The sequence below is a fragment of the Pseudomonas sp. 910_21 genome (genome assembly GCF_052850735.1).
The window spans coordinates 55,581-286,266 of the sequence record NZ_VXCY01000001.1 but is presented as its reverse complement, the minus strand read 5'-3'; the positions used below and the strand labels follow the sequence as shown (position 1 = coordinate 286,266).

Annotated in this window: 199 protein-coding genes (2 of these 199 only partly in view); 129 read left to right on the top strand and 70 right to left on the bottom strand. The window is 62.2% G+C overall.

Features of this window, described 5'->3' with window-relative positions:
- The 5 genes from FW796_RS01275 to FW796_RS01255 all read right to left on the bottom strand — a co-directional run.
- A protein-coding gene (locus FW796_RS01275; RefSeq protein WP_346634888.1) for an OprD family porin crosses the window boundary here: on the bottom strand, positions 1-375 show its beginning. Its footprint begins 879 nt before the window's first position; 375 of the gene's 1,254 nt are visible here — the first part of the coding sequence; it begins with the start codon at positions 373-375; its stop codon lies beyond the left edge, outside the window.
- 261 nt (positions 376-636) lie between these two features.
- Positions 637-1,779 carry an acyl-CoA dehydrogenase family protein gene (locus tag FW796_RS01270; RefSeq protein WP_404938597.1) on the bottom strand — a complete coding sequence of 381 codons (1,143 nt, stop codon included), beginning with the start codon at positions 1,777-1,779 and terminating at the stop codon, positions 637-639.
- Between the two features lie 10 nt (positions 1,780-1,789).
- Positions 1,790-2,977, bottom strand: a complete 1,188-nt coding sequence (locus tag FW796_RS01265; protein WP_446438924.1) for an acyl-CoA dehydrogenase family protein — start codon at positions 2,975-2,977, stop codon at positions 1,790-1,792.
- Between the two features lie 10 nt (positions 2,978-2,987).
- Positions 2,988-4,172: an acetyl-CoA C-acyltransferase gene (locus FW796_RS01260; protein WP_446438923.1), complete on the bottom strand. Its 1,185-nt coding sequence runs from the start codon at positions 4,170-4,172 to the stop codon at positions 2,988-2,990.
- 16 nt (positions 4,173-4,188) lie between these two features.
- Positions 4,189-6,309, bottom strand: coding sequence for a 3-hydroxyacyl-CoA dehydrogenase NAD-binding domain-containing protein (locus tag FW796_RS01255; protein ID WP_446438922.1), 2,121 nt, complete (start codon positions 6,307-6,309; stop codon positions 4,189-4,191).
- A gap of 312 nt (positions 6,310-6,621) precedes the next feature.
- Here FW796_RS01255 and FW796_RS01250 point away from each other — a divergent pair, with 312 nt between their 5' ends.
- From FW796_RS01250 to FW796_RS01185, 14 genes are all read left to right on the top strand, one after another.
- A complete protein-coding gene (locus FW796_RS01250; RefSeq protein WP_404938605.1) occupies positions 6,622-7,350 on the top strand; it encodes a GntR family transcriptional regulator in 729 nt (242 codons plus the stop codon).
- Positions 7,347-8,135 carry an SDR family oxidoreductase gene (locus tag FW796_RS01245; protein WP_346634883.1) on the top strand — a complete coding sequence of 263 codons (789 nt, stop codon included), beginning with the start codon at positions 7,347-7,349 and terminating at the stop codon, positions 8,133-8,135. Before FW796_RS01250 ends, FW796_RS01245 begins: the two co-directional genes overlap by 4 nt.
- A gap of 99 nt (positions 8,136-8,234) precedes the next feature.
- Entirely contained in the window at positions 8,235-9,167 is a 933-nt protein-coding gene (locus FW796_RS01240) for a 3-keto-5-aminohexanoate cleavage protein (RefSeq protein ID WP_346634882.1), read from the top strand.
- 79 nt (positions 9,168-9,246) lie between these two features.
- Positions 9,247-10,584 (top strand): MFS transporter, encoded by a 1,338-nt coding sequence (locus FW796_RS01235; protein WP_446438921.1) that lies wholly within the window; start codon positions 9,247-9,249, stop codon positions 10,582-10,584.
- Positions 10,585-11,191: 607 nt separating this feature from the next.
- Positions 11,192-11,740 (top strand): fimbrial protein, encoded by a 549-nt coding sequence (locus FW796_RS01230; protein WP_346634880.1) that lies wholly within the window; start codon positions 11,192-11,194, stop codon positions 11,738-11,740.
- 28 nt (positions 11,741-11,768) lie between these two features.
- On the top strand, positions 11,769-12,497 hold the full coding sequence (locus tag FW796_RS01225) for a fimbrial biogenesis chaperone (RefSeq protein WP_346634879.1): 729 nt from the start codon (positions 11,769-11,771) through the stop codon (positions 12,495-12,497).
- Positions 12,498-12,777: 280 nt separating this feature from the next.
- Positions 12,778-15,270, top strand: a complete 2,493-nt coding sequence (locus FW796_RS01220) for a fimbria/pilus outer membrane usher protein (protein ID WP_446439095.1) — start codon at positions 12,778-12,780, stop codon at positions 15,268-15,270.
- A gap of 11 nt (positions 15,271-15,281) precedes the next feature.
- Positions 15,282-16,034: a fimbrial biogenesis chaperone gene (locus FW796_RS01215; RefSeq protein ID WP_430962738.1), complete on the top strand. Its 753-nt coding sequence runs from the start codon at positions 15,282-15,284 to the stop codon at positions 16,032-16,034.
- Between the two features lie 19 nt (positions 16,035-16,053).
- Positions 16,054-17,772 carry a ShlB/FhaC/HecB family hemolysin secretion/activation protein gene (locus FW796_RS01210; protein WP_446439094.1) on the top strand — a complete coding sequence of 573 codons (1,719 nt, stop codon included), beginning with the start codon at positions 16,054-16,056 and terminating at the stop codon, positions 17,770-17,772.
- A gap of 75 nt (positions 17,773-17,847) precedes the next feature.
- A complete protein-coding gene (locus tag FW796_RS01205) occupies positions 17,848-20,853 on the top strand; it encodes a two-partner secretion domain-containing protein (protein ID WP_446438920.1) in 3,006 nt (1,001 codons plus the stop codon).
- 160 nt (positions 20,854-21,013) lie between these two features.
- Positions 21,014-22,213: a fimbrial protein gene (locus tag FW796_RS01200; RefSeq protein ID WP_346634874.1), complete on the top strand. Its 1,200-nt coding sequence runs from the start codon at positions 21,014-21,016 to the stop codon at positions 22,211-22,213.
- A 91-nt stretch (positions 22,214-22,304) separates the two neighbouring features.
- Positions 22,305-23,231 (top strand): LysR substrate-binding domain-containing protein, encoded by a 927-nt coding sequence (locus tag FW796_RS01195; RefSeq protein ID WP_404938623.1) that lies wholly within the window; start codon positions 22,305-22,307, stop codon positions 23,229-23,231.
- Between the two features lie 78 nt (positions 23,232-23,309).
- Positions 23,310-24,500, top strand: coding sequence for a low temperature requirement protein A (locus FW796_RS01190; protein WP_446438919.1), 1,191 nt, complete (start codon positions 23,310-23,312; stop codon positions 24,498-24,500).
- Between the two features lie 82 nt (positions 24,501-24,582).
- On the top strand, positions 24,583-24,948 hold the full coding sequence (locus FW796_RS01185) for a 5-carboxymethyl-2-hydroxymuconate Delta-isomerase (protein ID WP_346634871.1): 366 nt from the start codon (positions 24,583-24,585) through the stop codon (positions 24,946-24,948).
- A gap of 12 nt (positions 24,949-24,960) precedes the next feature.
- Here the strand turns inward: FW796_RS01185 and FW796_RS01180 are convergent, their stop codons facing one another.
- From FW796_RS01180 to FW796_RS01160, 5 genes are all read right to left on the bottom strand, one after another.
- The gene (locus FW796_RS01180; RefSeq protein WP_346634870.1) at positions 24,961-25,899 is read right to left on the bottom strand and encodes a LysR family transcriptional regulator; all 939 of its coding nucleotides are present in this window, start codon (positions 25,897-25,899) and stop codon (positions 24,961-24,963) included.
- Between the two features lie 180 nt (positions 25,900-26,079).
- Positions 26,080-26,988, bottom strand: a complete 909-nt coding sequence (locus FW796_RS01175; RefSeq protein WP_446438918.1) for a DMT family transporter — start codon at positions 26,986-26,988, stop codon at positions 26,080-26,082.
- A 21-nt stretch (positions 26,989-27,009) separates the two neighbouring features.
- Positions 27,010-28,194, bottom strand: coding sequence for a cyanate transporter (locus FW796_RS01170; protein ID WP_446438917.1), 1,185 nt, complete (start codon positions 28,192-28,194; stop codon positions 27,010-27,012).
- 158 nt (positions 28,195-28,352) lie between these two features.
- Positions 28,353-28,823 carry a cyanase gene (cynS, locus tag FW796_RS01165; RefSeq protein ID WP_123726455.1) on the bottom strand — a complete coding sequence of 157 codons (471 nt, stop codon included), beginning with the start codon at positions 28,821-28,823 and terminating at the stop codon, positions 28,353-28,355.
- A gap of 34 nt (positions 28,824-28,857) precedes the next feature.
- Entirely contained in the window at positions 28,858-29,517 is a 660-nt protein-coding gene (locus FW796_RS01160) for a carbonic anhydrase (RefSeq protein ID WP_346634867.1), read from the bottom strand.
- Between the two features lie 108 nt (positions 29,518-29,625).
- Here FW796_RS01160 and cynR point away from each other — a divergent pair, with 108 nt between their 5' ends.
- Positions 29,626-30,516, top strand: a complete 891-nt coding sequence (gene cynR / locus FW796_RS01155) for a transcriptional regulator CynR (RefSeq protein WP_404938625.1) — start codon at positions 29,626-29,628, stop codon at positions 30,514-30,516.
- Here cynR and FW796_RS01150 read toward each other — a convergent pair.
- Positions 30,495-31,277: a transporter substrate-binding domain-containing protein gene (locus FW796_RS01150; RefSeq protein WP_446438916.1), complete on the bottom strand. Its 783-nt coding sequence runs from the start codon at positions 31,275-31,277 to the stop codon at positions 30,495-30,497. The genes cynR and FW796_RS01150 overlap by 22 nt on opposite strands.
- A 183-nt stretch (positions 31,278-31,460) precedes the next feature.
- On the opposite strand from FW796_RS01150, the gene FW796_RS01145 reads away from it, so the two are divergent.
- The 4 genes from FW796_RS01145 to FW796_RS01130 all read left to right on the top strand — a co-directional run bounded on the left by FW796_RS01145 (position 31,461) and on the right by FW796_RS01130 (position 34,864).
- Positions 31,461-32,123, top strand: coding sequence for a class I SAM-dependent methyltransferase (locus FW796_RS01145; protein ID WP_346634864.1), 663 nt, complete (start codon positions 31,461-31,463; stop codon positions 32,121-32,123).
- 265 nt (positions 32,124-32,388) lie between these two features.
- Positions 32,389-33,522 carry a ribonuclease D gene (gene rnd, locus FW796_RS01140; RefSeq protein WP_346634863.1) on the top strand — a complete coding sequence of 378 codons (1,134 nt, stop codon included), beginning with the start codon at positions 32,389-32,391 and terminating at the stop codon, positions 33,520-33,522.
- Complete coding sequence (locus FW796_RS01135) at positions 33,519-33,812, top strand: YcgL domain-containing protein (protein WP_072451013.1); 294 nt, start codon at positions 33,519-33,521, stop codon at positions 33,810-33,812. Before rnd ends, FW796_RS01135 begins: the two co-directional genes overlap by 4 nt.
- Positions 33,813-33,931: 119 nt before the next feature.
- Positions 33,932-34,864 (top strand): D-2-hydroxyacid dehydrogenase, encoded by a 933-nt coding sequence (locus FW796_RS01130; protein WP_346634862.1) that lies wholly within the window; start codon positions 33,932-33,934, stop codon positions 34,862-34,864.
- Positions 34,865-34,976: 112 nt separating this feature from the next.
- Here the strand turns inward: FW796_RS01130 and FW796_RS01125 are convergent, their stop codons facing one another.
- Positions 34,977-35,570, bottom strand: a complete 594-nt coding sequence (locus tag FW796_RS01125) for a nitroreductase family protein (protein ID WP_123726448.1) — start codon at positions 35,568-35,570, stop codon at positions 34,977-34,979.
- A 274-nt stretch (positions 35,571-35,844) separates the two neighbouring features.
- Here FW796_RS01125 and FW796_RS01120 point away from each other — a divergent pair, with 274 nt between their 5' ends.
- The gene (locus FW796_RS01120; RefSeq protein WP_446438915.1) at positions 35,845-36,294 is read left to right on the top strand and encodes a YcgN family cysteine cluster protein; all 450 of its coding nucleotides are present in this window, start codon (positions 35,845-35,847) and stop codon (positions 36,292-36,294) included.
- Positions 36,295-36,344: 50 nt separating this feature from the next.
- Positions 36,345-37,580: a hypothetical protein gene (locus FW796_RS01115; RefSeq protein ID WP_346634861.1), complete on the top strand. Its 1,236-nt coding sequence runs from the start codon at positions 36,345-36,347 to the stop codon at positions 37,578-37,580.
- A 12-nt stretch (positions 37,581-37,592) separates the two neighbouring features.
- On the opposite strand, the gene FW796_RS01110 is transcribed toward FW796_RS01115, so the two are convergent.
- The 4 genes from FW796_RS01110 to FW796_RS01095 all read right to left on the bottom strand — a co-directional run bounded on the left by FW796_RS01110 (position 37,593) and on the right by FW796_RS01095 (position 39,745).
- Entirely contained in the window at positions 37,593-37,964 is a 372-nt protein-coding gene (locus FW796_RS01110) for a YgaP family membrane protein (protein WP_346634860.1), read from the bottom strand.
- Between the two features lie 82 nt (positions 37,965-38,046).
- Positions 38,047-38,514 carry an RNA methyltransferase gene (locus FW796_RS01105; RefSeq protein ID WP_102861638.1) on the bottom strand — a complete coding sequence of 156 codons (468 nt, stop codon included), beginning with the start codon at positions 38,512-38,514 and terminating at the stop codon, positions 38,047-38,049.
- 117 nt (positions 38,515-38,631) lie between these two features.
- Complete coding sequence (locus tag FW796_RS01100) at positions 38,632-39,009, bottom strand: YajD family HNH nuclease (protein ID WP_346634859.1); 378 nt, start codon at positions 39,007-39,009, stop codon at positions 38,632-38,634.
- A gap of 49 nt (positions 39,010-39,058) precedes the next feature.
- Positions 39,059-39,745 (bottom strand): spermidine synthase, encoded by a 687-nt coding sequence (locus tag FW796_RS01095; protein ID WP_446438914.1) that lies wholly within the window; start codon positions 39,743-39,745, stop codon positions 39,059-39,061.
- Positions 39,746-39,820: 75 nt separating this feature from the next.
- Between FW796_RS01095 and FW796_RS01090 the strand changes: the two genes are divergently transcribed.
- A complete protein-coding gene (locus FW796_RS01090) occupies positions 39,821-40,135 on the top strand; it encodes a hypothetical protein (RefSeq protein WP_123726443.1) in 315 nt (104 codons plus the stop codon).
- Here FW796_RS01090 and FW796_RS01085 read toward each other — a convergent pair.
- Both FW796_RS01085 and FW796_RS01080 read right to left on the bottom strand, forming a co-directional pair.
- The gene (locus tag FW796_RS01085) at positions 40,132-40,605 is read right to left on the bottom strand and encodes a cyclic nucleotide-binding domain-containing protein (RefSeq protein ID WP_446438913.1); all 474 of its coding nucleotides are present in this window, start codon (positions 40,603-40,605) and stop codon (positions 40,132-40,134) included. The two genes, FW796_RS01090 and FW796_RS01085, sit on opposite strands and share 4 nt — an antisense overlap.
- Positions 40,606-40,708: 103 nt before the next feature.
- Positions 40,709-42,763, bottom strand: coding sequence for a S9 family peptidase (locus FW796_RS01080; RefSeq protein ID WP_446438912.1), 2,055 nt, complete (start codon positions 42,761-42,763; stop codon positions 40,709-40,711).
- Between the two features lie 100 nt (positions 42,764-42,863).
- Here FW796_RS01080 and FW796_RS01075 point away from each other — a divergent pair, with 100 nt between their 5' ends.
- From FW796_RS01075 to FW796_RS01065, 3 genes are read left to right on the top strand one after another with little or no spacing between them, the layout of a single operon-like run.
- On the top strand, positions 42,864-43,361 hold the full coding sequence (locus FW796_RS01075; protein ID WP_346634855.1) for an MFS transporter: 498 nt from the start codon (positions 42,864-42,866) through the stop codon (positions 43,359-43,361).
- 32 nt (positions 43,362-43,393) lie between these two features.
- On the top strand, positions 43,394-44,170 hold the full coding sequence (locus tag FW796_RS01070; protein ID WP_446438911.1) for a class II glutamine amidotransferase: 777 nt from the start codon (positions 43,394-43,396) through the stop codon (positions 44,168-44,170).
- Positions 44,171-44,180: 10 nt separating this feature from the next.
- The gene (locus tag FW796_RS01065) at positions 44,181-44,723 is read left to right on the top strand and encodes a DUF2937 family protein (RefSeq protein WP_346634854.1); all 543 of its coding nucleotides are present in this window, start codon (positions 44,181-44,183) and stop codon (positions 44,721-44,723) included.
- A 284-nt stretch (positions 44,724-45,007) separates the two neighbouring features.
- On the opposite strand, the gene FW796_RS01060 is transcribed toward FW796_RS01065, so the two are convergent.
- Positions 45,008-45,928 (bottom strand): LysR family transcriptional regulator, encoded by a 921-nt coding sequence (locus tag FW796_RS01060; protein ID WP_346634853.1) that lies wholly within the window; start codon positions 45,926-45,928, stop codon positions 45,008-45,010.
- A gap of 138 nt (positions 45,929-46,066) precedes the next feature.
- On the opposite strand from FW796_RS01060, the gene FW796_RS01055 reads away from it, so the two are divergent.
- From FW796_RS01055 to FW796_RS01040, 4 genes are all read left to right on the top strand, one after another.
- Positions 46,067-47,350, top strand: coding sequence for an MFS transporter (locus FW796_RS01055; protein ID WP_446438910.1), 1,284 nt, complete (start codon positions 46,067-46,069; stop codon positions 47,348-47,350).
- Between the two features lie 71 nt (positions 47,351-47,421).
- Positions 47,422-48,174 carry a 5-oxoprolinase subunit PxpA gene (locus FW796_RS01050; protein WP_346634851.1) on the top strand — a complete coding sequence of 251 codons (753 nt, stop codon included), beginning with the start codon at positions 47,422-47,424 and terminating at the stop codon, positions 48,172-48,174.
- Complete coding sequence (gene pxpB / locus FW796_RS01045) at positions 48,171-48,875, top strand: 5-oxoprolinase subunit PxpB (protein ID WP_446438909.1); 705 nt, start codon at positions 48,171-48,173, stop codon at positions 48,873-48,875. Before FW796_RS01050 ends, pxpB begins: the two co-directional genes overlap by 4 nt.
- Positions 48,872-49,789, top strand: coding sequence for a 5-oxoprolinase subunit C family protein (locus FW796_RS01040; RefSeq protein ID WP_346634849.1), 918 nt, complete (start codon positions 48,872-48,874; stop codon positions 49,787-49,789). The genes pxpB and FW796_RS01040 overlap by 4 nt, the downstream gene beginning before the upstream one ends.
- A 72-nt stretch (positions 49,790-49,861) precedes the next feature.
- On the opposite strand, the gene FW796_RS01035 is transcribed toward FW796_RS01040, so the two are convergent.
- The 3 genes from FW796_RS01035 to FW796_RS01025 form a co-directional block, all read right to left on the bottom strand.
- On the bottom strand, positions 49,862-51,040 hold the full coding sequence (locus FW796_RS01035) for a vWA domain-containing protein (RefSeq protein ID WP_123726433.1): 1,179 nt from the start codon (positions 51,038-51,040) through the stop codon (positions 49,862-49,864).
- A gap of 164 nt (positions 51,041-51,204) precedes the next feature.
- Positions 51,205-52,050 carry an AAA family ATPase gene (locus tag FW796_RS01030; protein ID WP_346634848.1) on the bottom strand — a complete coding sequence of 282 codons (846 nt, stop codon included), beginning with the start codon at positions 52,048-52,050 and terminating at the stop codon, positions 51,205-51,207.
- Positions 52,051-52,193: 143 nt separating this feature from the next.
- Positions 52,194-53,270, bottom strand: coding sequence for a DUF748 domain-containing protein (locus FW796_RS01025; protein ID WP_346634847.1), 1,077 nt, complete (start codon positions 53,268-53,270; stop codon positions 52,194-52,196).
- Positions 53,271-53,397: 127 nt separating this feature from the next.
- Between FW796_RS01025 and cysK the strand changes: the two genes are divergently transcribed.
- The 4 genes from cysK to FW796_RS01005 all read left to right on the top strand — a co-directional run bounded on the left by cysK (position 53,398) and on the right by FW796_RS01005 (position 57,470).
- On the top strand, positions 53,398-54,372 hold the full coding sequence (cysK, locus tag FW796_RS01020) for a cysteine synthase A (RefSeq protein WP_221809074.1): 975 nt from the start codon (positions 53,398-53,400) through the stop codon (positions 54,370-54,372).
- Positions 54,373-54,597: 225 nt separating this feature from the next.
- On the top strand, positions 54,598-55,536 hold the full coding sequence (locus FW796_RS01015; protein ID WP_346634846.1) for an aspartyl/asparaginyl beta-hydroxylase domain-containing protein: 939 nt from the start codon (positions 54,598-54,600) through the stop codon (positions 55,534-55,536).
- Positions 55,537-55,887: 351 nt separating this feature from the next.
- Positions 55,888-56,751 carry a DMT family transporter gene (locus FW796_RS01010; RefSeq protein WP_346634845.1) on the top strand — a complete coding sequence of 288 codons (864 nt, stop codon included), beginning with the start codon at positions 55,888-55,890 and terminating at the stop codon, positions 56,749-56,751.
- Positions 56,752-57,092: 341 nt separating this feature from the next.
- On the top strand, positions 57,093-57,470 hold the full coding sequence (locus FW796_RS01005) for a type 1 fimbrial protein (protein ID WP_346634844.1): 378 nt from the start codon (positions 57,093-57,095) through the stop codon (positions 57,468-57,470).
- A gap of 49 nt (positions 57,471-57,519) precedes the next feature.
- Here the strand turns inward: FW796_RS01005 and FW796_RS01000 are convergent, their stop codons facing one another.
- On the bottom strand, positions 57,520-58,413 hold the full coding sequence (locus FW796_RS01000; RefSeq protein ID WP_346634843.1) for a DMT family transporter: 894 nt from the start codon (positions 58,411-58,413) through the stop codon (positions 57,520-57,522).
- 249 nt (positions 58,414-58,662) lie between these two features.
- On the opposite strand from FW796_RS01000, the gene aceK reads away from it, so the two are divergent.
- The 17 genes from aceK (at position 58,663) to argS (ending at position 81,975) form a co-directional block, all read left to right on the top strand.
- Positions 58,663-60,384 (top strand): bifunctional isocitrate dehydrogenase kinase/phosphatase, encoded by a 1,722-nt coding sequence (gene aceK / locus FW796_RS00995; protein ID WP_346634842.1) that lies wholly within the window; start codon positions 58,663-58,665, stop codon positions 60,382-60,384.
- Positions 60,385-60,516: 132 nt separating this feature from the next.
- On the top strand, positions 60,517-64,428 hold the full coding sequence (gene hrpA / locus FW796_RS00990; RefSeq protein WP_446438908.1) for an ATP-dependent RNA helicase HrpA: 3,912 nt from the start codon (positions 60,517-60,519) through the stop codon (positions 64,426-64,428).
- A 261-nt stretch (positions 64,429-64,689) separates the two neighbouring features.
- The gene (locus FW796_RS00985) at positions 64,690-65,811 is read left to right on the top strand and encodes a beta-ketoacyl-ACP synthase III (protein WP_346634840.1); all 1,122 of its coding nucleotides are present in this window, start codon (positions 64,690-64,692) and stop codon (positions 65,809-65,811) included.
- A gap of 81 nt (positions 65,812-65,892) precedes the next feature.
- Positions 65,893-66,507, top strand: coding sequence for an RNA polymerase sigma factor (locus FW796_RS00980; RefSeq protein WP_346634839.1), 615 nt, complete (start codon positions 65,893-65,895; stop codon positions 66,505-66,507).
- Positions 66,501-66,734, top strand: coding sequence for an anti-sigma factor family protein (locus tag FW796_RS00975; protein WP_123726423.1), 234 nt, complete (start codon positions 66,501-66,503; stop codon positions 66,732-66,734). The genes FW796_RS00980 and FW796_RS00975 overlap by 7 nt, the downstream gene beginning before the upstream one ends.
- Before the next feature lie 294 nt (positions 66,735-67,028).
- Complete coding sequence (locus FW796_RS00970) at positions 67,029-68,363, top strand: OprO/OprP family phosphate-selective porin (protein WP_346634838.1); 1,335 nt, start codon at positions 67,029-67,031, stop codon at positions 68,361-68,363.
- A gap of 662 nt (positions 68,364-69,025) precedes the next feature.
- On the top strand, positions 69,026-70,027 hold the full coding sequence (dmpG, locus tag FW796_RS00965; protein WP_346634837.1) for a 4-hydroxy-2-oxovalerate aldolase: 1,002 nt from the start codon (positions 69,026-69,028) through the stop codon (positions 70,025-70,027).
- Between the two features lie 36 nt (positions 70,028-70,063).
- Entirely contained in the window at positions 70,064-70,921 is an 858-nt protein-coding gene (locus tag FW796_RS00960) for an acetaldehyde dehydrogenase (acetylating) (protein WP_446438907.1), read from the top strand.
- A gap of 41 nt (positions 70,922-70,962) precedes the next feature.
- Positions 70,963-73,119 (top strand): carbamoyltransferase C-terminal domain-containing protein, encoded by a 2,157-nt coding sequence (locus FW796_RS00955; RefSeq protein ID WP_346634835.1) that lies wholly within the window; start codon positions 70,963-70,965, stop codon positions 73,117-73,119.
- A 34-nt stretch (positions 73,120-73,153) separates the two neighbouring features.
- The gene (locus tag FW796_RS00950; protein WP_346634834.1) at positions 73,154-74,377 is read left to right on the top strand and encodes an 8-amino-7-oxononanoate synthase family protein; all 1,224 of its coding nucleotides are present in this window, start codon (positions 73,154-73,156) and stop codon (positions 74,375-74,377) included.
- Positions 74,378-74,407: 30 nt separating this feature from the next.
- On the top strand, positions 74,408-75,271 hold the full coding sequence (locus FW796_RS00945) for an HpcH/HpaI aldolase/citrate lyase family protein (protein ID WP_446438906.1): 864 nt from the start codon (positions 74,408-74,410) through the stop codon (positions 75,269-75,271).
- Positions 75,268-75,795: a MaoC family dehydratase gene (locus tag FW796_RS00940; RefSeq protein WP_123726416.1), complete on the top strand. Its 528-nt coding sequence runs from the start codon at positions 75,268-75,270 to the stop codon at positions 75,793-75,795. The genes FW796_RS00945 and FW796_RS00940 overlap by 4 nt, the downstream gene beginning before the upstream one ends.
- Positions 75,792-76,781 (top strand): ornithine cyclodeaminase family protein, encoded by a 990-nt coding sequence (locus FW796_RS00935; RefSeq protein WP_346634831.1) that lies wholly within the window; start codon positions 75,792-75,794, stop codon positions 76,779-76,781. The genes FW796_RS00940 and FW796_RS00935 overlap by 4 nt, the downstream gene beginning before the upstream one ends.
- Before the next feature lie 41 nt (positions 76,782-76,822).
- Positions 76,823-77,590: an SDR family NAD(P)-dependent oxidoreductase gene (locus FW796_RS00930; RefSeq protein WP_346634830.1), complete on the top strand. Its 768-nt coding sequence runs from the start codon at positions 76,823-76,825 to the stop codon at positions 77,588-77,590.
- A gap of 50 nt (positions 77,591-77,640) precedes the next feature.
- Positions 77,641-78,954 (top strand): hypothetical protein, encoded by a 1,314-nt coding sequence (locus FW796_RS00925; protein ID WP_404938649.1) that lies wholly within the window; start codon positions 77,641-77,643, stop codon positions 78,952-78,954.
- A 51-nt stretch (positions 78,955-79,005) separates the two neighbouring features.
- Entirely contained in the window at positions 79,006-80,208 is a 1,203-nt protein-coding gene (locus FW796_RS00920; RefSeq protein ID WP_404938651.1) for an MDR family MFS transporter, read from the top strand.
- Positions 80,209-80,262: 54 nt separating this feature from the next.
- A complete protein-coding gene (gene argS, locus FW796_RS00915; RefSeq protein ID WP_346634827.1) occupies positions 80,263-81,975 on the top strand; it encodes an arginine--tRNA ligase in 1,713 nt (570 codons plus the stop codon).
- Between the two features lie 51 nt (positions 81,976-82,026).
- On the opposite strand, the gene FW796_RS00910 is transcribed toward argS, so the two are convergent.
- Both FW796_RS00910 and FW796_RS00905 read right to left on the bottom strand, forming a co-directional pair.
- Positions 82,027-82,428 (bottom strand): DUF4440 domain-containing protein, encoded by a 402-nt coding sequence (locus FW796_RS00910; protein ID WP_404938655.1) that lies wholly within the window; start codon positions 82,426-82,428, stop codon positions 82,027-82,029.
- The gene (locus tag FW796_RS00905) at positions 82,409-83,776 is read right to left on the bottom strand and encodes an MFS transporter (protein ID WP_446438905.1); all 1,368 of its coding nucleotides are present in this window, start codon (positions 83,774-83,776) and stop codon (positions 82,409-82,411) included. Before FW796_RS00905 ends, FW796_RS00910 begins: the two co-directional genes overlap by 20 nt.
- Positions 83,777-83,859: 83 nt before the next feature.
- Here FW796_RS00905 and FW796_RS00900 point away from each other — a divergent pair, with 83 nt between their 5' ends.
- Both FW796_RS00900 and FW796_RS00895 read left to right on the top strand, forming a co-directional pair.
- Positions 83,860-84,765: a LysR substrate-binding domain-containing protein gene (locus FW796_RS00900; protein WP_446438904.1), complete on the top strand. Its 906-nt coding sequence runs from the start codon at positions 83,860-83,862 to the stop codon at positions 84,763-84,765.
- An 86-nt stretch (positions 84,766-84,851) separates the two neighbouring features.
- The gene (locus tag FW796_RS00895; protein WP_346634823.1) at positions 84,852-85,976 is read left to right on the top strand and encodes a GNAT family N-acetyltransferase; all 1,125 of its coding nucleotides are present in this window, start codon (positions 84,852-84,854) and stop codon (positions 85,974-85,976) included.
- Positions 85,977-85,992: 16 nt separating this feature from the next.
- Here the strand turns inward: FW796_RS00895 and aqpZ are convergent, their stop codons facing one another.
- The 5 genes from aqpZ to FW796_RS00870 all read right to left on the bottom strand — a co-directional run bounded on the left by aqpZ (position 85,993) and on the right by FW796_RS00870 (position 91,140).
- Positions 85,993-86,691, bottom strand: coding sequence for an aquaporin Z (gene aqpZ / locus FW796_RS00890; protein WP_346634822.1), 699 nt, complete (start codon positions 86,689-86,691; stop codon positions 85,993-85,995).
- Between the two features lie 202 nt (positions 86,692-86,893).
- On the bottom strand, positions 86,894-88,726 hold the full coding sequence (locus FW796_RS00885) for an ABC transporter ATP-binding protein (RefSeq protein ID WP_123726408.1): 1,833 nt from the start codon (positions 88,724-88,726) through the stop codon (positions 86,894-86,896).
- 89 nt (positions 88,727-88,815) lie between these two features.
- Positions 88,816-89,379 carry a peptidylprolyl isomerase gene (locus FW796_RS00880; RefSeq protein ID WP_446438903.1) on the bottom strand — a complete coding sequence of 188 codons (564 nt, stop codon included), beginning with the start codon at positions 89,377-89,379 and terminating at the stop codon, positions 88,816-88,818.
- 3 nt (positions 89,380-89,382) lie between these two features.
- Positions 89,383-90,186, bottom strand: coding sequence for an alpha/beta fold hydrolase (locus tag FW796_RS00875; protein WP_346634821.1), 804 nt, complete (start codon positions 90,184-90,186; stop codon positions 89,383-89,385).
- Between the two features lie 30 nt (positions 90,187-90,216).
- Complete coding sequence (locus FW796_RS00870) at positions 90,217-91,140, bottom strand: LysR family transcriptional regulator (RefSeq protein ID WP_123726405.1); 924 nt, start codon at positions 91,138-91,140, stop codon at positions 90,217-90,219.
- Positions 91,141-91,189: 49 nt separating this feature from the next.
- On the opposite strand from FW796_RS00870, the gene FW796_RS00865 reads away from it, so the two are divergent.
- The 3 genes from FW796_RS00865 (at position 91,190) to FW796_RS00855 (ending at position 93,396) form a co-directional block, all read left to right on the top strand.
- Positions 91,190-91,504, top strand: a complete 315-nt coding sequence (locus FW796_RS00865) for a 3-phosphoglycerate kinase (protein ID WP_346634820.1) — start codon at positions 91,190-91,192, stop codon at positions 91,502-91,504.
- Positions 91,505-91,662: 158 nt separating this feature from the next.
- Positions 91,663-92,262 carry an FMN-dependent NADH-azoreductase gene (locus tag FW796_RS00860; RefSeq protein WP_446438902.1) on the top strand — a complete coding sequence of 200 codons (600 nt, stop codon included), beginning with the start codon at positions 91,663-91,665 and terminating at the stop codon, positions 92,260-92,262.
- A gap of 270 nt (positions 92,263-92,532) precedes the next feature.
- Complete coding sequence (locus tag FW796_RS00855) at positions 92,533-93,396, top strand: carboxylate/amino acid/amine transporter (protein WP_446438901.1); 864 nt, start codon at positions 92,533-92,535, stop codon at positions 93,394-93,396.
- A gap of 231 nt (positions 93,397-93,627) precedes the next feature.
- Here the strand turns inward: FW796_RS00855 and FW796_RS00850 are convergent, their stop codons facing one another.
- Positions 93,628-94,926 carry a mechanosensitive ion channel family protein gene (locus FW796_RS00850; protein ID WP_446438900.1) on the bottom strand — a complete coding sequence of 433 codons (1,299 nt, stop codon included), beginning with the start codon at positions 94,924-94,926 and terminating at the stop codon, positions 93,628-93,630.
- A 192-nt stretch (positions 94,927-95,118) separates the two neighbouring features.
- Here FW796_RS00850 and FW796_RS00845 point away from each other — a divergent pair, with 192 nt between their 5' ends.
- The 5 genes from FW796_RS00845 to FW796_RS00825 all read left to right on the top strand — a co-directional run bounded on the left by FW796_RS00845 (position 95,119) and on the right by FW796_RS00825 (position 109,861).
- The gene (locus FW796_RS00845) at positions 95,119-96,459 is read left to right on the top strand and encodes a DEAD/DEAH box helicase (RefSeq protein ID WP_346634816.1); all 1,341 of its coding nucleotides are present in this window, start codon (positions 95,119-95,121) and stop codon (positions 96,457-96,459) included.
- 410 nt (positions 96,460-96,869) lie between these two features.
- On the top strand, positions 96,870-98,612 hold the full coding sequence (locus tag FW796_RS00840) for a ShlB/FhaC/HecB family hemolysin secretion/activation protein (protein ID WP_446438899.1): 1,743 nt from the start codon (positions 96,870-96,872) through the stop codon (positions 98,610-98,612).
- 27 nt (positions 98,613-98,639) lie between these two features.
- Complete coding sequence (locus FW796_RS00835) at positions 98,640-108,476, top strand: two-partner secretion domain-containing protein (RefSeq protein ID WP_446438898.1); 9,837 nt, start codon at positions 98,640-98,642, stop codon at positions 108,474-108,476.
- Positions 108,477-108,484: 8 nt separating this feature from the next.
- The gene (locus FW796_RS00830; protein ID WP_161777312.1) at positions 108,485-108,760 is read left to right on the top strand and encodes a hypothetical protein; all 276 of its coding nucleotides are present in this window, start codon (positions 108,485-108,487) and stop codon (positions 108,758-108,760) included.
- Between the two features lie 546 nt (positions 108,761-109,306).
- Entirely contained in the window at positions 109,307-109,861 is a 555-nt protein-coding gene (locus FW796_RS00825; RefSeq protein ID WP_446438897.1) for a hypothetical protein, read from the top strand.
- A gap of 69 nt (positions 109,862-109,930) precedes the next feature.
- On the opposite strand, the gene FW796_RS00820 is transcribed toward FW796_RS00825, so the two are convergent.
- Positions 109,931-110,191: a hypothetical protein gene (locus FW796_RS00820; protein ID WP_346632058.1), complete on the bottom strand. Its 261-nt coding sequence runs from the start codon at positions 110,189-110,191 to the stop codon at positions 109,931-109,933.
- A 449-nt stretch (positions 110,192-110,640) separates the two neighbouring features.
- Here FW796_RS00820 and FW796_RS00815 point away from each other — a divergent pair, with 449 nt between their 5' ends.
- The 4 genes from FW796_RS00815 to FW796_RS00800 all read left to right on the top strand — a co-directional run bounded on the left by FW796_RS00815 (position 110,641) and on the right by FW796_RS00800 (position 115,356).
- Positions 110,641-111,222 carry a hypothetical protein gene (locus FW796_RS00815; RefSeq protein ID WP_446438896.1) on the top strand — a complete coding sequence of 194 codons (582 nt, stop codon included), beginning with the start codon at positions 110,641-110,643 and terminating at the stop codon, positions 111,220-111,222.
- Positions 111,223-111,483: 261 nt separating this feature from the next.
- Positions 111,484-112,611: a merozoite surface protein 3b gene (locus tag FW796_RS00810; protein ID WP_446439093.1), complete on the top strand. Its 1,128-nt coding sequence runs from the start codon at positions 111,484-111,486 to the stop codon at positions 112,609-112,611.
- A 1-nt stretch (position 112,612) separates the two neighbouring features.
- The gene (locus FW796_RS00805) at positions 112,613-114,040 is read left to right on the top strand and encodes a DUF6384 family protein (RefSeq protein WP_446438895.1); all 1,428 of its coding nucleotides are present in this window, start codon (positions 112,613-112,615) and stop codon (positions 114,038-114,040) included.
- The gene (locus FW796_RS00800; RefSeq protein WP_446438894.1) at positions 114,040-115,356 is read left to right on the top strand and encodes a hypothetical protein; all 1,317 of its coding nucleotides are present in this window, start codon (positions 114,040-114,042) and stop codon (positions 115,354-115,356) included. The genes FW796_RS00805 and FW796_RS00800 overlap by 1 nt, the downstream gene beginning before the upstream one ends.
- Positions 115,357-115,435: 79 nt before the next feature.
- Here FW796_RS00800 and FW796_RS00795 read toward each other — a convergent pair whose 3' ends face one another.
- Together FW796_RS00795 and FW796_RS00790 are read right to left on the bottom strand one after the other, a co-directional pair.
- Positions 115,436-116,383 (bottom strand): AraC family transcriptional regulator, encoded by a 948-nt coding sequence (locus tag FW796_RS00795; RefSeq protein WP_446438893.1) that lies wholly within the window; start codon positions 116,381-116,383, stop codon positions 115,436-115,438.
- Positions 116,384-116,516: 133 nt separating this feature from the next.
- On the bottom strand, positions 116,517-117,263 hold the full coding sequence (locus tag FW796_RS00790; RefSeq protein WP_346632053.1) for a DUF899 domain-containing protein: 747 nt from the start codon (positions 117,261-117,263) through the stop codon (positions 116,517-116,519).
- A 195-nt stretch (positions 117,264-117,458) separates the two neighbouring features.
- Here FW796_RS00790 and FW796_RS00785 point away from each other — a divergent pair, with 195 nt between their 5' ends.
- Entirely contained in the window at positions 117,459-117,851 is a 393-nt protein-coding gene (locus tag FW796_RS00785; RefSeq protein ID WP_346632052.1) for a transcriptional regulator, read from the top strand.
- A 10-nt stretch (positions 117,852-117,861) separates the two neighbouring features.
- Here the strand turns inward: FW796_RS00785 and FW796_RS00780 are convergent, their stop codons facing one another.
- Both FW796_RS00780 and FW796_RS00775 read right to left on the bottom strand, forming a co-directional pair.
- The gene (locus FW796_RS00780; RefSeq protein ID WP_404938681.1) at positions 117,862-118,731 is read right to left on the bottom strand and encodes a DUF6279 family lipoprotein; all 870 of its coding nucleotides are present in this window, start codon (positions 118,729-118,731) and stop codon (positions 117,862-117,864) included.
- A gap of 255 nt (positions 118,732-118,986) precedes the next feature.
- A complete protein-coding gene (locus tag FW796_RS00775) occupies positions 118,987-119,175 on the bottom strand; it encodes a hypothetical protein (RefSeq protein ID WP_016962619.1) in 189 nt (62 codons plus the stop codon).
- A 353-nt stretch (positions 119,176-119,528) separates the two neighbouring features.
- On the opposite strand from FW796_RS00775, the gene FW796_RS00770 reads away from it, so the two are divergent.
- Both FW796_RS00770 and FW796_RS00765 read left to right on the top strand, forming a co-directional pair.
- Positions 119,529-120,365, top strand: a complete 837-nt coding sequence (locus FW796_RS00770; RefSeq protein WP_060838083.1) for a CvfB family protein — start codon at positions 119,529-119,531, stop codon at positions 120,363-120,365.
- Positions 120,366-120,541: 176 nt separating this feature from the next.
- A complete protein-coding gene (locus FW796_RS00765) occupies positions 120,542-121,465 on the top strand; it encodes a DMT family transporter (protein ID WP_102878814.1) in 924 nt (307 codons plus the stop codon).
- Positions 121,466-121,474: 9 nt separating this feature from the next.
- On the opposite strand, the gene FW796_RS00760 is transcribed toward FW796_RS00765, so the two are convergent.
- Positions 121,475-122,635 (bottom strand): MFS transporter, encoded by a 1,161-nt coding sequence (locus FW796_RS00760; protein ID WP_446438892.1) that lies wholly within the window; start codon positions 122,633-122,635, stop codon positions 121,475-121,477.
- Between the two features lie 104 nt (positions 122,636-122,739).
- Here FW796_RS00760 and ptrR point away from each other — a divergent pair, with 104 nt between their 5' ends.
- Together ptrR and FW796_RS00750 are read left to right on the top strand one after the other, a co-directional pair.
- Positions 122,740-123,633 (top strand): putrescine utilization regulator PtrR, encoded by an 894-nt coding sequence (gene ptrR, locus FW796_RS00755; RefSeq protein ID WP_346632049.1) that lies wholly within the window; start codon positions 122,740-122,742, stop codon positions 123,631-123,633.
- Positions 123,634-123,766: 133 nt separating this feature from the next.
- Positions 123,767-123,895, top strand: a complete 129-nt coding sequence (locus FW796_RS00750; protein ID WP_011059908.1) for a PA1414 family protein — start codon at positions 123,767-123,769, stop codon at positions 123,893-123,895.
- An 88-nt stretch (positions 123,896-123,983) separates the two neighbouring features.
- On the opposite strand, the gene FW796_RS00745 is transcribed toward FW796_RS00750, so the two are convergent.
- From FW796_RS00745 to speB, 6 genes are all read right to left on the bottom strand, one after another.
- Entirely contained in the window at positions 123,984-124,244 is a 261-nt protein-coding gene (locus FW796_RS00745; RefSeq protein WP_346632048.1) for an acyl carrier protein, read from the bottom strand.
- 26 nt (positions 124,245-124,270) lie between these two features.
- Complete coding sequence (locus FW796_RS00740; RefSeq protein ID WP_346632047.1) at positions 124,271-124,528, bottom strand: acyl carrier protein; 258 nt, start codon at positions 124,526-124,528, stop codon at positions 124,271-124,273.
- 300 nt (positions 124,529-124,828) lie between these two features.
- The gene (locus tag FW796_RS00735) at positions 124,829-126,208 is read right to left on the bottom strand and encodes a sodium:solute symporter (protein ID WP_446438891.1); all 1,380 of its coding nucleotides are present in this window, start codon (positions 126,206-126,208) and stop codon (positions 124,829-124,831) included.
- A gap of 143 nt (positions 126,209-126,351) precedes the next feature.
- Complete coding sequence (locus tag FW796_RS00730) at positions 126,352-127,863, bottom strand: purine-cytosine permease family protein (protein WP_346632045.1); 1,512 nt, start codon at positions 127,861-127,863, stop codon at positions 126,352-126,354.
- A gap of 21 nt (positions 127,864-127,884) precedes the next feature.
- Positions 127,885-128,292, bottom strand: coding sequence for a YybH family protein (locus FW796_RS00725; RefSeq protein ID WP_404938685.1), 408 nt, complete (start codon positions 128,290-128,292; stop codon positions 127,885-127,887).
- Positions 128,293-128,301: 9 nt separating this feature from the next.
- The gene (gene speB / locus FW796_RS00720; protein ID WP_011059912.1) at positions 128,302-129,252 is read right to left on the bottom strand and encodes an agmatinase; all 951 of its coding nucleotides are present in this window, start codon (positions 129,250-129,252) and stop codon (positions 128,302-128,304) included.
- Between the two features lie 359 nt (positions 129,253-129,611).
- Here speB and FW796_RS00715 point away from each other — a divergent pair, with 359 nt between their 5' ends.
- Both FW796_RS00715 and FW796_RS00710 read left to right on the top strand, forming a co-directional pair.
- Positions 129,612-130,505, top strand: a complete 894-nt coding sequence (locus FW796_RS00715) for a LysR family transcriptional regulator (protein ID WP_102878817.1) — start codon at positions 129,612-129,614, stop codon at positions 130,503-130,505.
- Between the two features lie 9 nt (positions 130,506-130,514).
- Positions 130,515-131,114, top strand: a complete 600-nt coding sequence (locus FW796_RS00710) for a tRNA-uridine aminocarboxypropyltransferase (RefSeq protein WP_346632043.1) — start codon at positions 130,515-130,517, stop codon at positions 131,112-131,114.
- 102 nt (positions 131,115-131,216) lie between these two features.
- Here FW796_RS00710 and FW796_RS00705 read toward each other — a convergent pair whose 3' ends face one another.
- The 3 genes from FW796_RS00705 to FW796_RS00695 are packed head-to-tail and all read right to left on the bottom strand — an operon-like array spanning position 131,217 to position 136,138.
- Positions 131,217-132,572: an HlyD family type I secretion periplasmic adaptor subunit gene (locus tag FW796_RS00705; protein WP_346632042.1), complete on the bottom strand. Its 1,356-nt coding sequence runs from the start codon at positions 132,570-132,572 to the stop codon at positions 131,217-131,219.
- Between the two features lie 11 nt (positions 132,573-132,583).
- Complete coding sequence (locus FW796_RS00700) at positions 132,584-134,743, bottom strand: type I secretion system permease/ATPase (RefSeq protein WP_404938687.1); 2,160 nt, start codon at positions 134,741-134,743, stop codon at positions 132,584-132,586.
- 18 nt (positions 134,744-134,761) lie between these two features.
- Complete coding sequence (locus tag FW796_RS00695; RefSeq protein WP_346632040.1) at positions 134,762-136,138, bottom strand: TolC family outer membrane protein; 1,377 nt, start codon at positions 136,136-136,138, stop codon at positions 134,762-134,764.
- Between the two features lie 577 nt (positions 136,139-136,715).
- On the opposite strand from FW796_RS00695, the gene FW796_RS00690 reads away from it, so the two are divergent.
- Complete coding sequence (locus FW796_RS00690) at positions 136,716-146,783, top strand: retention module-containing protein (RefSeq protein WP_446438890.1); 10,068 nt, start codon at positions 136,716-136,718, stop codon at positions 146,781-146,783.
- A 52-nt stretch (positions 146,784-146,835) separates the two neighbouring features.
- Here the strand turns inward: FW796_RS00690 and FW796_RS00685 are convergent, their stop codons facing one another.
- Both FW796_RS00685 and FW796_RS00680 read right to left on the bottom strand, forming a co-directional pair.
- Positions 146,836-147,231, bottom strand: coding sequence for a YbaN family protein (locus FW796_RS00685; protein ID WP_123723905.1), 396 nt, complete (start codon positions 147,229-147,231; stop codon positions 146,836-146,838).
- Between the two features lie 10 nt (positions 147,232-147,241).
- The gene (locus FW796_RS00680; protein WP_041116614.1) at positions 147,242-147,829 is read right to left on the bottom strand and encodes a UPF0149 family protein; all 588 of its coding nucleotides are present in this window, start codon (positions 147,827-147,829) and stop codon (positions 147,242-147,244) included.
- A gap of 275 nt (positions 147,830-148,104) precedes the next feature.
- On the opposite strand from FW796_RS00680, the gene recQ reads away from it, so the two are divergent.
- Both recQ and FW796_RS00670 read left to right on the top strand, forming a co-directional pair.
- On the top strand, positions 148,105-150,231 hold the full coding sequence (recQ, locus tag FW796_RS00675; protein WP_346632038.1) for a DNA helicase RecQ: 2,127 nt from the start codon (positions 148,105-148,107) through the stop codon (positions 150,229-150,231).
- A gap of 119 nt (positions 150,232-150,350) precedes the next feature.
- A complete protein-coding gene (locus FW796_RS00670; RefSeq protein WP_102864082.1) occupies positions 150,351-150,785 on the top strand; it encodes a MarR family transcriptional regulator in 435 nt (144 codons plus the stop codon).
- 97 nt (positions 150,786-150,882) lie between these two features.
- Here FW796_RS00670 and FW796_RS00665 read toward each other — a convergent pair whose 3' ends face one another.
- Positions 150,883-153,072 (bottom strand): patatin-like phospholipase family protein, encoded by a 2,190-nt coding sequence (locus FW796_RS00665; RefSeq protein ID WP_346632037.1) that lies wholly within the window; start codon positions 153,070-153,072, stop codon positions 150,883-150,885.
- Positions 153,073-153,144: 72 nt separating this feature from the next.
- On the opposite strand from FW796_RS00665, the gene FW796_RS00660 reads away from it, so the two are divergent.
- Positions 153,145-153,432 carry a SelT/SelW/SelH family protein gene (locus FW796_RS00660; RefSeq protein ID WP_346632036.1) on the top strand — a complete coding sequence of 96 codons (288 nt, stop codon included), beginning with the start codon at positions 153,145-153,147 and terminating at the stop codon, positions 153,430-153,432.
- Here FW796_RS00660 and FW796_RS00655 read toward each other — a convergent pair.
- Together FW796_RS00655 and FW796_RS00650 are read right to left on the bottom strand one after the other, a co-directional pair.
- Complete coding sequence (locus FW796_RS00655; RefSeq protein ID WP_346632035.1) at positions 153,426-154,319, bottom strand: DMT family transporter; 894 nt, start codon at positions 154,317-154,319, stop codon at positions 153,426-153,428. The genes FW796_RS00660 and FW796_RS00655 overlap by 7 nt on opposite strands.
- A 230-nt stretch (positions 154,320-154,549) precedes the next feature.
- Positions 154,550-155,359 carry an AraC family transcriptional regulator gene (locus FW796_RS00650; protein ID WP_346632034.1) on the bottom strand — a complete coding sequence of 270 codons (810 nt, stop codon included), beginning with the start codon at positions 155,357-155,359 and terminating at the stop codon, positions 154,550-154,552.
- A 132-nt stretch (positions 155,360-155,491) separates the two neighbouring features.
- Between FW796_RS00650 and FW796_RS00645 the strand changes: the two genes are divergently transcribed.
- Positions 155,492-156,313 (top strand): UDP-2,3-diacylglucosamine diphosphatase, encoded by an 822-nt coding sequence (locus tag FW796_RS00645; RefSeq protein ID WP_346632033.1) that lies wholly within the window; start codon positions 155,492-155,494, stop codon positions 156,311-156,313.
- Between the two features lie 22 nt (positions 156,314-156,335).
- Here the strand turns inward: FW796_RS00645 and FW796_RS00640 are convergent, their stop codons facing one another.
- Both FW796_RS00640 and FW796_RS00635 read right to left on the bottom strand, forming a co-directional pair.
- Positions 156,336-156,926 carry an HD domain-containing protein gene (locus tag FW796_RS00640; protein ID WP_446438889.1) on the bottom strand — a complete coding sequence of 197 codons (591 nt, stop codon included), beginning with the start codon at positions 156,924-156,926 and terminating at the stop codon, positions 156,336-156,338.
- Positions 156,927-157,021: 95 nt separating this feature from the next.
- A complete protein-coding gene (locus FW796_RS00635) occupies positions 157,022-157,333 on the bottom strand; it encodes a DUF962 domain-containing protein (RefSeq protein ID WP_346632031.1) in 312 nt (103 codons plus the stop codon).
- A 159-nt stretch (positions 157,334-157,492) separates the two neighbouring features.
- On the opposite strand from FW796_RS00635, the gene FW796_RS00630 reads away from it, so the two are divergent.
- The gene (locus tag FW796_RS00630; protein WP_404938693.1) at positions 157,493-158,554 is read left to right on the top strand and encodes an AraC family transcriptional regulator; all 1,062 of its coding nucleotides are present in this window, start codon (positions 157,493-157,495) and stop codon (positions 158,552-158,554) included.
- Here the strand turns inward: FW796_RS00630 and FW796_RS00625 are convergent.
- Positions 158,511-159,965, bottom strand: coding sequence for a TrkH family potassium uptake protein (locus FW796_RS00625; protein ID WP_346632029.1), 1,455 nt, complete (start codon positions 159,963-159,965; stop codon positions 158,511-158,513). The two genes, FW796_RS00630 and FW796_RS00625, sit on opposite strands and share 44 nt — an antisense overlap.
- 122 nt (positions 159,966-160,087) lie before the next feature.
- Here FW796_RS00625 and FW796_RS00620 point away from each other — a divergent pair, with 122 nt between their 5' ends.
- On the top strand, positions 160,088-160,654 hold the full coding sequence (locus FW796_RS00620) for a nitroreductase family protein (RefSeq protein ID WP_346632028.1): 567 nt from the start codon (positions 160,088-160,090) through the stop codon (positions 160,652-160,654).
- Between the two features lie 81 nt (positions 160,655-160,735).
- Here FW796_RS00620 and FW796_RS00615 read toward each other — a convergent pair whose 3' ends face one another.
- The 6 genes from FW796_RS00615 to FW796_RS00590 form a co-directional block, all read right to left on the bottom strand.
- A complete protein-coding gene (locus FW796_RS00615) occupies positions 160,736-162,076 on the bottom strand; it encodes a sensor histidine kinase (RefSeq protein ID WP_404938695.1) in 1,341 nt (446 codons plus the stop codon).
- 67 nt (positions 162,077-162,143) lie between these two features.
- Positions 162,144-162,581: an LTXXQ domain protein gene (locus FW796_RS00610; RefSeq protein WP_346632026.1), complete on the bottom strand. Its 438-nt coding sequence runs from the start codon at positions 162,579-162,581 to the stop codon at positions 162,144-162,146.
- A 143-nt stretch (positions 162,582-162,724) separates the two neighbouring features.
- Positions 162,725-163,402, bottom strand: a complete 678-nt coding sequence (locus tag FW796_RS00605) for a response regulator transcription factor (protein ID WP_346632025.1) — start codon at positions 163,400-163,402, stop codon at positions 162,725-162,727.
- A gap of 7 nt (positions 163,403-163,409) precedes the next feature.
- Complete coding sequence (locus FW796_RS00600; protein WP_346632024.1) at positions 163,410-163,820, bottom strand: translation initiation factor 2; 411 nt, start codon at positions 163,818-163,820, stop codon at positions 163,410-163,412.
- 110 nt (positions 163,821-163,930) lie between these two features.
- Positions 163,931-164,230, bottom strand: a complete 300-nt coding sequence (locus FW796_RS00595; protein ID WP_446438888.1) for a YciI family protein — start codon at positions 164,228-164,230, stop codon at positions 163,931-163,933.
- A 1-nt stretch (position 164,231) separates the two neighbouring features.
- On the bottom strand, positions 164,232-164,828 hold the full coding sequence (locus FW796_RS00590) for a septation protein A (RefSeq protein WP_346632022.1): 597 nt from the start codon (positions 164,826-164,828) through the stop codon (positions 164,232-164,234).
- Between the two features lie 87 nt (positions 164,829-164,915).
- Between FW796_RS00590 and FW796_RS00585 the strand changes: the two genes are divergently transcribed.
- The 5 genes from FW796_RS00585 (at position 164,916) to rluB (ending at position 169,718) form a co-directional block, all read left to right on the top strand.
- Positions 164,916-165,776 carry a PHP domain-containing protein gene (locus tag FW796_RS00585; protein ID WP_123723920.1) on the top strand — a complete coding sequence of 287 codons (861 nt, stop codon included), beginning with the start codon at positions 164,916-164,918 and terminating at the stop codon, positions 165,774-165,776.
- Positions 165,777-165,789: 13 nt separating this feature from the next.
- Positions 165,790-166,419, top strand: coding sequence for an L-threonylcarbamoyladenylate synthase (locus FW796_RS00580; RefSeq protein ID WP_102864113.1), 630 nt, complete (start codon positions 165,790-165,792; stop codon positions 166,417-166,419).
- A 120-nt stretch (positions 166,420-166,539) separates the two neighbouring features.
- Positions 166,540-167,238 carry a segregation and condensation protein A gene (locus FW796_RS00575; protein ID WP_185073381.1) on the top strand — a complete coding sequence of 233 codons (699 nt, stop codon included), beginning with the start codon at positions 166,540-166,542 and terminating at the stop codon, positions 167,236-167,238.
- Between the two features lie 12 nt (positions 167,239-167,250).
- Positions 167,251-168,261: an SMC-Scp complex subunit ScpB gene (scpB, locus tag FW796_RS00570; RefSeq protein WP_446438887.1), complete on the top strand. Its 1,011-nt coding sequence runs from the start codon at positions 167,251-167,253 to the stop codon at positions 168,259-168,261.
- Positions 168,262-168,527: 266 nt separating this feature from the next.
- Positions 168,528-169,718 (top strand): 23S rRNA pseudouridine(2605) synthase RluB, encoded by a 1,191-nt coding sequence (gene rluB, locus FW796_RS00565; RefSeq protein WP_346632020.1) that lies wholly within the window; start codon positions 168,528-168,530, stop codon positions 169,716-169,718.
- A 172-nt stretch (positions 169,719-169,890) separates the two neighbouring features.
- On the opposite strand, the gene FW796_RS00560 is transcribed toward rluB, so the two are convergent.
- Positions 169,891-170,856 carry a leucyl aminopeptidase gene (locus tag FW796_RS00560; protein WP_446438886.1) on the bottom strand — a complete coding sequence of 322 codons (966 nt, stop codon included), beginning with the start codon at positions 170,854-170,856 and terminating at the stop codon, positions 169,891-169,893.
- A 63-nt stretch (positions 170,857-170,919) separates the two neighbouring features.
- Positions 170,920-171,057 (bottom strand): hypothetical protein, encoded by a 138-nt coding sequence (locus FW796_RS00555; RefSeq protein WP_178116200.1) that lies wholly within the window; start codon positions 171,055-171,057, stop codon positions 170,920-170,922.
- Between the two features lie 1,027 nt (positions 171,058-172,084).
- On the opposite strand from FW796_RS00555, the gene FW796_RS00550 reads away from it, so the two are divergent.
- Positions 172,085-173,506, top strand: coding sequence for an amino acid permease (locus tag FW796_RS00550; RefSeq protein ID WP_404938699.1), 1,422 nt, complete (start codon positions 172,085-172,087; stop codon positions 173,504-173,506).
- Between the two features lie 201 nt (positions 173,507-173,707).
- A complete protein-coding gene (gene arfB / locus FW796_RS00545) occupies positions 173,708-174,121 on the top strand; it encodes an alternative ribosome rescue aminoacyl-tRNA hydrolase ArfB (protein WP_011059943.1) in 414 nt (137 codons plus the stop codon).
- Here the strand turns inward: arfB and FW796_RS00540 are convergent.
- The 6 genes from FW796_RS00540 to phhA all read right to left on the bottom strand — a co-directional run bounded on the left by FW796_RS00540 (position 174,118) and on the right by phhA (position 178,448).
- On the bottom strand, positions 174,118-175,317 hold the full coding sequence (locus FW796_RS00540) for an MFS transporter (protein ID WP_446438885.1): 1,200 nt from the start codon (positions 175,315-175,317) through the stop codon (positions 174,118-174,120). The genes arfB and FW796_RS00540 overlap by 4 nt on opposite strands.
- A gap of 117 nt (positions 175,318-175,434) precedes the next feature.
- The gene (locus FW796_RS00535) at positions 175,435-175,617 is read right to left on the bottom strand and encodes a hypothetical protein (protein ID WP_346632015.1); all 183 of its coding nucleotides are present in this window, start codon (positions 175,615-175,617) and stop codon (positions 175,435-175,437) included.
- An 89-nt stretch (positions 175,618-175,706) separates the two neighbouring features.
- Positions 175,707-175,838 carry a hypothetical protein gene (locus FW796_RS00530; RefSeq protein ID WP_258009278.1) on the bottom strand — a complete coding sequence of 44 codons (132 nt, stop codon included), beginning with the start codon at positions 175,836-175,838 and terminating at the stop codon, positions 175,707-175,709.
- A 202-nt stretch (positions 175,839-176,040) separates the two neighbouring features.
- A complete protein-coding gene (locus tag FW796_RS00525; protein WP_404938701.1) occupies positions 176,041-177,231 on the bottom strand; it encodes an amino acid aminotransferase in 1,191 nt (396 codons plus the stop codon).
- The gene (locus FW796_RS00520; RefSeq protein WP_007930096.1) at positions 177,231-177,587 is read right to left on the bottom strand and encodes a 4a-hydroxytetrahydrobiopterin dehydratase; all 357 of its coding nucleotides are present in this window, start codon (positions 177,585-177,587) and stop codon (positions 177,231-177,233) included. Before FW796_RS00520 ends, FW796_RS00525 begins: the two co-directional genes overlap by 1 nt.
- A 69-nt stretch (positions 177,588-177,656) precedes the next feature.
- The gene (phhA, locus tag FW796_RS00515) at positions 177,657-178,448 is read right to left on the bottom strand and encodes a phenylalanine 4-monooxygenase (protein ID WP_123723930.1); all 792 of its coding nucleotides are present in this window, start codon (positions 178,446-178,448) and stop codon (positions 177,657-177,659) included.
- Positions 178,449-178,753: 305 nt separating this feature from the next.
- Between phhA and FW796_RS00510 the strand changes: the two genes are divergently transcribed.
- Positions 178,754-180,316: a sigma-54-dependent transcriptional regulator gene (locus tag FW796_RS00510; RefSeq protein ID WP_123392028.1), complete on the top strand. Its 1,563-nt coding sequence runs from the start codon at positions 178,754-178,756 to the stop codon at positions 180,314-180,316.
- 54 nt (positions 180,317-180,370) lie between these two features.
- Here the strand turns inward: FW796_RS00510 and FW796_RS00505 are convergent, their stop codons facing one another.
- Both FW796_RS00505 and FW796_RS00500 read right to left on the bottom strand, forming a co-directional pair.
- Complete coding sequence (locus FW796_RS00505) at positions 180,371-181,093, bottom strand: TylF/MycF/NovP-related O-methyltransferase (protein ID WP_060838116.1); 723 nt, start codon at positions 181,091-181,093, stop codon at positions 180,371-180,373.
- Positions 181,090-181,956, bottom strand: a complete 867-nt coding sequence (locus tag FW796_RS00500; RefSeq protein WP_346632012.1) for a hypothetical protein — start codon at positions 181,954-181,956, stop codon at positions 181,090-181,092. Before FW796_RS00500 ends, FW796_RS00505 begins: the two co-directional genes overlap by 4 nt.
- Before the next feature lie 333 nt (positions 181,957-182,289).
- Between FW796_RS00500 and FW796_RS00495 the strand changes: the two genes are divergently transcribed.
- The 43 genes from FW796_RS00495 to fliM form a co-directional block, all read left to right on the top strand.
- The gene (locus tag FW796_RS00495; protein ID WP_102864054.1) at positions 182,290-183,030 is read left to right on the top strand and encodes a flagellar basal body rod protein FlgF; all 741 of its coding nucleotides are present in this window, start codon (positions 182,290-182,292) and stop codon (positions 183,028-183,030) included.
- 45 nt (positions 183,031-183,075) lie between these two features.
- Positions 183,076-183,861 carry a flagellar basal-body rod protein FlgG gene (flgG, locus tag FW796_RS00490; RefSeq protein ID WP_102864053.1) on the top strand — a complete coding sequence of 262 codons (786 nt, stop codon included), beginning with the start codon at positions 183,076-183,078 and terminating at the stop codon, positions 183,859-183,861.
- Positions 183,862-183,922: 61 nt separating this feature from the next.
- Positions 183,923-184,618 (top strand): flagellar basal body L-ring protein FlgH, encoded by a 696-nt coding sequence (gene flgH / locus FW796_RS00485; RefSeq protein WP_011059951.1) that lies wholly within the window; start codon positions 183,923-183,925, stop codon positions 184,616-184,618.
- Between the two features lie 15 nt (positions 184,619-184,633).
- Positions 184,634-185,743: a flagellar basal body P-ring protein FlgI gene (locus tag FW796_RS00480; protein WP_123723934.1), complete on the top strand. Its 1,110-nt coding sequence runs from the start codon at positions 184,634-184,636 to the stop codon at positions 185,741-185,743.
- Between the two features lie 10 nt (positions 185,744-185,753).
- On the top strand, positions 185,754-187,019 hold the full coding sequence (flgJ, locus tag FW796_RS00475) for a flagellar assembly peptidoglycan hydrolase FlgJ (RefSeq protein ID WP_346632011.1): 1,266 nt from the start codon (positions 185,754-185,756) through the stop codon (positions 187,017-187,019).
- A gap of 10 nt (positions 187,020-187,029) precedes the next feature.
- Entirely contained in the window at positions 187,030-189,081 is a 2,052-nt protein-coding gene (gene flgK / locus FW796_RS00470) for a flagellar hook-associated protein FlgK (protein WP_346632010.1), read from the top strand.
- Between the two features lie 13 nt (positions 189,082-189,094).
- Positions 189,095-190,663, top strand: a complete 1,569-nt coding sequence (locus FW796_RS00465; protein ID WP_346632009.1) for a flagellar hook-associated protein 3 — start codon at positions 189,095-189,097, stop codon at positions 190,661-190,663.
- Positions 190,664-190,783: 120 nt separating this feature from the next.
- Complete coding sequence (locus tag FW796_RS00460) at positions 190,784-194,356, top strand: glycosyltransferase (RefSeq protein ID WP_446438884.1); 3,573 nt, start codon at positions 190,784-190,786, stop codon at positions 194,354-194,356.
- Between the two features lie 267 nt (positions 194,357-194,623).
- Positions 194,624-195,397 carry a glucose-1-phosphate cytidylyltransferase gene (rfbF, locus tag FW796_RS00455; RefSeq protein ID WP_346632007.1) on the top strand — a complete coding sequence of 258 codons (774 nt, stop codon included), beginning with the start codon at positions 194,624-194,626 and terminating at the stop codon, positions 195,395-195,397.
- Positions 195,379-196,461, top strand: coding sequence for a CDP-glucose 4,6-dehydratase (gene rfbG / locus FW796_RS00450; protein ID WP_346632006.1), 1,083 nt, complete (start codon positions 195,379-195,381; stop codon positions 196,459-196,461). The genes rfbF and rfbG overlap by 19 nt, the downstream gene beginning before the upstream one ends.
- The gene (locus FW796_RS00445; RefSeq protein ID WP_346632005.1) at positions 196,458-197,018 is read left to right on the top strand and encodes a dTDP-4-dehydrorhamnose 3,5-epimerase family protein; all 561 of its coding nucleotides are present in this window, start codon (positions 196,458-196,460) and stop codon (positions 197,016-197,018) included. Before rfbG ends, FW796_RS00445 begins: the two co-directional genes overlap by 4 nt.
- The gene (locus FW796_RS00440; RefSeq protein WP_404938706.1) at positions 197,015-198,241 is read left to right on the top strand and encodes a methyltransferase domain-containing protein; all 1,227 of its coding nucleotides are present in this window, start codon (positions 197,015-197,017) and stop codon (positions 198,239-198,241) included. Before FW796_RS00445 ends, FW796_RS00440 begins: the two co-directional genes overlap by 4 nt.
- Positions 198,242-198,246: 5 nt before the next feature.
- Positions 198,247-199,104: an NAD-dependent epimerase/dehydratase family protein gene (locus FW796_RS00435; protein ID WP_446439092.1), complete on the top strand. Its 858-nt coding sequence runs from the start codon at positions 198,247-198,249 to the stop codon at positions 199,102-199,104.
- Positions 199,094-200,164: a class I SAM-dependent methyltransferase gene (locus FW796_RS00430; RefSeq protein ID WP_404938708.1), complete on the top strand. Its 1,071-nt coding sequence runs from the start codon at positions 199,094-199,096 to the stop codon at positions 200,162-200,164. The genes FW796_RS00435 and FW796_RS00430 overlap by 11 nt, the downstream gene beginning before the upstream one ends.
- Before the next feature lie 20 nt (positions 200,165-200,184).
- Entirely contained in the window at positions 200,185-200,922 is a 738-nt protein-coding gene (locus FW796_RS00425; RefSeq protein WP_102878847.1) for a cephalosporin hydroxylase family protein, read from the top strand.
- A gap of 51 nt (positions 200,923-200,973) precedes the next feature.
- On the top strand, positions 200,974-203,910 hold the full coding sequence (locus tag FW796_RS00420) for a TIGR00180 family glycosyltransferase (RefSeq protein ID WP_446438883.1): 2,937 nt from the start codon (positions 200,974-200,976) through the stop codon (positions 203,908-203,910).
- A gap of 94 nt (positions 203,911-204,004) precedes the next feature.
- Positions 204,005-205,174, top strand: coding sequence for a UDP-4-amino-4,6-dideoxy-N-acetyl-beta-L-altrosamine transaminase (gene pseC, locus FW796_RS00415; protein WP_346632001.1), 1,170 nt, complete (start codon positions 204,005-204,007; stop codon positions 205,172-205,174).
- 110 nt (positions 205,175-205,284) lie between these two features.
- A complete protein-coding gene (pseF, locus tag FW796_RS00410) occupies positions 205,285-205,992 on the top strand; it encodes a pseudaminic acid cytidylyltransferase (protein WP_446438882.1) in 708 nt (235 codons plus the stop codon).
- Positions 205,989-207,494: a UDP-2,4-diacetamido-2,4,6-trideoxy-beta-L-altropyranose hydrolase gene (gene pseG, locus FW796_RS00405; RefSeq protein ID WP_446438881.1), complete on the top strand. Its 1,506-nt coding sequence runs from the start codon at positions 205,989-205,991 to the stop codon at positions 207,492-207,494. Before pseF ends, pseG begins: the two co-directional genes overlap by 4 nt.
- A complete protein-coding gene (gene pseI / locus FW796_RS00400; protein ID WP_404938712.1) occupies positions 207,487-208,539 on the top strand; it encodes a pseudaminic acid synthase in 1,053 nt (350 codons plus the stop codon). Before pseG ends, pseI begins: the two co-directional genes overlap by 8 nt.
- A 231-nt stretch (positions 208,540-208,770) precedes the next feature.
- Positions 208,771-209,697 (top strand): ketoacyl-ACP synthase III, encoded by a 927-nt coding sequence (locus tag FW796_RS00395; protein ID WP_346631997.1) that lies wholly within the window; start codon positions 208,771-208,773, stop codon positions 209,695-209,697.
- Positions 209,698-209,779: 82 nt separating this feature from the next.
- On the top strand, positions 209,780-211,069 hold the full coding sequence (locus FW796_RS00390; RefSeq protein ID WP_346631996.1) for a motility associated factor glycosyltransferase family protein: 1,290 nt from the start codon (positions 209,780-209,782) through the stop codon (positions 211,067-211,069).
- Positions 211,066-211,335: a hypothetical protein gene (locus FW796_RS00385; RefSeq protein WP_346631995.1), complete on the top strand. Its 270-nt coding sequence runs from the start codon at positions 211,066-211,068 to the stop codon at positions 211,333-211,335. Before FW796_RS00390 ends, FW796_RS00385 begins: the two co-directional genes overlap by 4 nt.
- A 243-nt stretch (positions 211,336-211,578) precedes the next feature.
- Positions 211,579-212,430, top strand: coding sequence for a flagellin domain-containing protein (locus tag FW796_RS00380; RefSeq protein WP_346631994.1), 852 nt, complete (start codon positions 211,579-211,581; stop codon positions 212,428-212,430).
- Between the two features lie 73 nt (positions 212,431-212,503).
- Positions 212,504-212,875: a flagellar protein FlaG gene (locus FW796_RS00375; RefSeq protein ID WP_346631993.1), complete on the top strand. Its 372-nt coding sequence runs from the start codon at positions 212,504-212,506 to the stop codon at positions 212,873-212,875.
- A gap of 82 nt (positions 212,876-212,957) precedes the next feature.
- On the top strand, positions 212,958-214,397 hold the full coding sequence (fliD, locus tag FW796_RS00370; RefSeq protein WP_404938714.1) for a flagellar filament capping protein FliD: 1,440 nt from the start codon (positions 212,958-212,960) through the stop codon (positions 214,395-214,397).
- Between the two features lie 129 nt (positions 214,398-214,526).
- Positions 214,527-214,922 carry a flagellar export chaperone FliS gene (gene fliS, locus FW796_RS00365; protein ID WP_346631991.1) on the top strand — a complete coding sequence of 132 codons (396 nt, stop codon included), beginning with the start codon at positions 214,527-214,529 and terminating at the stop codon, positions 214,920-214,922.
- Between the two features lie 11 nt (positions 214,923-214,933).
- Positions 214,934-215,230, top strand: coding sequence for a flagellar protein FliT (locus tag FW796_RS00360; RefSeq protein WP_102864028.1), 297 nt, complete (start codon positions 214,934-214,936; stop codon positions 215,228-215,230).
- A gap of 170 nt (positions 215,231-215,400) precedes the next feature.
- Complete coding sequence (locus tag FW796_RS00355) at positions 215,401-216,876, top strand: sigma-54 dependent transcriptional regulator (RefSeq protein ID WP_011059970.1); 1,476 nt, start codon at positions 215,401-215,403, stop codon at positions 216,874-216,876.
- A gap of 129 nt (positions 216,877-217,005) precedes the next feature.
- On the top strand, positions 217,006-218,199 hold the full coding sequence (locus FW796_RS00350) for a sensor histidine kinase (RefSeq protein ID WP_346632079.1): 1,194 nt from the start codon (positions 217,006-217,008) through the stop codon (positions 218,197-218,199).
- A gap of 5 nt (positions 218,200-218,204) precedes the next feature.
- The gene (locus tag FW796_RS00345; protein WP_346631990.1) at positions 218,205-219,611 is read left to right on the top strand and encodes a sigma-54-dependent transcriptional regulator; all 1,407 of its coding nucleotides are present in this window, start codon (positions 218,205-218,207) and stop codon (positions 219,609-219,611) included.
- Positions 219,612-219,740: 129 nt separating this feature from the next.
- Positions 219,741-220,067, top strand: a complete 327-nt coding sequence (fliE, locus tag FW796_RS00340; protein ID WP_123723956.1) for a flagellar hook-basal body complex protein FliE — start codon at positions 219,741-219,743, stop codon at positions 220,065-220,067.
- A gap of 15 nt (positions 220,068-220,082) precedes the next feature.
- Positions 220,083-221,870, top strand: a complete 1,788-nt coding sequence (gene fliF, locus FW796_RS00335) for a flagellar basal-body MS-ring/collar protein FliF (RefSeq protein ID WP_346631989.1) — start codon at positions 220,083-220,085, stop codon at positions 221,868-221,870.
- On the top strand, positions 221,863-222,882 hold the full coding sequence (gene fliG, locus FW796_RS00330) for a flagellar motor switch protein FliG (RefSeq protein ID WP_011059975.1): 1,020 nt from the start codon (positions 221,863-221,865) through the stop codon (positions 222,880-222,882). Before fliF ends, fliG begins: the two co-directional genes overlap by 8 nt.
- 9 nt (positions 222,883-222,891) lie before the next feature.
- Positions 222,892-223,728, top strand: coding sequence for a flagellar assembly protein FliH (fliH, locus tag FW796_RS00325; protein WP_346631988.1), 837 nt, complete (start codon positions 222,892-222,894; stop codon positions 223,726-223,728).
- On the top strand, positions 223,718-225,076 hold the full coding sequence (gene fliI / locus FW796_RS00320; RefSeq protein WP_346631987.1) for a flagellar protein export ATPase FliI: 1,359 nt from the start codon (positions 223,718-223,720) through the stop codon (positions 225,074-225,076). Before fliH ends, fliI begins: the two co-directional genes overlap by 11 nt.
- 6 nt (positions 225,077-225,082) lie before the next feature.
- Entirely contained in the window at positions 225,083-225,532 is a 450-nt protein-coding gene (fliJ, locus tag FW796_RS00315; RefSeq protein WP_446438880.1) for a flagellar export protein FliJ, read from the top strand.
- 87 nt (positions 225,533-225,619) lie between these two features.
- Positions 225,620-225,925, top strand: coding sequence for an STAS domain-containing protein (locus FW796_RS00310; protein WP_011059979.1), 306 nt, complete (start codon positions 225,620-225,622; stop codon positions 225,923-225,925).
- Positions 225,926-225,930: 5 nt separating this feature from the next.
- Positions 225,931-227,637: an ATP-binding SpoIIE family protein phosphatase gene (locus FW796_RS00305; RefSeq protein ID WP_446439091.1), complete on the top strand. Its 1,707-nt coding sequence runs from the start codon at positions 225,931-225,933 to the stop codon at positions 227,635-227,637.
- Between the two features lie 30 nt (positions 227,638-227,667).
- Positions 227,668-228,012, top strand: coding sequence for an Hpt domain-containing protein (locus tag FW796_RS00300; protein ID WP_346631986.1), 345 nt, complete (start codon positions 227,668-227,670; stop codon positions 228,010-228,012).
- A 98-nt stretch (positions 228,013-228,110) separates the two neighbouring features.
- On the top strand, positions 228,111-229,514 hold the full coding sequence (locus tag FW796_RS00295) for a flagellar hook-length control protein FliK (protein ID WP_346631985.1): 1,404 nt from the start codon (positions 228,111-228,113) through the stop codon (positions 229,512-229,514).
- 154 nt (positions 229,515-229,668) lie between these two features.
- Positions 229,669-230,169, top strand: a complete 501-nt coding sequence (gene fliL, locus FW796_RS00290; RefSeq protein WP_346631984.1) for a flagellar basal body-associated protein FliL — start codon at positions 229,669-229,671, stop codon at positions 230,167-230,169.
- Between the two features lie 9 nt (positions 230,170-230,178).
- Positions 230,179-230,686: the 5' portion of a flagellar motor switch protein FliM gene (fliM, locus tag FW796_RS00285; RefSeq protein ID WP_011059984.1), read on the top strand. It continues 461 nt past the right edge of the window; 508 of the gene's 969 nt are visible here — the first part of the coding sequence; its start codon is at positions 230,179-230,181; its stop codon lies off the right edge, out of view.

Genomic DNA, 230,686 nt, shown 5'->3' with positions numbered 1-230,686 from the left:
CCTGGCCTTGGCGGTCAGGCCGAAGGAGCCGTACTGGTCGGCCACATCGCCATTGCGGTCCGCCAGCAGTGCCCCGGTATGGGCGGTGCCGCCGCCGGAGTCCAGCTTGATGCCCAGCAGGCCTAGCCCATCCACCCCCAGGCCGACGCTGCCTTGGGTAAAGCCGGACTGGTAGCGCAGGACAAATCCCTGGGCCCATTCTTGCGCCTTGTTCTGGGGCGGACGGTCGCCATGGAAATCGCGATTCATGTAGAAGTTGCGAGCCCCCAGGGTCAACTGGCTGTCGTCGATGAATTGCGCCTGGCACATCAGCGGCAGCACACAGCCGCCCACCAGGGTGGACAAGGGCAAGCAGGGATTGGAAGTGGAGTGCATGGTGTTCACCGGTCTTGTTGTTTTTATAGTGAGAAATGCGGCGCTGGGTCGCTGCCGGAGCGGCCGTGGAAAAGCCCCGGACGCGACCGCTCCTGACCCTGCCGTGAGGCGGGGCCATTGAGGAGGCAAGTAGCGGGAGCAGGGACTCAGTGCAGCAGGGCCATCAGCGCAGCGTGATGGGGCACGCTGCGCTCCGGGCAAGGAAGGCGGCGACACCTGCCGCCCTTTTGGCCAGGGCCTGTGGTTGCCTGCCCGAGAGACTCATGGGGTCGGTGCTTGACCGAGGGCGATGTAGCGTTGCAGGTGATGATCCTCGTCCCCCAACTGGTGGTCGATCATCACCAGCCGCTTGGCGTAATGGGCCAGTGGCAGCTCCCAGGTCATGCCGATACCGCCATGCAGCTGGATGCATTCCTCGGCCACCAGGGCGCCGATGCGACCGATGCTGACCTTGGCCGCCGACAGGCTGCGTTCGCGGGTCAGGCGGTCGGCGTCCAGGGCGGCAGCGGCGTTGATCACCGCCGAACGAGCCTGCTCGATCTCCAGCAACAACACCGCCATGCGATGCTGCAGCGCCTGGAAACTACCGATAGGACGGCCAAATTGTTGCCGGGTGCGCAGGTAGTCCAGGGTCGCCAGCTTGGCCACTTCCATGGCGCCAAGGGCTTCCGCGCAGAGCGCCAACAGGCCCCGGCCGATGGCCCGCTCGAGGATCGCGTGGCCCTGATGCAAGGGCCCCAGCAAGGCCTGTGCCGGCACTTTTGCATGGTGCAGGCGCACTTGCGCGACGGGGCCGCTGTCGAGGGTCGGGCAGGCCTGGATTTCCAGGCCCGGGGTGTCCGCCGGCACCAGGAACAGCGAGATGCCCTGGCTATCGTCCAGGGCTCCGGCCGTGCGTGCCGCGACCACCAGCAACCCGGCCTGGCGGCCGTTGAGAACCATGCTCTTGATACCGTCCAGACACCAGCCGGCAGAGTCCGCCTCGGCGCGGCAGGCGACCCGGTTGGTTGCATAGTGGTTGCCGGGCTCTTCATGGGCCAGGGCGGCGATCAGGCTGCCGTCGATGATTGGCCCCAGGTGTATTTTCTGCGCCTCGGTGCCGGCGCTGGCGATGGCCTCGCCGGCCAGCACCGCACTGCCCAGCAGAGGCTCCACCAGCAGTCCGCGGCCTATTGCCTCGAAGACCAGGGCCAGGTCGAAGCCGCCGCCACCGAAGCCGCCGTCGGCTTCACTGAATAGGGCGCCGATGACTCCCAGGTCCGCCAGTTGGCGCCAGATATCGGGGTTGAAACCCAGGTCGGACTGCAGGCTCTGCTGACGTTTTTCCAGGTTGTATTGCTGGGTGATGAAGCGGTTCAAACTGTCGGCGAGCATGCGCCGTTCTGCGCTGTGTTCGAAGTTCATGTGCGCGCCCTCAGAGCCCGAGAATCATTTTCGAGATGATGTTTTTCTGGATTTCATTGGAGCCGCCGAAGATCGACAGCTTGCGATTGTTGAAGTACTGCGCCGCGGCGCTGGCCGCGAACCCGGGGCCGGTGTCCAGCGCTTGGGCGTTGGCGTCATCCGGCATGAGCCGGGCTTCGGGGCCCATGGCCCGACGCAGCAGCGCGCTCAGTTCCTGGCGGATCTCCGTGCCGCAGATTTTCAGCATCGAACTTTCCGCACCGGGAGCACCGCCGCCGGCCACGGCGGCGATCACCCGCAGGTTGGTGGTCTGCATATTGGCCAGGTCGATCTCGACCCGCGCCAGGCGGGCGGCGAACTGCGGGTCCTGCAGCAGCGGCTGGCCATTGCGGGTGCGTTGCGCGGACAACTGCTTGACCCGTTGCAGCGCCGCCATGGACAAGCCGACCCCGGCGATATTGGTCCGTTCGTAGGTCAAGAGGTACTTGGCGCAGGTCCAGCCCTTGTGTTCTTCGCCCACCCGATTGGCCACCGGTACTCGCACGTCGGTGAAGAAGACTTCGTTGATTTCGTGATCGCCCTCCAGGGTGATGATCGGCCGTACCTCGACCCCGGGGCTGGCCATGTCGATCAGCAGGAAGCTGATGCCTTCCTGGGGCTTGGCTTCACGGTCGGTGCGTACCAGGCAGAAAATCATGTTGGCGTGCTGGCCGAGGGTGGTCCAGGTCTTCTGGCCGTTGACCACATACTGATCGCCGTCGCGCACGGCGGTGGTTTTCACTGCGGCCAGGTCCGAGCCGGCACCGGGTTCCGAATAGCCCTGGCACCACCAGTGGCGGCCGTCGAGAATCCGTGGCAGCCAATAGTCCTGCTGCTGTGGGGTGCCGTACTTGATCAGCACCGGCCCCAGCATATTGACGCCGAAGGGCACGATGCGCGGCGCATTGGCCAGCCCGCACTCGAGCTCGAAGATAAACTTTTCCACGGGGCTCCAGCCCGGTCCGCCAAAGGCTTCGGGCCAGTGGTTGGCCAGCCAGCCCCGGGCATTGAGCAGCGCGTGCCATTGCTCCATGTCGGCCTTGGACAGACGCTCGCCTGCGGCCACCTTGTCACTCAGGTCGGTGGGCAGGCGTTCGGCGAGAAAGCTTCGCACCTGGTCGCGGAAGGCTTCTTCTTGTGGGGTGAAACTCAGGTCCATAGCGACGTCCTCAATAGATTTCGAACAGCGCAGCGGCGCCCATGCCGCCGGCGATGCACATGCTGACCACGGCGTACTTCACGCCCCGGCGGCGTCCCTCGAGCAGCACATGCCCGGCCAGGCGCGCGCCGGTCATGCCGAACGGGTGACCCAGGGCGATGGCACCGCCGTTGACGTTCAGGCATTCGTCGGCGATGCCCAGCCGCTGCTGGCAGTAGATCGCCTGGGAGGCGAAGGCTTCGTTGAGTTCCCAGAGGCCAATGTCCTCGACCTTGAGGCCGTGCCGGGCCAATAGCCTGGGCACCGCGAACACCGGGCCGATGCCCATCTCGTCGGGCTCGCAGCCGGCCACCGCCATGCCGCGGAACACCCCCAACGGGGTCAGGTTGGCGCGGGACGCTTCCCGGGCCTCCATCAATACGCAGGCCGAGGCGCCGTCGGACAGTTGCGAGGCGTTGCCGGCACTGATGAAACGCTCCGGGCCCTGCACCGGCTCCAGCTTGGCCAGGGCCTCGTAGGTGGTGCCGCGACGGTTGCAGGTGTCGGCCTCCACCGTGACCTGAAGCTGGCTGACCACGCCGCTCTGTTTGTCGGTCAGCGCCATGGTGGTGCTGCAGGGGGTGATTTCCTCGCGATAGCGGCCGGCCAGTTGTGCGGCTTCGGTCTTGCGCTGGCTCTCTACCGAAAAACGGTCCTGGGCCTCGCGACTGATGCCATAGCGCGCGGCGACGATGTCGGCGGTTTCGATCATCGGCAGGAACAGTTCCGGCTTGTGCTGCAGGAGCCAGGGGTCGAGGTCCGGGTCGTCGCTGGCACCGCGGCCACGGATCTGGGAAATGCTTTCCACGCCGCCGGCGATGATCGCCGGGACACCGTCCACCACGATGCGTCCCGCCGCCATGGCAATGGCCTGCAGCCCGGAGGCGCAGAAGCGGTTGACCGTGGTGCCGGCGATGCTGATGGGCAAGCCGGCACGGACTACCGCCAGGCGCGCGACGTTGCGCCCGGTGGTGCCTTCGCCGTAGCCGCAACCGAGGATGGCATCTTCGATCAACCCTGGATCGATGGCGGCCCGCTCGACCGCGGCGCGCACCGCGAAGGCGGCGAGTGTGGGGCCGGGAGTGATGTTGAATTCGCCGCGATGGGCCTTGGTCAGGGGCGTGCGTGCAGTGGAGACAATAACGGCTTCGCGCATGGGACGTGCTCCTTGGTCAGTGGCTGTGGTTGAGGCTGTCGAAGTTCTCGCCGCGCTCTACCAGCTGCACCAGCAAGGGCGAGGCTTTCCAGAACAGCGGATCTTCTTCGGCGAATTCGCGGATATCCGCCAGGACCTGAGGCAGGCCGTACTGGTCGGCATACTTGAGCGGGCCGCCGCGATGCCGGGGGAAGCCGTAGCCATGGATAAAGGTGATGTCCACGTCCAGAGGGCGCAGGGCGATGCCTTCATGCACCACGTTGGCGCCTTCGTTGATCATCGCCGCCATGTAGCGCCGCAGGATCTCCGGGTTGCTGAAGGTGCGGGGCGTGATGCCGGCCCGGGTGCGCTCGGTATCGATGATCGCCAGCACGTCCGGGTCCTGGCTGGCGCTGCGCGGGCCCTGGGCATAGAGGTAGTAGCCGCGACCGGTTTTCTGCCCGAACCAGCCGCGCTCGCACAGGCGGTCGGCAATCTGTACATAGCGGGCCCGGGGATCGCGGGTGGCGGCCTTGCGCTGGCGGGTCGCCCAGCCGATGTCGCCACCGGCCAGGTCAGCCACCTGGAAGGGCCCCATGGGGAAGCCGAAATCACGCAGGGCCTGGTCGATCTGATAGGGCGAGGCGCCGTCTTCCATCATGTAGTCAGCGGCCTGGCGATAGACCGCGAGGATCCGATTGCCGATAAAGCCATCGCAGACCCCGGCACGCACCGGCACCTTGCGCAGTTTCTTCGCCAGTTCGAAGGCGGTGGCGACGACATCCGCGGCGACCTTGGCCGGGACCACGATCTCCAGCAACTTCATGATGTTGGCCGGGGAGAAGAAGTGCAGGCCGATCACGTCCGCCGGTCGCGAGATGCTCTGGGCAATCGCGTTGATGTCCAGGTAGGAGGTGTTGCTGGCGAGCACGGCGCCGGCCTTGCACACACGATCCAGTTCGGCGAATACCGCAAGCTTGGCCGCCATGTCCTCGAACACTGCCTCGATCACCAGATCGGCCTGGGCCAGGTCCTGGTAGTCGGTGCTGGCGCTGAAGCGGGCCAGGGTCGCGGCTTTGTCGGCCTGGGTCAGGCGGCCTTTGTCGATCAGGGTGTCGTAGACCTTCTCGACATTGCCGCGTCCGCGATTCAGGGCGTCCTGGTCGCGTTCGATCATGGTCACTTCCAGGCCCGCGTCGAGGGCCGTCACGGCGATGCCGGCGCCCATGGTGCCACCGCCCACCACGCCCACCCGGGCAATGGCACGAGGCACTGCCGCGCGGGTCTCGGGGGCCTTGAGCACTTCCCGTTCAGCGAAAAAGGCATGCACCAGCCCGGCACGCTGCGGGCTGTCGAGGCACTCCAGAAACAGTCGGCGTTCTTCCCGCAGGCCGTCTTCGAACGATTGATCGAGGGCCGCTTCCACGGCCTGGATGATGTGCAACGGCGACAGCAGGCCCCGGGATTTCTGCGTGGCCTGCTGGCGGGCGGCATCTATCGCTTCGCGCTGGGCGGCGGGCTCGCTCAGGGCCTGGGCATCCCGGGTGCGTCGAACAGTGGCGCCCTGTGCCAGCAACTGACGCAGATAGGCCAGGCCTTCGGCCAGGGCGTCATCGCTGTCCCCCAGACGGTCCACCAAACCCAGGTCCAGGGCCTCCTTGGCGCTCAGATGGCGCCCGCTGAGCATCAGTTCCAGAGCCGCTTTGGCACCGATCAGGCGTGGCAGCCGCTGGGTGCCGCCGGCCCCGGGGAGCAAGCCCAGCAACACCTCTGGCAGGCCGAGTCGGGCGCTGCCGGTGGCCAGGCGGTAATGGGCGGCGAGGGCAACTTCCAGGCCTCCTCCCAGGGCCACTCCCTGGATTGCCGCCAGCACCGGTTTGCTGCTGTCCTCGATCCGCTTGACCACCTCCGGCAGCGCCGGCGCCTGGGGCGTCTTGCCGAATTCGCGAATGTCGGCGCCGCCACAGAAGTGCCGTCCTGCGCCGACCAGCAAGAGGGCGTCGACCGCCGGGTTCTCGCTGGCGCTGTCGATGGCCGCCAGCAGTCCGCGGCGGATCTCCACCCCCAGGGCGTTGACCGGCGGGTTGTTGAGGGTCAGTACCAGGATGTTTCCGTGTAATGCGGTTTCGACGATGGGCAGGGCTGTTTCGCAACTCATTGCAGCAGTCTCCGGGGTGAAGGGCAGCGAGAGGTCGATGGGCGCGGCATGGCGTTGAGGGTGACCAGCAGAACAACACCCACAGTCACCGGCAGCTCGATTCCGCTATTTGAATCACTTGGCGAAAATAATCCTGGCATCAATGAATAATTGGGTCAATACGGAATAGTGTTTCGCAGTGCGGAATTAATAAATTGTTTTAGCTGTAAATCGACCCTCCATGACAGGTTTTGCATCGAAGTTTGGTGTTTGACATATTTGATTTGTGATCACATATTGTCGGACACAAGAACCACAACACAGGTAGATTCCATGTCTGAAGCTCCTATATCTCAAGGTCCAATCCCTCTTCCCACGTTGCGTCAGGTTTCTCGCGATACCTTGCAGGAGCAGGTGTACCGGCAGATTCGCGAAGCCTTGATGAGTGGGCGTTTTCAGCCCGGTCAGAAGTTGACCATTCGTGGCCTGGCCGAAGCCCTGGGTTCCAGCCCCATGCCGGTACGCGAGGCCCTGCAGCGCCTGAGTGCGGAAAATGCCTTTGAGGTCACGGAAACTTCCCGCCTGCGGGTGCGGATGATGACGCTGGAGCGTCTGCGGGAGATCCGTGATGCGCGGGTGGCCCTGGAAGGGCTGCTGGCGGAAAAGGCCCTGCAACATCTGCAAAAGACCGATCTGCAGGAGATCACCGATCTTTGCCGGCAGATGCAAAAGGCTGCCGATGAGGTGGATGTGTCCCGTTACCTGTGGACCAACTTTGCCTTTCACCGGCGTATCTATGCCGTGGCCCGAGCCGAGCTGACCATGGCCGCGGTGGAGAATTTCTGGCTGCACATGGGGCCCTGTTTCGCCCTGGTGGCGCCGGACCAGGCCCACTTGCAACGTTCCATGGAGGCCCACAATCGCATCGTCGAAGCCCTGGCCGCCGGCGATGGTCCGGGAGTGCGAGCGGCTGTCACCGACGACATCATGCAAGCGGCGGATTCCCTGGGCCGGCTGTTGGCCAAGAAGCCTGGGGCGGCGGTCAAAGGAGGTCGGGCATGAGCATCTTGCAGCGGTTGCAGCCTTATCCGGGCTTGCGGGTGATGATTTCCGGCGGCGCAGCGGGCATCGGTGAAGTGCTGGCCAGGGCCTATCTCGAAGCCGGGGCCCAGGTGCACGTCTGCGATGTCAGTGAGGCGGCCCTGGCGGCGTTCCGCGATCGCTACCCCCAGGCGCTGGCGACTCGCACCGATGTCGGTGATCCGGCACAGATCCAAGCGCTGTTCCAGCTTCAGGTGGAGCATTTCGGCGGTCTTGATGTACTGGTCAATAACGCCGGCATCGCCGGGCCGACGGCAGGCATCGATGCGGTCAGCGACGCCGACTGGCAGCGCACCATCGATATCAACCTGACCGCGCAGTACCGTTTTGCCCACCACGCAGTGCCCTTGCTCAAGGCTTCGGACAACGGCCATCTGCTGCACATCGCCTCGGTGGCCGGGCGCCTGGGATATGCCTGGCGTACGCCTTATGCGGCCACCAAGTGGGCCATCGTCGGGCTGATGAAGTCCCTGGCTGCCGAGCTTGGGGCCAGCGATATCCGGGTCAATGCGCTGTTGCCGGGGATCGTCGAGGGGCCGCGCATGGACGCGGTGATTCAGGCCCGGGCCGAACAGACCGGGGTACCGGTGGCCGAAATGCGCCAGGAGTACCTGAACAAGATCTCCCTCAAGCGCATGGTCAGTGCCGAGGACGTGGCCGCCATGGCGCTGTTTCTCTGCTCGCCGGCGGCTCGCAACATCACCGGTCAGGCGATCAGCGTCGACGGCAACGTCGAGTACCTCTAGCCGCGCCGGCTGGCCGCGCTGGCGAGGACCGCCGGCGCTGAAATCTGCACGCGACACCCTGGGATTTTTTTCATCAAGAATAAAAGTCGGAGTACCGTCATGCCTGGAAAAACACCCGTCATCATCACCTGCGCCGTTACTGGTGCCATTCATACCCCGTCCATGTCGCCCCACCTGCCGATCACGGCCGGGGAGATTGCCGCCGAGGCCATCGCCGCCGCCGAGGCCGGGGCGGCCATCGTCCACCTGCATGCCCGGGACCCGGAGGACGGGCGGCCGAGCCAGGACCCCGAGCTGTTCCGGCGTTTTCTGCCGCAGATCAAGGGCGCCTGCGACGTGGTCATCAACCTCACCACCGGTGGCGCCCCCACCATGGGCGTCGAGGAGCGCCTGCAGCCGGTGCTGGAATTCAAGCCGGAGCTGGCCTCGCTGAACATGGGCTCGATGAACTTCGGCCTGTACGAAATGCTCAACCGCTTTACCGAGTTCAAGCACGACTGGGAGCGGCCGTACCTGGAAGAGAGCGACGACCGGATCTTCCGCAACACCTTCCGCGACATCGCTCATATCCTCAGCGCCTGTGCCGAGAATCGCACCCGCTTCGAGATCGAGTGCTACGACATCGGTCACCTGTATACCGCGGCGCATTTCCTCGAGCGCGGCCTGCTCAAGGCGCCGCTGTTCATCCAGTCGGTGTTCGGCCTGCGGGGCGGCATCGGTGGCCATCCCGAGGACCTGGCGCACATGCGCCGCACCGCCGATCGCCTGTTTGGCGATGCCTATCACTGGTCGATCCTCGGCGCCGGACGCAATCAGATTCCCCTGGCCACCATGGGCCTGGCCATGGGCAGCCATGCCCGGGTCGGCCTGGAGGACTCGCTGTGGGATGGGCCCGGCAAACTGGCGGCCAGCAACGCTGATCAGGTGCGGCGCATTCGCACGGTCATCGAAGCCCTGGGCGGCCGTGTGGCGACCCCGGACGAAGCCCGGGCCCTGCTCGGGCTCAAGGGGCGTGACCACGTCGCGTTCTGACCCTTGAAGGCCCGTGTCAGCGGCCCTGGCTCCAGGCCCGCTGACGATCCCGCATAACAACTACAAAGGGATATGCCCCATGAACACTGCAACCACTGCAGCGCCCCGGGACCCGCAACAGCTGACCCGTCTGATGTTTCTCAAGCTCATGCCACTGTTGATCGCGGCCTATGTCCTGAGCTTTCTCGACCGCACCAACATCGCCCTGGCCAAGCACCAACTGGATGTGGACCTGGGTATTTCCGCCGCTGCCTATGGCCTGGGTGCCGGGTTGTTCTTCCTCACCTATGCGCTATCCGAAGTGCCGAGCAACCTGATCATGCACAAGGTCGGGGCGCGCTTCTGGATTGCCCGAATCATGGTCACGTGGGGGTTGATCTCCGCCGCCATGGCCTTCGTCCAGGGCGAGACCTCTTTCTATGTGCTGCGCCTGCTGCTGGGGATCGCCGAAGCCGGCCTGTTTCCCGGGGTCATGCTGTACCTGACCTACTGGTTCGACCGCCGGCAGCGGGCCCGGGCCACCGGCTACTTTCTGCTGGGGGTGTGCCTGGCCAATATCATCGGCGGTCCGCTGGGCGCCGCGCTGATGAAGATGGACGGCCTGTTGGGCTGGCATGGCTGGCAGTGGATGTTCCTGATCGAAGGGCTGCCGGCGGTCTTGTTCGCCTGGGTGGTCTGGCGGCGCCTGCCGGACCGTCCGAGCCGCGCGCCCTGGTTGAGCGCCGAGGAGGCCCGGGGCATCGAGCAGCGTCTGGCTGACGAAGCCGATGAGGGCGCGGGGCAGGGCGGGCATTCGTTCCGGCAGTGCTTTACGCCGCAGATCCTGTTGGCGATCTTTGTTTACTTCTGTCACCAGATCACCATTTACACCGTGATCTTTTTCCTCCCCAGCATCATTGGCAAGTACGCCAGCCTGAGCCTGATGAGCGTCGGCCTGCTGACCTCCTTGCCGTGGATCGTCGCGGCAGTGGGGGCGATCAGCCTGCCGCGGCTGGCCACCAGCGCGCAGCGGGCACGGCGCTTGCTGGTCTGCGGCTTGCTGACGATGGCGGCAGGGCTGCTGATCGCGGCCTTTTCCGGGCCGGTGTTGAGCTTGCTGGGATTCTGCGTGGCAGCGCTGATGTTCTTTGTGGTGCAGTCGATCATCTTCCTCTACCCGGCGTCACGGCTTAAAGGCGCGGCCCTGGCGGGAGGCCTGGGCTTTGTGAACTCCTGCGGACTGCTGGGCGGTTTTGTTGGCCCCTCGGTCATGGGGGCGATCGAGATGAGCACCGGCGATGCCATGAACGGCCTCAAGGTGATCGCCCTGGTGCTGGTAATGGCTGCCCTGGCTGCATTGCGTTTGCGTCAGGGGCAGGAGGATGAACACCGGGTAAGCGCAGGGGCCACGGGGAAGCCGCTGCGACACTCTGTTTAGCGCAGCGCCGTTCAGCGAATGAGCAGGCGGTGAGCGATCTCTCATCGATGTAGCCAACGCCCGATGCAGTGCATCGGGCGTTTTGCGTTCAGGCAACTGTCGTCAGCAGAGCGCTTATATAGGGACGCTGTAAGCAAGTGGTCAGCGGCATTGATGTCGAGTGCTTACATAAGTATGCCAATACCTTTGTGTGAGGTTTCGATAGTTGTAAGTGTTGTGGGGCTTCTTTCTGGATATATCAGGAATGTCTGATTTATTTGGTGCTTGAGTGTGTTGTTAGGGATTTATATCGGGCTGTGCGGGCTGTTTCCCTGTCATTAAGCACCAAGAAAGATCTTGTTTGTTTGAAGAGTGCTCTTCATGAGAAGAAGAGTAGTCGTCATTCAAAAAACACCAGCCTCTCGGTATGGTAGGCGCTCTCTATGCGGGGGCGGAACATTTGAAAATGAGATGTTTCCCGTTGCGAGTGAAGAGTGCTGTAAGAATTTTCGTGTGGGTATCCCGCTCATGTCCTGTTTGCGCGATGTTGGCGTCTTGCCTGAACTCGTAAATAGGGTGAACGTTTTGATTGCTCACTTATTGATGGATGTTGAATAAAGGGAATCAGATGAAACTTAAATCTCTCACATCGCTGGCTGCTTCTGGCGTTATGCTTGCCGCATTGACTCCTGCACTGTCTCAAGCCAACTCCGGTAATGTGGAATTTACAGGCAATATCACCAGCGTGAGTTGCCATGTAACAGTCGACGCCAATGGTTTGGATCAGCCGGTACGCCTTGGCGATATCTCGCCGGCAGATCTGGCTGACATTGGCGCTACCTCTCCGGCCAAGGGGTTTGAGATCTACTTGAGCGGTACGGGTTGTGCGGACGGCTCCAAGGCTGTCGTCACGTTCAACAAGACAGGCCATATCGATCCAGGTACCGGCAACCTGCGGCTGATTGGTGAGGGCAGTGCCACAGGTGTTCAGATCCAGATCTCGAACAACGTAGAAGGCAATACTGCAAAAATCGACCTGTCAAAAAATGACAATCAGCAGGTTGCCGAAGTCAAAGGGAACAAGGCCGTTCTCAAGTTCAATGCCTCTTACGTAGCAACTGATAATGTCACGGAAGGTTTTGGTAACTCCAATATCGACTTCCTGGTCAGCTACTGATTATTGTTCGTTAAGTAAGGGTTGACCCATGGCGCCGACAGCGCGGTTTGTTCAATTTCTCGTTATCGGCGCCTTTTTTCTGGGTGGGTCATTCTCGACAGTCAATGCAGAGATCCTCATTCACGGTACGCGTCTGATCTATCAGGCCGACTCCCGTGACGCGACATTGAAAGTCACTAATACCGGTGCAGCTCCGGTACTGATACAGAGCTGGATTGATGATGGCGATATCAATAAGAGGCCGGAAGAAATCAGGGTGCCTTTTCAGTTGACTCCCACACTCAGTCGTTTGGACCCGGGCAATGCTGCAGTTCTGCGAGTTGTTTATTCAAAAGAGCCACTGCCCGATGATCGCGAGACAGTGTTTTGGCTCAATATGCTGGAAGTTCCCGCGCAGCGGGAAGGTGATAACAATCGATTGGCATTTACCTTTCGACATCGGCTCAAGATGTTCTTTCGTCCGCCTGGGCTGAAGGTCGAAGTGCACTCGGCGGCTGAGCGGCTGAGTTGGAAGTTTGAACCGCCCGGGCGCCTGCAAGTGTCCAATCCCACTCCTTATTATTTGTCGTTCAGTAAAGTTGAAGTGCATGGAAGTGGCCGTACGGTCGCATTGGGTGCCGGTATGGTGGCGCCCTTTTCCCAGGAGTCCTTTGCCTGGCCAGGCAGTGCTGGGAATACACCGCAAAACGCATCGGTTCGGTTTGAAGTAGTTAACGATTTCGGTGGGCGTACAGCACTGGAGAAAGTGCTGCGTTAATTGAACTCATCAACTCCGTCTTTTTATTTTCAGCGTTGTTCTGAGTGTGTCGGTACTGATTATGTTGAGCATTCAGCCCCATTGGCTGGGATTTCCTGCGCGCGCGAAAATGGGTTGTTTCGACAGTTCTGCGTCGCTCTTCAGAGCTCTGTCTTTTGGGGCTGGGGTATTGGGGTGGGCAGTGCCTGTCGTTGCACAGCCGGTTGTCGATAGGGAAGCCGCGGTCGCTGAAAAAGTCAGCGACAGCGCGCCGAGTCATCCAGTGTTTTTCGATACGCAGATGCTGTTCAAGGGTGAAAACACCGCCATTGATACTCAACGCTTCGAGCGACCGGGGTATGTAGCCCCGGGCAATTACTTGCTGGATGTACGGGTCAGCCAACAGTGGCGTGGCCTGCTTGAGATCGAGTTGCGTGAAAGCGACGATCCCCAGGGTAGCCAGCCCTGTTATGACCGGGGCTTGTTGCAGCAGTTGGGCATTGATCTGCAAAAAACCGACGCAGCGGTACCCGGCACATTGCACCCGTTACGTGGCGAGGGCGTTTTCTGTGGCGATCTGGCGACCTACATTCCCGGCGTCACCAGCAAAGTCGATATTGCGCAGCAACGGCTCGAACTGGCTGTGCCGCAATACTTTCTGTTGCCCGATGCTTCGACCAGCTATGTCGATCCGGCCAGTTGGGACCCCGGTGTCACCGCTGCACGGCTCAACTACAGCACCAACCTGTTCAGTTCGCAGAGTCATGGGCAACGCCAGACCAACGGTTACGCGGGGCTCAACATGGGCCTTAACCTCGGAGCCCTGCGCCTGCGTCACTCGGGCACCCTGACGTGGTCGCCCGACACCGGCAGCGATTATCAGCGCGGCTACATCTATGGCCAGACTGACCTGACCGCATGGCGTTCGCAGTTGCTGGTGGGGGAGAGTGTGACCGACTCTGACCTGTTCGACTCGGTGTCCTTTCGTGGGCTCAAACTGTTCAGTGACGAGCGGATGCTGCCCATATCCCAGCGTAATTTCACGCCGTTGGTGCGAGGCACGGCCAAGACCAATGCCAAGGTTTCGGTATACCAGCGCGACTATCTGGTTTACGAAACCACGGTTGCTCCCGGCCCGTTCGAAATTGCCGATCTGCAGGCCGCCAGCTTTGGCGGTGACCTGCAAGTGACGGTCACCGAAGCGGATGGCCAGAGCACAAGCTTCACCGTTCCTTACGCCACTATGGTTCGCCAACTGCGCCCGGGTTCTTCCCGCTACAGCTTGACTGCCGGGCAGGTGACCCGAGCCGGTGGCCGCGGGCTTCACCAATATGTGGCCCAGGGCACGCTGCAACACGGGCTGGATAACCGCTTCACCGGTTACGTCGGTACGGCATTCACCGGCAGCTACATGTCCGGGTTGATCGGGGCTGCACTCAATACCGCAATAGGCGGGTTCGGACTCGACCTGACCCAGGCCAGGACCAACGTCCCGGCCAATGGCAGTTTGCACGGGTCGAGCCTGCGCCTGACCTACAGCAAAAACCTGCATGACAGCGGCACTCAGTTCTCGTTGCTGGCGTATCGATACTCCACCAGTGGTTACCTGGGCTTGAGTGACGCCATCGCCTTGGAGGACTTCGTCAACCGTGGTCAGCGATTCGAGTCATTCGCTCGGGTCCGCAACCGGCTGGATGCCAACATCAACCAGCAACTGGGTGCGGGGGCCGGCAGTTTTTACCTCAGCGGCTCCTCGCTCAACTATTGGAACCGGAGCGGACGGGCCCAGAGCTACTCCCTGGGGTACAGCAACCAGTGGCGAGGGAGCAGCTATTCCCTCAGCGTCCAGCGGTTACGCGGGTCAAGCGGGTTCTCGGGGATAGGCAGCAACAGCGAGAACACGCTGTTCAGCTTCAGTCTGTCGGTGCCCTTGAGCGAGGGGCGACGACGCTCGTCACAGCTCAACAGCTATATCACCCATGACCAGAACTCCGGCGCGCACTATTCCAGTGGCGTTTCCGGTTCCCTGGGCGAGCGTGACGATGCGTCCTATGGCCTTTCGGTCGCCCATGACGCGCAAGAGCGCAATACCTCGGGCAACGCCAACCTGAGTTATTACCTGCCCCAGGTTTCCCTGAGTTCGAGTTTTTCCCAGGGCCGCGACTACCGCGCACAATCCTTGGGGGCTTCGGGAGGCATGATCCTGCATTCGGGCGGCCTGACATTTTCCCAGACCCTGAGTGAAACTGCGGCCCTGGTCCACGCCCCCCATGCCCAGGGCGCCAGCGTCGGCTACTCAGGCGGCCAGGTGGACGGGCAGGGTTATGCGGTGCTGCCAAGCCTGACGCCCTATCAGCTCAATACCGTCGATCTGGACCCCAGCGGCATTGCCGACGACGTAGAGCTGCAGGTCAGTTCGCGCAGTGTCGCGCCCAAGGCCGGCGCGGTGGTCAGGCTGGCGTACCTGACCCGCAAGGCCCGAGCTTTTCTCATCGACAGCCGCCAGGACGATGGCAAGCCGCTGCCCTTTGCCGCCATTGCTGTCGACGCTGAAAGCGCAGAGGAGTTGGGGGCGGTCGGCCAGGGCAGTCGCCTGGTGCTGCGCAGCGAGAAAGATCAAGGCCGTATCCGTATCCAGTGGGGCGCCCAGCCGAGTGAGCAGTGCCTGATCGACTATGAGCTGCCAGAGCGCGACGCGCAGGCCGCTCATGCCTATGTCCTGCTGGATCTGCCTTGCCGCGGTTTGCCTGCGCCCGGCGACGACGCCGGCAGCCATCAGGAGACCCCCCTTTGAACGGCGTTTGCCTGGTCGCGCCAGGTCGTGGCCTGTTCGGCCTGCGCCTGTCGTGCGCAGTGCTGTTGGCTTGCATCAGCCTGGCCGTCCAAGCCGACCTTTCGATCATTGGCACGCGCTTTATCTATCCCGCGGGACTTTCAGACTTGACGATCCGGGTCGGCAACGTCGGACAGTCGCCTCTGCTGCTGCAAACCTGGCTGGACAAGGGGGATGCCGCTGCTGATCCGAGCCGGCTGGCGGTGCCGTTCGTGCTTTCGCCGCCGCTTGCGCGGCTCGATCCGCAACAGCGATCCACGTTGTCGGTGCGCTACACCGGCGAGCCGTTGCCCACTGATCGCGAGTCGGTGTTCTGGCTCAACTTTCTCGAAGTGCCGTCCCTGCTGCCAATGAGCAGCAACCAGTTGCGCATGAGCTATCGCCTGCGGATGAAGCTGCTGTATCGCCCCAAGGGGTTGCCCGGCATTGCCGATGAAGCGGTGCAGCAGATGAGCTGGACTCTGGAACCGGGGCCACAGGCGATAGGGGGGCTAAGGCTCAAGGCGAGCAACCCCACGCCGTTCTACGTATCCCTGGTCCAGGTGGATGTTGGCGGTGGCGGTCAAGGGGCCTCCTGGCAGGGAGTCACCGTCGAGCCTTACGGCTCGACGCACCTGGCCCTGCCCGCCGTTCAGGCAATCGCCGCCGACGCGGCGCAGGTTCGATATCACGTGGTTTTGGACAGCGGGGAGACGCTGAGTGCAGATGCGCGAGTACAGCAGTAGTGATGCAGCGGCCGGGCTCATGGCCTTTGAACGCAAGGGGCGGTGCCTGATGCGAGTGTCTTCGGGCATGAGGCTGGGGGTGCTGCTGGCGTTGCTCTGGCCAGTGGCGACACAGGCTCAGGCGCGGGGCGTGGTGCCCAATGCCGGGCAGGCGATACGGGACATTGAAGCCACCCAACCGGCTTTGCCAGCGCCCACCGATGAGGTGGAGCTGGAGCTGCCCAAGGCCGATCGGCCGAGTGCGGCCGCGACCCCGGACACCTTGGACCTGCGCTTGCTGGTCAAGGCATTCGTCATCGAGGGCAATCAGGTTTTCAGCGCTCAAGCGTTGCTGCAATTACTGGAGGATCTGCCTGGACGTGAACTCGACCTGTCAGGCTTGCGTGGTGCAACAGAGCGCATTACCGCCCATTACCAGAAGCACGGCTACCTCCTGGCCCGAGCCTTTTTGCCGGCTCAGGAGATCGATGCTGGGGTGGTACGCATCGAGGTCATCGAAGGTCGTTACGGACGCATTGAGGTGCACAACCAGTCGCGCACCCTTGACTCGGTGATCCGTGCGCCGCTGTCCTCCCTGGACCGCGGCACAGCGGTGCAGAGCGGTGATCTTGAGCGCAGTCTGTTGCTGCTCAATGACCTGCCCGGGGTCAAGGTCAAGGGCACCTTGCGCGCCGGCCGGGAGCCCGGCACCACCGATCTGCTGGTGGATGCACAACCCGGCCCCTGGGCCAGCGGCAGCCTGGAGGCCGACAACTTCGGTGGTTACCACACCGGCGAGTTTCGCCTGGGGGGCAGTTTCAACCTCAACAACCCGTTGCGCCTGGGGGACCAGCTCAACCTGCGCGTACTGGGCACTGACCGGGACCAGCGTTACTACCGTACGGCTTATCAACTGCCTCTGGGCCCCTGGTCGACGCGGCTCGGCGCGGCCTATTCCCACATGAGCTACGCGTTGAACCGAAAGCGCCTGAAGAAGTTGGAGATGAATGGCCAGGCCAGTGTCCAGAGTGTCTTCGTCGTCCAGCCGATTCTGCGCGGCCGGACCTTCGATCTGAGTGCGCAATTGCAATATGAGAACAAGCAGCTGCGCGACGACATCGACCTGATTGAACTGAGCAGGCGCAAGCACATCGAGTTGTGGACCCTGAGCCTGGGAGGCAATCGCCAGGATCGATTCCTGGGAGGCGGCTACAACCAGTTCAACCTTTCCTATGGCAGTGGGCAGCTGACGTTCGACGATGCCTTCGAGCAGCGTTCAGATCGTGACACCGCCGCAACCGGCGGCGGCTTCGCCAAGACCAACCTGCAGCTCGCGCGCCTGCAGCGCTTGGGCAATCGCTTTCAGCTCTACGCCCAATTGAACGCCCAGTGGGCCTCTTCCAACCTCGACAGTTCGGAAAAAATGGGGCTCGGCGGTCCCTATGGCGTGCGCGCCTATCCCCAGAGTGCCGGCATCGGCGACCAGGGCTGGCAGGCCGGTCTTGAGCTGAGCTACGCCCTGGCTCCCCGCTGGCAACTCAGCCTGTTTTCCGACAAGGGTTATGTACAGGTCAACCGCCTGCCCTGGACGAAAGAGATCAACACCCAGCGCCTGCAATCGGCGGGGCTGGGAGCGCGTTGGAGCGGCGCTCAGCGGCAACTCAACCTCAGCAGCGCCTGGCCTCTGGATAACCGCAAGGCCGGGGACGGTCCTGAGCACACCCCAAGGATATGGGTGAGCGCGACACAGTTTTTCTGAAGGCTTGCGTGTGCTTTGCAAGGGTGCGGTTCGGCAATGCACTGCCGAATCATGGAATGTAAATAAGGAGTCACTGTGAACAGGATTTATGCATTGGTATGGAACCAGGCCCAAGGCTGCTGGAAAGTCACTCAGGAAGGTGCACGGCGCCGGCGTCGTGCCGGCTCACGCCAGGGACTGGTGATGGCCGCCGGGCTTCTGGCCTTGGGCGGTCTGACGCCGGCGATGGCGTTGCCCGAGGGCGGCACGCTGATCTCCGGCAGCGCCGGTTACGAAGCCTCCGGTAATAACCTGGTGATCAACCAGCACAGTGAGAAGCTGGTTACCCACTGGACCGAGTTCAGCATCGGCGCCGATCAGTCGGTGACCTTCAACCAGCCGGGGCGTGATGCCATTGCCTTGAACCGGGTGACCGGTTTCAAGAGCAGCGATATCCAGGGCGCGCTCAATGCCAATGGCCAGGTGTTTCTGATCAACCCCAATGGGGTGCTGATTGGCAAGGGCGCACAGGTCAACGTGGGTGGCCTGGTGGCATCGACCCGGGACCTCAGCGATAACGACTTCAATGACGGTCGCTACCGGTTCTCCGGCAACTCGTCCATGGACGTCATCAACGACGGCAAAATCACCACGGCTGAAGGCGGCTATGTGGCGTTGCTGGGGGCCAGGGTTCGCAACGCTGGGGAGATTGTTGCCGAACAGGGAGCGATTGCCCTGGGTGCCGGCAATGACTTCACCCTGAGTCTGGGCGATGACAACCTGATCAACCTGCAAGTGGAGGCGGCAGCCGTCGACGCTCTGGTGCAGAACACCGCATTGCTCAAGGCTGACGGCGGTCAGGTATTGATGATGGCCAAGAGTGCCAATGCGATCACTCAAGCGGTGGTCAACAACCAGGGCGTGGTCGAAGCCAATACCCTGTCCAGCAAGGGGGGGCGCATAGTCCTTGAGGGTGGCGACCGCGGCGCGGTCAACGTAGGCGGTCAATTGTCGGCCAAGGCGCTGGGTGTTGAGGGGGATGGCGGAACCGTCGAAACCCTTGGCGCGACCACCAGGGTCGAACTCAATGCTCAGGTCGATACGCATTCCAGGAACGGCAAGACGGGTACCTGGGTCATCGAATCCAATGATGTCAAGGTCGCCTCAACGGGCGTGGCCGGCAGTAGCACCCTTATCGACAGCACCCTTGTACAGAGCCTGAACCGCACCAGCGTCCACCTGCGCAGTCGCACCGGTGATGTTGCCGTGGACGCGCCAATCACCTGGAACAATGGCAATCAACTGGCCCTGTCCGCCGCCAGGGATCTCAAACTCAACCAGCGAATCAATGCCACGGCGGCCAACGCGCGCCTGGAGTTGAAGGCCGGGAATTCGATCCGGCTCGATAGTCAGGTGACCCTCAGTGGCGCCAACAGCAGTCTGGGAGTGAATTACGGCAATCAGTTTGCTCTGGGGAATAAAGGCCTGGTGACCTTGTCTGGACGTGAGGCCGGGTTTGATGCCAACGGCACGCAGCACAAAGTGATCCAGAACAGCCAGCAGTTGCAGGCCATCGGCAACAAGCTCGATGGCGACTATGTCCTGGGCAATCAGATCAAGGGCTCGTGGGGCGTCAAGCCCATTGGCGGTGACCAGATGTTCACCGGCTCATTGAATGGCCTGGGCAATACCCTCAGCGGTTTCACGGTGAACGGTTCAGGCCGATACACCGGGCTGTTCGGCCAGTCCTCCGGCAGCATCAGCAACCTGAAGCTGGCCAATGTGACCGTCAACGGAGTCAGCACCAAGAGCGGTTTCAGTGAAATAGGTGGCCTGGTGGGACGCAACAGCGGCAGCATTTCCAATGTCAGTGCCACAGCCATGCGGGTCAATGCCAAGAGCGATCAGCGCAACAAGGTGGGTGGTCTGGTGGGCGTCAACATGGGCGGATCGATCAGCGACTCGTCGGTATCGGGCGCGCTGCAGGGTGGTCTGTTGACCTCGGCCATTGGCGGACTTGTGGGGGAGAACAGTTTTGGCGGTAAGTCCGGTGCCGTGATCCGCAGCTCGAGCGATGTCGATGTCACCACCCATATGCACAAACAGATCATGGGGGGCGCCGGGGGGCTGGTGGGTGTCAACCATGGCGGGGTGATCTCCAACTCTTCGAGTAAGGGCTCTATCGGGACTTACAACCCGATCTACAAGGACCTGAACCTGGGGGGACTGGTGGGTAACAACCAGAGTGGCACCATCACCGGCTCCAGTTCTTCGGTCGCCGTGCATGGCTCCCTTGGCAGCCATATTGGCGGTCTGGTCGGCCTCAATCAGGCAGGTCTGATCAGTGCTTCTAGCGCCAGCGGTAATGTCTACGGCGTTACGACGAGTTCGGCAGGTGGCCTGATCGGTTTGAATCAGAACCAGAGCTCCCTGAGCAACGTCAAGGCCACGGGTAAGGTCATCGACAGGCTTGGCAGTCACCTGGGCGGTCTGGTGGGGAAAAACGACGACAGTACGATCAGCGGTTTTGTCGAGGCCAGGGGGGCTGTCAAAGGCGGCATTGGCAGTAACGTCGGCGGCTTGGTCGGCACCAACGTCGGTGGCTTTATCTTCGATGCCAAGGCTTATGGTGCCGTTGAGGGTTACGCCAACAGTCGCATCGGCGGGTTGATCGGCTACAACGACGGCAATCTGCTGTCGGTCGAGGCCCATGGCAAGGTGTTTGGTGATACCTACAGTGCCGTGGGTGGACTGGTGGGCTTCAACGCCGGCTATGTGAAACATGTCATCGAACGAGCCCTGGCCACCGGCAATGTCCATGGAACCTGGCATAGCAAGGTGGGTGGGCTGGTCGGCGAGAACCAGTCGCTGATCATCAACTCCGCCTCCCGCGGCCGCGTCAGTGGTGGCTGGCGTGCAACCCTGGGTGGCTTGGTGGGTGTGAACGAAGGGGACATCCGTGGCTCCAGTGCCACTGGCAAGGTCGATACCACTTGGGGCTACTTCCAGACTTACGGTAATCAGGTGGGGGTCAACTACGGCACCTATTCCTCGGTCCGTGCACCCAGCAGCTTGAATTCGCTGATCAGTCTGACGGAGTAATGACTGCTCGCTAAGTCGCAACTCGGTACGCCAGGATCAGCCCTTGGCGTATCGACTGATCCAAACCGAGCGATGTCTGCATGCCTCGCAGTGGCCCTGAACCGGCGACACCGAGGCTGCGCATTCAATGTCAATTGGCCGGCTTCAGGAGCATTGAACAATGCGCCGTCGTGCCAGTGCACAAAGAAGGAAATCACCGATGAATTGCCAGTGGCTCAGCCCCCTCGCCAATGGGCGAAAGCGTCGCACCTTAGTCCAGATGGCAATCCTCATGCTGTGGTGGTTGCAGCCAGGCGCATCCGCCCATGCTGCCATCGAGGGCATAGCCAAGGGCTGCCTATTCAGTAACGTTGGAAGCAACGGCAAACCGTGGAAGGAGGTTACGCCATTGAACAGCAGCGCCCGGGTAGGCGACGTGTTGAAAGAGCGCAACGTGAACCCGATCATCGAGTACACCACCCGCCAATCCAATACGCTGGAACGCCATGAATTTGTGTCTGCCGCACATTTGATCGGGTACTTCGCGGACGGCATTGTGGCCACCAATATCAAAGGCATCGGCTTCAAAGTCACGGCCCATCCCTCCAGTGGGAATGCCAGTGGAGTGGTGAGTAACACTACGTTCCCCTCTGTGCTGGAAAAGTTCGATGTGGAGTACGAGGCAAACATCTACAAAAAAATCCCCACGGCCTACGTCTACTCACTCATCCTGACACTGCCCCCCAATGAGTTGCCCAAGGGGCCGCTGGTGATCAGAAGTCTCAATGGCGTACAAATGAAGCTGTACGCGCTGGATCTGAAAAAGGGCGCGGCAACGGTTGGGCAACCTTTGCTGGAGCTCCCGTCACAGAACAACAAAGATCGTTGTAACGTTTGGCAGTCGTACACCGAGAGCGACTTGCTCGGCGCCGACGAGGTCAAGTTTTCTGCCAAATGCCAGGTGATCACCCGCAAGGTCGAGCTGCCATTGGGCAGCCCCTCGGCCCATGATTTCCCCACACTGGGTTCCACTTCGTCGCCTTCGACAGTCGCCAGGCTCGAAGTCAGTGACTGCACGGCCAATACCCTGCCGCGGGTCTCTTTCACGACCGAGCCACCCTCGCGCTGCGATTCAACAGGGATACTGGGGCTTACCCAGACGGCTCAGAACAGAAATAGCCCTGTCGCCCAGGGCGTGGGCATCGTCATGTTCAATGAGCAGATTCCGCGCATTCACTGCAACGGCACGCAATATGCCATGGAGCGCCTGTTGGGCAGCGATAGCGCCAGCTTCAGCTTTCGCGCCCAGTACATTCGCACCGGTCCGATCACCGAGGGATCGGCCAACAGCAACGCCCAGTTCAACTTCACCTTCGACTGAAGCCCCGGCGGCTGGCTTCGGGTGTTTACCTGGACGCCAGGCCCCAGGCCTTTCTACACTGACCTCCGTCTGGGGACCGGGGGCAACACCGATGAATCGCAATGAACTGCGCAAGGCCGACATCAACCTGATGGTGGTGTTCGAGGCGTTGATGCTGGAACGCAATGTCACCCGGGTGGCGGAGAAACTGTTTCTCGGTCAGCCCACCATCAGTTCCGCACTCAACCGTTTGCGGGCGATGTTCAACGATCCGCTGTTCATCCGCGTCGGCCATCGCATGGAGCCCACGGCGCGTGCCGAGCAGCTTATCCAGCACTTGTCGCCGGCCCTGGATGCGCTGTCCTCGGCCCTGAGCCTGACCCACGATTTCGATCCCGCCAGCAGCACCATGACTTTCCGTATCGGCCTGTCCGATGACGTCGAGTTCGGCCTGCTGCCGCCCTTGCTGCGAGCCCTGCGCCAGGAAGCACCACAGGTAGTGGTCGTGGTGCAGCACGTGGACTACTGGCGGATTCCCGACCTGCTGGCCTCCGGCGACATCACCGTCGGCATCAGCCAGACCCGGGGCCTGCCGGCCAATGCCAAGCGCAAGTTGCTGCGGCATATCCAGCCCAGCGTGCTGCGGGCCGATGCCAGCGATACGCCGCTGAGCCTCGACGAATACTGCGCGCGGCCCCATGTGCTGGTGTCCCACACCGCCAATGTCGCCGGCTTCGCCGATGAGTGGCTGGCGGAAATCGGCCGCACTCGCCAGGTGGTGCTGTCGGTGCCGCAGTACAGCTCATTGCCGGCCCTGCTGGCCGGAACCACGCTGATCGCCAGCCTGCCCGACTACGCGGCTGCGGCCATGGCGGCCTCGGGGCAGTTGTACGCCGAGCCGTTTCCGTTCAAGACGCCGACCCTGGACCTGTCCATGGTCTGGCTCAGCCATGTCGACACCGATCCCGCCGAGCGCTGGCTGCGCTCGCGCCTGGAAGCCTTCATGAGCGAGCGGGCTCCCCTGGCGGCGCCCTTGTAGCCGTCGCTTGGCAAGCGTCCCGACGCCTGCTTTGCTCTGTAAGTCCCTGTTCAAACGTCAAACCAGCGGAGTGTGCCCATGAGTCGTTCCCGTTCCCTGTTGCGTGGGCGAGGCAGCCACGACAGCGGCAAGGTTGGCATGGTCGAGCTGTTCTTCGACCTGGTGTTCGTGTTTGCCGTGACCCAGTTGTCCCATTCCCTGCTGGCCCATCTGTCCCTGGGCGGGGCGCTGCAGGTGGCGTTGCTGATGGTGGCGGTGTGGTGGGTGTGGATCTTCACGTCGTGGATCACCAACTGGCTGGACCCGGAAACCCTGCCGATCCGCCTCGGGTTGTTCGTGCTGATGGTGGCGGGGTTGCTGCTGTCGTCGTCGATTCCCCAGGCCTTTGGTGAGCGCGGCCTGCTGTTTGCCGGTGCCTATGTATTCATGCAGGTGGGGCGCACCGCCTATTCCCTGTGGGCGGTGCGCGGCGAGCCGTTGAACATGACCCGCAACTTCCAGCGAATCCTGTTGTGGCTGATGTTCTCGGGGCTTTTCTGGATCGCCGGCGGCCTGCTGGAGGGCCCGCAGCGGCTGGCCTTGTGGGGGCTGGCCCTGGCCATCGAAGTGCTGTCGCCATCGTTGTATTTCTGGGTGCCGGGGCTGGGGCGTTCGACCCTGGCCGACTGGAATGTGGAAGGCAATCACATGGCTGAGCGCTGTGGCCTGTTCGTGATCATTGCCCTGGGGGAATCGCTGCTGGTGACCGGCGCCACCTTCGCCGAGTTGACCACCAGCGCCCAGGGCCTGCTGGGGTTCGTGGTGGCGGTGCTGGGCAGTATCGCCATGTGGTGGGTGTACTTCGACAGTGGCGCCGAGCGGGCCCACCACCGTATCGCCCATTCCGACGACCCGGGACGTCAGGCGCGCATTGCCTACACCTATCTGCACCTGCTGATCGTGGCCGGGATCATTGTCAGTGCCGTGGCCGATGAGCTGGTGCTGATGCATCCGGAGCACGCCAGCTCGGCCGGGGTGCTGGTGATAGTCGGCGGTCCCTGGCTGTTTCTCTTGGGCTGCGCTCTGTTCAAGTGGGTGATGAACGACCGGCCGTTACCGCCGCTGTCGCACCTGGCCGGGCTCGCGGTGCTGTTGCTGTTGTTGCCGGCTGCCTGGAATCAGCTGTTTTCCGCCCTGGCCCTGGGCAGCCTGACCACCCTGGTGATGGTGCTCGTGGCCGTCTGGGAAACCCTGGCCCTGCGCGAGCGGGCAGCGACAGCGGGGCAATAAGGCCTGGGGATAATGCAAGCGCGAGCTCGGGCCTTGTGTAGTATGGAGCGCCTTTTCCCCCTGACAGACCAGGAGTTCTGCCATGCCGCACCTGCATATGGAATACACCGCCAACCTGCCCCAGCTGGACGTCGATAAGGCGCTGCTGCGGCTCAATCACGGGCTGGTGGCCTCCGGGCAGTTTGCCGATGAGTTCGATATCAAGAGCCGGGCAGTGAAGGTCGAGTCGTTCCGGGTCGGCACTGGCCTGGGTGAGCGAGCCTTTGTCCACGTCAAGCTGGCCCTGCTCAGCGGCCGCTCGCCGCAGATCAAGAAGCAATTGTCCGAGAGTCTGCTGGCTTTGCTGCAGGACCTGGCGCCTTGGCCGGCTGAGCTGGCGGTGCAGTTGTGCGTGGAGATTATCGACATCGACCGCGCCTCCTACAGCAAGGCCGCCGTCGGTCTCTGATGGGGGCCGGGCCTAAAGCAGGCCCTGTTCGGCGCAGGCCTTGACCACCTGTTCACGGAACCAGGTCTGCGCGCTGTCCTGATCGGTGTTCTGGTTCCATTGCATGTCCAGGGTGAACCCCGGCAGGCCGCTGGGGGCCTCGCAATGGTTGAACACCGCTTCGTTGGCCAGCAAGGCCTGGATGCGTCGGGGCAGGGTCAGGATAAAGTCGGTGCCAGTGATCATTTTCAGCGCCGCGCTGTAGCTGTTGGAGCGGGCGACGATCTGCCGCTTGTGCGCCTGGCGGGCCAGCCAGCCATCCACCATGTTGCTGTCCGACGTCCAGGGCGTAGGAAAAACGTGGCGCCGTTCGATGAACGATTGCAGGCTGAAACGCGGCTCCTTGGGCGGCGTGGCGCGCTTGTCGAAGACGCACACCAGATCGTCCTCCAGCAGCATCTGCGACTTGAAGTCGGCATGGCTGCGATGGAAGTTCGGACCAAAGCAGATCACCAGATCAACACTGCCGTCACGCAGTTCCTCGGCAGGAATATCGCTCTCAAGCTTCTGCACATTGACCGTCACCGGCAGGTCGGCGTAGTCGAACCCCTTGAGCAGGCGCGGCAGGATCAGCAGCTCGAAGTATTCCGGGGCGCAGAGGTTGAAGGTTACGGCCTGGCGGGTCGGATCGAAGGCCTGCACGCCGCTGTGGCACAGGTTGATGCTCTCCAGGATCTTCAGCACGTGGCTGTACATGCTGGTGGCCTTGTAGGTCGGGCGCATGCCGGTGCGGGTGTTGATGAACAGCTCGTCTTCAAAGCCGTTGCGCAGTTTCTTCAGGCAGTAGCTGACGGTCGACTGACTGACGCACAGGGTTTCCGAGACCCCGGTGACACTGCTTTGCTCGTACACCGCGATAAAGACCATCAGGTCCTGCATGTCGAGTTTTCTGAGCACGTTGCTGATGAGCATCTGTTCCATCCCGCTGGGCACCTGGCGCCGGTGGCGCACAAACCGGGTCGATGCTAGCGGAACGATCGTCCTAATCAAATGCCCGGGGTGGGAATTGGCGGACAGCATCCGGACATTAAATTCCGATAACACGACCTGTGCAGTTTCTCGCAGAATAATGTCCCCTGTCTCAGGGCCATTTCAGGTCATGGCAGATGCGGGACGGCTGCCGCGCACCAGGCCGAACATGCCCAGGGCCACCAGCAGAGCACCGAGCCCTTCTCCCGGGTGCGGACGCTGGCCCAGCCACAGCCAGTGGAACAGGGTGAGAAACAGGGGGCTCAGATAGATGTAGGAAATCACCGTGGACGGGGCGATGACGCCAATGGCCCGGTGCAACAGCCAGAAGGTCGCCAGGGTCGCGAACAGGGCCAGGTACAGCAGCCACAGCAGGTCGTTGCCGCCGAGCAGGGCGGCGCTGCGCCAGCCGCCGCTGACCAGGCTGGCGGCAAACAGGAACAGCGCACCGAAGAGCATGTTCCAGAACGTCATGGCGGCCGGGCTGCGACCTTGCAGGCTGCCGGCCTTGAAGCGCTGGCTGAGGGGCGAATAGGCCGCCATGGCCAGGCAGCCCAGGGCATAGACAGCCATGGCATACAGGGAGGGCAACTGCCCCGGCGCGCCCCCCTTGAGCACCAGCAGTAATGCCCCGGCTCCGGCCACCAGCATCGGCAGCAGGCGGCGTTGCTGGCTGCCGCTGGGCAACAGCCAGCCTTCGAACGCCAGGGTCAGCAGCGGCACCAGGGTGAACAGGGTCCCGGTGTTGACCGCCGAGGTGTAGCGCAGGGCTTCGAACAGCGAACCGAAGTACAGCGCCAGCAGCAGCCCCAGTACCGCGTGGGCGCCCAATCCGGCCCGGGTCGGCGCCGAAGCGCCGTTGAACCACAGCAGGGGCATGAACATCAGTGCCGAGAACAACAGGCGCAGGGCGGTCAGCAGTACCGGGTCGATGGCCTGGCTGACCTGGGCGGCCGCGAAGAACGAGGCAGCGATCAGCGCCGCCCAGAGCAGCATGCCGAGGTTGGCTTGGGTAAAACTCACAGGACTCATGCAGGCCTCCCGGGCCGAGGCTCAGCGGATGTGCCGGGCGTAATGCCGAGGGTCGAAGCGCAGCACCATGAGGATCATCACCGCCATCACTGCTGTCAGTGACCACCAGGCCCATTCGAAGCTGCCCAACTGGTCGCGGATCATCCCTGCCAGCAGCGGCGACAGCCCGGCGATCAGGTAGCCGATGCCCTGCACGAAGGCGGTCAGGCCGCCGGCCCGGCGCGGGTCGGGCAAGTGGTCCAGGGACACGATCAGGCTCATGGGAAACAGTCCGCCAATGCCCAGGCCCAGCAGGCACGGCCACAGCAGGCTCAGGTGTTGCGGGCTGAGGATCAGGCCGCAGAAGCCGGCGATGATCAGTACCAGCAGGGTCACCAGCACCAGGCGACGATCCTGGCTGCGGTTGGCGATGGCGGGGGTGACCAGTCCGGAAATCACTTCCATGGCGGTGAGAAAGCCCAGCAGCAGGCCGGCATTCTGCTCGCTCCAGCCGTTCTCCACGTAGTAGGGCGCCAGCCACGCCAGCACGCAGGTGTAGGACGCGGTGCCAAGACCGAAGAACACCGCCAGCAGCCAGGCCCGACGATTGCCGCTAAAGGATTCACGTCCGCCGCCGGAGGCCGGCAGGCTGGGCAGCGAGCCGCGCTGGGCGTACCAGAACACCAGGGCCAGCAGGGCCAGGGCGGCCCAGATCGCCAGGGCCAGGCGCCAGCTGCCGCTGTGGTTCATCACCAGTGGGGCGAAGGACGCCGCGATGGCCGCGCCGCCCATGATCGAGGTGACATACAGGCCCATGAACAGCGAGACGTTATCGGCAAAGCGCGACTTGATCAGGGCCGGCATCAGCGCCTGGATCAGGGCAATGCCGACACCGGCCAGCACGGCGCTGAGAATCAACTCCGCCGCCGAGTCCATGAACAACCGCGAGACCGTGGCCAGCCCGATGATCAGCAAGGACAGGACCACAGTGCGGTGTTCGCCCAGGCGCTGACTGATGGCCATGCCGAAGAACATCGCCAGGCCCATGGCCATGACCGGCAACATGGTCAACAGGGACGCCAGGCTGAAACTCAGGGGGATATCGCCACGGATGCCCGACAGCAGAGGGCCGACGGCGGCCATCGACGGCCGCAGATTGAGGGCCACCAGGACCACACTGACCATCAGCCAGAGTGCGGGGCGGGTGCTTGCACGAACGTTTTCCATAACCAGACCTTCAAGGAACAGGGGGCTGATTAGGCGGCGTGGCTCAGGGAAGGGGCAAATCAGAAAGTCTGCGGTGTTATTTAAAAATTAAATAAGCTGCAAGCTGCAAGCGTGAAGGCCTGAACTTGCAGCTTGGCGCTTGAAGCTTGCCGCTGCCTTTAGAAGGGCTTGGTTGGCAGGTACTTGCCGTCCAGGGTGATGACCGCGCGGGAGCCGCCTTCCGGGTCCTCGACCTTCTTGATGTCCAGCTTGAAGTTGATGGCGCTGATGATGCCGTCGCCGAACTGCTCATGCACCAGGGCCTTGAGGGTCGAGCCGTAGACCTGGAGCATTTCATAGAAGCGGTAGACGGTCGGGTCGGTGGGGATGCCACCGGCGATGCTGCCCCGCAGGGGAATGCTCTGCAGCAGGCGGCTGGCGTCCTGGTCCAGGCCGAGCTTGTCGCATACCCGATCGGCGGCAGCGGCGGGCAGGGCATGCTGGCCCAGCAGGGCGGCGGTGACGAAGGCCAGGCTCAGCCCGGTACCGTCGGCAAGGTCCTGCCACGACAGGTTCTTACGGGCCTTGGCGTCGATGATGGTGTCGGCCAGGGCCAGGCGTGGAGCTTGGGCAAATTGGGATTGCAGCATGGGAATGTTCCTCTTGGATGATGAAGGGGGCTGCTCAGGCAGCGGTTGTAGCGTGGCTGGCCAGGGCGCAGGTCTGCGGGTGCTCGGCCAGGGAGACAAAGCGCTGGCTGCTGCCGTCGAGGGCGGCGATGGCGCCGCTTTCGATGTCATACACCCAGCCATGCAGGTTCAGCCGGCCCTGTTCCAGGGCCAGGGCCACCGAGGGATGAGTCTTCAGGTTAGCCAACTGGGCGATGACGTTGTCCCGCACCAGGGCGTCCAGGTGGTCGGCGGGCGAGGCATGCTGGCGGGCGGCGTTGATCACCTTGGCCGACTCGGCGTGGCGCAGCCAGTTGGCCACGGCGGGCAGGTGGTCGAGGCATTTGCAGGTGGAGATGGCGGTCATTGCGCCGCAGTCGGAATGGCCGCAGATGACGATGTCGCTCACCCCCAGCACCGCTACTGCGTATTCCACGGTGGCCGACACGCCACCGGGTTCCGGGCCGTAGCTGGGGACGATGTTGCCGGCATTGCGAATCACGAACAGGTCGCCGGGTTCCTGCTGGGTCAGTAACTCGGGAACGACCCGACTGTCGGAGCAGGTGACGAACAGAGTGCCGGGGCTTTGGGTGCTGGCCAGTTGCTTGAACAGCTCGCTGCGTTGTGGAAAGGCTTCGCGCTGGAACTTGAGGAAGCCGTCAATGATGTTCTGCATGGGATGGTCCTTGCGTCGCTGATGGGGCAAGGATGGAAGTTTTCAGCTATAGCGTCCAAGACCGGCTTATTATGCTTTCCATAAGTCCTGCCTATAGTTGGAGCCTTCATGCTCTTGCGTCATATCCGTTACCTGCTGGCCGTGGCCGAGCACTGCAATTTCACCCGTGCCGCCGAGGCGCTGCATGTCTCCCAGCCGACCTTGTCGCAACAGATCAAACAGTTGGAGGAGTCCCTGGGCACGCCGCTGTTCGACCGCTCCGGGCGCAGCGTGCGACTGACCGATGCCGGCCAGGCCTATGTCGTCTATGCGCGCCGCGCCCTGCAGGACCTGCAGGCAGCCAAGCGGGCGATCCATGATGTGCAGGACCTGAGCCGCGGCTCATTGCGGTTGGCGCTGACCCCGACTTTCACTGCCTACCTCACCGGCCCCTTGCTCAGCCGCTTCAACCAGCAGTACCCGGGGATCGACCTGAGCCTTGAGGAAATGACCCAGGATCGCCTGGAAGCGGCCTTGGCCGAGGACCGCCTGGACCTGGGGATCGCCTTTGCCGGCGAGCACCTGGGGGAAATCCAGAGCCAGCCGCTGTTCACCGAAACCCTGAGCCTGATGGTCGGCCTGCACTCTGCGCAGCAGGACTGCCAACCCCTGAGTGCAGCGGCCCTGGGCCAACAGTCCCTAGTGCTGCTCAGCACGGACTTCGCCACCCGCCGGCATATCGACCTGTATTGCCGGCAACAGGGCATTGCGCCGCGTATCGCCATCGAGGCCAATTCGGTGAGTGGGATTGTCGAGATCGTGCGCCGCGGGCAGTTGGCGACCCTGCTCCCGAGTGCTATCGCCCGCGAGCAGCCGGGTTTACGGGCATTGGCCCTGCAATCACCCCCGGCGCCCCGCAGCGTGGTGCTGCTGGAGCGCCGGGGCGCCTATCGCAGCGCCGCCTGCCAGGCCTTTGGGCAGATGCTGCTGGACCAAGACTACGGCGCCGCCAGCCACTGATTCACCACCTGCTCATAGGCGCCGGTGGCCTTGCTCAGGTGCAGCCACTGGTCGACGTAGTTTTTCCAGGCCATGTCGTCCCGGGGCAGGAGAAAGGCCTTCTCGCTGTATTGCAGGTAGCGCTCGGGGTTGACCGCGCACAGCCCCGGCTTGTGCTTCTGCTGGAAGCGCGCTTCCGAAGCGTCGGTGATCATCACGTCGGCCTGCCTGGCGAGCAATTGATCGAAGATTTTCACGTTGTCGGCGAACAGGATCAGCTCGGCCTTGGGTACATGGGCCCGGGCAAAGACTTCGTTGGTGCCGCCCGGCGGTTCGATCAGGCGCACCGAGGGCTGGTTGATCTGCTCCAGGGTTTCATAGCGCTTGAGGTCCTGGCAGCGCACCAGGGGAATCTTGCCGTCGATCCCCAGGGGCTGGCTGAAGAAGGCTTTTTTCTGCCGTTCCAGAGAGACGGAAATTCCCCCCACGGCGATATCGCATTGCTGGCTCTGGAAGTCCGCCATCAGGGTCTTCCAGGTGGTATTGATCCACTTCACCCGGACCCCGAGGCTTTGCGCCAGGGATTCGGCCATGGCGATGTCGATGCCCTCGTAGTGGCCGTCGTCGCGCAGGTAGCTGTAGGGCTTGTAGTCGCCGGTGGTGCAGACCGTGAGGTGGCCACGTTCGAGCACCTGGTCCAGATGGGAGGTCGGCTCCTGGGCGAAACTGATGGCGGGGGCACTGAGGCCGAGCAGAGTGCAAAGCAAGAGGCGGGGCAGCATGGGGTCGTTCCTTGAAGTGACGGGCGGGACGCGGTGCCGAAGCATTATTGGCATCGGCCCCTGCTCGGGCAAGGGTGGTCTGGCACCCTGCCCGGATAAAACCGCCCGAGGGGCTTTCGACCTTTTTTTCACGAACGACTGGTTAACCTGTGGCTTCTGGATACCTACAAGAGTTCGCCAGTCATGTCGTCTCACCCCCCACCGTCCATCGAGCTGGAGTTCGCTCGACGCTATGACCAGGAGCACGCCCGTGTCTGCGGTGAGCCCCGGCCTGCCGGGCTCGCCGCACGTCTGGCGCTCTGGCGCACGGCGCGCCTGGTACGTCATGCCCTGAAAGTGGCCGGGGAGCCGGGACTGATCCTGGATGTGGCCTGTGGTGCCGGGCGCTACTGGCCGGTGCTGGCCGAGCATGGCAACCGGGTGATCCTGGCGGCGGACCCTTCCCAGGACATGCTCAATCATGCCCAGACCCATCACCCGGCCAGCCTGCTGCAACGGGTCAAGACCTTTCACAGCTCGGCTTTCGACATCGGTCTGTCGGCCAATGCGGTGGACAGCATCATCTGCATGCAACTGTTTGCCCATGTGACCCGCAGCGAGGATCGCCTGGCGCTGCTGCGGGAGTTTCATCGGGTCAGCCGTGATTCGGTGATCGTCGCGGCCCGGGTCGAGCCGTTGTTCAATATCCTTGCGGCCACGCCGGGTGAGTCCGCGGCGTCACTGGCGATCGGCAGGGTGCAGTTGGAAGGCGAGTTCAAGCAGGCCGGTTTCGAGGTCGTGAGCCAGCAGGATTTCCTGCCCGGTTGTGCGGCGGCGCGGGTCTATGTCCTTAGAAAACCCAGCTAGGTTCTGCACGAAAACTGCCTGCGTTTCGACCATGCCGCGTTAAAAACAGGCTCGCAATGCTCATGTAGGCCCCTACACTCCGCTTGCTCGCCTATTTTTGCCTTGCCTGATCTTCACTCGGCGAGCTTTCGTACAGAACCCGATTCCGACTCTCGGACTATTCTTGCCGTCCGGCAGAAGGTTTCGCACCTGCTCTTGTCGGGTGAATGCTCAGAAATCGCCGGAGGCGATATATACTGCGCGCCATTCTTCAAGGGAGAGCCGTGTGGCCATCGATATACATTGGATTCGCGACAACGATAGCCTCGGTCAGCTTTGCGCCGAGTGGCAGCAGCTGCCATTCGTCGCCCTCGACACCGAATTCATGCGGGTCGACACTTTCTATCCCATCGCCGCCCTGTTGCAGATCGGCGATGGGCAGCGCGCTTACCTGATTGATCCTTTGACCATCGACAACTGGAAGCCCCTGGCGGCCCTGCTGGAGAACCCGGCGGTGGTCAAGGTGGTGCATGCCTGCAGCGAGGACCTCGAAGTCCTGCTGCGCCTGACCGGCAGCCTGCCGGCGCCGCTGTTCGACACGCAACTGGCGGCCGCCTACCTGAACCTGGGTTTTTCCATGGGCTATTCGCGCCTGGTGCAGGAAGTCCTGGGCATCGAACTGCCCAAGGGCGAGACCCGCTCCGACTGGCTGCAGCGCCCGCTCTCGGAAACCCAGGTCAGCTACGCCGCCGAAGACGCCGTACACCTGGCCCAGGTCTTTACCGAACTGCAGCCCAAACTGTCCGAGGACAAATACCGCTGGGTGCTGGAAGACGGTGCCGAGCTGGTGGCCAACCTGCGCCGCGAAGTGGACCCCAACGAGGTCTACCGTGAGGCCAAGCTGGCCTGGAAACTCTCCCGTGCGCAGCTGGCCGTGCTGCGTGAGCTCTGTGCCTGGCGTGAGCGTGAAGCCCGTGCCCGCGACTTGCCGCGCAACCGCATCGTGCGTGAACACGCCCTCTGGCCCCTGGCCAAGACCCAGCCCGATACGCTGGCGGCGCTGGCCAAGATCGAAGACATGCACCCGCGCACCGTGCGTCAGGACGGCGAATTTCTCCTCGACCTGATCAAGCGCACCGCAGCCCTTGGCCCGGACCAATGGCCGCCGGCCGTACCCGAGCCGTTGCCGATCGAAGCCGCGGCCCTGCTCAAGCGCCTCAAGGCCGTGGGGCAGGCCGAGGCCGAGCGTCTGGGCATCGCGCCGGAAGTCATGCTGCGCAAGAAAACCCTGGAAAGCCTGCTCAAGAGCGGCTACCCCAAAGGGCCTTACCAATTGCCTGATTCGCTGCGTGGCTGGCGCCGCGAATTGATGGGCCAGGCGCTGCTGGACAGCCTGGCCACCGCCGGAGAACAGCCTTGAAACGTATCTGCTCCATCTATAAAAGCCCGCGCAAGAACGAGATGTACCTCTACGTACTGAAAAGCGAGGCCCTGGAACGCGTGCCGGAAAACCTGCTGCTGGCTTTCGGCAAGCCGCAACATGCCTTCGACCTGGTGCTGAGCCCGGAGCGCAAGCTGTCCCGGGAGGACATCCACCAGGTGCTGGAAAACCTCGAGAAGCAGGGCTATCACTTGCAGATGCCGCCGGCAGAAGACGAGTACATCGAGCACCTGCCCGAAGAGTTGCTGCGCCGCAATGATCCGGTCTGACCTGTAGGGGCTCGGTCCCGAGCCTCTGTTAAATGCAACTGACTGACCTGGCCACCGCCTTGATCGATGGAGCAATACTCCGTCGGCGGCGGCCTGCACCGTTTTTTAAGGTTTGAACCATGCGCGTTCTGATTGCCGAACACGATCACGCTGTTTATGCCCGCCTGTTGCGTCAGGTGGCACCGGAGCTGGACGTACTGACCAGTGGCGACTCTGCCGAGCTGTCGCGCCTGGCGGCGGATTGCCCGGTTTGGCTGGGCCAGCCGGACCTGCTGGCGACCCTGTTGCGTCAGGGACATCAGCCCCAGTGGCTGCAATCCACCTGGGCCGGCATCACCCCGTTGCTGGCCGACGGCCTGCCCCGGCATTACCGCCTGACCCGGGCGGTAGGCATCTTTGGCCAGGTGATGGCCGAGTACGTGCTTACCTACATCCTTGGCCATGAGCGCGAAGTGCTGGCGCGGCTGGTCAGTCAGGTGGAGCGCAAGTGGGACAACCGCCTGGGCCAGAGCCTGGTGGGGCGCAAGGTGCTGATCGTCGGCACCGGCGACATCGGCCAGAGCGTGGCGCAATTTCTGCTGCCCTTTGGCGTGAAGCTGTACGGCATCGCCAGCCAGGCGCGGGAGCAGGCCCCCTTTGTCGAAGTGGCGGGCCTGGAAGACCTGGGACGCTTGGTGGGGGAGGTGGATTATGTGGTCAATCTGCTGCCCAACACCCCGAGCACCCATGACCTGTACGACGCGGCGCTGTTCAAGCAATTCAAGTCCACGGGGCTGTTCATCAACGTGGGCCGGGGTGTTTCCGTGGTCGATGGGGACTTGGTGCAGGCCCTCAAGGATGGGCATCTGGCGGGGGCGGTGATCGATGTCTGCCGCCAGGAACCCTTGCCGCAACGACACCCGTTCTGGACGGCCTGGGGCTTGCTGCTGACGGGGCACAGCTCGGCGCCGACCTCGCCGGAACTGATGGTGCAGTTGTTCGTCGACAACCTGCGGGCCTATGAGGCCAAGCAGGCCTTGCGCGGCGAAGTGGATTTCGCCCGCGGCTATTGAAACGGACCTGATCGTAGGAGCGAGCTTGCTCGCGAAAGCCGCGCTTGCCAGGCCAGCGCGGCGCCCTTTAGGGCTTCGCGAGCAAGCTCTCTCCTACAGGGCCGATTCTTTGTTACAGGCTGAAATCGCCTTCGGCCACCGTCTCGCTCAGTGGACGACGCGGGCTCGGCTCTTCCCGGGCCTGCAGGTAGTCGGCCAGGCTCGACTTGTCTCCCAGCTTGCCCACCGCTACCGCAGCGTGCAGCGCATAGCCTTCGGGAATCTTCAGCTCCTTGCGGGTCAGCTCCTGATCGAAGCCGGCCATGCCGTGGGTGTGCCAGCCGCTGAGGCTGGCCTGCAGTGCCAGGTGGCCCCAGGCCGAGCCGGTGTCGAAGGTGTGCCACAAGGCCGGAGTCTCTTCCGTGGCGCCAGGGGCGGTGAAGGTGGTCTTGGAAATCACGATCACCAGGGCCGAGGCATGTTGCGCCCAGCCACGGTTGAACTCGTTGAGCAGGCCGAGGAAGCGCTCCCAGTTCGGCGTATCGCGCCGGGCATAGAGAAAGCGCCAGGGTTGCGAGTTGTAGGCCGAAGGGGCCCAGCGTGCTGCTTCGAAGAAGCTCAGCAGGGTTTCTTCAGGGATGTTTTCGCCGGTGAAGGCCCGTGGCGACCAGCGTTGGGTGAACTGCGGGTGGATGGCGTAATCGGCAACGCGAGGATTGGCGCTCATGCAAAGACTCCAGGCAACGTTTGAGAATGATGGGGTAAACCGGCAGGCGCAGTTGAGCTGGGCGAAGGGGTTTTCCTGACCTTGTGGGGTTCGTCGGGTGCGACGCGGTCGAGCGTTAATGGCACACGGACGCGGGGTGGTCCGAGGGGCAAAGCTACTGTGCGGGCTTGCCGCTGACAAGCCCCGGCCTACCGACAGTCGTAAGCGCTTGGCCCGCCGGGCCTTCGGCACTAGACTGGCGGCCTTTTCACCCTCGGATACTGATGCTTGAGCCATGGCCGCCAAAGTCGAACCTTTCTGGATACGCAAAACCCTCGAACAGCTCGACCAGGACGAATGGGAGTCGCTGTGCGATGGCTGCGGTCTGTGCTGCCTGCAAAAGCTTGAGGACGAGGACGACAACAGCGTCTATTACACGCGCATCGCCTGCAAACTGCTGGACCTGAAAACTTGCCAGTGCAGCGACTACCCCAACCGTCGGGCGTCGGTGCCCGACTGCATCCAGCTGACCCCGGGCAAGGCCGACGAATTCAAGTGGCTGCCATCCACCTGCGGCTACCGCCTGGTGAGCGAAGGCAAGGACCTGCCGCTCTGGCACCATCTGGTGTGTGGCGATCGCGATGCGGTGCACCACGAACGTATTTCCCAGTCCGGGCGCATGCTGGCCGAAGGCAGCGTGGCGGAAGAGGACTGGGAGGATCATCTGATTTTCCGCGCCGGCTGAGGATTCGCCGCGTTGGCTGCAGAACCAGGTTACCCAGGAAAGGAGTGTGTATGAGGGTGGGGGCGAAACTGGCGCTGGCCGCTGCGATGCTGGCATTGAGCGCATCGGCCTTTGCGGCGAAGAAAGTCGATCTGGATTATCACGTGCGTTTCCTGCCCCAGAGCGATCAGGCCGAGGTGCGCCTGACCCTGGCCGATGGTTCGGCCTTGCGCAGCCTGGACTTCGACCTGGGCCGGGACGGCGACTACAGTGACTTCAAAGCCGACGGCCAATGGCAGGCTGGGGCGGCGGATGCTGCCGGCCAGCGTGGTGTCTGGCGTCCGGCCAGCGGCAAGGCCAGCCTCAGCTACAGGGTGCGCCTGAGTCACAGCATCAAGAAGGGCAGCTACGACAGCCGCAGCACCGCCAACTGGGCCTTGCTGCGGGGCGAGACGCTGGTGCCGCCGGCCAGGCTCGACCAACAGGACGGCATCGAACTGGTGGCGCGTCTGGATTTCGACTTGCCGGCCGGTTGGAAAAGCATCGAGACCGCCTGGCCACGTATCGGCAAGAATCGCTTCCGCATCGACAATCCTTCGCGGCTGTTCGACCGTCCCGCCGGCTGGATGCTGGCCGGCAACCTGGGCAGTCGCCGCACGCGTCTGGGAGCAACCGAAGTCAGCGTGGTGTCGCCCCTGGGCCAGGGCATGCGCCGTATGGACGTGCTGACCCTGCTGACCTTTGTCTGGCCGCAAGTACAGGCGGTGTTCCCGCGTCAGCCCGGCAAGCTGTTGATCGTTGGTGCGGCCGATCCGATGTGGCGCGGCAGTCTGGCGGGGCGTGACTCGCTGTTTCTCCATAGCCGTCTGCCCCTGGTCAGCGAGAGCGGCAGCAGCCCGCTGTTGCGGGAGCTGGTGCAGTCATTGTCGCGAATCAACGACAGCCAGGGCAGCGATTGGATCAGCGAAGGGCTGGCGGAGTACTACGGCATCGAACTGTTGCGCCGGGCCGGAGGCATCAGTGACGAGCGCTATCAGGTGCTGCACAAGCGTCTGGTCCGGGACAGTCACAAGGTCGACAGTCTGCGGGGCGAGCAGGTGGACAGCGCCACCGTGGCCAAGGCCGTGCTGCTGTTGCAGGAGCTGGATCGGGAAATCCGCCTCAAGACCCGCAACAAGCGCTCACTCGACGATGTGCTGCAAGGGGCGATGCGCCTGGAAAGCGTCAGCACCGCCGAGTTCATCCAGCTCAGTGAAAACGTGCTGGGCGAATCGTCCAAGGTCCTCGACACCCCCTTGCTGCACTGATTCGCCCCGGTATCAGGCCTTGGGCACTTTCACTTCATCATTGCTGGCCGTCTTGGCATGGCGCCCGGCGGCTTCGGCATTGGCCTTCAGATTGCGCAGCTCTTCCCCGGCGCGTTCGATCTTCGTGCGCACGTTGTGCATGTCCTGGCGGCTCTTCTCCAGCAGGCTTTTCGCCGAGCTGTGTCCGGTAATCCCCCGGGCCAGGGCGACGCCACCGATGGCGACTTGAATCAGGCCGAACACGCCGCCGCGGCGCAGGCCCTTGCCCATCATCACCACGCCACCGGCCAGGGAGCCGATGCGCTCCCAGCCCTGGACGTTCTGGGTCGGTTGGCTCGGCAAGGGTGTGGCTTCGATCGTTTGCAGCTGTTTGCGCTCGCTCATGCTCTGTCTCCAAGGGCGGTGTGGGATACAAAGCTGACTGCACCAGGGCGTCGCTGGTTCCCGGGGATTGATCGGCGGGTTTTCAGTACTTCGGACCGGAGCGGGTGTTGTTGCCCTTGGCCAGGCGATCGTAGAGCACCACGTTGACCGTGGCCGCCAGGTTCATGCAGCCGGTGGTGGGGATGTAGACCACGTCTTCGCACCAGTCGCGGATCTCCTTGTCGAGGGAGCCGTCTTCCGGACCGAAGATGTACAGCGCGCGATCCGGGTGGGTGTATTCCGGCAGCGCACGGGCGCCTTCCACCAGTTCCACGGCCACCGGGATGCAGCCCAGGGGGAGGATTTTCTTCAGGTCGTCGATGCCGATCAGGGGAATGTCCTGGTGGACTTTCTTGGTGTCGGTGACGAAGTCGCGGGCACGTTCATAGCGCTTGCCGGTGTAGAACACCGAGGCGACGCCATAGCAGCCGGCGGCGCGCATCACCGAACCGACGTTCTCCGGCGACTTGGGGTTATACAAACCGATGCAGCTGTACCTTTTGTTTGCCACGAGCGAGGAGCCTTGGGGAAAAGAGCGCGATTATACGGGGATTGGGCGGGGTGTGGCGGGGTGTTCGGCGGTTCACGGGCAATCCGCTCCTGCAGGAGCGGATTGCCCGTGAAGCCGTTATTCGCCGTCTTTCTTCATCAACCCGGCCAGGGCGGCGAACGGGTTGTGGGTTGCCTTGGCGACTTTCGGGGTGCTCAGGGAGCCTTCACCGAAGTACTGCTGGTCGGTGTAGCGCGAGTGCTCGTTGTCGTGGCAGTACAGGCACAGCAGTTCCCAGTTGGAACCGTCCTGGGGGTTGTTGTCGTGGTTGTGATCGCGGTGGTGTACGGTCAGCTCGCTCAGGCGCTTGCCGGAGAATTCCCGGGCGCAGCGGCCGCAGACATGGGGGTACATCTTCAGCGCCTTGTCGCGGTAGCCCATTTCCCGGTCGCGCTGGGCGTCGGCAAGGATACGGTCCAGCTTGGCGGTGTTGGACGGAGGAGTGGACGAACTCATGGGTTCACCTTTGTAGAAGGACTAATGACGGTAATGGACAAAGTTTAGCTCAGGCCTTGAGCTTCTCGGCAATCCAGATGGTGTGCCGGGTGCCGCGATTGCCGTGGGCGTACACCTGCACTTCCTCGGCCTTGAAGCCGGCCTTGCGCAGGCGCTCGGAGAATTTCTGGTCGGCGCTGGCGGACCACACCGCGAGGATGCCCTTGGGCCGCAGGGCCCGGGCACAGGCACCCAGGCCGGCGCTGGAGTAGAGCCAGCTGTTGGCTTTCTGGGTCAGGCCTTCAGGGCCGTTGTCGACGTCGAGCATGATCGCGTCGAAGCCCTGGGGTTCGGCCTGCAGGACCTTGGCCACGTCTTCCAGGCGGATCACCGTGCGCGGGTCCAGCAGCGGCCGGCCGGACTTTTCCCCGAGCGGGCCACGGTTCCATTCCACCACCCCGGGCACCAGTTCGGCCACCACCACCTCGGCGCTCTGGCCCAGGTGCTTGAGGGCCGCGGCCAGGGTGAAGCCCATGCCCAGGCCGCCGATCAGCACCCGCGAGTTCGGGCGCCCGGCGACCTTGCTGCAGGGAATCTGCGCCAGGGCGTCCTCGGAGCCGTGCATACGGGTGTTCATCAATTGGCCGCCGTCGCCGCCCTGGATCTTGATGACGAAATCCTCACCGTATTCGAACAGGCACAAGGCACCGCCGTTTTCAGGAATCGGAGTAGTGTCCAGCAGTACGAAACGTTTCATGGAGATCTCATTGAGGAAGGCAAAAGCTCCCGGTTGGGAGTAGCCTGACGCCAGACAATAGCAATGGAGCCATTGATGAAGCGCACTATTCTAACGGTGATTGCCCAAGCGGCGCTCGCCCTGACCGCCGCCCTGGCGCTGAGTGCTGGCCCGGCCCTGGCCGACGAGCCGCAAAGCGCCCCGGTGGTGACCCCGACGCCGACCCTCGGCACCCCGGGCACGGCCACCCCCACGCCTTATCCGCAAGTGACCCCGCCCAGTACGCCGAAAGCCGGGAGCAGTGGCAGCGCGCCCTTGCTGCCGCCCATCGACATGCCCAAGCCGCCCAAGGACCAGACCCTGCCGGGGCTGGAGCAGAATGACAACAAGGCCAAGGTGCAAGGGGCCTAGATCTGCTGTGCGAGCAACTGGCCGTCGGCCATGCGCAGGCGCTTGGACAGGGAAATAGCCAGGGCGCGGATGATCTTGGCGGCGATCTTCGGCGCATCGTTGAGCATCTTTTCCAGGGAGTCCTTGCCCAGGTTGAGCAACTGGCAATCACTGGCCGCCACGCAGGTGGCCGAGCGTCGCTCGCCATCGAGCACTGCCATTTCGCCAAAGGCCCGGCCGCTGCGCAGGGTGGCGATGGTCAGCGGCTGGCCGTCCAGGGTGCTCTTTTGCACGGCCACCTGGCCGCTGTGGATGATGCACATGAAACTGCCGGCATCGCCCTCATGAAAGATCGCTTCGCCCTTGGCGATACTGCTGATGCTGAAATAGCCGGCTGCTGCGTTGAAGTCGGCGGGCAGCAGTTGATCGAACAGGCCGCAGTCCATCAGCCAGTCGCGGATCTCGTTGTTCAGTAAGGTGGGTTCGGACATGGGATCAGGGTCTTTTTCTTGTGTCTGTTGCACGGGCGCAGGCCCGGTCCGGCGGTTGCCGGCGGCGGTCCAGTGTTAAGACAGGAGCGCCGCGGGTAGTTCCTCAGTCCAGGCCCAGAATGTTCAGGATAAAGGCATATTCGAGGGCTACGTCACGTAATCCCTGGTAACGGCCGCTCATGCCGCCATGGCCGGCACCCAGTTCGGTCTTGAGCAGCAGCGGGTTGTCGTCGGTCTTGGTGGCGCGCAGTTTGGCCACCCATTTGGCGGCTTCCCAGTACTGCACGCGACTGTCGTTGTAACCGGCGATCACCAGGGTCGCCGGGTAGGCCTGGGCCCGGACGTTCTCATAGGGGGCGTAAGCCTTGATCCGCTCATAGACCTCAGGCTCCTCGGGATTGCCCCATTCGTCGTACTCGGTGACGGTCAGTGGCAGGTCCGGGTCGAGCATGGTGTTGAGCACGTCGACGAAAGGCACTTCGGCGATGGCCGCCCGGAACAGCTCGGGATGCTGGTTGAGCACGGCGCCGATCAACAGGCCGCCGGCACTGCCGCCGCTGATGGCCAGTTGTTGGGCGCTGGTCAGGCCCTGGGCAATCAGGTGTTCGGCGCAGGCGATGAAGTCGCTGAAGGTGTTCTGTTTGTGCTCCTGCTTGCCGGCGCGATACCAGGCTTCCCCCAGCTCGCCACCGCCACGCACATGGGCGATGGCAAAGGCCACGCCGCGATCCAGCAGGCTCAGGCGGGCATGGGAGAACCAGGGATCGAGGCTCTCGCCATAGGCGCCGTAGCCATACAGGTACAGCGGTGTCGGTTGGCCCAGGCACTCGCGCTTGACCACCAGGCTGATGGGCACCTGGGTGCCGTCGGCAGCGGTGGCCCAGAGACGCTGGCTGACATAGGCGTCGGCATCGAAGGGGCCCAGCACCGGGGTTTCCTTGAGCACCTGCTGTTGACCGTCGGCCAGTTGCAGCTGGCGCACCTGGGCCGGGCGATTCAGCGCCTCGTAGCGCAGACGGATGCGATCGCTGGAAAACTCCAGGCTGTTCTGCACGTGCAGGCTGTAGGCCGCGTCCGGCAGTTGCACGCGATACACGGGCAGGTCCTGGGGATGCACTTCGATGATCGGCAGGCCGCCTTCGCGCAGGCTCAGGGTCATGGCGCCGGCGTTGAGGGTCACGCCGTCGAGCATCACCTCGGGATTGTGCGGGACCAGCAGCTGCCAGTCGCTTTCCTCGGGGATGGCATTCTGGTCGGCTGCCTGATACAGGGCGAAGTTGATGCCCTCGCGGTTACTGCGGATGAACCAGGTCCACTGGCCGTCGAGTTGACCGTGATCGACATCGTATTCGTGGCCCTCGACCCGTGGCGCCAGGCAGGTGAACGGCAGCTGCGGCTGCGCGGCGTCCAGGGCCCAGGTTTCGCCGGTGGTCTTGCTGCCCAGGGACAGCAGCAATTGGCGCTCGGAGCTTGAGCGGTAGCAGTGCAGGAAGAAGCGTCCGTCCGGCTCGTGGAACACTTCCTCGGCGGCAGTGCCGTCCAGACGGTAGCGGAACAGTTTGTGCGGGCGATGGGTGTCGTCCAGCTCGCCGAAGAACAGGGTCAGGCTGTCGTTGGCCCAGGTCATGCTGCCGTCGCAGTTGTCGAAGGACAGCTCGCTGACCTTGCCGTTGGACAGCTCCTTGATGAACAGGGTGTAGATTTCCTCGCCGGTGGTGTCGAGGCTGTAGGCCAGGCGCTGGTGGTCGGGGCTGATGCTGAAGGCACCGAGGGAGAAGAAACCGCCGTTGGCCAGGGCGTTGGGGTCCAGCAGCAGCTGTTCGCGGCTTTCGTCCACCGTCAGGCTGTCGTCTGCCGGGCGCGGGCAGCGATAGTGCCGGGCGTATTCGTCACCGGCGGTGGTGCGGGTGTAATACAGGTACGGGCCCCAGGGGGAGGGCAGGGACAGGTCGGTCTCGAGGATCCGTCCCTTGATCTCCTGGAACAGTGTCTCGCGCAGGGGCGCCTGGTGGGCCAGCCGGGCTTCCTGGTAGCTGTTTTCAGCGTTCAGGTAGTCGAGCACCGCGTCGGTGTCGCGTTCCTGCAGCCAGGCATACGGGTCAGCGCCTTCGGCCTTGTGGGCAATCGGGGCGCTGCTGTCGTTGGCGGGTAGGGGCATGGGTGGCTCTCGAACGAAGACAAATGAGGGCTTGGCAGACGGCGGTGCAGCCTGACACGGGAAAAGTCGTTATCATAAGCGCCTCTTTGCCTGCCTTGCCATGGACACCATGACCGAGAACGACTATCTGATCGCCTGGGGCCTTTACGCCTTTGCCGCTTTGGGCTGCCTGCTGGTGTGGATGCGCCTGACCCGCTGGATGTGGCGCTGGCTGCGCGAGCCGCTGCGTGTACTGATGGCAGTGCTGCTGTTGAGCCCCACCATCATCGACCCTGTCAAAGAAAAATATGCCCCGGCCGTGGCCATCACTGCCCTGGATATGGCCTTCAAGGTCGGCAACAACGCCTGGCGCGCAGTGTCCGATCTGTTCATGTACGGCATGATCGCCTTTGGCGTCTACCTGCTGTTCGTGCTGATCCGCTGGCCCATCGAGCGTGCTGCCGAGGAGCGCCGCCAGCGCAACGAAGCGGCGCAAGCCGCGGCCAAGGCTGCCGAAGTGGAGGATGACCAGCCCTTTGGCGGCGCCGGCAATGACCGTTATGGTCGTCCGCCTGCTGCGGGCACCCCCCTGAACACGCGGGTCGAGCCGCGTCTGTAACCTGGCCCCGGCATTGCAGCGAGAGTCCGAGCATGTGTGAGTTATTGGGCATGAGCGCCAATGTACCGACCGATATCGTCTTCAGCTTTACCGGGCTGATGCAGCGCGGCGGCCGTACCGGCCCCCATCGCGACGGTTGGGGTATCGCTTTCTATGAAGGCCGTGGTCTGCGCCTGTTCCAGGACCCGGCGGCCAGCAGCGAGTCGGAAGTGGCCAACCTGGTGCAGCGCTACCCGATCAAGAGCGAAGTGGTGATCGGCCACATCCGCCAGGCCAACGTCGGCAAGGTCTGCCTGGCCAACACCCATCCCTTTGTCCGTGAACTCTGGGGCCGTAACTGGTGCTTCGCCCATAACGGCCAGTTGGCGGGCTTCCAGCCCCAGGCCAGTTTCTATCGCCCGGTGGGGGATACCGACAGCGAGGCGGCGTTCTGTGACCTGCTCAACCGGGTGCGCGAAGCCTTTCCCGAGCCGGTGGAGGTCGAGCAGTTGCTGCCGACCCTGATCCAGGCCTGCAGCGAATACCGCAGCAAAGGCGTGTTCAATGGCTTGCTCAGTGACGGTGACTGGCTGTTCTGCTTCTGCTCCACCAAGCTGGCGCAGATCACCCGACGTGCCCCATTCGGTCCGGCCCGGCTCAAGGACGTCGATGTGATTGTCGATTTCCAGGCGGAAACCACCCCCAACGACGTGGTCACGGTGATCGCCACCGAACCCTTGACTGAAAACGAAACCTGGACCCGCTACCAGCCGGGCCAATGGAGCCTGTGGCGACGCGGTGAATGCGTCAGCCACGGCCAGACCGAATAAGGACATCCCTATGTTGCTCAGTTATCTGCGGCTGGTGTTGTTCGCCGCCGGCCTGTTGATCGGTGTGCAAGTGCCGGGTTTCATCAGCGATTACGCCAAGCGCGTGGAAGCCCACCTGATTGAATCGCAGAACAGCCTGCGGGGCTTCCAGGGCACCGCCGCGCAGTTTTTCAAGGGCGACCTGAACGCCCTGGTGGCCCATTACCGGGCCAGCGAGGACCCGGTGTTTCGCAGCGATGCCGAGAGCCTGAGCGGCTTGCTTCATCGTCAGTTGGCCCTGGACAAGCAATACCAGGCGATGCAGGGCCCCTGGTACATCCGCCTGCTGCAAGTGGCCCTGGCAGCCGACCCGGATATCCGCAAGGAAACCTGGGATGGCTACAGCTACCAGATCCTGCTGACCCCGGAAGCGATGATCTGGGGCATGAGCGGCGCCTTGCTGCTGTCCTTCGGACTTGAGTGCCTGTACCGCCTGATCGATTGGGTGGTGCTGGGAGGCCGGCGTTTGCGCCAGAGCCGTCCGATCGAAGAGCGCGACCTCAAGGGCCTCTGAGCGCCCCGCACTGCAGGTGCCGGCAACACCTGCACAAGGCTGGCGCATTCGCTGGCAAGCCAGCTCCTACGGATGTCGACTCGCCAGCGGGGTTTGTGTAGGAGCCGGCTTGCCGGCGAAGAGGCCTGCAAGACCTGCACAAGGCTGAAGAGTGCATTCGCTGGCAAGCCAGCTCCTACGGATGTCGACTCGCCAGCGGGGCCTGTGTAGGAGCCGGCTTGCCGGCGAAGAGGCCCGCAAGACAGGCACAAGGCTGAAGAGTGCATTCGCTGGCAAGCCGACGCCTATGCGGGCTCAATCAGGATGATGTGCTCCTGGCCCACTTTCTGCCCATAGCGCTGCACCACGCGCTGGCACAGCTCCACGATATCCTCCACCAGCTCCACGCCTACGCGCCACGACACCACCACCTGCAGGTTGGGCGGGCGCTGGTCGATGGCCAGCAAGGTCAGTTCGCCACGGGCCAGTTCCTCGCGCACCAGCACCGGCGGCAGGGCGCCAATCCCGAAGCCGTCCCTGAGCAGGCGGGTGATGGCCGACACCGAGTTGACGCAATTGAGCCGTGGCGCCAGCACCCCGTTGGCCTGCATCAGGCTCAGCACCTGCTGGTGGGGCAGGGAGTTCTTCGAATAGGTGATGATTCGCTCTCGGGCCAGCTCGGCGAGATTGGCGTAGTCGCGGTTGTAGATCGAATTGCTGGCGGCAATCCAGCCCACCGGGTGGCTGGCCAGCTCCAGGCTGCGGATGCTTTCCTGGCGCAGCAGGTCGGTCTGCAGCACCAGGTCGAGAAAGCCTTTTTGCAGCTGGTCGCACAGGTTCAGCGAGGTGTCGGCCACCAGTTCGATGTCCACTTGCGGGTAGTGGTCCATCATTTCCGCCACCAGGGGGCTGAGCCAGGTGTGGATCACCGTGTCCATGACCCCGATGCGAATCCGTCCGACCTTGCTCGACGGCGCCTCGATGGACTGTTTCAGCACGTGCAGGGTGTCGAGCATCTGCTCGGCGTGCTCCAGCACCTTGAGGCCTTCCGGGGTCAGGCTGACGCCCCGCGAGTCGCGCAGGAACAGCTTCACCCCCAGTTCGCCTTCCAGCACCGCAATACGGCTGGAGATCGCCGCCTGGGTGGTGAAGAGTTTTTCCGCGGTGAGGCTGAAGCTCTTGAGCCGCGCCACCCAGACGAAGGTTTCGAGAAACTTGAGATTCATGGGATCAACTTTTCTTATGCCTTGGGGCGGTTTTTATTAGTTGGACGCCGGTTGTGCCTGAACCGAAGAATGGCCCAACCCACGATATGCGTCGTCGGGGCCCAGAACAATACCAACAACACTACCCTGGAGATCGCCATGAGTGCGCCCGAAACACTGGCCGCCAAGGCTTCGCGCCGCGCCGGCCCGTTTGACTGGTACCGGGACATCAACCAGCAGGAACGCCGGACATTCTGGAGTTGCAAGATAGGTTATGGCCTGGATGGCATGGACACCCAGATGCTCAGCTTCGTGATCCCGACCCTGATCGCGCTGTGGGGCATCACTTCCGCCGAAGCCGGCCTGATCCATACCAGCACCTTGCTGGCCTCCGCCCTGGGCGGCTGGATCGCCGGAATTCTTTCCGACCGCATCGGCCGGGTACGCACCCTGCAACTCACAGTGCTGTGGTTCGCCGTCTTCACCTTTCTTTGCGGTCTTGCGCAGAACTACGAACAGTTGCTGATCGCCCGCACCTTGATGGGGTTCGGCTTCGGCGGCGAGTGGACTGCCGGAGCGGTGCTGATCGGCGAAGTGATCCGCGCCAAGAACTGTGGCAAGGCGGTGGGCATGGTGCAATCCGGCTGGGCCCTGGGCTGGGGGCTGACGGCGCTGCTGTATGCGCTGCTGTTCTCCCTCTTGCCGCCGGAAGATGCCTGGCGCGGGCTGTTTCTGCTGGGCATCCTGCCGGCGATTTTCGTGATCTTTGTCCGTCGCCTGGTCAAGGACCCCGAGGTCTACCGGGAAACCAAGGCGCGTGAAGTGCCAAGCAACCCGGCGCGGTTCTACGAGATCTTCGCCCCGGGGATTCTCAGCACCACCTTGCGCGCCTCCTTGCTGGCGGCAGGGGCCCAGGGCGGCTACTACGCCATCACATTCTGGCTGCCGACCTTCCTCAAGACCGAGCGCGGCTTGAGCGTGCTCAGTACCGGCGGCTACCTGGCCATGGTGATCGCCGGCTCCTACGTGGGGTATGTGATCAGCGCCTACCTGACGGATATTCTCGGCCGCAAGAAGAACTTCGTGCTGTTCGCCGCCGGTTCTTTCACCATTGTCCTGCTCTACACCCAGTTGCCGGTGAGCAACGCAGTGATGCTCTGGCTGGGCTTTCCCCTGGGCTTTTTCGCTTCGGGCATTTTCAGCGGCATGGGGGCGTTCCTGACGGAACTGTTCCCCACGCGCATCCGCGGTTCCGGCCAGGGTTTCTGCTACAACAGCGGCCGGGCGCTGGCGGCGCTGTTCCCACTGCTGATCGGCCTGTTGAGCCAGCATGTGCCGCTGAGCGTAGCCATTGGCACCTTTGCCGCGGTGTCCTACGGCGTAGTGGTGCTGGCGGCCCTGAGCCTGCCGGAAACTCGTGGCAAGGAACTCGAGGCCCGCTAACTGATAATCTGCGGGAGCATTGCGCGACCGCCCCGCAACCGAACCTTATAAGAACCACAGGAGCACTGACCGTGAGCCGCTTGTTATTGAATTGCGACATCGGCGAAAGCTTTGGCAACTGGACCCTGGGGCTGGATGCCGAGGTGATGCCTTTTATCGACTGCGCCAACATTGCCTGCGGCTTCCATGCCGGCGACCCGGGCATCATGCGCAAGACCGTGGCCCTGGCCCTGGCCAACGGCGTGCGCATTGGCGCCCACCCGGCGTATCAGGACCTGGCAGGCTTTGGCCGCCGCTCCATGAGCTACTCGCCCCAGGAAATCCAGGACCTGCTGCACTATCAGATCGGTGCGCTGGACGGCATCTGCCGGGCCCAGGGCGGCCGGGTCGAGTACGTCAAACCCCACGGCGCGATGTACAACGACATGATGGCCAAGCCCGCCCAGTTGCGGGCGGTGATCCAGGCGGTGGCGGCCTACGACCCGCAGCTGCCATTGATGCTCATGGCCACTCGCGACAACAGCGCGGCCCAGGCCTTGGGCGATGAATACGGTGTGACCCTGTGGTTCGAGGCCTTTGCCGACCGTGCCTACGACAACGCCGGGCATCTGCTGTCGCGGCAGTTGCCGGGGGCGGTGCACCATGACGCGCAAACGATTCTCCAGCAGGCCCTGACCATTGCCCGGGGCGAAACCTTGACCGCCAGTGACGGCAGCGCCTTGCTGCTGCACGCCAACACCCTGTGCGTGCATGGCGACAACGCCAGTTCGGTGGCGGCGGTGCAGCGCATTCGCGAAGCCCTGAACCAGCAGTCCGGCCTATGAAGCCACAGGTTGAAGTAGTCGCCATCGACTGCCTGATGGTGCGGCTGTTCGAGGTGATCGCCGAGGACAACATGCCCTGGATGCTGGCCGCCGCCGAGGGCCTGCGCCAGGCTTTCGGTGAACAACTGATCGATCTGGTGCCGTCCTACACCACGCTGATGGTGCATTACGACCTACAGGCCTTGAGCCCGTCCGAGGCCCGCGCGTGGATCGAGCTGGCCTTGACCGATCTGGCGCCCGGTAGCGCTCAGGCTGGGCGCGAGCATGTATTGCCGGTGTGGTACGACCCCAGTGTAGGGCCTGAACTGGCGCTGCTGTCCCGGCGCAGCGGGCTGTCGGTGGCCGAAGTGATCCAGCGTCACAGCCAGCGTGAGTACCAGGTGTTTGCCCTGGGCTTCGCTCCCGGGTTCGCTTTTATGGGGCTGGTGGAGGAGCGGTTGGCGGCGCCCAGGCTGAACACCCCGCGCAAGCGTGTGGCAGCGGGTAGCGTCGGCATTGCCGAGCGCCAGACGGCGGCTTATCCGGTGGTGTCGCCGGGGGGCTGGAACCTGATTGGTCGCACCCCGAGTCGACTGTTCGATCGCGAGCGCGAGGGCTACAGCCTGATGCAACCTGGGGATCGGGTGCGTTTTACCCCGGTGGAGCATGCCGAGTTCATCCGCCTGGGGGGCGATGACACGCCGCTGGAGGTGCCGGCATGAGCCGCCTGTCGATCGAGGCCAGCACGCCTTTGTGCCTGCTGCAGGATGGCGGACGCTTTGGCGTGCGCCACCTGGGGGTGACCCAGGGCGGGGCGTTGGACTGGGTGTCCATGTCCTGGGCCAACTGGCTGCTGGGCAACGCCCTGGATGCACCCGTGGTGGAAATCACCCTGGGCGGTTTCACCCTGCTGGCCGAGGACTATTGCCTGCTGGCCCTGGCCGGGGCCGATCTTGGGGCCTATGTCGATGAGCGGCCTTTGACCCCGGGGCGCAGTTTCATCCTGCAAAAAGGCCAGCGCCTGCGATTCACCCAGCCGTTCTTTGGGGCTCGGGCCTATCTGGCGGCCCCTGGCGGTTTCGATGCGCCCAAGGTGTTGGGCAGTTGCGCCAGTGTGCTGCGCGAGGCTCTCGGTGGGCTTGATGGTTACGGTCGGGCGCTGAGTGAGGGGGGAGTGCTGAGCTATTCGGGAACCGGTGGTGCGCTCAGGAGTCTGTCGGCTGCGCAGTTGCCGGATTGGCAATCCGCTGCACCGCTGGAGGTGATCCTGGGTGCGCAGATCGGCCAGTTCAGCGGGTTGAGCCTGTTCGACGCCTTCAACAGCACCTGGACCCTGGACAGCCGGGCGGATCGCATGGGAGCTCGCTTGCTGGGGCCGACCTTGCAGTATCAGGGCCGGCCAATGATTTCCGAGGGCATTCCCCTGGGGGCGATCCAGGTGCCGCCGGACGGCCAGCCAATCGTCCTGCTCAATGATCGGCAGACCATTGGCGGCTATCCGCGATTAGGGGCGTTGACGCCGCTGTCACTGGCGCGCCTGGCGCAGTGTTTGCCGGGCAGTGAGCTGCGTTTGACGCCGGTGGTGCAAGAGACGGCGCATCGGCAGCAGGTGGCGTTCCTGCGCCGGTTCGGGTGAGGGGCTGAAGAGCTTCGCCGGCAAGCCGGCTCCTACAGGGTTGTGTAGGAGCCAGCTGGCTGGCGAACGGGTTTATTTGGACAGGAAGCGCATGCCTTCTTCCAGGCCGCGCAAGGTTAGCGGGTACATCTGGTCCTCGATCAGATCGCGGACGATGTTGGTCGAAGCGGTGTAGCCCCAGGTGTCTTTCGGGTAGGGATTGATCCAGATGAGCTTCTTGTACTTTTCCATGAAGCGCTGCATCCACACGTAGCCGGCTTCTTCGTTCCAGTGCTCGACGCTGCCGCCGGCCTGGGTGATTTCGTAGGGCGCCATGGCGGCGTCACCGACGAAGATCACTTTGTAGTCGGCGCCGTACTTGTGCAGCAGGTCCTGGGTCGAGGTGCGCTCGGAGCCGCGGCGCATGTTGTTCTTCCACACCGATTCATAGATGAAGTTGTGGAAGTAGTAGTACTCCAGGTGCTTGAACTCGGTCTTGCAGGCCGAGAACAATTCCTCGCAGATCTTCACGTGGGCATCCATGGAACCGCCGATGTCGAACAGCAACAGCAGCTTGATGCTATTGCGTCGCTCCGGGCGCATCTGGATGTTCAGCAGCCCGGCATCGCGGGCGGTGTGGTCGATGGTGCCGTCGATGTCCAGCTCCTCCGCCGCCCCCTGGCGCGCGAACTTGCGCAGCCGGCGCAGGGCCACCTTGATGTTGCGGGTGCCCAGCTCCACCGAGTCGTCGAGGTTCTTGTATTCGCGCTGGTCCCAGACTTTCACCGCCTTGCCCTGGCGCTTGCCGGCGTCGCCGACGCGGATGCCTTCCGGGTTGAAACCGCCGGAGCCGAAGGGGCTGGTGCCGCCGGTGCCGATCCACTTGTTGCCGCCGGCGTGGCGTTCCTTCTGTTCTTCCAGGCGTTTCTTGAACTCTTCGATGAGCTTGTCCAGCCCGCCCAGGGACTGGATCTGCGCCCGTTCTTCATCGCTCAGGGAACGCTCGAACTCCTTGCGCAGCCAATCCTCGGGGATCAGCGCCTGCAGGTGGTCATCGAGTTTTTCCAGGCCGTTGAAGTAGGCACCGAAGGCCCGGTCGAACTTGTCGAAATGGCGTTCATCCTTCACCAGGATCGCCCGGGCGAGGTAGTAGAACTCGTCCATGTCGGCGAAGGTCACGCGCTGCTTGAGCGCGTTGATCAGGTCCAGCAGCTCGCGCACCGACACCGGCACCTTGGCCGCGCGCATTTCATTGAACAGGTTGAGCAGCATGTCTATCGCTCTCTAATAATCTTTGGGTCTGTTCAGAAGCTCGCCGAGCGGCGATCAGGCAAGGCAAAAACAGGAGAGGAAGCGGAGTTTAGCCTGCTAAATGAGCATTCCGAACCTGTTTTTAACGCAGCATGATCGACGCGCAGGCCGCTTCTGGGCAGAGCCTAGCGATTTCCGCGACGGCTCATGAATGCCAGGCGCTCCAACAGTTGTACATCCTGCTCGTTTTTCACCAGGGCGCCGGCCAGGGGCGGGATGGCCTTGGTCGGATCACGCTCGCGCAGCACCGCTTCGCCGATGTTGTCGGCCATCAACAGCTTGAGCCAGTCCACCAGTTCCGAGGTCGAGGGCTTCTTCTTCAGGCCCGGCACTTTGCGCACGTCGAAGAACACGTCCAGGGCTTCGCTGACCAGGTCTTTCTTGATGTCGGGGTAGTGCACGTCGACGATTTTCTGCAGGGTGGTGCGGTCGGGGAAGGCGATGTAGTGGAAGAAGCAGCGACGCAGGAAGGCGTCCGGCAGCTCTTTCTCGTTGTTGGAGGTAATGATGATGATCGGCCGCTGCTTGGCCTTGATGGTCTCGTCGATTTCGTAGACGTAGAACTCCATCTTGTCGAGTTCCTGCAGCAGGTCGTTGGGGAATTCGATGTCCGCCTTGTCGATTTCGTCGATCAGCAGGATCACCCGCTCCTCGGACTCGAAGGCTTCCCAGAGCTTGCCTTTTTTCAGGTAGTTGCGGATGTCGTGGACCTTGTCCACCCCCAGCTGGGAGTCGCGCAGGCGGCTGACCGCGTCGTACTCGTAGAGGCCCTGGTGGGCCTTGGTGGTGGACTTGATGTGCCAGGTGATCAGCTTGGCGCCAAAGGATTCGGCCAGTTGCTCGGCGAGCATGGTCTTGCCGGTGCCGGGTTCGCCCTTGACCAGCAACGGCCGCTCCAGGGTGATGGCGGCATTGACTGCCAGCTTCAGGTCATCGGTGGCGACGTATGCACGGGTGCCTTCGAACTTCATCTGCAATTCCTCGAACGGTGACGGCGAGCTGCCCGGGGCAGGTCGATTGAATGGGGAGTGATGGCGCGACTATAACGCGCTGCCCGGTCGACTGTGAACGTGGACGCCCCATTCAGTCTCTGAATGGAGCGTCACGGGGTGACTCAGTCAGTCGAGGGCTTGGGTTGTTCGTAACGGGCATTGAAGGCCTGGATGAACCCGTTGCGCAAAATCTGCAAAAACGCCTGGAATGCGCTGATATCTTGCTGGTGCACGCTGCCGCTGAGTTCGACCCGGGTGGCGAACTGGTTCTTGCGCTGGTTCTTCAGCAGGTTTTCCCCGGCTCCCACCAGGGCTTCCCATACCGAGCGCAATATCCCCTTGTTGCGGTTCTGCACATCCTGCTGCCAATTGAAGATTTCCACGTCCCGCAGCAACGGCTTGATATAGCCGTGCAGTTGGCCCTTCTCGGCCTGGGCTTCGATCACCACGTCGCCGTGGCCGGCATTGAAGTCGAACTTGCCGTAGGCCGAGGCGAAGTCGTTGAAGCGCTTGAGTTCGATATCCCGGGCCCGCAGACGGAATTCGAAGTCCTCGAAATTGCTCAGGGGATCGAAGGTGGCGGTGCTTTCCATGGGAGCCTGGCCTTGCAGCAGGGCCTTGCCGTCGAAGCGCGCATCGCGCTTGCCCTGGGTATCCACCACGTTGGTCAGGTTGTAGAAACTGGCATTGACCTGGGTGGCGCCGATGTTCACCGGGGGGGTGGAACTGAAGTTGCGAAAGTGGATCTTGCCGTCGCTGATCCGCACCTCGTCGAGGGTGATGGGCAACAGCTTGCCCAACTGGGCCCGCCAGTCGGTGCCTTCACCGGTCTGCGAGGCTTGCTTGTCCGCGCCGCCATCGACGAAGTTCAGCTCCGGCTGGACGAACTGTACCTTGGCCACCACGGCGTGGTCGTACCACAGGGAATGCCAGCTCACCGCCAAGTCGATCAGCGGCGCCTTGACGAAGGGCACCGGCACCTTGCCGCTGACCTTGACGATCTCCAGCCCGTTGATGCGGTAGGCGCCGCGCCACAGGGCCAGGTCGATATCGCTGATCTGGCCACGGTAGTCGCCCATGTCCGCCAGTTTGTCATTCAGGTAGTCGCGCACCAGATAGGGCAGGGTGAAGTGCAGGGCCAGCAGCAGGACCAGCAGGCCGGCCAGGGTCCATAGGGGCCAACGGTAACGACGTTTCATGATCAGCAGTCTCCAGCCGTATAAAGGCATTGACTGCCTGGGGCCGCAGTCGTTCGGCGCGACTGGACGCTCAAGGGCACCAGGCATACCCTTGAGGACTTCTTCACTGCTGCATAAGGACCCAGCCATGAGCCGAATTTTTGCTGACAACGCCCATTCCATCGGCAACACGCCCTTGGTGCAGATCAACCGCATCGCCCCTCGTGGCGTGACCATCCTGGCCAAGATCGAAGGGCGTAACCCGGGCTACTCGGTGAAATGCCGGATCGGCGCCAACATGATCTGGGACGCGGAAAGCAGCGGCAAGCTCAAGCCGGGCATGACCATCGTCGAGCCCACCTCGGGCAATACCGGGATTGGCCTGGCCTTCGTCGCGGCCGCCCGTGGCTACAAACTGATGCTGACCATGCCGGCGTCCATGAGCATCGAGCGGCGCAAGGTGCTCAAGGCCCTGGGCGCCGAACTGGTGCTCACCGAGCCGGCCAAGGGCATGAAAGGGGCGATTGAAAAGGCCGCGGAAATTCTCGCCAGCGATCCGTCCAAGTACTTCATGCCACAGCAGTTCGATAACCCGGCCAACCCGGCGATCCACGAGAAAACCACCGGTCCTGAAATCTGGAACGACACCGACGGCGCCGTGGACGTGCTGGTGGCCGGGGTCGGTACAGGTGGCACCATCAGCGGCGTGTCGCGCTACATCAAGAAGACTCAGGGCAAGCCGATTCTCTCGGTGGCGGTGGAGCCGGCCACTTCGCCGGTGATCAGCCAGAAACTGGCCGGTGAAGAAATCAAGCCCAGCCCCCACAAGATCCAGGGTATCGGCGCCGGTTTCGTGCCGAAGAACCTGGACCTGGAAATGGTCGACCGGGTCGAGTTGGTGACCGATGAGGAATCCAAGGCCATGGCCCTGCGGTTGATGCAGGAAGAGGGCATCCTCTGCGGCATCTCCTGCGGAGCGGCAATGGCGGTGGCGGTGCGCCTGGCGGAAACCCCGGAAATGCAGGGCAAGACCATCGTGGTGATCCTGCCCGATTCCGGGGAACGCTACCTGTCGAGCATGCTCTTCAGCGATCTGTTCACCGAGCAGGAAAACCAACAGTAAGCGCGGGTCAGGCATTCGCCCGTAGGAGCCGGCTTGCCGGCGAATGCTGACCCATATCAGGCCAGGGCCTGGCTGCTTATGCTACTTAACGCCTTTGTTGCATAACCGTTAACGCTGAATGTTGGGTTGTGCGGGTTTTTCCAGGGCCCAGGAGTGTTTATCATTGCCGGCTGCCAGGTCGGGTGAACATTCCCCTACAGGTACCTATTTCCTAGGAGTCGTTGCATGAGCTTTTCCTTTACCGCCAAGGTCGCGGTGTTGTCGCTGTTCGTCGGCAGCATTCTCTACGTGCACCTGCGCGGCAAGGCGCGTCTGCCGGTACTGCGCCAGTTCGTCAACCATTCGGCGCTGTTCGCCCCTTATAACGCATTGATGTACCTGTTCTCCGGGGTGCCTTCCAAGCCCTACCTGGACCGCAGCAAGTTCCCCGAGCTGGATATCCTGCGGGACAACTGGGAAGTGATCCGCGAAGAGGCCATGCACCTGTTCGACGAGGGTTACATCCGCGCTGCCGAGAAGAACAACGACGCCGGCTTCGGCTCGTTCTTCAAGAAGGGCTGGAAGCGTTTCTACCTCAAGTGGTACGACAAGCCACTGCCCTCGGCCGAGGCCCTGTGCCCGAAGACCGTGGAGCTGGTGAGCGCCATTCCCAACGTCAAGGGCGCGATGTTCGCCCTGCTGCCCGGTGGCAGCCACCTGAACCCGCACCGCGACCCCTTTGCCGGCTCCCTGCGTTATCACCTGGGGCTGTCGACCCCCAACTCCGACGCGTGCCGGATCTTTGTCGATGGTGAGGAATACGCCTGGCGTGACGGTGAAGACGTGATGTTCGACGAGACCTACGTGCACTGGGTAAAGAACGAAACCGACGTCACCCGGGTCATCCTGTTCTGCGACATCGAGCGTCCGCTGAGCAGCCGCCTGATGACCCGTATCAATCGCTGGGTCAGCGCCCAGTTGGGTCGTGCTACTGCGCCGCAGAACCTCGACGACGAGCGCGTCGGTGGGATCAACCAGGCCTATGCCTGGAGCAAGCGTTTCAGCGACAGCTTCAGTGGTGTGGTCAAGCAGTGGAAGCGTCGCAATCCCAAGCTCTACCGCATCCTGCGCCCGGTGCTGGCGGTGGTGGTGCTGGTGGTCTTGTGGAAGTGGCTGTTCGGATAAATCTTGCAATGAATATCGGGCGCTGGTTATATTCGGCGCTCGATGAGTCAGCCGACTCATGGTTTTTCCCTTCAAGAAAGATCAGCACATGGCCTTTTCCCCCCTCAACGCGGTAGTGCTTTCAGCGGTCAACGCTGGCGTCGTGCCGTGTGGGAATCAGCAGCCTGTGCAGATCGGTCAGTACCCCCCACCTGTCAGTAGCACGCCGGTGTACGCAGTCGTATCACCGCCGGGCGTTGGCTTTTCGGGCTGATCAGCAATCGCTGCTGTTCCCTGTGCCCGCCTGAACCAAACACTACTGAACTTCAGCCTTGGCTGAATTGGCTTCTTGCCTGATTACAGGTGGTTTTCATGTTGCTCATTTCCAAAAAGTCCGCGCTTGCGGCGGCTTCCACGAGCCTGTTCGTCCTGCTCTGGAGCAGTGGCGCCATCTTCTCCAAATGGGGCCTCACCCAGGCTTCGCCCTTTGCCTTCCTGCTGCTGCGCTTCATCATCGCCCTGATGGGCCTGGTGCTGCTGATGCCCCTGCTCAAGCTCCACCTGCCCCGGGGGCGTCGGGCCATGGGATTTGCCGTGGCTACAGGCCTGGTGCTGCTGGGGGCTTATCAGATCTTCTACATCCTGGCCCTGGACCTGAAGGTCACGCCCGGCGTCATGGCCACCATCATGGGGGTGCAGCCGATCCTCACCGTGGTGCTGATGGAGCGCCAGCGTTCCTGGCGTCGCCTGTTCGGCCTGAGCCTGGGGCTGGCGGGGTTGATCATGGTGGTCTACCAGGGCATCGGTCTGGCGGGGATCTCCATCTCCGGGATGCTCTGCGGCCTGCTGGCGCTGGTGAGCATGACCGCTGGCTCGATCATGCAGAAACGCATCACCGACAACCCTCTGGGCACACTGCCAGTGCAGTACTTGGCGGGGCTGTTGCTGTGTTCCTTGTTCGTGCCGTTCCAGCCGTTTCACTTCGAGTACAGCGCCGGACTGCTGGTTTCCGTGCTGTGGATGGGGCTGGTGGTGTCGGTGCTGGCCACGCTGCTGCTGTATCGGCTGATCGCCCAGGGCAATCTGGTGAATGTCACCAGTCTGTTCTATCTGGTGCCGGCGGTGACGGCGCTGATGGACTATGTCTTTTTCGGCAACCGTCTGGCATTGCTGAGTCTGATCGGCATGGGACTGATCATTGTCGGGCTGGTATTTGTGTTCCGTAAGAGCGCTTGATCCACCCAGGCAGTTGTCTCCCCGACGACTGCCGACTACGCCGGCCGGGTGCAATGCCCGGTCGGTGACTGGATTCATCGGCAGCATGAGCAAACAACCATAGCGCCAACTGCTGGCCATGTGCCATTATGTTGATGAAGGTCTCTGACCGGTGAAAAAAAGCTCGTTTTCAATCCCTTGAAGGTGATTCGAAGTGTGCTGAACGAGCTTTCAAGGTTCTTTTGATAACCAGATGTTTGGACTTTCTTTGGTGTATTCCAAATTAGTCCATCAGATAAACCTTAAAAATTAAAGCCGGTACCTAGACTGACGACATATTCCTTATACAAAGGAGAGTCAGTATGAACGCAGCGTTCGCTTCCACCGCTTTCGGCTTGCTTTTGGGACTATCGAGCAGCTGCTTTGCTGCTGCTCCAATCGCACAGGGGATCATCCGTTTTACCGGCAGTATCGTTGAGAGCAATTGCACCTCCAGCGCCGCCAGTACCGGGCTTAGCCTGCGCCAGTGTCCTCAAGGCTCCCGCGGCGCCGCGATCGACGTAGCACGTGTGGGAGCAGTGGCCAGCGTCAGCGCTCTGGATCATTCCGCCGTCAAGCTCAAGCTCCTGACCGACAGCGGTTCCCAGGGACGCTATTACGACCAGCACTATGCCTTTGTCGACCAGGCCGGGAAGGCCGTAACCTCCGGCACTTACCTGATTACCCTGAACGTTCCATAAGACCTCTGGCGGTGTTCATGCCGGGTTCATCCAGGTCGAGACACCGGCTTCAAACCGGCGTTTTCACCGCCGGCCGCAGCACCAGCCACAGGGCGGCGGCAATCAGCGCGCCGCCATACAGATGAGCCATGGACAATGGCTCATCCAGCAGCATGGCCCCCCATAACACGCCGAACGGCGGAATCATGAAGGTCACGGTCATTGACCGCACCGGTCCGATGGCGCTGAGCAGACGGAAATACAGCACATAGGCAAACGCCGTGCAGCCCAGGCCCAAGCCCAGCAGCGACAGCCACACGCTCCAGCCACCCCAACTGGCCGGCGGCTGGCTGATGGCGTTGTAGACGAACAGGGGCAACAGCAGCAGGGTGGCACCGAGCATGCTGCCCAGTGCCGAGAGGCGACTGTCCAGGCCGCCGGCCTGATCCAGCCAGCGCCGCGCAAGGAAGCCGGCGAAGCCGTAGCAGGTGGTGGCCATCAGGCAGGACAGGGCGCCCAGCAGCAGTTCATGGTCGAAGGCCACGGGGCCGGCGCGGGTGAGAACGCCCACGCCGAACAAGCCCAGGCAGACCCCGGCCATCTTGCTCAAGCTCAGGCGCTCGTGAAAAAACAAGCCGCCGATCAACACCCCCATCAACGGCGTGGTGGCATTGAAGATCGCCGAATAGCCCGCCGGCAGCACCAGGGCCGCCACTGAGTACATCGTTGCCGGAATCCCCGAGTTGATCACCCCGAGCAGCAGTACGGTCTTGAACTTGCCGCGAAAATCCCAATCGATCCGCATCAGTGCCAGCATCACCAGCAAGCCGGCAGCGGCAATCGACACCCGGAAGAACGCCGTGGGTACGCTGCCCAGCACCGGGGCGATGATGCGCATGAATAAAAAGCTCGCGCCCCAGATGGCGGCCAGCGACAACAGACGCAGGAGATCGACAAGTCTCACGGAAGGATCCTTCGGTTTGAAGGCGGGGATCTTGCCCAGCACTGGCGGGCATGGCAAACCTTATTGGCGCACAGGGCGACGAAGCCCGACACTCCGTTTGTTGCGATCAATGATCCGCCACCCAAGCTTGGGGAGCAGGGCGACTGCCGGGTCATTTTCCGGCGTACGCTTGATCACAAAAATACGCTTCTCCTCAAGCCGTTTCACTGGCTAAGCTCTGGCATCGTAAATTCCCGCAGAGGTCTACTTATGCCGCAGCCATGGCCAGCCGCCGATATCGCTCGAATGATCCTCGATGGCTTCGACGACTACCGCGAGCACTTTCGCCAGATTACCGATGGTGCCCGGCAACGCTTCGAGCAGGCGCAGTGGCAGGAAGCGCAAAAGGCCTCGGCGGCGCGGATCAACCTCTATGAGGAAAAGGTCGGGGAGACCGTAGCCCGGCTGCACCAGGCCTTCAGTGACGATTCGCTGATGGATGTCAGCCAGTGGCCACTGGTGAAAAGCGCCTACATCAGCCTGATCGACCTGCGCTTCGACGATGAGCTGTCCGAGACCTGGTACAACTCGATCTTTTGCGGGCTGTTCAGCCATGACCTGATCAGCGACGGCTGCATGTTCATTCACACCACCCGGCCCAGCCTGCGCCGGGCCCGGGCCGCGCAGACACGCAGCTACAAGCCAGCGGGCGAACTGGCCAACATGCTCGAACAGGTATTCGCCGACTACCGCTTCAGCGAGGGCTATGCCGACCTGCCGGGCGACCTGCGGCGCCTGGAGGCGCAACTGCGGGAGAACCTGCCGGACTGGGTGTGCAAGGACCCGGAGTTGACCCTGGAGCTGTTTTCCTCGGTGCTTTATCGCAACAAGGGCGCCTACCTGGTGGGGCGCATCTTCACCCACGAAGAACAGTGGCCGCTGGTGATCCCGCTGCTGCATCGTGAAGGCCGGGGCATCCAGATCGATGCACTGATCACCGACGAAGCCGATGTCTCGATCATCTTCTCCTTCACCCGCTCGTATTTCATGGTGGATGTGCCGGTGCCGGCGGAGTTCATCGGCTTCCTCAAGCGCATCCTGCCGGGCAAGCACATCGCCGAGCTGTACACCTCCATCGGGTTCTACAAGCACGGCAAGTCGGAGTTCTACCGGGCGCTGATCAACCACCTGGCCAACACCGACGACCGCTTCATCATGGCCCCCGGTGTGCGCGGGATGGTCATGAGCGTGTTCACCCTGCCGGGCTTCAACACCGTGTTCAAGATCATCAAGGACCGTTTCTCGCCGTCGAAGAACGTCGACCGGGCCACGGTGATCGAAAAATATCGCCTGGTGAAAAGCGTCGACCGGGTCGGGCGCATGGCCGATACCCAGGAGTTTGCCGACTTCCGTTTTCCCCTGAGCAAGTTCGACCCGGCCTGCCTTGAGGAACTGCTGGAAGTGGCGCCGTCCACTGTGGCCGTGGAAGAGCAGACGGTGCTGATCCGCCACTGCTGGACCGAGCGCCGCATGACCCCGCTCAACCTCTACCTGGAGCACGCCAACCCGGATCAGGTACGCGAGGCCCTGGAGGATTACGGCCTGGCGATCAAGCAACTGGCGGCCGCCAACATCTTCCCCGGCGACATGCTGCTGAAAAACTTCGGCGTGACCCGTCACGGTCGGGTGGTGTTCTACGACTACGACGAGATCTGCTACCTCACCGAAGCCAACTTCCGTCACATTCCGGCGCCACGTACGCCGGAAGACGAGATGGCTTCCGAGCCCTGGTATTCTATCGGCCCCCACGACGTGTTCCCCGAGGAGTTCCCGCCGTTCCTGTTCGCCGATGCCAGCCAGCGCAAGCTGTTCGACCAACTGCACGGCGAGCTGTACAACGCCGACTACTGGAAGGGCCTGCAGGACGCCATCCGCGCCGGCAAGATCATCGATGTCTTCCCTTACCGGCGCAAAGGCCTGGAAGACGAATAGACGTGTAGGAGCCGGCTCACCGGCGAAGGCGTCCTCACCGGCCCTTTCGTCGGCAAGCCGGCTCCTACGTATTGCCTGGACTTTTCTGCGACAATCGCGGCCTGCCTAAATAGACGACATTTTGCGTACCTGATGACTTCCGAATCGCCTGCAATCGACCAACTGTTGAAAAACCTCGATCAAGCCATGCTCGCCGACCGCCACCGGTTGCGCCGGCAGCTGCTCGAACTGCGCAAGAAGCCCGACGAGGCCAAGCTCGCCCAATGGCTGGAGCGGATGCAGGCGTCCTGCAACCTGGTGACGGCGCGGCGCGACAGCGTGCCGCCGATTCGCTATGACGACAGCCTGCCGATTGCCGCCAAGCGCGACGAGATCAAGGAGGCGCTGCTCAAGCATCAGGTGCTGATCATTGCCGGTGAGACCGGCTCGGGCAAAACCACTCAGTTGCCGAAGATCTGCCTGGAAATCGGCCGTGGCCAGCAGGGGCTGATCGGCCATACCCAGCCCCGGCGGATTGCCGCCCGCAGCGTCGCCAGCCGGGTCGCCGAAGAACTGGCCACGCCCCTGGGTTCGCTGGTGGGCTATCAGGTGCGCTTCGAGGACCAGAGCGATTCCAGCACCCTGATCAAGCTGATGACCGACGGCATCCTGCTGGCGGAAACCCAGAACGACCGCTACCTGGAACGCTACGACACCATCATCGTCGACGAGGCCCACGAGCGCAGTCTGAACATCGACTTCCTCCTCGGCTACCTCAAGACCCTGTTGCCACGGCGCCCGGATCTCAAGGTCATCATCACCTCGGCCACCATCGACCTGGAGCGCTTCTCCAAGCATTTCGATGATGCCCCCATCGTCGAAGTCTCCGGCCGCACCTTCCCGGTGGACACCTGGTATCGCCCCCTGACCCTGGAGCAGGACGAGGAGGGCAACCGGGTCGAGGACGACCTGACCGTGGATCAGGCGATCCTTGCCACCCTGGATGAGATCGCTGCCTATGAGCGCAGCGAACGTCGCAGCCCTGGAGACGTGCTGGTGTTCCTGCCGGGGGAGCGGGAAATTCGCGATGCCGCGGAAATGCTGCGCAAGGCCCAGCTCAAGCACACCGAGATCCTGCCGCTGTACGCGCGCCTGTCGCCGGCGGAGCAGCAGCGGATCTTCCAGTCTCACCCCGGTCGCCGGGTGGTGCTGGCGACCAACGTTGCCGAAACCTCGCTGACCGTGCCGGGCATTCGTTATGTGATCGACAGCGGTACTGCACGCATCAGTCGCTACAGCTACCGGGCCAAGGTCCAGCGCCTGCCCATCGAGGCGGTGTCCCAGGCCAGTGCCAACCAGCGTAAAGGCCGTTGCGGCCGGGTCGAGCCGGGGATCTGCGTGCGCCTGTACAGCGAGGAGGATTTCCTCGGTCGGCCGGAGTTCACCGATCCGGAGATCCTGCGCACCAACCTGGCGGCGGTGATCCTGCAGATGCTGCATCTGCGCTTGGGTGAAATCACCGCGTTTCCGTTTATCGAACCGCCGGATGGCAAGGCCATCAGCGACGGTTTCAACCTGTTGCAAGAGCTCTCGGCAGTGGACCGCAACAGCCAGTTGACGCCGCTGGGCCGGCAGCTGGCGCGCCTGCCGGTGGACCCGCGCATGGGCCGCATGCTGCTGGAAGCGGCCAAGCTCGGCAGCCTCCAGGAAGTGCTGATCGTTGCCAGTGCGATGTCGATCCAGGACCCCCGCGAGCGTCCGCCGGAGCGCCAGCAAGCCGCCGACCAGGCTCACGCACAGTGGAAGGACGTGGACTCGGACTTCGCCGGGCTGGTCAATCTGTGGCGCGGCTTTGAAGAGCAACGCCAGGCCCTGACCGCCAGCCCGCTGCGCAACTGGTGCCGCAAGAACTTCCTGAATTACCTGCGCCTGCGGGAGTGGCGCGACTCGCACCGGCAACTGAGCCTGATCTGTCGTGACCTGCAACTGAGCCTGAACAAGGAACCGGCGGACTACCCGAAACTGCACAAGGCGGTGCTGGTGGGTTTGCTGAGCCAGATCGGCCAGAAGACCGAAGACGGCGACTACCTCGGCGCCCGTCAGCGGCGCTTCTGGATTCACCCGTCCTCGGGCCTGGGCAAGAAACGCCCGCAATGGCTGATGACCGCCGAGCTGGTGGAAACCACCAAGCTCTATGCGCGCATGGTGGCCAAGATCGAGCCGGACTGGATCGAGCCCCTGGCCGGCCATCTGGTGAAGAAGAACCACTTCGAGCCCCATTGGGAGAAGAAGCGTGGCCAGGTGGTGGCCTACGAGCAGATCACCCTGTTCGGGCTGATCGTGGTCGGTCGCCGGCCGGTGCATTACGGTCCGGTGGACCCGGTGGTGTCCCGCGAGTTGTTTATCCGCGAAGCCCTGGTGCGCGGCGAGATCCAGTCCAAGGCCAAGTGCCTGAGCGCCAACACCCAGTTGCTGGAACAGCTCGACGCTCTCGAAGCCAAGGCCCGGCGCCGGGACATCCTCGCGGACGAGGAAACCCTGTTCGCCTTCTACGACGAGCGCTTGCCGGCGGAGATTCACCAGACCGCGACCTTCGACAGCTGGTACCGGGTCCACAGCCAGAAGAACCCGCAACTGCTGATCATGCGCGAGGAAGACGTGCTGGCCCGCGAGGCCAGTGAAGTCACCGCCAAGCAGTATCCGGACACCCTGCATATCGGCGACCTGGAGCTGGCCCTGAGTTATCACTTCGAGCCCAACCACCCCCGGGACGGCGTGACCCTGCGGGTGCCGGCGCCCTTGCTGCCGGCGCTGCCCGCCGAACGCCTGGAGTGGCTGGTGCCGGGGCTGATCGAGGCCAAGTGCATCGCCCTGGTGCGCAACCTGCCCAAGGCCCTGCGCAAGAACTTCGTGCCGGTGCCGGACTTCGTCAAGGCGGCCCTGCAGCGCATGGTCTTCGCCGAGGGCTCGCTGCCCCAGGCCCTGGGCCGCGAACTGCTGCGCATGACTGGTGCCCGAGTCAGCGACGAGGCTTGGAGCGAAGCTGAGCAACAGGTGGAAAGCCACCTGCGGATGAACCTGGAAATCGTTGATGCCCAGGGCAAGTTCCTCGGCGAAGGCCGGGACCTGGCCGAGCTGACGGCGCGGTTCGCCGAAGCCAGCCAGGCTGCCCTGGCGGTGCCGCAGACCGCCAAGGGCCAGCAGCCGGTGGAAGCCAAGGTGTTCGCCGCGGTCGCAGAAAAGACCCAGCAGAAGATCGCCGGGCTGTCGATGACGGTGTATCCGGCGCTGGTCGAGGAGGCCGGGACCGTCAAGGAAGGGCGCTTCTCCACCGCCGCCGAGGCTGAGTTCCAGCACCGCCGGGCCTTGCAGCGCCTGCTCTTGCAACAACTGGCGGAGCCGGCCAAGTTCCTGCGCGGCAAGCTGCCGGGGCTCACCGAGCTGGGCCTGCTGTACCGCGAGCTGGGCCGGATCGATGCGCTGGTGGAAGACATCCTCCTGGCCAGCCTCGACAGCTGCATCCTCGACGGCGAAGCCACGCTGCCTCGGGATGGCGCGGGCCTGGCGTCCCTGGCCGAGCGCAAGCGCGGCGCCTGGACCGAGCATGCCGAGCGCCTGGCGCGCCTGACCCTGGAGATCCTCAAGCTCTGGCACGGTCTGCAAAAACGCTTCAAGGGCAAGATCGACCTGGCCCAGGCCGTGGCCCTCAACGACATCAAGTCCCAGCTGGCGCATCTGGTGTACCCCGGCTTCGTACGGGAAACCCCGGCCTTGTGGCTCAAGGAAGTGCCGCGCTACCTCAAGGCGGTGGAGCTGCGCTTCGAGAAGCTCGGCAGTCAGGTGCAGAAGGATCGAGTCTGGAGCAGCGAACTGGCCGGCCTCTGGAGCCAGTACCAGACCCGGGCCCAGAAGCATGCCCAGGAAGGCAAGCGCGACCCGCAACTGGAACTGTATCGCTGGTGGCTGGAGGAATACCGGGTGTCCCTGTTTGCCCAGCAACTGGGGACCAAGGTGCCGATTTCCGACAAGCGCCTGAGCAAGCAATGGAGCCAGGTAGACGTCTGACCCAATGCCCCCTCGTAGGAGCTGCCGCAGGACGCCCCGGTAGGGAGGGCGGTCCCGCCGATCTTGCAGTTGCGGCGAAATATCGGAGGTTATGGCAAACTCCGCCGTCATAAATGCCGGCCCCGGTTATCTGCACCACAGGCAGCCCGGGCGGATCGGAATAAAGCGATGCCAGGGACTGCTCCCCGCCGGGGGCCGTCCCTTTACGGTTTGGCACGACGGTGCCAAGACCTTTTGCCTCATCACACTAGAGGAACGACCGTGCATAACGTCGTCATCAGCGGCACCGGCCTGTTTACCCCGGCCAACAGCATTTCCAACGAAGAGCTGGTGGAGTCTTTCAATGCCTACGTCCACCAGTTCAATAGCGACAACGCTGCCGCCATCGAGCGCGGTGAAGTGCAGGCCCTGACGGAATCCAACGCCGCTTTCATCGAAAAAGCCTCGGGGATCAAAAGCCGCTTCGTCATGGACAAGGACGGCATTCTCGACCCGCAACGCATGGCCCCGCGCCTGCCGGAACGCTCCAACGACGAGTGGTCGGTGCTCTGCCAGATGGCGGTCGCCGCCGCCGAACAGGCCCTGCAACGAGCCGGCAAGACCGCCGCCGACATCGACGGGGTAATCGTTGCCTGTTCCAACCTGCAGCGTGCCTATCCGGCCATCGCCATTGAAGTCCAGGCTGCCTTGGGCATCCAGGGCTTCGGTTTTGACATGAACGTGGCCTGTTCTTCGGCGACCTTCGGCATTCAGGCCGCCTGCAACAGTGTGCAACTGGGTCAGGCCCGGGCGATCCTGATGGTCAACCCGGAAGTCTGCACCGGGCACCTGAACTTCCGTGACCGCGACAGCCACTTCATCTTCGGCGACGCCGCCACCGCGGTGATCGTCGAGCGGGCTGACCTGGCTACCTCCAAGCACCAGTTCGAGATCGTCAGCACCAAGCTGCTGACCCAGTTCTCCAACAACATCCGCAACAACTTCGGTTTCCTCAACCGCGCGGCGGAAGAGGGCGTGGGTGCCCGGGACAAGCTGTTCGTCCAGGAAGGCCGCAAGGTATTCCGTGACGTATGCCCGATGGTCGCCGAACTGATCGCGGCCCACCTGGAAGAAAACCAGCTCAATGTTGGCGACGTGAAGCGCTTCTGGCTGCACCAGGCCAACCTCAGCATGAACCACCTGATCGTCAAGAAACTCCTGGGCCGCGAAGCCACGGTGGAAGAGGCGCCGGTGATTCTCGATACTTACGCCAACACCAGTTCGGCGGGCTCGGTGATTGCCTTCCACAAGTACCAGGATGATCTGGCCAGCGGCTCCCTGGCCGTGCTCAGTTCCTTCGGTGCGGGTTATTCCATCGGTAGCGTACTGCTGCGCAAGCGTTGATCTAGGCTGAGTCGAGGTGTGGCGCGAGGCCTGGTTGGCGCGTCACACCCCATTCAAACCCGCATGATGAACGAGGCATGAATGGCCGCTGCTGATGACACGCAACTGCTAGAACGCCTTTTGGCGGGCGAACAAAAGGCTTACAAGGAACTGGTGAGCACTTACCAGAGCGCCATGCGCGCCGTGGCATATGCCATTGTCGGCAACCGCCACGCCGATGAAGTGGTGCAGGACGCCTGGCTGTCGGTGGTGCGCAACTTGTCAGGGTTCCAGGGGCGTTCCAGCCTCAAGACCTGGCTGCTGACCATCACCGCCAACGCCGCCAAGGGCCGTTACAAACAGAATCGTCGGGAAGTGCTGATGGATGACTTGCCTGCCCCTCACGGCACCGTGGGCGACGAGCGCTTCTCCTCTTCCGACGGTCACTGGCTGGTGGCGCCTTTTGCCTGGCACGAAGACACCCCCGAAGCCCTGCTGACCGAATCCGAGTTGCGCGAGTGCCTGGAGCACACGCTGCTCAGCCTGTCGGAACTGCAAAGCAGTGTCCTGCTGCTGCGCGAGCGCCAGGGCCTGGAGCTGGAAGAGATCTGTAATCTTCTCGGGCTTACGCTCTCCAATGTCCGGGTGCTGTTGCACCGGGCGCGCTTGAAAGTCTTCGCCACCGTGGAGCATTTTGAGGAAACCGGCCAATGCTGACCTGTAAGGAACAAGTGGCACGTTCCAGCGACTACCTGGATGGCCAGCTGAGTTTTCGCGAGCGCCTGATGGTTCGCCATCATCTGCTGTTCTGCCCCAATTGCCGGCGTTTCATTCGTCAGATGCGCCTGCTCCAGGCCACGTTGCGGGTGCTTCCCGAGCCGCCTCTGGAAGGCCTGGACGAACTGGCCGAACGCCTGGCTGCCGAGAACAAGCGCGACCTCTGACCTTCCCCCCATGCGGATGCCGCTGTGCATCCGCATCTGCCATCAATCTGTCATCCGATCGAAGGTGACAGTGCTGCAATGTCCCCCCATCCCCCCGCAAATCCTCACAAAAGCGCTCTAGCACGGGCTTCTCGTCTTATTTCATTTCGAAGTAAAAAAGTTCCCCTGTAATTAAATCTTTATCTATCAGCAACCCGGCTGAAATAACCCATCGCCAAGATTCCCACCCAACACCAGCGGGCCAACCCCGCGTGTTTTCCAACGCTACAGACCACCAATTAGGGGAACTCTTCGATGATCCGTAAGCACTTCGCCGGTTTTGCCGCCAGCGCCCTGGCCCTGGCAGTAACCGCCCAGGCTTTCGCTGGCACCGTCACCACCGACGGCGCCGATATCGTAGTCAAAACCAAGGGCGGCCTTGAGGTTGCTACCACCGACTCCGCATTCAGCTTCAAGCTGGGCGGTCGTCTGCAAGCCGACTATGGCCGTTTCGACGGGTTCTACACCAAGAATGGTGACACCGGCGACGGCGCCTACTTCCGCCGCGCCTATCTGGAATTGGGCGGCACCGCCTACAAGGATTGGAAATACCAGATCAACTACGACTTCTCCCACAACTCGGGCACCGCCGATGACGGTTACTTCGACGAGGCGTCCATCTCCTATGTGGGCTTCAAGCCGGTGACCATTCGTGCCGGTCGTTTCGACGCCGACTTCGGTCTGGAGAAGGCCACCAGCTCCAAGTGGGTCACCTCCATGGAGCGTAACGCCGCTTACGAGCTGGCCGACTGGATCAACTCCCACGAGAACGGCATGGGGCTGCAGGTCAGCTCGGTGGTGGCCGACATGGCTTACCTGTCCGGCAGCGTCTCGGCCAAGGACATCAACGACAGCGATGGCGACAGCGTCAAGCAGTTCAACGCCCGTGCCGTGTTTGCCCCGCTGCATGAAACCGGCAACGTCCTGCACTTCGGCCTGGACTTCGCCAGCCGCGACCTCAGTGACACTGCCTTCGACTCGCGGATTCGTCCTCGCCTGGGCGTGCGTGGCATCGCCACCAACGGCGGCAACGATGCCGGCACCAACGGCAACCGTGCCACCTTTGGCGGCGGCGCCGGCCTGAACGCCTCGAACCTGACGGCAGCAGGTGCTTATGACAATGACCGAGTGTTCGGCGGTGAGTTCGCCTTCGCCAGCGGCCCGTTCTCGGCCCAGGCGGAATACCTGACTCGCAAGCTCAAAGCCGACAGCAACGCTTACAAGGACGTCAAGGCCAGCGGTTTCTACGGCCAACTGGCCTACACCCTGACCGGCGAATCCCGGGTCTACAAACTCGACGGCGCCAAGTTCGACACCATCAAGCCCGAGAACAAGCAGTACGGTGCCTGGGAAGTGTTCTACCGCTACGACAACATCAAGGTCGATGACAAGAACATCGTCGCCGCCACCGCTACCCGTGAAGTCGGTGATGCCAAGGCCAACATGAACACCATCGGGGTCAACTGGTACGCCAACGAGGCGATCAAGATTTCCGCCAACTACATCAAGGTCAGCACCGACAAGATCACCAACAACGTTGGCGATGACAGCGGTGATGCCCTGGTGGCTCGAGTGCAGTACGTGTTCTAAGGCTGTTGCAACATCCAGGTAGAGCTCTTTCTCATCCGTTATAGCTCCTCTCGTTTTGACCCCGCTACGGCGGGGTTTTTTTATGCCTGAGCACGGCAATACGCTGTTTTTGCAGTGAAGTTGACAGCGACCGAAGGACGCTAGTTACCCCCTTGGCAGGCGTCAAATTTAAAAAACAAATAATGTCTGGATAGTTCCCGTCGAGATTTTTTTCGCTGTTGAAATTCGCCGTAAATTGCCCTCGCCGCAGCTGTTGGCAAAGGTGCTCATGGGCCAGTCGATGCGGGGGAATGGTGGATAAAGCGAGGGCGTCGAGACGGTTTTTTTTCTTGAGTGATTTTCTTTCTTAAAAAATATTACGGTTTCTTAGAGCGAAACTAGTGCGGTTGACAGCCTCTGAAAGGCTATGGAAGTATCAAAAAAGATCGCAGGTAAAATGTTGAAAAAGTTGTCGGGCAGATAGTGTTCTACACGGAGTTTTGTAGAACTGGTCAGGCTGCTTGTTGTCAGGGAAGTTAGAGTTTTAACTGGATTGTTAATACGCTGGTGGCCGGGGCTGATTTGTTTGCTCATGCCCGGGCCCGATAAACCCTTCAAGGAAGTGAAGGGCAGGGCAGAGTAATTAAGTACCCCTGTACCGGGGGTCGCAAGGGATTGCTGACATGACGAAAGTTGAACTTTACGACCCGACACTGCGGGACGGTAATCACGCGCTCGGGCACCGCCTTGGTCTGGAGGACATCAGTGCCTATTGCCGCGCCGTGGATGCCTGCGGGCTCTATTGCGTGGAGGTCGGCCATGGCAACGGCCTGGGGGCTTCCTCCCTGCAGTTGGGGCTGGCTCCCCACAGTGATGAGGCGATGTTGAGCACCGCCCGGGAAGCCTTGCAGCAGACCCGCCTGGGGATTCATGCGATTCCCGGGTTCGCCAAGCTCGATCATCTGCACATGGCCATCGAGCAGGGTGTGGATGTGCTGCGCATCGCCTGTCATTGCACCGAAGCCGATACCACCGCGCGCTACATCGAATTCGTCAAGTCACGGGGCGCCGAGGCCCAGGGCGTGCTGATGATGACCCACATGGCCAGTGCCCGGACCCTGCTGGAACAGGCTCGACTGCAGGTCGGCTATGGTGCCGACGCCATTGTGCTGATGGATTCCGCCGGGGCCTACATGGAGCAGGACGCCTTTGAAAAGGTCTCGCTGCTGGCCCAGGAGTTGTCGGTGCCCATCGGTTTTCACGGGCATAACAACCTGGGGCTGGCGGTGGCCAACAGCCTGAGCGCTGCCAGGGCCGGTGCGCGGTTGCTCGACGGCACCATCAATGGCCTCGGCGCCGGTGCCGGCAATACCCCCCTGGAAGTATTGGGCGCGGCGCTGATGAAGCTCGGTCTGCTGGACGAGGCCCGGGCCTTTGCCATGATCGCTGCCTCGGAGCAGACCACCGACCGGATCAAGAACGCTCAGCCCCATATCAGCGCCATGAACATTGTCAGCGGTTTGTACGGGGTGTTCTCGGGTTTTGAAAAACCGGTGTTGAAGGCGGCACAACAACATGGTGTCGAAGCGGTGGATATATATCGCGTGCTGGGGAAAAGAAGAGTAGTGGCAGGTCAGGAAGACCTGATTATTGAAGTTGCGATGAATCTGGCCAAGGCGCTGTGAATTCAACTGACTTCCCATAAGCAAGGAGAGCGCTTTATGGTACTTAGAGTCGCGATATTAGGCAGCGGTAATATTGGTTGTGATCTTTTATTGAAGGTCATGCGCAGCCCTTATTTGCAATGTGATTATTTTATAGGGCGCAATGAACACTCGGCGGGGCTGGAGTATGCGGCGAAACTGGGAGTGCGTTGCGATCATCGTGGTATTGATAAGTTAGTTGAACATCTGGATGAAGTTGATGTGGTGTTCGATGCCAGCAGTGCCCAGGCCCATCTGCAACATGCCCAAGTGTTGGAGGGGCAAGGCAAGTTGCTGATCAACCTGACCCCGGCGGATACCGGCGTCTGGTGTGTGCCGACGATCAATTCGAACACACTGCGGGATGTGGAGAACCTCAACATGGTCACCTGCGGTGGCCAGGCCTCCCTGCCGATCGTGCACGCGCTGCGGCGCACCGGGCAGCACCTGAACTACGTGGAGGCGGTGTCGTCGATTTCCGCCCGCAGTGCCGGCGCCGCAACCCGGCTGAATGTGAACGAGTACCTGTGCACCACGGAGAAGGCCCTCAAGCATTTTTCCGGCGCCCCGAGCGTCAAGTCGATCCTCAACATCAACCCGGCCGATCCGCCGGTGGACATGCAGACCACGATCTTCGCCCTGATAGACAAGCCGGACATGTCCGAGCTGCGGCACAGTGCCCGCGTGATGCTCGATCAGGTGCGCCAGTACATGCCCGGCTACTCGCTGATCATGGAGCCCAGCCTGATCGACGGCAAAGTGGTGACCATGGTCCGGGCCAGGGGGGCAGGGGATTACTTGCCGGCCTATGCGGGCAATCTGGACATCATCACCAGTGCGGCAGTCCGGGCCGCCGAAGATCGTTACCGGAACTGAACCCAGGACGGGTTCGAGGTTTATCTCAGGAGAGTGTCGACATGACCACGGTATATGGAACCTACGGGCCGAAGCTCAAGCGACTGCCCGAGTGGGTCAAGCGCGTGACCGACTTCGTCTACGAGAAGTTGGGCCGACGTCAGCATTTCTACAGCGGTGAAAGCGCCTTCGCCCAGGAGCGCGGAGCGGAGTTCGCCCGGCGTCTGGCCCAGGGCGAGAGCCTGTACCTGCTGGGGGTCGGCCCCTTTGGGCACAACACCGGCGTGGCCCTGATCAAGGTCAGTGCCAAGGATGGCATCAACATCATCGCCAACAACGAGGAGGAGCGCTTCAGCGCGGAAAAGCACTCCAACAAGTTTCCCGAACACAGCCTGGCGGAGATCCGCCTGATCATGGCCAACCGCAAGATCAGCGCGCAGGACATCTTCTGCATTCTTGGCAGTTGGGACTACATCCGCGCCCTGGGCTTTGACCTGAAAATCATCTTCGAGCATGCCCCCAGCAGCCTGACCCTGCTCAACCCGCGGCACGACCCGAACTTCAACCTCAGCCACTTGGTCAAGGGCCTGGGAGCGCCCAAGCGGATCTCCCAGAGCCTGGGCCTGGAAACCACCCAGCCGCTGATCGGCATGCATCACCACAACAACCACGCCTACCTGGCCTACGCCTTGTCGCCGTTCGCCCGGGAGCCTGAGCCGGTGATTCTCACGGTGCTCGACGGCACCGGCGACAACGGCGCCATTTCGCTGTACGAAGTCCGCGACGGCCAGGTCATCTGTCACCGGCAGAACCAGAGCACCATCGACTCCCTGGGCTACCTGTATGGCTATATCAGCTCGACCCAGGGCGGCTGGAGTTTCCTCAGCTCCGAAGGGCGCTACATGGGGGCCGCCGCCTGGGGTAATGCCAGCCGCCTGACCAATCCCTATTACAAGCGCCTGCGGCAGATCCTGTATTTCGCCGAGGAAGGCAACATCCACGTCAACCGGACCATGGTTAACTGGCACATCAAGAGCCACACCGAACCCTATGGCCAGCCGTTGATCGACATCCTCGGCGCGCCCATCGCTCCGGGGGACATGTGGAACCCGGACAGCGTGCTCAGCGTCGATGACATCGAGCATTCGGACATCACCCAGGATCGGGTCGACAAGGCCCAGGCCCTGCAACTGGTGTTCGAGGACGCGCTGTTCCATATCGTCGACCACCTGATCCGCAAGACCGGCGCCCACAAGCTGGTGCTCACCGGCGGCACGGCGCTCAATTGCATTGCCAACATGCACCTGGTCCAGCACTTCGATCGGGACTACTTCAAGCGCTACCTGGGTCAGGACCAGTGCCTGAAGATCTGGGTGCCACCGATCCCCAGCGACTGCGGTGTGGCCCTGGGCGCGGCGCTACAGTTCGCCATGCGCAATGGCGCCGCGGCGCGCAACGATTTCGCCAGCCCGTACCTGTGTGGCCTGGCACCGTCCACTGCGCAGATCCAGCGCGCGGTGGTCGAGGAGCAGGGGGTCGAGGCCCGCAAGATCGGCTCCCTGAACCAGGCGGATTCCCTGGCCGAGGTGGCGCGCTTCATGGCCAGCCTGGTGTGCAATAACGCGGTGATCGGGGTGTTCCAGGGGCCGGCGGAAACCGGTCCGCGGGCCTTGGGCAATCGCAGCATCCTGGCCAACCCGTGCAATCCCAACACCCTGGAACTGCTCAACTCGAAAGTGAAGTTCCGGGAGAAGATCCGGCCGTTGGCGCCCATGGTCACCCTGGAAGAAGCCCACCGGCTGTTCGAGCTCGATGAAGGGGCCAAGACCGACGATTACTCGGCCTACAACTACATGGTGCTCACCGCCCGGGCGCGCCCCGAGGCCCGCAGCCGGGTTCCGGCGGTGGTCCATGTGGACGGCACCAGTCGCCTGCAGATCGTGCGCCAGTCCCTCAACCCGCTGATCCACGCCTACCTCAAGCAGATGGGGAAACAGTGCGGAGTTGAGGCCTCGGTGAACACTTCGCTGAACGTCGGCAGCCCGATCGCCCAGACCCCGGCTCATGCCCTGCAGACCCTCAAACGGGCCAAGGGCATGGACGCACTGATCATGGTCGGCGCCAGTGGCGACATCTTCGCAGTGTGGAAAACCGACAGCGATTTCAAGCGGCGGCTGGCGGTGTTCGAAGCCCAGGCCCTCGACGTCATGCCTACCTGACAGGCCCCTACTTACTCGAATTCCGGAGAGCATCATGACCGACAACACTCAACCTCAGGCCACCAACAAGTACCGTAACAACCTCAAGGCTTTCGATTACGGCAACCAGTTCTGGGACGAATCCGAACGCAACGGCCTGGCGGGCATCGTCGCCAATCTGGTGGGGGACGGCAGCCTGGAAACGGCCGATGGCCATCGATTCATCAACGTCAGTTGCTGTTCCTATCTGGACCTGGATTCCCATCCGAGCATTGTCCAGGGTGCGATTGACGCCTTGCATCGCTACGGTGTGCTGGACCACTGCATTTCCCGGATCCGCATCCAGATTCCGGCGCTGCTGGAGCTGGAGGCGTCGCTCTCGCAGCTGTTCGAGGCCAAGGTCATCACCGCCATTTCCGCAGGCGCGGCCACGGCGGGCATTCTCCCATTGCTGGCGTCCGGGCACCTGACCCAGGGCGTGCGCCCGGTGATGGCTTTTGACAAGTTCGCGCACTTTTCCATGAGCCTGTACAAGCCGGTGTGCGGCGACGAGACCGAAGTGTTCACCATCGGCCACAACGACATGAATGCCCTGGAAGACCTGTGCCGCAAATACCGCAAGGTCGCCTACGTCGCCGACGGCACCTACAGCATGGGCGGCCACGCAGCCCTTGGGGACCTGCTGACCCTGCAGGAAAAGTACGGCCTGTTCCTCTACCTCGACGACTCTCACTCGCTGTCCATCGTCGGTCGGCACGGCGAGGGCTATGTCCGTTCACACATCGATCAGGTCAATGAGAACACCATCATTGTCGCCACCCTGAACAAGGCGTTCGGCACCAGTGGCGCGGCCATCATGTTCGGTCCCAAGGGCAAGCAGGTGGAGGACATCCTGACCCGTTTCGGCGGGCCGATGGCCTGGTCGCAGCCGATGAACACCGCGGCCATCGGCGCTTCCCTGGCGTCTGCCGAGCTGCATCGCGGCCCCGAGCTGGCGCTGCGGCAGAACGCCCTGTCGCGCAACATCCAGCTGTTCGACGAGTTCATCCGCACCGAGCAGGCCGGCAATGCCTTTCCGATCCGCCTGGTGCAGTTGCCCAACGACAAGGTGATCCGTAGCGGCCGATTGCTGTTCGAAAACGGCTTCTATGTGTCGCCGGTGTTCTTCCCCATCGTGGCCAAGGACAACGCCGGGCTGCGGGTCATGTTGCGCTCCACCATCAGTGAGGAGCAGGTGCTGTCCATGTGCGGCCTGCTGCGTGATTGCATCGAGTCCTGAACCCCCATCCATTGCTGCGAGTGTCCGGTTATGCAAACCCGTGGTTATTCGGTTGCCCCCATTCCCCGGTTGCCCCGTTCAATCCTTTACACCCCGGCCTTCAACCTCGAGCGGCTGCAGGGTGCTCGGGAGGCGGGGGCCGATGTCTGCCTGATCGACCTGGAAGATTCGGTGCCCCCGGCCAGGAAAGCCCAGGCCCGGGAGCATTGCCTGCAACTGCTCAAGGCCCCGGCGTCTGCTTCCCGGGTGGCGGTGCGGATCAACGAACTGCGCTCGCCCCAAGGCCTGCTGGACCTTGAGGCCTTCATCCGCCATGGCGTGGCGCCGGACATCGTGATGCTGACCATGGTCCGCGATGCCTGCGAACTGGAGATCGTTCGTGCCCAGCTCAGCGGCCTGGAGCACCCGGTGCAGCTGTACGTCACCGTGGAGACCCTGGAGGCCATCGACGCCATCGACAGGATTGCCAGCCAGTGCTCGGGGCTGGTGTTCGGCTCGGCGGACTTTGCGGCCGAGCTGGGGGTGGAAATCGGCTGGGAAAACATGCTCTACGCCCGTCAGCGCATCGCCAACGCGGCGGCGCGCTACGACATCGCCGCCATCGACACCGCCTGCTATCACCTGGACGACCCGCAGCTGTTGCTGCAGGAAAGCCGTGCGGTCAAGGCCTTGGGATTCCATGGCAAGGCCATCGTCCATCCACGCCAGCTGGCCACGGTCATGGAGGTGTTCAGCCCCAGCCCCGGCGAGCTGGAACGGGCCCGGGAGATCCTGCGTCGGGCGGAGCACAGCCAGGGCGAAATCTTCACCCTGGATGGCGACATGATCGGTCCTCCATTCATCAAGAAGGCCCGCAAGCTGCTGAACAATTTCACCCAGGAGCCACATCCATGATCTCGACCCTGCAACGGCTGGACAACGGTGAGTACCTGGAGTCGCCGGGGATGTTCTTCGAGGACTTCAAGCCCGGCGACGTGATTCGTCACTGGCCCGGGCGCACCGTGCTGGAAACCGACAACACCTGGCTGACCCTGCTGTCGATGAACCATCACCCGCTGCACTTCGATCAGGAGTACGCCAAGGACACGGAGTTCGGCAAGGTCCTGGTCAACAGCGTGGTGACCTTCGCCATCATCAATGGCATGTCGGTGCAGACCATGAGCTTTCGCACCCTGGCCAATCTGGGCTGGGATCAGGTGCGGCTGTCGGCCCCGGTGTTCATCGGCGACACCCTCTACGCCAAGTCGAAGGTCCTGGCCATCCGTCCCAGCCGTTCACGGCCGGGGCAGGGGATCGCCACCATCGAGACCCAGGGCTTCAAGGCCGATGGCAGCGTGGTGCTCAGTTACCAGCGGTCATTCCTGGTGCCCCGGCGCGAGCCTCTGGCGCTGCCTGCGGTGGAACAGGAGGCCCCATGAATTTTCTCAGTCTCGATCGCCAGGCCATGGCCCGGGCACTGTCCATGCACGAGGCCATCGAGGCCCTGCGCCAGGCCCTGGCACCGGCCATGGCGGATGGCGTGCAAGTGCCGGCGCGAACCATCATGACCCTGGGCGCCAGTGCCGACAGCAACCAAGTGCTGGTGATGCCGGCAGCCCTGCCACTGGCCCAGGCCGTGGCGGTCAAGGTCTCGACCATCACCCCGGACAACCCTGGTAGCGGCCGGCCGCTGATCCATGCCCTGGTGATCCTGCTCAGCAGCCAGACCGGGGAAATCCTCGCGCTGATGGAAGGCGCCCAGCTGACGGCCCTGCGTACCGGGGCCATGGCCGGGCTGGCCACCGACCTGCTGGCGCGGCCTGAATCCCGGGTACTGGCGGTGATCGGCGCCGGGGTCCAGGCCCGCAGCCAGATCGAGGCGGTCTGTGCGGTGCGGCCCATCGAACAGCTGTTGCTGCATTCCAGGTCCCTCGACAAGGCCCGGGCCCTGGCGGCCTGGGTCAGCGATCGCGGGCTGTGCACGCAGGTCATGGTGACCGACAGCGTGGCCCAGGCGGTGCGCACGGCGGACGTGATCTGCACCGCCACCTCCACGGCCAGCGCAGAGCCTTTGGTGCGGGCCGCGGATGTGCGCCCCGGGACCCATATCAATGCCATCGGCGGGGTCGATGAAATTGCCTGCGAGATCGATCCGCTGTTGCTGGGACAGGCAGCGGTGTATGTCGAGGAGCGCGATGCTGCCCTGCGTGAGGCCGGCGAGCTGATTCAAAGCCTGCGCCTGGGGGTGCTGATGCCTGGCGATGTGCAGGAAATCGCCAGCCTGCTGGGCGGGGCCGCCGGCCCTCGGCGCATCGGCAGCAGCCTGTTCAAGTCAGTGGGCACGGCGATCCAGGATGTGGCGGTGGCGGCAGCCTTGCTGCGCGCGGCACGGACCAAGGGGCTGGGCACACGCATCAGCCTCTGAAACCAAAGTGCCTGGAGCCCAGGCACGACAAGGATGAATACATGGCAGAACAACGATTGTCCGGCAAGAACGTGCTGATTACCGGCGCCAGTCATGGCATTGGCCAAGCCATCGCCCTGGCCATGGCGCGAGAAGGGGCCAATGTGGCGTTCACCTATCAGCGCGATGAAGCCGCCGCGGCCCAGGTGCTGGGTCAACTGCAGGAGTTGGGAGTGAAGTGCCAGGCCTTCCAGGTGGATGCGGGGGAGGCCAGTGCCGCGTCGCAACTGGCCGGGCAGGTCCTCGCTGTGTTCGATGAGCTGCATGTGCTGGTCAACAATGTCGGCATCACCACGCGCACGGGATTTCTCGAAACCAGTGTCGAGGACTACCACAAGGTGATGAATGCCAACCTGCGGTTTCCGTTCTTTCTGACCCAGGCGGTGATCGCCCATATGCTCGAACGGCGGATCGCCGGCAGCGTGATCAACGTGTCTTCCATCAGCGCCTTCAAGGCCATCAGCCAGATGGCTCACTACCAGTCGTCCAAGGCAGGCCTGTCGATGCTGTCCAAGAGCCTGGCCTATGAGTTCGCCGCCCAGGGCATTCGGGTCAATACCCTGTCGCCCGGGCTGACCGCCACCCAGGGCAACCGCAACCAGTGGCAGAACGATCCGCAGTTGTGGCGCGAACGGGGCAAGGACATTCCCATGGGCCGGGCCGGCACTCCCCAGGATCACGCCGGCGCGGCGGTGTTTCTGGCCAGTGACGAAGCCGCCTGGGTGACCGGCGCCGACATCGTGATCGATGGCGGCGAAGCGACCCTCTGATTCACCCCCACCGAGGGCTTGTCCCTCATTCCCATCAGGAAGCGCGATCCATGAATTTTGAAGAGCTCAATCGCCCGTTGTTCGATGTGTTTGGCCAGCGCAATCCGCAGTTGATCAAGCCTCAGGGGTTCAAGGCGACCCCCTTTCCCCTGGCGCTGTTTCCCGCTGCGGCCTTCAAGGCGGTGGCCGCTGACTTGCGTCTGATTCTGGCGGCGCAGTCGCGGATACTCGCCCATTTGCTGACCCTGCACAGTCGCGAGGACATCCTCGAACTGTTCAATGTGCCGGTCCAGGTCCGTGACCTGGTGGATTGGTCGCTGCTGGAAAAGGGCGGACGGTTGATCGGCCGGGCGGACGTGCTGCTGAGCCAGGACGGCCAGTACCAGCTGTGCGAGCTGAACATCGGCCCGGCCATCGAAGGCCCGCAGCTGCACGAATTCTGCTCGCGCTTTCTGGAGTCGCGAGGGGTGCAGCTCAGTGGGTTCGAACACGGGCAATCGCCTTATGTCGATCTGGCGCGGTTGATCCAGCGCTTGTGCAAGGAGCAGCGGCGCAGCCGGGTGGTGCTCCTGGATCTTGAAGCCTATGACCATTGGGGAGGCGCCTCGGCCTACCAGCCGTTGTTGCGCCATGTGCGTCAGGCCTGTCCGGACCTGGAGGTGGTGCTGATCAAGGAGCATCAGTACCAGGCGCAGTGGCTGAGCGCCGAAGAGGGCGCGCGAACCCTGGTCTATCGCCTGTTCCTGGAGGAGGAAATCGTCGATGGCGGCGATCTGGTGCGGCGTATCTGCGGCTCGGGTGCCTTGCTGCTCAACACCTTTGAAAACTACGTGAGCGGCTGCAAGTCATGGTTTTCGCTGTTTCATGAGCCGGCGCTGCGGGCGGTGCTGGACGAAGAGCAGCGCGCCGCCATCGATCGCCGGATACCGCTGACGGTGCGGGTCAGTGCGCAAAACCTTGAGGGCCTGCTGCAGCGGCGCCAAGAGCTGGTGTTCAAACCGTGCAACTCCACCGGTGGCAAGGGGGTGATCCTCGGTGAGGAAGCCACTGACGAACTGATCCGCGCCAGCATCGGTCCAAGACACGGTGAATGGATTGCCCAGGCCACTATCCGCCAGCGCTCCTATGGCTTGCCCCAGGCCTTCTGGAACCGGCCGGTGGAGCAGTTCGTGGTGTTTGGCCTGTACTACATCAATCAGCAGATGTCGGGTCTGTATTTTCGCTGCAACGGTCGCTCCAGGGCGGTCAATGTACTGTCCGGCGGTATGCCGGGCTGGGCGCTGCCGATCACCGACCAGGAGCACCGGTTGCTGCTGGCGGAACTCAAGATACAGGAGCATGAGTCGTGCCCCTTAGCGCAATGAACCAGGGTCTGGGGGGGCAGGCTCCCCCGGGCGGGAGACGTGGGCCGGCCCATGGTTGAAAGAACCTTCAGTTGGACGCGCTACGCAACCCTGCCCAGGGAGGTCCATGTGGTGCTGTTCGGCACCCTGTTGACCCGCGGCGCGTTCTTCATGATCTGGCCGTTCCTGGCGATTTTCCTGTACCAGGACTATCACCTGAGCGCGACGCTGATCGGCACCCTGCTGGCGGTGGCCATGGTGGGCGGCGCGCTGAGCAGTATCTACACCGGCTGGCTGTCGGACCGCTTCGGGCGACGGCGCTTGATTCTGGCGGGCGCCTTGTTGAGCGCGCTGTCGTTCCTGCTGTTCATCAAGGCCGGCTCGGTGTTCTGGTTCGGCGTGGCCGTGGCCGGAGTGAGCGTGGGCTGTTCGCTGCTGGAGTCGACCTGCAAAGTGCTGATCGGCGATTACGTGGAGGATCTGCAGTCCCGGGAACTGGCGCTGTATGCCAACTATTTCCTGGTGAACGTCGGTGGCTCCATCGGGCCGTTGATCGGCATGTTGCTGCTGTCCAGCGTGCGCTCTCTGGTGTTCGCCGCCTGCGCCCTGGTGTACACGATTTTCGGCCTGCTGCTGTGGCGTCTGCTGCGGGACAAGGAGGCCCGGGCGCAGCGGCATACCAGCGCTCCGACCCCCAACTTCCTGGTGGCCTTCGGGGCGGTGCTCAAGCATCGGCGATTTACCCTGCTGATGCTGTGCAACACCGTGGCGGCCTTTGTCTATGCCTCGTTCGATTCGACCCTGCCGCAGTACCTGGCGCGCAGCGAAGTGCAGGACCCAGTGACCCTGCTGGTGATCCTGATCACCCTCAACTCGCTGATTGTGGTCTTTACTCAGTTTCCTCTGTTGCGCTTGTTGGAGGCCTATTCCACTCGCTGTCGGCTGTTCTGGGGCATGGCCCTGATGCTAGCCTCGCAGCTGGTGTTCGCCGGCTCGCCGGTGACACTGTTCTGGGGGCTGGCGCTGGCCACGCTGCTGTTGAGCGTGGGCGAGCTGATCGTGTTCCCGATCTTCAGCATCGAAGTCGACCGGCTGGCTCAGGAGAGCCTGCGCGGCACCTATTTCGGGGTCTCCAGCCTTTATCGGGTGGGCATCGCCCTGTCGCCGATCTACGGTGGCGGCATGCTCGATCTGGTGGGGGGGCAATGGATGTTCATAGGGCTGGCCGCGTTGTGCGGGCTGGTCATGGTGGTACAAAATTACGCCGTCAGGTAAAGGGCAGGGTTGCCGCCTGAGGTTCGAAATCTTCAAGGATGAGGTGTATCCGACATGTCTGTAATGCGCATTCTGGACCAACGTTTCGCGGCCGCCCTCAACGGCCTGGGCGCCACTGACAGTCCGCCGGTGATCCAGCTGGCCAGCCGTCCCGAGTTCGGCGATTTCCAGATGAGTGGAGTGATGGCCGCGGCCAAGAAGCTGGGCCTGGCGCCGCGCGAACTGGCCCTGCAACTGGTGGAGCGGGTGGACCTGCGGGGCATCGCCGAGCACCTGCAGATCGCCGGGCCGGGCTTCATCAATATTTCCCTCGACAAGGACTTCCTGCGCGAGCGCCTGGAGCATGCGCTGCTGACCCGCAACCTGGGAGTCGAGCCGCAGCCGGCCAAGCGAGTGATGGTGGAGTACGCCTCGGTCAACCTGGCCAAGGAAATGCACGTCGGGCACCTGCGCGGCAGCATCATTGGCGACGCCCTGGCGCGGATCAATCTGTTCATGGGCCAGGACGTGATCCTGCAGAGTCATGTCGGCGACTGGGGCACCCAGTTCGGCATGCTCCTGGCTTATATGAAGGAGGCCACCGACACCTGTCGGCAGGACTACGAACTGCGGGACCTGAACCGCTTCTACCAACAGGCCAAGCTGCGCTTCGACGAATCGGAGGATTTTGCCCGCCGTGCCCGGGATTATGTGGTCCGGCTGCAACAGGGAGATGCCGAGGTGCTGCGCATGTGGCACACCTTCGTCGAGGTGTCGCTGTCCCACTCCCTGGATATCTTCCAGCGCCTGGGCCTGTTGCTCAAACAGTCGGACATCCGTGGCGAGAGTTTCTACAACGATGACCTGCAGCCCCTGGTCCAGGCCCTGCAGGACAAGGGCCTGCTGACCGAAAGCCAGGGCGCCAGGGTGGTCATGCTGGCGGAGTACGCCAACAAGGAGGGCCAGGAGGCGGCCTTTATCGTGCAGAAGCAGGGCGGTGGCTTTCTCTATGCCACCACGGACCTGGCGGCGATCCGTTTTCGCATTCGTCAGCTCAAGCTCGACCGCTGCCTGTATGTGGTGGATGTGCGCCAGTCCCTGCATTTCCAGCAGTTGTTCCTGGTGGCGCGCAAGGCCGGCTTCCTGCCGCCCCAGGCAGATTTCGAGCATGTCAGCCATGGCACGATCAAGGGCGCCGATGGCAAGCCGTTGAAGACCAAGTCCGGCGAGTCGGTCAAGCTCGACGCGTTGCTGACCGAGGCGGTGGAGCGGGCCGAGGTGCTGATCGCCGCGAAGAACAATGGGCTGGACCCCCAGGCCCGTCAGCACGTGGCCCGGGTGGTGGGCATCGGCGCGCTGAAGTACGCCGACCTGTCCCGTCATCGCAACACCGACTATGTGTTCGACTGGGACGCGATGCTGTCCTTCGAGGGCAATACCGCGCCTTACCTGCAATACGCCTACACTCGGGCCAACCGCGTGCTGACCCGGGCCGGGAGCGTCAAGGAACAAGGCCTGCAGATCATCGAGCCCCATGAGCACAGCCTGGCCATCGAGCTGCTGCGTTTCGAGGATGTGATGTTGCAAGTGCTGCGTGAAAGCCTGCCCCATGTGCTTTGTGCCTACCTGTACGGGCTGGCCACGGCGTTTTCGCGTTTCTACGAGTCCTGCCCGGTGATTGCTGACGAGCGCGTCGATGGTTCGCGGCTGAAACTCTGTGAGTTGACCGCCCGCACCCTGAAGGAGGGCCTGGGGCTGTTGGGGATCGAGGTGGTCGACACTATGTGATGCCCTGAGCGTGGCCAAGGCGGGGCGGGTGCCTCGCCTCGGGCAAAGGGCTCAGGGACAGGCGGTTTCGTGCAGGTACAGCCACTGCACCGAATCGTCCCGGACCCGGATGATCGCCAGTGACAGGCGCGAGGTCTGGCTCTGGTTCAGGCAATGGGTTTCCTTGTAGCGGATCGCCGCGCTGTGGCCTTCGTGCCACAGGCAGTGCAGATCGCTGATGATGATTTCCAGCCCCGTGCGGGTGCCCAGGGCGCCGCGAAACAGCTGCTCCACCTGTTCCCGGCCGACTATCGCGCCGCTGGTGGTCACCATCTGGAAATCTTCGGCGAACAACGGCAGCAGTTGTTCGATGCAGGCTGCGCCATCCCCCCGTTGATCGGTGAAGACACTGTGAATCAGTTGATGAATCCAGTGCACGCTGTACTGCGCCTGTTTAATGATCGAGTTGGGCATGGGAGGCCTTTTGTGGGTTGAGTCTGCCGAGGGCCGGCAAGGGAAGCAGGCCGGCCAGGGCGGCCAGCAGCAGGCTCAGGTGATAGGCCGCGAGAGCGTCCAGGTACCTGAGCAGGAGGTTGTAGAGCATCAGCAGCAAGGCCGCGCCAAGGCTGAAGGCCATCTGCCGGTTGATGTTCCAGATCACACTGGCCTTGTGCGTGTCGCTGCCGCTGAAGTCCAGCAGGGCGGTGGTCTGGGCGGTATTGGCGCCGGCGCCGCCGCCAAGGCCCATCAGCAGGTAGGCCAGCATGATCAGCGGCAGGTCGGACGTCGCATTGACCCAGCACAGCGTGACGATGCCGGCGCTGTGCAGCACCAGGGCGATGGCGAACAGCCGCGGGGCGCCTATGCGGTGGTAGTAACGCCCGCAGGCCAACATTGCCAGCAGGGCGCCGGCGGCATACAGCAACATGAACATGCCGCTGTGTTGCGCGCTCAGGTGCAGGCTGTCCTGCAGGAAGAACAGGCTCAGCAGGTTGACGCCGGTGAAGATCCCGGGAATCGCGTGGTAGATGCCCACCGACAGGCCGAGGCGGGGATTGTTCAGCAAGTGCAGATCGACGATGGGCTGTGGGCAAGCCTGGCAGTGCCTGCGGTACAGCGCGGCGAACAGCAGGCCGGCGGCCAGGCAGAGCAGGGCCTGAAAGGCCGGGTAGCCGCTGCCGTACAGCGACATGCCCAGCAGCAGGCTGCCCAGGCTGGCGCTCACCAGCAGCAGGCCGCGCAGGTCCGGGCGGGCCGGATGCGCCGTGCGTTCGCTGCGGACCCAGCGCCAGGACAGCAGCGCCGCCAGCAATGACAACGGCAGGCTGGCGAAGAACACCCAGCGCCAGGAACTGTGGTCGACGATCGCGCCGCCCAGGGTCGGCGAGAGTGCCGGGGCCAGCAATGCCACGGCCATGATCAGGGTCGAGATGCGTGCCCGTTGCGGGCCCTGGAACAGGTTGAAGGTCAAGGCCTGCCCCAGGGGAATCAGCAGGCCGCCGGCCATGCCCTGCACCAGTCGCCAGAACACCAGCCACCTGAAGTCGTCGGCCAGCCCGCAGAGCAGGGCCGCGCCACTGAACAGCAGCATTGAGGCGCTGAGGATCTCCCGGCTGCCGAAGCGTCCTGCCAGCCAGGTGCTGATGGGAATCACCAGGGTCAGGCCGAGCATGTAGGCGTTGGCGACCCAGGCCACGCTGGCGCTGGATACCTGCCAGTGCGCGGCGATGCTCGGCAGGGCCACCGCTGACATGAAGATGTTCACGCAGTCGATAAAGAATCCGAGAAGAAATACCACCGCCACTTTGTATCTGTAGGTCATGCCGCCTCCGTTTTGCCCGCAGCATAGGGAGCCTGGGCGGAGACTGTCGAGGGGCCTATACTTGACGCATTGTTTAATGGGATTTGACAGTGAGCGAGACCTTTCACGGCCAATTGCATCGGGTGCAGACCTTTCTCGCGGTGGTGGACTTTGGCTCCTACACCCGCGCCGCGCAGTATCTGGGCATCAGCAAGGCCATGGCGAGCCTGCATATCAAGGCGCTGGAGCAGGCCCTGGCCAGTACCTTGCTGATCCGCACCACACGGCATATCGCCCTGACGGAAAGCGGCCAGGACCTGTATGACGAATTCAAAGGGATTGTCGCCAATATCGATACGGCCTTTGACAACGTACTGCATGGGCGTAACCGGGTTTCGGGCAAATTGCGCATCAGCTCCACGGCGGAGTACGCAGAGACTTTCGTGCTGCCGATCCTGCCGTTGTTCACGGCGCGCTACCCCGAAGTGCGCCTGAGTTACCACTTCAATTCGTCGTTGAATGACTTGGTGGCGGAAAAGCTCGATCTGGTGATTCGCCTCGGCCACCTGGCGGACTCGGGGTTCAAGGGCCGCAAGCTGGCGGACTATGGCATCGCCCTGGTGGCCAGCCCGGACCTGCTCCATGGCCAGGAACTGCTGCAGGCCGAGGATCTGAGCCGCTTGCCGTGGATCGGCAACAGCAACCTGGCGGGGCCGCCCAGCTGGACCTTCAATCATCCGCGTCGGGGCGAGGTGGAGGTGCGGGTCAACCCTGGGCACGAGTCCAATTCGGCAACGGCGATTCGCGCCCTGGCCCTGGCCGGCCTGGGGCTGGCGGTGCTGCCGGAGTGGCTGGTGCTCGACGACCTGGCCAATGGGCGCCTGGTGCGGGTGCTGGCGCAGTACAGCCTGGCGCCGCAGCCGGTGCATGTGCTGTTTCCCAACAGCGCCCACTTGCCGCGCAAGTCCCGGGTGTTCATCGATTTTCTTGCGGAGCATCTGGGGCGTTGAGCTCGCGCCAGGGCCGTGGCTGTTTCGGTGAGTCCGGGGATGGGGGATACTCGCCGGGTTGTCCGATCTGAATCCCGGGGACCCCAATGCCGCTGCAATCCTTGAACAGTCTGTCTGCCGTCGATCCTGTGCAATGGGATGGCCTGCTCAAGGACGGGCAACCCTTTGTCCGTCACGCCTTTCTCAGTGCCCTGGAAGACAGTGGCAGCCTGGGCCCGCGCTCCGGCTGGCAGGCCGAGCACCTGCTGCATGTGGAAGACGGCCGGCTGCTGGCGGCCCTGCCCAGTTATCGCAAATGGCACTCCTACGGTGAATATGTGTTCGATCACGGCTGGGCCGATGCCTGCGCGCGGGCCGGGATCGACTACTACCCCAAGCTGCTGACGGCGGTGCCGTTCAGCCCGGTCAGCGGCGCCCGGGTGCTGGCGGCGACCCAGGCGGATGCCTTCGAGCTGCTGAAAAGCCTGCCCGGCTACCTGGAGATCGAAGGGCTTTCCAGCGCCCATATCAACTTCACCGATAACTTCAGCGATCAGGCCCTGGAACAGCAACCGGGCTGGTTGCAGCGCCTGGGCTGTCAGTTCCATTGGCAGAATCGCGGCTACCGGGACTTTCAGGATTTTCTCGACGCCTTGAGCTCGCGCAAGCGCAAGCAGATGCGCAAGGAGCGCGAACAGGTGGCGGGGCAGGGCTTTGATTTCCAGTGGTTCGAAGGCCATGAACTGGACGAAGCCCAGTGGGATTTCGTCTATGCCTGCTACGCCAATACCTATGCGGTGCGGCGCCAGGCGCCGTACCTGACCCGGGCCTTCTTCAGCCTGCTGGCCGAGCGCATGCCCGAGGCGATTCGCGTGGTCCTGGCCAAGCAGGGCGGCCGCCCGGTGGCCATGGCGTTCAGCCTAGTGGGGGGCGACAGCTTCTACGGCCGCTATTGGGGCTGCCTGGCGGAGTTTGACCGCCTGCATTTCGAGACCTGTTTCTATCAGGGCATGGAGTACGCCATCGCCCAGGGGCTGCAGCGCTTCGACGCCGGGGCCCAAGGCGAGCACAAACTGATTCGGGGCTTCGAGCCCGTGATCACCCGCTCCTGGCATTACCTGCGTCACCCCGGGCTGAATGCCGCGGTGAAGGATTTCCTGCAACAGGAGCGGGCCGGGATTCGCGCTTATGCCGAGGAGGCGAGGGACGCCTTGCCCTATCGGCAGGCGTGATCCTCGCCGCCTTTGCTCAGCTGTCTTCCTTGCCCAGCCAGCGGTAGAGCACGGCGCCGATCACCGCGCCGAGGATCGGCGCCAGCCAGAACAGCCACAGCTGATGCAGGGCCCAGCCGCCGACGATCAGCGCCGGTCCGGTGCTGCGGGCCGGGTTGACCGAGGTGTTGGTCACCGGGATCGAGATCAGGTGGATCAGCGTCAAGGCCAGGCCGATGGCGATGGGCGCCAGCCCCGCCGGGGCGCGTTTGTCGGTGGCGCCCAGAATGATCACCACGAACATTCCGGTCATCACCAGCTCACAGACAAACCCCGCGGCCATCGAGTAGCCGCCGGGTGAGTGTTCGCCATAGCCGTTGGAGGCCAGCCCCGAGGCCAGCTCGAAGCCGGGCTTGCCGCTGGCAATGAAATACAGCAGCGCTGCGGCGATGACTCCACCGATCACTTGCGCCACGACATAGGCCGGCAGTTCCCTGGCCGGAAAGCGTCCGCCCACCACCAGGCCCACGGACACGGCGGGGTTCAGGTGGCAGCCGGAAATATGGCCGATGGCGAACGCCATGGTCAGTACCGTCAGGCCGAATGCCAGGGCCACCCCCAGCAGACCGATGCCGACATTGGGAAACGCCGCCGCCAGCACAGCGCTGCCGCACCCGCCGAGAACCAGCCAGAAGGTCCCGAGCAATTCAGTCATGGAACGTTTGAACAAAGACATGAGTGAGTCCTTGATAGGTCAACCTATCAACGCGATACAACTGTTATGCATCCCGCGGGTTAACTACAGGTTCTGTCCCGGAACCTAGGCTCAGTACAGCAGGCTTTTGGCGCAATTCCAGCCCGTCTATAAAAACGCCAGGGCCCCTGGAAACAGGGCCCTGGCGTTTATTGGTGGGCGTGGGACGAAGGTTTTTGCGCTATCAGTCGATACCGACAAAACCTCCGGTCTGGTGCTGCCACAGGCGCGCGTACAAACCGCCATGAGCCAGCAGTTCGGCGTGGGTGCCGGCCTCGGCAATGCGCCCCTGTTCCAGGACGATCAGGCGGTCCATGCGGGCGATGGTGGAGAGGCGGTGAGCGATGGCGATTACGGTCTTGCCCTGCATCAGGGTTTCCAGGCTTTCCTGGATCGCCGCCTCCACTTCCGAGTCCAGGGCCGAGGTGGCTTCGTCCATGATCAGGATCGGCGCGTCCTTGAGCAGCACCCGGGCAATGGCGATGCGCTGGCGCTGGCCGCCGGACAGCTTGACCCCGCGCTCGCCGACGTGGGCATCGAAGCCGGTGCGGCCCTGGGCGTCGGAAAGCTGCGGGATGAACTCGTCGGCGCGAGCCTTGCGCACCGCTTCCCAGAGTTCCTCGTCGGTGGCATCGGGGCGGCCGTAGAGCAGGTTGTCACGGATCGAACGGTGCAGCAGCGAGGTGTCCTGAGTGATCATGCCGATGCGCTCGCGCAGGCTTTCCTGGGTCACCTCGGCGATGTTCTGGCCGTCGATGAGGATCTGTCCGCCCTGCAGGTCGTAGAGGCGCAGCAGCAGGTTGACCAGGGTTGATTTGCCGGCCCCGGACGGGCCGATCAGGCCGATCTTCTCCCCGGGACGAATGTCCAGGTTGAGGTCGCTGATGACCTTGTTGGCCTTGCCGTAATGGAACTCCACATGCTCGAAGCGCACGCCGCCCTTGGCCACCGCCAGCTTCGGCGCCTGCTCGCGGTCAGTGAGTTGCAGCGGTTGGGCGATGGTCTTGAGGCCGTCCTCGACCATGCCGATGTTCTCGAAGATGCCGTTGATCACCCACATGATCCAGCCGGACATGTTGACGATGCGGATCACCAGGCCGGTGGCCAGGGCAATGGCCCCGGCGCTGATCAGTGATTGGCTCCACAGCCACAGGGCCAGGCCCGTGGTGCCGACGATCAGCAGGCCGTTGAGGCTGGTGATGGTCACGTCCATGGCGGTGACCACACGACCCGCCAGCTGGCTTTTCTCGGTTTGCTCGGCGATGGCTTCGCGGGCGTAGCTCTGCTCGAAATGGGTGTGGGCAAAGAGCTTGAGGGTGGTGATGTTGGTGTAGCCGTCGACGATCCGCCCCATGAGTTTGGAGCGGGCGTCGGAGGCGTCCACCGAGCGCTTCTGGATGCGTGGCACGAAGTAGCGCATGGCGCCGATGAAACCGGCGATCCACAGCAGCAGGGGGATCATCAGGCGCCAGTCGGCGTCAGCGAACAGCACCAAAGAACCGATGGCATAGATGGTCACGTGCCACAGGGCGTCGATCACCTGCACCGAGGAGTCCTGCAGCGAATAGCCGGTCTGCATGATGCGCTGGGCGATGCGCCCGGCGAAGTCGTTCTGGAAGAAGTTCAGGCTCTGGCGCAGCACGTAGCTGTGGTTCTGCCAGCGGATCAGGCTGGTCATGCCGGGGTTGATGGTCTGGTGCATCAACAGGTCGTGCAGCCCCACCATCAGCGGTCGGAACAGCAGGGCCACCACCGCCATCCAGGCCAGTTCCAGGCCGTGGTCGGTGAACACCTGGACGCTGGGCGTGCCCTGGGCCAGGTCGATGATGGTGCTCAGGTAGCTGAACAGCGACACCTCGATCAGGGCCACGAACAGGCCCACCACCAGCAGGGCGACGAAGCTGGGCCAGACTTGCTTGATGTAGTGGAAGTAGAAGGGCAGGACCCGATTGGGTGGGGTGGCGCTGGGAGCGTCGCGAAAGATATCGATCAGTTGTTCAAAACGACGATAGAGCATGGGGTCTGAAGCCCGTTATGCGGGCTCTCCTGTTCTGAAAGCGGACGGGGCGCCGGGTAGGGCGCCGCCGTCGGGACAGGCTGCTGGGTTCAGTCGATACGCTTGGCCGACTTGATCAGCACCGGGTCGATCGGCACGTTCTGCATGCCTTGCTTGGTGGTGGTCTGGGAGTTGACGATCTGGTCCACCACGTCCATGCCGCTCACCACCTTGGCGAATACGGCGTAGCCGGCGTCGCGGCCCGGGTCGAGGAAGGCGTTGTCGGCGACGTTGATGAAGAACTGGCTGGTGGCCGAGTTGGGGTTCGAGGTGCGGGCCATGGACAGGGTGCCGCGTACGTTATGCAGGCCGTTGGAGGCTTCGTTCCTGATCGGGTCGCGGGTGTCTTTCTGCACCATCTGTGCGGTGAAGCCACCGCCCTGGACCATGAACCCCGGGATCACCCGGTGGAAGATGGTGTTGGTGTAGAAACCGCTGTCGACGTAGTCGAGGAAGTTCTTGCTGGAGATCGGTGCCTTGACCGGGTCCAGTTCGACTTCGATCTTGCCGAAGCTGGTATCCAGCAGGACGTGAGGCGCCTTGGCCGGTTGGGCGGCCATCAGGTTGGCAGCGAACAGCACGGAGCCGGCGCCGAGGGCGATTTTTTTCAGCATGGTTCAGTGATCCTGGGTGGTGGTGTCGACTGTGGTTATGAAGTCCAGCAGGGTGTGGTTGAAGCGCTGCGGCTGGTCCAGCGGCGTGGCGTGTCGGGAGTCCTCGATCACCACCAGCCGTGCATCCGGCAGCAGTTTGACATAAGCCTCTTTGACCGCCACCGGGGTGTAGTCGCGGTCGGCGCTGACGACCAGGGTTGGACAGGTGATCCGGCCCAGACGTTCCTGCACTCCCCAGCCGACGATGGCGTCGAAGCTGGCGAGATAAGCACGTTTGTCGTTTTTTGCCCAGCGCTCGGCCATCTTTTGCCGCAGCTCGCCCTGCTCCGGCTTGGGAAACAGGCGCGGCCCCAGGGCCTTGCCGATGGCGCCTGGGCTCAGCACTCGGGCCAGGCTCCAGCGCTTGAACCACTGCCAGTAGTCATTGGCGGTGCGTAGCTTGACCTCGGGGGCGCTGTTGACGATGCACAGGCTCTTGAGCAGTTGCGGCTGATCCACCGCCAGCTGGAAGCCGATCATGCCGCCCATGGACAGCCCGACGTAGTGCGCGGGGCCCAGGTTCAGGTGCTCGATCAGCGCCACGATGTCGGCGGTAAAGCCCGGGATGCTGTAACGCTCCCGGGGTTTGTCGGAACGTCCGTGACCGCGAATGTCCGGGATGATCAGCCGGTAGCGGGCCGAGAGTTCGGGGATCTGTTTTTCCCAGTCCAGGGCGCTGGAGCCCAGGCCGTGAACCAGCAGCAGGGGGTCGCCCCGGCCGTATTCCTCGTAGTGCAGGGTGCAACCTTCATGCTCGAAATACGCCATGGCAGAACTCCTGTTCTGATGAGTGGGACGTCAGGCTTGCTCGGGTGCGGCAAAGGGCGCATCCAGGGGCGCGGTGTCGAAGGTGCGCAGCAGTTCCACGAGGATCTGCGTCGCCGGGCCCAGGGGTTTGTCCTTGTTGGAATAGAGGAAGAAGGTCGGATGGCGGCTGCCGCCCTGGTCCAGGGGCAGGACCTTGAGCAGGCCTTCGCGCAGCTCCCGTTCGATCAGGTGCCGGGGCAGCCAGGCAAAACCCAGGCCGCTGCTGACGAAGGTCGAGGCGGTGGCCAGGCTGCCCACGGTCCAGCGTTGTTCGGCGCCGAGCCAGCCCACGTCCCGCGGTTGCTGGCGGCCGGAGTCGCGGATCACCACTTGCAGTTGGCTTTCCAGGTCCTGGAAATGCAGTTCACGTTGCAGGCGGTGCAGGGCGTGTTCCGGGTGGGCCACGGCGACGAACTCCACTGAACTCATCTCGGTGCCCAGGTAACCGGGAATGTTGAAGCCGCTGATGGCCAGGTCGGCGACCCCCTCGAGCAGCACTTCCTCGACCCCGGACAGCACTTCTTCGCGCAAGCGCACGCGGCAGCCACGGCTTTGCGGCATGAAGGCGGTCAGGGCGCGGACCAGGCGCGCATTGGGGTAGGCGGCGTCCACCACCAGCCGTACTTCGGCCTCCCAGCCTTGTTCCATATGGTGGGCCAGGTCTTCCAGCTGGCTGGCCTGCTTGACCAACTGCCGGGAGCGGCGCAGCAACACGCCGCCGGCTTCGGTGAGTACCGCCTTGCGGCCATCGATGCGCAGCAGCGGCACGCCGAGCTGGTCTTGCATGCGCGCCACGGTGTAGCTGACCGAGGATTGCGAACGGTGCAGGGCTTCGGCGGCCTGGGCGAAGCCACCGTGATCGACCACCGCCTGCAGGGTTCGCCATTGATCCAGGGTCACGCGGGGCGCTTTCATGAGGGACTCCTCTTGTCCTAAGCTGGCGCTCCTTATTGGAGACTGCCGAATGAGAAAATTCTGTTGTGTGTTGCTGGCTCTACTGCCCCTGAGCGCCTGGGCCTATCCCATCGATGTCGAGAAGCAGTTGAACGGCCAGAGCATCGACTACACCACCTTCGATACCGATGAAGACATCGGCTCCATCCAGTTGAACAACTACGGCAAGAACGACGCCGTGTGTTCGGTGGTGTTTCGCAATGGCCCCGAGGCGCCCCGCACCCGCAAGGTGGAAGTGGCGGCCGGCAAGAGCAAGAACGTCACCGCCAAGTTCAATCGCAAGATCATCAAGCTGCGCCTGGACCTGAACTGTCAGGCCAAGTGATAGACCCTGGGCCGGCCCGGCATACTGCGCTGGGGCTGGCTCCGCTTATAAACGAATTTGTTGATTGGTTATAGCAGTTATTTGCGCTTTTTCATCGATATCACTCTGTTTAATCTGCGCTCCATCGACTTACGCATACCCCGATGGAGGCTTCAGCCATGTCCCGCGTCCTGATCATTGAAAGCAGCGCTCGCCAGCAGGATTCCGTATCCCGGCAACTGACCCAGACCTTTATCCAGCAATGGCAGGCCGCCCACCCTGGCGACTCGATCAGCGTCCGTGACCTGGCCCGCAACCCGGTGCCGCACCTGGACGCCAATCTGCTGGGTGGCTGGATGAAACCTGCCGAGCAGCGCAGCGCCACCGAGCAGGATTCCCTGCAGCGCTCCAATGAGCTGACCGAGGAACTGCTGGCCGCCGACGTGTTGGTGATGGCCGCGCCGATGTACAACTTTGCCATTCCCAGCACCCTGAAGGCCTGGCTCGACCATGTGTTGCGCGCCGGGGTGACCTTCAAGTACACCGACACCGGGCCACAAGGCCTGCTGACTGGCAAGCGTGCCTATGTGCTCACTGCTCGGGGCGGTATCTACGCCGGCAGCAGCGCGGACCACCAGGAACCCTACCTGCGTCAGGTCATGGGCTTTATCGGCATCCACGACGTCGAGTTCATCCACGCCGAAGGCTTGAACCTGGGCGGCGACTTCCATGAGAAGGGCCTGAACCAGGCCAACGCCAAGCTGGCCCAGGTGGCCTGAATCGCCGCTGGCGAATTGATGCCGTCGCTCTGGCGCAGGCTCGCGACGCGGTAATCAGCGGCGTTAATCCGCAGATAATCCCCCGGTGTTCAAGTAGCGCCTGCGGATCCCCTTCAAGCCGGTTCGCGCATCGAACCTCCCTTTGCACTGGTTGCTCCTTCAGTACCGACGCCCGATTGCACGCCTAGCGAGATCGGGCTTTTTTTTGCCCGGGATTTCATCTGTACCGGCAAAACCGCTATCGTCGCCGCCATTCAAGATGAGGCGAACATGGGCTATCTACTTTTTGTCACCCTGATCCAGGCGTTTTCCTTCAGCCTGATCGGCGAATACCTGGCCGCTCATGTCGACAGTTACTTCGCGGTGCTGGTGCGGGTGCTGCTGGCGGGACTGGTATTTCTCCCGCTGACTCGCTGGCGCCGGGTGGAACCGGCCTTCATGCGTGGCATGCTGCTGATCGGTGCCCTGCAGTTCGGCATCACCTACGTGTGCCTGTACCTGAGCTTTCGGGTGCTGACGGTGCCGGAGGTGCTGTTGTTCACCATCCTCACGCCTTTGCACGTGACCCTGATCGAAGACGCCCTGAACCGACGCTTCAATCCCTGGGGGCTGCTGGTGGCGCTGGTGGCGGTGGCGGGCGCGGTGGTGATTCGCTACGACAGCGTCAACCCGGACTTCTTCATCGGCTTCTTGTTGCTGCAACTGGCCAACTTCACCTATGCCGCCGGACAAGTGCTGTACAAGCACCTGGTGGCGCGCTACCCCAGCGACCTGCCGCATTACCGGCGTTTCGGCTACTTCTACCTGGGGGCGTTGCTGGTGGTGCTGCCGGCGTTCCTGCTATTCGGCAAGGCCCACTTCCTTCCAGATGCACCGCTGCAATGGGCCGTGCTGCTGTTTCTCGGGCTGGTGTCCACGGCACTGGGGATGTACTGGTGGAACAAGGGCGCGTGCCTGGTGACCGGTGCCACCCTGGCGGTGATGAACAACCTGCATGTGCCGATAGGCCTACTGATCAACCTGCTGATCTGGAACCAGCATGAAGACCTGGGTCGGCTGATGCTGGGTGGGCTGGTGATCCTCGCCGCGGTATGGATCAGCCGCCGCGGCGCCGCGTCCCACCTGACAACCTGACCCGTAGGAGCCGGCTTGCCGGCGAAGAGGCCCGCAAGCCCTGCGCCTGAGCGGCCGACGCCTTCGCTGATCTGTAGCGAAAGGGTCCGCAAGCCTTGCACCTGACGGGCCGACGCCTTCGCTGGCAAGCCAGCTCCTACGGTGGGGCAGAGTCGGCTTGCTGGGGTAAGGGCCCGCAAGCCTTGCACCTGTCGGGCCGACGCCGTCGCTGGCAAGCCAGCTCCTACGAGGTTACAGCGCCTGTTTTTCGATCTGCGGCACGTGGCTGGCCCCCAGTACCGCCGGCAACAACCCGGCCCGCAGGTCGGTGCCGCTGGGTTGCTGGTACAGGTTCAGGCCAAATTCCGGCATCACCGCCAGCAGGTAATCGAAGATGTCCCCCTGGATGCGCTCGTAATCCACCCAGGCCGTGGTGCGGGTGAAGCAGTAGATCTCCAGCGGAATGCCCTGGGCCGTGGTCTGCATCTGACGCACCATGCAGGTCATGTTCGGCTGGATCTCGGGATGGCTCTTCAGGTACGCCAGGGCGTAGGCGCGAAAGGTGCCGATATTGGTCATGCGCCGACGGTTGGCCGACAGCGCGGCGACGTTGCCCTGGGCTTCGTTCCAACTCTTGAGCTCGGCCTGCTTGCGCCCGATGTAGTCGGTGAGCAGGTGCACCTTGCTCAGCCGCTGCTCTTCGTCGTCATGCAGAAAGCGCACGCCGCTGGCATCGATGTACAGGCTGCGCTTGATCCGCCGGCCGCCGGATTGCTGCATGCCGCGCCAGTTCTTGAACGACTCGCTCATCAAGCGCCAGGTCGGGATGGAAACGATGGTCTTGTCGAAGTTCTGCACCTTGACCGTGTGCAGGGTGATGTCCACCACGTCGCCGTCGGCGCCCACCTGGGGCATCTCGATCCAGTCGCCGACCCGCAGCATGTCGTTGCTGGTCAACTGCACGCTGGCGACGAAGGACAGCAGGGTGTCCTTGTAGACCAACAGGATCACCGCCGACATGGCGCCCAGACCGGACAGCAGCAACAGCGGCGAGCGGTCGATCAGGGTGGCGACAATGATGATCGCGCCAAACACGTACAGCACCATCTTCGCCAGTTGCACATAGCCCTTGATCGAGCGGGTGCGGGCGTGTTCGGTGCGGGCGTAGATGTCCAGCAGGGCGTTGAGCAGGGCGCTCAGGGCCAGGAGCTGGAACAGGATGGTGAAGGCCATGGCCAGGTTGCCGAGGAACAGCAGGCTGGTCTTGCTCAGCTCCGGCACCAGGTGCAGGCCGAACTGGATCACCAGGGACGGGGTCATCTGCGCCAGGCGGTGGAATACCTTGTTGTGGCGCAGGTCATTGAGCCAGTGCAAGGCCGGCTGGCGCCCCAGCAGCCTGACGGCGTGCAGGACCAGGTAGCGGGCCACTCGTCCGAGTACCAGGGCGACCACCAGTAACAGGGCCAGGCCGATGCCGGCGTGCAGGAGAGGGTGTTGATCGAGGGCTCCCCAGAGATCCTGGGTATCGAGCCAGAGCTGTTTGAAATCCATGGGCTAAAACGATTCTTCTATATGGAACAAGAGGGGATTAGAGCATTTAACCCTGGCAAAGTTACGGTTAAGGACAAATCGGTTAACAAAAAACCAACTCTTTGCGACCGTTTGCACAAAGAAACTCGGCCTTCGCGCTCGAAACCGTTACCCTATGCAGCTGTTTTTTTGCATATCTTCGAGGTAGCACCCGTGTTTTCCCAATTCGCCCTGCACGAACGCCTGCTCAAAGCCGTGGCCGAGCTTAAATTTGTCGAGCCGACGCCGGTGCAAGCAGCGGCTATTCCGCTCGCGCTGCAAGGGCGTGACCTGCGGGTGACGGCACAGACCGGCAGCGGCAAGACTGCCGCCTTCGTCCTGCCGATCCTCCATCGCCTGATCGGCCCGGCGAAGATCCGCGTCAGCATCAAGACCCTGATCCTGTTGCCGACCCGGGAACTGGCCCAGCAGACCCTCAAGGAAGTCGAGCGTTTCTCCCAGTTCACCTTCATCAAGTCCGGCCTGATCACCGGCGGTGAAGACTTCAAGGTCCAGGCTGCCATGCTGCGCAAAGTGCCGGACATCCTCATCGGCACCCCGGGGCGCATGCTGGAGCAACTCAACGCCGGCAACCTCGACCTCAAAGAAGTCGAAGTTCTGGTGCTCGACGAAGCCGACCGCATGCTCGACATGGGCTTTGCCGAAGACGTGCAGCGCCTGGTGGACGAATGCCCGAACCGCCAGCAGACCATGCTGTTCTCCGCCACCACCGGCGGCTCCGGCCTGCGGGAAATGGTTGCCAAGGTCCTCAACAACCCTGAGCACCTGCAACTCAACAGCGTCAGCCAGCTGAACGAAACCACCCGTCAGCAGATCATCACCGCCGACCACAACCAGCACAAAGAACAGATCGTCAACTGGTTGCTGGCCAACGAGACCTATCAGAAGGCCATCGTCTTCACCAACACCCGGGCCATGGCCGACCGCATCTACGGCCGCCTGGTGGCCCAGGATTACAAGGCTTTCGTCCTGCACGGCGAGAAGGACCAGAAGGACCGCAAGCTGGCCATCGATCGCCTGAAGCAGGGCGGGGTCAAGATTCTGGTGGCCACCGACGTCGCCGCCCGTGGCCTGGACGTGGACGGCCTGGATCTGGTGATCAACTTCGACATGCCGCGCAGCGGCGACGAATACGTGCACCGCATCGGCCGTACCGGCCGCGCCGGCAACGATGGCCTGGCCATCTCGCTGATCTGCCACGGCGATTGGAACCTGATGTCGAGCATCGAGCGCTACCTCAAGCAGAGCTTCGAGCGCCGCACCATCAAGGAAGTCAAAGGCACCTACAGCGGCCCGAAAAAGGTCAAGGCGTCCGGCAAGGCCGTTGGGGTGAAGAAGAAAAAGACCGACGCCAAGGGCGACAAGAAAAAGTCCGTGGCCAAGTCGCCGACCAAGCGCAAGACCGCCAATCGGCCGAAAAGCGACAGCCTGGTCAGCCAGGACGGTCTGGCGCCGCTCAAGCGCCGCAAGCCACAGGCGCCGGCAGCCGAATAAGCCTGCCGCCAGCGGTAAACGAAAAACCCGGACCTGGTCCGGGTTTTTTTTGGGCTGGCTTTCAGAGCTACTCCGGGCCTCGATGGCTCAACTGGCCTTGGGTTTCCCGGCCCATTCCGGCATCCCGGGCAATCTGGGCCATGCCCTGAGTTTTGGCTAAGTAGCCCAAGTTCGAAGAAACGCTTCTGGCGGATCAACAGTCCGCTACCAAGAAACCTTTCCTGAAGATTCAGAAGTGTCTGATGTGTCGGTTATTGGGGTTAATCCAGTATCGGCACCCACTGCAAGGCCCGGATTCCGGGGGTGTACGCAGTTTGTCGGGGCGTTCAGCGCTTATTTGACGCCAAGATGGTGGCACATTAACATCGCCCGCCCTGTCTGACCCTTGCTGCCCTTTCGAAGGACCGAATATGTCTATCCCCACCCTCGGGATGAGGTTGTGCTGTGCCTTGTCTTGCCTGCTGCTAGTCGGCACCGTGCACATGGCTGTTGCCGCTCCCTTGCCCGCACCGACCTTCAACCCCGGCGACCAGGACCTGATCCGCGATCGGCAGAATCGCCTGCTGGAAGAACAGCAGCGGCGTCTCGAAGAACTCAAGGACCTGCCCGGCAAGAGCATCGCGCCTGTGGCGCCCAGCGCGCCCAGCGATAGCCGCTGCTTCCCGATTCAGGACATCCAGCTCAAAGGCGCCGATTCGCTGTCCGCCAGCGAACGCGAGAGCCTGCTCAAGCCCTACATCGGCCAGTGCCTGGGGGTGGCCCAGCTCAACGAGCTGCTCAAGGTCATCACCAACCGCTACATCGAGAAGGGCCTGGTCACCAGCCGTGCCTACCTGCCGCAACAGGACCTGTCCAGCGGCCACCTGCAGGTGCTGGTGGTGGAAGGCAAGCTCGAAGGGCTCAAGGCCGCGGAAGACAGCAAGCTCAGCGCCCGCGAGTTGAACATGGCCTTTCCCGGCAGCAGCGGTGAGCTGCTCAACCTGCGGCAGATCGAGCAGATGGTCGACCAGCTCAACCGCCTGCCGTCGAACCAGGCGCAGATGGAACTGGCCCCGGGGCAGGCCGTGGGCGGCAGTCAGGTGCTGGTCAAGAACAATGCGCAAAAGCCCTGGCGCGTCGGCCTGTCGCGCAGCAACGAGGGCCAGAAGAGCACCGGCGAGCAGCAGTGGGGCAGCTCTTTGGAATGGGACAGCCCCCTGGGATTGGCCGACCAACTGGTGCTGCGCGGCGGCCACGACGCCGTCAGCGACCACCAGAAAACCTCGCGCAACGCCATGCTCTACTACAACCTGCCGTTTGGCTGGTGGAACCTCAGCTACAGCTACAGCCAGAGTGAATACCGCTCCCTGGCCCAGGCCGTTGGCTTCAACTTCAAGCAGACCGGCGACAGCCAGAACCATCAACTGCGGGTGGAGCGGGTGATTCATCGCGACGCCGTGAGCAAGACCTCGCTGAACAGCGGCCTGAGCTACCTGCGCACCAACAACTACATCGAAGACAGCAAGCTGAGTAACAGCAGCAACCGCCTCAGCGAAGCGCAGTTCGGCATCAACCACGGCCGGCGCATCGGCAGTGCCTTCCTCAACCTCGACCTGGGGCTGCAGGACGGTATTGGCGCCTTCGATGCCCAGCGCGAAAACCAGCGCGACAAATACGGCAATCGCCAGGCCAACGCCCGCTACCGCAAGTACACCGCCACCGCCAGCTACCTGCAGCCGTTCAAGCTGTGGGAAGAGTCCCTGGTGTTCAGCAGCCTGGTCACCGGCCAGCGCAGCGAGGATGTGCTGTTCAGCTCGCAACGCATGAGCCTGGGCAGCCAGTCCTCGATCCGTGGCTACAAGGACCAGAGCCTCAATGGCGACAGCGGCTACTACTGGCGCAACGACCTGCGCTGGAGTCGCCCGGTGGGCTGGGACTGGCTGCGCCCGGTATTCGCCGAGTACGGCACGGGGCTGGGCTATGACCTCGGCGCGATCCGCAACGACCGCTACAACGCTGAGCAGCATGGCCGGGTCTCCAGCGACTCCATCGAGTTCTTTGCCCGGGGCAAGAACCTCGCCGCCAGCGTGACCTTTGCCCATTCCCTCGAACGGCCCGAAGCCCTGAGTGAACGCGAAGCACCGATCTATTTCCGTCTGGACCTGTTCCTTTAATTGCGCTCATTACCCGAGATACATGACATGGACGCTCGTCAGTTTGCCTTTCTGGCCCGCCAGCCTTCCGCCACCCTGCAAGCGCGGGATACGTTCTGGGGGCTGTCCAAACGCGGACTGGCGTTCATCCTGGCCAACATGATGTTCTGGCAGCCCGTGGTGGCGATGGCCGACGGCATCGTGGTCAACGGCAGCGGCACCAGTCTCGGTCAGGCCGGCAATGGCGTGCCCATCGTCAACATCGCCGCCCCCAATGGCGGTGGCTTGTCCCATAACCAGTTCAGCGACTACAACGTCGGCCAGCAGGGCGTGATCCTCAACAACGCCATCAACCGCACCCAGGAAACCCAACTCGGCGGGATCATCCTCGGCAACCCCAATTTGGGTGGCCGCGCGGCCAATGTCATCCTCAACGAGGTCAACGGCGGCAGCCCCAGCCAGCTCAAGGGCTACACCGAAGTGGCCGGGCAATCGGCCCATGTCATCGTTGCCAACCCCTACGGCGTGAGCTGCAACGGCTGCGGCTTTATCAACACCCCGAAAGCCACCCTGACCACCGGCAAACCGGTGATCGAGAACGGCCAGCTCCAGCGTTACCAGGTGGATCAAGGCAGCGTCGCCATTGAAGGCGCGGGGCTCAATGCGAGCAATATCGACCAGTTCGAAATCATCACCCGTAGCGCGAAAATCAACGCCGAGATCCAGGCCAAGCACCTGGCGGTGATCGCCGGGGCCAACGATGTCGATGCCAAGACCTTGAACGCCACGGCCCGCGCCGCCAACCCAGCGGATGCGCCGCAACTGGCCATCGACTCTTCGGCTCTGGGCGGCATGTACGCCGGGGCCATCAAGCTGGTGGGCACCGAGGCCGGGGTCGGGGTCAAGCTCGACGGCAAGCTGATCGCCAGCGGCGGTGATATCCAACTGGATGCCAACGGCCAGTTGCGCATGGCCGAAGCCACTGCCGAGAAGGGGGCCGTGGCGATCAAGGCGCAAAGCCTCGATGCTAAGGGCGCGGTCTATGCCGGCACCGATCTCAAGGTGCAAACTCAAGACGACCTGAACAACCACAGCACCCTGGCGGCGGCCAACAGCATCAATCTGGGCAGCGGCGGGCAACTGAACAACCACGGCATCATCGAAGCCGGGGTCAATGCCGACAACAGCCGTAACGTAAACGGCGATGTCACGCTGACGGCGCAAAACCTGAACAACACTGGCAAGAGCGTGGTGGCCAGCCGTGATCTGACGGTCACGACCACCCAGACCCTGGACAACCAGGGCGGCACCCTGAGCGGGCAGCGCCAGGTGACGGTCAGTGCCGGGACTCTGGATAACAGTCATCAGGGCAAGCTGCTGAGCGCCGAGCGCCTGCAACTCAATGCCGATCAGGTGCGCAACGGCCAGGGCGGTCTGATCAAGAGCCAGCAGTCCCTCAATGCCACCCTCGGCCACTTGGGCAACAGCGGTGGCGAGCTGTCGAGCCAGGGCAGCAGCACCCTGGTGCTGGCCGGCATGGACAACCTCACCGGCGTGGTGCTGGCGCAACAGACCCTGGAGATTACCGGTACTGCGGAACTGGACAACCAGGACGGGCTGCTGTCTGGCTGGCAGGGCCTGACCCTCAAGGGCATCGGCCTGAACAACAGCAACAAAGGCACCGTCTCCAGCCTCAAGGGCGCTGTCGACATCACCCTCAGCAACGCCTTGAACAACAGCCAGGGCGGTGGCCTGGTCAGCCAGCAGGCCCTGGACGTCAAGGCCGCCAGCCTCGACAACAGCCTCAAGGGCATGATCTCCAGCGCGGGTGCACAGAACCTCAAACTCAGCGAGCGGCTGGACAACAGCCAGGGCGGCTCCATCGACAGCGCCACCACCCTGACCCTGCAGGCCATGGCCCTGGGCAACCAGGGCGGCACAGTCAACGCCAGCGGCGACCTGAAATTCATTGGTGGTGACCTGGACAACAGCCACGGCACCTTCACCGGCAAGCAGGGCGTCACCCTCGACCTGCTGGGACACTTGATCAACAACCAGGGCACGCTGTCTGCCGCCGGCCCCTTGCTGCTCAAGCGCAGCACTAAGGTTGAGAACCAGGGCGGCGAACTCTCCAGCCAGCAGTGGCTGCGGCTGTTCACCGAACACTTGGACAACCGGCAGAAGGGCCGGGTCGCGGCCAATGATTCAGTGTTGATCAGCGCCAGTGGCGAAGTGCAGAACAGCGACGGCGGCGAGATCCTCAGCCGCGAAGCCGACCTGCAACTCAATGCCGAGCGCCTGGACAACGCCAAGGGCCTGCTGCAGGCCAAGACCAACCTGGGCCTTGATGTGGCGGCCGCCGCCGGCAACCAAGGCGGGCAAGTGATTGCCCAGCAGGGCGACCTGACGCTCAAGGTGGGTCACCTCGACAACCGCGCGGGCAAGGTCTCGGCCCTCAACGGCGGCGCCACTCTGGAAACCGCCGCCGATGGCCGCCTCGACAACCGCGACGGCGCACTCTTCGCCCAGCAGGCGCTGCATATCAGCGCCAAGGACCTGGACAACAGCGCCGGCCAGATCAGCGCCCGGCAGATCGAGCTGGAGCTGGCTGGCGCCCTGGACAACCGCCAGGGCCTGATTGAAAGCCGCAGCACCCTGGCCACCGCCGCCGCCAGCCTGGACAACCAGCGCGGGCAACTGCGGGCCCTGGGCCTGGCGAGCAAAACCCGCTTCGATATCGGCGGCACCTTCGACAACCGCGACGGCCTCCTGGAAACCGCCAACCACGACCTGGCCTTCGACGCCGGCGGCTTCAACAACCGCGGCGGCAGCCTGCTGCACAGCGGCAGCGGGGTGTTCGGCATCTCCATGGCCAACCTCGAAGACGTCGGCGGCCGCCTGAAGACCGCCGGCCAACTGACCCTGGAGGCCGAGCGCTGGACCAACAGCAGTGCAATCCAGGCCGACCAGTTGCTGGTCAAGGTCGACCAGCTGACCCAGACCGCCGATGGCCAGCTCCTGGCGGGCAACGGCCTGACCGGCAGTGGCAGCCACTGGAGCAACGACGGCCTGATCGGCAGCGACGCCGCGCTCAACCTCGACCTGAACGGCAACTACAGCGGCAAGGGCCGCCTGAGCAGCCTCGGGCAACTGGACCTGCACGCCGCGCAACTGGATCTGGCGGACAGCGCCAGCATCGCCGGCGGCGCCAACAGCACCCTGAAGGTCGACGGCGCGCTGAACAGCGCCGGGCGCATCACCGCCAGCCAGAAACTGCAACTGAACGCCGCCAGCATCCACAACCTTGGCACCCTGGGCAGCGGCGAAGACCTGAACCTCACCGCCGCCACCCTGGTCAACGACCACGGCCTGATCTCCAGCGGCGGCAATATGCAGCTGCTGACCACGAGCTTCACCAACCGCTACGCCCAGGTGTACAGCCTGGGCACCGCGCTGATCGCCAAGGACGACCAGCAAACCCGCGCCGACCTGCTGGACAACCGTTCCGGGGATATCGAAAGCCTCGGCAAGCTGAGCATCGCCGCCAGCACCGTCAACAACGTCATGGACGTGCTGGAGTACACCGAGCACGAAAAGAGCGCGGCCAGTATCACCCGCTTGTCCTGCACCCTGATTCCCGGCGCCGGCTGCGACGATCGCGGGGGCGGCCGCATCAATGGCCTGTGGGAAGTGGCCGAGACCGACCGCTTGCGTGTGACCAACAGCAGCGCCGCCGCCAGCCTCAACAGCGGCGCCGACTTGCAGATCGACACCCAGACCCTGACCAACACCAGCAGCCTGATCACCGCGGCCGGCGACCTCAACATCCAGGCCGAGACCGTCCACAACCAGGGCCTGCAACCCCAGGAAATCACCACCCTGCGGCGCTACTGGAGCTTCGTCAACGAAACCGGCAACGCCGCCGCCCATGCCGCCGCGTTCAACGCCCGCAACAACCCGACGCCCTCGGCCAGCTTCGCTTCCGACCTCAGCGGCTTTATCGGCTGGACCGGAGTGATGCTGGGCTCCAGCAGCAAAGTGGTGGATGGCGACCAATCCTTCGCCGCCACCCTCCAGGCCGGTGGCAAGGTCAACCTCAAGGCTGACAAAACCCTCGACAACAGCGTGATCCGCTCCTTCTACGAGTACGTCGGCGCCGGCAAGACCCTGACCGACACCGGCGTTGGCAACGGCTACTCGACGCCGATCCGGATCAACCCGCAACTGCCCCCGGAACTGGCCCAGCAACAGGTCAACCCCCTGGTACTGCCGGGCTTCACCCTGCCCACCAGCGGCAACGGCCTGTTCCGCCTCAGCGGCCAGGGCAGCACCTTGGCCCAGGCCCCGACGCCTGCGCAGATCGCCGGCCTACCGGACGCCGCAAGCCTGTCCCGGCCGCACAAGTACCTGATTGAAACCAACCCGGCGCTGACCAACCTCAAGCAGTTCATGAGCTCGGACTACCTGCTGTCCCACCTCGGCTACAACCCCGATGAAAGCGCCAAGCGCCTGGGGGACGGTTTCTACGAACAGAAACTCATCCAGCAAGCCATGGTGGCCCGCACCGGCCAGCGCTTTATCGACGGCCAGGACAGCAACGAAAAGCTCTTCAAGCACCTGATGGACAACGCCCTCCAGAGCAAGCAACAGCTTGACCTGTCGGTGGGCGTGACCCTGACCTCCGAACAAGTCGCCGCCCTGACCCACGACATCGTCTGGCTGGAAAGCCATGAAGTGAACGGCGAACAGGTGCTGGTGCCAGTGCTGTACCTGGCCCAGGCCAACAACCGCCTGGCGCCCAACGGCTCCCTGATCGCCGGCAAGGATGTAAGCCTGATTGCCGGCAAGGACTTGAACAACGTCGGCACCCTGCGCGCGGCCAATGACCTGTCGGCGGTGGCGGGGGAGAACCTGGTCAATAGTGGGTTGGCGGAGGCGGGCAAGGGCCTGAGTCTGACGGCGGGCAAGGATCTGCTGAACAAGGCCGGTGGTGTTATCGCAGGGCGCGATGTGGCCTTGACGGCAACTGATGGGGACGTGGTTAACGAGCGCACTTTGACCTCGCACCAAAGCAATAAGGATTCGTTCGCGCAGCAACGGGATTTTGTCGACAGTGCTGCACGGGTTGAGGCCGCGAATAACCTCACCATCAATGCGGGACGCGATTTCAATAACAGCGCCGGAGTCCTAAAGAGCGCCGCAGATACCCGCATCACCGCTGGCCGTGATGTCAGCCTGACGGCTGTGGAGCAGGTGGTCGGCAATCAACTGAACGCCAACTACCGTGACAAAAGTGTCACCCAGCATGGTTCGACACTTGAGGCAGGTCGCGACCTGTCCATCAATGCTGGTCGCGATATCACGGCGATTGCCAGCCAGATTGAGGCCAAGCGTGATGTGTCGATGTCGGCTAAAGAAAACCTGACATTGGCTTCTGCTGCGAATGAGCAGCACTGGTTCAGCCAGACCAAGAGCTTTAAAGGGCAGGAGGATCATGGTCAGCAGGTTTCTACTGCGGTCACTGCAGGCGGCAGCGTGGTACTCAGTGCCGGTAAGGATCTGGAACTGATTGCCAGTCGGGTGAGTGCGGGGGATGAGGCTTATCTGGTAGCCGGTGGCAAGTTGGCGCTGGAGTCGGCGGAGGACACTGATTACAGCTTCTACAGCAAGACCAAGAAGAGTTCGTCTGGCAAGAAAAGCCGGCTGGATGAAACCTCCAGTACCACCAACGTGGCGAGTCTGGTGACCTCGGGGGGGAATAGCGCTCTTGTTGCCGGGCAGGACCTGCTGATCAAAGGCAGTGGTGTGACGGCCGATAAGGGGGGCGTTCGTTTGGTCGCCGGCAACGATGTGCAAATCGAAGCCGTCACGGACTCCCAAAGCGCACGTCATGAGAGCAGCTCAAGCAAGAAGAGCTGGGGTGGCTTGAAGTCGAGCAAGATCAAGGATCAGGTCAGCGAGACACGTACCGAGGCGGTCGGCAGCACCGTCTCCGGTGATACCATCAGTGTGGCAGCGGCGCGCGATGTTTCAGTCACCGGTTCATCTCTGGTCAGCACTTCCAACATGAAAGTTCAGGCCGGTCGGGACCTGACAGTCGATGCTGCTGAAAACACATTCCAGCGCAGCGAAATGCACAAGGCGAAAACCCGTGACCTGAGCGGGATCATGACCGCCAACAATCTTGGGGTCGACGACATCACGGGCAATCAGCACCTGTCGATCGGTAGTCAGAAGCACAATGGTAAAGCTCAGGAAACCACGCTAACGGGCAGTACCATCGGCTCCAGTGAGGGCAGTGTCCAGCTGATTGCCGGTCGTGAGCTGAAGGTTGTTGCCAGCGATCTGGTCAGCACCAAGGACATGACCCTTAGCGGTTCTGACGTCATGATCACGGCAGGGGTTGAGACCGCCAGGCAAAGCACCACCGACAAGTCCAACAGCCTGGCAGTAGGTCGTGTGGTTGGTGGGATGGTCATCGATACGGCCCAAAGCATTCGCGACAACCTGAAAGCTGCCAAAAACGCTGACGATGATCGCTTAAAAGCGGTGAAAACAGCGCAGGCAGTGCTGTCGGCCTACAACATGTATGTCATGGGGCAAGAGTCCAATGACAACAGGAAGGACAACAAACCAACCAATAGCTCGGGCTCACTGATCAAGATTGGTACTGAGCTGGGCAGTATCCATAGCAAAAGTACAAGTGACTACAGCAGTGAGACAGCCAAGCAATCGAGCCTGCTCAGTGGTGCAGGCCTTGCTGTCATCGCTACTGGCAAGGTGGCAGGTTCCAGCGGAGATATTCATGTTGTTGGCAGTAGTCTGAAGGCAGAGGACACGCTGCTTTCAGCCAAAAACAATATCACCCTTGAGAGTGCCCAGAACCGCAAGGAATGGGATAACCAGAACCACAATAGCAAAACCGCCATTGGCGCCAGCTTCAACATCGGTGCGCAGAACGGCTTCACGCTCGACCTCGGCGCTCAGGTTGCCAAAGGCATGGGCAAGGGCAGTGAGCTGAACCAGGTCAATAGCACTGTTGATACCGGTCGGTTAGCCATCAAGAGTGGTCAGGACACCACCCTGGCTGGCGCGCAGGTGCGTGCCGATCATGTTGACGCGGATATCGGCGGCAGCCTCAACATCAGCTCTCGTCAGGATGAGGCAAGCCAGGTCAACCGCCAGACCAGTGGTGGTTTTGGCGGCAGCATCTGCATTCCGCCGATTTGCTACGGCGCGCCAGTCACCGGGTCGGCCAACATTGCCGCCAGCAAAATGGATAGTGCTTACAAGGCTGTGATTGAGCAAACTGGCCTGTTTGCAGGCAACGGTGGCTACAACATCAATGTCGGGACCACCACCGTACTGCATGGAGGCGTGATTGCCAGCAACGCAACTGCTGACAAGAACCATCTGAGCACTGACCGCCTGATTGTCAGCGATATCAAAAACAGCAGTGAAATAAAGAGTCAGGCCGCTGGCGTGAGTGTCTCCTACACCGGTGGGTGGGGGGGAGATGGCAAGCCTGGGATTGGCGGTAGCATTCCGTTGATGCTGAAGGACTCTGACCACAGCAGCACCCGTAGCGCTATCAGCGAAGGCACGATCACGGTCCGCAATCCGGAGGGGGGCAATGATCTGCTCGGCCTCAACCGTGACACCGCAAATGCCAACCAGAAGCTTGATCGTCCCGATGAAAGAGCCATGCAGGAGCGTATGGATCTGATTCAGGGAGTAGTAGATCTGGCCAAAGGTACGCTGGATGCGATTGTGTCCGCCAAACAGAAAGACGCTATTAAGCAGGACAAAGAGGCGAAGACCAGTGAGCAGAAGCAGGCCGCCAGTATGGCCATGGCAGAAGCTAATCGCTGGGCTCCAGGGGGGGACAAACGCATCATGGCGGATGTCGCTACTGGTTTGATCGCTGCCGGCCTGGGAGGCGCCGGAGGCACCACCGGTGTAGGTATCCTCGCCAACACGACTGCCGCCGATACTTACAAGAAGATCGGCGATTACGCCAACCGGCATTATATCGATGCTAAAGATGACGCCACGCGTGCAGCGTGGGCCGAGGGAGGTGCCGCACGGGTGCTGCTGCACACCCTGGCCGGCGCGGTCCAAGGGTTGGCAGGTGGCAATGTACAGGGTAGTGCTATGGGGGCTGCGACCTCTGCAGCCCTTATGCCGGCCATTTCCAAGGCGCTGGAAAACAACGGTGTGATCAACGATGGCCCTAATGCTTGGGCGGCATTGATTGCCACAGGGTTGAGTGGTGCCGCAGGCTCGGGTGGCGACCTGTTCGCAGGGATAGCGGGAGGCCGCGCCGGGGCAGGTGTCGAGGTTTATAACCGACAGTTGCACCCAGATGAGGTCAAGTTCCTGCAGGACAAGGACCGTATTGCGCGCTTTGTAAAGTACCTGAAGGAGACGACAGGCGAGGACATCAGTCCTGAGTTGGCCGCAAAAGCCCTAAGCAAAGGGGGGGCGGCACTGGCTGACGCGCATTGGACCGATATTAATGGCTCTGACCTGATCACACAGACATTTATCCGCGGGGAGGCTGCCCAATCCGGTCTGACGTACCAGGACGTCGATGGCCGCAAACATCTGTTCTTTGTCACAACGGCAGAAGAATATCGCAATGAAACGATCAACCTGAAAGCACTCTTTGACGCATACGCTGGCAAAGGCTCCAGCGTCGAGAGGTTCCTGTCCGACAACTTCGTTGAGCAGGGGCAAAACACCTGGCGTGATCGATATCGCGCCGGACAAGAGCTAGGCCTGGCAGACGCCAGTAAACGCTATGAAGGAACAGGTGGTGTCCTGAGTGGGGTGGCCGGTGATGTCGGTGCGATCATCGCGGGCATGGTCCACTTCCCCGTCACTGTTGTTCAAGCAGCGGGAAGCGACGAGATCGGGCCGGTTGATTCGGCGCACATGATGGACTACTACCAGAGGCTCCTTCATATACAAAGCCGAGCGACAGAGGCTGGTTATATCGCCGAGTCTGATTACGCCACCAGTCAGCGCCTGATGCTTCTTGGGTTGCCGGTCAGTGAGCTGGGTGGGCTGGCGCTGTTGAAGGCATTCCAGAAGGGCTCAACCGGAACGGCCATCCAACTGGCAATTAGTGCCGAGAAGAAAGCAGTCGGCCCGGATCTACCATCCTGGTATCGAGAGGATGGTGGTAGTGCTGGTGCTATGTTTACCAAGGAAGGAGGACTACCTGATGGCTATCGTCGGGTACTCAATACCCGCACTGGTAATTTTGAGGCATTGAGTCCCGATGGGACATTCTATGTATTCAATGAAGGTCTCTTGACGCCGAAGATTGGGGGGAATCTGGCTGCGTTGAAGGAAGCTGAGGGGAGAGTTAAAGCTGCGAATGACGCCGCAGGCATCAAAGCGCCAATTGACCCCAAGCAGCTGGCGCTTGTTACCAGTCACAAGAATGCTCATGCAATATCGGTACATGGAGGAAGCGTTACGGATGGAGAGCTGATTTATCGTGCAAAATCGGCGATTAAGCCGGATGCAAATGTAGGGCCTTCCGTACCGCCGCTCTCGTCAGCTTTTCATAGCGATGATTTGTTAGTATTTGCGGATCAAGCGGTGCGAAACAACGGAGCTTTGCAAAAGGCAATCGCACGAGATCCTGGGCAAAGTGTAGTAAGGGTTACTGTGGCGGACGTTGGAGACCTTGGTGCTGATCTTGGTCGTGGATTCAAACGGGTCTACAGCTCAGGCAACCTTGTAAAGAACAAAGATACTTTCGGGGCTCCGGAAAGGGTGGGTAACTTGAGAAGTGTTGAGGGGGTTTATATGCTGAACCCTAAAAACAACGTATGGGAAACCATTTCTATTTTTCCTGCGCCTAAACCATAGGTGGTGCTATGAAGTATGTAAATTTGAGTTATTTTCTGAAGACGGTTTTTTCTGCTGATTTTGGCTTTTCAGAGGCCATGGCGATTGACCTTTATAAGGAGGCGGTTGATAACGCAGGTAAGAGAGGGGAACTTAAAAAAGAGTTGCTCGAGGCTTTTGAGGATGAATCTGTTTCCTGGAAGGAAATGCTGTTGAATGACGAGTATGAAGTCATGGATCTTGATTCTGAGGATGAGGCCCGGGCATATGCTAAACGTGTGCTGTGGGACCCTATTCTTGGATAGTTTTGCTGAATTACGGTGTTTGACGGAGTGAGGGCATTTCTTGAAAATCTGCTCGGTCAAGTGTGTTAGTCGGCTCCGTCAGTAGTGTGTTGAGGCGTGAGTAGGTAGATAAGGAAAACCCATGAGTGCCCATAAGAGTCCGTTGCAAGCGTTCGTGATGTCTTGTATGGGGCAGGCAGGGGCTCTATATGGGGCGTATAAAGTGGGTGCTATGGGGGTAGGGCTTTTGTCTATGGGGGTTGTGGCGCTTGGTGTCTTCGCTTGATTGCTAGTCCAATAGGGCTGTACGTCTTGGTAGCATTCACCATCATAGTCAAGTCAGGTTCTGCCAAGGCGCATCGCGATTGGCGTGCCACTACTGCGGTGAGTCAGATACCCTAAATATTCGATTTTACCTGCTTTAGTGGCAGGTCTTATTATTGTGCTGCTAGTGGGATACTCAAGATTTTAGTCCTTGGTTATTAAAAACTACTTAATTTTCTCTGGCTCGATGGTTCCGGTTTTATCTATTGGCAACTATGCAGGTTTTTTAAAGGACATACATGCGTGAGCAGAACCTCACTATCGCTGCTGATCCTGATGCTCACATTACCCGGCTGCCATTCCAACGTCAGAGACTCTTCTCCCAGCTTTCTGAACGACGGCATCCAGCTACACCAAAGTACGGTAGCGGTCGATGCGCAGCACGCCAAAGTCATCATGAAAGTATCAGGCTATACATTTCCAGTAGAGTTCTCGGTCCGTCGTGCGACAGATCCTGATCAACGAATGGAGGTGCTGGGGACCGTGGTGGATTCAGGCCGGGGTAAGGTGCTCGACTGGATCGCCAAGCTCAACGAAGTGGCCAACAGTGCTGTGGTTAAACGCTTCCCACAGTTGGAGGTACAGGCCGATGTTGATAAGCCTTTTGAGGTGTCGGGATATTCTTATGATAGGGGCGTCGGAGATACCTATCATTGTGGCCCGCTGAAAAGCACCTTTACACCAGAGCGAAGCAAGGTCTATCTGGTGGAGTTTCAGTTCATTGGTAAGCATTGTGAGCAGCATGTTTACGATGTCACCCAGCCACTGGAGCGTATTCCTGTAGTGAGTTTGCCTTAGCGTCTGAATCCGACTTGAGAACGCGAAACGGACGACCCACAAGTCGCCCGTCTCCATTTACTACGCCGTCTACGCCTGCAACTGTCTCCCCATTACATCCATCAAGTCACACCCATCGCGCAGCATGATGCTGCAAACCAACGTCAGTTCCTGAAGGAGAACAGGTTCATGACGAGGGGCATCAGCTACCGAAAAGCTTTCCAGCAGTTGGGTTACCGCGCGTATGCGATAAGCAGCCGCATCGTGCAGTACGTCAATAGGTGCCTGGGTATCGATAAGCAGGTAGGGAATGTTGCAGTCGTGGCCGGTAATCGGCATGTATCTGTTCATGTGTAGACCTCTGTTTGACTGGCTGAATGCCTACACCCGTTGTCGCCAAACAAGAGGGTGACGGCTGTACGCAGGTTGGCGAACCGACTACAGAGGTAAAGTCGGCAGATCCTGAGATCTCCCGCGCACAGCCGTCATAGAACTGCATGTGCGGACGCAAAATACCTGCAAGCTGGATCTTTTGCATTCCCTCTGTAAATCAGGTCGCCAAACCCGGTCGTCCTTTCAACGACCCCTCGACTATATCCAGCGCTCCCCCTGTCCTTAAAGCCCCATTCCTGTTGGATCGTCTGCTTCTGCCGTAAGGCAATTCCTAATTTGCCGAGAGTATCTTTTCGAGCCGGTCTGCCGCGATTTTCCTGGCTTACAATGCCGCCGCTTATCACCATGCCGCCGGTGGTTTTCAGGTGGCGGTGCGTTGTTGAAAACCTTCTCAAGGAAGATCCGTCATGCGTCTGTTGTCTCTGCTGTTCACCCTCGTTCTGCTCGCCGGTTGTGCCTCCACCCCGGACTATTACATCTCGCCCAAGCCGGTGCAGATTCCCGCTACCGCCACTTACTGGATCGATACCTTCAACCTGCAGTTGGTAGGCGAGAGCGAGCGCTTTCTGCCCGAGGACAAGTTGCGTCAGCAACTGGGCATGGAGTTGATCCGGCAATTGGGCAATGCCAATCGCTACGCCGCCACTAAGGACAGCGCCGACTACCTGCTGGATGTGAATGCGGTGTACAAGCGCCGCCTCAGTGACTCCAAGGGCGGGCTGGTGTCGATGGTCGTCGATGACAATACGATCCTTGCCAGTGTCGATTTCGGTTACAAGGTTCAGGTCAAGCGCGACGGCGCCGAGGTGTTGCATTTCGCCCAGGAACGCAATGGTTTGCAGCCTGCCGGGGCCATGGGCCAGTTGCGCAATATGAAGACCATGTTGGGGGCGATCACCAACAGCGGTAATTCGGATGTAGAGAACTTCTACATTCGTGCTCTGCCGAAGTTCATCGTTCGTGATATCACGGCCATTCCTTCTCGTTGAGAAGGGGCGGGCGGCGATGAATTCTCTCTGTCCAACTCGGGTGTTATGCTCGCGCACGCCAGGTTGCTGGCTATCTGCCACGGATGTATTGGGCCCCGTTCGATGAGGGGCTCCGGGTCATCCAGGCCGTTGCGTAGAAGCTGCCGGCAACGCTGCAACCGATTTTAAAGTGGGGGGTGGAAGCCCCCTTCGCCTATTCACCTGTCAATGGATGATGGAGCCTCGGCGTCGTGGCTCCACCCCGGGAATATGCCCATGCTCATGAATTACCTCGAACGCTCCATGTCGGCCTTGCGCTCCATCGGTATCACCTTTCCCAAGCAGGAGATGCCGGTCCTGGCGCTGCTGGACAAGGTGGCGGTGTACGACGTTGAGCGGGTGACTCAGATCGCTGCCACCCTGCAGCAGGCCACGGTGTTCAACGCCGCGGTGCGTGACAAGTTGCAGGGCATGGATATCAGCACCCGCTATGCGGATATCGCCACCAGCTTCGATTCGATCCGCAACGATGCCCAGCAGATGATGGAGTGGATGGCCGACGGCAAGTTGCAGTTCTCCGAGCGCATACAGCTGGCGTGGTTGAACATGCGCCGCGGCTCGATTCCGGATCGCTTCGAGAGCATCCGCGAGAATTACCTGGCGGTGGCCAAGTCGGCCAATGAGCAGATCCAGCTGGAAACCCTGATCCTCGAGGCGTACCAGGATTACCGCCTGGCCATGAAGTCGGCCGAGGTGGATGCCTGTGAGGTGCAGAAAATCGCCCAGGCGCAGATGGACGCCGGGCGCAAGGCCCTGGCTGATGCCAGTGCCGCCCTGGAAGTGGCAGGGCTGGCGGCGGCGGATCAGCCCAAGCTGGAGCTTGAGCGGGACGTGGCCCTGCGCAATCTGCAGGACGAGGACAAGCGCTTTCAGATCATCACTGACATCGCCGATCAGTTGAAGGCCGCCTATGGCGCGGCGGAGCTGGTGTTCGCCCGGCTCAATCAGTACCACGCGGTGAAGGAGCGCCTGTATCAGCGGGCGGTGAGTTTCTTCGCTACCAACGAGATTGTGCTCACCGGGCTGGCGGCGGGTTTCACTTCTTCCGGCGGTCTGGCGGAAACCACCCAGACCCTGAACGCCATGACCGATGGCATCAACACCAGCCTTGAAGTGCAGGCGCGGGTGGGTGGCGATCAGCTCAATGTGGCGCTCAAGGCCGGTTACGGTTCCAGCCTCAAGGCCAGTTCGGTGAAGGCCTTGGCCGATGCGGTGGTGGAGTTCCAGGCCAGCAGCCTGAGCCTGATTCAGGAGCTGCGCAAGGAGTCGGCATCGGCCGCCGCCGAGATTGAGTCGGTGACCGAGGACAGCAAGCGCCGCTTCACCGCGCTCCTGCAGAAGGGGGTGTGAGGTGAGCGGGGTTTCTATCAGCGAACAGATGGGCGCCATGGCGCTGATCGATGAGCTGCGCCACAACCAGACCGAGATCCAGAAGCACCTGGACCTGCCCAAGCACCGCAAGGCGGTGGCCGAGCGTATTCGCGAGTTCTACAAGGCCCAGGGCGTCGAGGTCGAGGACGCCCTGGTGGAGCAGGGGGTGCGCAAGTACTTTGCCACTCGCCTGACTTACGAAGCGCCGACGCTGCGCTGGTGGGAGCAACGTCTGGCAGACGGTTACCTGCGTCGTAACCACTGGCTGAAATGGGTGGCGATCTGGACGCCTATCGTCCTCTATTCGCTGTATGCCTGGACCCACGTGATCATCGATTTCAAGGAGCAGCGCCGTTACACCTATGCCGATCTGGTGAGCTTGCAGAACGAGGCGCACTCGCGCACCCAGCAGGTGTTTTTGTTGCAGGAGCAGATCGCTCAGCTGGAGCCTGCGGTCGCCAATTCCCAGGTGGCGTCAGCGGGGCGTTTGCTGGACAAGGCCAAGGCTCGGTTGGCAACGGCTCGCCAGCAGACCACGATCAAGTTGCCGCAGTTTGCCGTGCCTGAGGAGCAGCGTAGTTTCAACGACGGTGTGATGGTTTCCAATGCCAAGACCGACTTGAGAAGAAGCATCACCTCGCTCAAGGATGTGCGGGCGCAACTGGATGACATCGACACCCTTCTGACGGCAGCGCAGAAACTCAAGAGCCTGACCGCCAGTCGCGAGTTTCTCGTGGCCAGCAAGGTCGTGCCCGAGGTTGCGGCGGCGGCCAAAGAGGCTCAAGGGGCCTTGGATGATGCTGACACCAGGGGCGTGGCGGTAGCCATGGCCAAGGTCGAGCAGGCCATCAGGCTGACTGACCAGCAAAGCCTGAACCCCAACTACCTCGCCACCCTTGAGGCGGCTCGGGCCAGCGTGCGCCAGATGAACTTGAGCCAGGCGGATGCGGCGCAGTTCCAGCCGCTGTTGAGCAAGGTGGAGCAGGCGATCCAGGCCCTGGATGTGGCGACTACCACCGGTGGGCTCAAGGAGATCGAGCAGTTGCTGGCGTTTGCCAAGACGCCCTTGACCCTGGACATCGTCAGCCGTGCCGGTGAGAAATCCATGGTCGAGCGCAACTTCGACGCCACCGGGGGCAAGAGCTGGTACCTGCTGACCGAGGCCACCGATGCGGCCGGCAATGTGCTGCCGGTGCCGATCACCAGTATCGAGACCGGTGAGAAGCGCTACGCCAGTGTCTTCGGCGTGCGGGTCAATCAGGCCACCTATCAGGAGGTCAAGAACGACAAGCTGGCCGACGGCCATGTGGATAACCGGCGCCTGGGCAGCAAGGATGCCAATTCCTTGAGCTTCAAGTTCCTCAAAGGGCGGACCACCGCCAAGCCTGACTACATCCTGGAGTGGTGATGAGCGCGAACAGCATGATGGCGACCCTGAGTGAAAACTCCCGGCGCTACGAGTATGAACTGCGCAAGTTGCAGCAGGAGTTGTCCAACGCCCATGAGCGGGAATTGCGTCTGGAGCAGGACATCAGCGACGCCCTGGCGCGGATTGCCGGTCACCAGCTCAAGGGCGGCGGCCAGCAGTCGGCCGAGGTCAAGCGCTTGCTTGACCAGCGCAACCAGGGCGAAGCGCAATTGCGCGAGCGCCTGGCCACGGCCGAGGCCGCGGTAGCGCAGCAGTTGCAGGCGGCGATGGGCGTGTCCGGAGAGTTGCAGACCCGGGTAGCGGGCATCGATCGGCAACTGGCCGATGACCCGGCCTATCAGCGCCAGGTGCAGGCACTGCGCGAAGCCGAGGCGGCGCGGGTGGCGGCATCCGAATCCTATGAGGAGCTGCGTGATGAATGCCGGACCAAGCTGCAGGGTTTCCAGGTGGACCGGTTGTACACGTACCTCAAAGGTCGCAAGTTCGGCACCGAGGGTTATCCGCGCTGGACGCCATGGCGGCAATTGGACCGCTGGGCCGCCAGGCTGTGCAACTTCACGGAAAACTGGCGCACCGAGCAGACCCTGTTGGCCATTCAGCAGGCCAACGAAAGCGCCGCCAGTCGCCTGGAGAAAGAAGAAGCCGCGCAGCAGGCCAAGCTGTCGCAGCTCTACCAGGAGGCTTCCACCGGCGGTGACTTCATTGTGCTTCAGCAACGTTTGCAAGCGGCCTTGCAGGCGGTGGAGGTGGCCAAGGCCCAGGCCAACGAGGTACATGCGAGCCTGGATGCCTACAGCTCAAAACGTGACGAGTACCTGGCCCAGGCGTCGACGTTGCTGGCTGAACAATTGGCCGAGATGAGCGACCACAAGCTGGAGCGCCTGGCGGCACAAACCGCCGACAAGGAGGACGATGCGCTGGTACGCAAGGTGCGTGAGCTGCGTGCGGAGCTGGATGAGTTGCGGGTGCGTGTGCCGTTTCTGCAAGGCCAGTGCGAGGAGGCGCAGAACGAGTACGAGCGCGCCAAGCAGTTGGAGCGCAGCCTGTTGGCCAGCGAGGCCGGTCGGGCCAGCCAGAACGCTTCGAGCCGCAGCAATGTCGACTCGCTGATGGTCGGGTTCATGAAGGGGGCGCTGTCGGCTGCCCAGGCAAGCAGTAGCCGCAGCTCCGGATCATCAGGCTCCAGCAGTCTGTGGGGCAGTTCCAGCAGCTCGTCTAGTAGCTCGCCCAGCAGTTCCTCCAGCAGCACCCGCTCCCGTGACAGTGGCGGCTTCTCCACCAGCGACAGTCTCTAGCACAGCGCAGGGTTCAAGGCGCAAGGCACGGAGGAGCATGGGCTCCCCCGTGTCGTTTCTGGCTGGCGACGGGGCTGCGTTACAGCTTCTTCACCGGAATGCAGATCTCACACTCCAGCTCTCCCGTCTTGATGTCGTAATACGCATCCGCCGGATAGCGCTCGAACGCCGGGCGCGGGTCGAACTGCATGCCGCTCTTGGGCAGCCAGTCGCGGCACAGTTCGATCCAGGCGTCGGCGATAGCCGGGCCCAGGCCGCGGTAGTGGGCCACGGCGTAGAGGCCGCCGGGCAGGGTGGTGACGACGGCGGGGGCGCTGGCCTTGAAGTCTTCGGGCACTTCGACGCAGGCGTCGTAGCGGCATTTGTCGGCGGGGGTGAGGTCCGGGTCGTCGTGGCCGATGCCGTAGCGCACGCGGTTGAACAGCTGGTGTTCGAGCATCCACGGCGCGGCGGTTTCGCGCCAGAAAACGCCAATGCCCGGGCCGTAGGCGCCGATGTAGCGCAGGTAGGCCACGCGGGTCGCGGGCAGTTGCTGCAGGGTGACGTTCATGCTGGTTTCCTTCAGATGAATGAAGGCGTCAGGATCGTCGAAGGCCGGGATGTGGGTCTGATCAGGATTGCTCAATTCACGCAGGCGGCGTTCGCGGATGTCGTCGAGGCGACGGTGCCAGCGTTTCGGTTCGGTGTCGCGCCAGGTGCTGGGGGACACCGAGAAGTGTTGCTTGAAGGCCCGGGAGAAGGCTTCGCCGGAGCCGAAGCCCACATCCAGGGCGATTTCCAGGATCGAGGCTTCGGGTCGGCTGGCCATCAGATAGGCACCGCAGGCCAGGCGCCGACGCCGCAGGTAGGCCCCCAGGGGCTCGCCGACCCAGGCACTGAACAGGCGGTGGAAGTGGTAGGGCGAGAAATGCGCCACCCGCGCCAGATCCGCCAGCTCCAGGGGCTGGTCCAGGTGTTGGTCGATGTGCTCCAGCACCCGGTTCATGCGCAGGGTGTATTCATGGAGGCTGTGGTAGGCGGCGCTCATGTTTGCAGATTAGTTGGCTGTAGAGGGGGGGCACGCAGTTTGCCGCAGATTTGTACTGTCGGTCGCTACGATTCGCCGGCAAGCCGGCTCCTACACATGTCCTGTGGGAGACGGCTTACCGGCGAACAGGATATCAAGCGTCACCACAGCAATGCTGGCTTCCCTTGCCTTCGGGCGTCTGTTCGTAGCGGTCATGGAGGCGAACCCAGTCCATGATCTGCTCTTCATTGCGCCCCTTGGGCGTCAGGTCGAGGAAGTTATAGGCCCCCACCAGCAGGTCCAGCCCACGGGCATAGGTGGAGTAGGTGTGAAAAATCTCACCCTGGTCATTGCGATAGAACAGGCTCAAGCCGGGCAACTCGGCCTCATCGCCACTGGCCTGTTCATAGTTGTAGGTCGCCGTGCCTGCGGCCAGTTGCTGGGCGCTGAGGCTGACACCGAAGTCCTGGTTGAAGTCGTCACCGGCACTGGAGTACCAGTCGAAGCGCCAGCCCATGCGTCGACGGAAGTTCTGGAATTGGGCATAGGGCGCGTGGGAGACAGCCACCAGGCTCACGTCGTGATGGGCCAGGTGCTGGTTGGCGCCGTCGAAGTGGTCCGCAAGGAAGGAGCAGCCCTTGCAGCCTTCTTCCCAGCCGGCGCCGAACATGAAGTGGTAGACCAGCAACTGGCTACGCTCGCCGAACAGTTGCGCCAGGCTCAGTGGCCCGTCGGGGCCTTGAAAGTGGTAGGGCTTGTCGATCTTGACCCAGGGCAGCGCCCGTCGCTCGGCACTGAGCTGGTCGCGCTGGCGGGTAAAGGCCTTTTCATGGATCAGGTGCTGTTTGCGTGCGCGCAGCCATTGTTCCCGGGAGACCACGGGGTGATCGGTAGTGCTCATGGCGTTTCTCCTCAAGGCAGGGGGCATGGGTCTTACACACGCTAGTCGTTTGGCGCAGGGCGGGATCGACAAGCTGCCCAGCGGTTTTCCGATCAGGGGTCTGGCTGGCGCGGCGTATTTCCTGAACGGCTGAAAACCCGGTCGGTCACAACCTATGAAAGGCCTTTCATTCTCATGTCTGGAGGTTGAACCGCAATGACCACTTATAACTGGGATCTGATTGAACGACTGCTGCACGAAGTGCAGAACGGCGCCGGCCACAGTTTCACGCCTCGCCCCTACGCCGAGCAGCATGCGGCGGCCAAGGAGGCGGAAGGTGAGCCCACCGGCAATCTGGATGAGCTGAAAGTCACCGCCACCCAGTACGAAAAGTTGTTGCTGGACCGGGGTTTTATAGAAACCAGGCCCGAGGAAGAGGGCGGCAACGGCGAGAACTTTGTACTGACGCCCCGCGGCTCAAGCCTGCTGTGTCTGATCGACAGCAGTATTCCGGGCAACGATCACCCGCGTCAGGTGCTGGATGAACAGGCTGATGCCCTGGATCCGGATACCTTTGACGAGGTGGCCTCCAGGGCGCAGATCGCCTAGTTTCGCGCCGCTAGCCCTGGCGGGCGTTCTGCAGGCATTTCAGGGCGGTGAAGTCCTTGCGTACGCCGTCGATTTTCTTCAGCAGGCGTTGGCGTTGGTCCTGGCTGCTGGCGGCCATCAAGTCCACCAACAGGCTGCGTGCGGCCTGTTCGGTGTGGGCGTAGGCCTGGCGGTAGTCGTCTGTCCATAAACTCTCGCGGTTGACCAGCAACTGCTCGATGCGCTGTGGGAAATCGCTGTCTTGGCGTTGCGCCACCGCGGCGCTGAATTGCGCCTGCCAGTGAACGCGGTTAGCGATCCACTGCTGGTTCTGCTCTCCCAGGGAGGCGGACCATTGCTCGATTCGTTGTTGCTGGCTGGGGTTCAGGGGGCCGAGCCAGGCATTCAGGCGCTTGCTCATGCGCTGACTGCGCTGTTGGATCTGTTGCGCCAGTGATGGCGTGAGGTATTGCTCCCGGTGTTCCTGCTGGTCCTTGGCGAAGGCATTGTTCATCTCTTTGACTTGCCCGTCGTCCAGGCCCTGGAGCAGCTCCACAGCGGAAGGGGTGATCTGCCGTGCAGTCTCGGCGATGGCCTGCTTGGCTTCCCGGGTTCGTGCCAGCAGGTCCTGATCACTGACCTGATTGTTCTGCACCATCAGTTGCAGGCGATCGAGCCAGCCCAGATAACCGGGTAACTGGGTGCTGCAATGCCAACTCAGGTGCTGCTGCAGACGCTGGTTGAACCAGCTTTTCTGCTCGCTGTTCATGTCCAGGTAGTCGTTGAGGGTCCAGGGGATGATCACATCCAGGTTGCGATAGGCTAGGCCGACTCGGCTGCAGGCGCCTAGCAGCAGGCAGAGGATCAGTAACAGGATAAGCAGGGGCCACCGGCGCGCCATGTTCGAGTCCTTGCGAGTGCGGGTTCCTGCATCTGAACCCGGAAGGCCCCCGGCAGTTCAGCCGCTGGGTGGAAGGTCGGCAGTGATGAACAGGGAGTTGGCTGAAACCATTGATCCAGAGAGCGGCAAGGATAGCGGCCAGGGACTGCGGATAAGGGCCGTTGGTCGACTTTTAGTACTAGGGGGAGGGAAGAAGGGTGCCAGTCCTAGCGCTTTGAGGGCAAAGCGCTAAGGGACCAGGATAATGCGGGGGAATTACTTCTTGCCGAGGCTGATCTGCTTGGATGGGCCGAAAGTCTGGCCGCTGACGCCTTTGGCAATTTGCTGGATTTCGCCGCCCGATTTCAGGAAGGCCGCGATTTGTTCGTTGATCGATTCGCTGGTTTCAACGGCGGGAGCTGGTTTTGCTTTGCTGTTGGAGGCTTTTACTCGCATGGCGGCCATTTAACCTTTTGGAAAATTAATTTGGCCAGGCATCTTATCAGAAATACTTGACAATTGCTTGGTAAATATCCTCTGAAACAGAAGGTCGCTTTTTTGGCTTTTTTCCTAAGTTGATCTCGCTGACATCTTCCTAAGTGGCTGTTTTAAATAAAGACTAGCTTCTGAAAATGCCGGCTGGTGGCTGTTTGCCCCTACCCGGTAGGTCGCTGTTTGCCTGACGAATGGCCGCTTGATCGCCAGTGAAGCTAGAAAAACCAAGGCTCTTCACGGATTTTTCCGGTCCGGGACTCAGGAGCGCCAACCTGTGCCTGGAAAACAGGTAGAATGCCGCCCACGCAATGAGGGTATTGGAAATGGCTTTAGTCGGGCGCTACAACAGTTTGCAAGTGGTTAAACACACTAACTTTGGTTTGTATCTGGACGGAGGGGCGGACGGCGAGATATTGCTGCCCAATCGTTATATTCCCAAGGACATTCCCAGTGAAGATGAAGACTGGTTGAATGTTTTTGTTTATCTGGACAGTGCCGACAAGTTAATCGCAACTACCGAAAAGCCGAAAGTTCAAGTTGGTGAGTTTGCCAGCCTTAAAGTCGTCGAAGTTAACAGTATCGGGGTATTCCTGGATTGGGGATTGCCCAAGGACCTGTTGCTGCCCTACTCCGAAGAAAAGCGCCAGATGAATGCTGGCGAATACTGCGTGGTGCATGTCTACCTGGACAAGCACACCCGTCGTATCACCGCCACGGCCCGCCTGGACCGCTACCTGGACAAGACTCCGGCCAACTACAAGGTTGGCCAGGAAGTCGACCTGCTGGTGGCCGAGTCCACCGACATGGGCTTCAAGGCGATCATCAACAACAAGCACTGGGGCCTGATTCACAAGAACGAAGTGTTCAAGTTCCTGCGCTCCGGCATGCAAGAGAAAGGCTTCATCAAGGAAGTACGGGCCGATGGCAAGATCAGCCTGAGCCTGCAACCGGTGGGTGAAGAAGCGGCCACCAGCCTGAACTCGAAGATCCTCGCCAAGTTGCGGGAAAACAATGGCTCTCTGGCGGTCAGCGACAAGAGCGATCCGGCATTGATCAGCAGTTTGTTCGGGGTCAGCAAAGGCAACTTCAAGAAGGCCATCGGCGCGCTCTATAAACAGGGCCAGATTGTCATTCACGCGGATCGTATCGAGCTAAGCTGATACTCATTTCGCCCTGGGGTGGAGGGGTGTAAACCTCCACCTTCTCTATGTCTCGGGTTACTTGTCTTCCCCGGTGCGGCCCGTCTTGCAGCACGATGGCTGGCCGCGTCCCTGGGGGCGTTGTCCTTTCCACAGCGGGTAGCTGTCATGTCGATGAATCAATCTGAGGGACTGCGGTGAGCATCGAGCGGCGCAACGCCGATGGCTTTGCCCTGCAGGTGATGCTGGGGTTGTGCCTGATCTGGGGCGTGCAGCAGGTGATGATCAAATGGGCGGCGGCGGATATTGCCCCGGTGATGCAGGCGGCTGCGCGTTCCGGGATTTCGGCGCTGCTGGTGGCCCTGCTGATGTGCTGGAAAGGGGGCTGGTCCCAGGTCTCCAGTACCTGGCGCGGCGGTTTACTGGCCGGTGCCCTGTTCGGTCTGGAGTTCCTGTTCATTGCCGAGGGGCTGAAGCTGACGAGCGCCGCGCATATGTCGGTGTTTCTCTATACCGCGCCGATCTTCACCGCCCTTGGGGTCAATTGGTTGCTGCCCAGTGAGCGGCTGCGGCCGTTGCAATGGTTGGGGATCATCCTCGCTTTCATTGGCATCAGCATCGCCTTTGCCGGAGGGATCTCCCTGGACAATCTGGATCGGCGCATGCTCCTGGGTGATGTGTTGGGACTGCTGGCGGGGCTGGCCTGGGGCGCGACCACGGTGGTGGTGCGCGCCTCGCGACTGTCGGAAGCGCCAGCCACACTGACGCTGTTCTATCAGTTGATCGTCGGTTTCGTCGGCTTGCTGCTGATTGCGGTGCTCAGCGGCCAGGTGACCCAGGTCAGCCTGACCCCGGTGGCCGTGGCCAGTGTGTTGTTTCAGGGGCTGGTGGTGTCGTTCTTCAGCTACCTGACCTGGTTCTGGCTGCTGCGTCGCTATCTGGCGGCGAACCTGGCGGTGTTTTCCTTCATGACGCCGATGTTTGGCGTGACCTTCGGCGTGCTGTTGCTGGGTGAACCCTTGAGCCTCAACTTCGTGCTGGGGGCGCTGCTGGTGTTGTTGGGCATCACCTTTGTCAGCGCCGAGCAATGGTTGCGCCGGCGCATCAAGCGCTTTCTATAACGCCGCTGCCTAGGAGACCGCCGGGCAGCGCTGTGTCGCGGGTCGCGGTTGCCAGAGCAGGCCACCGCTGATCAGCAAGCCGGAACCGGCGGTCACCAGCGCCAATTGCAGGCTGGCGCTGAAGTGACTGCTCAGGGCCGCCAGCAACGGGCCGCTCAATTGCCCCGCGGCAAAGCAGGCGGTGAGCAGACCGGCGTTGCGCTGGGCCGACTGCGGCGCCAGTTCCCGGGAACGCTGCATCACCAGCTGCATGCAAGCCAGGAACGGTGTGCCGCACAGCAACACGCCCAAGACCAACCCCAGGCCGCTGTCCAGCAGGCAGGCAAAGACCCCGGCGGCTTGCAGCCACAGGGTCGCCATCAACCATTGGCGAGTACTGTGCGGGGTGTGCCGGCGCAGGCTGACCAGGGCCACTCCCAGGGCGGCGGCCAGGCCGAAACCGGGCCAGAACAGATCGGCTTGCCACTGACCTTGAAAGCGCGCGCTGGCCATTTGCGAAAGAAAGGTCGCCGGGATGATGTAGCCCACCCCGTACAAGCCATAGACCAGCCCCAGGCGGCCCACGCTCTGCTCATTGCCTCTCGAGTCCTGGGCGGCCGGACTGAGGTTTTTCGAGGCCTGTGGCAGGATCGGCAGGATCACCAGCAGCATCAGCAGGGCCACCAGCCCATACAACAGCCACAGGTTGGCGGAGCCTTGGCCCAGCAGGTTGGAGCCCAGGGCCAGCAGGCCGGTGAGCATGATGCCCAGCCCGGGACCGGCGAACACCAGGGCTCCCAGGCGTGGCCAGCCCGCCGCCAGCGCCAGGGGCTGGCTCAGGGCGGTGATCATCACCAGCACCCAGGCACTGGCCACGCCCGTGCCGAAGCGCAACAGCAGGTGCGGCCAGAAGCCCTGGGCCCAGAATGAGGCCAGGGTCAGCAACACGCACAGCCACAGTCCACCCAGCAGCCGTGCCCGTACCTGTTTCGGCTGGCGGGCGAACATGGCGTCCAGTGCACCGCAGAAGTAGCCCAGGTAGTTGGCGGCGGCAATCAGGCCGGCGGCGGTCAGGTCGACCTGGCCTTCGCCGATCAGGTGCGGCAGCTGAGGAGTCAAGGCAAAGCGGCCAATGCCCATGGCCATCATCAGGGCAATGAAACTGGCGAGCAGGCGCAGCAGCGGGGACATGGTGGGGGTTCCATCGGCAAGGACAATGACCGTCAGGCTAGGACTGATTGACTTTCTGTAAAAATGAATAATAGTGAGTAACTTGTTCAGTTTTGAAGAATGTCATGGAGTTCAGCCAACTGCGCATCTTTCAGGCCGTGGCCGAGGAAGGTTCCATCACCCGGGCCGCCGAGCGCCTGCACCGGGTGCCGTCGAACCTCTCGACCCGGCTCAAGCAGTTGGAGGAGCAACTGGGCGTCGAGCTGTTCCTGCGTGAGCGTCAACGCTTGCAACTGTCGCCGGCGGGCAAGGTGCTGCTCGATTACGCCGCGCGGCTGTTCGCCCTGCACGATGAAGCCCATGCCGCGGTACAAGGCGGTCAGCCGGCCGGGGATTTCGTCCTGGGCACCATGTACAGCACGGCGGCGATTCATCTGCCGGCGCTGCTGGCGCGTTACCACCGGACCTATCCGGCGGTGAACCTGCAGGTGCAGTCCGGGCCCAGTGGCGAGCTGCTGGAAGGCCTGCTCAGCGGGCGCCTGGACGCGGCGCTGGTGGATGGCCCCCTTGAATTGGCAGGGCTGGATGGGGTGCCCTTGTGCGATGAGACCCTGGTGCTGATCAGCGAGGCCGATCACCCGCCGGTGCGCACCGCCCGGGATGTGGAGGGGCGTGCGGTGTTCACGTTTCGCCAGGGTTGCGCCTATCGCATGCGCCTGGAGTCCTGGTTCGCCCACTATCACGCGGCGATGGGCCGGGCCATGGAAATCGAGTCCTACCAGGGCATGCTGGCCTGTGTGATCGCCGGTTCCGGGGTGGCGCTCATGGCCCAGTCGATGCTCGACAGTCTGCCGGGGCGCGAAAGCGTGGCAGTGCATGCCCTGGCCGAGCCGTTCGCCCAGACCACCACCTGGCTGATGTGGCGCAAGGGCATGCTCGGGGCCAACCTCAATGCCTGGATCGAACTGCAGCAGGGGGCCGCCGGGCAGGCGCCACAGGCGCTGCGGGCCAATGGCTGAATAGCCTTGGCCGATTCGCTTCAATCCAGTAACAGTTCATTGCTATTGCGAGGCAGCGCGCGGGAAAAGTTAGGACTATTATCTGCTTGAGGCGGCGCAGTATCGCCGCTCGGCACGACCCTGAGGGGGCACTATGAAAGACAAACTGCAAAGCTGGCTTCACGACCTTGGCGTCGCACTGGGCCTGATCGAGCCACCGCTGCAACCGGTGCCGATTCCTACCGACGAAGAACTGCGGCGGCGTCAGCAACGTCGTCGTTGAGCTCGAGGCGAGAGCGGAGTGCAGACTCCGGCTCTCGTCAGTGTTTTCTGGCCGGCAGTCGCTCGGCCACCCACCCGGGACAATCGGGTCAATCCTGATTTTGCCGGGACTTTTCCAGCAACCATTGCACCAGGTCGCCGACCTTTTCCAGGCGCCAGAGCGCTCGCTGCTCTTCCCGGGGGGAGATGCAGAGGTCGAACCTGTCCTCCAGGCGCCAGAGCAGCGCTTCGATATCCTCCCTGTCCAGCCCGAGTGCCTGCAGAGTGCTGTGGTCATCGAAGTCGATGAGTTCACCCAGTCCCCGGCGGATAAGCAGGTGCACGGCCACGCGCGCTTCGGCCCGATTCATCGCGTTGCTCCCGAGGGATTAGCGGGTCAGGCGGGGCGGGCAGCGTCGGCGCGGGTCTTTTCCAGAATGACCTGGCTGAGCTCGCTGATGGAGTTGATCCGGTACAGATCAAGCTCCGGATCAAGGCGAATGTTGAACTCGCATTCCAGGCTGTAGAGCAGGGCCTTGAGGTCCAGGGAGTAGGTGTTCCGGGCGCGGGCCTGGCAGGGGGGGATTGGCCACTTCTGGGCCATCTGGGTCTCGATGGCGTGGCGGATGCTTTGCTGGATGTCGAAACGGTCCATAAACACCTCGGGGCAGGGGAGAGGTTCTTATTGTTTTATGACCCCGTCCAAGGGTGAAGCGATAGCGTGCCCTGAGGCTGCCAGCGATCCTTGTACTGTTCAGGAACAGTCGTCGCTGAGTCAGATTACAGCACAGGTTTTTTCCGGCGGTGGTGACCACTCGTCCAGTGGCTGGCTTCCGGGATCGAGCTGCAGGCCACGCCGTCCGGCGTTGTGGCACTTTTTCGTGGACGAAAAAAAACGGATGCGGCCACCGACGCCGCACCCGTCGAAGAAAAGCTTCAGGCGTCCGACTTCAGGTCAGATCGCGTTGGCCAGAGGCGCCGGGCGCCGGGAAACCAGGCTCACCACCACGAAACTCACCAGGCCCACGGCCAGGCTGTAGTAAATCGGCGTGTTGGCATCCAGGCCGTCCTTGAACATGAACACCAGGGCGGTGACGAAGCCCAGGCCCATGCTGGCGATGGCGCCGGAGGTGGTGGCGCGTTTCCAGAAGATGGCGCCGATCAGCGGGATCAGCATGCCGCCCACCAGCAGGTTGTAGGCCAGGGTCAGGGCGCTGATCACGTCGTTGACCACCAGGGCGATGCCCAGCACCACGATGCCGGTGAGGAAGGTGAACAGGCGGTTGATCCCCAGGCTCGATTGTTTGCCGCCCCGCAGTCGTGGCAGCAGGTCTTCGGTCAGGGTGGTGGAGGCGGCCAGCAGGCCGGCGCTGGCGGTGGACATCATCGCGGCCAGGGCGGCGGCGATCACCAGGCCGCGGATACCGTCCGGCAGCGAGGCTTTGACGATGGCGGCGAAGGCGTTGTTGACGTTGTCCAGGTCCGGCAGCAGGACGTGGGCAGCCATGCCGATCAGGGCACAGGCCAGTCCGTAGAGGATGCAGTAGAAGCCCGCCAGGGTACCGGCGTATTGCGCGACTTTCTCGGTCTTGGCGGTGAACACCCGTTGCCAGATGTCCTGGCCGATCAGGATGCCGAAGAAGTAGATCATGAAGTAGGTGATGATGGTGTCCCAGCCAATGGTGGTGAAGCTGAAACTGGACGCCGGCAGCTTGGCCACCAGCTCATCCCAGCCACCCACGCGGTACAGGCAGATCGGCAGCAGGATGAACATCAGCCCCACGGTCTTGATCACGAACTGGACGATGTCGGTCAGGGTCAGGGACCACATGCCGCCGATCGCCGAATAGACCACCACCACGCCGCCGCCCAGCAGGACCGAGATCCAGAACGGCAGGCCGAACAGCACTTGCAGCACGGTGCCGATGGCGAGGATTGAGGTCACCCCGATCATCAGCGCATAAGCCAGCATGATCACCGCACTGGCCTGGCGGGCCATGGGGTTGTAGCGCTTTTCCAGGACCTGGGTGACGGTGAAGATGCGCAGCTTGAGCAGCGGCTTGGCCAGCAGCAGGTTCAGGGCAATGATCCCCGCGCCCAGGGCGGCGCACAGCCAGAAACCGGAAATGCCGTGGACGTAGCCCAGGCGCACGGTGCCGACGGTGGAGGCGCCGCCCAGGACCGTGGCAGCCATGGTGCCCATATACAGGGTCGGCCCCAGGTTGCGTCCGGCCACCAGGTAGTCCTCGTGGGTCTTGGCCTTGCGCATGCCGTAATAGCCGAGCACGAGCATGCCGGCGGCATAGATGAGTACGACAAATAGATCTAAAGCCATGGTGGCGTGTCTCCGATTATCTTTTTTATGTGAAACAAACAGGTCAAGCGGGCTTGGGTGGGAGCCGGCTGTTCAGCGAAGGAGTCTTCAAACCTTGTGCAAGGTTCAAGGCCCGTTCGCCGGCAAGCCGGCTCCTGCGGTAATCAGGCGGTTTGGCGCTGGGAACGGCGCTGGGCTGTCTCGGTTGTTTGACTGCGTGGGTCGTTGGGGCCGTACACCGTTGCCGGTTCCGGGAACAGGCTCAGCAGGATCAGGTACACCAGGGACGCAAGCCCCAGAGTCACTGGCAGGCTGATGTCGATGCCGTCGGCGAGGTTGCCCAGGGGGCCGACGAACTGCCCCGGCAGGTTGACGAAGCACAGGCCCACCAGTGCACTGGGAATCCACGCCCCCAGCCCGCGCCAGTTCCAGCCGTGCTGGAACCAGTAGCGGCCGCCGCGCTCGCCGCGGGTGAAGACTTGCAGGTCGTCCGGGCAGTAGTAGCCGCGACGTACCCACAGGCCGATGAGCATGATCACCATCCAGGGAGTGGTGCAGGTGATGATCAGCACGGCGAAGGTCGACACGCTCTGCACCAGGTTCGCCGCAAAGCGCCCGATGAAGATGAAGGCAATCGACAGCACCCCGATCAGCAGGGTCGCCTTGACCCGCGACAGCACCCTCGGGAACACGCTGGACATGTCCAGCCCGGTGCCATACAGCGAAGTGGTGCCGGTGGACATGCCGCCGATCACCGCAATCAGGCACACCGGCAGGAAGAACCAGCTCGGCGACACCGCCAGCAGGCCGCCGACGTAGTTGTTGGCGGCGATGTAGTCCGGCGCCTTGATCGCAACGATGGTGGCTGTGGCCAGGCCGAACAGGAACGGGATCAGGGTGGCGAACTGTGCGGCGATCACCGCCAGCATGATTCGACCCTTGGGGGTCTCCCGGGGGATATAGCGCGACCAGTCGCCGAGGAAGGCACCGAAGGAGATCGGGTTGCTCATCGCCACCAGCGCGGCCCCGATAAAGGCGGCCCAGAATCCGGCCTGGCCCAGGGCCACGGTGCCGGCAAAGTGGCTATCGAAAGCCGGCGCGAAGGCGAAGACTCCCAGCAGGAACAGCAGGCTGGCGGCCCACACGGCGATGCGGTTGACCCACAGCATGAAGCGGAAGCCGTAGATGCACACCGTCAGCACCAGGATCGCGAACAGGCCGTAGGCCAGGCCCAGGCTCAGATCGGTTTCCGGCAGGTCGATCAGGCGTTTGGCGCCGCCGATCAGCGCGTCCCCCGAGCTCCAGACCGAGAGTGAGAAGAAGGCGATGGCGGTCAGCAACGACAGGAACGAACCGACAATCCGTCCGTGCACACCGAAGTGGGCACCGGACGACACGGCGTTGTTGGTGCCGTTGATCGGCCCGAACAGTCCCATGGGGGCCAGGATCAGCGAGCCCAGGGTCACCCCCAGGACAATGGCCCAGACCCCGGCCTGGAACGACAGGCCGAAGAGTACCGGGAAGCTGCCCAGCACCGCAGTGGCGAAGGTGTTGGCGCCGCCGAAGATCAAGCGAAACAGGTCGCCGGGGCCGGCGTCACGCTCGTGGTCCGGGATCTGTTCAACCCCGTTGGTTTCAATGCTGCTAAGGCTTTTTTCTTTGTTGTTGTTATTCATGATCTGCTCCGATCACATTGGCTAAGGGGGTGGCAGCCCTTCCGGCATAGCGGACAAATGTTCGTGACAGGCCAGCCATAGGCCTTGTTGTTGTTTGCGAAACACAATGGTTTCGCGTTCCTGGCTGAAGTGTTGCTCCCCTTGCATGCGCAGCTGTGTGGCCACGTCATGAATAAACACGGCGACGTCACCCTGCAGGCTGACGACGGCGTTGCTCGAGGTGCACGAAAGCACCTCGAAACCCTGCTCGGCGCGCCATTGATCCCACAACGCCTGGTAGGCATCGCGCGACAGCAGTGGCTGAGCAAGGGTGTAGAAGACGAAGCTGGCATCGCTGCTGAACGCCGCGAAGTAGGCTTCGCGGTCGTTGCGGGCAAAGGCCGATACCAGTTCGGCTGCGGCGTTGAGGACGTTCTCGTGCTCGCTCATGGCCGGGACTCAGCGATGGGCTACGCCAGGCAGTACGCAGAGCATTTCGTACAGCAGGTTGGCGCCCAACAGCGAGGTGTTGCCGGTGGTGTCATAAGGTGGCGAGACCTCCACCAGGTCGCAGCCCACCAGGTCCAGGCCCTGGCAGCCACGGACGATCTCGATGGCCTGGATGGTGGTCAGGCCGCCGATTTCCGGGGTGCCGGTGCCCGGAGCCCAGGCCGGGTCGATGCCGTCGATGTCGAAGCTCAGGTACACCGGACCATTGCCGACTTTCTCGCGGACTTCGGCCATCAAAGGTTCCAGGGACTTGTGCCAGCACTCTTCGGCCTGGACCACACGGAAGCCCTGTTTGCGGCTCCAGTTGAAGTCTTCGGCGGTATAGCCCTGGGCACGCAGGCCGATCTGCACCACGCGGTCGCAGTCCAGCAGGCCTTCTTCCACCGCACGGCGGAAGGTGGTGCCGTGGGCGATCTTCTCGCCGAACATGTGGTCGTTGACGTCCGCATGGGCATCGATGTGCACCAGCCCGACCTTGCCGTGTTTCTTGTGGATGGCCCGCAGGATCGGCAGGGTGATGGTGTGGTCGCCGCCCAGGGTCAGGGGGATCACGTTGTGTTCGAGGATGCCGTCGTAGGCCTCTTCGATGATGCGCACCGCATCCAGCAGGTTGAAGGTGTTGATCGCCACGTCACCGATATCGGCCACCGACAGTGAGTCGAACGGGGCGGCACCGGTGGCCATGTTGTATGGGCGGATCATCACCGATTCGGCGCGGATCTCCCGTGGGCCGAAACGGGTGCCGGCGCGCAGCGAGGTACCGATGTCCAGGGGCACGCCGACGAACGCAGCGTCCAGGCCGGCAGCGGATTGCAGATGGGGAAGACGCATCATGGTGGCGATGCCGCCGAAGCGCGGCATTTCGTTGCCGCCCAGTGGTTGGTGGAGAATCTTGTCCACGGGATAGGCCTCATCGTTGTTTTATATTTATGGGGTCGGCGGCACAGCCCAAGCTGCCCGTACAACCGAGTGGAGCCGATTCTGCGAAATGTAGTGAGGGGAAAGAATCGCTACGAACAAATACTTAGTTCAGATTTTTCTAAACTAATGGTCGGGCTCGCGCTAGACTCCCGCGCAGCTTCCAGGGCCCTGTGTGGCGAGGGAGCGAGCACCCGCTCGGTGGTGTAGCCTCCGTTATCCGGGTTGCAGGGTCAGATTGAAAGTGCGCATGGAGGTCATCGAGGTTGCTTGGCCGCCCGGCGGGAGCAAGCTCTCTTGGCACAGGGAAGTGGTCGTTTTGCCTGTTATCGGAGCCTGTCATGGCCAACGCTTTACCTGATCTGAAACTATTGCGCATCTTCGTCAGCGTGGTGCGACATCAGGGGTTCGCCAATGCCCAGCACGAACTCAATCTCTCGACGTCGGCCATCAGCACCTACATGAGCCAGCTTGAAGGCGCCCTCGGGCTGGTGCTCTGTCACCGTGGCCGTGGCGGGTTCAGCCTGACCAGCAAGGGTGAGCTGTTCCACCAGGAAACCTTGCGTCTTCTTGGGGAGCTGGAGGGCTTTGAACAGTACGCCGCGGCCCTCAAGGGCGAGTTGCGCGGCACCCTGAACCTGGGGGTGATCGACTCCACCGTCAGCGACAAGGCCCTGCCGTTCGCCGAGGCCATCGGTGCCTATAGCCAGGAGCATCCCGCAGTGCATCTGCACCTGTCGGTGATGAGCCCCCATGAACTGCAACTGGGGGTCCAGGACAACCGCCTGGACCTGGCCATCGGTGCCTTTTCCACGCGCATGAGCGGTCTGGTGTACATGCCGCTGTACCGCGAGCAGCACTGGCTGTATTGCAGCAACCGGCATCCGCTGTACAGCGAGCGGCGCATCCCGGAGCAGGTCATCACCCAACAGCGCATGGTCGGCCGAGGCTACTGGAGCCAGGCAGAACTGGCCCGGCATGGTTTCAAGCACAGCGCGGCGACCGTCGAGAGCATGGAGGCGCAGTTGATCCTGGTGCTATCCGGCGCCTACATCGGCTACCTGCCGGAACACTACGCCCAGGCCTGGGCCGACAAGGGCGACCTGCGAGTGTTGCTGCCGGCGACCTTCGGCTACCAGGCGCCTTTCTCGATGATCATGCGTCGTGGCCGTGGTCGTGAACCCCTGATCCAGACCTTTCGCGATCTGCTCAAGGCCCAGCTCAACCAGTCATAAGGAATTTCCATGTCCAGAGCACGCTGCGAGCGTTGCCTGCGTCCCACAGGCCATTGTTTGTGCCCGCTGATCCCGGATTTGCCCAGCCGCACCCGGGTGCTGTTGTTGCAGCATCCCAGCGAGGTCAACCACGCCTTGAACACGGCGCGGCTGGCGGCCTTGGGGCTGAACAATGCGCAGTTGCGGGTGGGCGAGGTGTTCGAGGATCTGCCGGCGCTGCTCAACCGCCCCGGCTACCAGGCCCGCCTGTTGTTTCCGGCGGACGATGCCCAGCCGTTGCAGGCCTATGCCGAAACGGATGAACCGCTGCTGCTGGTGGTGCCCGACGGCACCTGGCGCAAGGCCCGCAAGCTGTTGCACCTCAATCCGCTGCTGGCGGCCCTGCCGCGGGTGACCCTGGCCGCTGCGACGCCCTCGCGCTATCGCTTGCGCAAGGCCCCGGGGCCGGGTGCGCTGTCGACCCTGGAAGCCATTGTCCAGGCGTTGCAGGTACTGGAGGCGCCGGCCTCCTTCGAGCCCTTGCTGCGCCCCTTCGAGGCTCTGATCGAAGGGCAGATCGCGGCGATGGGCGAAGACACCTACCAACGCAACCACGGCGCCAAACCCTGACCTCTTGTCTGTGGGAGCGAGCGTGCCCGCGCAAGCACTCTCAAGCCTGCTGCAAAGTCAGAGGGCCTTGCGCCGGCAAGCCGCTTCCGACCTACGCTGCAGTCAGCGTTCGCGCATGGCTTCGGTGCGGGCCTTGAGCACGGGCTTGAGCAGGTAGTCCAGTACGCTTTTCTCGCCGGTGATGATGTCCACCGTGGCCACCATGCCGGGGATGATCAGCAGTGGGTTGACGTCGCCTCCCAGGTGGTTCTTGTCGGTGCGCACCTGGATCAGATAGAAGCTGTTGCCCTTGTCGTCGGTGATGGTGTCGGCACCGATCAGTTCCAGCTTGGCACTCAGGCCGCCGTAGATGGTGTAGTCATAGGCGCTGAACTTGACCATGGCTTTCTGACCGGGGTGGAGGAAGGCCACGTCCTGGGGCCGGACCTTGGCTTCGATCAGCAGGTTGTCTTCCATGGGCACGATTTCCACCATGTCGCTGCCGGGCTGGACCACGCCGCCGATGGTGTTGACCTTGAGCTGCTTGATCACGCCATGCACGGGCGATACCACCGTGGTGCGGTTGACCCGGTCGTCGATGGCGATCCCCGACGCGGTGATCTTCGACAGGTCGGTGCGTTTCGCGTTGAGTTCCTTGGCGGCATCGGAGCGGAAGGTCTGCACCGATTCGTCGATCTTGCTCTTGATCTCGTTGATGGCCGACTCGGCCCGTGGAATGGCCAGGGTGGTGGCGTCCAGGGAGCCGCGAATCTCCACCGCGCTGCGCTTGAGTCGCAGGATCTCCACCGGTGACACGGCGCCAGTGCCCACCAGCGGCGTCGACATATTCATCTCTTGATTGAGCAGGGCCAGGCTGGAGCTGTACTGCCCCTGCTTGGAGCGAAATTCCGCCAGTTCCTGGGTCTTCTGCCGCAGTTGTTCGCTGAGGGTGCGCTGTTCGCTGGCCAGGCGCCGCTGGCGCTGGTCGTACAGCGAGCGTTCGTCTTCCGCGACTTGCGGCGCCTTGCTCACCACCTCGGCGGACGGGCTGAACGGTTTGCCCTCGGCTTCGGCGGACAGCCGCTCGACCTGGGCCATCAAGGCAAAGCGATCGGCCTCGCTCTCGCCCTTGTTCGAGCGAAAGCGTGTGTCATCCAGGCGCAGCAGGGTCTGGCCCTTGTCCACCATCTGCCCCTCACGGACGAAGATCTCGGTGACAATGCCGCCTTCCAGATTCTGGATCACCTGGACCTTGCTCGAAGGAATGGCCTTGCCTTCGCCCATGGTGACTTCCTGGAGCACCGCGAACCTGGCCCATACCAGGGCACAGAGGATCAGCGCGGCGGCGATCCAGACCGTCAGCCGTGAGCCGCGGGGTGAGTCCTGCAAGGAGGCTCCGGCGGTTTCCGGCATGAATTCGCTTTCCGCGCTGCGGCGAAAACTGCCCAGGTAACCCCGGGGCGACGATGGTGTAGACATGCTCGGCACTCCTAGACGGCTGCAGAGCCGACACGGCCCTTGCGCAGTGCATCGATAACCGCGTCTTTCGGTCCGTCGGCGACAATCCGTCCTTCGTCCAGAACCACCAGGCGGTCCACCAGACTGAGCATCGAGGTGCGGTGGGTCACCAGCAGCAGGGTCTTGCCCTGGACCTTGGCGTGCAGGCGCTGACGCAGAGCGTCTTCGCTGCTGTTGTCCATGGCGCTGGTGGGTTCGTCCAACAGCAGGATCGGCGGGTCCAGCAGCAGGGCCCGGGCCAGCAGCACCGCCTGACGCTGGCCGCCGGACAGCAGTTGCCCGCGTTCACCCACCGGTCGGTCGAAGCCTTGGGGGTGCTGGCGGGCCAGCTCGGTGACCCCGGTCAGCTCGGCGACTTCGAGCATTCGGGCATCGCTGACGTAGCGCGCACCCAGGGTCAGGTTGTCCCGCAGGCTGCCGGCCAGCAGTGGCAGGTCATGGGCGACGTAGCCGATCTGCTGACGCAGGTCGGCCACATCCAGTTGCCGCAGGTCCAGGCCGTCCAGCAGCAGTTGGCCTTCCTCCGGGGCGAGAAAGCCCATCAACAGCCGGGCCAGGGTACTTTTCCCCGAGCCGCTGCGGCCGATGATGCCGACTCGCTCTCCGGGCTTGAGGCTGAAACTGATGTTGTTCAGCGCCGGGGTGCTTTGCCCCGGGTAGCGAAAACTCACTCGACTGATTTCCAGGGCGCCTTGCAGCTGAGTGCGTTCCAGAGGCCGCTGGCGGGCATCGCGTTCCTGGGGCAGGGCCATCAACGCATCGGTGCTGCGCATGGTCAGTTGTGCCTGTTGGTAGCGGGTGATCAGCCCGGCGATCTGTCCCAATGGCGCCAGGACTCGGCTGCCGAGCATATAGCTGGCCACCAGGGCGCCGACGCTGAGGTTGCCGGCGATGATGCTGTAGACCCCGGCGACAATGGTGGCCATGCCGGACAACTGCTGAATGAACAGGGTGCCGTTGGTGGCCAGCGCCGAGAGATTGCGGGCGTGGCTGTCGAGGCGGGTCAGGGCGCCGTGGGTGCTTTCCCACTTGTGCTGGCGTTCGCTTTCGGCGCTGCAGGCCTTGAGGGTTTCCAGGCCGCCGAGGGTCTCGATCAACAGCGCCTGGCGTTCGGCGCCCAGGGCCAGGCTTTTTTGCACGGTGTCCCGCAGGCGCACCTGGATCAGCATGGCGAAGACGATGGTGATGGGGAACGCCAGTACCGGGATCACCACCAGCCAGCCCCCGAGCAGGCCGATCACCACCAGCATCAGCAGGGCAAAGGGCAGGTCGATCAGGCTGGTCAGGGTCACGGCCGTCAGAAATTCGCGCAGGCCCTGGAAGTCGTGGATGCTTTGGGCGAAGCCGCCAATGGTGGCCGGCCGGGCCTTCATGTTCATGCCGGTGATGCGTTCGAACAGGGTGGCGGAGAGGATCACGTCGGTCTTTTTCCCGGCCTGGTCCAGCAGGTGTGCCCGCACCACCCGCAACACCAGTTCGAAGCCGGTGCCCAGCAGCAGGCCCAGGGTCAGGACCCAGAGGGTCGAGGTGGCCTGGTTGGGCACCACGCGGTCGTAGGTCTGCATCACGAACAGCGGCACCATCAGGCCCAGCAGGTTGATCAGGAAGCTGGCGAGAATGGCGTCGCTGTAAAGCCAGCGGGAGAGTTTCAGGGTGTCGCGAAACCAGGCATCGACCCTGGGCACCAGGGGGCTACGCAGGTCTTCGAGCTCGTGACGGGGGCGGGCGAACAGGGCCTGGCCGCTGTACTCCCGGGCCAGTTCCTCGCGGCTGACCCACTGCTCGCCACCTTCGGCCTCGCTGGGCAGGAGCAGGGCCTGGCCATCCTCGCCCCAGCGCCTGAGCACCGCACAACGACCGTCGTGGAGGATCAGCAGCACCGGCAGGTTGAGGGCGGAAATCGCCCCCAGTTCCCGGCGCAGCAGGCGTGCCTGAAGGCTGGCCCGGGCCGCGGCCCGGGGTAGCAGGTCCAGGCTCAGGCGTTGCTTGTCCAGGGGCAGGCCTGCGCTGAGGCTGCCGCGGCTGACATTGCAGCCGTGGAGTCGGCACAGGATCAGTAATCCGTCCAACAGCGGGTCATCGAAGCTGGCACGCGGATCGGCGTGCGGGCTCCCGGGTTCGAGGCTGGTCAAATCGAGTCCTCCACGGGACTACTTCATTTCCGGCAGGCGCGCCTCGCTTTTCACTTCGCTCTGGGCGATGGCTTCGGCCGGCACCACGACTTTTTCCTTGCTCAGCAGTTCGCCCATGTTGGCCAGGACCCGGTACATGGAGAACTCTTCGGTGTAGCGCACTTCGGTGTAGCGGCGGTTGGCGTTGTACAGCTCGTTTTCACTGTCCAGAACGTCGAGCAGGGTGCGTTGGCCGAGGCCGAACTGGTCCTGGTAGGCGGCCCGCACCCGGGTGGTGGTTTCCGCATATTCCCGGGCGGTGGGGGTCTGTTTCTTGGCGTTGAGCATGGCGTTCCAGGCCAGGGTGATGTTTTCGTTGAGCATGCGCAGCGCGTTGTTGCGGATGTCCATGGCCTGGTTGATCTTGTGCGCGTCGGACTGCAGGCGGGCCTTGTCACTGCCACCGCGGAACAGGTTGTAGTTCATGATCACCCCGACCCGCCATTCATTGTCGTGGCCCAGGTCGCCCTGCACATTGTCGTTGGCGTTGACTGCGGCCTCGGCGTCGAAGCGCGGATAGAAGGGCGACTTGGCCACCTCGTACTGACTCTCCGCCGCCTGGATGTCAGCCTGGGCGGACTTCAGGTAGGGGTTGTTCAGCAGCATGCTCTGTTTGGCATCGTTGAGGTTCTGCGGGACTTCGCCGCGGATCGACGGCAGGCTTTCCAGCTCGTCGGGCAGGCGTCCTACCGCGCTGTAGAAGTTGGCCTCGGCATCGGCCAGGTCGACCTGAGCGGTGTCGTAGTTGTTTTCCGCCAGGGCACGCCGGGCCTTGGATTGGTCGAGGTCGGCGGTACTGCCCACGCCCTGCTGGCTGCGCAGGCCGATCTGGTCGTTGACCCGCAGGTGGGCCTGCAGGTTGTTCTTGGCCAGGGTCACCAGTTCACGGCGCTTGAGCACCTCCAGGTACACCTCGATGGTGCGCAGGGCCAGGCTTTCGGCGGTGCCGCGCGTGTAATAGGCCCGGGAGTTGACCACCGACTGGGTGCGGCCCACTTCATTGGCCGTGTTGAAACCATCGAAGAGCATCTGCCGCAGGCGCAGTTCCGACTGGGTGTAGTTCAGGGTCTCGGTGTTGTGGTTGCCAGTGCCGCGTGCCACACCGTAGCCGCGGGTGGTGGTGTTGTCGCTGTAGCCTCGGCCGTAGCCGGCATTGAGGTCCAGGCTGGGGTAGAAGCCGCCCTTGGCCACCTTCACATCCTCGTCGGCAGACAGCCGGTTGTTCTGGCTGGCGCGAAGTTCAGGGTGGTTGTCCAGAGTGCTCTGGATCGCTTCAGTCAATGACATGGCCTGGGCCGGGTTGGCACAGAGTGAGGCCAAAAGAATTGCACCGCTGAGGGGGGTGAAAACGCGCATGGGTGTCTCTCCCTGATCCAGTGAAACTGTGTTTTCGTCAAAAATATGACTAAAAAATTGAGACTTAACCGTCTCATCTTGTTTACAACAGAGCTAAGAACATCCAGAAGGATAGCTAAGAAAAAAATCTCATAAGTTTTATGCCAAAAAAAACTTATGCATGTTTGTCAAAGCAAGACATTGTTCCAAGCGAAGGCCCAGATTTTTCAGGTGTTGAGGCATTTCCTGCAGTTTCTGGGGACGTTCAAATTTCAGGTAGTTCAGGGCGGGGAAGTGGTTACAAGGACGGAGGTGCGAAGCAGGTCTTGGCGGCATTTTTTTGGCGAATCCGCTTTTTGACCTGTTCCACACAACGTAGTTGGTGAGCGATCCGAGGCGCGGACGAGGCCGTTTTGTCCGGCGCGCTGCGGTATCAGCCGTCCGACTGGTAGCAAGGGAAGGCGGGACATCAAGACTGGCACGCTTCGCCATGGGGGCGACGCTGCCAGGCACAGGGTCTGTTCAACCACGGGTCAACGCCGTCTGCACTGCCGCTAGCAAGCGGATGCCGATTGTTCTCGGCATCGGAGGAGTGCACATGGCAACGTTAATCGGCATTGTGACCCAGGTGATCGGGCAGGTTTATGCGGTAGCGGCGGATGGCGCCCGCCGGGCCCTGGTGGAAGGGGACCGGCTGTTTGTCGGTGAGCAGTTGGTCACTGGAGCCGAAGGCGCGGTGGCGGTGCATCTGCAAAATGGCCAGGACCTGACCCAGGGCCGCGACAGCAGTCAGCAACTGACGGCGCAACTGCTCGACCATCAGGCCACCCATGTCGATACCCCCGAAGTGCCGGCGCCCACTGATGCGCAACTGAGCGATGTGGAACAACTGCAAAAGGCCATTACCGCCGGTGATGACCCGACCCAAAACGCCGAAGCCACGGCGGCGGGGCCCACCGGTACCGGTGGCGCTCCAGGTGCTCAGGGCGGCGGTCACAGCTTCGTCCTGCTGGAAGAGGTCGGGGGCCGGGTCGAGCCGGTGATCGGCTTTCCGACAGCCGGCTTCAACGGCATTCCCGAGTTTGTCCCTGAACGCCTCGATGGCCTGGTGCAGCTCAATGGCGCGACACCCAATAACCCGGTGAGCCTGAGCGGGCTCTCGGTGGAGGGCGGCGAGCTGACGGTCAATGAAGCCAACCTGGAGCAGGGCTCGGCAAGCAACCCGGCGGCCCTGACCCAGAGTGGCACCTTCAGTGTCTCGGCCCCGGATGGGCTGTTCAGCCTTAATGTCGGTGGCATCGCTGTGGTCAGCGGCGGCGTGGCGGCGGCCTTTCCGCAATCCATTGCCACCGGCCTGGGCAATACCCTGACCATCACCGGCTTCAACGCGGCCACCGGGGTGGTCAGCTACAGCTACACCCTCAATGGCAATGACCTGCATTCCGCGGGCGATGGCACCAACAGCCTGAGCGAGCACTTCAGTGTGGTCGCCAGCGATAGCAACGGTGACTCGGCCAGCAACTCCCTTGACGTCAATATCACCGACGATGTGCCGACAGCGGTCAATGACAGCAACGCGGGCACTGCCTCGGAAAGCCAACTGACCCTGAGCGGCAATGTACTGATCAATGATGTGCAGGGCGCCGATCGGGTGGCTTCCGGCCCCATAACCGCCGGCACCTTCACTGGCACCTACGGCACCCTGGTGCTGGCGGCCGATGGTAGTTACACCTACACCGTTCACCCCACTGATCCGGCCTTCCTGGCGCTCAAGGGCGGCGGCAACGGCACTGAAACCTTTGCCTACACCCTGACCGACGCCGATGGCGACGCCAGCACCGCCAACCTGGTGCTGCAGGTGCACAACAATGATGATCCGGTGCTGCTGCGAGGCCTGGAAGTCCAGGGGGGCGAGCTCAGCGTCTACGAGAAGAACCTGACCACCGGCAGCAGTCCGGATACCCCGGCCCTGACCCAGAGTGGCACCTTCACGGTGACCGCCCTGGACGGTCTGCAAACCCTGACCGTGGGCGGCATCACCCTGGTCAGCGGCGGCAGTGCCAGCGCCGTGCCGCAGTCGATCACCACCGGCCTGGGCAATACCCTGACGATTACCGGCTTCAACCTGGCCACCGGAGAGGTCAGTTACAGCTACACCCTCAATGGCAACGATGCCCATCCGAGCGCCAACGGCGCCAACAGCCTCAGCGAGCATTTCAATGTAGTGGCCACTGATGTGGATGGCAGCAGTGCCAGCGGCTCACTGGATGTGAACGTGGTGGACGACCTGCCCACGGCGGTCAGCGACAGCAACTCCAGCACGGCCTCGGAAAGCCTGTTGACCCTGAGTGGCAACGTCTTGACCAATGATGTGCAAGGCGCGGATCGGGTGGCTTCCGGCCCCATTACCGCAGGCACCTTCACTGGCACCTACGGCACCCTGGTGCTGGCGGCGGATGGTTCCTACACCTATACCCTGCACCCCACCGATCCGGCGTTCCTGGCGCTGGGCGGTGGCGGCAATGGCACTGAAACTTTCGCCTACACCCTGACCGACGCCGATGGCGACCCCAGCACGGCGAACCTGGTGCTGCAGGTGCATAACAACGACGATCCGGTGACCTTGAACGGCCTCGAAGTCAACGGCGGCGAGCTCACTGTCTATGAGAAGAACCTGACCACCGGCAGCAGTCCGGATACCCCGGCCTTGACTCAGAGCGGCAGTTTCACGGTGACCGCCCTTGATGGTCTGCAGAGCTTGAACGTGGGGGGCATCAGCGTGATCAGCGGCGGGGTGATTGCGGGGTTCCCGCAATCCATCGCCACTGGGCTGGGCAACACCTTGACCGTCACCGGTTATGACGCCGGCACCGGGGTGGTCAGCTACAGCTACACCCTCAACGGCAACGACGCCCATCCGACGGCCAATGGCGCCAATAGCCTCAGCGAGCATTTCAGTGTGCTGGCCACTGATGTGGACGGCAGCAACGCCAGCGGCTCCCTGGACGTCAACGTGGTGGACGATGTGCCGACAGCGGTCAATGACAGCAACGCGGGCACTGCCTCGGAAAGCCAACTGACCCTGAGCGGCAATGTGCTGGCCAATGATGTGCAGGGCGCCGATCGGGTGGCTTCCGGCCCCATCACTGCCGGCACCTTCACTGGCACCTACGGCACCCTGGTGCTGGCGGCGGACGGTAGTTACACCTACAGCGTGCACACCAGTGATCCGGCTTTCCTGGCGCTCAAGGGCGGGGGCAGCGGCAGCGAAACCTTCACCTACACCCTGACCGATGCTGATGGCGACCCCAGCACCGCGAACCTGGTGCTGCAGGTGCACAACAACGACGACCCGGTGACCTTGAATGGCCTGGACGTCAACGGTGGCGAGCTCACCGTCTATGAGAAGAACCTGACCACTGGCAGCAGCACAGATACTCCGGCCCTGACCCAGAGCGGCAGCTTCACCGTGACGGCTTTGGACGGTGTGCAGAGTTTGAGCGTCGGCGGTATCAGCGTGGTTGCCGGCGGTGTGGCGGCGGGCTTCCCGCAAAGCATCACCACCGCCCTGGGGAACACCCTGACGATTACCGGCTACAACGCCGGCACCGGGGTCGTCAGTTACAGCTACACCCTCAATGGCAACGATGCCCATCCAAGTGCCAATGGCGCCAACAGCCTCAGCGAGCACTTCAATGTAGTGGTCAGCGATGTGGATGGCAGCAGCGCCAGCGGCTCCCTGGATGTCAACGTGGTGGATGATTTGCCCTCGGCGGTCAACGACAGCAACTCCAGCACGGCCTCGGAAAGCCTGTTGACCCTGACCGGCAACGTCTTGACCAATGATGTGCAAGGCGCGGACCGGGTGGTTTCCGGCCCAGTCACTGCGGGTACGTTTACCGGCACCTACGGCACTCTGGTGCTCAACGCCAACGGTTCCTATACCTATACGCTGAACACCTCGGATACCGACTTCAAAGCCCTGCATGGCAATGGCAATGGCACAGAAACCTTCGCCTACACGCTCACCGATTCCGATGGCGACCCCAGCACAGCGAATCTGGTGCTGCAGGTCCACAACAATGACGACCCGGTGACCTTGAACGGCTTGGACGTCAACGGTGGCGAACTTACCGTCTACGAGAAAAACCTGACCACCGGCAGCGGCCCGGATACTCCGGCGTTGACCCAGAGCGGCACGTTTACCGTGACCGCGCTGGACGGTTTGCAAACCCTGACTGTGGGCGGCATCAATGTGGTCAGTGGTGGTGTGGCCGCGGGCTTCCCGCAATCGGCAACGACGGCGCTGGGCAATACCCTGACTATCACTGGCTACAACGCCGGCACCGGGGTCATCAGCTACAGCTACACCCTCAACGGCAATGACGCCCATCCGACTGCCAACGGCGCCAACAGCCTCAGCGAACACTTCAACGTAGTGGCCACCGATACCGATGGCAGTAGCGCCACCGGCTCATTGGATGTGAATGTGGTGGATGACCTGCCCACCGCAGTCAATGACAGCAATCCGGGCACGGCTTCGGAGAGCCAACTGACCCTGACTGGCAACGTCTTGACCAATGATGTGCAAGGCGCGGACCGGGTGGTTTCCGGCCCTGTCACCGCGGGTACGTTCACTGGCACCTACGGCACCTTGGTGCTCAACGCCAACGGTTCCTATACCTATACGCTGAACACCTCGGATGCCGACTTCAAAGCCCTGCATGGCAATGGCAACGGCACAGAAACCTTTGCCTATACCCTGACCGATTCCGATGGTGACCCGAGCACGGCCAATCTGGTGCTGCAGGTGCATAACAACGACGATCCGGTGACCTTGAACGGCTTGGACGTCAACGGTGGCGAACTCACCGTCTATGAGAAAAACCTGACCACCGGCAGCAGCCCGGATACCCCGGCCCTGACCCAGAGCGGCACGTTTACCGTGACGGCTGTGGATGGCGTGCAAACCCTGACCGTGGGCGGCATCAATGTGGTCACTGGCGGTGTGGCCGCGGGCTTCCCGCAATCGGCGACGACGGCGCTGGGCAATACCCTGACCATCACCGGCTACAACGCCGGCACCGGGGTCGTCAGCTACAGCTACACCCTCAACGGTAACGATGCCCATCCGAGCGCCAACGGCGCCAACAGCCTCAGCGAACACTTCAATGTGGTGGCCACTGATACCGATGGCAGTAGCGCCACCGGGACTCTGGATGTGAATGTGGTGGATGACCTACCCACCGCAGTCAACGACAGTAACCCCGGCACGGCCTCGGAGAGCCAGCTGACCCTGACCGGCAACGTGCTGACCAACGATACTCAAGGGGCTGACCGAGTGCCCAGCGGGCCAGTGACTGCCGGAACCTTTACCGGCACCTACGGCACCCTGGTGCTCAATGCCAACGGTTCCTACACCTATACGCTGAACACCTCGGATGCCGACTTCAAAGCCTTGCACGGCAATGGCAATGGCACAGAAACCTTTGCCTACACGCTCACCGATTCCGATGGCGACCCCAGCACAGCGAATCTGGTGCTGCAGATCCACAACAATGATGACCCGGTGACCTTGAACGGCTTGGACGTCAACGGTGGCGAACTTACCGTCTACGAGAAGAACCTGACCACCGGCAGCAGCCCGGATACTCCGGCGTTGACCCAAAGCGGCACGTTTACCGTGACCGCGCTGGACGGTTTGCAAACCCTGACTGTGGGCGGCATCAATGTGGTCAGCGGCGGCGTCGCGGCGGGCTTCCCGCAAAGCGTCACCACCGCCCTGGGCAACACCTTGACCATCACCGGCTACAACGCCGGCACCGGGGTCATCAGCTACAGCTACACCCTCAACGGCAATGACGCCCATCCGAGCGCCAACGGCGCCAACAGCCTCAGCGAACACTTCAATGTGGTGGCTACCGATACCGATGGCAGCAGTGCCACCGGGACTCTGGATGTGAATGTGGTGGATGACCTGCCCACGGCGGTCAACGACAGCAATCCGGGTACGGCCTCTGAGAGCCAACTCACCCTGACGGGCAACGTGCTGACCAACGATACTCAAGGGGCTGACCGAGTACCCAGCGGGCCAGTGACTGCGGGTACGTTTACCGGCACCTACGGCACCCTGGTGCTCAACGCCAACGGTTCCTACACCTACACGCTGAACACCTCGGATGCCGACTTCAAAGCCTTGCACGGCAATGGCAACGGCACAGAAACCTTTGCCTACACGCTCACCGACTCCGATGGCGACCCCAGCACGGCCAATCTGGTGCTGCAGATCCATAACAATGACGACCCGGTGACCTTGAACGGCTTGGACGTCAACGGTGGCGAACTCACCGTCTACGAGAAAAACCTGACCACCGGCAGCAGCCCGAATACCCCGGCCCTGACCCAGAGCGGCACGTTTACCGTGACGGCTGTGGATGGCGTGCAAAGCTTGACCGTGGGCGGCATCAATGTGGTCAGCGGTGGTGTGGCCGCGGGCTTCCCGCAATCGGCAACGACGGCGCTGGGCAACACTCTGACCATCACCGGTTACAACGCCGGCACCGGAGTCATCAGCTACAGCTACACCCTCAACGGCAATGACGCCCACCCGACCGCCAACGGCGCCAACAGCCTCAGCGAGCACTTCAATGTGGTGGCTACCGATACCGATGGCAGCAGCGCCACGGGGTCATTGGATGTGAACGTGGTGGATGACCTGCCCACCGCAGTCAACGACAGTAACCCCGGCACGGCCTCGGAGAGCCAACTGACCCTGACTGGCAACGTCTTGACCAACGATGTACAAGGCGCGGATCGGGTGGTTTCCGGCCCAGTCACCGCGGGTACGTTCACTGGCACCTACGGTACCCTGGTGCTCAATGCCAACGGTTCCTACACCTACACGCTGAACACCTCGGATGCCGACTTCAAAGCCTTGCACGGCAATGGCAACGGCACAGAAACCTTTGCCTATACCCTGACCGATTCCGATGGTGACCCGAGCACGGCCAATCTGGTGTTGCAGATCCATAACAATGACGACCCGGTGGTCCTGAACGGCCTTAACGTCAACGGTGGCGAGTTGACGGTCTATGAGAAGAACCTCAGCGATGGCAGCAGCCCCAATACCCCGGCCCTGACTCAGAGTGGCACCTTCACGGTGACCGCCCTGGACGGCCTGCAAACCTTGACCGTGGGCGGCATCAATGTGGTCAGTGGCGGTGTGGCCGCGGGCTTCCCGCAATCGGCAACGACGGCGCTGGGCAATACCCTGACCATCACCGGTTACAACGCCGTTACCGGCGTGGTCAGTTACAGCTACACCCTGCTGGACAACGAGGCCCATCCAACGGCGCTGGGCGCCAACAGCATTGCCGAACACTTCAATGTGGTGGCCACCGACGGCGACGGCAGTACGGCGTCCGGGGTGATCGACGTCAACATCGTCGACGACCTGCCCGGCGCGGTGGCGGACACTGCCAGCGGGATGGAAGGCGCCACCATCAATGTCAGTGTGCTGGGCAATGATGTGCTGGGCGCCGATGGCGCAGCTGTGGGGGGCGCGGTGGTCGGCGTACGTGCCGGCAGCAATACCGCCACTTCGGCCATCGGTGGGCTGGGCAGCAGCATCGCCGGTACCTACGGCACCCTGACCCTGGATGCCGCCGGCAACGCGGTGTACCACAGCAATCCGAACTCGGTGAGCCCGCCCGGAGCCAGTGATGTTTTCACCTACACCATCCGCGACAGCGATGGTGATGAGAGCACCACCACCCTGACCATCAATGTCACCGACAGCGGCCTCAAGGCGGTGACCGATCAGGACGTCACTGTCTATGAGAAAGCCCTGGACCTGAATAAGGATGGCCAGGACCTGGCCGCCGGCACCGTGACCGGCAGCGATCCGGGTTCCACCGCGGAAACCGCCAACGGCACCCTGGTGGGATCGGTCACCGGCGGCTCCGGAGGCATCACCTTCAGCCTGGTGGGCAGTGCAACGGGCAGTTACGGGCAGATTCTGCTCAACCCCAATGGCACCTATACCTACACCCTGACGTCGGCGCCGAAAACCACCCCCAACGCCAACGATGGCGCCAATACCCTGAGCGAGAGCTTCACCTACAAGGCCACCGATGCCCTGGGCAACAGCACCACCGGCAGCATCCTGGTGAGCATTGTCGATGATGTGCCCAAGGCGGTGGCCAGCGAGCGCTCGGTGACAGCGGTAGAGGTAGATTCCAACCTGCTGCTGGTGATCGATGTGTCCGGCAGCATGGCTGATCCTTCCGGTGTCTCCGGGCTGACGCGGCTGGACCTGGCCAAGCAGGCCATCAGCGCCTTGCTCGACAAGTACGACAACATGGGGGATGTCAAAGTCCAGCTCGTCACCTTCAGCAGCACCGCTACCGACCGGACTCCGGTATGGGTAGACGTGGCCACGGCCAAGGCGATTGTCGCCACATTAGTGGCAGGCGGCGGGACCAACTACGACGCGGCGGTGGCGGCGGCGAAGCTGGCCTTTGTCACCAGTGGCCAGCTCAGTGGCGCGCAGAATGTCGGTTACTTCTTCTCCGATGGCGCACCGACCTCGGGCCAGGAAATCGGCACCGCGGACGAGACGGCCTGGAAAGCCTTCCTCGATGCCAATGGCATCAAGAACTATGCGATCGGCCTGGGCACTGGAGTCAGCAATGCCAACCTCGATCCGCTGGCCTATGACGGCAGTACCCACGTCAACACCAATGCGGTGGTGGTCACCGACCTGAACCAGCTCAATTCGGTGCTGGCCGGCACGGTGCAGGGCTATCCGGTCACCGGCAGCCTGTTGGGGGATGGCGGCAGCTTTGGCGCCGACGGTGGGTTCATCAAGTCGATCGTGGTGGATGGCGGTACCTACACCTACGACCCCAAAGGCAACAGCAACCAGGGTTCGCTGACCTTCAGCGGCACTACCAACAACGGCACCTTCAATACCGTCAACAACAGCGTGAGCATTGCCACCAGCAATGGCGGCACCCTGGTGGTGAACCTCGATACCGGGGACTTCAGCTACAGCTCGCAGAAGGTCACAGGCTCGGTGATCACCGAGACCTTCGGCTATTCGGTGAGCGACAACGACGGTGATCTGGCGAGCTCGACTCTGGTGGTCAAGGTCAATCCCAATGCGCCTCCGGTCGCCGGGGATGACCACGTCATCACCAACGTGCTGTCCAGCAGTGTGGCGATTCCCGGGGATGTGCTGCTGGCCAACGACAGCGACGCCAATGGCGATCCTCTGAACGCGGCGCCCACCACCTTCAACACCGGCTGGGCTGCCAGGGGTGCGGAGTTCACGGCGGCCAGCCAGCAGACCATCGGTTTTGCCGGGAATGGCAACAATGGCGCCAACCAGGCCATCACCATCGATCGCGCCTCGTTCAATGCCAACGCCGCGACCATGACCGCGGTGGTGCTGGTCAGCGGTTACCTGGGAGCCGTCACCAACACCAATGCCAACGATGAGGATGTGATCACCGTCAATCTCAAGCAGGGGGAAACCCTGAATCTGGATCACAACCTGGTAGCCGGCCACGTCACCATGGAGTACGCCTTCAACGGCGGTGCCTATACGGCGATCGCCGATGGCGGCACTTTCACGGCGGCGGCGGACGGGCCTTACCAGATCCATATCGTCAACATCACCAACACCAGCGGCAGCAACACCACGGCCGCGGAAGGCTACCAGCTGACCATGACCGTGAATTACTCCGGGGCGCAGAATGTCACCCCGGATTACCACGGTACCTACACCGCCAGTGACAGCCATGGTGGCAGCGATGTGGCGGCGGTGAGCATCTCCTACCAGGATGGACACACCCTGACCGGTACTTCCGGTGACGATGTGCTGGTGGCGGGCAGTGGCGACAACATCCTCAATGGCGGCGATGGCAACGATGTGCTGACAGCGGGCGCGGGCAACAACTCCCTGTATGGCGGCAACGGCAATGATCTGCTGTTCAGCGGGCCGGGCAATGACCTGCTGGATGGCGGCGCGGGTATCGATACCGCCAGTTACGCCCATGCCACGGCGGCGGTGACGGTCAGCCTCGGCCTGGTAGGGGCGCAGAACACCCTGGGCGCGGGCACCGACACCCTGACCGGCATCGAGAACCTGGTGGGTTCCAACTACAACGACACCTTGACCGGTGATGGCAACGCCAACGTCATTACCGGCGGCCTTGGGAACGATGTGCTCAATGGCGGTGGTGGCGATGACCTGCTGATCGGCGGAATGGGCAACAACACCCTGACCGGAGGCAGTGGCAGCGATACCTTCCAGTGGCTGCAGGGCAACAATGGGCACGATGTGGTGACCGACTTTACGCCGGGCACCGACAAGCTGGACCTGTCCCAGCTGTTGCAGGGGGAGAATGCGACTTCCGCTTCCCTGGATGACTACCTGCACTTCAAGGTCACCGGCAGTGGCGCAACCCTGGTCACCAGCATTGATGTCAGCGCGGTGGCGGGGGCGACGCCGACCCAGACCATTGACCTGGCGGGAGTCGACCTGGCCAGCCATTACGGAGTCACGCCGGGGGCGGGCGGGGTGATTGCCGGAGGGGCGGACACGGCCACCATCATCAACGGCATGCTCAACGATCACTCGCTGAAGGTGGATACCGTCTGATGGTCGTCACGGTCCTTGAGGCCGCTGCCCAGGCAGCGGCTGCAGGGGTAGCTCAGGGGCGCTGCAAGGTTTTCTGGCGCAGGATGTAAATGCTGACCAGCACGGCGCTGGTCAGCATGAAGCCTCGGGCCCAGGGCAGTGGCACCAGGTAGCACGAGAGCCCAATGCTCAGCCACATCAGGCCGATCGCATACACCTTGCCCTTGAGCGGAATGCCATTGCCATCCAGGTAGTCGCGGATCCACGGGCCCAGGCGCGGGTGTTGTACCAGCCATTGGTAGAAGCGCGGAGAGCTACGGGCGAAACAGGCGGCCGCCAGCAGCAGGAAAGGGGTGGTGGGCAATACCGGAAGGAAGATGCCGAGTACCCCCAGCGCTACGCTCAGCCAGCCGATGGCCAGCAGAACGTAACGCAATACCAGGGGGCGTTGGCCTATGGGCTTGGCCATAGGCGCCGACTCAGTGGTGGCGAGGCTTGAGCAGCGCCGGCTTTTCGTCGGGGGCGTTGCACAGCAGGTACAACGCGGTCAGGGCTTCGGGGATCTGCACGATCATGTCGTCCATCAGGTTGGCATCGCTGGCGATGTCGGAGAACTCCGGCTGCTCGTCGAACAGGCCGGAACCCACCATGATCGGCAGCAGCATCTCGCTGACTTCTTCCTCTGCGGTTTCGAACCAGGCCGCTTCCCGCAGGAACACGCCTTCCATGAAGCCGATGCACCAGCCGCGCAGGTCGGAGTCGTCCGGGTCGTCGCCCAGGTCGAGTTCGCAAGGCAGTTCGAACTCTTCGTCGGAGGCCAGTTGGCGCGCGATGTGCGCCTTGAGGGCCAGCAGGGTGGATTCGATGGCTTCGCGCTCGGCGTCGTCGCGGTAATGCGGCTCTTCGGCGAACAGGGCGTCGATCCATTCACGATCAGGAACGCTTTCCGAGCAGATTGACAGCGCGGTCAGGTAGCCGTGAGCGGCCACGTAGTCCAGCGCCTCGTCGTGCAGATCATCTGCGTCGAGGAAGACTTGCAGGCGGGTTAGTTGCTCAGCGAAGGACATTGACGGGCTACCTTGGGGAATAAACGATGCTGAATTCTAGGCTTTCTTGAGCGCTCAAGCCAGCCACGGGGCAGATTTGAGCGGTTCTAAAGGTTACCAGCGGTCCATTGTCGGCGCCCTCTGCCGGGAAGGGCTCGGGTATACTCGCGCGTTTTGTGATGCCCTGCAGGCCCGGCAGCAAGTGCGGACAAGTCCGCTAACGCATTTGTCGGTGAACCGCGCCGGCTTTTCGGCCAGTCTGCACCCAGGGAAATCGGCGATTTTTGGAGTTTTTCATGCTCGAACAGGCTCAACGCGTCCTCAAGGACATCTTCGGCTACGACAGTTTCCGTGGTCGCCAAGGTGCGATCATTGAGCGCGTGGCCAGCGGCGGCGATGCCTTGGTACTGATGCCCACCGGCGGTGGCAAGTCGCTGTGTTTCCAGGTTCCGGCCCTGCTTCGCGAAGGCCTGGCGGTGGTGGTCTCGCCGTTGATCGCGCTGATGGATGATCAGGTGGCCACCCTTGAGGAACTCGGTGTTGCGGCTGCAGCCTTGAACTCGACCCTGAGCGCCGAGCAGCAGCGTGACCTGGCGGCGCGCATTCGTCGCGGCGAGGTGAAAATGCTCTACCTGGCCCCGGAGCGCCTGGTCCAGCCGCGTATGCTGGCGTTCCTGCAGAACCTTGATATTGCTCTGTTCGCCATCGACGAAGCTCACTGCGTGTCCCAGTGGGGGCATGACTTCCGTCCCGAATACCTGCAGCTGGGTCAGTTGGCGGAAATGTTCCCGAACGTGCCGCGCATTGCCCTGACTGCCACCGCCGACAAGCGTACCCGGGAAGAGATCGTCAATCGCCTGCACTTGCAGGACGCCGAGCGTTTTCTTTCCAGCTTCGACCGACCCAACATCTTCTATCGCATCGTGCCCAAGGAACAGCCGCGCAAGCAGTTGCAGGCCTTCCTCAACGAGCGGCGCAGCGATGCCGGGATCGTCTATTGCCTGTCGCGCAAGAAGGTCGACGAAGTGGCGGCCTTCCTCTGTGAGCAGGGCTTCACCGCGCTGCCGTATCACGCCGGCCTGCCCAACGAATTGCGCGCCTATCACCAGAAACGCTTCCTCAATGAGGAAGGCCTGATCATGGTGGCGACCATCGCCTTCGGCATGGGCATCGACAAACCCAACGTGCGGTTTGTGGCCCACATGGACCTGCCCAAGTCTCTGGAGGCGTACTACCAGGAAACCGGTCGTGCCGGCCGTGATGGCCTGCCGGCGGACGCCTGGATGGCCTATGGACTGCAAGACGTGCTGATGCTCAAGCAGATGCTGCAGAACTCCGAAGGCGACGAACGCCACAAGCGTCTTGAACAGCACAAACTCGATGCGATGCTGGCCCTGTGCGAGGAAACCCGTTGCCGGCGCCAAACGTTGCTGGCCTATTTCGATGAGGACATGCCCCAGCCTTGCGGTCATTGCGACAACTGCGTCGATGGCGTGCAAACCTGGGACGCCACTGAGCCGGCGCGCCAGGCACTGTCGGCCATCTATCGCACCGGTCAGCGTTATGGCGTCGGTCATCTGGTGGACGTGTTGCTGGGCAAGGATACGGAAAAGGTCCGCAGCTTCGGTCATCAGCACTTGTCGGTATTCGGGGTCGGCAAGGCCCGCAGCGAAGGCGAGTGGCGCTCTCTGTTCCGCCAACTGGTGGCTCGCGGGCTGGCGGACATCGACCTGGAAGGTTACGGCGGTCTGCGCCTGAGCGACACGTGCCGGCCCTTGCTCAAGGGTGAGGTAACCCTGGAGCTGCGACGCGATCTCAAGCCGCAAAGCACTCCGAAGAGCAGCACCAGCCAGGCCAGCCAACTGGTACGCGGTGAGGAGCGCGAGCAATGGGAGGCGCTGCGAGCCCTGCGGCGCAAGCTGGCGGAAGAGCATGGGGTGCCGCCCTACGTCATTTTCCCCGACTCGACCTTGCTGGAGATGCTCCGCAGCCAACCCGGCTCCATGGCGGAAATGGCCGAGGTCAGCGGTGTCGGCGCGCGCAAGCTGGAGCGTTATGGCGCGGCGTTCCTCGAAGTGCTGGGGGGCGGTGTCGAGGCGCCGAAAGTGGTCGCCGATATCCGCCACGAGCTGATTACCCTGGCCCGTGCCGGGATGACCCCGGTGCAGATCGCCGGGCAACTGCAGTGCACGGAAAAGAACGTCTATACCTTGCTGGCCGAGGCCATTGGCAAGCAGCAACTGTCCCTGGACCAGGCGCTGGATCTTCCGGAGGACCTGCTGGGGGAAATCCAGGACGCGTTCCTCGACGGCGAGGGCGAACTGCCGCCCGTGGCCGAGATCAGCGAAGTGTTCGCCGGACGAGTGCCCGAAGGCGTTTTGTATTGCGTGCGTGCCGCGCTGCAGTCGGAGTTTGAAATGTGAAGGGGTGCGTCAATGTTGTAACGATTCAGTCCCTTACAGGCCTTGCCTCCGGGCAAGGGTCATGCTTAGCTGACTAATAATTAGTTTTTCTTCATTTTCAGTCTGATCATGAGTGTTTTATGCCGTTAACCGATGAACACCGTTTTGGTATGCAGCTGGCGCATATGTCTCGCGGCTGGCGTGCCGAACTGGACCGCCGCCTGGCCGGGCTTGGCCTGTCCCAGGCCCGTTGGCTGGTGCTGCTGCACCTGGCCCGTTTCGAAGACGCGCCAACCCAGCGGGAGCTGGCGCAAAGCGTTGGCGTAGAAGGGCCAACCCTGGCTCGGCTGCTGGATAGTCTGGAAACCCAGGGCCTGGTTCAGCGCCAATCGGTGGTGGAAGATCGCCGGGCGAAGAAGATCGTCCTCTGTCCTTCCGCGCGGCCCTTGATCGAGCAGATCGAGACCATCGCCACTGCCTTGCGTCATGAGTTGTTCATAGGCGTCGACGACGAAGACCTGCGGGTCTGCATGCGCGTTCATGGGCGCATCCTGGCTAATCTGGAAAAGTCCTGATGCCTTCAGCCGGGGTTGCCTGACCCCGGTTCGTTCTGTCTTCGCGTCCCCCTGAATTCTGCTGATTGCGCCGTCCGGTGCGGCATTTTTGCGCCTGTCAGAAGGTCTGGCCAAGGTTCAGCGACAAGGCCTTCTGGTTGTCGTCGTTAAAGCCGTAGCTGAAGTTCAATGGCCCCAGCGGCGTGTCGAAGCCCAGGAAGATGCTCGCGGCATTGATATAACCGCTGTCGAAGGCGTTGTCGTTGTTCCACACCCGACCGCGCTCCAGTGAGCCGCCCAGGTAAAGCGGGAAATCCAGTGGCAGGTAGGAGCGCGGTGTGAGTCGGCGAAAGTACACGGCGCGGGCCAGGGTGATGTTCTGCCCGGACAAGGCGTCCTGACGGAAACCGGACAACTGCCGTGCACCCCCCAGGAGGAAACTGGAGGTCACGACATCGGCGTTGTCCAGGGTCCGGCCATAGCGCCCCCCCAGGACGAAGGTATTGGGGCCGCTGCTCAAGGCCTTGTCGAGCTTGAACTCCCACTGTCGGTAGCGATTGTCCGAACCCAGGCTCGGTTCGAACTGGCGCAGGGTCAGGCCGATGTCTTCACCGGAGTGGGGGAAGTAGACGTTGTCCAGGGAGTCGAAGGAGTACTGCAACTGGTAGTAACCCTCATTGAAGTTCTCGCTGGGCAGGTTGTGGTCGCCGATCCGTACATCGGCCTTGCCCCAGGCCTCTCCTACACCGAAACGTACTTCGCCGCTGTTGCCGATCTGCCGCCCCAGATTGAGGCCCAGGCCGTAGCGTTCCAGGCGGTATTCGGCGATCGGGTCGTTATCCAGCACCGCCTCGACATTCTGCGCTTCGGCCGCGATAAACGGCGCAATGAAGTAGCGTGAACCGGCATCCAAGGGTTGATAGAACTCGCTGTAGATTTCCTGCTGGTCGCCGATCTGCACCCGGGTCAGCCATTCCGCGCCGAGGCTGTTGATACCGTTCATGCGATAGCTGGCGCCGATGTTGAAGGCGCTGTCGCCGCGCATGTCATCGGAGAGGTTCAGGCCCAGGCGCAAGTAGTCAGTGCCGCTGCGCTTGCCCCGAGCGCTGATCACCAGGGTGTTGTCCTGGCCTTTGTGCACCACGCGGTATTGCACCTGTTCGAAGAAGTCCAGGCCGTACAGGGTGCCCATGTCGGTTTCCAGGCGGCCCAGGTCCAGCGGTTCACCGATGTGCTGGCGGATGTAGTAGCGGATCACGTCATCGCTGACCTTGGAGTCGTTCTCCACCTTGATCGCGCTGATGATCGGCGTGCGCTGGCTGGGCTGGCGCGCGGCGGTCAGCTCTGCATCCAGCGGATGGGCCGGGCGCAGGCGTGCCAGGCGGGCATCGAGGATGCGGGTGGCGCGATAACCGGCGTCGATCACCTCCTGGGCACGGCCGAAGTCGGTGACGCCGAAGCTCGACAGCGCTGGCTGGATCAGTACGTCGTCCTTGTGCAGCGCCGCCAGTTGCACCTCGGAGTTGCGCCGGGTCATCAGGGTGATGGACTGGTTGAGCACATCCACCACGGTGTTGAGTTGCTTGCGTGAGCGCAGCGGCGTGCCGATGTCCACCACGATGGCGATGTCGACCCCCATGTCCCGGGCCACATCCAGAGGAATGTTGTCGGTCATGCCGCCGTCCACCAGCAGCCGGCCATCGAGTTCCACCGGCGCGAAGACCGCCGGGATCGACATACTGGCGCGGATCACCTGGGGCAGATGGCCCTTGCGGAACACCACTTTCTCGCCACTGGCGATGTCGGTGGCCACGGCCCGGAAGGGGATCGGCAGCTTGTCGAAATCCCGGGTATCGCTGGCGTGCGCCAGCTTGCTTTCCAGGAGCAACGCCAGGTTCTGGCCCTGGATCACCCCCAAGGGCAGGCCCAGGCTGCCGTCGTCACGGAAGCTGAGTTTCTGTTTGACCAGGAAATCCCGATCGTCCTGCTTGCGCCGGAAGGGCACGTCTTCCCGGGGCGGGGCGTCGGACAGCGCCTGCCTCCAGTCGATGTTCAGGGCCAGTTTTTCCAGCTCGTCGATCTTGTAGCCCGAGGCATAGAGTCCGCCGATCACTGCGCCCATGCTGGTACCGGCAATGGCGTCAATGCGGATGCCTTGCTCCTCCAGGGCCTTGAGTACGCCGACATGCGCCAGGCCGCGGGCGGCGCCTCCCGACAACACCAGACCGATTTTCGGTCGCGGCGCTTCACTGGATTGAGCGAGCAGGGGCAGCAGGCAGAGGAACAGGCAGGACAGCAGGCGGCGCATCGTGGTTCTCGGGGACGGGCGATAAAGCCGGCTATTATAGCGACGCCCTTGAACTCAGGAGTCGGCCGTACCATGACTGAACGTAAACCCGAAGTGATCATCACCTATTGCACCCAATGCCAGTGGCTGTTGCGAGCTGCCTGGCTGGCCCAGGAGTTGTTGAGCACGTTCAGCGATGACCTGGGCAAAGTGTCCCTGGAGCCTGCTACCGGTGGCACGTTCCGCATCACCTGTGATGGCGTGCAGATCTGGGAGCGCAAGGCCGATGGCGGTTTTCCCGAGGCCAAGGTACTGAAGCAACGGGTCCGTGATCAGATCGATCCGGAGCGCGACCTGGGGCACAACGATCGTCGTCAGTGAGAGCCGGCCGGCGCCTGCGCGGTCTTGTTGCCTGAGCCGGCGGACAGTCGGCTCGACACCACGATCGCCACAATGATCAAGGCCCCGCCCATCAGCATGCGCAGCGTCGGATTCTCGCCGAACAGCAGCCAGGCCACGGTAATCCCATAGACAGGCTCCAGGGCGAAGACCACCGCCGCGGTGCGTGCCTTGATCACTGCCAGGCTGGCGACAAACAGGCTGTGGGCCAGACCGGTGCAGAAGATCCCCAGCAGACTGATCCACAGCCAGTCCATGGCCCGGACCTGGCCAAGCTCCGGTGCCGCCACCGGTAACAGGCACAGGGCTACCACCACGTTCTGGCAGAGGGCTGCCTGCACCGCTGGAATACGTCCGGAGCTGGCGCGGTTGTTCAGTGACAGCAGGGCGAACAGCAGGCCCGACCCCACGGCCCAGAGCAAGCCGGTGGTGGCCTGGCTGGCCAGATCGAAGTCCGGGGTCACCAGCACCAGGCCGATGCTCACCAGGATCACCAGCAGAATCTCGTTGAAGCGGATTCTCTCGCGGAAGATCAGGCCCTCGAGAATCACCGTGAAGGCCGGGAAGCTGGCGAAGCCCAGGGTGGCAATGGCCACCCCGGCAACTTTTACCGCGACGAAGAAGCTCACCCAGTGGCCGGCCAGCAGCAGGCCGCTGAGCAGCAGGCGCCGCCAATCGGTAGCGACGAGTTTCTGCCAGGGGGTGTTGCTGGCCAGACGGGCGAAGACGCCCAGGGCGAGTACGGCAAAGGCGGCGCGACCGAACACGATAACGGCAGGCGAAGCGGCGGCCAGCTTACCGAACACGCCGGTGAGGCCGAACATCAGGGCGCCGATATGCAGGGCGCCAAGGGCGGTACGCGGAGTCATCTCTATCCTTAGCCACAAGACGGGCAGTAATGGCCTTAGGCTTTGTACGAAAAGCCTTGATACTCGGTGATGCTGCGTTGAAAACGGTCTCGTGCGCGAGTCCGATCGGAATGCTCATTTACAACCCGTAAAGTCGAACGCGACCCCGGCCGTTCCTCGACCGTTTTCGCCTTGCCTGAGCTTCGTCTCAAAACTTTTCGTACAGAGCCTTAGGCGGCAACGGGCTCAGTCTACGGGCGGACGACCTGTTGGTCTGTCGCGATCCTGGCGTTTTTTGTCGAGGGATTAGCGTCTGCCCCTTGACGCAGTTGGCGCGGCGAGTGGCCGTACTGGCGCAGTATCGCCGCGGCAAAGGCACTCTGGGAGCTGTAACCCACGCGACTGGCTATTTCGCCCATGGGCAAGGCTGATCCGCGCAACAGTTCCAGGGCCATGTGCAGGCGCCGGCGCCGCACATACTCCATGGGGCTGGCCCCGCACTCGGCGATGAACCGTGCATGCAGACGGGCAGCGGACAGCCCGGCGATACGGGCCAGGTCGGCCACCTGCAAGGGGTGGGCGGCGTGACGATCGATGTGGGCATTCAGGGCGGCATAGGGCAGGCGGCGCTCGCCAGGCTGGCTGTCGGCGCTATGGTTGAGGCTGGCCAGCAGCAGGACTGCGCCTTGCTGGGCAATCAAGGGGTCGTCCACCGGGCTGTCCGCCAGCCAGTTGACCAGGCGGCTCTGGCTCGGCCCCAGGACCCGATGTCGGGGGGCATCGAGCAAACGCCGGCTGGCCTCGGCATGTTCGCCCAAAGATTGTTGCACCCAGTGTTCACCGGGTATGTCCAACACCAGGCAATGGCTTCCGCTGGGGCTGCCGCAGACATGCCGGGCACCGGCCGGTACCACCACGAAGCTCTGTTGCTGGACCTGGCTGCCCTGGCCCTCGACTTCGAAATCGAGCTGGCCGCAAAGGCCGAACACCAGTTGTGCATGCTCGTGGCTGTGGGCGATCAGGTCGTGGCTGTAGTGGCGCAGGGTGAGGATAGATCCCATCACGGTCTCCTTGGCAGACCCGCAGTCTACACCGGCGGTCGGAGGGTTCGCGCTGTCATCGCACTGCCGCATTTTTGTCATGGGCTATTAATCGCTGGGGCGCAAGCTCGCAAAAAATCCCGGAGAGCGTCCATGACCCATGTCGAACTCGCCAAGCCCAGCCGCAAGCAACGGGTACGGACCTTATGGATTTCCGATGTGCATCTGGGCACCCGGGATTGCCAGGCGGAACACCTGGCGCAGTTTCTCAAGGGGTATCAGGCCGACCGTATCTACCTGGTTGGCGACATCATCGATGGTTGGAAGCTGCGGGGCGGCATGTACTGGCCCCAGGCCCATACCAATGTGATCCGCCGCTTGCTGACCATGAGCAAGCGCGGCACCGAGGTGATCTACGTCACCGGCAATCACGATGAATTCCTGCGTCGTTACTCCAAGCTGATTTTGGGCAATATCCAACTGGTGGACGAAGCCGTGCACGTCACCGCTGACGGCCGCCATCTGCTGGTGATCCACGGTGACCAGTTCGACGTCATCACGCGATATCACCGCTGGCTGGCCTTTCTTGGCGACTCGGCCTACGAGTTCACCCTGACCCTCAATCGTTGGCTCAATCATTGGCGAGCGCGCTATGGCTACGGTTACTGGTCGCTGTCGGCCTACCTCAAGCACAAGGTCAAGACTGCGGTGAGCTTTATCAGCGACTTCGAGGAGGCCATTGCCCACGAGTGCGTCAAGCGCGAGTTGCACGGGGTGGTTTGTGGCCACATTCACCATGCCGAAATCCGCAAGGTGGGGGAGGTGGATTACCTCAACTGCGGTGACTGGGTGGAGTCCTGCACGGCTTTGATCGAGCACTGGGACGGCAGTATCGAGCTCTATCGCCTGGCCGAGGCCCAGGCCCGGGAAGCCCAGCTCAAGGCTGAGCGCATGAAGTTGGCGGAGCCGGCCTGAGCGATAGCTTGTCGATAAGGCTTCAGGTGGGGCTGGACTGCTCCATCGCGGCCTTGTACAGCGACGTTCGGGGCTGGGCGAACAGCCGTTGCAACATGGGTTCGAAGAAGCTCAGGGGCAGGCTTTCATAGTCGGGATCAAAGGCTGCCGCATCGTACTTGGCGCAGAATTCGGCGGTGCGCTGGTACAGCGGATGTTCGCGGAATTGGTCCCGCAGATGGCGGTCCATGCCCAGGTGATGAAAGAAGTAGTAACCCTGGAAGATTCCATGCTTCTCCACCATCCACAGGTTTTCCGGGCTGACAAAGGGCTTGAGTATGGCCGCGGCGATATCCGGGTGGTTGTAGGAACCCAGGGTGTCGCCGATGTCATGGAGCAGGGCGCAGATCACGTACTCCTCATCGCGTCCGTCATGCCAGGCACGGCTGGCGGTCTGCAGCGAATGGGTCAGGCGGTCCACCGGAAAACCGCCGAAGTCGCCCTCCAGCAATTGCAGGTGAGTGATGATCCGCGCTGGCAGTTGTTTGGCGTAGGCAGTGAAATCCGCAGCGATGATCGCCCAGTCTTCCTGGGTGCCGTCCTGCATGTGGGTGAAGCGCGCGTGAACATTCATCGGCCGGACTCTTGTTGTTATGGGCTGGACTGGAGCGTATGCCTGCGTCCCGTCACCGCAGTGGCTGTGCGGGACGGCTTGCTGTCCGGCCGGGCCTAGAAGGGGACCTTGCCGAGAATCATGTCGCGGTACATGACGAAGTCCCCCAGCAGGCTGTACAGCGGATGCTGGAAGGTGGCCGGACGATTTTTCTCGAAGAAGAAATGCCCGACCCAGGCAAAGCCATAACCGGCAACCGGCAAGGCCAGCAGTAGCAGCCAGGCGCCTTTGCCGATGGCCAAGGCCAGGAGAAAGATCACCAGACTGGTGCCGATGAAGTGCAGGCGACGGCAGGTGCTGTCGCTGTGTTCACTCAGGTAATAGGGGTAGAACTCGGCGAAGCTATTGAACTGTCGGATGTTTTCCATGGCCGCGATCTCTGTGCTTGTTGTTCTGTGAGCGGATGTTCTGCGGGGAGCTTATTTGAGTCTAGAGTCCTTGGCGGCGCTGGCCAGTGACAATAGGCGCCACTTTAGTATCCTTGGAAAATTGGCCGTAGCATGCGGCTCATCATGTAAGAAATCCTCATGAGCGAACGAACGACTTCTGCAAGCTGGGCCTTGGGAATAGTCAAGGCCCTGGAGATGGACGGCCTGGATTGCCGCGCTTTGTTCAAGCAGTTGGGGCTCGACTATGGCGCCCTCGACGACCCCGACGCGCGTTTCACCCAGGATTCGATGACGCGGCTCTGGCAGCGGGCTGTCGAGTTGTCCGGCAACCCGGCGATTGGCCTGAACATGGGCAAGGTGGTTCGCCCGGCGTCCTTCCATGTGGCCGGTTATGCACTGATGTCGAGTCGCACCCTGGCCGAGGGTTTTCAGCGCCTGGTGCGTTATCAACGGATCATTGCCGAAAGTGCTGACCTGAGTTTCCGTCTTTTACCTGAGGGTTATGCGCTGATCCTGACGGTGCATGGCGATCATCTGCCCCCCACCCGGCAAAGCTCCGAGGCCTCGCTGGCCTGCGCCCTGGCCTTGTGTGGCTGGTTGACGGGGCGCGCCCTACAGCCGCGCAAAGTGCTGTTGCAAGGGCCGCAACCGCAGGATGTGCAGCCATACAAAGACATGTTCCATGCGCCGCTGGTGTTCGCTGCGCCCTTTGATGCGCTGATTTTCGAGCGAGCCGACATGGAAGCGCCCCTGCCTACTGCCAACGAGGCCATGGCTTTGTTGCACGATCGCTTTGCCGGCGAATACCTGGCGCGTTTCTCCGAGAGCCGGGTGACCCACAAGGCACGGCAAGTGCTGTGCCGTCTGCTGCCGCAGGGCGAGCCCAAGCGCGAGATGGTGGCGCAGACCCTGCACCTGTCCCAGCGTACATTGCAACGCCGCTTGCAGGAGGAGGGCACCAGCTTCCAGACCCTGCTCGATGACACCCGCCGCGAGCTGGCCGAGCAGTACCTGGCGCAGCCACGCATGACCTTGCTGGAGATTGCCTACCTGCTGGGGTTTGCCGATCCGAGCAATTTTTTCCGTGCGTTCCGCCGCTGGTTCGATGTCACGCCCGGTGAGTACCGGGCGCGGTTGCTGGCGTTGCCGGGTTCCATCAATGACGCCAGAACGCCGGAATGCACAGCACGAACACCGTGATGATTTCCAGCCGGCCCAGGAGCATGCCCAGGGACAGGATCCACTTGGCGGCGTCGGGCAGGGTGGAGAAGTTGCCCGCCGGGCCAATGGTTTCTCCCAGGCCCGGACCCACCCCGGATACGGTGCTGGCAGCGCCGGTCAGGGCGGTCATCCAGTCCAGGCCCAGCAGCGACAGGGCGAGGGCGATCATGCAGATGGTGATGGCGAAGAAGAACGAGAAGGTCAGGATCGAACGGACGATTTCCTCGTCCAGGCGATGGCCGTTGTACTTCTGCTTGATCACCGCCCGGGGATGGATCAACTGATTGAGGTTGGCCTTGAGCAGGATATAGGCGACCTGGAAGCGGAAAATCTTGATCCCGCCGGCAGTCGATCCCGAACAGCCGCCTACGAACCCCAGGTAGAAGAACAGCATCAGCGAGAAGTTGCCCCACAGGCTGTAGTCACCCAGGGCGAATCCGGTGGTGGTGACCACCGAGGTCACGTTCAGCGCGACGTGGCGCAGGGCATCCAGCCAGTGCAGGTCGGTGGTCCACCAGTACCAGGTGCCGAGCACCAGCCAGGTCACCAGCAGCATGCCCAGCAATCCCTGGACCTGCTGATCCTTGATCAGCGCCCGACGGTTGCCCCGCAGGGTCGCCACATAGAGGGCGAAGGGCAGGCTGCCGAGGATCATCACCACCACCGCCACCCAGTGCACCGCCGGTTGTTTCCAGTGAGCCAGGGACTCGTCGGAGGTGGAGAAACCACCGGTGGAGATCGCCGACATGGCGTGGTTGATGGCGTCGAAGATGCTCATCCCGGCCCACCAGAAGGCCAGGCTGCCGCAGATGGTGATGCCGACGTAGCTGGCGACAATCAGGCGCGCCACCATGTGCGAGCGCGGCATGACCTTTTCCGAGCGGTCCGAAGACTCGGTCTGAAACAGGCGCATGCCACCGATGCGCAGCAACGGCAGGATCGCCACCGCCATGCCGATAAAGCCGATGCCCCCCAGCCAGTGCAGCATCGAACGCCAGATCAGGATGCCCGGGGACATGCTGTCCAGGCCGCTGAGCACGGTGGCTCCGGTGGCGGTGATGCCTGACATGCTTTCGAAGAAAGAGTCGGTGTAGCTGATGTGCTGGGTCAGCAGGAACGGCAGGGCGGCAAAGATACACACCACCACCCAGCTGGAGACCGTCAGCAGGTACATGTCCCGCGGGCGCAGGTGAATATGTTCGGGACGGCCGGGAATCACCAGGGCCAGGCCGGCGATGAAGGTGATCATGCTGGCCCAGAGGAAAGACGGCAGGTCGCCGGTGCGTTCGAAGATCACCAGTGTCGCCATCGGCACCACCATGGCGATGGCCAGGGTGATGAGGAAGATGCCGATGATGAAACCAATGATCCTTAAGGTCGGCAACGCCATGTGTTCCGCTCGGGCTGGTATGAGAAGGGCGCCCATTCTACCTAGGGTGCAGGGCATGTAAACCGGCACCCGGCTGGCAGATACCGCTAGAATAGCCGGACATTTTTTTCAGGAGGTGGCCGATGGAGGCTCTCGACGCTTTGCTCAACCGTGTTTCCGTGCCGCGCCTGGTGGAGCCAGCCCCCACTGCGCAGCAACGCGAAGCACTGTTCGCTGCCGCCTTGCGGGCGCCGGATCACGGGCAACTGCGCCCTTGGCGCTTTCTCACTGTCGAGGGGCAAGCCCGTGACCAGTTGGGCGAGTTGCTGGTGGAGGCGGTGCAACTGCAAGGCGGCGACGTGACCCAGGCAGCCTTGGACAAGGCTCGCGCCATGCCTCTGCGTGCGCCACTGGTGGTTGTGGTGGTCGCTTGCTTGCAGGAGCACTTCAAGGTGCCCAAGAGCGAGCAGCTGCTGGCGGCGGGTTGTGCTGCCCACGGTATTCTGCTGGCGGCCTATGCCCAGGGTATCGGCGCGGTATGGCGCACTGGCGAGTTGTCCTATTCGCCCCACGTGGCCAAGGGGCTGGGCCTGGCGGACGGCGAAGAGATCATCGCCTTCCTTTACCTGGGCACGCCGCTGAACGAACCGCGGGTCGCACCGAAAGTCGACATCGCCGAGTTCGTCAGTGCCTGGACGGCCAGGGCCTGATTTTCCCCTTCGAACGCTAAGTCCCTCGCGGGCAAGCCCGCTGCTGTCGAACCTCGCAGCAGCGGCTTGCCCGCGTTGCATTCAAGCCTGCACCACGGCCCCCGGGACCTGGGGCAGCTCCAGCGTGGCGATGAATCCGCCCTGAGGATGGTTGTCCAGTAGCAGGCTGCCGCCGTGGCGCTCCGCTGCGCGGCGGGCGATGGCCAGCCCCAGGCCATGGCCCGGAGCGCTCTGTCCTGGTGCGCGGAAGAACGGCTCTCCCAGTTGTCGCAGGTGTTCGGCTTCCACGCCGGGGCCATGGTCGCGCACGCTGATCTGGAGCTTTTCGCCATGGCGCAGGGCCGTGACTTCGATCGGTTGCCCGGCAGGATTGAAGCGCTGGGCGTTGCGCAGCAGGTTATCCATCGCCCGTTCGAGCATGGTCGGCCAGCCCCGTAGGCTCAGTTGCGGTTGGGCATCGATCTGCACCTGCTGCTCGGGGCAGGCCAGTTGCGCGTCTTTTTGCAGGGCCAGCAGCAAGGCGTTGAGGTCGACTTCTTCGGCGCTGGCGTTGTCCGCATCGACCCGGGCCAGCACCAGGATCTCGCTGATCAGTGCCTCCAGGCGATCGCATTCCCGGGTCAACCGCGGCCAGAGTCTCTCCCGCTCTTGCGGGGCGGCGCGCTCCGCCAATGCCAGGGCGATACGCAGGCGCGCCAGGGGCGAGCGCAGTTCGTGGGAGACATCCCTGAGCAGTTGCCGCTGGCTGCCGATCAGGCTCTGCAGGCGTGAACCCATGCGGTTGAAGTCTCGGGCCAGCACGCCAAATTCGTCACGGCGATTGGCCAGACGCGCCAGGCTGTTCTGCTGATAAGTGGCCTGGCCCAGGTCGTGTACCGCGCCGCGCAGGCGACTCAAGGGGCGGGTGATGGACAGGGTCACCAGCAGGCTGAACAGGGTCAGTACCACCAAGGCAATGGCCAAGGCGCTGAGGGGCCAGGTCAGGCTGTCGCGATGCCAGGCGTCCAGTTCCGGATGGGGGATGCGGTAGATGAACAGGTAGGTGTCGCTGGTTTTCGGGCTGGTGTATTCCGCTGTCAGGCGGCGCCAGGGCAGGTGGCGGTCATCGTTGTTCTGCCGGGCTTCGAAGGCGGCGGCGCGGCGCGGGAAGGTCCCGCGGACCACCGGGTCGCCACTCTCGTTGAGTACCTGGACGTCAATATGGTATTGGCGCTTGCGCTGCTGGAGGATGTCCTGGGCAGCATCTTCGCCCTGGGTCTCGTAGGTTTGCGTCCACTCCTCGGCGAGGCTGTTGAGGCCTGGGTGGCGACTGAGAATCCAGGCGTCCTGGTTGAGCATGTGCCCAAGCAGGATCGACAGGCCTGCAACCAGGGTGATGGCCAGCCAGAAACTGGCCAGGATGCGCCAGAACAATGAACGCACAGGAACTCCTCGAACGCGAAAGCCCAGTGGGGGGAGGCCACTGGGCTATAGGGTGAACGCTAACGCATTATTGCGCTTTTTGCGGTTGTTGCGCTTTCCAGGCCTTGAACTGAGCCCATTCGGCGCGACGTTCCTCTTGTTTCTTGATAATGGCGTCGAATTCCTTCTGCTGCTCGGGTTTGAGCAAGGCGCGGATATCGGCCTGGGTCTTCTGGTGTTTGGCGTCCAGTTCATCCTTCATGGCTTTCTGGTCGGCCGGCGAGAGTTTCTCCAGATACTTTTCCACCACTGCCTTGCGGTCGTGCATTTGCTCGCCCATCAGCTTGCCGATCTGCTGGCGTTGTTCACGGCTCAGATCCATTTGGCTGAAGGGGCCTTTGCCGCGCATGTGTTCGCTGTGCCGAGGGCCGTCCATCGGGCCCATCGGGCCGTTGCCTTCAGGCATGGCCATGGCCACGGTTGGCAGGGCGGCGGCAAACATCAGGGCGATCAGGGTCTTGCGCATGGTGTGTCTCCTTGTCTCATTCCCGGTAAGTTCCGGATGAGTTCAGGTTACCCAGATCAAGGTCAGCGGCAGTCAGCGGAGGGTAAAGCTTGGGTAAAGAAGGTATTTCCGTGCCCTGACAAATGCGTCAGGGCACGTTGCAATCACAGGCTGTAGTAATAGCCGCGGCTGCGCAGGGCGACGATCCGCGGGCGGCCGTCGGAGTGGGGGCCGATCTTCTTGCGCAGGTTGCTGACGTGCATGTCCAGGCTGCGGTCGTACAGGGTCAGTTTGCGACCCAGGGCGATCTGCGCCAGTTCCTGTTTGTCCAGGGGCTCGCCCGGCTGCTTGAGCAGGGCTTCCAGCAGGCGGCTTTCGGATACGGTCAGGGTGATGTCCTGATCGTCGATGTTGACCACGCCGCGAATCGGACTGAAGCACAGGTCTCCCAGCTCCAGCTGGCTGGACGCTGCCACCGGGTGGCTGCGGCGCAGCACGGCGCGCAAGCGGGCGGTGAGTTCGCGAGGGTCGCAAGGCTTGGCCAGGTAGTCGTCGGCGCCCAGCTCCAGGCCGAGGATACGGTCCAGGGGCTCGCCACGGGCCGACAGCATCAGTACCGGCAGGTCGGGGTGGTCGTTGCGCAGTTGCTTGAGCAGCTCCAGGCCACTGCCGTCGGGCAGCATCACGTCCAGGACCACCGCAGCCGGGGCGGTTTCCGACAAGGCCCGGCGTGCGCTCAGGCCATCGTGGCAGGCCCGTACTTGAAAACCTTCCTGGCCGAGCCAGCTGCTCAGGAGCTCGCACAGCTCCTGGTCGTCATCAATCAGTAACAGGTCGCTCATGAATCACTCAATTTAGCCATTGTCGACGCTTGCGATGTCCGCCACTGGCAAAGATACCGCAGAGCAGGGCGATGAGGGCCACGCCGCCGCCGGTGACAAACCATTGCTGCTGGTCGGTCAGCAGGCGCGGCACCGGGTTGGCCTGGGCCTCCTTGAGTTGCAGCTTGAGGCGCTGGTTCTCCTGGCGCAAGCGGGTCAGCTGCGGGCTTTCCCGTTCGGCATCGGCACTCTGCAGTTGTTTGCTCAGCTCTTCACGCAGGCGTTCGCTTTCTTTCAAGCGTTGCTGCAACTCGGTGATCTGACTGCCGGCGCTCAGGGACAGCGGCGTCGAATGACCGGATTCCTGGGCTTCCTCGGCAAGGGCCGGAGCCCCGATCGACAACATGACCAACAGCAGGCACAGCGGACCTTGGCGCATCGAAACTCCTGATTCCAATCGAGTGTTGGGCAGGTTGTCGGCCGTCAAACGAGAATAATGAGCGATTGAGAACGCGATGAGCCGTGAAGGTTCATCGCGTCAGGGAGGATTTACGGCATCGATTGCCTGAACGGCTTGACCTGCACATGGGCATAGACGCCGGCGGTCACAAAGGGGTCGGTGTCGGCCCAGGCTTGGGCGGCACTCAGGGAGTCGAACTCGGCGACGATCAGGCTGCCGGTGAAGCCGGCGGCGCCAGGGTCATTGCTGTCGATCGCCGGGTGCGGGCCGGCCAGCACCACACGCCCTTGGTCCTTGAGCACTTGCAGCCGTTCCAAGTGCGCCGGCCGGTTGGCCAGGCGCTTTTCCAGGGAGTTGGCGACGTCTGTGGCAATGATTGCGTAAAGCATGTCAGTCCTCGGTTTTCGGGGTGGTGGGATCGGCGTCATGCAGGTGGCGCGACAGGTAGACACCCTGGCCCACCAGGAACAATACAGTCATGCCCAGGCTGCCGAAGACCTTGAAGTCGACCCAGATGCTCTGGAAGGTGAAGGCGACGAACAGGTTGGCGGCGCCGCAGAACAGGAAGAAGGCGATCCAGGCGATGTTCAGGCGGGTCCACACTGGGTCCGGCAGGGTCAGGGCGTGACCCATGATGCGCTTGATCAGCAGGCGATCACCGATGAAGTGGCTGCCGATAAAGGCCAGGGCGAACAGCCAGTTGACCACCGGCGCCTTCCATTTAAGGAAGGTTTCGCTATGGAAGGCCAGGGTCAGGCTGCCGAAAACCAGGCAGGCGATCAGGGTCAGCCATTGGCTTTTTTCCAGTTTGCGTTGGGAAATGAACAGCGCGCCGTAGACCACCAGGGAACTGATGATCAACACCGCGGTGGCGCTGTAAATACCGCCCACGGTGACTTCGTGACCGGCAAGGTCGACGACCCGGGGATCGATTTTGTAGACGATGAAAAACAGGAACAGCGGGATGAAGTCGATGAATTGTTTCACAGTGGCAGCCAGAAGCAGGATGTGGCGGCATAATAACAAACATCCTTGGTAGCGAAAGCGCCAGCTGACTTGAGGTTTTATCGTCCTGTGAATGTTGATTTGCACTGCCATAGCACGGCCTCCGATGGTGCCCTGGCGCCCGCGGTTCTGGTTGCGCGTGCGTACGAGAGAGGCGTGCGAATCCTGTCCTTGACCGACCACGACACCCTCGAAGGCCTGGCGGAGGCTCGCCAGGCTGCACAGCAATTGGGCATGCAACTGGTCAATGGCGTCGAGCTGTCTTGCACCTGGGGCGGCGCCACCATTCATGTGCTGGGTTATGGATTCGATACCCAGGCTCCGGCCCTGGTGGCGGCCATCGACAAACTGCACGAGGGGCGCTGGCTGCGCTCCGAGGAGATCAGCCGCAAGCTGGCCCTCAAGGGCATGCCCGGGGCGCTGGAAGGCGCCAGGGCAATCCAGCAGGAGTTGGGGGACAGTGGCAATGCCCCGGCGCGGCCGCACTTTGCCGACTATCTGGTACGTGCCGGTTTTGTGAAGGATCGTGCCGAAGCCTTTCGCAAATGGCTGGGGGCGGGAAAACTGGGGGACGTCAAGCAGCACTGGCCGACTCTGGAAGACACCGTCGGCACCCTTCGCGAGGCGGGGGCCTGGGTCAGCCTGGCGCATCCCTGGCATTACGATTTCACCCGCAGCAAGCGTCGCCGCTTGATTGCCGACTATATTCAAGCCGGTGGCCATGCAATCGAGGTGGTCAATGGCCACCAACCTGCAGAGCAAGTGGGCAGTTTGGCTATCCTTGCTCGTGAATTCGGACTGCTGGTCAGCGCCGGCAGTGACTTTCATGGCCCAGGAGGCTGGTCCGAGATCGGCGAGTATCGTCCGGTTCCGGAGGACCTGCCGCCACTTTGGTGTCGGTTCAAACATGAGCCAATTATTGCCGCCTGAACAGGTAGAGACAGTGAGTCAATTTTTCCAGATCCACCCGGAAAACCCACAGCCACGCCTGATCAAACAGGCTGTCGAGATCATTCGCGGCGGTGGCGTGGTGATTTATCCCACGGATTCGTCATACGCCGTTGCCTGCCAGATGGGCGACAAGGGCGCGATCGAACGAGTGCGGCGCTTGCGTCAACTGGACGACAAGCACAACTTCGCCCTGATCTGCAGCGACCTGTCGCAGTTGGGGCTGTTCGCCAAGATCGACACCGGCACTTTCCGCCTGCTCAAGGCCCATGTGCCGGGGCCTTACACCTTCATTCTCAACGCCACCCGGGAAGTCCCGCGCCTGCTGCTGCACCCCAAGCGCCGTACCATCGGCCTGCGGGTGCCGAGCAATCCCATTGCCCTGGCGCTGCTGGCCGAACTGGGTGAGCCGCTGATGAGTGTCAGCCTGATCATGCCCGGCGATACCGAGGCACTGAGCGACCCTTATGAAATGCGCCAGTTGCTGGAGCATCAGGTGGACCTGATCATCGACGGCGGCTTCGGCAGTACCGAGTCCTCCACGGTGATCAGCCTCGCCGATGGCGAACCGGAAGTGATTCGCGTCGGTTGCGGCGACCCTGCGCCGTTCATGGCCGAGGCCTAGATGTCCGTATTGGAAACCGTCGACGAGCAGGCCGGCGCCCAACAGGAACTGCCATTCGCCACGGTCTACGGCCAGGCGGTCATGGAAATGCCCCTGGACCTGTACATTCCCCCGGATGCCCTGGAGGTCTTCCTCGAAGCCTTTGAAGGCCCGCTGGACCTGCTGCTGTACCTGATCCGCAAACAGAACATCAACATCCTCGACATCCCGGTGGCGGAAATCACCCGCCAGTACATGGGCTATGTGGAACTGATGCAGTCGGTGCGTCTGGAACTGGCCGCCGAGTACCTGGTGATGGCGGCGATGCTGGCCGAGATCAAGTCACGGATGCTCCTGCCGCGCTCCGCCGAGATCGAAGAAGAAGAGGACGATCCCCGGGCCGAGCTGATTCGCCGCCTGCAGGAGTACGAGCGTTTCAAGGCCGCCGCCGAAGGCATCGACGGCCTGAGCCGGGTCGGTCGCGACGTCGTGGTGCCCAAGCTCGACGCCCCGCAGGCCCGGGCGCGCAAATTGCTGCCGGATGTGGCCCTGGAAGAGTTGCTGATGTCCATGGCCGAGGTGCTGCGCCGTGGCGACATGTTCGAAAGCCATCAGGTCAGCCGCGAGGCCTTGTCCACCCGCGAGCGCATGAGTGATGTGCTGGAGCGCCTCAAGGGCGGCGGTTTCGTGCCCTTTGTCGAGTTGTTTACGGCAGAAGAGGGGCGCCTGGGAGTGGTGGTGACCTTTATGGCGATTCTCGAACTGGTCAAGGAATCCCTGGTCGAGCTGGTGCAGAATGAGCCCTTTGCGGCCATCCACGTACGGGCGCGAGCCGAATAACGAGCTTAAATCATGAACCTGAATGAACCCCGCGAGCTGGCGCCCCTGCTCGAAGCCTTTCTGTTGGCCTCGGGAAAACCCCAGTCCCTGGAGCGCCTGTTCGAGCTCTTTGAAGAAGCCGAGCGGCCGGACCCGGCCGTCTTCAAGAAGGCCCTGACCCTGCTGGGCAAATCCTGCGAAGGACGGGCTTTCGAGCTCAAGGAAGTGGCTTCCGGCTATCGCCTGCAGATCCGTGAAAAGTTCGCCCCCTGGGTTGGCCGCCTGTGGGAAGAGCGGCCTCAGCGTTATTCCCGGGCCATGCTGGAAACCATGGCTCTGATTGCCTACCGCCAGCCCATCACCCGGGGCGAGATCGAGGATGTGCGCGGCGTGGCGGTCAATAGCCACATCGTCAAGACCCTGCTCGAACGCGAGTGGATTCGGGTGGTGGGTTACCGCGATGTGCCGGGCAAACCGGCGATGTTCGCCACCACCAAGGCTTTTCTCGACCATTTCAACCTGAAGAACCTCGATGACCTGCCGCCCCTGGCCGAACTGCGGGAGATCGAGGCCGAGCCGGTGCTGGAGTTCGACGATGTGCCGGTGCCCGAGCACCTGCAGCAACTGGCCGATGCCAGCGCCGAGCCGGAAGAGCCCAAGGAGGAGACCAGCTTCCATACCCTGCTGCTGGAGCTGGACTCTATGGAGGAGGGGATCAAGACCGACTTCGACGACTTGCATCGTGATGGCGCGGTTGAGCCTGGGAACTCTGAGCCGGTGTTCGATCACCCAGAAGTGCAAGCCGAGCCTGGCATCCCTGGTGACGACTCCGATGAGTTTGCGGTCGAGCCCGAAGAGGAGCCGCAGTTTGAAGCCGAGGACGATGTGCTGGGTGTTGCCGAGGCTCGGGCCAAGTTGCTGGCTGCCGTTGCAGCCCTGGAGCCTTCGGAGCCTGAGCCTGAGCCTGAGCTGAGCGAAGAAGAGGCCGAAGCCCTGGCCCTGGCTGAAGCCATCGAAAACGAACGCCGCCTGCTGGACGACTGACCGTGTAGGCGCTGGCTTGCCAGCGAAGGCGTCAGCCGGTTTTGTGCAAGGCTTGTGGGCCTTTTCGCCGGCAAGCCGACTCCTGCAGGTGGCGGGCACCGGTGGGCGGAAAAAAGCCAGGGCGGCGACTTATCAACTAGTCTGTGATGCGCAACCGCCGCCATGAGCGTATGATTCGCGACCCTTTGGCGATCCCTTCGCCAGAGAACCTGTTTTCACGTCTTCAGGCCGCTCAAGCCTGAAGCGACACACCGGGAGGTGCCCAGATGAGCGATACCGATCAGAACGACCAGGAAATCCGTCCAGCCGGCGAGAAGCTGCAGAAAGTCCTCGCCCGCATCGGCGTCGGCTCGCGCCGCGACGTCGAGTCCTGGATCAGCCAGGGCCGGATCAAGGTCAACGGCAAAGAGGCCACCCTCGGCCTGCGTGTCGACCTGCATGACGCCATTTCCATCGATGGCAAGGTGATCAAGCGCGAAGAGGCCGCCGAATCGGTGCGCCGCGTGATCATGTACAACAAGCCCGACGGCGAGATCTGCACCCGTGACGACCCGGAAGGTCGCCCCACCGTGTTCGACAAGCTGCCGCGTCCGAAAGAGGGCCGCTGGATCAACATCGGCCGGCTGGACATCAACACCACCGGCTTGCTGATGTTCACCACCGACGGTGAACTGGCCAACCGCCTGATGCACCCGTCCTACGAGATGGACCGTGAGTACGCGGTACGGGTCCGTGGTGAAGTTGACGACGAGATGATCGAACGCCTCAAGGCAGGCGTCATGCTCGAAGACGGCCCGGCCAAGTTCACTGACATCAAGCAGGCTCCCGGTGGCGAAGGTTTCAACCACTGGTACCACTGCGTGGTGATGGAAGGTCGCAACCGTGAAGTGCGTCGTCTGTGGGAGTCCCAGGGCCTGGTGGTCAGCCGTCTGAAGCGCGTGCGTTTCGGTCCGGTGTTCCTCAATTCCGACCTGCCCATGGGGCGCTGGCGCGAAATGAGCCAGTACGAAGTCGACGTGCTCAGCGCCGAAGTCGGCCTGACGCCGGTGGCGCTGCCACAGCTCAATGCCAAGTCCAAGGACAAGCTGGAGCGCATGCAGCGCAAATCCTCGCGTCCGGTGGGCAAGAGCGAGCGTGTACGCACCCTGCGCCCGGCCAATGGTGCACCGGCCAACCCGCGTGCGTCCCGCGAGCCGCAGATCGAAGGCGAGCGTCCAGGGCGCAAGCCGGCAGCCCGTCAGGATGGCGAGCGCGGACCACGCGCACCGCGTCCGGCAAGTGGTCGTGGTACTCCGGTAGCCGAGCGTCCGGCGGACACCAAGCGTCCGGCCAAGCCTGCACCGAAGTCCAAGCGTCCAAGCCTGGTGCTGGACAAGGACGCACCGTCCGGCAAGCGCCGTGGCGCCCCGGCCGGTAGCGGCCAGCGTCCTGGCTTCGGTCGTCGCAAGCCGGAATAAGCCTCGGCCCGCCGACAAAAAACGCCAACCTCCGGGTTGGCGTTTTTTTTTGCCCGGTGCTTCGTAGGAGCCGGCTTGTCGGCGAATAGGCTCTCGAGCCTTGCTCAAGGCTCATGATCGCTTTCGCTGGCAAGCCAGCTCCTACACAAGCCAGCTCCTACACAAGGTGAAGTTAAAAGGCGAACTGGCCGTCAAACACCGGTTTGTGGTCCACCGTCAGCACGCCGGCGCTGAAGATCAGGTCCAGGTGGTGGCTGCCCTTGGCTCCGCCTCCCAGCCCCAGATGCAGGCCGCAATGGCGCTCTTCAAAGCCGGAGTTGCGTCCGTACAAGGACTTGATCCCTTCGTTGGTGCCGATCCCCAGCTCCTCGATACGTCGGTTCGACGGGTTGGCGTCCAGGTACTTGTTGAAGTCATTGGCCAGCCCGGGCACCTGGGTGGCGACCTGGCGGATGCTGGAGTTCTCGATCCACAGCTCCAGCGGAATCTGCAGCACCCCGTATTTGCGCGCAAAGGGGATGGTGCTGAGGAAGGTGCCGAGGAATTTCACATGACCATTGATCGCGTCGCTGTGGGTGGCGATCTCACCCGGCGCCAGGTCGTAATTGCCTACGCCGTTGATGTCGGTCCACTTCTTCACGCTGTCCAGGGGGGCCTCGAAATAAGAGCCCTGGGGGTCGCTGAAGCTCAGGGTGCTGGCGTGGGACAGGCGTCGGATCAAGGTGGCATTGAGGTCGGCGATGCGTTGTGGTTCGACGCTGAAGGTGTCGTAGAAATAGTCGCCGTAATCCTTGAACAGCAGGGACTTCTTCCAGTGTTCGGCCATCAGGCCATGTAGGGGGCGGAGGAATTCCGGGCCATCGGGGCGTGGCTGGGGCAGGGTCGAGGAGTCGTAGAAGAAGATGTACAGGTCACAGTCGATGATCGCCTGGGCGAGGCGTTCGGCCGGCTCCAGGTCCAGGCGCAGAGCGCTGACAGCCAGGGGCGTGGCCTGGCGCGACTGTTCGATGATGGCGTTGGCCATGGACTGGTATTCGGCGGTATGGCCGATCACCACTTTCCAGGCCTGTGCGCCGCTCAGGGCCGGATGGCGTTCGAGGTAGTACAGGAAATGGCGGATGGCGCGGGTCTGGTCCATAAAACCTCCCTGGAGGACAAAGGTGACCGGGGCAGGCCCGAGGCCTGCTCCGGTCCGGGCGCCTTACATCGGCCACATCGCCGTGCCGAACGGCACCACCGCATCGGCCTGCATCATTTCCACTGCCGCATCATGGGTTGCCGCTTCGAACCAATCGTCCAGTTGCAGTTCGGTTTCCAGGTCTTGTTCCAGTGTTTGCATGGTGACTCTCCTAGATGACATAGGGCATAGCAGTCCATTGGCGGAGCGGATCAACAGCGGCGAACGGGATGGTTGCGAGGGCTGTTCATCCACTCCTCGTACTTGTCGGACGAGGCATCCGGCAAGTGGCTGGAAACCTAGTTCAGGGCATTTTGAAGTGCAAAAAAATAATTAGATTATTTTCTACTGAACTTTATTTTCTATTTTTAGGGCGAAATTTTATTGCCTGAAAACAAAAAGCTAAGGCTTTTTCCGGTGCCGGAGGGTGTGCGCGTCAATTTGCAGTCGCTGCGCTGGTCGATCTGGTTTGGCAAATTTACGTTACGCGATGTAAAGAAAATATTACGAAATCTTCCGTGTTTTGCCCTGAATCGGCCAAGGTCCGGATGCTGTAAGGAAAAGCTGCCGCCGGGCGCCGGGCACTCTGGCCGTGGAGGCTCTGGCCCGCTTGTTCCGGGGCGCCAAGGCAGGTGAGATGCACACCTGCCTGCGTACAGGTGCATAACAAGAAGGAGGCGCAATGAACGCCGTAACCGACTTTCACCGACACCCTTCGAAGGGCGATGGTCATCGCACCTTCATCGACGACCCCACTCGGTCCGTCCAAATTTCCGCCGCCGATGCCGAGCATCGAGCAGGCCCCGCAGGATCCCGGTTACCGGCACGCTGATACAGCGGTGTCTGGCGGCAGGGGGTCAGGGGTGTACAATGCGCGGCGTTTTAACTGTGACCCAACTGCGTACCCGCGCACTTTGCGTCTGCGCCGCGTGTTTCAGCCTGCTCCCAGGGCGCTGAAGACACTGCTGCCGGGCCAATAAACTCAAGGTTATCCACCTTGTTCACTCCGCCGCGTCACGAGCGTGGTGGGTTCGATTTCGTCACAGATAAAAACAAACAGGTGACGCATGACCGTTAGAAAAACGCTGAACTTCGGGTGCCTGCGCTGGGGTTTGCTCCGCGCCGCTTAAGCCTTCACCGGGCGGCAACGTCTTGCAAACATCATCAAACCTTGCGTGAGAACCTTTTCATGAGTGGACAAAACTCGCATTCGGGCGAGCTGAAACGCGGCCTGAAAAATCGCCATATTCAACTGATTGCCCTGGGCGGCGCGATCGGTACCGGTTTGTTCCTGGGGTCGGCCGGGGTGCTCAAATCCGCCGGTCCATCGATGATCCTCGGTTACGCCATCTGCGGTTTCATCGCCTTCATGATCATGCGCCAGCTGGGCGAGATGATTGTCGAAGAGCCGGTGGCCGGTTCCTTCAGTCACTTCGCCCATAAATACTGGGGCGGCTTCGCCGGTTTCCTTTCCGGCTGGAACTGCTGGATTCTCTACATCCTGGTGGGTATGTCGGAGCTGACCGCGGTCGGCAAGTACGTGCACTACTGGTGGCCGGATGTGCCGACCTGGGCCTCGGCAGCGGTGTTCTTCGTGATGATCAACGTCATCAACCTGGCCAACGTCAAGGTGTTCGGCGAGGCCGAGTTCTGGTTCGCCATCATCAAGGTGGTGGCCATCGTCGGCATGATTGCCCTGGGCAGCTACCTGCTGGTCAGCGGTAACGGCGGCCCGCAGGCATCGGTGAGCAACCTCTGGTCCCATGGCGGCTTCTTTCCCAACGGCGTCAGCGGCCTGGTGATGGCCATGGCGATCATCATGTTCTCCTTCGGCGGCCTGGAAATGCTCGGCTTCACTGCAGCCGAGGCCGACAAGCCGAAAACCGTGATCCCCAAGGCGATCAATCAGGTGATCTACCGCATCCTGATTTTCTACATCGGCGCCCTGGTGGTGCTGCTGTCGCTGACCCCGTGGGACACCCTGCTGGTGACCCTGAATGCCTCCGGCGACGCCTATAGCGGCAGCCCGTTCGTCCAGGTGTTCTCGATGCTGGGCAGCAACACCGCCGCGCACATTCTCAATTTCGTGGTCCTGACCGCGGCGCTGTCGGTGTACAACAGCGGCACCTACTGCAACAGCCGCATGCTGCTGGGCATGGCTGAGCAGGGCGATGCGCCGAAAGTCCTGGCCAAGATCGACAAGCGCGGCGTGCCAGTGATGTCGATCCTCGCTTCGGCGGTGGTGACCTTCGTTGCCGTGGTGCTCAACTACCTGATTCCCCAGCACGCTCTCGAGCTGTTGATGTCCCTGGTGGTGGCGACCCTGGTGATCAACTGGGCAATGATCAGCTACTCGCACTTCAAGTTCCGCCAGCACATGGACCGCACTGGCCAGACCTCGTTGTTCAAGGCCTTGTGGTACCCCTACGGCAACTACGTCTGCCTGGCGTTCGTGGTGTTCATCCTCGGCATCATGCTGATGATCCCGGGCATCCAGATCTCGGTGTACGCGATCCCGGTGTGGGTGGTGTTCATGTGGGTCTGCTACCTGATCAAGAACAAGCGCAGTGCCCAGCATGCGCTGCAGGCGGCCAGCCCTTCGCTGAAGTAAGCGCGGCCCCGGCAATGACTAACCCGGCTCCGGCCGGGTTTTTCATGCCGGTGATTTTTGTTGGGCATGCAGATCGCCTTCGCCGGCAAGCCGGCTCCTGCGAGGGCTGTCTCTTGCAGGCGCTGCCTTGCCAGCGAAGAGGCCCGCAAGAGCGTGGAGAATGGGGGTATCCTGTGCGCCCTGAAGACGGATTCCTGTTCCATGCTGGTGATTTCCAACAACGTGCATCTGCCGGATGCCGAGATCGAGCTGACCGCCATCCGCGCCCAGGGCGCCGGCGGGCAGAACGTCAATAAAGTGTCCAGCGCAGTGCATTTGCGCTTCGACATTCCGGCCTCGTCCCTGCCGCCGTTCTACAAGGAGCGGCTGCTGGCGCTGCGCGACAGTCGCATCACCAGTGACGGCGTGATCATTCTCAAGGCCCAGCAGTACCGCACCCAGGAGCAGAATCGCGCCGATGCCCTGGAGCGTCTCACCGAGCTGATTCTCAGTGCCATCAAGGTGGAAAAGAAACGTCGTCCGACCAAGCCGACCCTGGGCTCGAAGAAGCGCCGGCTGGAGACCAAGGCCAAGCGCGGCAGCATCAAGGCCGGCCGCGGTAAGGTGGACTTTTAGCGGTTCTCGCGTTCCTTGCGCAGCTTGGGCGCCTGGTAATACAGGTACAGGCTCAGCAGCAGGCCGCAACACGCGGCGATGGCGGCAAACAGGAAGATCGAGGCAAAGCCGAAGCCGGCGGCAATCGCCCCGGCCAGCGGCCCGGTGATGCCCAATGACAGGTCGATGAACAACGAGTAGGCGCCCACCGCCGCGCCGCGGCTGGAGGCCGGCACCAGATTGACCGCTTCCACGCCCAGTGCCGGGAACACCAGAGAGAAGCCAAAGCCACTCAAGGCCGCGCCGGCCAGGGCCCAGTTGGCATCGGGGGCCAGCCACAGCAACAACAGACCGAGGGTTTCCACCGACAGGCAGGCAATGGCCACGCGAAAGCCGCCGAGGCGGTTGATCAGGTTGCCGAACAGCAGGCGCGCGCCAATGAAACTGGCACCGAACAGGCTCAGGCACAGCACCGCGTTGGACCAGTGCTGGGTCGTGTAGTACAGGGTGATGAAGGTGGCGATGGTGCCAAAGCCGATGGAGCCCAGGGCCAGGCCGCAACCATGGGGGAAGACTTTGCCCAGTACATGGATGAACGGCAGGCGCTCTCCGGCGACTATCGGCGCGGCGAGTTTTGGCCAGGCCAGTAGCAGGCCGAGCACCGCCAGCAGAATGATGCTTACCCCCATGCTCCACAGGCCCAGGCGATTGACCAGCCATACCCCCAGGGGCGCGCCGATGGCCAGGGCGCCATAACTGGCGATGCCGTTCCAGGAAATCACCTTGGCGGTGTTCTGTGCACCGACCCGGCCGATGCCCCAGCCAATTGAGCCCGATCCCACCAGGCTTTCCGCGCTGCCCAGTACCAGGCGGCCGATCAGCAGGCTGACCAGGCTCAGGGTCGGCAGGCTCTGCAGCCAGGCGGAAAGCAGCATGAACACCCCGCTCAGGCCGCAGCCGGCCAGGCCGTACATGACAGCACGCTTGCTGCCCAGGTTGTCGATGATGCGCCCGGCGTAGGGGCGGCTGAGGAGGGTGGCCAGGTATTGCACGCTGATCACCAGGCCGGCGATCACCGCACCGAATCCCAGGTCGCTATGGACGTAGCCCGGCAGTACCGCCAGGGGAATGCCGATGTTCAGGTAGCCGATAAAGGTGAACAGGACGATGGAGACGACTTGCAGCGTGACCGCCAAGGGGCGCTGGGTATCTGGCATGGGCATGGGTCCACTGCGACAGCTAAATAGATAGGCTGCTTATGATACCGATGTAGACGGGAATGCAGGGGGAGAAATCGACGCGTTGTTCAGAACTTTCCTGATTGATGGATTGAATCAGGCGTCTTTGGCGTTCAGCAGATGGGTGGTGACCAGGGCGGCCAGGGCGTTTTCCTGGGTGCCAAAACGGGCCAGCAGGGCGGCCTGTTTTTCCGGACTGAGGCGATTCCAGACCTCGATCATTTTTTCCGCAGTACCCATCAGTACGCTGGCCTGGGTTTCGCTGAAGGAGTCGGTCATGGTTCGGCAGAGGCTCGGGGGGTGAGGATTCAGGCGGTGTGGAAAGCGCTTGAGTAGCGCTTTCCACACGGTCTGGTTACAGCTCTTTTTCAGTCTTCGCTGTCGGCCTTGCGGCTGTCGGCGGCTTCTTGCACTACAGGCTTTTCAGCACTGGCTTGTGGCGTGGTTGTCTGCTCAGTTTCGTGCAGGCTTGGGAAGGGGAGATTCGGAATCTCATGCATGTCGTTGCTCCTCGCAAAGTCTGTTTTTTAAATCGCTGGGTAGGTCCGCGCTTTTAAAAAGCCTGGGCAGGATACAGCACTGGAAATGACAAAAAGATTTTTATCGCGATTTTGGGATGAAAGGGCAACGCCGCAGCAGGAACCGGCTTGCCGGCGAAGGCACCCTCAAGGCCACCCGCGCCGGCAAGCACGCACTCTACTTTTAGACGACCCGAGCGATCGCCTCGGCCAACAGGCTCAGGCGCGAAGCGTCGATTCCGGCGACGTTGGCCCGGCCGGAACTGACCATGTACACGCTGTGGTGTTCACGCAGTTCCTTGACCTGAGACGGGCTCAGGCCGGTGTAGGAGAACATGCCGCGTTGCACGCCGATGTGGGCGAAGCGCTCGGCCAGGCCGTAGGGCTGCAAGGCTTCCAGCAAGCCGGCGCGCAGTTGGGCGATGCGCTGGCGCATGGCTTCCACTTCGTCGGCCCAGAGGCTTTTCAGCTCCGGGTCGCCGAGGATGGTGGCGACCACTGCGGCCCCGTGATCCGGTGGCGTGGACCACAGGTTACGGGCGATATGGGCCAGTTGACTGCGCACGTCCAGGAGCTTTTCCGCATCCCGGGTACAGACAATCAGGGCCCCGGTACGATCGCGGTACAGGCCGAAGTTCTTCGAGCAGGAGCTGGTGATCAGCACTTCCGGCAGTTCGGCGGCGAACAACCGCACCGACCAGGCATCCTGTTCCAGGCCGTCGCCAAAGCCCTGGTAGGCGAAGTCGATCAGCGGCAGCAGGTTGCGCTTGCGAACCACCTCCAGCACCCGTTGCCAGTCGGCCTGGCTGAGGTCGAAACCGGTGGGGTTGTGGCAGCAGGCGTGCAGCAGCACCACGTCGCCCTCGGGCACCCGGTTCAGGGTGTCCAGCATGGCCTCGACGTCCAGGCGGTTGTCGCTGCCCACGTAGGGGTAGTGACTGACCTTGACCCCGGCTGCGGCGAAGATGGTTTCGTGGATCGGCCAGGTCGGGTTGCTCAACCAAACGCCGCGGCCCGGCAGGCACTGGGCGATGAAGTCGGCGCTCAGGCGCAGGGCTCCGGTGCCGCCCGGCGTCTGGGTAGCGCCGGCGCGCTGTTCGGCGATGAGTGTCGAATCGCTGCCCAGTACCAGTTCATTGATCACCTTGCCGAAGGCCGCGTCGCCGTGGCCGCCGATGTAGGTCTTGGTGGTCTGGCGGTCTACCAGGCGCTGCTCCGCCAGCTTCACCGATTGCGGGATCGGCGTCAGGCCCTGGGCGTCCTTGTAGACCCCCACGCCGAGGTCGAACTTGCGCGGGTTGGGATCGTTGGCGTAGGCCTCCATCAGGCCGAGAATCGGATCGCCGGGTACGCGGCCGATGGCATCGAAATGCATTACTTGCGTCCCTCTGCGGTCTTGGCCACTTCGTCGGTGCGGGCCGCCATGATGAAGTCGTTACGGTGCAGGCCCTTGATCGAGTGGCTCCACCAGGTCACGGTGACCTTGCCCCATTCGGTGAGCAGGCCTGGGTGATGGCCTTCGGCCTCGGAGATCTCGCCCATGGCATTGGTGAAGGCCAGGGCGAATTTGAAATTCTTGAACAGGAAGACTTTTTCCAGTTGCATCACGCCGTCGCGAACTTCGATGTTCCAGTCGGGGATCTGCTTGATCAGTACCGGCAGTTCTTCGTCGCTGACCTGAGGGGCATCGGCGCGGCAGGCTTCGCAATGGGCTTGGTTCAGAGCGGTCATGGTGTGTTCCTGAGTTCGATTCTTGTTGGAAGTTACTATCTTTCGCAGCCGCCCGCGAGGGCGGGCTGCTCAGGCCGCCTTGGGTTTTGGCGGGAACTTGGGTGCGTGCAGACCCAACTGCATGCCTTGATGAACCAGGGCCATGATGTCTTCATGGGCCAGGTCGAACAGGCGCTTGAGGTTGGGCAGGGCGAAGTAGATGGGTTGCAGGATGTCGATGCGATAAGGCGTGCGCATGGCTTCCAGCGGGTCGAAGGCTTGGTGCTCCGGCTCTTCGGACAGGCTGTACACGGTTTCCTTGGGCGAGGAGAGGATGCCACCGCCGTAGATGCGCCGTCCGGTCGGTGTGTCCACCAGGCCGAACTCAATGGTCATCCAGTACAGGCGCGCCAGATAGACACGCTCCTCCTTGGTGGCTTGCAGGCCGAGCTTGCCGTAGGTGTGGGTGAATTCGGCGAACCAGGGATTGGTCAGCAGCGGGCAGTGGCCGAAGATCTCGTGGAAGATGTCCGGTTCCTGCAGGTAGTCCAGTTCTTCGCGGGTACGAATGAAGGTCGCCACTGGAAAGCGCTTGCTGGCCAGCAGTTCGAAAAAGGTCTGGAAAGGAATCAGTGCCGGCACCCGGGCCACTTGCCAGCCCGTGGTTTCGCCGAGGACCTTGTTGATTTCGCTCAGCTGCGGAATGCGGTCGTGGGGCAGGCCGAGCTTGTCGATGCCGTCCAGGTACTCCTGGCACGCGCGGCCCTCGATCACTTTCAACTGGCGCGTGATCAGGGTGTTCCACACCGCGTGTTCTTCGGGTGGATAGTCGATAAAACCTTGCGCGTCGGGCTCGCGGGCCACGTACTGCGTCTGCTTCATGCTGCTCTCCTGCCAGGGGATGCGTTCTTGTTATGTGTGACCCCAGTGATACCCCAGGGTGCGACGCTTTGCAGCAGTTGGCCTCCGGTGGCGGAGGGGCGTAGAGCGTCATTTTGTAAACTAATCGTTACGATTTTGCCTGGGGCTCCCAAGTATTGTGGGTTTTCCGGTTTGAAAAAGCCCTTTGCTGTCACATAATCTTGACGATTATCTGCGCCATCCCGCAGAAAGTTTGCAAATGCCGGCGTCAAAAGCGTCGGCTTTCGGCGTTTATGCCCTCCATTATCCGCTTCGGGGCTTTCTTCATGCGTATCAAAGTTCACTGCCAGAACCGCATCGGCATCCTGCGGGACATCCTCAATCTGCTGGTGGAATACGGGATCAACGTGGCTCGGGGCGAGGTAGGTGGCGAGCATGGCAATGCCATCTATCTGCACTGCCCGAACCTCATCAACCTGCAGTTCCAGGCGTTGCGCCCCAAGTTCGAATCCATCGCCGGGGTGTTTGGCGTCAAAAGGGTCGGGCTGATGCCCAGCGAGCGTCGGCACATGGAGCTCAATGCGCTGCTGGGGGCCCTGGAGTTCCCGGTGCTGTCCATCGATATGGGCGGCTCCATTGTGGCCGCGAACCGGGCGGCGGCGCAGTTGCTGGGCGTGCGGGTGGATGAGGTGCCGGGGATTCCACTGTCACGCTACGCCGAGGATTTCGATTTGCCGGAGCTGGTACGGGCCAACCAGTCGCGGATCAACGGGCTGCGGGTCAAGGTCAAGGGCGACGTGTTCCTGGCGGATATCGCCCCGCTGCAATCGGAACACGATGACAGCGAAGCCATGGCCGGCGCGGTATTGACCCTGCACCGGGCGGATCGGGTAGGGGAGCGTATCTACAATGTGCGCAAGCAGGAACTGCGGGGCTTTGACAGTATTTTCCAGAGCTCGAAAGTCATGGCGGCGGTGGTGCGGGAAGCCCGACGCATGGCGCCACTGGATGCGCCGCTGCTGATCGAAGGCGAGACCGGCACCGGCAAGGAGTTGCTGGCCCGCGCCTGCCACCTGGCCAGCCCTCGGGGCCAGTCGCCGCTGATGGCCCTCAACTGCGCCGGGCTGCCGGAATCCATGGCCGAGACCGAGCTGTTCGGCTATGGCCCCGGGGCCTTTGAAGGGGCTCGGGCCGAGGGCAAGCTCGGGCTGCTGGAGCTGACGGCCGGTGGCACCCTGTTTCTCGATGGTGTGGGCGAGATGAGCCCGCGCCTACAGGTCAAGTTGCTGCGCTTCCTCCAGGATGGCTGCTTCCGCCGTGTCGGCAGTGACGAGGAGGTATACCTGGATGTGCGGGTGATCTGCGCGACTCAGGTGGATCTGTCCGAGTTGTGCGCACGGGGCGAGTTTCGCCAGGACCTGTACCACCGACTCAACGTGCTGTCCCTGCATATTCCGCCACTGCGCGAATGCCTCGACGGTTTGACGCCCCTGGTGGAGCACTTTCTCGATCAGGCCAGTCGCCAGATCGGTTGTCCGCTGCCGCGGCTGGCTCCGGCGGCCATGGAGCGCCTCAGCCACTACCACTGGCCGGGCAATGTCCGGCAGTTGGAGAACGTACTGTTTCAGGCGGTCTCGCTGTGTGATGGCGGCACGGTCAAGGCCGAGCATATCCGTCTGCCGGACTATGGCGCCCGCCAGCCGCTGGGGGATTTTTCCCTGGAGGGCGGCCTGGAGCAGATTGTCGGGCGCTTCGAAAAGGCCGTGTTGGAAAGCCTTTATGCCGAGCATCCCAGCAGTCGGCAGTTGGGCAAGCGCCTGGGGGTTTCCCATACCACCATCGCCAACAAGCTGCGGCAGTACGAGGTCGGAAAGGAATCGCCGGAATGAAAAAAGCCCCGCTTATGAAGCGGGGCTTTTCGTTTGGCTCGGGACTGGCGGTCTTCAGATATGGAAGTAGCCGACACAGGAGTCAAAAGGCAGGCGCTTGAGTTCGATCTTGTTCATGTCGAACACTTCGCGCAGGGCCTTGGTTTCGCCCGGGAAGTTGCGGTAGGCGACTTCGTCGAGGACCACGATGGCGCCCTTGGGCATGTATGGCAGGAAGGTTTCCAGGGCGACCTTGGTCGGTTCGTACAGGTCGGTGTCGAGGATCAGCATGGCCACCACCAGGTCCGGGCGCGACTTGACGAATTCCGGCACGGTCTTGCAGATGTCGCCCTTGACCAGCTCGCAGCGCGGGATGCGGTTCACCGGACGCAGCAGGTCGTTGGCATCGATCATGTCCTGGATCAGCGACTGGTCGGTGTCGGAGAACATGCTTTCGTTGATGTCGGCCGGGTCCTCGTCCTTGTTGATGCTGGTGAAGCCTTCGAAGGTGTCGAAGCCGACGATGGAGCGGTTGATGGCATAGGGCTCGAGGATCATCGACAGGTGCATGTAGAGCATCAGCGAGTTGCCCTTGTACACGCCGCACTCGATGATCGCCCCTGGTACATCCATGACCTTCTTGAACAGCTCCATGCGCGACAGCGCGGCGGTGACGTTGATGCGGTTGGCGAAGACGAAGGGCGCGTCGGCAACGTACTCGGCGTCGACCCGCTTGAGTACGCCGGCGCGGGTTTCGTTGTATTCGGCTTCGGCGGGGGTAAGGCGACGTTTGGTCATGGCTTGAATCCTTGGAAATTCGAGAAGTCGTGGGCGTGGAAGTAGTCTTTGAAGCCGGAGCCGACGTCAGGGCAGGCGCTGTCGACGTTGGGGGCTCCGCGGTTGTGTTTCAGGTCTTCGAGGTGCATCAGGCGGAAGTCCACGCTGAAGCGGGTGCGGTCAGTGCGGTTGGGGACGGTGCCGTGCAGGTGCGAGCCGGAGAACACCAGCATCTCACCTGAGTTGCCGGCGATGCGCAGCTCGGAGCTGTCGTCGATCGCCTCCACGGGCACCGGGTGGACCCGCACTTCTTCGGTCAGGTTGTCCTTGGCCTTGTGCCGCTGGTTGCTGATCCAGTCCTTCAGGCTCCAGTCTTTCGAGGTGTTGGCCACCGGCTTCTCGAAGTAGCTGGGGTTGATCATCATGGTCTGGTCCGGGGTGATGGTGTAGACCGGCATCCAGGTGTTGATCTGGCAGTCCACGCTGCCGTACCAGCTGTCGCGATGGGGTTTGTAGGCGTAGCTGACGCCGGCGTGCAGGTAGTCGTAGTTGGGCACGACCCGCAGGCGCGGTACGTCGAAAATGTAGTCCCGAGGATCGATGCCGATCTCGTGAATGAAGCCAAGGATCAGATCCTTGACGCGCTGGCTGTTGGTGAACTGGCCCTTGAGTCGGGTAACCCGGCTGACGAACTCTTCCACCGGCATCATCGTGTGCAAAGCCTGGTGGTTGGTTTCACCATCAAACGCCGCGGTGATGCTTTCCTTGGCGAACCCGCAGAGGTCTTTTGCGGTGGCCAGGTCGGTGTCCAGGAAGATATCCCCGGAATAGATGGCGTCCTTGAAGTCAGCTGTCTTGCGCAGCTGATTGAGGTACAGGTTCAAAGTGGTTCTCCTTGGCAGTCACTGGCTTAGGTGTCGGCCACCCCCCCGCAAACTGAAGTCGCGATAGCCAGTCACTGTGCCTTGCAAGATCTGTTCACAAAGTCTCCGGCCCGGAGGGCGGGTCTGATCCGCGTCATGCGACCGATGCTTGCCGTTAGCGGCATAAGTCCGCCGTTTTTTCGTCTCTCGTTCCGCCCTGAAAATCCCGTTGCTCGCGGCAAAGCCCCGGCCCGCATGGGGAGCGTTGCTGTCAGTGAAAGTTGGTGTAGAAATTGCTTACGCCATGCTCAGTACAGTGTGGGGCGGCAAACGTCCGGCAGATGAGGAACGATTGTGGACAAGTACCTTTATGTGGCAATGACCGGCGCCAGCCAGAATGCTCTGGCGCAAAAGGCTCATGCCAACAATCTGGCGAACATCTCCACCAACGGTTTTCAGCGCGACCTGGAGCAGGCGCGCGCGATGCCGGTGTTTGGTGACAGTTTTCCGGCGCGGGCCTTTGCCATGGGCGAACGGCCAGCAACGGATTTTACTCCCGGCTCCATGGTGGAGACCGGTCGTGACCTGGACGTGGCCGTCAGCGGCAAAGGCTGGATCGCCGTACAGAGCCCGGATGGCAGCGAAAGCTATGTGCGCACCGGCAGCTTGAATGTCGATGCACTGGGCGTGCTGCGTGCCGGCAACGGCATGCCAGTCATGGGCAATGGCGGTCCTATCGCCGTGCCGCCCGAGCAGAAGATCGAAGTCGGCCAGGACGGCACCATCAGCATTCGTGCCATGGGTGAAGGTCCGCGGGTCATGGCTGAGGTCGATCGCATCAAGCTGGTCAATCCGGATATCAAGAACCTGACCAAGGGGCTGGACGGGTCGATCAAGACCAAGGACGGCCAGCCGGCGCCTGCCGATGCCAATGTGCAGCTGGTGTCGGGCTTCCTGGAGTCGAGCAACGTCAATGCCGTGGAAGAAATGACCGCGGTGCTGGCCTTGTCCCGCCAGTTCGAATTGCACGTCAAGATGATGAACAGCGCCAAAGAAGACGACCAGGCCATGGCTCGGGTCTTGCAGATCAGCTAATTACCAGTATCTAGCGCCGTAAAACAGGCGCGAGAGGAGAATCGAATGCTTCCGGCTCTATGGGTTGCCAAAACCGGTCTGTCCGCCCAGGACACCAACCTGAGTGTTATTTCCAACAACCTGGCGAACGTCTCGACCACGGGTTTCAAACGTGATCGCGCCGAGTTCCAGGACCTGCTGTACCAGATCAAGCGTCAGCCCGGTGCTCAGTCGACTCAGGACAGCGAACTGCCAACCGGCCTGCAGGTCGGTACCGGTGTGCGCATCGTCGGTACGCAGAAGAACTTCACTGCCGGCAGCCTGCAGACCACCGAACAGCCTCTGGACCTGGCCATCAATGGCCGTGGCTTCTTCCAGATCCTGCAGCCCGATGGCACCACGGCCTATACCCGTGACGGTACTTTCCACCTCAACTCCGACGGCCAGATCGTCACCGCCAGCGGTTTCGCCCTGGAGCCTGCGGTGGTCGTGCCCAACGACGCGCAGACCTTCACCGTGGGTCAGGACGGCACCGTATCCATCACCATCGCCGGCAACCCGGCTTCCCAGGTGATCGGCAACCTGCAAACCGCCGACTTCATCAACCCGGCGGGCCTGCAGTCCCAGGGCAACAACCTGTTCCTGGAAACCGCCGCCAGCGGCGCGCCGCAAATCGGTACCCCGGGCCTCAACGGCTTCGGCACCACACTGCAGAACACCCTGGAAGCGTCCAACGTCAGCACCGTTGAGGAGATGGTCAACATGATCACCACCCAGCGTGCCTACGAGATGAACTCCAAGGTGATCTCCACCGCGGACCAGATGCTCTCGTTCATAACGCAGAAGCTGTAATCAAGTCTTGAGGTCGCCACGGGTCTGAAGTGGCGCACCGGCAACATCGTGAGGAAGGGTCATGAATCGGTTTATTTGTGTTCTAGCGCTGAGTGGGAGTGCCGTGCTCGCGGGCTGTGTTGCCCCGCCGCCCAAGCCCAATGACCCTTACTACGCACCGGTGTTGCCGCGCACGCCGCTGCCTTCCGCGTCCAACAACGGTTCGATCTATCAGGCCGGCTTCGAGCAGAACCTCTACAGCGACCGCAAGGCGTTCCGGGTCGGTGACATCATCACCATCACCCTGAACGAGCGGACCAACGCCAGTAAGGGTGCCAACTCGGCCCTGACCAAGACCAGCTCCAACAGCATCGGCCTGACCTCGCTGTTTGGTGCCGTACCCAACACCAACAACCCGTTGGGCGATGGCGACCTGACCCTGAATGCCGGCTACAGCGGCAATCGCGCCACCAAGGGCGACAGCAAGGCCGCGCAGAGCAACAGCCTGACCGGTTCGATCACGGTTACCGTGGCCGATGTACTGCCCAACGGCATCATCGCGGTGCGCGGCGAGAAGTGGATGACCCTCAACACTGGCGATGAGCTGGTGCGGATTGCAGGTCTGGTGCGGGCGGACGATATCGCCACGGATAACACCGTGTCTTCGACCCGAGTGGCAGATGCACGCATTACCTATTCGGGCACCGGCTCGTTTGCCGATGCCAACCAGCCTGGCTGGTTCGATCGTTTCTTCCTCAGTCCGCTGTTCCCTTTCTAGGTGATGAGAAGCCTCATGTTCAACTTCAAACACCTGATGGCGGCGGCCTTGTTGCTGTCCACTTCCCTCGGCGTTCAGGCCGAGCGGTTGAAGGACATCGCCAGTATTTCCGGCGTGCGTTCCAACCAGTTGATCGGTTACGGCCTGGTGGTCGGGCTTAACGGCACCGGCGACCAGACGACCCAGACCCCGTTCACTCTGCAGACCTTCAACAACATGCTGTCGCAGTTCGGCATCAAGGTGCCGGCCGGTTCCGGCAACGTGCAGTTGAAGAACGTCGCTGCAGTGTCCATCAGTGCCGATCTGCCAGCTTTCGCCAAGCCGGGTCAGCAGGTGGATATCACCGTTTCGTCCATCGGTAACTCCAAGAGCCTGCGTGGCGGCACCCTGCTACTGACCCCGCTCAAGGGTATCGACGGCAACGTCTACGCCATTGCCCAGGGCAACCTGGTGGTGGGCGGTTTCGATGCCGAGGGGCGTGACGGCTCGAAGATTACTGTCAACGTACCGTCTGCCGGGCGCATTCCCGGTGGTGCTTCGGTGGAGCGCGCCGTACCCAGCGGTTTCAACCAGGGCAACAGCCTGACCCTGAACCTTAACCGTTCGGACTTCACCACTGCCAAGCGCATTGTCGACAAGATCAACGACATGCTCGGTCCGGGTGTGGCCCAGGCCATCGATGGCGGTTCGATCCGGGTCACCGCGCCTCTGGACCCAAGCCAGCGCGTGGACTACCTGTCGATCCTGGAGAACCTGGAAATCGATCCGGGGCAGGCGGTGGCCAAGGTCATCATCAACTCCCGTACCGGCACCATCGTCATTGGCCAGAACGTCAAGGTGTCGCCGGCAGCGGTGACCCACGGCAGCCTGACCGTGACCATCACCGAAGACCCGATCGTCAGCCAGCCCGGTCCGCTCTCCAACGGCCAGACTGCAGTGGTTCCCCGTTCGCGGGTCAATGCCCAGCAGGAGGCCAAGCCGATGTTCAAATTCGGCCCGGGCACCACCCTGGACGAAATCGTCCGTGCGGTGAACCAGGTGGGAGCCGCTCCAGGCGACCTGATGGCGATTCTCGAAGCCTTGAAACAGGCCGGCGCCTTGCAAGCCGACCTGATCGTGATTTGAGGTGACGGCCATGGATATACGTAAGAGTGGATTGATCGGCAGTGGCGATTCCGGGTCCTATTCCGACCTCAATCGCCTGCAGCAACTCAAGGTTGGTGACAAGAACGGCGAAGCCAACGTGCGCAAGGTGGCGCAGGAGTTCGAGTCGCTGTTCCTCAATGAAATGCTCAAGTCCATGCGCAAGGCCACCGATGTCATTGGTCAGGACAACCCGCTCAATACCCCGGCCGCCAAGCAGTATCAGGACATGTACGATCAGCAGCTGGCAGTGTCCCTGTCTCGCGAGGGGGGTGGTATCGGCCTGGCCAATGTGCTGATGCGCCAGATGATGAAGAACAAGCCAGCTCAACCGGGTGCGACCCACACGGCCTTGACGGCCGCGGCGCCGGTGGCCACTCCGACCCCGATTGCCGCCGGTACCACCGCCCAGGATGGGCCGCTGAGTCGGGTCAATGGCCAGCGCCCAATGTGGGCCTCGCGTGCCCAGGACCCATTGCGCAGCACGGTGTCGCATAACGATATGGCGTTGCTCAATCAGCGGCGCCTGTCGTTGCCGAGCAAGCTTACCGATCGCCTGTTGACCGGTATCGTGCCATCGGCGGGTGCGACTGCTGACGCCTCTACCCAGAACCTGGCGCCTGCCCGCAATAGTGCAGCCGCCGATGCGGTGCTGCGTGGCGAGTGGCGGGTCAATCAGGGCTACGCCGCGTCCCAGGGCAAGATGCGCGTGTATGGCCGGGCCATGGCTCAGCCGCCGTTGGCGCCGGCCAAGCGCGCCTTCAGTTCCGCAGATGATTTTGTCGCCACCATGTTGCCGATGGCGCAGCAGGCGGCCCAGCGCATCGGTATCGATCCGCGTTACCTGGTGGCCCAGGCCGCGCTGGAAACGGGCTGGGGTAAATCGGTGATGCGTCAGCAGGATGGCAGCAGCAGTCACAACCTGTTCGGTATCAAGGCCAACAAAAGTTGGCAGGGCGCACAGGCGCGAGCGATCACCAGCGAGTTCCGCGATGGGCAGATGGTCAAGGAGACGGCGGCGTTCCGCTCCTATGACTCCTACCAGGACAGCTTCCACGATCTGGTGACCTTGCTGCAGAGCAATAATCGCTATCAAGAAGTGCTGAAGGTTGCCGATAAACCAGAACAGTTTGTTCGCGAGTTGCAAAAAGCCGGGTATGCAACGGACCCGGATTACGCTAGCAAGATTTCGCAGATAGCCAAGCAGATGAAGAACTACCAGAACTACGCTGCGGCGGGCGTTTCCACGAATTTATAAGGTCTGAATCATGAGTTTGCTCAATATTGGGATGTCGGGGCTGGCCGCCAGCCAAACGTCGTTGGTGACTACGGGTAACAACATTGCCAACGCCGACACCGCCGGGTACTCGCGCCAGCAGACCGTGCAGGGCACCAAGGCCTCTGCTCAATTCGGCAATGTCTTCATCGGCACCGGTACCACCCTGGCGGACGTACGCCGGGTGTACAACAGCTTCCTCGATGCCCAGTTGCGCACTGCCACGTCCCTCAACAGTGACGTTGCGGCCTACCAGGGCCAGATCAGCCCGATCGACCAGTTGCTGTCGGACAATGGCACCGGCATGAACGGCGCCCTGACCAAGTTCTTCGCTTCTCTGCAGAACCTCAACGCCAAGCCTACCGATGAGGCCTCCCGGCAGTTGCTGCTCAGCGACACCCAGGCCTTGAGCAACCGTTTCAACTCGGTGTCCAGCCAGCTCAACGAACAGAACAGCAACATCAACGGCAACATGGCGAGCATGGCCGATCAGGTCAACAAGCTGGCCAATACCGTTGCCCAGCTCAACCAGAAGATTTCCGAACTGTCGACCAACGGCAACGGCATGCCCAACGACCTGTTGGACGCCCGTAACGAAACCGTACGCCAGCTGTCGACCTTTATCGGTGTTCAGGTGTCGGAGCGTGGCTCCAGCCTCGACCTGTACCTGGGCAGTGGCCAGCCGCTGGTGATGGGCAACTCCGCCAACACCCTGGAAGTGGTGCAGGGCAAGAACGACCCGACGCGCTCCATGCTGCAGCTCAATCGCGGCACCAGCACCGTGGACATCACCAACGTCACCACCGGTGGCGAGATTGGTGGTCTGTTGCGCTATCGCAGTGAAGTGCTGGACCCGGCCATGAACGAGCTGGGGCGCGTGGCCCTGGTGGTTGCCGACCAGATGAACAGCCAGATGGCCCAGGGCATCGACAAGAACGGTGAGTTCGGCGGCAACCTGTTCAACGACATCAACAGCCTGCGGATGATCAGTCAGCGCAGTATGGCCAGCGCCGCCAACAGCGCAGGCTCGGGCAACTTCGATGTGACCATCAAGGACACCGGCAAGCTGAGCACCGGTGACTACACCGTGACCTTCAGCAGTGCCACGGATTACACCGTCAAGCGTTCCGACGGCAAGGACATGGGCACCTTCAGCACCACGACCAGCCCGGCGCCAGTGATCGACGGTTTCTCGCTGAACCTCAATGGCACGGTGGCCGCTGGTGACAGCTTCAAGATCACCCCGACCCGCAATGCGGCGGCCACTATCCAGACGGAAATGACTGACGCCAAGCGCCTGGCTTTGGCTGCGCCGTTGAAGGCCGAGATTGGTGCCGGGGTCAAGAGCTCCCTGAGCATCTCTGCGCAGCCGTCCCTGGCGGTGCCGATCGACAGCTACAACACTGCCAGCAAGCTGGAGATGCAGACGGCGCTGAAGAACTCCGGCCCGGTCAAGGTGGTGTTCAACGCGGCGTCCGGCGGCAGCCAGACCTACGATTACTTTGACGCCAAGGGCGTCAAGATGGGCAGCGGCTCTATCGTGCCGGGGCAGAGCAATGTCCTGAACCTGCAGGTCAAGATGCTCGATGCCAGCGGCAACCCGATCACCGACGGTGGCACGCCACCCGTGACCAAGACCTTCACGGTGCAGATGACCGTTGCCGGTTCGCCCAATGCCGGCGACAACATGAACATTTCGGTGAATGGCGCCGGTTCTTCCGATAACCGCAACGGCCTGACGCTGTCGGGTCTGCAGACCAAGCAGACCGTTGACACCGGTTCGGCGAGCAAGGGCATCACCCTGGTGGATGCCTACGGCAAGCTGATCGAGAACGTCGGCGCCAAGGCCAGCCAGGCCAAGCTCGACAGCGCTGCCAACGGTTCCATCCTGGCCAACGCCAAGGGCGCCCGCGACTCGCTGTCCGGGGTCAACCTGGATGATGAGACCGGCAACCTGGTCAAGTTCCAGCAGTACTACACAGCGTCTTCGCAGATCATCAAGGCTGCGCAGGAAACCTTCAGCACGCTGATCAACAGCCTTTAAGGAGTCGTAGCCCATGCGCATTTCCACCGCCCAGTTTTACGAGACTTCGGCTGCCAATTATCAGAAGAACTTTTCCAACGCAATCAAGAGCGGCGAAGAGTCCAGCAGCCTGGTCCGGGTCAAGACCGCCGCCGACGATCCGGTGGGCGCTGCCCGCCTGCTGCAGTTGGGTCAGCAGGCCTCCCTGCTTGATCAGTACAAGGCCAACAGCAACTCGATCAAGGCTTCTCTGGGCCAGGCCGAGTCGGTGATGACCAGCATCAACAACGTCCTGGACCGGGCCAAGCAACTGGCCACTGGCGCCGGCAGTGCCGGTTACACCGATGCTGACCGGCAGGCCAATGCTTCCGAGCTGGGGCAGATCGAAGAGCAACTGCTGAGCCTGATGAACTCTCAGGACGAAAACGGCAAGTATCTCTTCGGTGGTTCCAAGGACGACGTTCCGCCGTTCAGCCGCAACTCCGATGGCACCTACAGCTACAACGGTGACCAGAGCAGCCTGAAGCTGCCGGTGGGCGACACCATGATGATGGCTGCCAACAGCACTGGCTGGGATGTGTTCCAGCAGGCACTCAACACCAGTCGTAGCCAGGTCACCATGACCTCGCCGGCGGTGGATGATGGACGGGTTTCCCTGTCCAATGGCCAGATGACCAACAGCGGCACCTACAACAGCCAGTTCCGCGCTGGCGAGCCTTATACCGTGTCGTTCGTCAGCGGTACTCAGTTGAAGATCCTCGATGGCAGCGGCAACGATGTGACTGCCGAGGCCAGCAAGGGCGGCGTGGTCGGCACTTCGCCGAACCAGACCGTGAGTTTCCGTGGTGTCGATCTGAACCTGAACATCAATCTCAAGTCCGGCGATGTCGCCAACACGGTGCTGCCGGGGCATAGTTTTACCTTGGCCTCGAAGCCGGACACCTTCAACGTTGCGCGTTCTCCGGGCAACCCGAGCATGACTCAGGTCTCAGCCACCAGCGTGACTGATCCGGTGGCTTACAACTCGACGTTCCCGAGTGGCTCTGCAGTGCTCAAGTTCACCAGCGCCACCAACTTCGATCTGTATGCCGCGCCGCTGACGGCAGACAGCAAACCGGTGTCTTCGGGTGTGGTAGGCCCGGGCAATATCGCCACCGCGGCAGGTGTGAGCTTCACCCTGACGGGCGCTCCTTCGCCGGCCGCCAACGATCAGTTCAGCGTGGCGGTCAACACTCACGAAACCCAGAACGTCCTGGACACCGTGAGTCAGTTGAAAAACGCGTTGAACGTACCCACCGACGGTAACGTCCTGGCGACCCAGAAGCAGCTGGCCGACCTCGCGTCGGGGATGGCCAACCTGGCCAGCGGTGTTGATCAGCTGTCCATCGGCATCAGCTCCATCGGTGGTCGTGGTTCGGCTCTGGCTACCCAGAACGAAATCAACGAAAGTCTGTCGGCAGCCAACGTCACCACCCGTTCTGCCATCAGTGATTCCGATCCGGCCGAAGTCATGACTCGCCTGACCCTGCAACAGACCATGTTGCAGGCCTCGCAGTTGGCCTTCAGCAAAATCACCCAGCTCGGCCTGTTCAACAAGGTCTGAGAACATGGCGTTCGGGCTGCGGCTCGAGCGCCATGACCGTCGAGCCGTCAGCCGTCTTTTTAAGCGGTCCTGCAGCCCTGGTCCTTCTGGCCGGGGCTCGCCGCTCGAGAGTTTCCAGCCGTGAACCCAGCCCCTCTAGTCAGCATCGTCATCCCCGCCTTCAACCCGCGTTTCTTCAGCCAGGCCCTCGACAGTGCCTTGGCCCAGACTTACCAGCCCCTGGAAATCGTCATTTGCGACGACAGCGCCGACGATCAGATCCAGCGTATCGTCGAAGCCGTGGCCGAGCCTGCGCACCCTGTGCGTTACCTGCGCAACCCGCAACGCCTGGGGCTGCAGAAGAACGTTCTGCGTTGCGTTGAAGAGGCGCGCGGCGAACTGATCAAGGTGTTGTGCGACGACGATCGGCTGTTTGCCCCCAGCATCGCCCTGCAGGCGCCGGTACTGATCGACAACCCGGATATCAATCTGGTGTGTGCACTGCGGGTGTTCAGTGATGCCGGGAATTTCATCCTGCCGCCGCGGGTCGACAACTGCCGTTTCACCTACAACGATGCCGTGCTCAAGGGCGAGGACATGCTGGCGATCTTCGAGAGCACGCCACGCAATTTCCTTGGCAACTTCAGTTCGGCCCTGATGCGTCGTGCCGATGTGCTGGAGCTGCTGCCGGCATTGATCCAGGAGGGCGCAGGTTTTGTCGCGCTGCTGGATTTCGCTCTGTTCATCTGCCTGATGCGCCGTGGCAATCTCGCGGCGCTGGTGACGGTGCTCAGTTGCGAGCGCCTGTACTCGGGGCGCCTGAGCGCGACCCCGGAAATGCTCAAGCTGGCCAAGAATGAGTGGGAGTGGCTGGTGCAGATGCTGGCCGCCCGCAGTGGCGAGTCGGCGCCGGCGGCAGGCTGGGTACGGTATGTCGATATGGCTCGGGAGGCCGGGCAGCCGCGCAACTGGCAGGAGCTGTGCGTGACCCGTGTGCTGGGCAATCGCAGTACCGTGGTCGATGGCCGGGTCGGTGGCGAGAGCATCAGTTACGAGGATTTCTATCGCGAGTGGCTGTCGGTACGCAAGTTCTCGGCGGTGGAGCAGCGGCTGATGCCTCAGCGCATTGACAGCTGGCCGCGGCGGGTACAGCTGGTGCCGGTGGTTCTCGACTTCGAGGGCGATGGCCAGGCGCTTGCCCGGACTCTGGACAGCATTGATGGCCAGCTGTTCGCGCCTGCCGCAGTGCTGCTGTTGTCGGCGGGCGAGGAGCCGATGCGTGAGCGGGTCCTGCACCAGCCTCTGCGCGACGACTGGGTACAGCAGCTCAATGAGCTGGCCCCGCAGTTGGAAGGTTGCGACTGGTTCTATCTGTTGCAGGCCGGTGACCGTCTGCAAGAGTCGGCGCTGCTGATCCTGGCCGAGCGCATCGCCAATACCCCGGCCATGCTCTGTGCCTACAGCGATGAAGGTGCGCTGGTGGAGGGGGAGTCGTCGGAACCGGTGTTCAAGCCTGACTTCAACCTCGACCTGATGCGCTCCTACCCCTATGTCGGCCGTGCCCTGGCTTTTTCCCGCGAGCGCTTCATGACCGAGGGCGGCTTCGATCCGCTCCATGGCGAATTGGCGCCCCATGATCTGCTGTGGCGGATGGTGGAAGCGGCGGGGCCCCAGGCGATCGAGCACATTGCCGATATCCAGCTGGAGTCCGAGTTCAGCTTCGCCCAGTGGCTGTCCCGGCCCCAGGTGATCGAGGCCAGCGAGGGGCTGGTGGCGGCGCATCTGCAGCGGATCGGTGTGGAGCACCGGATTGTTCACGATGATTTGCCTCTTCTCAACCGCATCGACTACCTGCATGGCAGCCGGCCGCTGGTGTCGATCATCCTGCCGTGCGGCGACTCCCTGGCGACCCTGCAGCGCTGTGTTGAAAGCCTGATCGAGCAGACGGCCTACAACCACTACGAAATTGTGCTGGTGGATGCCGGCAGTCGCGACCCGGCCATGGCCGACTGGCTGACGGCCATGGCTCAGTTGGGTGGTGCAATGCTGCGGGTCCTGCCTTATGTCGGTCCGCACAGCCATGCTGCGCTGATCAACAGTGCGGCGAGCCAGGCTCGTGGCGACTACCTGTTGCTGCTCAATCCGGGGGCGCTGATCTGTAGCGGCGACTGGCTGGATGAGTTGCTCAATCAGGCTCAGCGTCCAGAGGTGGGCGTGGTGGGCGCGCGGATTCTGGCTACCGATGGCTCCATTCTCCATGCCGGCCAGGTGCTGGGCATGGCCGGGCCTGCGAGCTCACCCTTTGTCGGCGAAGCCATGGATGCCCGGGGCTACATGCAGCGGCTGCAGGTGGTGCAGAACTGGAGTGCGGTCAGTGGTGATTGCCTGATGGTGCGCAAGGAGGTCTTCGACAGCCTGGGCGGCCTGGATGAGCAAGCCTTCGCCGGCGAGCTGGGTGCCACCGACCTGTGTCTGCGGGTCGACCGCAACGGTTATCTGGTGGTCTGGACGCCTCACGCCACCCTGATGCTGCGGCCGGCGTCGCCTGCCAGTGACGACAGCGAGCAACTGCTGGCCCGTGAAGCCGAGCAAGAGCGTTTCTATCAGCAGTGGATGGCCAAGGTCGCTCGCGATCCGGCCTACAACCCGGCCCTGAGCCTGGGCTACTCCAGCTTCAGTCTGGAGCCCTCCTTGCGCAACAATTGGAATCCGTTCTGCAGTCGGGCCTTGCCCTTGATCCTCGGCTTGCCGGTCAACAGCTCTGCGGTCGGACATTACCGGGTGACAGGTCCCCTGACGGCGCTGGAAGAGGCGGGGCGGGCGATTGCCCGGGTGGCCTACGAGTCGCCGTCCACGGCGGACATCGAGCGCCTGTCGCCGGATAGCATCATCCTGCAGTGCCGCTACAGCGAAGGGGCGGCCAGCGACATTCTGCGGATGAAAAAATACTCCAGCGCCCTGCGGGTCTTCGAGCTCGACGACTACATCGTCAGCGCGCCGAAGAAAAACACCCACGCTCGGAACAAGCCGGTGAACACCGAGCAGATGCTGCGCGAAGGTATCGCCTTGTGCGATCGCGTGGTGGTGACCACCCAGCCCCTGGCCGATGCTCTGTCGAGCATGCACAGCGACATTCGCGTGGTGCCCAACATGCTGGCGCTGGACCCCTGGGCCAGTTTGACCAGTCGCCGTGGTACCTCCAGCAAGCCGCGGGTGGGCTGGGGTGGTGGCACCAGTCATACCGGCGACCTGGAAATCATTGCCGAGGTGGTACGCGAGCTGGCCAACGAGGTCGAGTGGGTATTCTTCGGCATGTGCCCTGATGACTTGCGTCCTTATGTGCACGAGTTTCACTCCCTCACCAGCCTGCAGAGCTATCCGTTCAAGTTGGCCAGCCTGAATCTGGATCTAGCGCTGGCGCCGCTGGAGTTTCATATCTTCAACGACTGCAAGAGCAACCTGCGGCTCCTGGAATACGGTGCCTGCGGTTACCCGGTGATCTGCACCGACACCGAGGCCTATCGCGGTTTCCTGCCCTGCACCAAGGTCCGCAGCAACAGCACCGAGGAATGGTTGCAGGCGATCCGCATGCACCTGTCCGACCCGGCAGCCAGCTACCGCATGGGGGATGAGCTGCGAGAAGCGGTGCATCGCGACTTCATGCTGCGCGACGACAACCTGCGGCACTGGCTGTGGGGATGGTTGGCGGACTGATCGATCCCCGGGCCGGCGACTGCCACCGTCGCTGGCCGGTGTTTTGGGCAATCTTCTGTTCGGGGGGTTGCTCTCGCTGTCTTCTGCGGCGCCTGCGGGCGCCGCGCACGCAATTGGCGCACTTCCTGCAAGTCTTCAGCAAATCGCCATAAATCCTTCACTGCGGCGCGGTGCAAGGGACCCTTTGGTTGCGATGAATGATCTGCATCTGGCGCCGCGCCAGTCCTGAAAGGGCTGGCCTGGCCCACGAAGAGCAAGAGGACAGCGATGAAGGCAGTAATTCTGGCAGGTGGACTGGGTACGCGAATCAGCGAGGAGTCCCACCTCAAGCCCAAGCCCATGATCGAGATCGGTGGCAAGCCAATTCTTTGGCACATCATGAAGCAGTATTCCGCCCACGGGATTCATGACTTCGTGATTTGCCTGGGCTACAAGGGCTACGCAATCAAGGACTTCTTCGCCAACTACTTCCTGCACACTTCGGATGTGACCTTCGACATGCGCAACAACCGCATGGACGTGCATCAGAATTACAGCGAGCCATGGAGCGTGACGCTGATCGACACCGGCGAGGAAACCATGACCGGCGGACGGTTGCGCCGGGCCGGGCGCTACCTGCAGGAAGACGAGGCCTTCTGCTTCACCTATGGCGATGGCGTCTCCGATCTGGATATCAGTGCCCTGGTGGACTTCCACAAGTCCCACGGCAAGCTGGCCACCGTCACTGCCGTACAGCCCCCTGGCCGCTATGGCGCCCTGGATCGCGATGGCGATCAGGTCTTGGGTTTCACCGAGAAACCCCGTGGCGACGGTGGCTGGATCAACGGCGGGTTCTTCGTGTTGTCGCCCAAAGTGCTGTCCTACATTGATGGCGATAGCACCACCTGGGAGGCCGAGCCCCTGATCCAGCTGGCCAAGGATCAGCAACTGAGCGCCTACGAGCATTCGGGGTTCTGGCAGTCCATGGATACCCTGCGGGACAAGAATCATCTGGAACAGCTCTGGCAAAGCGGGGAGGCCCCGTGGAAGCAATGGGACTGAGCCAGGAGTTCTGGCGTGGCAAGCGTGTCCTGCTGACCGGGCATACCGGTTTCAAGGGCAGTTGGCTGAGCCTGTGGCTGCAAAGCCTGGGGGCCCAGGTCAGCGGATTCGCCCTGGACCCGGGGACCGAGCCGAGCCTGTTCGAACTGGCCCGGGTGGCCGAAGGCGTCGACGATCATCGTGGCGACCTGCGGGACCTGGGCAGTCTGCTGGAGCTGATCGCCCAGGTGCAGCCGGAAATCGTCCTGCACCTGGCGGCCCAGCCCCTGGTGCGCGAGGCCTACCGCGATCCGCTGGGGACCTACTCAAGCAACGTCATGGGCACCCTCAACCTGTTGGAAGCGATCCGTCAGGTCGGTGGGGTACGTGCCTGTGTCCTGGTGACCACCGACAAGGTCTACGCCAATCAGGAATGGCTGTGGCCCTATCGGGAAAACGAAGCCCTGGGCGGCCACGATCCCTACAGCAGCAGCAAGGCCTGTTGCGAGTTGCTGGCCCAGTCCTATGCCTCATCCTTCTTTGCTGCCGAGCGTTATGCCGAGCATGGCCTGGCCCTGGCCACGGCCCGGGCCGGCAACGTGCTGGGCGGTGGCGATTTTGCACCCGAGCGGTTGATTCCCGATGTGCTCAAGGCCTGGTCGGCCGACGAGCCGGTGACCTTGCGTTATCCCCAGGCGGTACGCCCCTGGCAACACGCCCTGGAGCCCCTGGCCGGTTACCTGCAACTGGCGGCCGGCCTGTACCTGGACGGCCCGCAATACGCCGGTGCCTGGAACTTCGGGCCCGGTGAGCAGGACATGTGCAGCGTCGGTGAAGTGGTGGAGCTGCTGGCCCGGCATTGGCCCGAGGCCCCGGGCCTGCGGATCGAGCCCAGTGAGCTGCACGAAGCCGGCCTGCTGCGCCTGGACAGCAGTCGTGCGCGCCAGCTGCTGGGCTGGAAACCCCGTTGGACGCTGCAACAGTGTCTGGTGCAAACCCTGGACTGGCACTTGGCCTGGAAGGGCGGCGCGGACATGCGTGCCGTGACCCTTGGGCAGTTGAACCTGTACCGGGGGGCGCTGTGAGCGAGTTTCAGGTCCTGGCTCTGCCAATGGCCGGGTTGTTCGAGGTGCGCCACAAACGCTTCGAGGATCAGCGCGGGCATTTCTCCCGGTTGTTCTGCGAGGGCAGCCTGAGCGCTTTTGGCCAGCCCTTCCATATTCGCCAGATCAACCACTCCTGCACCCGCGAACGGGGCAGTGTGCGTGGCCTGCATTATCAGACCGCTGCCCGGCCCGAAGCCAAACTCATCAGTTGCTTGCGGGGTGAAGTCTGGGACGTGGCGGTGGACCTGCGCCCCGAGTCGCCGACCTTTCTGCATTGGCATGCCGAGCACCTGCGCGGCGGCGATGGGCGCAGCCTGTTGCTGCCGGCGGGTTTCGCCCATGGCTTCCAGGCCCTGAGCGACGATGCCGAGCTGCTCTACCTGCACAGCGCCGACTACGCCCCCGAGCACGAGGCCGGGTTGTCGGCGCTGGACCCGCGACTGGCGATCCACTGGCCGTTGTCTGTCAATAATCTGTCGAACCGGGATGCCAGCCACCCCTTGCTCGATGCTGCCTTCGCTGGAGTGAGACTATGAATTGCCGCGGTTGTGGCGCATGCCTGAGCCTGCCTCTGATCGACCTGGGCACCTCACCGCCATCCAACGCTTACCTGCGTGCCGAGCAACTGGATCAGGCCGAGCAGTGGGTGCCGCTCAAGGTCCAGGTGTGCCAGCAATGCTGGCTGGTGCAGACCGAGGACTACACCCGCGCCGACCACCTGTTCGACGCCGACTATGCCTATTTCAGTTCGTTCTCCAGCACTTGGCTGCAGCACGCCCGGGACTATGTGGCGCAAATGGTCGAGCGTTTCGGCTTGGACGCCCGCAGCCGAGTAGTGGAAGTAGCGGCGAACGACGGCTACCTGCTGCAGTACGTGGCCCAGCGTGACATTCCCTGCCTCGGGGTCGAGCCGACTCGCAGCACCGCCCAGGCGGCGCGGGCCAAGGGCTTGCAGATCCGCGAGCTGTTCTTCGGCCGTGGCACTGCCGCGCAGTTGCTGGAGGAGGGCTGGGCCGCGGACCTGATGGCGGCCAACAACGTGCTGGCCCATGTGCCGGACATCAACGATTTTCTCTGCGGTTTCGCGACGTTGCTCAAACCGACGGGGGTGGCGACTTTCGAATTTCCCCAATTGCTGACCCTGATGGCCGGCCAGCAGTTCGACACCCTGTACCACGAACACTATTCCTATCTGTCGCTGACCGCCGTCCTGAGCTTGTGCCAGCGCAACGGCCTGGAAGTCTTCGATGTCCAGACCCTGCCAACCCATGGCGGTTCGCTGCGGGTCTTCGTGCAGCGTATCGACGGTTCGCGTCGGCCAGTGCAGGACAGCGTGGCGCAGCAGTTACTGTTGGAGCAGCGCGCCGGGGTGAACACGCCCGAGTATTACCAGACCCTGGCGCCGGCGGCAGAGCGGATCAAGCACGAGCTGTTGCGCTTCCTGCTCCAGGCCAAGGCCGAAGGCAAGCGCGTGGTGGGCTACGGCGCGGCAGCCAAGGGCAATACCTTGCTCAATTACGCGGGGATCAAGGCCGACTTGCTGGCCTGGGTCGCCGACGCCAGCCCGCACAAGCAGGGCAAGTTCCTGCCGGGGAGTCGTATCCCGGTGGTGGCGCCCGAGCGCATCGACCAGGAGCGACCGGACTATGTACTGGTGTTGCCGTGGAACCTGTTGGGCGAAGTCAGCGAGCAACTGGCCCAGGTGCGGCAATGGGGCGGGCGTTTCGTGATTGCCGTGCCTGAGTTGAAGCTGCTGTGAACGGCATGAAGGTGCTGGTCACCGGCGCCACCGGCTTTGTCGGCCGGCATCTGGTTGCAGCCTTGCTGGCCCGGGGTTGCCGGGTCCGTACGCTGGCCCGTGATCTGGACAAGGCGCGGCAGATGCCCTGGTTCGACGCTGTGGAGTTCCGCGCGCTGGATGTGCATGACCCGCACCTGGATGTCGCCGCCCTGGTGGACGGGGTCGACGCCTTGGCCCATCTGGCCTGGCCCGGATTGCCGAACTACCAGGCGCTGTTTCACCTGGAGCACAACCTGATGGCCGACTATCGCTTTATCAAGGCGGTGGTCGAGGCGGGGGTGGGCCAGGTGCTGGTCACCGGTACCTGCTTCGAGTACGGCATGCAGAGCGGACCTTTGACAGAGCAGACCGAGGCTCGCCCAGGCAATCCCTACGGCCTGGCCAAGCACAGCCTGCACCTGTTCCTCCAGGCCCTGCAGCAGCAGGTGCCCTTCAGCTTGCAGTGGGCGCGGCTGTTCTATCTGCATGGTCCGGGACAGAATCCCAAGAGCCTGCTGGCGGCTCTGGATCGGGCCATCGACGCCGGTGATGAGGTGTTCGACATGTCCGGCGGCGAGCAGTTGCGGGACTACCTGGCCATCGAGGAAGCGGCCGGCTACCTTGCGGCGCTGCTGCGCCAGCGGGCGTTTTCCGGTGTGGTCAATTGCTCCAGTGGCCGGCCGATCGCCGTGCGTTCCCTGGTGGAACAGCGTATCGCCCAGCGCGGTTCATCGATTCGCCTGAACCTGGGGCACTACCCGTACCCGGACTACGAACCCATGGCGTTCTGGGGCTTGAACCAACGCTTGCAGCAAATAACAGGAGCCGAACATGGCGCATGAGTTGTATCGGGTCGCCGACTTGCCGGTGTTGCAGAACCGTACCTTCGCCGATGCCCAGAGTGCCCGCGCCTCGGCTGCTGCGGACATCGTGCTGGTGCAGGACCTGCAAAGCGGGCTGATCTTCAATCAGGCCTTCGATGCCGACAAGCTCAGTTACGACAGCGACTACCAGAACGAACAGGCCCATTCAGCGCAGTTCCAGCAGCACCTGATGGATGTGGAGGGCATCATCGCCCGGCACTTCAAGGGGCGCGAGCTGATCGAAGTCGGTTGCGGCAAGGGCTATTTCCTCGAACTGCTGCGCAGCGAGGGCTACGCCATCACCGGCATCGACCCGGCCTACGAAGGGGCCAACCCCGAGGTGATCAAGGCGCCTTTCACCCGTGGCCTGGGGCTGGCTGCCGAGGCCATCGTGCTGCGTCATGTGCTGGAGCATATTGCCGATCCGCTGGCCTTTCTGGCAGAGATTGCCGATGCCAACCAGGGCGGGCAGATCTATATCGAGGTGCCATGTTTCGACTGGATTCTCGAGCATCGCGCCTGGTTCGACGTGTTCTATGAGCACGTCAATTACTTCCGCCTCGAAGACCTGCAGCGCATGTTCGGCACCGTGCATGAGGCCGGGCATCTGTTCGGCGGCCAGTACCTGTACGTGGTGGCGGACCTGGGCAGCTTGAAGTCGTCGTTGCCGGCGCCTAGCCGGCCGTTGCAGATGCCGGCGGATTTCACCGCCAGCATCGAGTGCGCCAAGCGCATCATCGAGTCGGCGCCGCACACCGCTGCCGGGATTTGGGGCGCCTCGTCCAAGGGCGTGATCTATTCGCTGTTCCTGCAACGGGCCGGCGTGGCGGTGGATCAAGTCGTCGATATCAACCCGGCCAAACAGGGCCGGTACCTGCCGCTCAGTGGCATGCGTGTGTCATCGCCACAAGAAGCCATGGAAGCACTGCCGGCAGGCGCCAACCTGTTCGTGATGAACTCCAACTACCTCGAAGAAATCAAGCGCATGACCGACGGCCGTTATGTCTATCACGCCGTCGACAGCGCTTCGTTCAGCTAATTTGCCATTGAGATCCGAACATGACCGAGCACAACGTCATTCAAGCCTTTGAACAAGAATGCCAGGCGCAGATCAGCGCCCAGGGCCAGGATGAGAAGCTCAAGGGCCTGGCCCGTGACTTTTTCAACGAGTCGGCGACCCACAAGTACAGCTATCACTTTTCCTGGATGGGGCGGCCGATCATTCAGCTGCCCCAGGACATGATGGCGATGCAGGAGATCATCTGGCAGGTCAAGCCGGACCTGGTGATCGAATGCGGTATCGCTCACGGCGGCTCGATCATCTACTACGCCTCGCTGCTGGAGTTGCAGGGCCATGGCGAAGTGCTAGGCATCGACCTGGATATCCGTCCGCATAACCGCGAAGCCATCGAGCAGCATCCGATGAGCAAGCGTATCCGCATGATCGAGGGTTCGAGCATCGATCCGGCCATCGCCGAGCAGGTACGGGCCGCCGCAGCCGGCAAGAAGGTGATCCTGGTCCTGGACTCCAACCACACCCACGAGCACGTGCTCGAAGAGCTGCGTCTGTATGCGCCGCTGGTGTCGGTGGACAGCTACTGCGTGGTCATGGACACCGTGGTTGAGGACATGCCGGAAAGCTTCTTCCCGGATCGTCCCTGGGGCCCGGGTGACAACCCGAAAACTGCGGTCTGGGCCTATCTGGAGGAGAACCGCGATTTTGAAATCGACTATCAGATGCAGAACAAGCTGCTGATCACCGTGGCGCCGGACGGTTACCTGCGTCGGGTTCGTTAACTATCAATGGTTGCAGGTTCAAGGCGTTTGGCCGGTTGTGGGGAAGTACCTATGTGGGTTGGAGACAAAGCAATGAATGACAAAGCACCCCTGAGTGAGCGTTTCACCCTTGTGCTGTTGTCCCACAACCGCAAAGCGTTCATGCAGCGCACCTTGCAGTATTACAGCACCTATCCGTGCTCGATCCTGGTACTGGATTCGTCGCTGGAGGCGGATGAGTCCCTGGCGCAGCTCTATCCCCAGGTCGACTACCGGCATCTGCCGCAGTTCGGCTACAAGGGCCTGCAGGACAAGCTGACCTATGGTATGAGCCTGGTGACCACGCCTTACATGGCGTTCGCTGCCGATGACGATTTTCTCCTCCACGATGCGCTGACCAGCTCCCTGGAGTTTCTCGAGGCCCATCCCGACTACGGGCTGTGCCACGGCTACGGGATGATGTATCTGGCCCGGGCTTCGGAAACCAATTACTACCGCCGTGATCGCCGGGTCATGGAGGACTATGACTCCCATGATGCCCAGGATCGGGTAATGAACTTCATGGGGCATTTCCTGCCGCCGTTCTATGCGGTGACCCGCACCGACCTGCTGCGCCAGTGGTATGAGCTGCTGCCGCCGGGGGTGAGTTTCGAATGGCAGGAAATCGGTCATTCCTTCTTCCTGCTGGCCTGTGCCAAGGCGCGGATCCTGCCGATTCCATTTGCCGTGCGTGAGGCCAACTACGGGGCTTCGGAGCACAACACCAATGTGCTGACGGTGCTGACCTACAAGGACGCGCAATCGGTGGCCCAGCGTGAGGCCTTCGCCGAATTCCTCGCTTCGTTGCCCACCGGTTTCAGTGGCCAGGACCCCGAGCAGGTGAAGCAGATCGCCTTGGACAGTTTCACCGCCATGGCCGATTGCCTGCTCAGCGGACGTTCCCTCAAGGGCACGGCGATCTTCCGTTCGGCCTGGGTCGAGGTCGGGGCCGAGCCGGTACGCTCCTTTGGTCCCGAGCAGTTCGTCGAGATGCCCTTCTACAACCAGCCGATGTTCGATCTGCTGACCCAGTTGGAATTCCTCATGCACGCCATGCCCACCGGGCGCCTGCAGCTCAAAGAGCTGGAGGGCGTGTGGCTGCGTCAGGAAGAGTTGATGCGGGTTCATCCCAACGATACGCCGGAGAGTCTGCGCGCCCGGTTGTGGGAAGCGCTGACCCTGAACCTGTTCAACCGCGAGGTGGTCAAGCGCCTGGCCGAGTCGATGCAGGACAGCGACGAGCCCGAGGAGGCGCGCAAGCTGCAGGCCTGGGCCGAGCGCCTGGCATCGGTGCCAGGCTCTGACAGTCGTGCCCTGTTCAACGCGACCGAGTCGGGACGCTTGCTCAAATGGCTTGAGGCCCGTGCTCCGGAGCCGGCACAACTGAATGCCATCGCCGCGCACCTGGCCCGTCATGCCGGTGGCCCGCAGGTGCAGATCCTGTTGCTGGACCTGGACGCTGACCTGGTCAAGTTGCAGGCCACGCTCGACAGTCTGCTGGCCGGTCATTACAAGGCGTTCAAACTGGTGGTATTCACCACCGGCGAGCTGCCGGCCACCACCACGGCCCAGGACACCTTGCACTTCGTCAAGGTCACGGAAAGCAACTACGTCGAGCGCATCAACCAGGCCATGGCCCAGTCCCGTGCCGACTGGGTAGTGTTGGCCGAGGCCGGCGACCAGTTCACCGCCAGCGGCCTGCTGCGGGCGAGCCTGGAGTTGCTCGGCGCCGAAGGCATTCGGGCCGTGGCCATGGACGAGATCCAGCGCCGTGCCGATGCCACCTTGAGTTCGGTGTTCCGCCCCGGGGTCAACCTGGATCAACTGCAAGGCACGCCGGCGCTAATGGCCCGGCATTGGCTGCTGGACCGCGAGACGGTGCTGCAGATCGGTGGTTTCTCCCGTGAGCTCAAGCAGGCCCTGGAACTGGACCTTGTATTACGCCTGATCCAGGACGGTGGCCTGGGCGGTCTGGCCCACCTGGCCGAGCCCTTGCTGATTTGTCAGGCCCCAGGGGACAAGGCGGAAGCCGAAGAACGGCAGGTGCTGACCCGGCACCTGGCCGCACGAGGCTATCGCGCTCAGGTTGGTTCGGCGCAGCCGGGCACCTATCAGATCGAGTATCAGCACGCCGAGCGGCCGCTGGTGTCGATCATTCTGCCCAGCCAGGACAATTTCGCCGAGTTGCAACGCTGCCTGGTCAGCGTGCTGCAGCGCACCCGCTACCAGCGCTATGAAGTGCTGATCGCCGAAAACCACAACCAGAGCGCCGAGCTCGACAGCTGGCTGACCAGCCTGGAAGGCCGCGGCGAGCGCATTCGCGTGTTGCGCAGCGGCCAGCGCCTGAGCGCTTCGGCCCTGTACAACATGGCGTGCCGGGAAGCTCGGGGCGAGTACCTGGTGCTGCTCTCGGCCGATGCTGAGGTGGTCAACGCCAACTGGATCGAGAGCCTGCTCAACCAGGCTCAACGCCCGGAAGTCGGGATTGTCGGCGCCAAGCTGGTGAACGAAAACGGCGTGACCACCCAGGCCGGGTTGATCCTGGGTTTTGACGGCCACCTGGGTGCCGCCTTCGCCGGTGAGGCCAGGGAGGCAGCGGGCTACATGAATAGCCTGTGGGTGGAGAAAAACTATTCAGCGGTGTCCGGTGCCTGCCTGATGATCGCCAAGGTGCTGTTCGAGGCGGTGGGCGGGTTGGACGAAGAGCATTTCGATCAGGCCTTCGCCGATGTCGACCTGTGCCTGAAAGTGGCTGATGCCGGTTACCTCACGGTACTGACGCCCCAGGCCCAGGTGCAGCATCCGGGGACTTTGCCGCAACACCCACAGGCGGTCGCGGCCCTGCAGGATAAGTGGGCGGCGCGCTTTGCCCAGGATATTGCCTATAACCAGAACCTGGCGTTGAGCGGCAAGGGCTTTACGCTCGGTACCGCCAGTGGTGTGGATTGGCTACAGATGATTGCCAATTGATTGCTGTCTCGAGGGAACCCAGCATGCTCAATAGTCTTTTGAATGTCCGCTTTGCGCATCGTGACTTGACGCTTGCTTGCAGAGGGAGACTGTCATGACTCCCTACAGGATTCCCTATGGCTGCCAGAGCATCAATCAGGCGGACATCGATGCGGTGGTGCAGGTGCTCCAGTCTCCCTGGCTGACCCAAGGGCCGACGATCGAGCGTTTCGAGCAGGCCCTGGCCGACTACTGTCAGGCCGGGCATGCCGTTGCCGTGTGCAATGCCACGGCGGCGCTGCATATCGCCTGCGTGGCGGCGGGCCTGGGGCCGGGCGACTTTCTGTGGACCAGCCCCAATACCTTTGTCGCTTCGGCCAACTGTGGGCGTTACTGCGGTGCCCAGGTGGACTTTGTCGATATCGATCCCCATACCTGGAATATGGATGCGGCTCTGCTGGCGCAGAAGCTCGAGTTAGCCGAACGCAACGGCACCCTGCCGAAGGTGGTGGTGGTTGTCGCATTTGCTGGACAGAGTGCCGACATGCAGGCCATCGCCGGGCTTGCCGAGCGCTACGGATTTGTCTTGATCGAAGACGCGGCGCACGCCGTGGGTGCCTCCTACCTGGGGCGTCCAGTGGGTTGCGGAACCTATGCGGCAATGACCATCTTCAGCTTTCACCCGGTGAAAATCATCACCAGTGCCGAAGGCGGGATGGTGCTGACCAACCGGCCGGAGTTCGCCGAGCGCCTGCGCCGTTTGCGCAGTCATGGCATTACCAGCGACCCGGCACTGATGCAGGTCCCGGATACTGGCCTGTGGTACTACCAGCAACTGGAGCTGGGCTTCAACTATCGGATGACCGACTTGCATGCTGCACTGGGACTTTCTCAAATGTCCCGGCTCGACGAGTTCGTGGCTCGACGTCGGGAGCTGGCGGCACGCTACCAGATGTTGCTGGCCGACCTGCCGCTGACCTTGCCGGTGGCGCAGAGCGGGGCCGACTCGGCTTGGCATCTGTATGTGGTGCGCCTGGATCTGACCCGTATCCGGCTGACCCAGAAGCAAGTCTTTGACGAATTGCGTGCGGCGGGACTGGGGGTGAACCTGCATTACATTCCCGTGCACCTGCAGCCTTATTACCAAGAACAGGGCTTCGCCGAGGGTGATTACCCCGAGGCTGAACGTTACTTCCTGGAAGCCCTCAGTCTGCCCCTTTTTCCAGAGCTGACCGATGAGTTGCAAGACGAAGTGGTGGCGCACCTGCAGCGGATTCTGGATTGAGAGGTAGTGATGACGGTTTTTTCCTGGCCTGGGATGTGCTGCGTCCAAGCGGCTGCGAACGCTCCAGGCTGTCTGCCTGAGTCAGGGGCGTGCAAGTTGGAGCCAGGCCTTTGAGTTGTTTGGCGTTGATTCCTGCCCGAGGCGGCAGCAAGCGTATTGCACGCAAGAACCTCAGGGCCTTCGATGGTGTGCCGATGCTCGCTCGCTCCATCGACAAGGCATTGAGTTCCGGGCTGTTCCAGCGAGTGGTGGTCAGCACCGACGATCCGCAGATCGCCGAACTGGCGCTCGCCTGTGGCGCCGAGGTGCCGTTTGTTCGGCCACAGTCCCTGGCAGATGACTTCACCGGCACGGCAGCGGTGATTGTCCATGCCTTGCAGGTGTTGCAGGAGCAGGGACAAGCGTTCGAGTACGCCTGTTGTATCTACGCCACCGCGCCCTTGCTGCAGGTGCGTTATCTGCGCCAGGGGCTGGAGACGCTGGTGCAGCACCCGGACAAGGCGTTCGCCTTCTCGGTGTGCAGCTTCGGCTTTCCCGTGCAGCGGGCGCTGACTCTCGATGAGCAAGGGGCGCTCAATGCCCTGTACCCGGAATTTCGTCAGAGCCGTTCCCAGGATCTGCCACTGGCCTATCAGGATGCAGGGCAGTTCTACTGGGGCAGGAGCCAGGCCTGGCTGGAGGGGGAGGTGCTGTTCTCACCCCGCAGCCTGCCGGTGATCCTGCCCCGTCATCTGGTGCAGGACATCGATACCGAAGAAGACTGGCGGCGAGCAGAATACCTGTACGCCGCACTGAAGGCCGCAGGAGAGCTGGAGTGAGGGTACTGATCCGCGCCGATGCGTCGCCGGTCATCGGCAGCGGCCACGTGGCCCGCTGCCTGACCCTGGCCCAGGAACTGCGCCGCCAGGGCGCTGATGTAGCGTTCGCCTGTCGGCGTCTGCCCGGTCATCGCCTGGAGGCGCTGCGGGCCGAGGGCTTCCAGGCCTTTGAGTTACCGGAGTGCTACGTCGACGAGCATCCAGAGTTGGGGATCGAGGCGCCCTTGCCCTGGCAGGCGGACATCGCCGCGCTGCAGCTGGTATTGGTCGCTCAGCCGGCCTTCGACTGGGTGCTGGTGGATCATTACGGCCTCGATCATCTATGGCAGAGCGCCGCTCGCCAATGGGCGCCGAGGATCGCCGCGATCGACGATCTGGCCAACCGCAAGCATGCCGTGGACCTGTTGCTGGATCAGAATTTCAGCGGCAGCGCCGAGGCCTATTCCGGGTTGTACGACGCGTCGTGCCGGACCCTGTTCGGTCCGCATTACGCCTTGTTGCGCGAAGAGTTTCACCGCCCCCCCATATCGATCCGGCCACAGCCGCGGCGCTTGTTGGTGAACTTCGGCGGTTTCGATGCCGCCGGCCAGACCCACAAGGCCATGTTGGCACTGCTGGATTTCCACGATCTGCAGGTGGACTTCGTCGCCGGCAGCGGCAACCCGGACTGGCAGGCCATGCAGGCCCTGGCCGCCGAACGGCCGCACTGGCGACTGCACAGCTATGTGAAGGATTTTGCCGGGCTGTTGGCCGAGGCAGACCTGTGCCTGGGCGCGGGAGGCGGTACCAGCTGGGAGCGAGCGGTGCTGGGGGTGCCTACGCTGTGCATCACCGTGGCCGCTAACCAGGAGGCCAATGCCCGGTTGCTGGCCGAGGCGGGTGCCCACTTGTACCTGGGGGCCTGTGAACAGGTCAGCGTGGAGCAGGTGCGCCAGGCCCTGAGCCTGTTGCTGGACAATCTGGGGCTGCGTCATAGCCTGTCCCGCCGGGCCCGCGAGCTGGTGGATGGTCGGGGTGTGCAGCGAATGGCAGCGGCGTTGTTCACTGTGGCACTGCGTTTGCGTCCGGCGGCTGTGGCTGATGCCCGGTTGCTGTTCGAGGGGCGCAATGCCGAACTCGTCAGGCGTTGGTCCCAACAGCCCGAGGTGCTTGAGTGGCCGGACCATGTGCGCTGGCTGGAGGCCGCTGTGAATGATCCGCAGCGGCTGTTGCTGATAGCGGAAATAGCCGCGGGGGCGGTGGGGGTGCTGCGCTATGACCGCCAAGGCATTCAGGCGGATGTGTCGATCTACCTGTTTGCCGAGCACCTGGGGCTAGGTTGGGGGCGGGCGTTGCTGGAGCAGGGCGAGGCTTGGCTGATGCGCCATTGGCCCGATGTGCAGCGCCTGGGGGCTCGGGTGCTGGCAGAGAATCAGGTTTCGCTGACATTGTTTCGCCGGGCCGGCTATTGCCAGGCGCCTTGTGAATTCACCCGTGTGTTGAAGGAACATCTGGATGACTAGTTTCAAGATCGGCTCGCGCTCGGTGGGCGCCGGTGCTGCGCCGTTGATCATCGCCGAGATGAGCGGCAACCATAATCAGTCGCTGGATGTGGCTCTGCAGATTGTCGAGGCCGCGGCCAAGGCTGGTGCCCATGCCCTGAAGTTACAGACCTACACCGCCGACACCATGACCCTGGACCTGGATCAGGGGGAGTTTTTCATCAAGGACCCGGACAGCCTCTGGGCCGGCTCATCGCTGTACGACCTGTACCAGCGTGCCCATACGCCCTGGGAGTGGCACGAGCCGATCTTCGCCCGGGCGCGGGAGCTGGGCTTGCTGGCGTTTTCCACGCCGTTCGACGAGAGCGCGGTGGACTTTCTCGAAAGCCTCGACGTCCCGGCCTACAAGATCGCCAGTTTTGAAAACACCGACCTGCCGCTGATTCGCCGGGTCGCCGCCACCGGCAAGCCGCTGATCATTTCCACCGGCATGGCCAGCATCGCCGAGCTGGACGAAAGCGTGCGGGCCGCCAGGCAGGCCGGCTGCCGGGATCTGGTATTGCTCAAGTGCACCAGCACCTATCCGGCTTCGCCGGCCAACAGCAACCTGTTGACCATCCCTCATCTGCGGGAGCTGTTCGGCTGTGAAGTGGGCCTGTCCGATCACAGCATGGGGGTTGGGGTCTCGGTGGCTGCTGTGGCCCTGGGCGCCACGGTGATCGAAAAACATTTCACCCTGGACCGTTCGGCCGGAGGGGTCGACGCCAGTTTTTCCCTGGAACCGGGGGAACTGGCCAGCCTGGTGCTGGAAACCGAGCGGGCCTGGCAGGCCATGGGGCAGGTGCGCTATGGCGCCACCCAGGCCGAGAGCAAGTCGCTGATGTACCGTCGGTCGCTGTATGTCACCCGGGACATGCAGGCTGGGGAACTGTTCAGCGCCGACAATGTGCGGGCAATCCGTCCCGGACTGGGGCTGGCTCCCAAGCACTACGATGCGCTGCTCGGGCGTCGTGCGCGTCAGGCCCTCAAGCGCGGCACGGCACTGGACTGGGCGCTCATCGATTAAGCCTTTGTGTGGCTGATTCGGCAAAATAGCGTGACCTGTGAGTCATAACGTGCATCTTCACTGTATTGTATTGCCCGGGAAGATGGCGCCAGCCCTGCGTGACAGGACCCGTGATAGCCCTTGGTTCTTCCCGATGCCGTTGTGTTCGGCGCAAGTATCTGTGTTTCTTTCGGCAACCCCTGCTCAGTGACTGAGCGGGGGTATTGAGCTGTTTATTATTGGGAAGCCGTAATGATTGGCATAAAAAGCATTGCGAGCTACGTGCCTGTAGCCGGCGTGGACAATTACGCACAAGGTGCAAAGTTCGCCAAGGATGAAGACTTCATCCTGGGCAAGATCGGTTCCGCTTTCCTGCCGCGCAAAGACGCCGGGCAAGAGACTTCCGATCTGTGTGTCGAAGCGGTCAATGCCCTGTTCGCCAGCAACCCGGAACTCAAGCGCGAAGCCATCGACGTATTGATCGTGGTCACCCAGAACGGTGACGAGGAAGGGCTGCCCCATACCGCCGCGATCGTTCAGGACAAACTGGGCCTGCCGACCACGGTGGCGGCCTTCGATATTTCCCTGGGCTGTTCCGGGTATGTCTACGGTATCTATGCCATCAAAGGTTTCATGGAAGCTGCAGGCCTGAAGAACGGCCTGTTGGTCACCGCCGATCCTTATTCGAAGATCGTCGATCCCGAAGACCGCAACACCACCATGCTGTTTGGCGATGCCGCCACCGCCACCTGGCTGGGCGAGGGGGCGACCTGGCAGTTGGGCAAGGCCAAGTTCGGCACCGATGGCTCCGGTGCTCCGCACTTGAAAGTCAGCGATGGCGTGTTCTTCATGAACGGCCGCCAGGTGTTCAACTTCGCACTGCTCAAGGTGCCTGCACACCTGCACGAGTTGCTGGCCGAGTCGGGCTTGCAGCCTGACGATATCGATGCCTTCTGCATTCACCAGGGCAGTGCTGCGATTGTCGACGCCGTGGCCCGGCGTTTCGAGGGCGATCCGAACAAGTTCATCAAGGACATGGTGGAAACCGGCAACACAGTTTCCTCGAGCATTCCGCTGCTACTGGAAAAGCATATGTTCGATTCCAGCTGGAAGCGCGTGGCCTTGAGTGGCTTCGGTGTTGGTTTGTCCTGGGGGTCGGCGATCATCTATCGCTCCTGACGCTCAGCTTCCGGCGGCACACGTAGCGCTCAAGGTGTAATCTTGAGCGCTATTTTTTTGCGCGAGTGATAAGCGAGGCAGCATGAGCGACAGCTTGGAACACAATGCCCGGGTCCTGGGCGAGCGCTGGCCGGTGCTGCTGGAGCGGCTGCTGGCTGAAGACAGTGATGCGCTGCAGGCGGACCTGGTGGAGGGGCTGGGTTCGACCCTGAGCATCGCCGGTATCCAGCTCACCAGCCGCCATGATCGCACCCGTGAGGCGCATACCCAGGCCGCCAGCCTGCCTGAGGCGCCGGTCCTGCATCTGTACGGCTGCGGCCTGGGGGACCTGCAACGGGCGTTACTCCAGCGGCCGGAGTTGACGCGTCTGTACGTGCACATCCTCAATGGCGCGGTGTTCAGGTTGGTGCTGCAACTGCTTGATCAGCAGGACTGGCTGGCCGATCCACGGGTCGAGTTGCTGTATGCCGGCGATCTGCCGGAGATTCAACTGCCGTTCTTCGCCCTGCCGGCCGAGTTGGTGCTGGCCGATGATTACAGCGCGAAGATTCGTGACCGGCTGATCAGCGAGACCCATCTGTCTTTCAACAATCGTCTGTTCTCGGCCGATGCGCCGGACATCGCTGCGCGTCTGGCCGCCATCGAGCCCTGGGTTCGGGCGGATCGCGATGTTGCCGAACTGTTCGATCTTCATGCTGGGCGCGAGGTGTTCGTGATCGCTACGGGGCCGAGCCTGGAGCAGCATTACCAGGCATTGCGGGCGGTAGCCGAACAACCTGAGCGGCCGTTGTTGATCTGTGTGGATACGGCCTATCTGCCTCTGCTCAAGCAAGGCATCCGGGTGGATCTGGTGGTCAGTATCGATCAGCGAATCTCCACGGTGCATCTGCCGGGCCAGGGTAGTGACGGCGTCGTCCTGGTCTATATGCCCCTGGCGGACCCGTTGGTTCTTGAAGGTTGGCGGGGGCCGCGGTATGTGGGCTATTCCTCCAGTCCGGTATTCCAGGCGTTGCGCCAGCGGATACCGCGGGCGCAGTTGCATGCCGGAGGCAGTGTGATTCATCCGGCCGTGGATCTGGCGGTGAAGATGGGAGGCAGGCGGATCACTCTGTTTGGTGCGGATTTCGCATTTCCTCAGAATCGAACTCATGCCGGGTGGCAGGACGGTGATCTCGGGCCTCAGGCCGGCGTGGCCCGGCATTGGGTGCTTGACGGCCATGGGCAGCGGGTCAAGACCCAGCTCAACTTTCGTAGTTATCTGTGCGAGCTGGAGCGTTACATCGCGAGTCGGCCCGAAGTGGTGTTCTTCAATACCAGCCGCAGTGGCGCGATGATCCTGGGCACCACCTTCCATGGGGATTTTGTTCAATGAAGCGACTTGAGCCTGTGTTTGATCGTGCCCGGGAAGTTGCCGATCTGTTCCGCCTGGGCCGAGATGTGGAGGCTGTAGGAGGCATGGTCGAGTTGTTCGAGCCCATACAGTTGCGGGTGGATAGTGCGTCGGTGTCGGTTCAGCAGGACTGGGCCCAGTTGCTGGGCCTGATGCTGGCTTGCCAGGAGATGCAGAACTGGCTGAGCCTGGCTGATTATCTCGAATATGAACTGGTGGATTGGCTGCAGGGTGAACTGGGTAGCTGAAAGGTTTTTTCTTGTTGCCTGCCAGGGCGGTTTTGGCGAGGGTTTTCTGACGTCATTTTTTTCGCTTGTCGATGGGCTTAACCCCTTGTTTTCCAAGGGGTGGCAGGGTGATGGCAAATATTTTTGAAAAAGCCCTAAAGCAACTTGCATTGGCGACGATAACTATTACGAAGGTTCTCTAGGCCATTACCCGGCGGTTGCCAGGGCCGGAAGCCGCAGTACCCAACCAACGAGGAATTCGTCATGGCTTTAACAGTAAACACTAACGTCACGTCGTTGAACGTTCAGAAAAACCTGAACCGCGCTTCCGACGCTCTGTCGACTTCGATGACTCGCCTGTCTTCCGGCCTGAAAATCAACAGTGCAAAAGACGACGCCGCCGGCCTGCAGATCGCTACCCGTATGACTTCGCAGATCCGTGGTCAGACCATGGCTATCAAGAACGCCAACGACGGTATCTCCATCGCCCAGACCGCTGAAGGCGCGATGCAAGAATCCACCAACATTCTGCAGCGTATGCGTGAACTGGCTGTACAGGCACGAAACGACTCCAACGGTACTCAAGACCGTGTTGCTCTGAACAAAGAATTTGGTCAGATGTCGGACGAACTGACCCGTATCGCCAAGTCGACCAACCTGAACGGCAAGAACCTGATCGACGGTACTGCTGGCACCATGACCTTCCAGGTCGGTTCCAACACTGGCGCTACCAACCAGATCACCATCACTCTGGCCAGCGGCTTCGACGCTGCAACCCTGAGCGTGGGTTCCGCGACCATCGCCATCACCGGTACTGACAGCACCACTGCTGAAGCCAGCACCAAAGCCGCTATGGACGCCATCGACAAGGCGCTGCAGACCATCAACTCCAGCCGTGCCGACCTCGGTGCTGCCCAGAACCGTCTGACCAGCACCATCTCCAACCTGCAGAACATCAACGAAAACGCCAGTGCTGCACTGGGTCGCGTACAAGATACCGACTTCGCTGCTGAAACTGCCCAGCTGACCAAGCAGCAGACTCTGCAACAAGCTTCGACCGCAGTTCTGGCCCAGGCCAACCAACTGCCATCCGCTGTACTGAAACTGCTTCAGTAATAGCTGGCTAAGCTTTGGCGGGGGAGTGCGCTGGTCGTGCTCTCTCGCTTTTTTACTTTAAGAGGTGATGGACATGGATATGAGCGTGAAGCTGAACTTGTCTTATCCAGCGGCCAAGCCGGTGACGCCTGTTGCTGACAAGCCCGTGGAGAAGCCTCGAGAGGTGGTGCCTGCTGTGGCTGAGACCGCCAGTCAGGACAGTAAGAAAGGTGCTCAGACCGAGCAGGAAAAGTTGAAGATGGCCGTCCAGGAAATCGAGAAATTTGTCCAGTCGGTCAAGCGTAACCTGGAGTTCTCGATCGACGAGCCCTCCGGCCAGGTTGTGGTCAAGGTGATTGCCAGCGATTCGGGTGAGGTGGTTCGTCAGATCCCCAACGAAGAAGTGCTGAGATTGGCCAATAGCTTGAATGACGCCAGCAGCCTGCTGTTCAGCGCGAAAGTCTGATAGCTGGCATGAAATTTGTTGCTGTGTTCTTTTGGACGTTGTAGTGGTCAAAAGACCGGCGGCACACTGAAGGGAGATACACATGGCAAGTCCAATTCTACCGGGTACCGGTCTAGGTTCCGGCCTCGACACCGGTGCTATCGTCAAGGCGTTGGTTGCGGCTGACAAAGCGGCCAAGCAGGGTCAGATCGACCGTGCAACTGCCAGCAACAGTGCGAGTATTTCCGGTATCGGCACCTTGCAATCGCTGTTGTCGACTTTCCAGAGCACTCTGTCGGTCACAGGGCTTGGAAGCTCGGTCAATCCTTCCTTTGCCGGTTTTGCGGCTACCTCCAGCGACAATAAAATCGTGGATGCCACGGCCGACAACTATGCGGTGGCTGGCAAGTACACTGTTGAAGTGGCTAATATTGCAACTTCGTCAAAAGTGGCCAGTAAGGCTTTTGCCGGAGGAAATACCAGTGCCATTCCGAGTGGTACGTTGAACATCACTCAAAATGGCATTAACTATCCGCTGACAATCGGCGCGAATGCGACGTTGCAGTCGGTGCGTGACTCGATCAACGCCGATTCCAAAATGGCCATGTCCGGAATCAGTGCCAACATCGTGACCGACTCGTTCGGTTCGCGTCTGGTGATTGGCTCTGAGAAGACTGGTGCGGGCTCTGATATTTCTGTCAGTGGTATTGCTGGGTTGGAAGTTGACGGCACCCAGCCCATGGGGGCCGGCGCTGCGGCATCGGGCAACATTGGTGGGCTTGCCAAGGATGCGGTTTTCAGCGTCGATGGCATGCAACTGACCAGCAAGACCAATACCGTTACTCAGGCTGTTTCCGGTCTCAAGCTCAACTTGGTGGCCAAGACTGATAAGCCGATCACTATCACTGTTGCGACCAACACTGAAGGTCTGAAGACTTCGATTCAGAAGTTTGTCGATGCTTACAACGCGGTGGCCAATGGCATTTCGACCCTGACCAAGCCCTCGCTGGACGACAACGGCAAGCTGACGGTCCCTGCTCAGTTGACCGGTGACGCTCTGCCTCGTTCGATTCTGGCGGCGATTCGTGCGCCGTTGTCGGAGGTGGGGGCGGGTGACAAGTTGACGGTGCTGGCGCAGTTGGGGATTACCACCAACCAGAAGACTGGTGCCCTGGACTTCGACGATAAGAAGTTCACCGTCGCCATGACCGACAAAAAGCTCGGTGGTGAAGTGCAGAAGCTGTTTTCCGGAGATGGCACCAATCCGGGCCTGCTTGATCGCATGACTTCCGCTATCAAGCCGTTCACTCAGGGCGTAGGCACCATGACCGAGGGGATTCTCACCACTCGGACCAAGACCCTGGATATCACCAAGAAAAAGCTCAGCGATCAGCAGGATGCCCTGGATCGTCGAGTGGCGACGCTGACAGCGGTACTGACCAAGAAGTACAACGACATGGATACCCTGGTGGGCAAGCTGAAGGCCACTGCCAGTAACATCACGTCGATGTTCGAAGCGTTGAACGCACAGAAAAAAGGCTAATATCCAGCCTGCGCCAAAAGCCCGGCAGCGTTTTTTCAGCGCTCCGGGCTTTTGCATTTGATCTAAAGTTTTTTGACGTTGCGTCGATACATTGCTTATACGAACCCTTGAGTTTTGAAGAGGTATCACATGAATCCGATGTTAGCCCTTCGGCAGTACCAGAAGGTGGGTGCACAGGCACAGACCTCAGAAGCCAGTCCGCATCGTCTGGTGCAGATGCTGATGGAAGGCGGTCTGGATCGTATTGCGCAGGCCAAGGGCGCAATGGAGCGCAAGGATATCGCCAACAAGGGCGTGTTCATCGGCAAGGCCATTGGCATCATCGGTGGCTTGCGTGAGGGGCTGGACCTGGAAAACTCCATGGATGCCCTGGGGGATCTGGATGGTCTCTACACCTACATGATGAAGCGTCTGACTGAAGCCAATATCAAGACCGATCCGAAGATTCTCGATGAGGTCGCTGATCTGCTGCGCACGGTCAAGGAAGGCTGGGATGCCATCGCTGCACCGGGTCCGCAGTTCTAAGGAGGAACACCATGAGTGCTGTCCTGCAACGCATCGAAGAAACCCGCGAGGCCCTGGTTGGCGCCTTGGCCGAGCGCAACTGGCAAGCCATTGGCGAGTTGGACCTGGCCTGCCGTTCGTGCATGGAGGATGTGCTCGGCGAGGCTCAGGTTGACGAGGTCGCCTTGCGGGACAATCTGGAGGAGTTGTTGGGGGTTTACCGGCAGCTGCTTGAGGTGGCAACCGGAGAGCGTCAGGCGATAGTCGACGAGATGTCGCAGATCACCCAAGCACAGAACGCGGCAAAGGTTTACCATTTGTTCGGTTAATGTTGAGTTAATCCGAACGTTGCGCGCCATAAATTTGACTGTGCACGCATTTTTGACTTAACTAGTGGCTGTTTTCAGATTTCAGGCGTCTATAAGGCAGAAAATGCCTAAAGCGCGTCTAGCTTGCCCCTCATTCTGGGCATTGAGTTGACTAGGGAAGTTGCTATTGCATGTGGCGTGAAACCAAAATTCTGCTGATCGATGACGATAGCGTGCGCCGCCGCGACCTGGCGGTGATTTTAAATTTTCTTGGTGAAGAAAATTTACCCTGCGGTAGCCATGACTGGCAGCAGGCTGTCGGCTCTTTGTCGTCAAGTCGTGAAGTAATTTGCGTCCTCATCGGGACTGTAAATGCTCCTGGCGCGCTTTTGGGCCTGTTAAAGACACTCTCAACCTGGGATGAGTTCCTTCCGGTTTTGTTAATGGGCGAAAATTCTTCCATCGACTTGCCCGAAGACCAGCGTCGTCGAGTGCTTTCCACCCTGGAAATGCCTCCTAGCTACAGCAAGTTGCTCGACTCCCTGCACCGCGCCCAGGTCTATCGTGAAATGTACGATCAGGCCCGCGAGCGCGGTCGTCACCGAGAACCCAACCTGTTCCGCAGCCTGGTAGGCACCAGTCGTGCGATCCAGCACGTGCGGCAGATGATGCAGCAAGTGGCGGATACCGATGCCAGCGTGCTGATCCTTGGTGAGTCCGGGACCGGCAAGGAAGTGGTAGCTCGTAACCTGCACTACCACTCCAAGCGGCGTGACGCGCCATTCGTTCCGGTCAATTGCGGAGCCATTCCTGCAGAGTTGCTGGAAAGCGAGTTGTTCGGCCATGAGAAGGGTGCATTCACCGGGGCCATTACCAGTCGCGCCGGGCGCTTTGAGCTAGCCAACGGCGGCACCTTGTTCCTCGACGAAATCGGCGATATGCCGCTGCCGATGCAGGTCAAGCTGTTGCGGGTGTTGCAGGAGCGTACCTTCGAGCGCGTAGGTAGCAACAAGACCCAGGGTGTCGATGTGCGAATCATCGCAGCCACCCATAAAAACCTTGAAAGCATGATTGAAGTGGGCAGTTTCCGTGAGGACCTGTACTACCGCCTCAACGTGTTCCCCATCGAGATGGCGCCATTGCGTGAGCGAGTGGAAGACATTCCGCTGCTGATGAACGAGTTGATCTCGCGCATGGAGCATGAGAAGCGCGGTTCGATCCGCTTCAACTCTGCTGCCATCATGTCCCTGTGCCGGCATGGCTGGCCGGGTAACGTCCGCGAGCTGGCCAACTTGGTTGAGCGCATGGCGATCATGCACCCGTATGGGGTGATCGGTGTGGTCGAGTTGCCCAAGAAATTCCGCTACGTCGATGATGAAGACGAGCAGTTGGTAGACAGTCTGCGCAGCGACCTGGAAGAGCGGGTGGCGATCAATGGCCATGCGCCGGACTTCGCCGCCACCGCCATGCTGCCGCCGGAAGGCCTGGATCTGAAGGATTACCTCGGTAGCCTGGAGCAGGGTCTGATCCAGCAAGCGTTGGACGATGCCAATGGCATTGTGGCTCGGGCTGCAGAGCGCCTGCGCATTCGTCGCACCACTCTGGTGGAGAAGATGCGCAAGTACGGCATGAGTCGTCGTGAGGGCGATGAACAGGCGGATGATTGACGCCTGTTTTTCAAGTCGTTGAAAGCCGTGTGGTTTTTTTTTAGGCACGGGTATTGCTAAGTCTCTTGCAACGTTCCGTTTAACTGACGGTCAGCCACGCGAGAGAGCACGATGCCCCAAGCCGCCCAGATGTCTCCTGCCCCCGATGCTCCGGGGCAATCGTCGTCCGTAGAGCAGGCAAGTCGGCTAGGTCTTGAGCAGGCCTTCGCTTTGTTCAACCAGATGTCGAGCCAACTTACTGACTCCTACAGCATGCTTGAGGCTCGGGTGACTGAGCTCAAGGGTGAGTTGGCTGTGGTCAGTGCCCAGCGGATGCAGGAACTGGCGGAAAAAGAGCGTCTGGCCAACCGTCTGCAAAATCTTCTCGACCTGTTGCCCGGTGGCGTCATCGTCATTGATGGCCACGGTATTGTCAGCGAAGCGAACCCGGCGGCATGCGATCTGTTGGGGTTGCCGCTGGAAGGGCAATTGTGGCGCAACATCATTGCCCGCAGCTTTGCGCCCCGTGAGGATGACGGTCATGAGATTTCCCTGCGCGACGGCCGGCGTCTATCGATAGCTACCCGCTCGCTGGATGCCGAGCCCGGGCAGTTGGTGTTGCTTAACGACCTGACGGAAACCCGTCATCTGCAGGATCAGTTGGCTCGCCACGAGCGTCTGTCCTCGCTGGGCAAGATGGTCGCTTCCCTGGCACATCAGATTCGCACGCCGCTCTCGGCGGCCCTGTTGTATGCCAGTCACCTCACCGAACAGGAACTGCCGGTGGCCACTCATCAGCGTTTCGCCGGGCGCCTCAAGGAGCGCCTGCACGAGCTGGAGCATCAGGTGCGCGACATGCTGGTGTTCGCTCGTGGTGAGTTGCCCCTGACCGATCGTCTGACCCCCAAGTCTCTGCTGCAATCACTGCAAGCCGCGGCCCTGACCCATGTTCAGGATGTTGCCGTGCGCTGGCAGTGCGACAGTCATCAGGGTGAATTGCTGTGCAATCGCGACACCCTGGTGGGGGCCTTGCTCAACCTGATCGAAAATGCCGTGCAAGCCAGTGCCGGCGCGGCGCGGCTCAAGGTGCACCTGTACAGTCGTGGTGACACCCTGCGGCTGTGCATCAGTGACAGCGGCAGTGGTATCGATGCGGCGGTCCTGGAGCGTCTGGGTGAGCCGTTTTTCACCACCAAGGCCAATGGAACCGGGCTTGGCCTGACGGTGGTCAAGGCGGTGGCCCGTGCGCATCAGGGAGAATTGTCGCTGCGTTCCCGTCCTGGGCGCGGTACTTGTGCGCTGGTGACATTGCCTCTGTTCTCCAGTGCTCATGGAGTGGAGTGAAGGTAATGGCAATCAAGGTTCTACTGGTTGAAGACGATCGTGCATTGCGCGAGGCCCTGGCAGACACACTGCTGCTGGCCGGCCATGACTACAAGGCGGTCGGCAGTGCGGAAGAGGCGCTGGAAGCGGTCGCCTTGGAGTCCTTCAGCCTGGTGGTCAGCGATGTAAACATGCCTGGCATGGACGGCCATCAGTTGTTGGGTCTGTTACGTGCCCGCCAACCGCAGTTGCCGGTATTGCTGATGACCGCCCATGGCGCCGTCGAACGAGCAGTGGAGGCCATGCGTCAAGGCGCTGCCGATTACCTGGTCAAGCCGTTTGAGCCTCGGGCCCTGCTCGAATTGGTGGCGCGCCATGCACTGGGTTGTCTGGGTGCGAGCGAGGATGAGGGGCCGGTAGCCTTCGAACCGGCCAGTGCGCAATTGCTGGAATTGGCCGCGCGCGTGGCTCGCAGTGATTCCACTGTGCTGATTTCCGGCGAGTCCGGCACGGGCAAGGAAGTGCTGGCGCGTTACATCCACCAGCATTCCCATCGGAGCACCCAGCCCTTTATCGCCATCAACTGTGCGGCGATTCCCGACAACATGCTCGAAGCCACCCTGTTCGGTCACGAGAAGGGTTCTTTCACCGGGGCCATCGCCGCACAGCCCGGCAAGTTCGAGCAGGCCGACGGTGGCACTATTCTCTTGGACGAAATTTCCGAAATGCCCCTGGGACTGCAAGCCAAGTTGCTGCGGGTGTTGCAGGAGCGTGAAGTGGAGCGGGTGGGGGCGCGCAAGCCTATCGTTCTGGATATCCGGGTAGTGGCCACCACGAACCGCGACTTGGCAGGAGAGGTGGCGGCCGGACGTTTCCGCGAAGATCTGTATTACCGTCTTTCGGTGTTTCCTCTAGCCTGGCGGCCATTGCGCGAGCGTACCGCCGATATCCTGCCGCTGGCTGAGCGTCTGCTGGCCAAACACGTCAATAAAATGAAACACGCCGCCGCCAGGCTCTCGGTTGAGGCGCAAGCGTGCCTGCTGGCTTATCCGTGGCCGGGCAACGTCCGGGAGTTGGACAACGCTTTGCAGCGGGCATTGATCCTGCAACAGGGCGGTCTGATCCAGCCGGAAGATTTCTGTCTGGCCGGGCCCGTGGCCTGTGCGCCCCTGCCGGCACTGGCTCCTGCCGTTCAGTCGGCGTTGCGCGGCGTGGCCGGCGAGGATGAGGGCCCACCCCAGGAGTCGGGCGGCCTGGGGGATGATCTGCGGCGCCGGGAATTCCAGATGATCATCGATACCCTGCGTTCCGAACGTGGGCGGCGCAAGGAGGCGGCGGAGCGTCTGGGCATCAGTCCGCGCACCCTGCGTTACAAATTGGCGCAGATGCGTGACGCCGGAATGGACGTCGAGGCTTATCTGTTTGCGACCTGATTACTGATATGCAAAGCCCTGGATGGGCTTTTGTCGAGTTGGGCCATGGAGCTGGCACCCTTGTTGCTAACACCTCACTAACCGCACAGTGAGCGTCAAAAAATTGCGGGTCGTCAGAGAGAGTAGACCATGAGCCAAGGTGTTGAATTTAATCGGTTGATGCTGGATATGCGGGCCATGCAGATGGACGCGATGTCGCAGCCCAAATCCGCCGCAGTGGCAGAGGTCAGCGGCAGCAGTTTCGCTGACATGCTTGGCCAGGCCGTGAACAAGGTCAATGACACCCAGCAGGCGTCCAATCAGTTGGCCGGCGCCTTCGAGATTGGCAAAAGCGGTGTGGACCTGACGGATGTGATGATTTCCTCGCAAAAGGCCAGTGTGTCCTTTCAAGCCTTGACCCAGGTGCGCAACAAACTGGTTCAAGCGTATCAAGACATCATGCAGATGCCGGTTTAAGGACGAGATTGAGTCATGGCAGAAGCAGTCGCCGATAACGTACCGGCCAAGGCCACCCCGATAGACGGTAAACCGCCGCTGTTCGGTTTGTCCTTCCTGGAAAACCTGTCCCAGATGACCATGCTGCGTCAGGTTGGCCTGTTGGTAGGCCTGGCCGCCAGCGTGGCGATCGGCTTTGCCGTGGTGCTGTGGTCCCAGCAGCCCGATTACCGGCCGCTGTACGGCAGCCTGGCCGGGATGGACGCCAAACAGGTCATGGATACCCTGGCTTCTGCCGACATTCCCTACACCGTCGAGCCCAATTCCGGTGCCTTGCTGGTCAAGGCCGATGACCTGCCACGTGCCCGCCTGAAACTGGCTGCTGCCGGGGTAGCGCCGGGTGACGGCAACGTCGGCTTCGAGATCCTGGATAAAGATCAAGGCCTGGGCACCAGCCAGTTCATGGAGGCGACCCGTTATCGTCGCGGCCTGGAAGGCGAACTGGCCCGCACCATCTCCAGCCTGAACAATGTCAAGGGTGCCCGGGTGCACCTGGCGATTCCGAAAAGCTCGGTGTTCGTCCGTGACGAGCGCAAGCCCAGTGCTTCGGTACTGGTAGAGCTGTATTCCGGCCGCTCCCTGGAGCCGGGCCAGGTCATGGCCATCGTTAATCTGGTGGCTACCAGCGTCCCCGAATTGAGCAAGTCCCAAGTTACAGTGGTCGACCAGAAGGGCAACCTGCTCTCCGATCAAGCGGAAAACTCCGCGCTGACCATGGCTGGCAAGCAATTCGACTACAGCCGTCGTCTGGAAGGCATGCTGACCCAGCGGGTGCACAACATCCTGCAGCCGGTGCTGGGCAACGATCGCTACAAGGCTGAAGTTTCCGCGGATGTCGACTTCAGTGCCGTTGAATCCACCTCCGAGCAGTTCAACCCCGACCAGCCGGCCTTGCGCAGCGAGCAGTCGGTCAACGAACAGCGCTCCAGCAGCAATGGCCCGCAAGGCGTTCCGGGTGCCCTGAGCAACCAGCCGCCATCGCCGGCTTCGGCGCCGCAAACCACCGGTGGGGCTACCGCCGCCGCTGGCATGGTACAGCCAGGTCAGCCGCTGTTGGACGCCAACGGTCAGCAGATCATGGATCCGGCTACCGGCCAGCCGATGCTGGCACCGTATCCGTCGGACAAGCGTCAACAATCCACCAAGAACTTCGAGCTCGATCGCTCCATCAGCCACACCAAGCAGCAGCAGGGGCGTCTCAATCGCCTGTCGGTAGCGGTAGTGGTGGACGATCAGGTCAAGGTCAATCCGGCCAACGGCGAAACCAGCCGTGCTCCCTGGAGCGCCGACGAATTGGCGCGCTTCACTCGCCTGGTGCAGGACGCAGTGGGCTTCGATGCCAGCCGTGGCGACAGTGTCAGCGTGATCAACGTGCCGTTCTCCGCCGAGCGTGGGGAAGTGGTCGCCGATATTCCGTTCTACTCGCAGCCGTGGTTCTGGGACATCGTCAAACAAGTGTTGGGTGTGTTGTTCATCCTGGTGCTGGTGTTCGGTGTCCTGCGTCCGGTGCTCAACAACATCACTGGCGGCGGCAAGAACAAGCAATTGGCAGGACTGGGCAGCGACGTCGAGCTGGGCGGCATGGGTGGCCTGGACGGCGAGCTGGCCAACGACCGCGTCAGTCTCGGCGGCCCGCAAAGCATTCTGCTGCCGAGCCCGAGCGAGGGTTATGACGCTCAGTTGAACGCAATCAAGAGTCTGGTGGCTGAAGACCCGGGTCGTGTGGCTCAGGTCGTGAAAGAGTGGATTAACGCAGATGAGTGATAACCGAGCCGCTACCGCCAAACTGACCCGGGTCGACAAAGCCGCGATTCTGCTGCTGTCCCTGGGTTCCACCGATGCCGCGCAAGTGCTGCGCCACATGGGGCCCAAAGAGGTTCAGCGTGTGGGTGTGGCCATGGCGCAGATGGGTAACGTGCACCGCGAGCAGGTCGAGCAGGTGATGAGCGAGTTCGTCGACATCGTCGGCGATCAGACCAGCCTCGGCGTCGGTTCCGACGACTACGTGCGCAAAATGCTCACCCAGGCCCTGGGCGAAGACAAGGCCAACGGCCTGATCGACCGCATCCTCCTGGGTGGCAACACCAGTGGCCTCGACAGCCTGAAGTGGATGGAACCGCGGGCCGTGGCCGACGTGATCCGTTACGAGCACCCGCAGATCCAGGCCATCGTGGTGGCTTACCTCGATCCGGATCAGGCCGGTGAAGTGCTGGGCAACTTCGACCACAAGGCGCGCCTGGACATCATTTTGCGGGTTTCCTCGCTCAATACTGTGCAGCCGGCGGCCCTGAAAGAGCTGAACCAGATTCTCGAGAAGCAGTTCTCCGGCAACTCCAACGCGTCCCGTACCACCTTGGGCGGTATCAAGCGCGCAGCCGACATCATGAACTTCCTCGACAGCTCGATCGAAGGCCAGCTCATGGATTCGATCCGCGAAGTCGACGAAGACCTGTCCGGTCAGATCGAAGACCTGATGTTCGTGTTCAACAACCTGGCCGATGTCGATGACCGCGGTATCCAGGCCCTGTTGCGCGAAGTGTCCTCCGACGTCCTGGTTCTGGCCCTCAAGGGTTCGGACGAAGGGGTCAAGGAAAAGATCTTCAAGAACATGTCCAAGCGTGCGGCGGAGCTGCTGCGCGACGACCTGGAAGCCAAGGGCCCGGTTCGCGTCAGCGACGTGGAAACTGCGCAGAAGGAAATCCTCACTATTGCCCGCCGTATGGCCGAAGCCGGAGAGATCGTTCTCGGCGGGAAGGGCGGCGAAGAAATGATCTAAGGTCGCTTTATGTCGTCCAGCAGTGATGAGTCCCAAAGCGAACTGATTCGTGCCCGGGACGTCGAGGGTTTTGACGTCTGGGCACTGCCCAGTTTCGATCCCGAGCCGCCCGAGCCTGAGCCCGAGCCTGAAGAGGTGCCGGAAGAAATCGAGGAAGTGCCCCTGGAAGAAGTCCAGCCACTGACCCTCGAAGAGCTCGAGAGCATTCGCCAGGAAGCCTATAACGAAGGTTTCGCCACCGGCGAGAAGGAAGGCTTCCACAGCACCACACTCAAGGTTCGCCAGGAGGCTGAAGTCGCCCTGGTCGCCAAGTTGCAAGCGCTCGAACAGCTGATGGTCAATTTGTTCGAGCCCATCGCCGAGCAAGATACGCAGATCGAAAAATCCCTGGTGGATCTGGTCAAGCATGTCACCCGTCAGGTGATCCAGCGTGAGCTGGCGATGGATTCCAGCCAGATCGAACACGTCATGCGCGAGGCTCTCAAGCTGCTGCCCCTGGGGGTTGGCAATGTGCGCCTGTACGTCAATCCGCAGGATTTCGAGCAGGTCAAGAGCCTGCGCGAGCGGCATGAGGAAAGCTGGCGCATCGTCGAGGACGAGGCGCTGTTGCCCGGCGGTTGCCGGGTCGAGACCGAGCACAGCCGCATCGATGCCAGCATCGAAACCCGGATCACCCAGGCCATGGACCAACTGTTCGATCAGTTGCACGAGCAGTCGCTGCACCCGGCAGCTGCGGACCTGAGCCTGGACCTCGGCCCACGGACTCCGGCTGCGCCGGATGTCGACGCCGCAGAGTCCACCGTCACAGAGCAAGCCGAGCCTGCGGAACACCCCGATGCGCCTTGATCGCACCAGTTTCGGCAAGCGCCTGGGAGGTTACGCCGAGGCCATCAAGCTGCCGGGCCAGCCGATTCTTGAAGGCCGCCTGCTGCGCATGGTCGGTCTTACTCTTGAGGCCGAGGGCCTGCGCGCCGCCATGGGCACCCGCTGCCTGGTGATCAACGATGACAGCTATCACCCGGTCCAGGTCGAGGCGGAAGTCATGGGCTTTTCCGGGAGCAAGGTGTTCCTGATGCCCGTAGGCAGCGTGGCCGGGATCGCTCCTGGCGCCCGGGTTGTCCCTTTGGCCGACACCGGGCGCCTGCCTATGGGCATGGGCATGCTCGGGCGTGTACTGGATGGCGCCGGGCGGGCTCTGGATGGCAAGGGCGGCATGCGTGCCGAAGACTGGGTGCCGATGGATGGCCCCACCATCAACCCCCTCAAGCGCGACCCCATCAGCCAGCCGCTGGATGTGGGCATTCGCAGCATCAACGGTTTATTGACGGTGGGCCGCGGTCAGCGCCTCGGTCTGTTCGCCGGTACCGGTGTGGGCAAGAGTGTGCTGCTGGGCATGATGACTCGCTTCACCGAGGCCGACATCATCGTGGTCGGGCTGATCGGCGAGCGGGGTCGTGAGGTCAAGGAGTTCATTGAGCACATTCTCGGTGAGGAAGGCCTCAAGCGTTCGGTGGTGGTGGCTTCGCCAGCGGACGATGCGCCGTTGATGCGTTTGCGGGCGGCGATGTACTGCACGCGGATTGCCGAATATTTTCGCGACAAGGGCAAGAACGTCCTGTTGCTGATGGACTCCCTGACTCGTTTCGCCCAGGCCCAGCGGGAAATCGCTCTGGCCATCGGCGAGCCGCCGGCCACCAAGGGTTATCCGCCATCGGTGTTCGCCAAGCTGCCCAAGCTGGTGGAGCGGGCCGGTAACGCCGAGGCCGGTGGGGGCTCGATTACCGCGTTCTATACCGTGCTGTCCGAGGGGGACGACCAGCAGGACCCGATCGCCGACTCGGCCCGGGGCGTGCTCGACGGGCATATCGTGCTGTCCCGGCGCCTGGCCGAAGAAGGGCACTATCCGGCCATCGATATCGAGGCCTCCATCAGTCGGGTCATGCCGGCGGTGATCAGCCCCGACAATATGGCCAGGGCGCAATACTTCAAGCAGCTGTGGTCGCGTTATCAACAGGCTCGGGACTTGATCAGCGTTGGCGCCTACGTCGCCGGTGGCGATCGCGATACCGACACCGCAATTTCCCTGCAGCCGGCGATGGTCGCTTACCTGCGCCAGGGGCTTAACGACAACGTCAGCCTGGGTCATAGCCAGACCCACCTGGAAATGCTGTTCGCTCCAGCGACGGGAGGCTAACCGGCCATGGCCGACAGCCGTGCGGCGCGTCTGGCGCCGGTGGTGGACATGGCGGAAAACGCCGAGCGTACCGCTGCCCAGCGTCTGGAGTACTTTCACGGCCAGGTACGTGTGGCCCAGAGCAAGCTGGGGGACCTGGAGCGTTTTCGTGGCGACTACCAGGAGCAGTGGGTCGAGCGCGGCAAGCTCGGCGTCAGTGGTCACTGGTTGATGAACTATCAGTATTTTCTCAGTCAGTTGGATACCGCCGTGGCCCAGCAGCGGCAAAGCCTTGCCTGGCATCAGAGCAACCTCGATCGCGCTCGCGAGGCTTGGCAGCAGGCTTATGCGCGGGTGGAAGGGCTGCGCAAGCTGGTGCAGCGTTACATCGATGAGGCTCGGGCGCTTGAGGACAAGCGCGAACAGAAGCTGCTGGATGAACTTTCCCAGCGCCTGCCCCGTCAGAATCCTTATTGAGAGCGCTCATTTTTCGTCCGCAGGTTGTTCGCCGGGTCAGTGGGTGCTAAACCTTTTAAACGTCGTCAATGACAAGGAAGCAGTCACATGTCGGTCGTTACAGAAATATCCCCGGACGGGCAGAAACTCACGATTTCCATCAGGGGGCGCTTCGATTTCGGGCGCCACCAGGAGTTTCGTGAATCCTACGAGCGCCTAAACCGGACGCCGGAGTCCATCGTGGTGGACCTCAAGGAAGCCACTTACCTCGACAGCTCGGCTCTGGGCATGCTGTTGCTGTTGCGTGATCATGCCGGTGGCGACAATGCCGATGTCCGGGTGATCAACAGCAACTCGGATGTGCGCAAGATCCTCGCCATCTCCAATTTCGACAAGCTTTTCGACATCAGTTGAGCGATATGCGCTCGATGGCCGAGCCCCTGTGTGTGCTGATCGCCGAGGATGGCGCGGCGGACCGCTTGCTGCTGTCCCGTATCATTCGGCGCCAGGGGCATCAGGTGCTGGCGGCCAGCAATGGGGTCGAGGCACTGGCGTTGTTCGAGCAGCAGCGTCCGCACATCGTGCTGATGGACGCGATGATGCCGGTGATGGATGGCTTTGAGGCGGCGCGACGGATCAAGGCCCTGGCGGGAGAGACGCTGGTGCCGATCATCTTCCTCACTTCCCTGAGTGAAGGCGAGGCGCTGGCTCGCTGTCTGGAGGCGGGCGGCGACGACTTTCTGGCCAAACCCTACAATCCGGTGATCCTGGGCGCCAAGATCAACGCTATGGACCGCTTGCGGCGCCTGCAGGAAACCGTGCTGGCGCAGCGCGACCAGATCACTCGTCACCACGATTACTTGCTCAATGAGCAGCGGGTGGCCAAGGCGGTGTTCGACAAGGTTGCCCACTCCGGTTGTCTGGATGCGTCGAACATCCGCTACCTGCAATCGCCTTATGCGCTGTTCAACGGCGACTTGCTGCTGGCGGCCTACACCCCGGCGGGTGACATGCATGTATTGCTGGGGGACTTCACCGGTCATGGTTTGCCTGCGGCGGTGGGGGCCATGCCCCTGGCCGAGGTGTTTTATGGCATGACCGCCAAGGGTTACGGGCTGCCGGAAACCCTGCGGGAGATGAATGCCAAGCTCAAGCGCATCCTGCCGGTGGATATGTTCTGTTGCGCAACCCTGCTGTGCCTGAGTAACCAGCGACGGGCGGTGGAGGTGTGGAACGGCGGCATGCCCGAGGGGTATTTGTATCGTGAAGCCAGCAGCGCGCGTACGCCTTTGGTGGCGCGCCATCTACCTCTCGGGGTGCTGAGTGCCGAGGCCTTCGAGGATCACACTGAGGTGTTCCCCATGGCGCCGGGTGATCGGGTATTCCTGCTGTCCGACGGAGTGATCGACACTTGTAATGCCGAGGATGAGTTGTTTGGTGTGGAGCGGTTGCACCGGGTGTTTGCCGCCAACCGTGAGCAGGAGCGGCTGTTCGAGGAGATTCAACAGGCCCTGGAGGACTTTGGCGGCAGTGCCCGGGACGACGTGAGCATGGTCGAAGTCGGCTTGCCGGAATTTCCCAGGCTGGCGCCGCCGGCCCCGGTGTACTCCGACAGCGGCCAGTCCTGCCCGCTGGACTGGTCGGTGAGCTTCGAGTTCCGCGCCGCTACCCTCAAGCGCTTCAACCCCTTGCCGTATCTACTGCAGTTGTTGCTTGAAGTGCATGGCCTGCGCTCCCAGAGCGGGGCTTTATATAGCGTACTGGCCGAGCTCTATTCCAATGCGCTGGAGCACGGTGTGCTCAAGCTCGATTCCCGGCTCAAGCGCGATGCTGAGGGCTTTAGTCGCTACTACCGCGAGCGATCGGTGAGGCTGGCGGAGCTGGAGGACGGCTTTGTCCGGGTGCATTTGCAGGTGCAGCCCCTGGACACGGGAGGGCGCCTGATCGTGCGGGTCGAAGACAGTGGCGAGGGCTTCGATGTCGCGGCGATCCTGGCCCGGCCCAACGATACCGGGCGCTTGTCGGGGCGCGGCGTCAGCCTGATCCGACAGATGAGCCGCCAGGCGGTGTGGGCGGACGACGGGCGCAGTGTCTGCGTGGAGTTTTCCTGGGAGGCTCTGGCATAATCCTGGGGTTCTTGATCAAGGAGTGAACAAGTGGCTGAGATACATCTGGACCACACGGTGCTCAACGCATTGCAGGAAGTCATGGAGGATGAATACCCCGTCCTGCTGGACACTTTTGTCTGCGATTCCGAGGAGCGGATGCGACTGTTGCGCAAGTCCGAGGATGCTCTGCAGCTAGTGGCAACCGCCCACAGTCTCAAGGGCAGTAGCAGCAATATGGGGGCTATCCGCCTGGCGGAGCTCTGTCATGAGCTCGAGGTGCGGGCCGGACAGTCGGCCATTGATGGCATTCGTCAGCTGGTGGGGGAGATCGATGGCGAGTTCGCCATTGTCCGGCGCCTGTGCGAGCAAGAACTGCAGCGTTTTCACTGCTGAGAAACGACCTTTTATCAGCTGGTTGATAAAACTGGCTCGACCTTTGCAGTCAAGTCTCTCAACTGTACCTATGATCCCCGTGCAGCGGAGACTGTCCCATGGCTGTTACCCCTAATTCGCTTCTTCAGGCCACTGCTCAGGCCAACGCTAAGTCCAAGACTCAAGCGGCCCCTGCCAGCCCGTTGGCAAGCGTTGCCGAGCCTGGGGACAAGGCGTCCAGCTTTGCGCAGCTCTATGCCAAAGAGTCCCAGAGCAAGCCGCAGAACAAGCCGCCGGCCCTCGCCGACAACTCGCCCAAGCCCGTGCGTGACAAGAGCGTCGACAACAGTCCGAAGAAGGATGTTGCCAGCGATCAGTCTGCCGCGCCGCAGCCAGCGGTTGCCGATAGCGGCAAAACCTTGCCTGCCGATAAGTCGGCGAACAGCGACAGCAAGCCTGCCGCTGCCGCCAGTGATGACAGCAAGCCGGCCGACACCACGCAGGCCGATGCCTCGGTGAATCCGGCGCCGGTGGACCCGAGTCTGTTGCCGGCGATCCAGCCGCAACCTCAGGTTGCTGAAGTGCCGCCGCCGGTAGTGGTTGCGCAACCTCAGGTGGAAGTGCCCGTGGCGCCGCCAGCCGTGGTGGCGGCAGCGGTAGTGCCGACGGTGGCGCCTGTGGCGGAGCCGCCCAAGGAGGCGTTCGATCCCGAGGCCGATCCACTGGATGCCTTGCCGGCGGTGCGTCTGGCCATGGAGCAGGGCGGACACGTCTCGGCCTCCAGTCAGTCTCAGCCCAAGGCTGCGCCAGCGAACGCCAATGCCGACGGTCAGTTGACGTCGGTGCAGAACTTCGCCAATGGCATGGCCGGCATGCTTGAACAGCAAGCCAGCAAGAACAGCACCGAGCAGGGCGGCGAAAAGGCCTTCACTGGTCTGATTGCCGACGGCCTGAAAGACCTCAAGGGAGCGTCCAGCGATACCCGGGTGGATGACTTCGCCAATCGTCTGGCGGCCCTGACCCAGGCGGCGACGCCGAAGACCGCCAATGCGGTGCCGGTCAACCAGCCGCTGGCCATGCACCAGAGTGGCTGGACCGATGAAGTGGTCAATCGGGTGATGTACCTGTCCAGCGCCAACCTCAAATCGGCGGATATCCAATTGCAGCCTGCGGAGCTTGGTCGCCTGGATATTCGTGTGCACATGATTCCTGATCAGCAGACCCAGGTGACCTTCATGAGTGCCCACGCCGGCGTTCGTGAAGCCCTGGAAGGGCAGATGCACCGTATGCGCGACATGTTCAACCAGCAGGGGTTGGGGCAGGTGGACGTCAATGTTTCCGACCAGTCCCGCGGCTGGCAGGGTCAGGAGCAGGCGCAACAGGAGCAGAACCGCAGGAGTGGTTCCAGTACCAGTGGCACGCGCCTGGACGGTGGCGACGAAGAGTTGCCCCATGGCGTGGCTGAAGTGGCTGCCCCGGTACAGACCGTGATCGGCACCAGCGCTGTGGACTATTACGCCTGATTGAGTGACAGAAGGGGCGTGGCGAGACAGCTCGTCATGCCCCTTGCTTCTCCCTCCCCGCTGTTTATCCCCCTATTTCAGACAAATCTGGCATAACACTTGCTCTTGCCTTGCCGTGCGACTGTGAACCCCCGAATAGTGACGGATTATTGGCATGGCGAAGAGCGAAGCAGCAGAAAAACCCACCGCAGGGAAAAGCAAACTCAAGCTTATCCTCTTGATTGTCCTGGCGTTGTTGCTGGCCATCGGCTTGTCGGTCGGCGCCACCTGGTACTTCATGCACAGTGCTCAGAGCAAGCCTGCGCCGGCTGCAGAAACCGCCAGCAACGTCAAGCCGGCAGCGATCTACGAGCCCATGGCCCCGGCCTTCGTCGCCAATTACACGCAGAACGGCCGTCAGCGCTACATGCAGGTGAGCATTACCCTGCTGGCGCGCAACCAGGCAGACCTGGACGCGCTGAAAGTGCACATGCCGGTGATCCGCAACAACCTGGTGATGCTGTTCTCCGGACAGAATTTCGACACCCTGGCGACTCCGGTCGGCCAGGAAATGCTCCGCCAGAAGGCCACTGCCAGCGTCCAGGAAGTGGCGCAGAAAGAGGTGGGCAAAGTGGTGGTCGAGCAGTTGCTCTTTACTAACTTCGTACTGCAGTAGGAACACGACATGGCCGTGCAGGACCTGCTGTCCCAGGATGAGATCGATGCGCTGCTCCATGGCGTCGACGACGGTCTGGTACAGACCGAACACGCTGCCGAACCCGGCAGCGTCAAAAGCTACGACCTGACCAGCCAGGATCGCATCGTCCGCGGACGCATGCCGACCCTGGAAATGATCAACGAGCGTTTCGCCCGCTATACCCGGATCAGTATGTTCAACATGCTGCGTCGTTCCGCCGATGTGGCGGTAGGTGGCGTGCAGGTCATGAAGTTTGGTGAATACGTGCACTCGCTGTATGTGCCCACCAGTCTCAACCTGGTGAAGATCAAGCCGCTGCGTGGTACGGCGCTGTTCATTCTCGACGCCAAGCTGGTGTTCAAGCTGGTGGACAACTTCTTCGGCGGCGATGGCCGTCACGCGAAGATCGAAGGGCGTGAGTTCACGCCTACCGAACTGCGGGTGGTGCGCATGGTGCTGGAGCAGGCCTTCGTCGATCTGAAGGAAGCCTGGCAGG

Excerpts from the sequence above, each read along its gene's own strand:
- FW796_RS01265 (WP_446438924.1), bottom strand. The coding sequence starts at position 2,977 with ATGGACCTGAGTTTCACCCCACAAGAAGAAGCCTTCCGCGACCAGGTG.
- flgG (WP_102864053.1), top strand. The coding sequence starts at position 183,076 with ATGCTTCCGGCTCTATGGGTTGCCAAAACCGGTCTGTCCGCCCAGGAC.
- FW796_RS00420 (WP_446438883.1), top strand. The coding sequence starts at position 200,974 with ATGTGGGTTGGAGACAAAGCAATGAATGACAAAGCACCCCTGAGTGAG.
- fliE (WP_123723956.1), top strand. The coding sequence starts at position 219,741 with ATGAGCCAAGGTGTTGAATTTAATCGGTTGATGCTGGATATGCGGGCC.
- FW796_RS01005 (WP_346634844.1), top strand. The coding sequence starts at position 57,093 with ATGAACGCAGCGTTCGCTTCCACCGCTTTCGGCTTGCTTTTGGGACTA.
- FW796_RS00730 (WP_346632045.1), bottom strand. The coding sequence starts at position 127,863 with ATGAATAACAACAACAAAGAAAAAAGCCTTAGCAGCATTGAAACCAAC.
- FW796_RS00430 (WP_404938708.1), top strand. The coding sequence starts at position 199,094 with ATGGCGCATGAGTTGTATCGGGTCGCCGACTTGCCGGTGTTGCAGAAC.
- FW796_RS00735 (WP_446438891.1), bottom strand. The coding sequence starts at position 126,208 with ATGGCTTTAGATCTATTTGTCGTACTCATCTATGCCGCCGGCATGCTC.
- flgH (WP_011059951.1), top strand. The coding sequence starts at position 183,923 with ATGAATCGGTTTATTTGTGTTCTAGCGCTGAGTGGGAGTGCCGTGCTC.
- cysK (WP_221809074.1), top strand. The coding sequence starts at position 53,398 with ATGAGCCGAATTTTTGCTGACAACGCCCATTCCATCGGCAACACGCCC.
- FW796_RS01170 (WP_446438917.1), bottom strand. The coding sequence starts at position 28,194 with ATGGAAAACGTTCGTGCAAGCACCCGCCCCGCACTCTGGCTGATGGTC.
- FW796_RS00810 (WP_446439093.1), top strand. The coding sequence starts at position 111,484 with ATGAATTACCTCGAACGCTCCATGTCGGCCTTGCGCTCCATCGGTATC.
- FW796_RS01130 (WP_346634862.1), top strand. The coding sequence starts at position 33,932 with ATGCGCGTTCTGATTGCCGAACACGATCACGCTGTTTATGCCCGCCTG.
- recQ (WP_346632038.1), top strand. The coding sequence starts at position 148,105 with ATGCTCGAACAGGCTCAACGCGTCCTCAAGGACATCTTCGGCTACGAC.
- FW796_RS01145 (WP_346634864.1), top strand. The coding sequence starts at position 31,461 with ATGTCGTCTCACCCCCCACCGTCCATCGAGCTGGAGTTCGCTCGACGC.
- FW796_RS01240 (WP_346634882.1), top strand. The coding sequence starts at position 8,235 with ATGCCTGGAAAAACACCCGTCATCATCACCTGCGCCGTTACTGGTGCC.
- pxpB (WP_446438909.1), top strand. The coding sequence starts at position 48,171 with ATGAAGCCACAGGTTGAAGTAGTCGCCATCGACTGCCTGATGGTGCGG.
- FW796_RS01110 (WP_346634860.1), bottom strand. The coding sequence starts at position 37,964 with ATGAGCGAGCGCAAACAGCTGCAAACGATCGAAGCCACACCCTTGCCG.
- FW796_RS01245 (WP_346634883.1), top strand. The coding sequence starts at position 7,347 with ATGAGCATCTTGCAGCGGTTGCAGCCTTATCCGGGCTTGCGGGTGATG.
- FW796_RS00855 (WP_446438901.1), top strand. The coding sequence starts at position 92,533 with ATGGGCTATCTACTTTTTGTCACCCTGATCCAGGCGTTTTCCTTCAGC.
- FW796_RS00850 (WP_446438900.1), bottom strand. The coding sequence starts at position 94,926 with ATGGATTTCAAACAGCTCTGGCTCGATACCCAGGATCTCTGGGGAGCC.
- FW796_RS00355 (WP_011059970.1), top strand. The coding sequence starts at position 215,401 with ATGTGGCGTGAAACCAAAATTCTGCTGATCGATGACGATAGCGTGCGC.
- FW796_RS01150 (WP_446438916.1), bottom strand. The coding sequence starts at position 31,277 with ATGCTGCCCCGCCTCTTGCTTTGCACTCTGCTCGGCCTCAGTGCCCCC.
- FW796_RS01200 (WP_346634874.1), top strand. The coding sequence starts at position 21,014 with ATGCGCCGTCGTGCCAGTGCACAAAGAAGGAAATCACCGATGAATTGC.
- FW796_RS01085 (WP_446438913.1), bottom strand. The coding sequence starts at position 40,605 with ATGTCCGAACCCACCTTACTGAACAACGAGATCCGCGACTGGCTGATG.
- FW796_RS00880 (WP_446438903.1), bottom strand. The coding sequence starts at position 89,379 with ATGCTGAAAAAAATCGCCCTCGGCGCCGGCTCCGTGCTGTTCGCTGCC.
- FW796_RS01125 (WP_123726448.1), bottom strand. The coding sequence starts at position 35,570 with ATGAGCGCCAATCCTCGCGTTGCCGATTACGCCATCCACCCGCAGTTC.
- FW796_RS00840 (WP_446438899.1), top strand. The coding sequence starts at position 96,870 with ATGTCTATCCCCACCCTCGGGATGAGGTTGTGCTGTGCCTTGTCTTGC.
- FW796_RS00920 (WP_404938651.1), top strand. The coding sequence starts at position 79,006 with ATGGTTGAAAGAACCTTCAGTTGGACGCGCTACGCAACCCTGCCCAGG.
- FW796_RS01055 (WP_446438910.1), top strand. The coding sequence starts at position 46,067 with ATGAGTGCGCCCGAAACACTGGCCGCCAAGGCTTCGCGCCGCGCCGGC.
- fliI (WP_346631987.1), top strand. The coding sequence starts at position 223,718 with ATGCGCCTTGATCGCACCAGTTTCGGCAAGCGCCTGGGAGGTTACGCC.
- fliF (WP_346631989.1), top strand. The coding sequence starts at position 220,083 with ATGGCAGAAGCAGTCGCCGATAACGTACCGGCCAAGGCCACCCCGATA.
- FW796_RS00595 (WP_446438888.1), bottom strand. The coding sequence starts at position 164,230 with ATGCTTTACGCAATCATTGCCACAGACGTCGCCAACTCCCTGGAAAAG.
- FW796_RS00560 (WP_446438886.1), bottom strand. The coding sequence starts at position 170,856 with ATGGACCAGACCCGCGCCATCCGCCATTTCCTGTACTACCTCGAACGC.
- FW796_RS00770 (WP_060838083.1), top strand. The coding sequence starts at position 119,529 with ATGGCTTTAGTCGGGCGCTACAACAGTTTGCAAGTGGTTAAACACACT.
- FW796_RS00525 (WP_404938701.1), bottom strand. The coding sequence starts at position 177,231 with ATGCATTTCGATGCCATCGGCCGCGTACCCGGCGATCCGATTCTCGGC.
- FW796_RS00345 (WP_346631990.1), top strand. The coding sequence starts at position 218,205 with ATGGCAATCAAGGTTCTACTGGTTGAAGACGATCGTGCATTGCGCGAG.
- FW796_RS01260 (WP_446438923.1), bottom strand. The coding sequence starts at position 4,172 with ATGCGCGAAGCCGTTATTGTCTCCACTGCACGCACGCCCCTGACCAAG.
- FW796_RS00955 (WP_346634835.1), top strand. The coding sequence starts at position 70,963 with ATGACCACGGTATATGGAACCTACGGGCCGAAGCTCAAGCGACTGCCC.
- cynR (WP_404938625.1), top strand. The coding sequence starts at position 29,626 with ATGCTCTTGCGTCATATCCGTTACCTGCTGGCCGTGGCCGAGCACTGC.
- FW796_RS01025 (WP_346634847.1), bottom strand. The coding sequence starts at position 53,270 with ATGAAACGTCGTTACCGTTGGCCCCTATGGACCCTGGCCGGCCTGCTG.
- rluB (WP_346632020.1), top strand. The coding sequence starts at position 168,528 with ATGAGCGATACCGATCAGAACGACCAGGAAATCCGTCCAGCCGGCGAG.
- FW796_RS00780 (WP_404938681.1), bottom strand. The coding sequence starts at position 118,731 with ATGGCGCGCCGGTGGCCCCTGCTTATCCTGTTACTGATCCTCTGCCTG.
- FW796_RS01210 (WP_446439094.1), top strand. The coding sequence starts at position 16,054 with ATGGCCTTTGAACGCAAGGGGCGGTGCCTGATGCGAGTGTCTTCGGGC.
- FW796_RS00940 (WP_123726416.1), top strand. The coding sequence starts at position 75,268 with ATGATCTCGACCCTGCAACGGCTGGACAACGGTGAGTACCTGGAGTCG.
- FW796_RS00690 (WP_446438890.1), top strand. The coding sequence starts at position 136,716 with ATGGCAACGTTAATCGGCATTGTGACCCAGGTGATCGGGCAGGTTTAT.
- FW796_RS00295 (WP_346631985.1), top strand. The coding sequence starts at position 228,111 with ATGGCTGTTACCCCTAATTCGCTTCTTCAGGCCACTGCTCAGGCCAAC.
- FW796_RS00895 (WP_346634823.1), top strand. The coding sequence starts at position 84,852 with ATGCCGCTGCAATCCTTGAACAGTCTGTCTGCCGTCGATCCTGTGCAA.
- FW796_RS00360 (WP_102864028.1), top strand. The coding sequence starts at position 214,934 with ATGAGTGCTGTCCTGCAACGCATCGAAGAAACCCGCGAGGCCCTGGTT.
- FW796_RS01230 (WP_346634880.1), top strand. The coding sequence starts at position 11,192 with ATGAAACTTAAATCTCTCACATCGCTGGCTGCTTCTGGCGTTATGCTT.
- FW796_RS01160 (WP_346634867.1), bottom strand. The coding sequence starts at position 29,517 with ATGCAGAACATCATTGACGGCTTCCTCAAGTTCCAGCGCGAAGCCTTT.
- FW796_RS00620 (WP_346632028.1), top strand. The coding sequence starts at position 160,088 with ATGGAGGCTCTCGACGCTTTGCTCAACCGTGTTTCCGTGCCGCGCCTG.
- FW796_RS01175 (WP_446438918.1), bottom strand. The coding sequence starts at position 26,988 with ATGAGTCCTGTGAGTTTTACCCAAGCCAACCTCGGCATGCTGCTCTGG.
- FW796_RS00870 (WP_123726405.1), bottom strand. The coding sequence starts at position 91,140 with ATGAAAGCGCCCCGCGTGACCCTGGATCAATGGCGAACCCTGCAGGCG.
- FW796_RS00390 (WP_346631996.1), top strand. The coding sequence starts at position 209,780 with ATGAGCGACAGCTTGGAACACAATGCCCGGGTCCTGGGCGAGCGCTGG.
- FW796_RS01190 (WP_446438919.1), top strand. The coding sequence starts at position 23,310 with ATGAGTCGTTCCCGTTCCCTGTTGCGTGGGCGAGGCAGCCACGACAGC.
- pseI (WP_404938712.1), top strand. The coding sequence starts at position 207,487 with ATGACTAGTTTCAAGATCGGCTCGCGCTCGGTGGGCGCCGGTGCTGCG.
- FW796_RS00830 (WP_161777312.1), top strand. The coding sequence starts at position 108,485 with ATGAAGTATGTAAATTTGAGTTATTTTCTGAAGACGGTTTTTTCTGCT.
- FW796_RS01065 (WP_346634854.1), top strand. The coding sequence starts at position 44,181 with ATGTTGCTCAGTTATCTGCGGCTGGTGTTGTTCGCCGCCGGCCTGTTG.
- pseC (WP_346632001.1), top strand. The coding sequence starts at position 204,005 with ATGACTCCCTACAGGATTCCCTATGGCTGCCAGAGCATCAATCAGGCG.
- dmpG (WP_346634837.1), top strand. The coding sequence starts at position 69,026 with ATGACGAAAGTTGAACTTTACGACCCGACACTGCGGGACGGTAATCAC.
- FW796_RS01080 (WP_446438912.1), bottom strand. The coding sequence starts at position 42,763 with ATGCCCCTACCCGCCAACGACAGCAGCGCCCCGATTGCCCACAAGGCC.
- FW796_RS00760 (WP_446438892.1), bottom strand. The coding sequence starts at position 122,635 with ATGTCCCCGCTGCTGCGCCTGCTCGCCAGTTTCATTGCCCTGATGATG.
- FW796_RS00385 (WP_346631995.1), top strand. The coding sequence starts at position 211,066 with ATGAAGCGACTTGAGCCTGTGTTTGATCGTGCCCGGGAAGTTGCCGAT.
- FW796_RS00925 (WP_404938649.1), top strand. The coding sequence starts at position 77,641 with ATGAATTTTGAAGAGCTCAATCGCCCGTTGTTCGATGTGTTTGGCCAG.
- FW796_RS00635 (WP_346632031.1), bottom strand. The coding sequence starts at position 157,333 with ATGGAAAACATCCGACAGTTCAATAGCTTCGCCGAGTTCTACCCCTAT.
- FW796_RS00625 (WP_346632029.1), bottom strand. The coding sequence starts at position 159,965 with ATGGCGTTGCCGACCTTAAGGATCATTGGTTTCATCATCGGCATCTTC.
- FW796_RS01090 (WP_123726443.1), top strand. The coding sequence starts at position 39,821 with ATGAAGCGCACTATTCTAACGGTGATTGCCCAAGCGGCGCTCGCCCTG.
- FW796_RS01225 (WP_346634879.1), top strand. The coding sequence starts at position 11,769 with ATGGCGCCGACAGCGCGGTTTGTTCAATTTCTCGTTATCGGCGCCTTT.
- FW796_RS01195 (WP_404938623.1), top strand. The coding sequence starts at position 22,305 with ATGAATCGCAATGAACTGCGCAAGGCCGACATCAACCTGATGGTGGTG.
- FW796_RS00910 (WP_404938655.1), bottom strand. The coding sequence starts at position 82,428 with ATGCCCAACTCGATCATTAAACAGGCGCAGTACAGCGTGCACTGGATT.
- FW796_RS00555 (WP_178116200.1), bottom strand. The coding sequence starts at position 171,057 with ATGCAAACACTGGAACAAGACCTGGAAACCGAACTGCAACTGGACGAT.
- fliL (WP_346631984.1), top strand. The coding sequence starts at position 229,669 with ATGGCGAAGAGCGAAGCAGCAGAAAAACCCACCGCAGGGAAAAGCAAA.
- fliH (WP_346631988.1), top strand. The coding sequence starts at position 222,892 with ATGTCGTCCAGCAGTGATGAGTCCCAAAGCGAACTGATTCGTGCCCGG.
- FW796_RS00800 (WP_446438894.1), top strand. The coding sequence starts at position 114,040 with ATGAGCGCGAACAGCATGATGGCGACCCTGAGTGAAAACTCCCGGCGC.
- FW796_RS00650 (WP_346632034.1), bottom strand. The coding sequence starts at position 155,359 with ATGGGATCTATCCTCACCCTGCGCCACTACAGCCACGACCTGATCGCC.
- FW796_RS00425 (WP_102878847.1), top strand. The coding sequence starts at position 200,185 with ATGACCGAGCACAACGTCATTCAAGCCTTTGAACAAGAATGCCAGGCG.
- rfbF (WP_346632007.1), top strand. The coding sequence starts at position 194,624 with ATGAAGGCAGTAATTCTGGCAGGTGGACTGGGTACGCGAATCAGCGAG.
- FW796_RS00510 (WP_123392028.1), top strand. The coding sequence starts at position 178,754 with ATGCGTATCAAAGTTCACTGCCAGAACCGCATCGGCATCCTGCGGGAC.
- FW796_RS00440 (WP_404938706.1), top strand. The coding sequence starts at position 197,015 with ATGAATTGCCGCGGTTGTGGCGCATGCCTGAGCCTGCCTCTGATCGAC.
- FW796_RS00630 (WP_404938693.1), top strand. The coding sequence starts at position 157,493 with ATGAGCGAACGAACGACTTCTGCAAGCTGGGCCTTGGGAATAGTCAAG.
- FW796_RS01035 (WP_123726433.1), bottom strand. The coding sequence starts at position 51,040 with ATGCTGCTCAACCTGTTCAATGAAATGCGCGCGGCCAAGGTGCCGGTG.
- FW796_RS00465 (WP_346632009.1), top strand. The coding sequence starts at position 189,095 with ATGCGCATTTCCACCGCCCAGTTTTACGAGACTTCGGCTGCCAATTAT.
- FW796_RS00695 (WP_346632040.1), bottom strand. The coding sequence starts at position 136,138 with ATGCGCGTTTTCACCCCCCTCAGCGGTGCAATTCTTTTGGCCTCACTC.
- FW796_RS01255 (WP_446438922.1), bottom strand. The coding sequence starts at position 6,309 with ATGAGTTGCGAAACAGCCCTGCCCATCGTCGAAACCGCATTACACGGA.
- FW796_RS00875 (WP_346634821.1), bottom strand. The coding sequence starts at position 90,186 with ATGGCGTATTTCGAGCATGAAGGTTGCACCCTGCACTACGAGGAATAC.
- FW796_RS00350 (WP_346632079.1), top strand. The coding sequence starts at position 217,006 with ATGTCTCCTGCCCCCGATGCTCCGGGGCAATCGTCGTCCGTAGAGCAG.
- FW796_RS01010 (WP_346634845.1), top strand. The coding sequence starts at position 55,888 with ATGTTGCTCATTTCCAAAAAGTCCGCGCTTGCGGCGGCTTCCACGAGC.
- FW796_RS01070 (WP_446438911.1), top strand. The coding sequence starts at position 43,394 with ATGTGTGAGTTATTGGGCATGAGCGCCAATGTACCGACCGATATCGTC.
- scpB (WP_446438887.1), top strand. The coding sequence starts at position 167,251 with ATGAACCTGAATGAACCCCGCGAGCTGGCGCCCCTGCTCGAAGCCTTT.
- FW796_RS00860 (WP_446438902.1), top strand. The coding sequence starts at position 91,663 with ATGTCCCGCGTCCTGATCATTGAAAGCAGCGCTCGCCAGCAGGATTCC.
- FW796_RS00935 (WP_346634831.1), top strand. The coding sequence starts at position 75,792 with ATGAATTTTCTCAGTCTCGATCGCCAGGCCATGGCCCGGGCACTGTCC.
- FW796_RS00775 (WP_016962619.1), bottom strand. The coding sequence starts at position 119,175 with ATGGCCGCCATGCGAGTAAAAGCCTCCAACAGCAAAGCAAAACCAGCT.
- FW796_RS00710 (WP_346632043.1), top strand. The coding sequence starts at position 130,515 with ATGTCCAGAGCACGCTGCGAGCGTTGCCTGCGTCCCACAGGCCATTGT.
- FW796_RS00605 (WP_346632025.1), bottom strand. The coding sequence starts at position 163,402 with ATGAGCGACCTGTTACTGATTGATGACGACCAGGAGCTGTGCGAGCTC.
- FW796_RS00550 (WP_404938699.1), top strand. The coding sequence starts at position 172,085 with ATGAGTGGACAAAACTCGCATTCGGGCGAGCTGAAACGCGGCCTGAAA.
- FW796_RS00790 (WP_346632053.1), bottom strand. The coding sequence starts at position 117,263 with ATGAGCACTACCGATCACCCCGTGGTCTCCCGGGAACAATGGCTGCGC.
- FW796_RS00640 (WP_446438889.1), bottom strand. The coding sequence starts at position 156,926 with ATGAATGTTCACGCGCGCTTCACCCACATGCAGGACGGCACCCAGGAA.
- fliD (WP_404938714.1), top strand. The coding sequence starts at position 212,958 with ATGGCAAGTCCAATTCTACCGGGTACCGGTCTAGGTTCCGGCCTCGAC.
- FW796_RS00835 (WP_446438898.1), top strand. The coding sequence starts at position 98,640 with ATGGACGCTCGTCAGTTTGCCTTTCTGGCCCGCCAGCCTTCCGCCACC.
- FW796_RS00645 (WP_346632033.1), top strand. The coding sequence starts at position 155,492 with ATGACCCATGTCGAACTCGCCAAGCCCAGCCGCAAGCAACGGGTACGG.
- FW796_RS00950 (WP_346634834.1), top strand. The coding sequence starts at position 73,154 with ATGACCGACAACACTCAACCTCAGGCCACCAACAAGTACCGTAACAAC.
- fliS (WP_346631991.1), top strand. The coding sequence starts at position 214,527 with ATGAATCCGATGTTAGCCCTTCGGCAGTACCAGAAGGTGGGTGCACAG.
- FW796_RS00305 (WP_446439091.1), top strand. The coding sequence starts at position 225,931 with ATGCGCTCGATGGCCGAGCCCCTGTGTGTGCTGATCGCCGAGGATGGC.
- FW796_RS00970 (WP_346634838.1), top strand. The coding sequence starts at position 67,029 with ATGATCCGTAAGCACTTCGCCGGTTTTGCCGCCAGCGCCCTGGCCCTG.
- FW796_RS01095 (WP_446438914.1), bottom strand. The coding sequence starts at position 39,745 with ATGAAACGTTTCGTACTGCTGGACACTACTCCGATTCCTGAAAACGGC.
- FW796_RS01270 (WP_404938597.1), bottom strand. The coding sequence starts at position 1,779 with ATGAACTTCGAACACAGCGCAGAACGGCGCATGCTCGCCGACAGTTTG.
- FW796_RS00600 (WP_346632024.1), bottom strand. The coding sequence starts at position 163,820 with ATGCGCCAAGGTCCGCTGTGCCTGCTGTTGGTCATGTTGTCGATCGGG.
- FW796_RS00655 (WP_346632035.1), bottom strand. The coding sequence starts at position 154,319 with ATGACTCCGCGTACCGCCCTTGGCGCCCTGCATATCGGCGCCCTGATG.
- FW796_RS00905 (WP_446438905.1), bottom strand. The coding sequence starts at position 83,776 with ATGACCTACAGATACAAAGTGGCGGTGGTATTTCTTCTCGGATTCTTT.
- FW796_RS00815 (WP_446438896.1), top strand. The coding sequence starts at position 110,641 with ATGCGTCTGTTGTCTCTGCTGTTCACCCTCGTTCTGCTCGCCGGTTGT.
- FW796_RS00520 (WP_007930096.1), bottom strand. The coding sequence starts at position 177,587 with ATGACCGCTCTGAACCAAGCCCATTGCGAAGCCTGCCGCGCCGATGCC.
- flgJ (WP_346632011.1), top strand. The coding sequence starts at position 185,754 with ATGGATATACGTAAGAGTGGATTGATCGGCAGTGGCGATTCCGGGTCC.
- FW796_RS00375 (WP_346631993.1), top strand. The coding sequence starts at position 212,504 with ATGGATATGAGCGTGAAGCTGAACTTGTCTTATCCAGCGGCCAAGCCG.
- fliG (WP_011059975.1), top strand. The coding sequence starts at position 221,863 with ATGAGTGATAACCGAGCCGCTACCGCCAAACTGACCCGGGTCGACAAA.
- aqpZ (WP_346634822.1), bottom strand. The coding sequence starts at position 86,691 with ATGTCTTTGTTCAAACGTTCCATGACTGAATTGCTCGGGACCTTCTGG.
- FW796_RS00885 (WP_123726408.1), bottom strand. The coding sequence starts at position 88,726 with ATGCTCTATCGTCGTTTTGAACAACTGATCGATATCTTTCGCGACGCT.
- FW796_RS00480 (WP_123723934.1), top strand. The coding sequence starts at position 184,634 with ATGTTCAACTTCAAACACCTGATGGCGGCGGCCTTGTTGCTGTCCACT.
- FW796_RS00665 (WP_346632037.1), bottom strand. The coding sequence starts at position 153,072 with ATGCGCCGCCTGCTGTCCTGCCTGTTCCTCTGCCTGCTGCCCCTGCTC.
- phhA (WP_123723930.1), bottom strand. The coding sequence starts at position 178,448 with ATGAAGCAGACGCAGTACGTGGCCCGCGAGCCCGACGCGCAAGGTTTT.
- FW796_RS01120 (WP_446438915.1), top strand. The coding sequence starts at position 35,845 with ATGGCCGCCAAAGTCGAACCTTTCTGGATACGCAAAACCCTCGAACAG.
- FW796_RS00715 (WP_102878817.1), top strand. The coding sequence starts at position 129,612 with ATGGCCAACGCTTTACCTGATCTGAAACTATTGCGCATCTTCGTCAGC.
- FW796_RS00670 (WP_102864082.1), top strand. The coding sequence starts at position 150,351 with ATGCCGTTAACCGATGAACACCGTTTTGGTATGCAGCTGGCGCATATG.
- FW796_RS00960 (WP_446438907.1), top strand. The coding sequence starts at position 70,064 with ATGGTACTTAGAGTCGCGATATTAGGCAGCGGTAATATTGGTTGTGAT.
- argS (WP_346634827.1), top strand. The coding sequence starts at position 80,263 with ATGTCTGTAATGCGCATTCTGGACCAACGTTTCGCGGCCGCCCTCAAC.
- ptrR (WP_346632049.1), top strand. The coding sequence starts at position 122,740 with ATGGAGTTCAGCCAACTGCGCATCTTTCAGGCCGTGGCCGAGGAAGGT.
- FW796_RS00610 (WP_346632026.1), bottom strand. The coding sequence starts at position 162,581 with ATGCGCAAGACCCTGATCGCCCTGATGTTTGCCGCCGCCCTGCCAACC.
- FW796_RS00865 (WP_346634820.1), top strand. The coding sequence starts at position 91,190 with ATGAGAAAATTCTGTTGTGTGTTGCTGGCTCTACTGCCCCTGAGCGCC.
- FW796_RS01060 (WP_346634853.1), bottom strand. The coding sequence starts at position 45,928 with ATGAATCTCAAGTTTCTCGAAACCTTCGTCTGGGTGGCGCGGCTCAAG.
- aceK (WP_346634842.1), top strand. The coding sequence starts at position 58,663 with ATGCCGCAGCCATGGCCAGCCGCCGATATCGCTCGAATGATCCTCGAT.
- FW796_RS01015 (WP_346634846.1), top strand. The coding sequence starts at position 54,598 with ATGAGCTTTTCCTTTACCGCCAAGGTCGCGGTGTTGTCGCTGTTCGTC.
- cynS (WP_123726455.1), bottom strand. The coding sequence starts at position 28,823 with ATGCTGCAATCCCAATTTGCCCAAGCTCCACGCCTGGCCCTGGCCGAC.
- FW796_RS01185 (WP_346634871.1), top strand. The coding sequence starts at position 24,583 with ATGCCGCACCTGCATATGGAATACACCGCCAACCTGCCCCAGCTGGAC.
- FW796_RS01250 (WP_404938605.1), top strand. The coding sequence starts at position 6,622 with ATGTCTGAAGCTCCTATATCTCAAGGTCCAATCCCTCTTCCCACGTTG.
- FW796_RS01220 (WP_446439095.1), top strand. The coding sequence starts at position 12,778 with ATGCTGTTCAAGGGTGAAAACACCGCCATTGATACTCAACGCTTCGAG.
- FW796_RS00740 (WP_346632047.1), bottom strand. The coding sequence starts at position 124,528 with ATGGACCGTTTCGACATCCAGCAAAGCATCCGCCACGCCATCGAGACC.
- FW796_RS00540 (WP_446438885.1), bottom strand. The coding sequence starts at position 175,317 with ATGCCAGATACCCAGCGCCCCTTGGCGGTCACGCTGCAAGTCGTCTCC.
- FW796_RS00505 (WP_060838116.1), bottom strand. The coding sequence starts at position 181,093 with ATGACCAAACGTCGCCTTACCCCCGCCGAAGCCGAATACAACGAAACC.
- FW796_RS00725 (WP_404938685.1), bottom strand. The coding sequence starts at position 128,292 with ATGAGCGAGCACGAGAACGTCCTCAACGCCGCAGCCGAACTGGTATCG.
- FW796_RS00930 (WP_346634830.1), top strand. The coding sequence starts at position 76,823 with ATGGCAGAACAACGATTGTCCGGCAAGAACGTGCTGATTACCGGCGCC.
- FW796_RS00530 (WP_258009278.1), bottom strand. The coding sequence starts at position 175,838 with ATGCATGAGATTCCGAATCTCCCCTTCCCAAGCCTGCACGAAACTGAG.
- FW796_RS01030 (WP_346634848.1), bottom strand. The coding sequence starts at position 52,050 with ATGAAGTTCGAAGGCACCCGTGCATACGTCGCCACCGATGACCTGAAG.
- FW796_RS01040 (WP_346634849.1), top strand. The coding sequence starts at position 48,872 with ATGAGCCGCCTGTCGATCGAGGCCAGCACGCCTTTGTGCCTGCTGCAG.
- FW796_RS00785 (WP_346632052.1), top strand. The coding sequence starts at position 117,459 with ATGACCACTTATAACTGGGATCTGATTGAACGACTGCTGCACGAAGTG.
- FW796_RS00945 (WP_446438906.1), top strand. The coding sequence starts at position 74,408 with ATGCAAACCCGTGGTTATTCGGTTGCCCCCATTCCCCGGTTGCCCCGT.
- FW796_RS00435 (WP_446439092.1), top strand. The coding sequence starts at position 198,247 with ATGAAGGTGCTGGTCACCGGCGCCACCGGCTTTGTCGGCCGGCATCTG.
- flgK (WP_346632010.1), top strand. The coding sequence starts at position 187,030 with ATGAGTTTGCTCAATATTGGGATGTCGGGGCTGGCCGCCAGCCAAACG.
- FW796_RS00535 (WP_346632015.1), bottom strand. The coding sequence starts at position 175,617 with ATGACCGACTCCTTCAGCGAAACCCAGGCCAGCGTACTGATGGGTACT.
- FW796_RS01235 (WP_446438921.1), top strand. The coding sequence starts at position 9,247 with ATGAACACTGCAACCACTGCAGCGCCCCGGGACCCGCAACAGCTGACC.
- FW796_RS01075 (WP_346634855.1), top strand. The coding sequence starts at position 42,864 with ATGGACACCATGACCGAGAACGACTATCTGATCGCCTGGGGCCTTTAC.
- FW796_RS00795 (WP_446438893.1), bottom strand. The coding sequence starts at position 116,383 with ATGAGCGCCGCCTACCACAGCCTCCATGAATACACCCTGCGCATGAAC.
- FW796_RS00660 (WP_346632036.1), top strand. The coding sequence starts at position 153,145 with ATGACTGAACGTAAACCCGAAGTGATCATCACCTATTGCACCCAATGC.
- FW796_RS00975 (WP_123726423.1), top strand. The coding sequence starts at position 66,501 with ATGCTGACCTGTAAGGAACAAGTGGCACGTTCCAGCGACTACCTGGAT.
- FW796_RS00685 (WP_123723905.1), bottom strand. The coding sequence starts at position 147,231 with ATGGCCAAGCCCATAGGCCAACGCCCCCTGGTATTGCGTTACGTTCTG.
- FW796_RS01115 (WP_346634861.1), top strand. The coding sequence starts at position 36,345 with ATGAGGGTGGGGGCGAAACTGGCGCTGGCCGCTGCGATGCTGGCATTG.
- FW796_RS00705 (WP_346632042.1), bottom strand. The coding sequence starts at position 132,572 with ATGTCTACACCATCGTCGCCCCGGGGTTACCTGGGCAGTTTTCGCCGC.
- FW796_RS00380 (WP_346631994.1), top strand. The coding sequence starts at position 211,579 with ATGGCTTTAACAGTAAACACTAACGTCACGTCGTTGAACGTTCAGAAA.
- FW796_RS00745 (WP_346632048.1), bottom strand. The coding sequence starts at position 124,244 with ATGAATCGGGCCGAAGCGCGCGTGGCCGTGCACCTGCTTATCCGCCGG.
- FW796_RS00980 (WP_346634839.1), top strand. The coding sequence starts at position 65,893 with ATGGCCGCTGCTGATGACACGCAACTGCTAGAACGCCTTTTGGCGGGC.
- FW796_RS01180 (WP_346634870.1), bottom strand. The coding sequence starts at position 25,899 with ATGCTCATCAGCAACGTGCTCAGAAAACTCGACATGCAGGACCTGATG.
- FW796_RS00680 (WP_041116614.1), bottom strand. The coding sequence starts at position 147,829 with ATGTCCTTCGCTGAGCAACTAACCCGCCTGCAAGTCTTCCTCGACGCA.
- arfB (WP_011059943.1), top strand. The coding sequence starts at position 173,708 with ATGCTGGTGATTTCCAACAACGTGCATCTGCCGGATGCCGAGATCGAG.
- FW796_RS01100 (WP_346634859.1), bottom strand. The coding sequence starts at position 39,009 with ATGAGTTCGTCCACTCCTCCGTCCAACACCGCCAAGCTGGACCGTATC.
- FW796_RS00395 (WP_346631997.1), top strand. The coding sequence starts at position 208,771 with ATGATTGGCATAAAAAGCATTGCGAGCTACGTGCCTGTAGCCGGCGTG.
- FW796_RS00310 (WP_011059979.1), top strand. The coding sequence starts at position 225,620 with ATGTCGGTCGTTACAGAAATATCCCCGGACGGGCAGAAACTCACGATT.
- fliJ (WP_446438880.1), top strand. The coding sequence starts at position 225,083 with ATGGCCGACAGCCGTGCGGCGCGTCTGGCGCCGGTGGTGGACATGGCG.
- hrpA (WP_446438908.1), top strand. The coding sequence starts at position 60,517 with ATGACTTCCGAATCGCCTGCAATCGACCAACTGTTGAAAAACCTCGAT.
- FW796_RS00820 (WP_346632058.1), bottom strand. The coding sequence starts at position 110,191 with ATGAACAGATACATGCCGATTACCGGCCACGACTGCAACATTCCCTAC.
- FW796_RS00750 (WP_011059908.1), top strand. The coding sequence starts at position 123,767 with ATGAAAGACAAACTGCAAAGCTGGCTTCACGACCTTGGCGTCGCACTG.